A 230,686-nucleotide genomic window follows, 5' to 3' on the forward strand; every position below is an offset into this window, starting at 1 on the left:
GCGGTTCTGAGTAACGAAAGGTTTGATGAAGAGCTTGGTGAAGGTGAGCTGCATGATGCGTTTACCATCGTCACTCGTTTATTTGAAAACACAGGTGATGCTTCGGCATTTCGTGCAAACAACGCCATCAATGAAATGGTTAAGCAGCGACTAATCAGCCGCTTCACGAGTGAAGTGACTGATGGTGCAAGCATTTATCGTTTATCCCCGCTGGCAATCGGTATTACCGATTATTACGTACGCCACCGTGAATTTTCTAAGTTAAAGCTGTCGATACAGTTGTCTATGGTCGCTGATGAAATGTCGAAAGCGATTGAAGCTGCACAAAAAGGCGGGACAGCTGGACACTGGAAAAAGAATGTATATGGCGTTCTTAAATATTCGGTAGGTGAGATCTTTGATCAAATCGATTTGAACCAGCGAGTGATGGACGAGCAACAGCAATCGGTGAAAGATCAGATTGCTGAACTACTGAACAAAGATTGGCGCGACGCCATCAATAACTGTGAGGCCTTGCTGTCTGAGACGTCATCGACGCTCAAAGAGCTGCAAGATACCTTACAGGCAGCGGGTGATGAGCTTCAAACACAGATTTTAGACATTCAAGAAATTGTCTATGGTGATACGGAATTGGATTTCATTGGCGAAACGTTGTTTGCGCTCCAAATGAAGCTCGACCGTATTACAAGCTGGGGTCAACAAGCTATCGACTTATGGATTGGCTATGACCGCCACGTACACAAGTTTATCCGTACTGCAATTGATATGGATAAAAACCGTGCGTTTAGCCAACGATTAAGACAATCCGTTACCGACTACTTTGATACACCTTGGTATCTGACTTACGCAGATGCCGAGCGACTGACCGACCTCCGAGATGAAGCTCTCGTCCTTAGGGACGATGAAGTAACCGGACAAGTCCCACTTGAAGTGGAATACGAAGAATTTCAACAAGTCAATGATGAGCTCTCTGAGCGAATTGGTGGCATGCTGCAGCAACATAAGCAGCAGGGCGCACCAATCGATCTAGGTAGCGTTTTGCGTGATTACCTCGCGTCGCACCCTCGAACTCATCACTTTGATTTAGCGCGAATTGTTGTCGACCAAGCTGTGCGTTTAGGTTACTCCGAATCTGACTACCAGGCGATTCAACCAGACTGGCAAGCAATCAACGATTTTGGCGCAAAGGTACAAGCAAATGTCATCGACCGATACTAATGAATACATGCCAGATAATCTGGTAAAAGCGATCTCTAACCCTCTTTTCCCAGCGTTAGATAGTGCTCTACGTGCAGGACGTCATATCTCAAGTGAAGACTTAGATAATCACGCTTTGCTGTCTGATTTTGAAACCGACTTGGCTCTGTTTTATCAGCGTTACAACTCCGAATTGGTGAAAGCACCAGAAGGGTTCTTTTACCTGCGACCTCGCTCAACGTCATTGATAAGCCGCAGTGTGCTATCTGAACTCGACATGTTGGTTGGCAAGGTATTGTGTTTCTTATACCTAAGCCCCGAGCGTTTGGCTCACGAAGGTATCTTCACTAACCAAGAGCTATACGACGAACTACTTCAGCTGGCTGATGAGAAAAAGCTCATGAAGCTGGTGACAAACCGTGCGACTGGTTCTGATCTCGACAAAGAAAAACTGTTCGAAAAAGTGCGAACTTCACTTCGTCGTCTACGCCGTCTGGGCATGATCATCCATATTGGCGAAACGGGCAAATTCCGAATCAGTGAAGCGGTATTCCGCTTCGGTGCTGACGTACGCGTGGGTGATGATATGCGCGAAGCGCAGCTAAGGCTGATTCGCGACGGTGAAGCGGTAGTTCATACCCAAGAGCCGAGCCAAGGTAGCCTTCTACAAGATAATCAAGACGAAGAAGCGCTGAACGAGCAAACAGATTTAGAAGAAGGTGAAGCATGATTGAACGTGGTAAATATCAATCGCTAACCATGATCAACTGGAACGGCTTTTTTGCACGTACCTTTGATATCGATGGACTGGTGACCACACTGTCAGGTGGTAATGGTGCAGGTAAGTCAACCACAATGGCGGCTTTCATTACGGCACTGATACCTGACCAAAGCTTGCTTCATTTCCGTAATACGACGGAAGCTGGGAGCTCTCAGGCATCTCGAGACAAAGGTCTATACGGTAAATTGCAGCCTGGCGCGTGTTATGCGGCTCTGGATGTAGTGAACTCACGTAACCAACGCCTATTGTTTGCCGTAAAGCTACAGCAAGTGGCGGGCCGTGATAAAAAGGTCGATATTAAGCCGTTTGTTATCCAAGGTTTACCAAGTCATGTAAAACCGACAGACGTACTTATAGAAAGCGTATCTGACAACCATGCACGTGTTCGCCAGATCAACGAAGTCAAAGAATCTGTTAGTCAGTACGAAGGCGCTCACTTCAAAGCATTTAGCTCTATTGTGGATTACCACGCGCAAATGTTCGAATACGGTGTAGTACCTAAGAAACTTCGTAACAGTAGCGATCGCTCTAAGTTCTATCGATTAATCGAGGCGTCGCTATACGGTGGTATTTCGAGTGCGATTACTCGTTCATTGCGTGATTACTTACTGCCGCAAAACGGTGGGGTTAAAAAAGCGTTCCAAGATATGGAATCAGCGCTGCGCGAAAACCGTATGACGCTTGAAGCGATTAAGACGACTCAAGCTGACCGCGACCTGTTTAAACACTTGATTACTGAATCAACTAACTACGTAGCAGCGGACTACATGCGCCATGCAAATGAGCGCCGTAAGAAGCTAGAAAATACGCTATCACTGCGTTCGGAGTTATTCGGTTCACGTGAAACTTTACTAGAGCAAAATAACTTGCTCAATCGCGTGCAAGAAGAGCTTGAAGTGCTGGTGGACCAAGAGTCTGCACTTGAGCAAGATTATCAGGCCGCGTCAGACCATTTGCAGTTAGTGCAAAATGCACTGCGTCAACAAGAAAAGATCGAGCGCTACCAAGAAGACTTGGAAGAGCTAAACGAGCGTCTTGAAGAACAGTTGATGGTGGTTGAAGAAGCGCAAGAGAGCGTGATGATAGCTGAAGAACAAGCACTGGTTTCTGAAGAAGAAGTCGATAGCTTGAAAACTCAGCTGGCCGATTACCAGCAAGCGTTGGACGTTCAGCAAACGCGAGCACTTCAATATCAGCAAGCGGTTCAGGCGCTAGAGAAAGCTAAGCAGTTGCTTGATGACCCTTCTCTTACCGCAGAAAGTGCCATTGACCTTGTGAACAGCTTAAAGGCTGAGCAAGAGGCAAACACCACTGAGTTACTTGCAATCAAGCACAAGCTGGATATGTCGTCTGCAGCAGCCGAGCAATTTGAGAAAGCATTCTCTCTGATCAAATCGATTGCTGGTGACGTTGAACGTTCGCAAGCTGCTACAGAAGCGAAACAAGCGATTGTAAAAGCGCGTGATGCTCAGCAAATTGCGCAAAATGAGCAGCAGTGGCGAGCGCAACATCGCGATTTAGAGCGCAGCTTGAATCAGCAGCGACAAGCGAAGCAGCTGGTCGATGAGTACCAGAAGCAACACAATGTTGTACTGAGTGACGAGATTACGTTAGAGCAAGAACGTGAGCGCCATAGTACGCAAATCGAAACGCTAGAGCACAGCCAAGAAGATCTACGCGAGCAGCGCAGTGAGCAGCGCCGATTGGAGCAAGACTGCAACGCTGAGATCAAGAAGTTTGAAGCGATTGCTCCTGCGTGGATTACCGCAAATGATGCGCTAGACACGCTGAAAGAACAGAGCGGTGCAGACTTGTATGACAGCCAAGCAGTGATGTCTCAAATGCAAGCTGTACTAGAAGACGAAAAATCGCAGTCGATTGCCAAAGACAAATTGTCTGAGCGCCGTAATGCGTTGGAATCGGAAATCGAGCGCCTTGCTTCACCTGGTGGCTCAAACGACCCGCGTCTTAAAGGCCTTGCTGATACGCTTGGTGGCGTGCTGCTATCTGAAATTTATGACGACATCACTATTGATGATGCGCCGTATTTCAGTGCGATGTATGGCCCGTCTCGACATGCGATTGTGGTATCCGACCTTTCTGGTATTAAAGAGAAACTGGTTGAGCTAGACGATTGCCCTGAAGACTTATACATCATCGAAGGCGATATCGATGCATTCGATGACAGTACATTCAATGCCGACGAGCTTGAAGGTGCAGTATGTGTTCAGCTTAACGATCGCCAAATGCGTTACTCTCGTTTCCCTGAGATTCCACTGTTTGGCCGTGCGGCGCGTGAGCAACGTTTAGAACTTCTGCGCAACGAGCGTGAAGAAGTGGTAGAGCAGCATGCTAAGGCTGCGTTTGATTCTCAGAAGCTGCAGCGCTTGTACCAAAGCTTTAATAACTTTGTCGCGAAACACATCTCAGTAGCATTCGAAGCTGACCCTGAGCAAGCATTGCAGGTGGCTCGTGACAAGCGCAACAGTGTGGCTCGCATTTTGGCGGATCTCGATAACAAAGAACAGCAACAACGTAGCCAGCTTAATGTGAGCAAGCAGGCTATTGCCGCACTGGACAAGATCGCCCCTAGCATGTTGTTGATTGAAGACGATTCGTTACTTGAGCGTCACGAAGAAGTTGAGCAGAAAATAGCTCAGCTGTCTGAAGCGAAAGGGTTCTTAAATGCTCATGCTAAAGCGGTTGCTGAACTAGAAAGCGTAGTGACAGCGCTAGAAGCTGACCCAGAACAGTTCGACGCACTGGAACAAGAATATCAGCAAGCAGACAGCAAACTGCAGTCACTAAAAACTCAGATTTTTGCGCTGTCGGATTTGGTTGAGCGTCGCCATTATTTCGCTTACTCAGATTCAGTGGACTTGCTGAACAAGAGTAGTGAACTGAGCGATCAGCTAAAAGCGAAGTTGGTTGAAGCTGAGAGAGCGCGAACTCGTGGCCGTGAAGAGCTTAAGCAAGCTCAAGGTCAAATGAACCAATACAATCAAGTCTTGGCATCATTGAAGAGCTCGCATCAAGCGAAGCTAGAAACCGTTCAAGAGTTTAAGCAAGAACTGCAAGAGTTTGGCGTAACCGCTGATGAAGGTGCAGCTGAACGTGCTCAAGCTCGCCGCGATGAACTGCAAGAACGCTTACACTCTTCACGCAATCGCAAGAGCGAATATGAGCGCACCATTACATCGACTGAGCTGGAAATGAAGGGGCTTGCGAAGCGTCTGAAGAAAGTTCAGAAGGAGTACATTGAGTTACGTACCTTTGTGGTTGCTGCAAAAGCTGGCTGGTGTTCGGTACTGCGCTTGGCTCGTGAAAATGATGTAGAGCGCCGCCTTCATAAGCGTGAGTTAGCCTACATGACAGCGGACGAGCTTCGCTCAATGTCAGATAAATCACTCGGTGCACTTCGTTTGGCAGTTGCTAACAATGATGACCTGCGTGATGCGCTACGTTTATCTGAGGACAATGCTCGCCCTGAACGTAAAGTTCTGTTCTACATTGCGGTGTATCAGCATCTGCGTGAACGTATTCGCCAAGATATTATTCGCACCGACGATCCGGTTGAAGCCATCGAGGAGATGGAAGTAGAACTGGCGCGTCTAACAGAAGAACTGACTCAGCGTGAAAATCGCCTTGCGATTAGCTCGGATTCTGTAGCAAGCATCATTAAGAAAACGATTCAGCGCGAGCAAAACCGAATTCGCATGCTAAACCAAGGCCTGTCTAACATTGGTTTTGGTCAGGTAAAAGGGGTTCGCTTGAATGTGAATATCCGTGAAAGCCATGACGTATTGCTTAATGGGCTAGCAGAGCAACAAGCACAGCATAAAGACTTGTTTGAAAGTTCACGTTTTACTTTTTCAGAAGCAATGGCGAAGTTGTTCCAACGTGTGAATCCGCATATTGATATGGGGCAACGCTCTCCTCAAGTTCTGGGCGAAGAGCTGCTTGATTACCGTAACTACTTAGAGCTAAGTGTTGAAGTTAACCGTGGCTCGGATGGTTGGTTACAAGCGGAATCGGGTGCATTATCAACGGGTGAAGCAATTGGTACGGGTCAGTCGATTCTACTTATGGTTGTTCAAAGCTGGGAAGAAGAATCGCGTCGATTACGCAGTAAAGATATTGTTCCGTGTCGACTACTGTTCCTCGATGAAGCAGCACGTCTTGATGCGAAGTCTATTTCTACTCTGTTTGAGCTGTGTGATCGTCTGGACATGCAATTACTTATCGCTGCACCGGAAAACATTAGCCCAGAAAAAGGCACAACCTATAAGCTGGTGCGTAAGGTGTTCAAAGACCACGAACATGTACATGTTGTTGGTTTAAGAGGCTTTGCTCAACAAGAGAAAGAGCAGTCAGAAGTTCAGGAATTGATTGAAGAAATCTAACTTCTTGTTTATTTAGTCGCTCGCTAATCTAAATAAAACGCCCGCTTTTGCGGGCGTTTATGTACCTGAGTAAAGCTAACTATCTTGCTGAGCCTGTTGGCGAAACTCTCTTGGCGACAGACCACACCACTTGCGAAAGGCATGACGAAAGTTTGCGCTGTCTGAGAACCCAATTCTATCTGATACTTCTTCAATGCTCATTTGGGTGGAAGTTAAATAATGGCGCGCGAGTTGAAAGCGAACGTGATCAAGAATGGCTTGGTAGCTGTTTTGTTCGGAGCTTAACTTGCGGCGCAAAGTCCTTGATGACATTCCCAGTTGCGATGAAACAGTATCAATTGAAGGATAGTGTCCGGGTTGCTCAAGGAAAATTTGGGTGATCTTGTCGGTCAGTGATGTATTGCCTACAACTTTTGCCAGCATTTCATCGCATGACTTCAAACAAGATTGCAGGGTAATCGCGTTGGCACTAGGTAAAGGGTTATCTAAATTAGTGGCGTCAAACTGCCATTCTAGTCGGTCACTATCAAATACAATTGGGCAGTGGAATATCTGCTCATAGAGGTCGCCGTATTCTGGCTTAGGGAACGGAAAGTGGATGACTTTCGAAGGGAAAGGCTGCTGCATGACTTCTTCGATTAAGCTCTGAATGGCTGAGAACCAATATTCTGAGCAAAAGGGCAGTAGGCTATCTAGCTCTACGAGTTGATTCGCACGAAAGTAACCAACATCCTTTTCAACCCACATTTCTTTTCGTAACACGGGGCCGGCTAAGCGAAGGTATTTGAACCCCATGATAAGCGCATCCATCAGCGTGTTGCTGCTAAATACGGCGTAACCCAGTACACCAAAATCACTGAACCGAGCTTGTTGGCCTATTCTTAATCCGATACCGGGTTCGTTGGATTGTGACAGGGCATTGCCGAAGATGACCAGTTTTTGAGCGAGTGTGATGTGAGAGTCTGGCGTGTACAACTGGCTTGGTTGAACATGAGTGCCTTCCAGCAACTGCTCCATCGGGATGCGAGTCCCTAAATAGCGATAAAGAAGGTGAATGTCCAACATCCCACATGCTTGCATATCAGGTTCGTATTCCGCTGAGTAAACCATATTTCCTCCCTAGATCGCGTTCATCCTATCGTCACCACCATGTGATTACTGTTATTGGTTTCGCAATTCTGTCCGAATATCACCGGTAATTGTCTTTTTGCAACCTGTGTTGAATGTTAATCAAATGTTGTAATGGGCGAAAGCGTTTAAGAGAGAAGTTGTATATGAATGCACTAGTCCAACCGTCGTTAACGAATACAAGTGATGCAATTGAAACCAACCAAGTAGCACTGGAAGTGTGGTTTGAGGGCTTAAAAAAGGCCTACCAAAACAATCCGTCCCCAACGCTTGGTGAAAGAAAGCAGCAACTGCTGAAGCTTAAAAACCAATTGCGTCGATACCAAATGGTATTAGCTGAAGCCATGAGCCAAGACTTTGGAGGGCGGAGCCATACTGAATCGATGATGGCGGACATTCTGGCGCCAATTCTGGATATCAATCATGTGCTATCGCAACTAAAGAGCTGGATGAAATCTAAAAGAAGGCCAACAGAGTGGTTGTTTAAAGGCAATAAGTTAGAAGTTCGCTATCAGCCTAAAGGAGTTGTGGGGATCATATGTCCGTGGAACTTTCCATTGTATTTGTCGGTTGGGCCATTAATCACCGCTTTAGCGGCAGGGAATCGATGCATGATTAAAATGCCACCGAATTGCCCAGCAACAACGAAAGCACTGCGAAAGATGTTAGAAGAGATCTTCCCTTCCGACCTAGTGTGTATCATTGATGGAACGCACCCACAGGCAATGCAGATTTCTGATTTACCCTTCGACCACTTGGTGTTCACTGGCTCTCCTGCAAGTGGCAAAGTAATTATGGCCAACGCAGCAAGGAACTTAACGCCGGTAACGCTTGAGCTTGGCGGTAAATCTCCAGTGGTAGTGTTAGACGATTATGACGTTGAAGAGGCAGCCAAGCGTATTGCACATGGTAAGGGGTTTAATTCTGGTCAAATTTGTATTGCACCTGATTATGCTTTTGTTCCTGAAAACAAATTGTCGCGATTTGTTGAGGCTCTATCTGGGGCGCACAAAGCGATGTATGGTGAAATAAAGGACAATCCTGATTATACGGCGTTAGTCGATGAAACCCAGCACAATCGCTTCCATGACCTTGTAGAAGATGCAAAGCAAAAAGGGGCGACTATTACCCAATGTTTGGACTATGGCGAAGGGAAGAAAACACCGCTGTTTATTGCAACGAATCTTTCGCCTAATATGCGTATCTGCCAAGAAGAGATTTTTGGCCCTTTACTGCCTGTTTACAGCTACCAAACCATTGACGAAGTTATCGAGTTCATTACTTCACGCCCTAGGCCGTTAGCATGTTACTTGTTTAGCCATGATGAGTCTGCACGAGAACAGATCCTGGCTCAGACACATAGTGGTGGTGTCACCATCAATGATTGGGGCTGGCATGTACTCAATCACTCTGTTCCATTCGGTGGAGTGGGGAACTCGGGAATGGGCAACTACCACGGCGAAGAAGGTTTTAGAGAATTAAGTCATGCTCGAACCGTCCTGCAGATGCGTCGGTGGTTCCCTATTCAACTGTTTGCTCCACCTTATGGCAACTTAGTTCAAAAGTTAGTACTTCGTGTGTTTGTCGGTAAGCCAGACAACAACCTCAAATAACCTTTCAATACACTCTCACCATTTCACTGATATTGTCACCTGCTCGGCTAGGAGGGTAGGTGACACCTGAAGAAGGAGGATCAGGATGTCTCAATATGATTTTATTATAGTTGGCGGAGGCTCTGCAGGTTGTGTACTTGCTGCACGATTGACTGAAGACCCGTCGGTAAGTGTGTGCTTACTTGAAGCTGGTGGAAAGGATACGAGTCCTTGTATACACACCCCTGTTGGTGTGGTCGCTATGATGCCGACCAAACACAATAATTGGGCATTCGATACATTACCTCAAGCCGGGCTTAATGGAAGAAAAGGCTATCAGCCTAGAGGAAAAACATTGGGTGGGTCTAGCTCGATAAACGCTATGATGTATGCGCGGGGTCACCGCTATGATTATGACTTGTGGGAGAGCTTAGGTAATCCAGGTTGGAGCTATAAAGATTGTCTGCCGTACTTCAAAAAAGCAGAAAACAATGAAACGCACAGCGATGGTTACCACGGTAATGGTGGGCCTTTAAACGTTGCCGAACTGCGCTCGCCAAGCCCATTAGTGGAAAACTTCTTATCTGCCTGCGAGTCGATTGGAGTCCCTCGGAATGCAGACATCAATGGTGTAGAGCAATTTGGGGCTATGCCAACTCAAGTGACACAGATTAATGGCCAGCGTTGTAGTGCCGCGAAAGCTTACCTCACTCCCAACCTCCATCGTCCAAATCTCACAGTTGTCACCAATGCCACGGCACATCGGGTATTGTTTGAAGAGAAAAAGGCGGTGGGTGTTGAATATGGGGTGAAAGGGAAGGTTTATCATGTTCAGGCTACTAGAGAAGTTATCTTGTCGGCGGGTGCTTTTGGTTCTCCCCAAATCCTATTACTTTCCGGAGTTGGCTCCGAGGACAAGCTCGCGCCACATGGTATTGATGTGATACATGAATTGGCCGGAGTCGGTGAGAATCTACAAGACCATATCGACTTGGTGCATACCTACCGCTGCAATGCGAAAGCCGACACTTTTGGTGTTTCGCTGAATATGGCCTGGGAGATCGGCAAAGCGATTCCAAAGTGGGTCAATAAGCGTGAAGGTAAAATCACCAGCAACTTTGCGGAAGGGATTGGCTTTGCGCGCTCTGATGATTCGGTAGAGGTACCTGATCTAGAGTTTGTGTTCGTTGTGGCTGTGGTTGATGATCACGCAAGAAAAATCCATATGAGTCATGGGTTTAGCTCACATGTTACGCTTCTTAGACCAAAGAGTGTCGGTAGCGTCGCTCTACATTCTGCTAACCCTTATGAGTCTCCGGCGATTGATCCCAACTTTTTTGCTCACCCAGATGATATGGAAGTCATGATCAAGGGCTGGAAAAAGCAGCATGAAATGTTAGAAAGCCAGTCGTTTGATTTAGTAAGAGGGGAAAGTTTTTATCCTGTCGATGCGAATGACGACGAAGCGATAGAGCAAGATATTAGAAATCGCGCGGATACTCAGTACCACCCGGTCGGTACATGTAAAATGGGGTCTAGTGATGATGCATTTTCGGTTGTAGACAGCCAGCTATGTGTACACGGTTTAGAAGCGTTAAGAGTGGTTGATGCGTCTGTGATGCCGACATTAGTGGGAGGGAACACCAATGCACCAACCATCATGATTGCTGAAAAAGTGGCTGATGATATAAAACGAAAATATCACGTATCGGAGGCTTGTACTGAACAGGTGTGATACCTAATTTCAGCAGGGTTGAAACTGCTAGACAATAAAAAGCCCGCTTTCGCGGGCTTTTTGGCACTAGCATTTGATTTATCGACTTAGCCACTAATTGTTTTGGCAAATACACCGAATTGCTCTGCAGCGTAAGCAACACGCTCAGCTGGTTTTGGGTATTCAGCCGGAGTACCTAGATTCTCGATATGATGCAAACGTGGCAGCAATCCAGCGCCATTCGCGATCTGGATAGCAAGGCCAGGTCGAGCATTCAACTCGAGAACCATTGGGCCTTCTTCCTTATCCAGTACCATGTCGGTACCCATATAACCAAGGCCAGTCATTTCCCATGCGCTAGAAGCAAGAGTTAACAGTCGCTCCCAATGTGGTACTTGAAGCTGACTTAAGTCTTTATCGGTATCAGGGTGGCGAGTCACAGGCTGGTCGAACTGAACTGCACGGACCGCTTTACCAGTGGCGATATCGATACCAATGCCAACGGCACCTTGGTGCAAGTTTGCTTTGCCATCAGACGCAGCGGTAGAACAACGCATCATCGCCATTACTGGGTAGCCTTTAAAGACGATGATACGAACGTCGGGTACACCTTCAAAGCTATAACCTTCAAAACAATCATCGAACTTGATGAGGTTTTCTACCATGGCGACATCGTTCTTACCACCAAGAGAAAACAGGCCAGCAAGCGCATTACTTATATGGCGCTCGACGTCTTCTTTACCAATGGTAGAACCTGAAGGTTTGGTGTATACGCCGTCTTTGTGAGAGACGATAACCAAAATACCTTTACCGCCACTACCTTGGGCTGGCTTGATTACAAAGCCAGGCCAGTTCTTTACCATATCGTGAATACGTTTTACTTCCGCTTGGTGGCTAATAACACCGATGAGTTTCGGTACGGTACAGCCAGCTTGCTCAGAAATGATCTTTGTTTTCAGCTTGTCATCCACTAATGGGTATTTTGAGCGGTCATTGTATCGACCAATGTAACTATGGTTACGTTGGTTCATGCCCATAATACCTTTATGGCGCAGCTTCGAAGGGGAGGTAAATTGTGAAAACATCACTTAGTCCTCCGCTAATGGTTTGAAGCGACGTAGCTCAGTCAAACGGTAACCCGTGTATGTACCTAGTAGTAGGATTGTAGCTAGTACGATCAGCTGCAGACCAATAAAGTTAAATGTCAGGTGCTGAATGTACGGGTTGGTCATACCTAGGTAGACCAAGATAGCCGTGAACAGTGAGCCACCACCTTGTAGCGCAACTTCTTTCGCACCTTCTTCTTCCCATAGAATCGACATACGTTCGATAGTCCATGACAAGATGATCATTGGGAAGAAGGTAATCGATAGACCTTCTGTTAAGCCAATCTTAAACGCCACTACCGTGAACACGGAAATGATCATGATTACGGTGATAATCACCGCAGATATCCGGGCAACCAAGAGTAAGTTCAGCCTCGAGAGATAGCTACGAATGATCAGGCCCGTACCGACAATCAGTAAGAAGCCGACAATACCCGTGACTAGCTGAGTCTGTACGAAGGCGACTGCAATCAGAACTGGCATGAAGGTACCGGACGTTTTCAGACCAACGATAACGCGCAAGAACACTACAATCAGCGCACCGATTGGGATTAACATGATGGTCTTGAACATCGCTTGCTCTTCAAGAGGTAAGCTATGGATCGAGAAGTTCAGTAGGTTATCTGCCACGACTTTTTCGCTGGTCGCTTGCTTAGACGAGACTTCCTGCGCAATCATCGAGAAATGCACTTGGCTGTTTTGACCGCCTACGACGTCAAGTAGAGAGACGTTCGACTCATCCCAAATTAGTAGGTTTGGTTGAGTTTCTTGTGTCCCTGATTGAGGATTAAACAGTACCCACTCTTCACCGCTCCAGACTTGGTTCATCTGCTGAATAGACTGACGACGGCGACCATCTTCTAATTCGATAACACCCACAATTTTGCTTGGGACTTCTGCGTAAGCCAGCAGCTTATCAACGGCTTTCACTTTCGACATCGTGTTCAACACTAGCGAAGCGTTTTGGCTTTCAGCGTCATTAAGCGTTTTGATCAGTTCACGAGTGAAAGTAACATCGTCAGCAGAACGCTGATTCGCGCGCTGGATGATGGCTTTGGCTGCAGCTTCAACAGGGCCGTCAAACGTTGGCTTGTTGATTTCACCTTCTGGTGCAATAGGTTCAACGCTCGCTTGAGGGTCTACCAGGAACTGCGTTTTATAGTAGATGGTCTGTGGGCCAGAAGCTTCACGAACAGACCACTCTGCACGGCGACCGGTTTCGGTTTGCAAGTAAGAAACACCGTAGCCAGGAGAAGACGCAGACTGACCAACTAGAGTGAAGCCTGATTGAGTATGAGGAACGGCTAGTGAAGCCTTCACTGGTTTGTTCTGCGCAGTAAATTCTACGCGGGCTTCAATATCCCAGACTTGGCTGGTTTCCCCTGGAGTCCAAGGAACACCGTAAGTTTGATGCCTGGTTACGCTCAGAGCGATACCAGCCACTATCAATAGCAAGATCGATAGATAAAATGGAACTCGTGACGTCATAAGTTTCCTTATTATTTTTGCTTAATGTCCGTATGAATGTATTGGCGACTTACGTCAACCAGGGCGATATCTCTAATGAATTCGCGCCCTAAGAGTACAGGATGACTCATTTGAGAGCGGTCTGCCAAAGTAAATTGCGCTTTTTCATGAATTTTTCCGACCTTAACCCACAATTCAATCACTGCGCGGCGTTCTGATTCGGTTGTCGTGGACTGGCGGATTTTGGCAAATCGAATTATCGGTGCTTCAATCCAGTTGTCATCGGTCATTGGCGTTTTGCCATCAGAGAGGTGGAAACGCACCCAGTTTTTACCATTACGTTCAAACTCTTGAATATCAATGGCATTGAGAGATGAAGTGGCTGCGCCCGTATCGACACGTGCATCAAAAGTCTGTTTGATTGAGTCGATGGTTACACGTTCAATCTCACCTAACACGATAGTTTGAGACGATTTAGGTGCTGTAACCGGTGCTGCCGCTACTTGTGGCTCAGCTTGAGGTTTGTCAGAAGTATGAGATTCAGATTGAAGCTTTTCGACTTGGGAATTTAACGCAAGAATCTCGCTTTCTAGGCTTTCGATATAATCAGATTGGTTACTAAGATTTAGCTCGATATTAGTGATTTTATTGGTAAGTTGAGATTCAGAGTGTTGAATCGCAGCGAGAGTTTCTTGATGGTATTGCTCACCATTATTTGCAACGCATCCAGATAGAAGACCTAGAGCGACGAAAGGGACCAATTTAGTAAACATTGAAAACCTTAAAAAATGCTAGTTAAGTGTTTGTACGCGGGAGTTTAGCGTATAAAAAAGGATGCGTGAAGCACCCTATGTTTAAGTGTGAGTAGAGTAGCGTTGTCAAGCGTATCTACGGTTAGAACTTTGTCAATTATGGTTTGTTTGCAACCAGAATTGCACGTCGTGGCGCAGGATGGCCTTCAACGGTCTTACTTGGATCGTTCGGGTCTAGATAATCTGGTAGTGAATTGTGCGTCATCCATTCCGTTGTTCTCTGTTCGCCAATAGTGGTGACATTCTCATCAACGATACGAACATTCTCAAATCCAACCTGTTCTAGCCATACCTTCAATGCACGTGCAGACGGGAAAAAGTAAACATTGCGCATTTGTGCATAGCGATCAACTGGAACCAGTACCGCGTTCTCATCCCCTTCGATAACTAGGGTTTCGAGCACTAACTCACCACCAGACACCAACTGATCTTTTAACTGAATCAAGTGATCCAGCGGAGAGCGGCGATGGTAAAGCACACCCATACTGAATACGGTATCAAAGGCTTCCAGCTTAGGAAGTTGCTCGATACCTAATGGAAGTAGATGCGCTCGTTGGTCGTCACCCATTAATTTACGAATGGCTTCAAACTGGATTAAGAAAAGGTGTGAAGGGTCAATGCCCACACACAAGCGAGCTTCTTCACCCAGCATGCGCCACATGTGGTAGCCGTTACCACAGCCTACATCAAGTACGCTACGGTTTTTGAGAGGTGAAATATGGGGTAGCACGCGATCCCATTTCCAATCACTGCGCCACTCGGTATCAATGTGAACTCCGTGCACCGAGTATGGACCTTTGCGCCATGGGTGGAAGGTACGCAGCAAGTTTTCCAATTTCTTGAGCTCACCTTGGTGAAACGGTGTGTCGTTTGTAAGGGTCACGGAGTTTTTTAGATCGATTTGGTCTGGTGAGCCTTCAGGGACTTTGTTGAGTGCTTTGAGCCAGCGGCCAAAATCACCGTGTTCTGCATTTTGCCAATCGGTAAGTTGTTGCGGCAGAGTATTTAGCCAAGGCTGAAGACGCGTGTCTTGAGCGATAAGTTGATAAAAATTAGCAAAATTAAACATAGTCGTTACTTTCGTTATAACAGGCAGCAGTTGCTGCTGTTTAAATTAATGTATTGTTTGGCTTAGAGCTTAGGATCAGCGTACTAAATTCCGTAGTAATGGTTATTTAATCGCAAACATCGAACCGAAATTAAAGCATTGGAACCAAACTTCACTGCTTGAGAACCCGATGTCTTTGAAGCGATCTTTATGTGTCTGGATAGCGTCTGGACGCATTACATTTTCAATTGCACTACGTTTTTGGCTGATTTCTAATTCGCTATAACCATTGGCTCGTTTAAAGTCGTGGTGTAGGTCAATCAGAAGCTCGTTTGAGATGTTATCTTCAAAAATATATTTTTCTGAAAGGATCAGAATGCCGCCAGGACGCAGACCTGCGTAAATCTTCTCCAATAAGGATTGACGATCTTTTGGTGAGAGGAACTGCAAGGTGAAATTCAGTACCACCACAGAGGCATCCTGAATATCAATGTCTCGAATATCGGCTTCAACCACTTGTACCGGGGTATCGCTGCGGTACGCGTTGACGTGTAACTTACAACGCTCAACCATAGCTGCAGAATTATCAACAGCAATGATTTCACAGCCTTCTTGTTGTATATGGCGGCGCATAGATAAAGTGGCTGCACCTAATGAGCAACCAAGATCATAGACTTTAGAGTGAGGCTTAACGAAACGTTCCGCCAACATACCAATAGCAGAGATGATATTGCTATAACCCGGTACCGAACGTTGGATCATATCCGGGAATACTTCAGCTACACGCTCGTCGAACGTGAAGTCGCCAATTTTATCGATAGGTGCCGAAAAAATGGTGTCTGAATTGCTCTTAGGGTTCATATCTCAATCTCTTACAAACTAGCACTGGTCGTGAAGACTGCTAAAAAAGGCGCGTATTTTATGAGAATTTTAGCACCGTGTCATCTTTGGTTATAAGAGATGGTTAAAACATCTGTATCTGAGAGTTGCCATCATCGGCGGGAAAACTGGCAAGATCGGGAAGGGCGCTTTTTTGCTGCAATTTTCGATAGAAATGAGCGGCAAGTTCAGGAGCGATAATGTTATCCGCTGTGTGTATCATCACATACGGCTGTTTTCCTTGCTCAATCCATTGCGGCAGCTTAGCTAACCACGATTGAAAAAACGCGTCATTCTTCTCTTTTTCTGGGTGGCCAATAAAGCGGATCATGGGATGCTTCGCGGTTGCAATAGCGTGAACAGGGACTCGCGGCTTTTTTTGCTGGGCGTCGATCAGGGCTGCTGTTGTTGCAACTTCGGAAAAGACTGGGCGGCTGTCCATTATTATGCGGTTGTAGCCTTGTTCAATCAGCCAATGATTGAGTGTGCGTTCAGCTTCTCCTTTAGCGAAGAATTCTTGGTGCCTAACTTCCACTCCAATAGGAAATTCCTTTGGGAACAGCTGGCAAAACTTTTTGAGATGATTTAGGTGATCTGGGCCGAACGCTGAAGGTAGCTGAATGGTCCATTGTCCTACACGATCGTGCAGTGGTTTCATTACTTGCATGAAGGCTGTGAGTTCACCTTGAGCGCCTTGCAACATCTGCTGGTGCGTGATCGCCTTGGGTAGTTTAAAAGTAAACTTAAAGTCGTCGTGTGTTGCGGCTTTCCAGTTCTGGACGGTGGATACACTTGGTGTCGCGTAAAAGGTTGTATTACCTTCAACGGTGTGAAATACACTCGCATACTTTTCGAGCCTCTCGGCGGGTTTTGTACCGCTACCATAGAAACTTTGCTGCCAATTATTGTGTGACCACATTGTAAGGCCGAATCTGACGGGTAAGTTGTCCATTTTTCAACGCTTTTGAACTTGTTGAGGACTACTTTACGAGAGTTTTGAAGAAAAGGGTAATCTCGCGCTATAATCCGCACAAATTTTCTCTGTTAGGTGTAGTTTTGTCTATTTGTTAGCCTAATAAGCACCAAGAGATAATAAATAGCAATAAATTGTATTCTGAACAGTCGATCTGAAATGACTTTCAGCGTATAAATGGAACTTTGCTCTATTGGTCAAAATCAGGCCGATAGGGAGTAATCAACAAATATTAAGAGATTGGGAAATTCATTATGCGTACCCATTACTGTGGTCACCTGAACAAGTCCCTTGCAGGACAAACTGTAGAACTTTGCGGCTGGGTTAACCGTCGCCGTGATTTAGGCGGTCTTATTTTCATCGATATGCGAGATCGTGAAGGCGTTGTTCAGGTAGTTGTCGATCCAGATATGGCAGATGCGTATGAAGTGGCGAACACACTTCGTAATGAATTCTGTATCAAATTAACGGGTGAAGTCCGCGTTCGTCCTGACAGCCAAGTAAACAAAGACATGGCGACAGGTGAAGTAGAGATCATCGCGAAAGGCCTTGAAATCATTAACCGCGCAGACGTTTTGCCTCTAGACTTCAACCAGAAGAACTCAGAAGAGCAACGTCTAAAGTACCGTTACCTTGACCTTCGTCGTCCTGAAATGAGCGATCGCATCAAACTACGTGCTAAAGCATCTAGCTTTGTTCGCCGTTTCCTAGATGACAATGGCTTCCTAGACATCGAAACACCAGTACTAACGAAAGCGACACCAGAAGGCGCACGTGACTACCTAGTACCTAGCCGTGTTCATAAAGGTTCGTTCTACGCGCTTCCTCAGTCTCCTCAGCTATTCAAACAGCTGCTAATGATGTCTGGCTTCGACCGTTACTACCAAATCGTTAAGTGTTTCCGTGATGAAGACTTACGTGCTGACCGTCAACCAGAATTTACTCAGATCGATATCGAAACGTCATTCATGACGGCTGATGAAGTTCGTGCAACGACTGAGAAAATGGTTCGCGATATGTGGCAAGAGCTACTAAACGTAGATCTAGGTACATTCCCTGTGATGCCATTTTCTGAAGCGATGCGTCGCTTTGGTTCTGACAAGCCAGACCTTCGTAACCCACTAGAGCTAGTAGACGTTGCTGACCTAGTGAAAGACGTTGAGTTCAAAGTATTCTCTGGCCCGGCTAACGACGAGAAAGGTCGCGTTGCGGTAATCCGCGTACCTGGTGGTGCTAAGCTGACTCGTAAGCAAATCGACAGCTACGGTGAATTTGTTGGTATCTACGGTGCGAAAGGTCTAGCTTGGATGAAGGTGAACGACCGTGCTGCTGGCATGGAAGGTATCCAATCTCCAGTAGCTAAGTTCCTAAGCGAAGACGTAATCAACGGTATTCTAGATCGCACTCAAGCAGAATCTGGTGACATCATTCTGTTTGGCGCTGATAAAGCAAACACGGTATCTGAAGCAATGGGTGCACTTCGCCTGAAGCTAGGTACTGATCTTGAGCTAACCGATGAGTCTGCATGGGCTCCGCTATGGGTTGTTGACTTCCCAATGTTCGAAGAAGACGACGAAGGCAACCTACACGCTATGCATCACCCATTCACATCGCCTCTAGGTGTGACAGCAGAAGAGCTTAAAGCCAACCCAGCAGCGGCTAACTCAAACGCATACGACATGGTTCTAAATGGCTACGAAGTGGGCGGCGGTTCTGTACGTATCCACAACGCAGAAATGCAGTCAGCAGTATTCGATATCCTAGGTATCGAAGCAGACGAGCAACAAGCTAAATTTGGTTTCCTACTAGATGCATTGAAGTTCGGTACGCCACCGCACGCTGGTTTAGCATTCGGTCTTGATCGTCTAGTAATGCTACTTTGTGGTACCGAGAACATCCGTGATGTTATCGCGTTCCCGAAAACAACCAATGCATCGTGTCTGCTAACAGATGCGCCAAGCCTAGCTAACCCAGCAGCTCTAGAAGAGCTAGCCATTGCGGTTACGGCAGCGAAAGATAAAGACGCTGAGTAAGCTCTAATATCTTAGAAAAAACTCCCGCTCAGGCGGGAGTTTTTGTTTTAATGAAAGAAGTAGCAAAAAGATAGGAATTGCATGACGGTTATTCTAGGCATTGACCCAGGTTCGCGAATCACAGGCTATGGCGTTATTCGTCAACAAGGTCGTCACCTTCACTACATGGGAAGCGGCTGTATTCGTACTTCTGAGAAAGAGTTGCCCGGAAGGTTGAAACAGATTTATGCCGGGGTAACAGAAATCATTACTCAGTTTCAGCCGGATGTGTTTGCCATCGAACAGGTGTTTATGGCGAAAAATGCCGATTCAGCCTTGAAGCTTGGCCAAGCTCGAGGGAGCGCCATAGTTGCAGCAGTCAATGCAGATCTTCCCGTTTATGAGTATGCGGCAAGGCTTATCAAGCAAGCGGTGGTAGGCACAGGTGCAGCTGATAAAGCGCAGGTGCAGCATATGGTTCAGCATATGTTAAAGCTGCCAGCCAAACCCCAAGCCGATGCGGCCGACGCACTCGGTGTTGCGATCTGTCATGCCAACACGAACAAAACCTTGGTTGCTCTGGCGGGTAAGGCAAGCGGCGCCAAGAAAGGTCGTTATCGCTAATTGGGGAGTCTTACTTAAGCGAAAACATGTTGGTCAAAAATGAGACATATTAAACAGTTTTGATAGCGTGGTTTGTTATTAAAATGTTGCATGAATATAGTGGTCGGAGGTCTGATTAGAATCAATCAAGGAAGATTGGCAATGAACCCAGCTACTCTATGGCGTGCCGCATGCATGCCTTCTCAGCATAATTGGCAGCGTAGCCAACAGCGCCAAGCAGAGATTTTATCGCTTTTCACATTTATCGCATTTCTTGTCGGTATTTATAGTTTTATTAAGTGGTCAAAACATGGCCATGAAGCGCTGATATTCACGTCTATATTACTCATCGCGTTAGAACTTGCTTCCGCAGCGACACTTCGTTTTGCTAAACAACCGGCACTAGCACTAAATATTGGCTTTGTAGGCATGACTGTACATGCGCTCAATATCATCTATCAAAGTGGTGGGGTTGTTGATTCAACCCAAGCATTTTGGGTGCCTTTATTAATCGTCGCTTTTTTCTTGTCTGGTACACGGATTACGGCTCTGACTTGGAGTACGATCGTAATAGTGATCTCTGCGGTGATGACCTTTCAACATTTAGGTGGGGTACAGTTTCCGCAGCTTACACTGAGCGACTCTGCCAGCCGAGTCGAAGTCTGGTCGGGTACAGTGCTACCGTTGGTGGTGATTTGCATAGCCCAATCGTTTACCGCAAAGCAGCGAGATAAAGCGATAGCAATTGCGGAGAAGGCGAAACAAGACAGTGAAGTGGTGGCTTCTCAAGCTCAAACCGGAGCAGAACGTCTTGCCAATGTTTTGGAACAAGCGACGACGAATTCTAGCGAGCTGCAAAATGTTTCCGTTGTGATAGAAAAGCAGTCCCAACAACTCGATGGCCAAGTAAACCAACTCAATATTAACTGTGAATCGCAGGCGAGCGCTGCAGAGCAAATGAGCCAACAGGTTCACCACATGGCTTTAGGTGTCGAGGAGTCGAGTAAATTTGTCGATGAGTTACATGCGCGTAGTAATCAGGTGCACCAGCAAGCGGCGAAGAGCTCAGAACTGTTAACAGCGTCGACCTCTGCGATTAGCCAAATATTAACCAGCCATGAAGAGATCATGAAAGTGGCAGATCTCATCACTTCGGTGGCAGAGCAAACCAATTTATTGGCTTTGAATGCTGCCATTGAAGCGGCGCGCGCCGGCGAGCAAGGACGGGGGTTTGCTGTGGTAGCAGAGCAAGTTAGGGAACTATCGGCTAAAAGTAGTCACTCAGCGATAGAGATCCGAAACCTACTTGACCGCAGTGAGCAAGAGGTAAAGCATGGGCAGGAAGTGGTCACATCTAGCGCCGAAACAATGAATACGATTATCAGCGCAGTCACGACCATATCGACGGATGTTAACGGACTAGCGGACATTATGGCAAAGCAGATGGAATCGTTGAAAGAGCTGGATGAAGCCAGCAGCGAAGTGGCGTCGAGCGTCGTTAATACCAAAAGCATTTCCGAAGTCGTGGCTCAGAATGGTAGCCAGCTGAATGAACAAGTGGACTCAATGCGTCAACTTACTTATCAACTCGACCAAGTCGTCTCTAAAATTTAGCTTTCCAATGACTAAAAGGACTGGATGTCTATCCAGTTCTTTATTATTCTGTCGCAAATTCATTTCTAAAGAGAACTAATTGTGATTGGACGTCTTCGTGGCTTACTTATTGAAAAACAACCGCCTGAGTTATTAATTGAAGTGAATGGCGTTGGCTATGAAGTTCAAATGCCGATGAGTTGCTTTTACGAGTTACCAAATGTCGGTGAAGAAGCCGTGATTTACACCCACTTTGTGGTGCGTGAAGATGCTCAATTGCTTTATGGGTTCAACACAGTCAAAGAACGTGCTCTGTTTCGCGAAGTGATTAAAGCTAACGGCGTAGGCCCTAAATTGGGCTTAGGTATTCTGTCGGGTATGACGGCAAGCCAATTTGTTTCGTGCGTTGAGCGTGAAGACATCTCTACCTTGGTTAAGTTGCCGGGGGTAGGTAAGAAAACAGCTGAACGTCTGGTTGTAGAAATGAAAGATCGCCTTAAAGGCTGGGGCGCTGGTGATCTATTTACGCCTGCTACCGATGCTGCGCCAATCGACTCTGCCCCGGTTGCCGAGCAGCCAAATGCTGAAGAAGAAGCGATCAGTGCACTCTTGGCACTTGGCTACAAACCGACGCAAGCATCGAAAGTGGTGTCACAAATTGCTAAGCCGGATATGAGCAGTGAAAGTTTGATCCGTGAAGCGCTAAAATCTATGGTGTAGTACCCTTAGATATTGTTCGTAAACATGCTTAAGACACACTGCTGATTGGATAACTATATATGATTGAAGCAGATCGTTTGATCGCACCAGACAATCCAGTTTTTAAAGAAGAAGACGTTATTGATAGAGCAATACGTCCGAAGAAGCTCGCCGATTATCAAGGTCAGGATCATGTTCGTGATCAGATGGAAATTTTCATCAAAGCGGCCCAACTTCGTAACGAAGCGCTCGACCATTTACTGATATTTGGCCCTCCAGGCTTGGGTAAAACCACGTTGGCGAATATTGTCGCGAACGAAATGGAAGTCAACATTCGTACCACGTCTGGCCCGGTATTGGAAAAAGCCGGAGATCTGGCGGCGTTGCTGACTAACCTTGAAGAAAATGATGTCCTGTTCATTGATGAGATTCACCGTTTAAGTCCAATGGTCGAGGAAGTACTTTATCCTGCGATGGAAGACTACCAGTTGGACATCATGATAGGTGAGGGGCCAGCTGCCCGTTCAATCAAAATTGACTTGCCTCCTTTTACGTTGATTGGTGCGACAACTCGAGCGGGTTCGTTAACGTCACCACTTCGCGACCGTTTTGGTATTACTCAGCGTTTGGAGTACTACAAGATTGAAGATCTGCAGAACATCGTTCAGCGTAGTGCTGATTGCTTAAATCTATCGATGGAAGCGGAAGGTGCGATGGAAGTAGCTCGTCGCGCTCGTGGTACGCCGCGTATTGCGAATCGCTTACTTCGCCGAGTTCGTGATTATGCGGAGGTCAAAGGTAACGGACACATCTGTGCGGATGTCGCGGATAAAGCCCTAAATATGCTTGATGTCGATGCAGAAGGTTTCGACTATATGGATAGAAAGCTATTACTGGCTATTATGGAGAAATTTGGTGGTGGTCCAGTTGGTTTAGATAATATGGCTGCAGCAATTGGTGAAGAAAAAGATACTATTGAAGACGTATTAGAACCTTACCTTATTCAACAAGGTTACCTTCAAAGAACTCCCCGCGGACGTATAGCGACTGATCGAGCCTACTTACACTTCGGGCTCAATAAATAATCAAAAATGAGATATAAGTTTTCAGTGCCAGACTCACAAAGTCTGGCATTTTTATTTGTGATCTATGTCTCATTTGAGTCAATATGTATAGCCCTTTTGGGTTAACGGATTTTTATGCTTGTTAATCTAGCGTTTACTCAATTAATCCAATGCCTGCCAGACGTCACCTGAAATTAACATTTACACTAAAAAATGGTTGATCCATATCAATATGACGCTTTTCTGTGCAAAAATGCGCCACAAAAGTTGATTTAAATCAAAGCGCTTTCCGTCTATAAATTTTTTGAAACATACATTTTTTAGCAGTAATATTAGCCCCAGCTATATTAGCTACAGCTTAACAATTAACTAACCATAACAGTACATAAATGCAACATTGGATTATATTTATTCAACATTTGGTGTGTATGATTAATATTCACTCATTTGGTTGCACAATGTCGAAATGTCTTCAGCCGACATTATAGGAGTTATCATGCTTGACATTGACGTAGTTGATTTATCGCGGTTGCAGTTTGCACTCACTGCGATGTATCACTTCCTATTCGTACCTTTGACACTAGGTATGGCTTTCCTATTAGCCATCATGGAATCACTGTACGTAATGACCGATAAGCAAATCTATAAGGACATGACAAAGTTCTGGGGTAAGCTTTTCGGTATTAACTTTGCACTTGGTGTGGCAACAGGCCTAACCATGGAATTCCAGTTTGGTACGAACTGGTCGTACTATTCTCACTATGTCGGTGACATTTTTGGCGCTCCTTTGGCCATTGAAGCGCTGGTAGCCTTTTTCCTAGAGTCGACGTTTGTTGGTTTATTCTTCTTCGGCTGGGACCGTCTGTCTAAGCGTCAGCACTTGACGGTTACTTGGTTAGTTGCACTGGGTTCAAACTTCTCTGCACTTTGGATTCTTATTGCGAACGGCTGGATGCAAAACCCTGTCGGCGCTGAATTCAACTTCGAAACCATGCGTATGGAAATGGTGAGCTTTGCGGAAGTTGTCTTCAACCCTGTAGCACAGGTGAAATTTGTTCACACAGTTGCATCGGGTTATGTAACAGGTGCGATGTTCGTGCTTGGTATCAGTGCATACTACTTGCTGAAAGGTCGCGATGTGGCATTCGCTCGTCGTTCATTCGCAATTGCTGCGTCATTCGGTATGGCTTCAATTCTTTCTGTACTAGTTCTAGGTGATGAATCTGGCTACGAAGTGGGTGAAGTTCAAAAAGTTAAGCTGGCAGCTATTGAAGCAGAGTGGCACACCGAGCCAGCTCCTGCTGCATTTACTCTATTTGGTCTTCCGAACCAAGAATCAATGGAAACAGACTACGCAATTAAGATCCCTTACGTAATGGGTATTATCGCGACGCGTTCTATTGATACTGAAGTAACAGGTCTTCGCGACTTACGTGATGAGCACGTTGATCGTATCCGCAACGGTATGTATGCATACGAGTTGCTAGAAAAACTGCGTGCAGGCGATAAGTCTGAAGAAAACAAAGCAGCATTTGATGAAGTGAAAGGTGACCTAGGTTACGGCCTACTTCTGAAGCGCTACACAGAGAACGTAGTAGACGCAACAGAGGAACAGATCCAAGCGGCAGCGGATGACTCTATCCCAACGGTTTGGCCTCTATTCTGGTCGTTCCGTATCATGGTTGCTTGTGGTTTCATCATGTTGTTTGTATTTGGTGCTGCGTTTGTACAAACGTGTCGTCATAAAATTGAACAGAAGCCTTGGGTATTGAAAGCTGCGCTATTTAGTATCCCACTTCCTTGGATTGCTATTGAAGCAGGCTGGTTTGTCGCGGAATACGGCCGTCAACCATGGGCGGTAGGTGAAATCTTACCAACGCACGTTGCAGCATCAGCTCTGACTATTGGCGAGCTTTGGACATCACTATTTGCAATTCTTGCACTGTACACAGTGTTCCTAATTGCAGAAGTATACCTAATGCTGAAATTCGCTCGTAAGGGCCCAAGCAGCCTGAAAACTGGCCGCTATCACTTTGAACAAAACGGTACGTCTGTTGAAGACAAAGTTAGCCGTCAAGTAGAAGCGTAAGGCAGGGAGAATCTACAATGTTTGATTACGAAATTTTACGATTAATTTGGTGGGTACTGATTGGTGTACTACTAGTAGGTTTCGCCGTGACTGATGGCTTCGACATGGGCGTTGCAGCTCTGTCTCCTGTTATCGGTAAGAGCGACACTGAGCGTCGTATTATGCTGAACACCATTGCTCCTCACTGGGATGGCAACCAAGTTTGGTTAATCACTGCGGGTGGTGCACTGTTTGCTGCATGGCCTCTAGTTTACGCAACATCGTTTTCTGGATTCTATTTAGCTATGTACGTAACGCTAGCAGCTCTTTGGCTACGTCCACTTGCTCTAGACTACCGTTCTAAGATTGAAGATCCAAAATGGCGTAAAGCTTGGGATTACGCGCTTTGCTTTAGCGGCACAGTTCCACCAATTATCTTTGGTGTTGCTTTTGGTAACCTGTTTCAAGGTGTTCCATTTGAGCTAAACAGCCTGCTGATGTCTGAGTACAAAGGTTCGTTCTTTGCTCTATTGAACCCGTTTGCTCTACTGTGTGGCGTACTAAGCTTGATGCTGTTTGTAATGCAAGGTGCTACTTGGCTGCAAATGAAGACTACTGAGTCACTACACGAGCGTGCTCGCGGTGTTGCTCAAATCACAGGTCTAATCGCTGCTGCACTATTCGTAGTGGGTGGCTTCTGGATTCAATCGATCGATGGTTACGTGATTACAAGCTCGCTAGACACAATGGCTGATTCAAACCCACTAAATAAGGAAGTTGCGGTTCAAGCTGGCGCGTGGATGGCGAACTTTGAAACGTACCCTGCAATGTGGGCTGCGCCTATCCTAGGTGTGGTAATGCCATTGCTCGCGGTTGTAGCGTCACGCTTAGAACGTGGTGGTTTTGCATTCTTGTTCTCAAGCTTGTCGAACGCTGGTGTTATCCTAACGGCTGGTTTTGCGATGTTCCCATTCTTGATGCCTTCAAGCCTAATCCCGAACCACAGCTTAACAATGTGGGATTCAACTGCGAGTGAATTAACACTTGGCTTGATGACTGCAGTAGCGGCGGTAATGGTACCTGTGATTCTTGCTTACACGACTTGGACTTATTACAAAATGTTTGGTCGTTTGGATAAGAAACACATCGAAGATAATGACGTTTCAGCTTACTAAGCTAGAAGTTAAATAACTTAGGAGAAATTTTATGTGGTATTTCGCATGGATTTTGGGTGTACTTCTAGCATGTGCATTCGGCATCATTAACGCTCTTTGGTTAGAGCATTCAGAAATGATGGATAAAGACAGTGAGTAATCTCGCTGAGCAGGTAGCTAAGCTACATGCGCCTATGGATAAGGCTCTGTTTAGAGCCTTATCACTTGTACTAGGGTTTGCTCACGTTGCCATGGTAATGTGGGATCCGGAACTCTACGCTACACATATCGGTGGCTTTAATGCAGTGATTGGCCCATTACTGATCTGGTCAGTGTGTTCTAGCATGGTATATGGGATTGGTTTTAAGCCTAGATACTGGCTGTGGCAAGTCCTGTTTAGCCCCTACTTTTCGCTAACGATTCTGGTCTATCTAACCATTTTAAGGTTACTGGGATAGAATTCGTTACAAAATCGCCGAATTTATATTCAAGTTAGCGCTGCCTCTTTGAGACAGCGCTAATTTTTTATCTATTAGCGCTTAAAACCCTTATTAGCACTTGTACTAATAGTAATGAGTTGCGTTATAGTATCTGCCCGTAATCTATTAACTTTCGGTATTGTTGTGCAATCGACAGCTACAGTTTTTCATTGGCCAGTGACCGTCTATTACGAAGACACAGACGCTGGTGGTGTGGTTTATCATGCCAACTACATAAAGTTCCTAGAGCGTGCTCGAACTGAAATGCTTCGTTCATTAGGAGTGTCTCAGAATGTACTTCTGGAACAAAAGACTGGCTTTGTGGTCAGACACATCGATATCGATTTTCTTCAAGGTGGATACCTTGATGATCAACTAGACGTGAAAACCTCTGTTGCCCAACTAAAAAAAGCTTCGATTGTATTCTGTCAGGAGATCGTAAATCCTGATGGGGCGATATTGTGTAAGGCAATGGTTAAGGTAGCATGTATCGACACAGACAAAATGAGGCCGAAAGCGATGCCTCAATCTATACTTTTGGAGTTTACCCACAGTGACCGCTGATATTTCATTTTTTGACCTATTTTTACAGGCTAGCTTTCTGGTAAAGATGGTGATGTTGATCCTTTTGGGTATGTCGATTATCTCTTGGGCGATGATCATTAAGCGCAGCAAAGTGCTGACGCAAGCGACAAAAGATGCAGACTCGTTTGAAGATAAGTTTTGGTCTGGCAAAGATTTATCGCTGCTTTACCAAGATGTAAAAAAACGCAAAGACGATATTTCTGGCACAGAAGAGATATTTTATTCAGGTTTCACTGAGTTTGCGCGCCTGCGCAAATCTAACGCAGACTCTCCAGATTTCATTATGGAAGGCACAGGCCGAGCGATGCGTGTTGCAGTAGCACGTGAAGTAGATGAGCTCGAAACCAACCTACCATTCTTAGCAACTGTTGGTTCAATCAGCCCATATATCGGCCTATTTGGTACGGTATGGGGGATCATGCATGCTTTCATCGCATTAGGCGAAGTGAAGCAAGCAACACTGGCAATGGTTGCTCCTGGTATCGCGGAAGCACTGATTGCGACAGCGATGGGCCTATTTGCTGCAATTCCAGCGGTAATGGCATACAACAAGTTCAGCAGTAAGGTTGGCAAGTTAGAGCATAACTACGCGACATTCTCTGAAGAGTTCCACAGCATCTTGCACCGTCAGGCGATGGCTGGAAAGGAATAGAGCATGGCGGGTTACCAACCTAAAAAACGTAAAATGACAGCAGAGATTAACGTTGTACCCTATATCGACGTTATGTTGGTTTTACTGATTATCTTTATGGTGACGTCTCCTTTTGTTACGCAAGGCGTGGACGTCGAACTGCCAAAAACATCGACAGCGAAACCCGCATCTGAACTGGCCGGGGATAGCGACAGCAGCTTTATCATTGTGGAAATCGACAAGGATGGAAACCTAGGATTAAGCGTGAATGATGAAGAAGTACAGCGTGGTATGTCTATCCAAGACATCGTAGTGAGAGTTAAAGCCGAGCTATCTATCAAGCCTGATTCACCAGTGGCTGTTGGCGGTGATGCCTCTACGCCATACGCTGAAGTTGTTTTAGTGCTGGATGAATTGAGCCGCGCAGGTATTCCAAAAGTTGGATTGCTGACGGATATCAGGGAATAGAACTGTTATTCATGAAAGAGCAGAAATCGAAAAAGAACGATATTACTAAGCCGATTGCTATCTCTGCGGGCCTGCATGCTGTTTTGATTGCAGCGCTGCTATTTGGTACGGACTTTACCATGTCTAAACCAGAGCCTGCGGGCAATATGGTTCAAGCTGTGGTGATTGATCCGCAACTAGTTCGTCAGCAAGCTCAAGAAATTCGTAATCAACGTGAGGCGGCGGCCAAAAAAGAGCAAGCTCGCCTTGATAAGCTACGCCGTGAGAGCGAGCAGCTAGAGAAAAGCCGCAAAGCAGAAGAAGAACGTATTCGTAAGCTGAAAGAGCAGCAAGCCCGAGAAGCAAAAGCCGCTCGTGAAGCTGAGCAACAGAGAATTCAGCGTGAGAAAGAGCGTAAAGCCGAAGAAGCACGAGTGAAAAAAGAACGTGAGCAAGCTGCAAAACTCGAAGCTGAGCGCAAAAAGAAAGAAGCTGCGATTCGCAAAGCTGAGGAAGAACGTTTAGCTAAAGAAGCCGCGATTGCTAAAGCTGAAAAAGAACGAATTGCCAAAGAAAAAGCGGCTCAAGAAGCCAAAGAGAAGGCAGAACGCGCAGAGAAAGAGCGCATAGCGAAAGAGAAGGCTGCAAAAGAGGCAGCTGAAAAGGCTCGTAAAGAGAAAGAGCGTCTAGAGCGCTTAGAGCGTGAGCGTAAAGAGCAGGAAGCCGCTCTGAATGACATCTTCGCTGGGCTTGAATCCGAAGCTGCGCAAAACAGTTCTGCTCGCGCTCAATATGTATCAAGCGAAACGGATCGCTATGGCGCAATCTATACACAGCTGATTCAGCAAAATCTTCTCATAGAGGACAGTTTCAGGGGAAAGTCTTGTCGAGTTAACTTGCGCCTGATACCAACAGGTGCTGGGGCTATCGTGGGTGAGCTAAATATCCTTGATGGTGACAATAGGCTTTGTGCAGCAGCGAAACGTGCAGTGGCTCAGGTTGGGACATTTCCGTTACCAAAAGATGAGCCAGACGTTGTTGAGAAACTCAAGAACATTAATCTAACGGTAGTACCGGAGTAAAAAGGAAAAGCTTGTGATTAAGCGATTAATTTTAGGATTCCTACTCATCGCATCGAGTAGTATGCAGCTTGCCAATGCTGCATTGGAGCTGGTCATTACTGATGGTATTAACTCAGCGCGCCCAATAGCGATCGTCCCTTTTAAGTGGGAAGGTGGAAAACTTCCTCACGACGTTTCGGCTGTTATCGCTTCAGACTTACAACGAAGTGGTAAATTTAGCCCGGTGGCAACATCAAAGATGCCACAAACCCCTTACTCAGAAGCTGATGTGAACTTCGATGCTTGGTCGACACTCGGTGTCGACGCAATGCTCACAGGTTCGATTACCAAGGGTGAGGGCGACAACTACGTTATCAATTACCAACTTATCGATGTGGTAAGAGGCCAATTGACCAGTGGCCAAAGTAAAGCACTGAGTGACGATGGCCAGTTGGTGTTGTCGAAAGATCATGTTCTGTTCAACAAGCGCGCAACTGTTCCTGGTCCGCGTCTGCGTGAATATGCTCATCGCATTTCTGATCTGGTCTATGAAGAGCTAACAGGTGAGCGCGGCGCCTTTTTAACGCGTATCGCTTACGTTGTTGTACAAGATAAAGACGCCTACCCGTATCAACTACGTGTTGCGGATTACGACGGTTACAACGAACGCTTAGTTCTGCGCTCAAAGCAGCCGCTCATGTCTCCAGCATGGTCTCCTGATGCTAAAAAATTAGCGTACGTAAGTTTCCAAAATGGCCAAGCTGAAATATTCATCATGGATATTTACACTGGTAAGCGAGAGAAAGTGACGTCATACCCACGTCACAATGGTGCGCCAAGATTCTCTCCAGATGGCAGTAAACTAGCGTTGGTGTTATCCAAAACGGGTAGCCTACATGTCTACACTTTGGACCTGAAAACACGAAAACTAACGCAAATTACACGCGGTAGATCAAATAATACGGAACCATTCTGGCATCCTGAAGGTAATTCGTTAATCTTTACCTCGGATCGGGGTGGTAAACCACAGATATATCAAGTAAATTTGGCAGACGGTGCGACCAACCGTCTTACTTGGCAAGGCAGCCAGAATTTAGGCGGTCAAATAACTCCTGATGGTCGATTCCTCGTAATGGTGAATCGCAGTAATTCAGGCTTTAATTTGGCAAAACAAGATTTGGAAACGGGGGCAGTGCAAATTCTGACTAAGACTTTGCTTGACGAGTCTCCAAGTATTGCTCCTAATGGCGGCATGGTCATTTACAGCTCTATCTACAATACAACCAACGTACTTTCGATGGTGTCGATAGACGGACGTTTTAAAGCTAGATTACCGGCAACAAACGGGCGTGTTAGAGCGCCTGCGTGGTCACCGTTTTTGTAGCAAGTAAGTATCAATAAGTAAGGAAAATAAAATGCAACTTAATAAAGTTCTTAAAGGGCTACTAATCGCGCTACCTGTACTAGCAGTGACAGCATGTAGTTCAAGTGATGAAGCAACAGATGCATCTGGTGCTGAAACTAACCAAACTACAGCTGGTTCAGAAAATGGTGTAGATACTACAGTTGTTTCACCAATCGATGCGAACAGCCAACTTACTGAGCAAGAGCTAAAAGAACAAGCTCTTCGCGAAACTCAAACAATTTACTTCGCGTTCGATAATGCAACTATTGCAGGTGACTACGAAGAAATGCTAGCTGCGCACGCTGCGTACCTAAGCAAAAACGTAGACATGAAAGTAACTATCGAAGGTCACGCTGATGAGCGCGGTACTCCAGAGTACAACATCGCTCTAGGTGAGCGTCGTGCACAAGCTGTAGCTAAGTACCTACAAGCTCTAGGTGTTCAAGCTGACCAAATCTCTATCGTTAGCTACGGTGAAGAGAAGCCTCTTCTACTAGGCCAATCTGAAGAAGTATACGCTAAGAACCGCCGCGCAGTTCTAGTATACTAATCGAGGATACGCCTCATGTTCAGTAACTTTAAGCGCGTTGTTACGCTTACGTTACTGGCAAGTGCAGCGAACACTGCGTTCGCTGCACCAGCTCCAGTATCAGACCTTAACAGTGAAGCACCCGCGCAGAAATCCCAACCTGTAAGTTCTTCTTCATCAGAAACTGACATCGAACGTCTGGAGCGCTTGCTTGCCAATCGCAATCAAGTTCAGTTGCAAATGCAACAACAGATCGATGATATGTCTCTTGAGATCAGCGAACTACGCGGTCAATTAGAAAAAAATAGCTACGACATGCAGCAAATGTTGCAACGTCAACGCGAGCTATTTATCGAACTCGATAAAATTCGTGGCGAAATGAAAAACGCGGCGAAAGTAGTACCAGTCGACTCCAAAACAGATGAGCCGAAAGGGACGTTCAGTAGCAATATTGATGAGCAAACGGCTTATCAGAATGCTGTTGATATGATTCTAAAACAGAAAGACTACTCAGGTGCGATCGTCGCATTAGAGCAGTTTCAAAAAGATTACCCAGACTCAAGCTTCGCGCCTAATGCTCACTATTGGTTAGGGCAACTTTATTTTGCTAAGAAGCAAGATAAAGAAGCGGTGAAGAGTTTTGCAGCGGTTATTACTTACAAAGACTCAAACAAACGAGCGGATTCTCTAGTTAAGCTTGGCGACATCGCAGAGCGAAACAACAATGCTGAAGCTTCTAAGAAATACTACCAGCAAGCGATCGAAGAGTATCCAGGTAGTGCTTCTGCCAATGTTGCTAAGCAAAGGCTGAGCAAGTAACTCGGCTATTTCAACTTAAAGAGGCGGCTTTACCAAATTGGTAATGCCGCCTCTTTTGCTTCGTTATTAGCTAAATGTCTTTCTGTTATACGCTATAGGTAGCAGCGTGAACTTTCCTTTTCCCAAGCTAACCTGAATCTACTTTGATCTTATTAGCTAAGAGGGGTTACAATACTCGGATTACTGGAAGTTGCGTAGAGCAAGAGCAATGAGCCACATACTAGATACAATTGATACAGTTTACCCTTTCCCACCAAAACCAGTCCCGCTGACAGACGAACAAAAACAAGCGTATATCGCGAAGATTAAGGTTCTGTTGGAAGAAAAAGACGCGGTTTTGATCGCACACTACTACACCGATCCTGAAATTCAGGCTCTCGCAGAAGAAACCGGCGGCTTTGTTGGTGATTCACTTGAGATGGCTAAGTTCGGTAACCGCCACTCGGCGAGCACATTGGTGATTGCGGGCGTTCGCTTTATGGGTGAATCCGCTAAGATTCTAACGCCAGAAAAACGCATTTTGATGCCTACGCTGGAAGCTGAGTGTTCTCTAGACTTAGGTTGTCCTGCAGACAAGTTCACTGAGTTCTGCGATGCTCACCCCGACCATACTGTCGTTGTTTACGCCAATACATCTGCTGCGGTAAAAGCGCGCGCAGATTGGGTGGTAACCTCCAGTATCGCACTAGAAATCGTAGAGCACTTAGACGCCGAAGATAAACCAATCATCTGGGGGCCAGACCGTCACCTAGGTTCTTACATAGCTAACCAAACTGGCGCAGATATGCTTCTTTGGCAAGGTGAGTGTGTGGTTCATGATGAGTTCTCTGCTGACGCATTGCGTAAGATGAAAGGCTTATACCCAGAAGCAGCAATTTTGGTTCACCCAGAATCACCAGAAAGTGTCGTTGCTTTGGCTGATGCGGTTGGCTCTACGAGCCAGCTTATTAAAGCAGCGAAAGAGTTACCGCAACAGAAAATGATTGTGGCAACTGACAAAGGTATCTTCTTTAAGATGCAGCAATTGGTGCCAGAGAAAGAGCTCATTGAAGCGCCAACAGCCGGAGCGGGTGCAACATGTCGTAGTTGTGCTCACTGCCCTTGGATGGCAATGAATGGCTTGAAAGCGATTGAGCAAGCGCTACGTGATGGTGGTGAAGAGCACGAAATTTTCGTCGATGATGAGCTACGTGTTAAATCCCTTATTCCGCTTAACCGCATGCTTGATTTTGCAGAGCAGTTAAACTTGCAGGTGAAAGGTAACGCTTAACACTTCTGATCAAGTTCAAATAACGAAAGCCAGTCTTATGACTGGCTTTTTTACGTCTAGTGAGCGCTACTTCTAAGCTGGACTAATACTCATTAGATTCACCGCTGATATCCCTATCTCTTGTTGTATTTAATCTATGAATTTAATTGGTGATTATTACTAATTAAAACATATAGTTACATAGCTTATTTATGCTAATTTGGCGATACAATTTATCGCTTAAATATCAATTTGGGATAATGATTCCATCAGTGAATTGATGTCTTTTCCATACGCATGTTATTGCGCTAAATTCCGTTCGCTCAATCACATTTCGGCAAACCATTCGAAAGGGTGGGACGCAAAGCTTCCGGTCTGTCGGCACTGGGTTACCAATGCCTATGATAGCGGGGTTGCCACTTAGATTTATCGACTCTTATGTTTTTATACATGGAGAAGATGAGCTGTATCTAAGTGATCAGCATGCGCCGAGGTGGGGCATTAATTTGTCAGCCAATTAAGAGGACATGTGATGAAATTATTACCAAATAAATCAATATTAGCTTTGGCTCTTGCGAGCTTAAGTTCAGGTGTGTTTGCCCACGGTTACGTATCAGAGGTGAATGGCGGGGTGGCTGCTGGCCGTGCTGCGCTATGTAAGTTTCCAGCGCCAGACACTAAAGAACAAAACACTGAATGTGGTGCGATCCAGTATGAACCGCAGAGTGTTGAAGGGCCTGAAGGCTTCCCTGAAGCCGGCCCTCGAGATGGGAAAATCGCCAGTGCAGAAACGAGCTTAGCGGTAGCACTTGATGAACAAACAGCAGACCGTTGGGTTAAGCGTCCTATTCAGTCTGGAATGCAGACTTTTGAGTGGACGTTCACGGCAAACCACGTTACCCGCGATTGGAAATACTACATCACTAAAGCAGATTGGAATCCAAACGCTGCGCTTTCACGTGATTCGTTTGACCTAACACCATTTTGTGTTGTTGATGGAAATATGACTCAGCCACCAATGCAGGTTAGCCATCAATGTAATGTACCAGAGCGCGAAGGTTATCAAGTGATTCTTGCGGTATGGGATGTGGGTGATACTGCTGCCGCGTTTTACAACGTCATTGACGTAAGATTCGATGGTGATGATCCGGAAATTCCTGATTGGAGCCAAGGTGGCCAGATCAACCCGACGATGGACCTTAGCGTCGGTGACACTGTATACACTCGTGTATTTGACAAAGTGGGCGAAAATGACAGCTACCGTACAGAGCTAGAGATCACCAATGAAACATTGGGTAAAGCGAAAAACTGGTCTTACGCATTAGCGACTAAGATCAACCAAGAGCAAACTAAGCTGCAGGCAGGCCAGTACTCAGAGGGTAGCTTTACTCCTGTATTTGGTACTAACCCTGTCTACCTACAATCAGGCAGTGGATTAGAGAGTGTCGAAATTGGATATGACATCTTAAATCCTGAGCCGGATTACGATCTTACGGTCGAAGGCTTAGCTGAAGAGTATGTTATCTCTAGCGAGCCAACTGCTCTGGATCTTACCTTAACGGCTGAAGGTGATATTAACGCTGAACTGACAGTTTACAACCACCATCAAGAGCCACTAGCAAGCTGGACTGGCGACATTAAAGACGGTGCAAGTGAAGGTGTTGTTCTGGAACTAAGCAAATCTGAGCCGGGCCATCATATGTTAGTTAGCCGTGTGAAAGATGCGGGTGGCAACCTTGTTGATCAGCAAACGCAAGATTTCCACTTAGTTGACGAAGACGTAACGCCTCCGCCATCGGATGATTATGACTTTGTATTCCCACAAGGTTTAGAGAGCTACACTGATGGTACTAAGGTTCTGGCTAGCGATGGACGAGTATACCAATGTAAGCCTTTCCCAGAGTCTGGCTATTGTAAACAGTGGTCTCCAACGGCTACTCAGTATGAGCCGGGCACTGGTTCCCACTGGGAAATGGCTTGGACTAAAGTGAACTAATCTAACTACGCGCGATAAAGCCTCACGGATGTGAGGCTTTTTTGTATGTGGGGGCTTTTTTGAATGTAATGAGTTCCCCTACTAAATCCTACCCGCGCGCAGAAAAGTCGCATTACATGAGGAGTGAGTCATGACGAGGTTCTAATTATCTGATATATCTATGTATAGAAAGAGTTCTAGAAGTAAATGGAATTAGGTAAACGATGACTCTGTGGCTTTATCTTAAGAAATGGATGCGAACAAGCTTATTCAAGATCAACAACCGAAATCTTGTATTGCTCACACTGGTCTACATTTTTATCTCATGGGGCCTGCTGAAAGGTGCGGGGGAACATGAGCTTACCGACAACGTATCATTGTTCTTCTATTACTTGATGGTGACAGCTTCAACAGTTGGATACGGTGACTATTCACCAGTCTCCGATGCTGGAAAGTGGGCAGTAACACTGTTTGTTATCCCAGGTGGATTAAGCTTGTTTGCCGCAGTACTCGGACGCATAGCTGGCGGAGTGATTGAATACTGGCGTGCAGGAATTTTAGGAAAACGGAGAATGCGCGTGGAGAACCACATATTGCTATTGGGCTGGAACGGACAACGTACCATGCACTTGATACGGATGTTGCAACATGAGGAAGCGGGGAAACGACCAATTACACTGTGCAGCCGCTCTGATATTGAGAACCCATTGCCGGGCGAGATAGGCTTTGTGCGCGTAAATAGCTACACCGACGGGCAGGAGATGGACAAGGTCAATATTGAGAAGGCTAGTTGCATTATTGTCGACAACTTAGAAGACGATGTAACGCTTTCTGCAGCGCTTTATTCTTCCAACCGTAACCCTAACGCGCATTTGTTGGCGTATTTCAAAGATGAAGCGTTGAGTTCATTGTTGAGCCAACATTGTCCTAACGCGGAATGTATTCCGGCTGTAGGAGCTGAAATGCTGGCAAAAGCGGCTGTTGATCCTGGTTCTAGCGTGCTTCACCAAGAGCTTTTAGCCTCGACCAGAGGCATGACTCAATATTCAACAGTGTACCCGCAAGATGCCAACGCGACACGGATTGAGTCGGTGTTCATGTTCATGAAATCAGCCCATGATGCAACGCTTATTGCTATTGACCTTGGTAAAGGAATAGAACTGAACCCCGATCTCAGCCAAGCTGTACCAGCAGGGGCGAAGCTATTCTACATTGCGGACGAGCGTATAGAAGCGTTCGATTGGAGCAAACTAAAAAGCCCTCAGTAGTGAGGGCTTTTTATTTATATCTTGACGCGTTATTGTTGCTCGACCAACGTAGAACCACGTTGAGTTAAGCCGCATAGCATCACAGGGATTGCATTGAAGATCTCTTCGAACTGATCGAGGCCTTCAACCCCTTGCTCTTGCAATGCTGCAATGGATGTCTCTGGATCGTAAAGCATACTCAGAGAAAGTAGCACGCCACCTAATAGCGCGTTATCTTCACTCTCTTCTGGCATGATGGTTTCCCAGTCGTCACGTGCTAACTGCCAGCCCTGAAGTACACCTTCACAGAAATCACGGGCACTTTCCGTCACGATTTCTTCTTCATCGAGTTCGCAACCTTCTGGCCACACCCAAGAGCCATCAAAAAGTGCTGGGCGGTACGCGTTCCACATTTCAATAATATGTTCGATGTAGCATTCAAGCTGTTCGCCATCGGAAAACGGTGCCACTTCTTCACCGCCCCATAGGTAAGGTAGCCATTCGTGTGGGGTTAAAACGTTAGGAGCAGCAGCCATCGCGGTTACAAAACCTTGAGTTCTCGCTTGGTTAAGTAGCTTACCTTCTAACTCTGGCAGCGCTAAGATTTCTTGTAATGTCAAAGTGGAATCCATCGGTGATTATTGAATTTGGCACTATAGTAACAAGGCGGACACGTACGAAAAAGACTTGATGTAGTAGATTATTCACTATAATTTTTAACAAACGGAAAAATTTCAAGTGGTTATATGGAAATACGCTCCTCATTAAAACGCAAAAGCATACTCGCCCTAGGAGTGTATTTGTGTTTCTTTATCGCGACGATAGGCACCGTAAGCTATTACGTGGTAGAGCCGCCTGCGCGTGCTAAGCTCGAGCAAAACCTAGATTTACGGACCCAGTTGCTATCTGCCGAAATCGAAGAGCCATTGAATAGCTCGCTAGGCTTACTACAAAGTATTGCTAGCCTTGGTCAAGCAGGGCAGTCTCAGGCGGAACAGGATAAAGTACTCAGAGCCATATTTAGTTCATTAGATGGCATTGCCGCAAGTGGTGGTATCTGGCCTGAACCTTATAGCGTGGATCCTGAAGTCGCATACACGGGGCTGTTTTATAACCGAGCATCAGACGGAAAAGTCGACAAAATTCAATCTTGGAACAACCCAGCAGCTGGCGGTTACAACAACGAAGCTTGGTATGCGGTTGCGGTAGATAAGCCGGAAGGTAGCGTATTTTGGTCTGAAGTGTATATCGACTCATATACTCATGTTCAAATGATCACTGCAACCATGCCATATTATGTTCAAGGGCAGTTCGCTGGGGTTGCAACGGTAGACTTGGCACTTTCCAATTTGGTTCGATTTGTTCGCCAGCACGCCGAAGAATATGATTTGGGCGTGATACTTCGCGACGGATTTGGTGAAGTCATTACTGAACACAACTTCAAAAAAACCGACGATATTTACATCAGCAAAAATGAGTTTGGCGGCTTTAAATGGACGGTGGACGTTGTTAACTCGAAACTGACCGTAAACGAAGAAGTTTATGACCTAGTATCGAAAGTGGAGTTTGGCATCATCCCCATTCTTCTACTGTGTGTGATGGTCGGGTATTACCTACTCAATCAATACTTGATTAAACCCATTATCCTAATTGCGAAAAAAGTCGACGACTCAAAAGAAGGCGGCATTATTGAGCTGACCTACAACAGTCACGATGAAATCCGCCACCTCATCGATACCTTCAATCAAAAAACCATTTTCCTTGAAGCAGAAAAAGTCAAAGCGCAAGCCTCCACCAAAGCAAAAAGTGCATTTCTGGCCACGCTCTCACACGAGATCCGAACGCCAATGAACGGCGTGTTAGGTACAGCGCAGATATTACTTAAGAGCGACCTCAACGCAGAGCAAAGAAAGCACCTAAACAGTCTGTATGATTCGGGCGATCATATGATGACGCTACTTAACGAGATCCTTGATTTCTCGAAAATTGAGCAAGGGCATTTGGAGCTAGATAAAACCGCCTTCCCACTAGAGTCGATCATCGGCAGCATTAACAGTGTGTACCATACATTGTGTACCGAGAAAGGGTTGCAGTTCAAAGTCTATTCAGAGATCCCGCATGACCGTTGGTACCATTCTGACAAAGCACGCTTAAGGCAAATCTTGTTTAACTTACTCAATAATGCAGTCAAGTTTACTTCTCGTGGCTTTGTTGAAGTGTACTTAAAAGAGCACTACGAAGAGGATCAGTTGTACTTAGACATACGGGTGCGAGACACAGGTATTGGTATCTCTAAGGATGCTCAAGAACGGATCTTCAGGCCTTTTGAACAGGCTGAATCTTCCACCACTCGCCGTTTTGGGGGCACTGGGCTGGGGCTTGCTATTGTTCAGCAAATTGTTGAGCTCAATGGTGGCGATATTATCGTGAACAGTGAAGTTGGCATTGGCACTAGTTTTGAAGTGAAACTACACATCGATGAGGGCACGCCGGGTTCTGTTGAAGTGCCAGTACATCGTAAGCTCAACTACCAAGGGCTTAGGGTCCTTATTGTTGAAGATAATCGTACGAACACCATCATCATTGAAACTTTCATGAAGAACAAAAACTTCACTTGTGAATGTGCCGAAAATGGGGAAATTGCCTTACAGATGATGGCGGCCAACCATTACGACTTAGTACTGATGGATAACCATATGCCAGTAATGGACGGCGTCGAATCGATATCAGGCATACGTGCCATGAGTGGAGAAAAATCGTCGGTGCTTATCTTTGGTTGTACTGCCGACGTATTTAAAGAAACGCGTGAACGCATGTTGGGGGCTGGGGCAGACTACATAGTCGCCAAGCCGATCGATGAAAGCGAACTTGATGATGCGCTCTATCGTTATGCCAATAAGCTCTACCAATATCACCCTGAAAACATGGACGATTCTCAGCAACGTTTGTCTGAAGAAATGTTAGTGAGCTTATGTATTGAAATTGAAAACAAGCAACATGCAAGGGCGCTAGAAATGCTCGATTCAGTCTCTTCTGTGATTGAAAGGTACGCTGAAGTAGAGCTCAAAAACCGCTTGGCAAGCGTAAGGAGAAGCCTAGAGCTGAAAGAAGACCCGAGCTCGAGCGATGTAGACGTGATAACGGTAATGCTTGCAGAGCATTGTAATTAACTTTCACTTTTGTTGCTTCTTAGTCATTATTCTTCCTAGTTTTGGGCTGATGTAGTGATTAATACCTCGGTTAGTCTTTGTTTTGGTTATTTATTTACCTCTTAAGTAAAAATATAGAACCTAATTCTTTAAAAATAATGATTTAATAGTCATATGAGCTGGTTAACTGAATGTTGCCCAGCTCATTTTTCTGCCTGTAAGGTTTTTATTGAGTTTATTATTCTAAAGGTAAGGGTAAATGAGAGCACGAGCTCCTTTTTGTATTCGTCATGCTGCCGCGGATACATTCGCAATGGTCGTATTTTGTTTTGTTTCTGGAATGATCATAGAGATCTTCATTTCTGGAATGACGTTTGAACAATCCCTTGCTTCGCGCACGCTCTCTATTCCTGTTAACATCGCGATCGCTTGGCCTTACGGTGTATTCCGTGATTTCATGCTTAGGCAAGGTAAGCGCGTTTCGGGCTCTGGCTTCATGAAAAACGTGTCCGACTTAGTCGCCTACGTGTTGTTCCAATCGCCAGTTTACGCGGCAATTCTATTTACCGTTGGCGCATCGACCGATCAGATCATTACCGCAGTTACTTCGAACGCTGTAGTGTCTTGCGGTATGGGTGTACTTTATGGCTACTTCCTAGATATGTGCCGCAAATGGTTTCGCGTTCCGGGCTATTATCAGCAAGCTTAAACGGCGGATTCCTACCCGAATTAGTCAGTTAGTGAGCAAACAGTCTTTCTAAGGTGCTTTTTTTCAGAGTTAGGGTTGACCTAACCCAATAGAATCATTAAATTAGCGCCTCGTTGGTTAACGAAACCAACCTACAATACGGTGAGTTGTCCGAGTGGCTGAAGGAGCACGCCTGGAAAGTGTGTATACGGCAACGTATCGAGAGTTCGAATCTCTCACTCACCGCCACATTCTAAAAGGTCTGATTTATCAGGCCTTTTTTCATATCTAAGGTTTACTGGAATAGCTATAGCCCACACTGGAGCTAACACAATGCTATCTCATTCACGTATACCAAGTCGCAAAGCCTTGTATTTAATAACCAGCAGAACAGGTGTCTATGCCTTTCGCTGGAGTATTAGGGCCAATGGCAAGCACCACCAACCAACGCTTAGTCTATAGACCAGAGATTGCTTACAAGCTGTCAGAATGGCTTCTGAGATTGCGTTGTGCATTCTTGAACTGCCCGTAACTACTCTTGAAGACATCAAAGCAATCTATACCGATCTCAGCACCAAAAGCCAAACCGAATTGCGTAAGTTGGAGGCATTAACTGATTTTCCGAAGTAACCTGATGATCATGTTTGGAGAGCATATCTGAAATCACAAAAAGTCATTCCTCTTGCGTCTTGTTACTGTTGTAAAATTCTCGCTTTAATTATTGGTGTAGAGGTGCTCTTGCTTTACACTTTTGGAGTGCAATAATGATGTATTACAAAATGCCTACTGACGAGTTTTGGTTTTATATTTTAGCAGTGTCAATTGCTTCAGCTTATATAGCATTTTGGTTTTGTACTAAAAACAGTTCTGAAGAGCAAGAAGAGCTGCTTCTTCAACTCCCTTTTTTAATACTTAAAAAGGGAGACTCCATCAAAGCTGTGAATCTAGAAAATTCGCTGTTAGCGGACGAGCTTATACAGGAGCTTTTAAGCATAGGTTTTGCAGAAGTAGAAAGGTTGCAAGCTACGAATAAGGATGCTGCATTGGAAGCCTATAATGAATCTATTAAGCTCTCACCACTCGATGAAGCTAATTTGACTATACGCAAAGCGAACTCAAGAGTTGCAGAATTAAAAAAAACAATAGATACATTGGAAATGGAAGTATTAGGCGGTAAAGCTGTAATAAAAAGAAGAGATGAGCGTATATTGGATTTAGAAAAGCAGCTTGAAAGTCGGGGTAGAACGGAGTCAAGTTATACCGACTATCAGTGGCTGGGTTTTTCTTCATCACCGTCACGACAGGAACTAAAGAAAAAATATCAACGGCTGACTCAAGTGTACCATCCAGATAAAGGTGGGTGTAATGTGATGATGTCTAAAATCAATGGAGCTTATGAGCGGCTCTTGGCTAAGATTTAATATATACACAATTAATGGCTTAACCGTTAGGGGTATTGGTGATTAGCCAGTATCCCTTTTCCCGTTAAAGGGGTATTGGTTTCTGAGGTGTGTCTGTAATCGATTTCCCCTAAGGATATCCTTAGGTGCATTTCCATTTAACTGAAGAAAGAGTTATATTTCCTTATTTTTCAGTTACTAACGCCATAATAGTTTATTACTAGTAGGATAAATATTCTGTGCGTTAAGTTGTCTGTGTTGGTATTGCTTTTGTCTGTGTGCTATTAATACCAATAATTGCTTGATGTCGGGATTTAGATTAATCAGTAGCAATGCGATATATTTTGTTCAGTATGACTCACTAAGTGCGAGTTCAACTTCAGTGTTATGACGGTTTCTAGTTGATTGCTACCCGAGGATGCTAAGTTGTCTGATATTGGAAATGATGCGATTTTCATCGTTTCCACACTCAGGACAATAATAATATGCATCATGATAGTTATCCTCATTACTAGGTAAGAGATCAACTTCATTCCCAAGCGGTAAACACTTTGAGCACAGGGGACGTTGAGGCGCATCATCGCCATAGATATAGGTTAAACCATCGATTACAGTGTACATTTTCAAGTCGTTATTTTGCGGCGTTTCGGTGTGAATGCTTTCGTGTAGGTTTAGTAAGATATCTCGAAGTAGAATTGAAGTTTCCAAGGTAAAACAACGCTCAGATAGACTTGAAGTGGCAAGGTTATCAACGATTGTTATAAGTTCAACTGTTTGCTCAATTATCGTTGTACTCTGAATAGATAAAGTTCCTTTTTTCTCTAACTCAATTAGAAGAAAAAGGTAGTCAAGAAACAATACTTTCTTGTCTAAGTTTTCGGGAATCGAGGAAAATATAGGTGACTTTACAAACTGCGATATTTGTCTGTATGTGTTGTTTATATTATTCATCTTACTTTCCCCGAGCTATTTTTCCACTTTAAGGGATTATGCTACTTGTAACAAGTTACACACGCACCACCACCTTCATCTAGGTCGTACATCGCATCCATGTCTAAGGTGTCGATTAACATACTTTCATCAACCATAGCATGCATACCCAAACGACGCTTACGCTCACGAGCTTTCTTTTTCTCGAAACGTTTCTGAACCTTTTCGTGGTTTGCTTTAATCTGAGCTATACGGTCGGGGTTTTCCAGTGACTCTAGAGGCTCATTTGGGCCCATCCAGAAGAAGGTTTCGCCATTTGCACTGGTCTCTGCGCGTTTTTCATAAGACTTCGCTTCAGCGAAGGCTTCAGGATGACGCTCCATTAAACGAACCCATTCAATCTTGCGCTGGAAGAAACAGAAGGTGCACCCTGAACGAGAGCGCCATTCGTAGTATTTAGGCAGGCCAAGGCCTGCGCTATCAAGAATATCTAGAACACCTTGTTTCTTAATACCATCGTCAGCGAATGGCATCTTTATTTTCAGGTACTTTTGACTTTCATTTGGTCGGTAGCCATCACGCCAAGGCTCATCTGCACGAATCCCCACGTAGGAAACAACCTCATATCCTTTATCCAAGTAGGGTTTGATCCACTTTTCAAATGGCTCTAATTTCATACGAATCGTACACCAACGTTGCTGACCTGCTGGTAGGAAGTTGTTGTGTTGTTCGAGCCAGTAATCGAAACCTTTCTTGTCATTGATATGAAGAATAGGCTTACCCAGAACAATCTCTAGTTGTTCCAGGTAATCATAAACTTCAGGTAGCTCTTTCCCAGTATCTGTAAAGAAGTAGTCGATATCGATTTCTGGGTAGTTTCTCGCCATGTAAACGGCTAGGGCTGCGCTGTCTTTACCGCCAGATAAGCCGAGTACATGTTTAACTTTGCGTTCTTGACTCATGATTAATACCTATTCATTTAACCTTGAGCTTCCAGTGCTTGCCTCAATAATGTTTGCAATACGTGGATACGCTCGAACTCGTCCATTTCTAATTCTTTAAGTGTGCGCTCTACGTTTTTAATTTGGTTCTCTGTACTTGCTTGGTCTGCGATACGTACTTCTTTCTTATATGATTTTAGCTGACCATCATTGTCTTCGAGAACCAAAGAAACCAACTTGGTTTTGATTTGTGAAACCTGCTTATTTTGGGTGGTGTCTGATGATTTGACGACACTTAAAAAGTCTTGAGCGAATTCACTGATCTTTGTTGAGGCTGATAGCAACAAACCTTCATTCCAGCTCTGCTTACCGCGGCCAATTACGATCTGAATCATGCTCTCTAGCCACTCAAGAAGGCCATCTTCACTCTTGCCCAGTTCTCTTGCAAAAGCTTTTAACCGAATGTCACCCGCCTTTTGTTCAACCAGTTGGCACATCGCCTTGAGCTCTTCACCGCTTTCAGGGAATAACGTTTTAACCTTTTGCTTGATATCTTTGAGCATCAGCTCATGTTTGCTGCGAAGCACTTTAAAGTGAGACTCAAGGATATCGATCTTTTCACTAAATGAGAGACTATTTTCTGAGTCTAAGTATTTCGGCAGATCAACAATGAGCAGTGCATGCGGATCATTAGCTTGCAAGAAGAGGTCTCTCACGGAAATTAGCTTCTTGTTTTCAGCCGTGTCAGCGTAAAAATCGTGCGCGTTTTTAACCCAATTAGGTAAGTTGTGCATCGTTGTTACCAGTGGGCTAGCAACCGAAAGAATATTGTTTGCCACATCGCGGTTCGTTTCCGCCGCCGTAAATGATGCCAAGAATTGTAACCATTCTTTCTCTGATTTTTCGAGAATGATGTACTTCACGGCTAAGTCCTGAGGTGACTTAATGAGTTTGTGCACATAGTCGACGTCCGGCTCAGCTATGAACGCGTACTCGTTACTCATATCCTTTTCATAGAAGGCAACTTTGTTGCCGAGAGATTTGAGTAGTGCGAGCAAAAATATTGGCGTCACGCCTTGTGTCACACCAAAAGGCGCTTTACTCCAAAGCTCGCATATTTCTGACAATCGAACATTGCGACCTGCATTGTCGACGAGATGACTGTGTGCAGCATCAAAGAGTGCCTTGAGTTTTGGATCAATGTTCGAATCATGGTGCCAATGTTGGCCGTTTTCTGCCTCAGGAGTATGAATTGCCGTATTTTTCAGACAACTGATATACATCGACATCTCAGGTGGATGACCAGTAATACCAAGATTTTCTTCATCCTCTTCATCGAGCATGACTTCAAGTAATTTCTTAAGTGCAGAAACCGCGGTACCAGAGAGTTTGTTGCGGTTTACTAGCTCATTCATAATTACAGGCGTTGCACTAAATACTTTGTCAGCGGTATCACTCACAATAGTACTCAATGTTCTATTGCCACTTAGCTTACCGAAACAATACCAGTCAGCATTGGTAAACGCTTCGTTGATGGCGTTATCAAGGGCAATTTCAGCATTGATTAAGCGACCGTTGTACTCCTTTTGTGCAACATTGTCGTGTGTAAGCGTTGCGCCGATTTCTTTATCGGATTTAATCAGTTCTAAAGCGTACAGCTCTTTTGCCAGAGCAATGATTTCATCAGAGTTTTTGGCACTTGCCAGAATCAAAGTGGGGTGCTGTTTCGATACTTGTTGAAGCTTTGCTTCATCATTATGGTTCAACAGCAGCAGCATGTTTGCAAATTCCCCTTTACGCTGGGAAATAAGTTTGTCGGCAAGTTCGTGATCTAAGTGATGCGAGATCGATTGTTCCGCCCAGCGCAATGTGCCCACTTTGTGGTAATAGCCCTTCGCGATGACCTGTTTTGAGAAAACGATATGATTGATCGCTTCGTTACTTGAACCTTGCTGCTCAATTTTCTCTTCAACCAAGCTTGGTATATCAAGATCAGAACCTTCAAACACCACCCATGAAGATAGATGCTTGCGATAGATAATGCAGGATGCGCCTTTAAGACTTTGCAGATACTCCGCGAGCTCCTCTTCATCACAACCATCGGTAGCGGCGAGCAACATCTCATTAGTTGCTGACAAGTTTGCCGGTTTACCAAATAGTGTGAGCAGCGCAATCGACTTAAGTACTTCGATAGCTTTTTCTGGAACCTGTTTTTTGTTCGCTAGACGAATGGATTCTGTTGCTGCCGCCCAGCCGTGCCCGTCAGGGGAGCCAAGAATTGCATGCTCAAGGTTAATCTCGAGGTAATCCCAAAGATGTTTGAGGTTATAGCGAGCATCACGATTCGCGTTGTCTTTCAGGAACATTTGGAAGCTATTTTGTTCATGAGAGTTCAAAAAACTGAAGGTGCTACGCTCATTTTGACTAAATCGACGCTTAGAAATTGGGCCAAGCATCAGAGCCGTTAAAGGATGCAGCGGTACACATTGTTCCAGCCTTTGCTTTAGCTGTTTTTTTCTCAATGCACTGTCTTTTCCGAATGCATCAAGAACCTGCTTAACAATGCGGTCACCAGAGTTGTCGATTGACTGGGCATGAGTAATTGATTTACCGATCAGAGCAACGGTTTCGTCTGTAGACACATTATAAAGAATGTCATTATAACGACCTTGGATCTTACTCCATTCTTCTTGTAGCTTGGTGCCACGATCTTTAGCGTACTCACTGAAAGCTTGATGCAGGAGGCCAACGAAAATAACGGGCGTATCAATACGACTTAGCACTTCCGCTAGGTCTTGGAAAAGATGCAGCTCTCCGCGGTTTTTATTGATGAACTCTAGGCTTTTACCCATTTCATCAGCAAGCAGTAGAACGCCATCGACTAAGGTATTGGCTTCTATAAAAAGCGCTTCCCAAGTTTCAATGAGGTGGGACTCATTTTCGATGTTGATCTTGCGGTATTTCTTATACAGACACTTCGTTTTTGAGTGCTCTTGGAGAGCATCGAGAGTGGCATCCCAAAATGTGTTGACCGGACTGTTTACACCGCCGACCGATCGGATTTGAAGCCAACCTTTGCTGTAATGAATGCTTTGGTCAAGCAGCGTCTTAGAGTCTTTATTGATAACTTCAAGTGCCACATTACGCATTTCAGGGCTTTCATGCAAAAGCCCCGTAAGAAGCAGCGCGATCGTTGATTTACCTGAACCATATGGGCCGGTGAGGGTGTAAGCGCTCTGACCGGTCTGTGAATATTGTCTAAAGAGTGTTTCCAAAGCCGATTGCGCGGTCCCGTGATAAACCAAACCTTGAAAGAATTCAGGGCTAAGATCGCTATCAATACGAGTAGAACGTTGTTGTCTAGTTGCAATAGAGTATTGTTTGTTCAGCGTCACGTCTTATTCCCCGTGATAGTAGTTTTCTAGGAACATTGCCGGGTCGACTTGCTGCAAGTCATCAAAGCTATGTTGAACTTGTCGTAGGCCTTGAGTGTCTGTCCATGCAATCTTGCCTTTACTTAGGATCTCAAGCTCATCCAGTTTTTCGCTGAGCCCGCTTGTCGTTAGACGGAAAATACGACCAGGTGAGCCGATGTCGTTTAATAGGGAATCGAAAGATAATGTATTGTTATTATTGATAATATTCCCGTCGCTATCGAGCTGCTTTCTCATCAGATAATCGATCAGGGCGTAGCCAAATATTTCGGTAGGCAGAGATTTTTGCGATGACAGCTCAGCGCGATAATCTTTTGCAGACTCTTGTGATATCAGACCCAGTTCTGTGAAAGGAGATGTAAAACTGTCTTCATTGACCTTCCCTACCGCCGTAGCTTTAACAGCGTACATTTGAAATAGACAATCAATGTCTTTTTTCAGGGTTGCTTCAGTGAGTTCTTTCTCATGATTTTCAAGAGATATTTGAATATCTTTAGCGAGCTGAAGCTTATCAATTCTCACACCATTAAAATAATTAAAGAACCAACGGGCAGTATTGATGTCAGAGTTATTCGCATTCATTGATTGCATGAGCCAATGCAGTAACCAAACGGTCCCCTTCTTTTCGAGATACTCGTCGAAAGCATCTCTGCCGACAAATAGTTTCTTTGCAAGGGGCGTTAATTCGTAGGTTTGCGTTTTTCTGTCTGTGCAGACAACGAGATTAAGTGCACGAATCCAGTGCCTAACAGAAAGGACCATGTTCTTACCCATACCCATAGAGATCATTTGATCTTCGATGTTGTCTTTACTCGACAAAGATTTTCCTTCAATAACCTCTTGAATTATCTTGTAAATCCAACCATAGCGGATAGGGAAAGTTTGATGCCCCGAAAACTTAAGGGTGCTCGATTCAATGCTCAATGTGTTTACCTTACTGCTGAATTGGAGATTTTATCCAAACATGGATTCTACGCGTAATCGTAAGAAGATCTAGAGTGAAAATAGATAAAAAAACAAAACTCAAAGATGTTTGTTTTGATTCAGAGTAGAGTATTCGAGGTGCTTGTTAGTACAGTGTATTCATAAAAATGTGAAACAAAACATAAACTTAAAAACATTCTAAGCGTCAGTGTTGATGTACTGTGATAATATACAGATTAATTGTCTCGTAGACAAAGTTCTTTTATCGACTAAAGCTCCAAACTACAATGTGCAATTAGATTCACCTTTGGTGCGATTAATTAGACAAAAAATAGGTTAGGAACCGTTATGACATGGAAAAATAATCATTGGGTGAAGTTTCTTGAAGGGTACTGCAAGGGCAAAACTCAAATACAAGATGAGTATGTGAGGAAGGTCGCTAAAAGACTTAACATTGGAGAACCTTTAGATATTAAATTTCCATGGCAACAAGAGATACTTTCCAAATTTCAGTCAAAAGAGAACCACAATCTAATTATATTAACTGGAACAGCTGGAGACGGTAAAACCAAGCTATGTAGGGATATTGTACAAGCTCTTGATGGTGAGAATTTTGATGAGGCTATCTGGAATGAAACTAGCTACTTCAGCACTGACGAGCGTACAGTAGTTAAAGACTTCTCTGAGCTAAAGGAGGAGAAAAGCGATCTCATCCGAGAGCTTATTTCGATTCTTGATTCTAAATTCGTACCCAAACCTATTTTAGTTGCAGTCAATGACGGGATTTTAGTTGAAGAACTGGAGAGTTTCATTCAAGCCTCTAATGACGAAGTGGAACGAACTACAGCAAGGCTTTTGAAGGAAATCATAGAGGACAAGATCAATTTAGGATTTAGTAAGTGTGACGGACAGGAAATGGTCAACCTGATCAATCTGTCCAAATTAAATGCTAAAGAGAACATGGAGTTGATATTCGATAGCATATTAAGTCACCCTGGATGGAATCAGTGTGAAGGCTGTAATGGTAAAGAAAATAAAACCTGTGCCATTTTCAACAAATATAATTTGCTTAGTACAGAGCCTCACATAAGAGAGAACCTTAGCAATATTATTCTCCTTCTTCAGTTAAACAATGAGCACTTTACGATTCGTGAGCTGTTAAATCTTGCAACCAATACACTACTTGCTTCAACCCCAAAATCTAGAGCATTACGGGTTTCAGATGATATAGAGGTAGGTGCCAGTACGTTAAACTGCAAGGCCATGTCAAAAGTTGAACATCCTAGAGTGTTCAATTCTGAATCAAGTATCGAGGTGGGGTTCTGGGGGTTGAACTTAGGTTCGCACAAAATGCTGTACAATAGGCCATTTTCAGAATTAAACAAGTTAGGCTTTGGTGAGTTATCTACGAACTATTGGGATACTTTGTTGAGGCACCAGGAAAAAAGAGGCTTTGAGATTCCTTTAGACATAAATAGTAATCTTTTAGTAGCAGGTCGTGTTGACGGGGCAGACGCTACCAACGACCTATGGGACGCGCTCATGCGTCGGTCCAGAATGCAACTGTACTGCTATCAGAAAAATGACAAGAATGCCTACCAGTTGCAGCGCTTCTCTTATTTTGGTTCTTATATAGAGAATGTATATGACCCTTTGAGGAGCTCTAATCGAGCAGCAGATATAAATACTATTGCAATGATTATTTTATCGTTGAATCGTGTTTTTCACGGTAGATACGTTTCCGAAGATTCTGGGCGAGACCGCTTGTTTATACCTGAAAAAGGACAGGGGTCAATAGCACCAATTTCTATTTTCCATGGAGAAGATATTCGAGAGCGAGATATATTTATTGAGTCTATTAAAAGTGATATGTCACTGCCTGGAGCGCGAATTGAGCCTGTCCTCACACTGGAGATAGATCGAGATAAAGAAGTTAGGCTATCAATGACAGTCGAATTGTTTGAATATCTGTCGCGGGTATCTCGAGGTGCACCACCAAATACTTCAGACCCCCGATTATATAAAAAACTCCTGATTCTTCGTTCTAAATTATCAAATTTGATTAGGAAGAACAGGAGAACTGAAACGTATTCAATTCAAAGTGGTGAGTTTAAGCCGGTCATATTAGAGGTTAAAAATGGATGATATGAACTCCAGTATAGTTAATGTACAAGAAAAGTACGGGCTCAAGAATATCCCTTATGTCGAGCATATTTGGGGCCATCGCTTTAGACCAGAACAAACACCCATGCTGTTACTTTTCGAACTACTATGCGTTATCGAAAATCAATACCAAGCTAAGAAGAAAGGATTTATAAATAACATCTTCTCACCAGAAAATAATACCCTTTACTTTAGGCATAAACGAAGCTTTAAACTACGTATACTTTTATATCAAAACGAAATTCTTGAAACGATACATCGTTCAAATGCTTCAGATTCCGAGAAGTGGGAACGTCAGGCTGATTTTCTAAAAAAGCTAGACGGTGATAACTTTTGTTTCGACGATGATGATATAGAACATATAAGAATGAACTTTAAATCATTTGATAGTTATTATAATTCCTTGAAGATACTAAGTTCATTAACATTTGATTCTCTTTCAAATAAGCGTTGGACTTCTAAGTTTATCTTTCCCATTAGCCACGAATATATTTGGTGTGATTTCAATAATGTTGATGGCTCTGAAGATCGACGCTTTTTCGCTCGAGGTGGAGAGATAGTATATCTAATGTTGTGTAGAAGCTCAGAAAATTGCAGAAACCAACTTGAAGAGTTGTTTAGTGGCTGGCTAGAAAGTGATGAGGACTCATACTCTAACTTGGCGAGGGCTTTAGCAATACCAGAGGAGCGCTATCCGCTAGAAGGAAGTAAACGCCGAAATCTTGGTTATTTACCACATACGAGCATGCAATGTTTTGAGACGCTAGCAGAAGATATAATTAAGACTCTCGAACTCGATTTGGAGCGTTTAGACAAGATTAAGCTCTTTTCCGATATTATTGGCTTTCATATTGGTAACTATATTTATAGTGTCGGTGAGCAAGGTTTATTGTCTCAATTTGATATCGAGAATAAATCACCGACTTATATGGCAGAAGTTCTTACTAAGACAACGAACAGTATCCGTAAAGCTTCAATTCAGAGTGTATCAACGCAAAAGAATCGTTTGAAAAGAGTTTTGTCGAATAATATACCTAAGATATTTGACTATTATGATGAATTTGAGGATAAAACTGAAAGAAGTAACATTCTTCGAGAATCTGAACAAGAAGCAGCTGAGTACCTGAACAAGAATATTGTAGGCTATCCTCATGTCTGTTTTAGACATATAGGCTTTGTATCGAGAAAGAACACACGCAGCTTTAGATACGTTATAACTGAGGACTTTTTACATTCATTGGTAATAACGATATTGGGGACAGAGAAAAGACTAGAGTTTAGAAAGTTTATGAAGGCTCTAACGCAAAGATATAATATATTTATTGATCAAGCTCCTAATCAAGACTCAGAAATTCTTCAAAGTGATTTAAATAGAAATGCAAAAAATCTTTCTGTCTTACTCTACCAGATGGGGATGTTAAGGCATCTTTCGGATGCATGTAGTTATGTAGTTAACCCATACAAGGAGGATACTCTGTGAAGTCTTTAGCCCACTATTATTTTAACCTTATCGAGTCTGATTATACCGATTGGCATAGCAATAGTAATGGTGATGGGGTTCCTGGTCGACTTGTTCTTAGGGAGTTTGATCCAAAGGTACTGGAGGCACTGCTTGAGAAAATTAAAGCATCTCAACTACCGATATCAAGTATTGGAAGTGAGTCGGGCTTTATTATTGCGGTTGAAGACCACGATCATTATCAAAACTTGAGCATAGAAAAATATTCATTCGCAGATCTTACTCATGAGAGAAATAGAGTTGGTAACTTCTATTGTTTGATGTTTATTGCTGAAACAAAACCTACACATGATCAGGTTTCAAGGATAGATCAAAGTGTAGTTTTTGATCCAGCAGAAACCTTGAAGTGGGTAAATATAGCAAAGCATCTCCATCCTGATGCAGTAAGTTTTTCACAAGAACAAGTTACAGAGCTTGCATCTTTTGTAAGCGAAATAACTAATACTAAGTGGCAAAATCGGCCATTTATCAGAATTGATCGTATCGATGAATTCATTGAGCATGTAATTTCTGACACTATACGGGATGGACTATTGTGGGATGCTATAGGCAAGAATTGTATTTATTTGGGGGGCATCAACCGCCTAGACGAATTTCGTATCCTTAAAGGTGCAGGGAAGAACTACCGAAGAATCTTCCGGAAACTGGTTTCAAATACACTTTTAGTGGATATTAATTTCTGGGTAGCTGTCGTCAAATACAAAGAAATAGATAAATCTGAGATAGATGAGAACCTTGAGGTTATTCGACAAAGTGAACCTGAACACTCAGAATTTTGTGATCGAATTGGTGACTATTTTAGGGTATATTTTGATACCCCCGAAGCAGCAAAAGCTCTTCAATCCCTTATTCAGCAGGACTATGATTCACATGCTCCTTTTAACTCGGTGTTACAACCAAAGAAAGCTGCAACTAAGTTTAAACTTGGTGAAGAGACACTCCAATTCTTTGCTGACAACGATATTAGTATTTCAGACACTCATGCAGAGCTTGTCAGACTTGTAGACTATAAAACTGAAAAACCAGAGAAGAATGACTTAAGGTCATTTTACTTTACTTTTTCAAAAGAACTTTCTGATAGCTCTAAGCTGGAAAAAGCTTGGCTAAAAGAAGTAAGTAGTAGCAAGGTTACCGAAACAAATGATTTTCTTGAAGGATTGTTATCGGTACTTTCAAGGTCCGTATTTATGGCCGATATTGGCTCAGACAAAGTGCGGCTATCTCTTGCAAAAGATCGTTCAAAGAAAATGTTATCAAAGAAAAACAAAGCTGCGATTGAGTTTTTCTTTAATGAATACCGTCATTTAGAATCATTTTGGTCTCGCTTCGGAGATAACTTTGAAATTGATTTCCCAAAGCCATTTTCTGAGTCCTCTTTATTGGATTCTAATAATAAGGAGCTGAAAAAAGGTCGTAATGGAAAATCGGCAAACGAGCTATATTTTAGAGTTATTCGTTATAGTGAGGATCCTACATCTCCTTCAGAGTCGTGGGATTTAAAGTGGTTGTTTAACCCTTTTGGATTCGAATCAGCCAAATTTTCTGATTTCTCAAAAGTTTTAGATAGAAAGGGTTACTGTCATAAACACAACTTATCAATTGACCCACTTTTTGTAAAACGATCAGATTGCAATCCAACAATTAGTAATAGCCAAATGTTTCTATCAATTAGTCCTCGTATGAGGAGAGGCGAGCTAATTCGAAAGATGGATTCTGAGGGAGATGGCATTAGCAATCTATTATCGCAACTTTTACAGCATCAGCACCTCACCATAGAAGAGCATGACACGTTTAATGATATATACGGTAAGTTTGTCATTGAATGGAAAAATGCTGTTGACTCTACACTAAGTAACCCATTGAGCGTCGAGCTGTCAGACTTCGAGTTAGCTTTCAACAATCTGTTGGACTTTTTGGTTTTACGTACTGAGATTGGTGAAAGCTATAGAGAGCTTCTATATGAATTTATCACAGCTCATACTATTTTCGTTTCAGAGAATGAGAATTATGCAGTCTATCTACCTTGGTCTCCATACGGACTATTGATGGCTGCTCAAAAGAACAAGATCTATAGGTGCATAGCTGATCAATACAAAGAGAAGCAACTGAAAATAGGCAACAAAGATGATGGTGTATTGTCACAACTTATTGAGGAACTGAACGAAAATTACGGTAAGAATCTATTCCTTAAGAAGACGGAAAAACTTGAGTGGCTTGACTTGGTATGTACTCAATCTCGATTTGGCTATTTTGAATATACATCTTTATCACACTCTAAGAACGCTTTAAATGAAAAAGAAATTCGTTCGGTTGTTAGAACAACAACGACTAAATTTTTGGAAACATTCCCGAACGAACGCCACCATTTACAAGTTATGTGTAGCGGATTGAGTTCTTATGATCACATTCTGACTGTTTATGAAGAAATACTAAAGCTGTCTGAAGATCAAGAAGATCAAATATCACTTTCTATTACCTTTACATGCAATGACCGCTATCTGCTTGATATCATTTATCAACGTATTTGTGAAAGCTTTGATGCAAGTATGATTGATAGCCATATTAAAGTCAGATTAGTAAGTAGCTTAGATGAAATCGAAGAAGGTGAAGTGGACCTCTTGATAAGCTTTGATCCACTCTACACTACAAACGTATTATCCCTAGATGCTCCTAAGTTTCTGGTGTCTTCAGACAAAAGTACTTTCTGGGAGTATTGTGCATCAAGGAAAATTCCACCTAATCCGATAACTAAAAAGTCATCTTTCTCTCTCAATAATCATATCTTCGACACGACGTCAGCAAGTTTTCATGAAGCATTTATGCGTTGCTCAGGTAAGCTTGGAGATATATCATTTTGTCGAGAAGTTGCTCAAGCTGAGTTGAAAGATGAAATTAACAAAGGGCTAGCTAAGAGCAACTGGCTTGTTATATATGATTATTTGCTTTCTAAAGACACTCTTAACCATAATAATTCAGTAGGTTCAGGTAGTCGTCGTGTTTTACGCTATGTGCAAGGTGAGGGGTTAAAGAGATCTCTCGCTATCATCACTGAGAAAGAAACTCACTACATTACCACAAATCTTGATAGCAGCATTCGTAACTGGCGTATAGTACATCCAGATGACATACCTTCTGTTGTTGACAAGATATTTACGCTCTCTAACTCCTTTAGTAGCGATGTGCTTCTTAGGTCGGTAGGAAATGGTAATTTTTCGCATGACTTAGTTGGCACAGCGGGGGCAACTGTATTAATTCAATCATTGCTCAAAGAGAAGGAAAAGATTGCCGAGATATTCTGGGTTCATCTTGATGATTATATTGGTTGGTTTAAGTCTTCCGTTGAAGATGATGCCCTCAAATCTATTGGTCGTTCAGTTAACTATATCTCAGACCTTATGGGGATGTACTTGAGCCGAGATGGCGATGGAAACATCTCGATTAATATTATTATTTGTGAGTCAAAGTTAATTAATGGTTCATTAGATCAAACGATTAAATCTTGTAAGCAACTTAAGTCTACTTGTGAACTAGTTAGGTCAATGCTTGAGACTTCTGACGCATTTGATTTCCGTTATTGGTTAAATAAGTTTTTGGAGTTTGCTATTGGGAACTTTAAGTTTTCACCAAATGCCTTTGACTTTAACAATCTATTAAACCTTGATAAAGAAAAAGTTCGTATCAATCTATATGGTTTATCTGTTTTATTCCACTATGGAAATGAAACCGTTAACTCAGATTGTTATGGCATATACGAATCTAGTTATCTGAATCAAATCTGCCTTAGTTTTAATGACACAAAGAAAGTTTTTAAGCATATGCTAGATTCTTCTTCTTTACTTAGTTTAGAGACTGAGGTTAGCTTATGCCCACTAGAGCTTAATAAAATATCTTGTGAAGTAGAACTTGGGTCTAGTGAAATACAGCTTGATAAAAATAGTTTAGATGTTGAAGAAAATGTTGAGACTGCTAGTGAAGTTACTTTAAGTGCCAATGACAATGGAAGCTCTAAAGTTAGTATAAATGAAAGCAATGGTAAGTCTCGAAATTCGCAGTTAGAACTCTTAGAATTAGATGCTTGTGACAAGTCTCCCTTAAATCTTCTAGATAAATGCCTAGCCTATTTGGATAATAATGTTGAGGTAGAAGAAGAGGCACTTATTGATGTTGAACATGTGAAGTCTGGGGTCCGAAAAATCCTTAGTCACTCTAACTTGCCATCAAATTTTTCGGATACTGTAATTACTCCCAACTCAATAGTTATTAAGCTCGCTGGCGATGTAAATCTAAACGCGAGTAAAATTACAAACATGAGAGGCACATTTTTATCGGTTGTTGGCTTATCTTTGAGACAGGTCTATCCTGAGCCCGGCGTTATGGTCCTAGTTTTCGACCGAGAAAAAAGGCAGACAGTTTATTTTTCAGAGTTGATCAGACGCACTCTCATAGAAAGGCAGAAAACGCTAAAAGATGGGTTTAATAACAAAATTCTTCTCGGCCAAAATGAATTTGGAGAGGACTGCTGTTTCTTTAAACTTGATGGAGCAAGTCCTCATGCTCTCATTGGAGGGCAGACCAAATCAGGAAAATCTATATTGATGAACAATATGATTATTGATTTGATTATGACTAATACGCCTGAAAATTTACGGCTACGTTTATTTGATCCAAAACAGGTAGAGTTTGCTTCTTACTCAAATTCATCTCATTTGGCTCACCCAGTTGTACTAGAGAAAGAAGAAGCTGTAATACGTCTTCAAGAACTAGAAGCTTTGATGAATGAAAGGTATGCAGAGCTAAGGGATTTAGGACTAAAGGATATTGAAGCTTATAATCAGAGTTACCCTAACAATCGTATGTCCAGAGAGGTAGTGTTCTTTGATGAGTTAGCTGACTGGATTTTGGATAATGAATTCAAGCAACTAGCAAAAGACATAATAGTTAGACTTTCGTCTAAAGGTCGAGCTGCAGGTGTTCACCTAGTGCTTGCGACTCAAAGACCAAGTAATGATGTAGTTTTTCCTTTACTTCGAGCCAACCTTGACACTAAAGTTGCCTTGAAAGTTGATCGTGATTTGAACTCAGAGATAATCCTAGGTGAGTCTGGAGCTGAAAATTTGCTTGGGTACGGACATGGTATTGTCAAAACAGAGGGGCAAACAATGAGTATTCAGGTTGGATTTACTGAATCCAGAGTATTTGATGGGTTAATCCGCTTAGCTCTTTCATATTGGCAGGTTGATTGACAATCAGTATGTCTCAATTACTCGGTAATTATTTTAGTTAAAACAGAATATGGAAAAATACTACGATTATGCTGCTTCAACCCCAGTTTCAACTGAGGTGTTCAAAGCCATGCTCCCTTGGCAAAGTGAAAGCTTTGCCAACCCTTCCGCTGCACACTCTGAAGCTGTAGCCGCCAGCAAGGCGATTCAACATGCAAGGGAAATCATTGCCGATAAAATTGGGGCATTGCCCAGTGAGATCATCTTCACTAGCGGAGCAAGTGAAGCCAATAACTTCGCGCTTAAAGGTACCGCTTTCCAGCATCTTGAAGAGAAAGGTCACATCATCACGTCATCCATAGAACACAAGTGTGTATTGAACACCTGCAATTTTCTTGAGTCGATAGGATTTGAAGTGAGTTACATTAAACCTAACACAGATGGGGTGATTACCGCAGCGGAGGTGAGGGCCGCAATCAAAGATAACACCTTGCTGATCTCAATCCACCATGTGAACAATGAGTTGGGTACGGTTCAACCCATTGAAGAAATCGGGAATGTTGCATTCGAACATGATATCCCATTCCATACTGATGCAGCGCAGAGTTTTTGCAAACTAGACATCGATGTTGACGATATGAATATCGATATGTTGTCACTTTCTGGCCACAAGATATATGGTCCTAAGGGCATTGGTGCACTGTATGTTAGAGACGCGCGTGATTCTAAACTTGTTCCTATTATTCATGGAGGAGGGCAGGAACTCGGGCTTCGTGGAGGGACCTCACCAATGCCTTTGATCGTCGGGTTAGAGGCTGCTGTGGAGCATTTTCCTGGCAGAATCTCAGAGCAGCAAAAGGCGTTCGAGCAAGAAATTCAGCAGTATCAATTCTCAAGAAATGGCGGAGACAATGTGCTGTCGTCAACGTGGAACATTACTTTTAGCGATGATGATGAAGTGAAGCGTTTTACCAAAGAGCAAGCTTGGCTCATATCTCAGGGCTCCGCGTGTAATGCTATGTCAAATACGCCATCACATGTCTTGAGCGCTATTGGCTTGTCTGAAGAGGAATCTAGACGCACCTACCGAATTAGTTTACCTCCATACTCTATTTCATCAAATGAATAGTGAGCAATCTTACCTGAGAACGTATAGTATTGAGCTGTCTCAGTCAGAATTAGATCCCTCATAATGTTCTAAATTATAAAGGTTTAGACCCTCATTGTATGTAATAATGTCTCATTATAATCATTGTCAGATGAGGCAAAAGTGACACACGGCTTATTGAAATTTCCAATAGACAGCGAAGAATCTGCTAGCTTCGAAAAGCTCGATAATCTTCTTCCTCGAGATATTTATACAAGCTTAAGTAGAATCATAGAAGAATCTCTTCAGAAGCTTGAAAAAAAAGATACTCTTTGTGGTTCATATCGCTCTCACCATTCAGTGCTCATTGATGGCAAACGAGGAACTGGAAAAACCTCTATCTTAGTTAACTTGGATGTTTACCTCAGAGAGAATGAGCATGTACTCTCAAAGGATGTCTTGGTTTTGAAGCCCATTGACCCTACGTTACTTGAAGACGGAGACTCGCTATTTCTTACAATCATAGTTGCGTCGGTCTTGTCTGATACAAACGTTATTGATAGTCAGAAAGAATCTCCAGAGAAAATGGCAAAGCTTAATAGAGCTTTAGATAGGTTGGCTACCGCTTTAGAGTCTGCAGAACCAGACTCTAAAGCTAAGGGCATGCAAAAAATCCGAAATATGTTCGATAACAAAAATCTCGAGGGCTGTGTAGAAGAGTTCTTTTCTGCCGTGTTGGAGATCGTTGACAAAGAGTTGCTTGTTTTACCAATCGATGATGTTGATACTTCCTTGAATAGAGCTTTTGAAAACTTAGAAATAGTACGTCGTTATCTGACTTCTCCATGTGTTTTACCAATCATTGGTGGTGACTTGAGTCTGTATCAGGAGGTTATCTGGAGAGACTTTCACTATCGCCTAATTAAGGATTCTACATTCAAGATAGAGCAAGCGTTTGAGCAAGCCGTAGAGTTAGCAAATGAATACCAACGAAAAGTTATGCCAGTATCTAGACGCTTGACCATGCCTGATGTTAGTTCTTACCTGAAAAGTAGTGAGATTGTGCTGACAAAGCAGGACCAAAACTACATGTCTTTGGCTAACTTTTATGCTTGGTTGGAGATCTTCTTGGCGGGTCCGGTCAATGGTTTGGAAAACAGTACCCTCCATATTCCAATTAAGAGTATTCGTGCATTAACTCAATTGCTCAACAGATGTCAAAACTTGGTAACTGAATTACCCACAGGCATCACCGATGCAAAAAATCCAATGGATGCAAAACGATTTTGGCAGATGCCCCAAGTGCCGGCAGAGTTGATCGATGATTTTTATAATGAGTTCTATGCACAAAGTCGTGATGCGACTGAGAAAAGAAGGTTTGCAAAGACATTCATCAAGTTTGCTTCTGATTGGAAACCATTACCTGCTTTGGGTTTATCTTCGCAGGTGGTCAAAAGTTGGGAGAAAACGATTGAAAGTCACTTTCTTCACGAAGAAGAGGCAGGTGCACTAAATTTAGTACTACGAACTTTTAGCGATTGGCATGATATCGAGACTACGCACAGCATCTTTGATACTCCTTTATTTCAGCCTCTTCAGCAAAGTGATCCGGATTGGAAAAGATATGTGCAGTCAACTGATCTGGAGGAATGGCAAGAGGCTTTAGAAAAAAGTCTCCCTGCATCTTGGCTACATAAGCTAAAGGGGGCGAAAACAATTCTTCCTTATCCGATTCCCCAAGTAGGTGTGCAAACTAGCGTTAAATGGCAAAGTGGACAAAGTTACATTAGTAAAAAAGATACTCTACTAACTTTGCTAACCAACTACAATTTCTACACAGAGTCAAAACAGTCTCGGATGTTGAACAGTGGTCGTATCTTCGAAGTTTTAGTCCATAGTTTGATAGCCCCTGTCAACGAGCTAACGTTAAGAAGCATTGCCAACAAGGCACCTTTTTACGCTACCAATGATTTAGCTCCAACCAAAACGTTATCCTTGGTGGAAACGAACGAAGAAGGTCTTGGAGACACTAGTAACTTCGAAGAAAAAGAAAGTTTACAAGGGTTGTCTGATTTGGCTTACGAGATTGATAAATGGCGGGAGCGACATAATCTAAGCGAATTAAGGGTTTCACCTTGGCTAGTGTATAAAGTGTTCAACAAACTGTTTACGCAACTTATTCACTTTAAAACAACCTTCAAAGGGAGTGATAAAACTCATCTTCAAGCGTCTCTGGACTTGTTAGGATTTACCTTTAACGCCACATGGGCAGCGTTCGCGAGCTTTGAAAAAGGTCCACTTTTTGGCTTACCTGTTACTGTCGCTACAACTAATATTGCAAGCGAGAGCTCATCTAATTTTGAGTCCAATCAACACTTCAAATCAAACATTTCGCCATTCACTCCAAAGCTTGAACCGCTTTTAAAGTTAGCGGGCAAGAAACCAGATACCAAAATGACGGAACCTCAAGCTCGCCGGACATTTGGGGCTGCAACTAAAACTGTGACACATGTGCTCGCAGATCATCCAATTCGCTTATGGATAGAAGAGACTGTTAAAGATAGTACTGGTTCGATACGGCCACAAGGGACAAAACCTTCAGATGAATTTCCAGCGCGATACACGACATTTTTGAAGAAAAAGCATAACCTCAGGTTGCCACCTGGATCTAATGTTGATGAATACATTCAGGTAATTTTGAAAGAAGGCAATATCGAACGTTGGAAGGAAGTACTTCAGGATACTCCCGAACAATATCATAAATCTTCTAATTACCTTACATTGATATCGGCGATTAATAAGCTAACTAAAGATGGTGTGTAAGAAGTGCTACAACGTACACTGATAGAGGAGGCATGGGGAGCGTTGTATTCAGATTGCGATCTGGCTGACTTTACATGGGAGTACTTGAACTCTCCTAGTAGCAGTTTGATGGGCAAGAATATCGACTTTGATGAGAAGTTCGTGAATTTATATGCCCATACAATAGATAAACGTTCTCCAGGTTGTTACAGACTCAATGACCTTCATTCGATTGCCAATATCAAAGGCAAAGCTCCATGGGGGAGCAATGAACTACCCTGGCTAGATAGCATTTTTGAACAACTAATGACTAATGATGGAGAGCACTTATACTATAGCGGTTCAAAGGTACAGACGTACTCTCGATTAGCCGCTCAAATTGACCCTATGTTATTAGTGGGCTGGTACTTGAGCGGTTCTCCCAGAGACATGAACAATCTTGAAAAGATTATACCGCTCCAGACACCTTTCTTCGTTGCCCCCTCAGGTCACGATAAGAGCTATTCAGAGGGACATGTCCATTACGGCGGTGTTGGCGGTGGGTTTGATTTGCTATCTGCTCATCTGTTGGAGCCAAACGAAGATGTAGACGAACATTTAGTTACCTATAAAGACATGCTTGATAACTTTCGGCTGTTATTCCTTACACTGATCAGGAAAATATGTAACTCAGTCTTGGATGAACATAGCCTAACTTTTGAAGAGTGTTTCAAAGCTAGCAAGAGTCCATTGGGCTATAGCATAAGAAATTGGGATTTATTGGCTGACTCTTGTCTGGTTGAAGGGCAATATGAAGAGAATAGTGCTGCTTGGTGCATAGGCAAGTTTGCTCAAAGTGTCAATCTATCTACTTCTACAGAGTGGTTGTGGTTGTTCACCGGGTTTTGTAAACACTATCGTTATACGGAAAGCAAGAAAGAGAGAGCGGCGATTTTATGTTGGATTCAAATATGTAACTTTCTTCAGAGTGAAGCGGTTATGGATGGTATTGGTTTGAGCCGCTTCACCAGCCGTTATTTTTTTCACCCCATCAGAAATAATGCAAAGCATGGTCTAACAAAAATACCCTTGCTGTTTTCCGAAAAGAACGATTGTGCTGAGATTAAGATAACGCCAGGATTGTTTAGTCCTAGTTTTCTGTCTCAGTTCTCCAAAGACCTAGCAAAGCATCAAAATGTAGAAATCGGTCACCCGGCACACATATTAGGTGAGAGTGACATAGACCCTAATGATAGCGTCGACTATCTCAGTGCGATGGAGAAATGGCATTTTTGTTGCCACTTTTCACGTCAGTCGAATTCTAGTTACCCCAAAAACCGAAAAATAAAAGACTCATGGAAAAGTGCCGAAGATCTCGTGGTAAAGTTGAACACAAAAGATGGTTGGAATAAGCCCGAATATTTGGGTGGGCGTGATAATGAAAAGCTAGATTTCGATCCAAGCCATTGGGTGAGAGGCTTGGATGTGGCGGGTGATGAAAACGCGTTAGCTATAGAATGGTTTGCGCCCATTTTACGTTGGTTGCGCAGTGACTTGCGAACCTCCCAAGGTGGCAGGCTAGAGAATTTTGGTTTTCATTTAAGTGTCCATGCTGGAGAGGATTATGCACATCCAGCTAGTGGGCTACGTAAAGTTGACGAAACCGTTCAATTTTGTGAAATGAAAGAGGGAGACAGGCTTGGGCATGCTTTGGCTCTGGGTATTGAACCTAATGATTGGATAGACCGACAAGGTCAGGTACTTCTTCCCTTAGATGAGCATTTAGATAATCTAGTGTGGCTCTGGCATCACGCCAAGATACTAGATGAAAACTATACACTGCCTCTGGCAGGGCAATGCTTACCAATACTCGAGCAAAGAATCATTACATTTAGTACTAAATATAACGAGATTTTATCTGGCTTAATCGAGCCTATTGCCCCAAGCATCTTGTATAAAGCCTGGGTCTTAAGAAAAAACTGTCACTATACCTTTAGGACATTCATAAATGATGTTGCTCGATCCCCAAAGGAAAAGGAAGCGGTGCCGGATTGGCAGCTTCTAGCGACCCATATGTCTTCTTCAAGTACTTGGAGTCCTGAGAAACTCTATTTGGAAAGGCATGCGTATATTAAAGGTGACCGCTGGAAACAAAGTGCAATGCCAATGGTCATGGTGACGAAAACCGAACCATACTCACATGACTCTGTTTTCTTCGAGCTCAAGGAAACGTTGTCCGATAGGGAGTCATACGATGAGCTGCTGCTAATGGCCGCAATTCAAGACTACTTACTCACAAAGTATCATCAGCAAGGACTCCTAATAGAAGTAAACCCAACATCGAACTTGTATATCGCAAGGTTAAGAGAGCTGAAAGAGCACCCAATTTTTCGGTGGTCCGGTCCAGACACGACACTATTGGAAAATGAAAATGAGCATAATAGATTTGGGTTGCGTAGCGGCCCGGTTGACGTGACAATCAATACGGATGATCCGGGTATTATGCCAACTACTTTGCGCACAGAGTTCTCTCTATTGAAGGAGGCTGCGGTGGCTCAGGGTATCGAAGAGAAACAAGTGGAAGAATGGCTCGAGACTCTTCGTATTTATGGAAACGAACGATTTAAGAGTAGTCATCGAACGGTATTTGAGTTTGAACGCGGTGATAGTTAAATTGTAGAGTAAGCTAAGTCGGTAAATAGTCTTACATCAAGGATGTGGAATCAATAGTTTGTATGGATTATAAAGAGTTTAAAGCGCAAGTTAAGAATATCTCAGTTGGTAAACAGCTTCCCGATGCCGTTTACTTTCACCGCGACGCAATCGCATCAATCCCTTTAGTATTACAGAAATTTATTCCTGCAGTGGCCAAAGCGGTTAATCTACCCGATGAAGAGTGGAACTTGGTGAAGCTTTTCAAGAATGAGTTTCGACTTTCGCTCTTATACTACCCTGACTTCTATAGTGACTCCTACCCAGCTTTAGAGCAGAGTCTTAACGTAGACTTATCCAAGTTAAGCCATAAAGTGACTTGTTATCGGTGTTCAGAAAATCCACCAATATTGCATCGTAAAGAGACCATGTTGCCACCCGATAATGAACACATCGCGTTGTTTAGGGAGATCACTGAGGAAGGAGAGCGTGCGGGTCTATACGAAAACACACGAACAATCGGTTTTAGACGTTCTTGGTTAAACCTAATTGCCAAGAAAGGGTTTGAGCTTATTGATGGGCGCCTGCATCGCTCTGATGTGAAAGTGGAAGGCAAGCAAGAGATTGGGATTGATAGGCATCGCACCGCACTTGTAAGGCATGAATTGTCAGCTCCTATGAAGTTGCTAGCTAAATCAGGTTTTTTGGATGGTCGGTATTCGATCTTCGATTATGGGTGCGGGCGAGGGGATGACCTCCGTGAACTTGAAGCACATGGACTAGATGCTCTAGGCTGGGACCCGACTTACCAGCCTGACATCGAAAAAGTGCAGTCTGATGTGGTAAATATAGGATTTGTTCTAAACGTAATTGAAGACAAAGACGAAAGGCTTGAAGCGCTTTTAAGTGCTTGGGAATTGTCACAAAAAGTTCTAGTCGTGTCCGTAATGCTCGCAAATGAGTCTTACATTGCTCAATTCAAACCATATAAAGACGGTGTGATTACATCGCGCAATACATTCCAAAAATACTATGCTCAATCAGAAATCAAAGCGTATATCGAACAATCTCTGCAAGAAGACGCGATCGCGGTAGGCCCCGGAATTTTTTATGTATTTCGCGATAAACTGGAAGAGCAAAATTACCTTCAAAATAAATATAAGCGAACTCATGCATGGAAACAGCTGACGTCACCAGAGCCAGTTGAAGCGAAGGACAAAGCCAAGTTAGTTATTACTCAAAATTCAGAGCTTTTTGAGAGCTTCTGGAATCAATGTTTAGAGCTCGGGCGTATTCCTGCCAACGATGAGTTCCCCTCTAGTGAGAGGGTTAAACAGTTAGTAGGGTCTCACAAGAAGACGTTCTCATTATTGTGTGAAATGTACGACACGACTGAATTTGATGTTGCCGTTAAAGATAAGAAAGAAGATTTATTACTCTTCTTCACAATGGGGCTGTTTGAAAAGCGCAAACCTTACACTCAACAGCCAGAGGTTTTGAAGAGAGACATTAAAGCTTTGTTCGCTGACTATAAATCAGCAATTAATTTGGCTACTGAGTTACTTTTTACGATTTCAGATATTGATTTAATCGAAAAGCAGTGTGCTAAAGCTCACTTGAAACTGCCGGCAAGTTTTTACAATGAGGGGCACTCATTGATCCTTCATAGAGATTACTTGGACAATTTACCTCTGCTCCTCCGAGTGTATGTCGGTTCTGCTTTGCAGATGTATGGTGAACTAGAGGACGGTGTCGATTTGGTTAAAATCCACACGACTTCAGGAAAGTTAACGCTACTAAGCTATGATGATTATACTGCGTCAGTGCCTATGCTAGTTGAACGTATTAAAATCAAAATGGCTGACCAAGAGATAGACTTTTTTGACTATGTAGATGAGAAGAGAAGGCCCCCTTTGCTGAATAAACACCAACTAATGCCTAAAGAACATGAGCAGTACGATAAGCAATTTAGCTTCGACAAAAGGTTAGCGAAGCTATGCGGTATACGAAACGATAGAGAAGTTGTACTTAATAGAAACGCATATGAGCAAATTCTTGTTGAGAATAACAAGAAAATCTCAGGTCATCGTATTTTAAATATATAGATAAGGACATAGGTACTTGGTGTTGTTTATGAGTAAACGGCCTAAGTGCCGCTTTCGAGCGCTTCTCTAACGCCGACCGATTTAAGAAGCAGTAGCAATTTTATTACCTCATTGTAGATACCCATCCACAATACCCTGTAGTGTTCCATCTTTCTTAGCTCTTTCGATGATTTGGTTGATTTGGGGAATATAGTTGGTACAGGGTGATTCGCGTGACATGCCAAAGTAGACGTCTGTGGTGGAAACGGGAGTGGGCAGTGCCACGACTTTATGCAGCAAGCCTTGCTGTTTAAGGAAAAGAGTGCCGTCGACGTAGTCTTGTATGAAATAGTCGACTCGCTTTGCGATAAGCATCTTGATGCTTTGTTCTTTGTCCTTGCCGAGCTGAAGCGGCAAGTTTTGCTGCTCGGCAAATGTATCGAACTCTTCACCAAAACTTCCACCTAGTGGGATCATGCCAGTTCGGCCGATTAAATCTTCAAACTTTTCAAATTGGAACTCGTTGCCTTTGAGTACGAATAGGCGTGCTTCATTGGTGTAATAGGGTGCTGTATAGCGGTATGTGATACTGCGTTGTTCAGTCCAATACAGTGCAGACACAAGGTCTAACTGTCCGGATTGTACATAGGCTAATGTACGTTTCCATGGTAGCGAGATATCAATTTGTACGGGAATATCCAGCTCTTGACCAACAAATCGAATAAAGTCATTAGCGATACCGATTGGCTGCTGAGTTTGCTGGTCGGTATAGGTCACGGGTAACCAGCCATTAGCCCCACCTACTTTTAAGATTCTGCAGCCCTGAGCATAAGCATTGTGAGCAAAGAGCAATGATGAAATCGCACATAATGACGCTACTCTCTTCATCATTCCAAATTCCTATCGAGCCCACAGTCCTTACGAATTATAGTCTATCTATTCGGCAGTTATGTCGCAGCGCTACGTGTGTTGGACTCGAACAAAAAGCGCCCACAGTGGAATGTGGGCGTTGTAGTGTCTAGCTGACTTGAACTTGAGTCCGTGGGTGAGTGCTCCAGCTCATATGGTACTTTTCCTCTTCTGGCACATCGATACGGGAGTAGGTATGAGAGCCGAAGTAGTCGCGCTGGGCTTGTAGCAGGTTTGCAGGAAGCACTGCGCTAGTGAGTGAATCAAAATAGCTGAGTGCTGAACTGATCCCCGGCATTGGAACGCCATTGAGTGCTGCATTGGCAACGGTATGGCGCCAACCCGTGGAATACTGGCTAAGGCTTGTTTTGAAGCTTTGCGCAAACAGTAAGTTTTCTATGTCTGGTTCGGTTTGATAAGTGGTTGCAATATCTTGTAAGAACGCAGCTCGGATAATGCAGCCCGCGCGCCAAATCTTAGCGATGGTCGTGAAATCTAATTGCCAGCTTTCAATCGTCGATGTCGCTTTAAGCAAGTCGAAGCCCTGCGCGTAAACAGACAACTTAGAGCAATACAGCGCATCGTGCAGTTGAGAAATGATTTCCTCTTTGTCCAAACCAGAACGTGCTTGACGCTGAGATTGGAACAGTGCACTGCCTTTAAGGCGAGTGTTCTTCTGGCTACTTTGCGCTCGTGCAAAAACCGCTTGTGCAATGGTTGGTGCTGGCGCGCCAGTTTGCAGGCTATTTACCGCAGTCCAAAGCCCAGTACCTTTTTGGCCGGCTTTATCTAACACAATCTCAACGAACGGTTTGTTGGTCACGGGATCGGGTGTTTGGAAGATATCGGCGCTAATTTCCATGAGATAGCTATTGAGCGCACCTTGATTCCATTTTGCAAAAACCTGTCCGATTTCATGGGCTGGCAAGCCTAATACTACCGACATGAAATGGTACGCTTCGCAGATAAGCTGCATATCGGCGTACTCGATGCCGTTGTGAACCATTTTTACATAGTGCCCAGCTCCCGCCGGTCCAAGGTAAGCAGCGCAGGGCTCGCCTTGCTCAAACTGATCAACAGGAGTGCCACTGGTATCGACTTTAGCCGCGATAGCCGTCCACATAGGCTCGACAAACTGCCATGCACTTTGTTCACCACTCGCCATTAACGCTGGGCCGGTTCTCGCACCAACTTCACCGCCAGATACCGCAGTGCTAATGAAACGCAGTTTGTCTTGGTATCGCTGTGCTCGCGCTTCGGTATCGGTCCAAAGGCTATTGCCGGTATCAATAACAATGTCGTCTGTTTCTAGCCCCGCACTCAGTAATTCGTCGATAACCGAATCCACAATATTGCCGGCGGGTACTGAAAGCGCGATAACACGCGGCTGTTCAAGCGATGCGAGTAATGCTTCTAAACTCTCTACGATGTTTAATTGGCCTTTGTTCTCAGCGATGGTGGAGACTTGATTTCCTTCTAGCTTTGCTCGCTCGCGGTGTACTTCACTGATATCAAAACCAGTCACATTGAAGCCTTGATCAAGAAGATTGAGCGTTAAGCTTTTACCCATCACGCCAAGACCAACGAGTGCGATATTGGAGCGAATCATGATAATGCCTCGATTGCCTTTAAGGCTTGTGATGTCACTTGGTCGGCAGGCAGTGATATATCAACAAATAAGGCTTCGTTTGACGCCGGCTCAACTAAGGCTTCAAATTGGCTTCGTAGCATGGCTTCGCCATTGAAATAGTGGTTTTCGCGTGAAGACAATCGTTGCCAAATAGTCTCGAAATCGCCTTGCAGAAATATGATGACTAAGTCTTCGTTGTTGCGGCGTAAAATGTCACGATACATAGGTTTAAGTGCCGAGCAGGCAATCACTGCCGACTCGTTATCAGTGTAGATACGGTTGAGTGTTTCCAGCCATCCGATTCTGTCTTCATCGTTGAGTGGAATACCTTGAGCCATTTTGTCTACATTGGCTTTTGGGTGGTAGTCGTCGCCATCATGAAATGGCAGGCCGAGTGTTTTGGCGATGTTGCTACCAATCAGGCTTTTTCCGCAGCCTGATACACCCATTACTAAAATCTTTTTCGCTTTCATTGGGCAATACTATCCTTAGCCTCCAGCTTGCGCTGGAGGGCATACCTAATTTTAGGGAATTTGTACGAGTTTTTATTGCTGGTGGATTACTTCCACCACATGGCGAGCTCAGGGAAGGCAATCACTAATCCAAGCACTAAGACTTGAAGGCCTATGAATGGCAGTAGTGACGAGAAGATCTCACCCAAGCTGATGTCTTTTGGTGCTACAGATTTCAAGTAGAACGCAGCTGGGCCAAATGGTGGCGACAAGAATGACACCTGCATGTTCAAACAGAAGACAACACCAAACCAAACTGGGTCGTAGCCAAGGCTAGTGATAATCGGGACGAAGATAGGCATGGTTAGCAGTGCCACACCCACCCAATCTAAGAACATGCCCAGCACTAATAGAATGACCATCATGATCAGGAGTGTCGCAAGGGCGCTTCCGCCACTCAGGCCGAGGATCACTTCTTCTACAAAGTCGATACCGCCCATTAGGTTATAGATGCCAACTAATGCACTAGCGCCAATACCGATCCACATGATCATCCCACAGGTGCGCATGGTTGCGATGGCACTTTCCTTCAGCATATTGAAGTTCAGTTCACCGCGGATCAGAGCAGAAATCATGATGCCAACGACACCCAGAGCCGATGCTTCGGTAACGGAAGCCACACCTGTGTAAATACTGCCTAGTACCGTTGCAACCGATAGCATTGGGAAGAAAAGTGCTTTGAAGTAGTTGGGCTGATTAGCCATGTCTTCAGCCAGTTCTTCATCACTTGGAATTGGGGCAAGCGCTGGGTTAAGTTTACAGCGAATAAGCACGTAGCCGATGTAGCAGCCAGCAAGAATAAAGGCTGGCAGAAACGAGGCTTTAAACAAGTCACCAATCGATACACTGGCGGTCATGCCGTAAATGATCAGTACGATCGAAGGTGGCAGCATGGTACCCAATGCACCGCCAGCACAGGTAGTACCGATGGCGAGCTTACGATCGTAGCCGAGGCGAAGCATCTGTGGCAGAGCCAGAATACCAAGCAGTACGGTTTCACCGCCGATAACGCCTGACATTGAAGCCAGAAGTACCGCTACCAGCAAAGTTTGAACCGCAACACCACCTCTCACGCGGCGGCCAACAGATTTCATTGCATCGAATAAATCTTTGGCAATGCCAGAACGGTCAAGCAGCGCAGCCATCAAAACAAACATAGGGACGGCCAAAAATACGTAACCTGAAGCAAAGCTGTAAGTTCGGCTGGCGATTAATGGCAATGCGTCTGGGCCAAACCAAAATAAGGTAAAGAAGATAGCGACAAAGCCCGTCACGAACGCTAGCTGCATACCGGTAAGTAGCAAACCGATCATCATTACCAGCATGAGGATACTGCCCCATGCGATACCAATCGAAGATAAATCAAACATCGTCTTTCTTCCCTAGACCTACGATCTCTTGGATGAGGTGCAATACAAACTGGACAACAAGAATACAAAGACAAACAAAGATGATGCCTTTTAGAAGAGCAGGGTAAGGAGCGTTCAACACCGAGCCGGAGGTTTCAAGGCGCAGTTCACCCCACGGAGTAAACCAAGATTCTTGAACCATGGAATACGAGGCGTAAGCCAGCATGCCAGCAAAGGCTAACCCCACAATGTGGTGAACAAGGTTTAGGTACTTACGGGCTTGGTTCGATACTGAATCATAAATCAGTACCACTCGAACGTGTTTGTTCGCAGCGAACGCATAAATACCACCGATGATAAACAGCGAGCCACCGATGAAAGAAGCAGTTTCGTGAACCCAAGTGGTTGGCGCATCGAACACGTAGCGCATCACCACTTCGTAGAAAGAGATCAGCACTGTGAAGATGAAGAAGCCGCTAAGCAAATTACTGACTTTAATGATTGCGCGGTCTAAAAAGTTTCTCGGCTGCTCTTCCTGCTCTTGAGGAGCATGGGGAGTTTTTTCATTCATAACGTTTTTCTCAAAAAGAATGGAGGGCAATTGCCCTCCAAAGAGGAGCGAAGTCTGGAGAACTTACTCCTATCACTTCAGTGACTTAAAGTAAGTTGTTGTCTTCTAGGAAGGTTGTGACTGAATCGTAAACTTTAGCGGCGTTAGGCGAGCGTTGTGCAAACACTTTCCATTGTCCTTTTGCGATTTCGCGGAATTTTTTACGCTCTTCTTCCGACCAGTTATGAATAGTGATTTCTGGATTCGCTTGCGCTTCTTTTACTGCTGCTTGGTCAGCCATCTTCAGCTGAGTGGTCATGTCGTAAGAGAAATCACGCACTGAGGTTTGCAGAATGGTTTGTAGATCTTCTGGCATTTTGTCCCATTTCTTCTGCGAGATAGAAATGTCGATCAGTGGCAGTGAGTGGAAACCAGGTTGAACAGGGTGAGTGGCGATGTCGTTCATGCCTGCTTTTTGGTTAGTCGAGAATACCGTGTAGTCTGCGGCATCAATTACGCCCTTGCTTAGGCCAGTAAACACTTCTGAACCTGGTAGGTTAACGGGTGTCGCCCCTGCCGCTGCAAACACTTGTTGAACTAGGCCTTCTGGAGCACGAAGTTTAAGGCCTTTCAGGTCATCTACGCCGTCGATAGGTTTCTTAGAGATAAATGACTCAACACCAGTTGTAGAAGCACCAACGAATTTCACACCGTAAGGGGCGTATAGCTCGGTCATTAGCTCATTACCACCACCGTAGTTCATGTATTGCAGCAGCTGAGTAGTATCAGACCAAGCACCTACCATGTTACCAATTAGGCCAAATGCAGGATCTTTACCCGAGAAGTAACCAGTTGCTGTTACGTGGCCATCTAGGATACCCATTTTGATTGCACCTAACGTTTCGGTGTGTTTAACCACTGCGCCTACAGGTAGTAGGTCGATTTCGATACGGCCGTTAGACATTTTTTCTACACGCTCAACCCAGTTCTGCTGAACTTTGAAGTTCAAATCACCAGATGGATCAGATGACTGGATTTTTAGGTTGAAATCTGCCGCGAGTGCTGAAGCTGAGAATAGACCAGTAAGGGTGGCTGCAAGCAAAGTTTTGTTCATCGCTTTCATGATGGGGGTATCCTTTAGATTGTTTCAGTTTTTCCTAATTACACGAACGTCCGGTTGTTATAGAAATATGTTACCGGTAACGAGTAACTAAATGTTACCGGTAACCAATGTTTACATTCTGTGACAATTGTCATGAATTTGTGTTCCTACCGACAAAGGGGTAATAGCGCGGTAAAAAAATGGGATGTCGCAAACGCGACTGGTTGAATAAGGCGTTGTAGGCGATTACTGGAACGATGTTGTCAGGTTAGGCTGAAAATGGAGTAGGTAACGGGAGGTTAAATACTTTGAAAAGTTAAATTAAATGAATGATTTAATGATGAGATATTTAGGCTTATGGGCTGGAGTATTGTTGGCTTAAGTTAGAATTTTAACCACCCCAGTTTGTGGCTGGGGTGGATTTTGCGAGGTAAACCCAAACAGATTAGGCTTGGACTAATTGCGCTGCTTTCTTCATCGCTTCTTTGGTTGAGCATTCGATTACATTTGATTTGGCAAATCGCTCTGCGTCTTTCACTTGAATATCGTGGGCAAGAATCACCAGTTTTGCATTAGCAACATCGAGCGGAGAAATACGGTTCTGAATACCATTTTGCCCTTGAGTCTCTACCTTAATTTTTACTCCAGCAGAGGCGGCTGCTTTTTCCAATGATTTTGCTGCTAAGAAAGTGTGTGCAACACCGGAAGGGCAACAAGTAACTGCAACGATGTCGTATTCACCTTCGCCAGCCACGGGAATAGCTTGTGCGTGCGTTGGTGCTGCTTCTACGATTTCGTCTTCAGACTCTTCCTCTGCAACTGGCTTCCAGAAACCTACTATAAGGGCAGTGGTAAGAGAGCCAAGTGCAATACCGACAACATACATTGGTATATTGCTTGATACTGGTGCAGTAATCAGGCCGCCCCATGGTGCGTGTAGCAATACGTCGGTTAAGAAGCCAAAGACACAGCCAACGATACCGCCAGCGACAATTGAAGGAAGTACGCGTACTGGATCATTAGCCGCGAATGGTATTGCGCCTTCAGAGATACCGATAGACCCCATGATCGCGGCAGCTTTACCGGCTTCTTGTTCTTGCTTGCTGAATTTCTTTTTGAAAAGGAAAGTCGCGAGAGCCATCCCCAATGGTGGAGTACAAATCGCGATACCCACACCACCCATTAACCATGGTTGTGTATCGACCTGAGTTTGGGCAAACAGCGTCGCCACTTTGTTGATTGGGCCGCCCATGTCAAAAGCCGTCATACCGCCAAGAATGGTTCCCAGAACAACCTTTGAAGCTCCCGCCATAGAAGCAAGAAACTCGTTCATTGAAGCCATGAAAATTTTGATTGGTTCGCCAATGCCCCACAAAACAATACCGGCAGAGATTAATGTGCCAATGAGCGGGTAAATAAAGTAAGCGCCCAACGCTGTCATGTTAGCGGAAAGCGGGATTTTCTTTAGCTGAAATACCACGCCACCTGCGATAAAACCAGCAACGATACAGCCAAGGAAGCCACCGCCCATATCAGCCATGATGCCAGAAGAGATCATAGCAGGGGCTAGTGCTGGCTTATCCGCAATGGAATATCCGATGAACCCCCCAAGAATGATTGGAAAAAGCACCAAGCCTTTGATGCCAATATTGGAGATGTCGGCCAACAAGCCGTCTGCTGGTACAGCGCCCTTGCCTGATGCCATGACGGCTAGGGCGAGTAAAACGCCCCCCGCGACGATAAATGGCAGCATGTGAGAAGTGCCAAACAACAAGTGCTGCTTGAGTTTACTGAGGTTTTTTTTTAAATCGCTATTACTGGTTGCAGGTACGGTAATGGTACTCATATCTAAGTCGCCTTATGAATGAATTAAATTAGCAGAGGTTTTTAAATATGGAGTTTTAATTTATTTATTAGGTATGCAGTTAAAATTAATGGCATCCAATATTTGTTATTTCGGTTTGTTTATCTCTATGAGTCAAAGCCGTTGTATTTCAAGAGAGTAAATAAACGCTTAATTAATCTTCCATGATGAAAAATTAATCCATTTCTAACTTTTCAGAAATAGTAAAAAAAATGCCTTAGCTATACTTTTGTATCATGGAATAATAACTGTGATTAGCATCGTTATTTCTGCATCTTGAGGTTACTTGGGTATAAAAAAAGCCTCGCTGAGCGAGGCTTTTTTTAGTTTAACGACTTACATCTTAACAGCACATAATTAGCAAAATGCGCGAGCGACTCGCCCAGCGGATTTCACAGTGTAACGTTCGCTGCAAGCTGGGATGAACACCGATTGCCCCGGTTTCAGGTCGCACGATTCGCCATTGGTATGCTGCAAGTTAACGGGGCTATCAATCGCGAGTAAGATTTCGCCACTCCGAGTTTCCAACTCCATTGGATGGGTTGGAGAGAGAATCGAAAACTTAAAATCATCGACAGGTATGGCGTAGTTTAGAGTGTCTCCAGATTGTGTTGGTGACAACTTTAAGCTGCTTAACGGCTTAGGTTCAAAACGAGTACATGCAATAAGCTCTTCGACATCGATGTATTTGGGTGTCAAACCTGCACGCAATACATTGTCTGAATTGGCCATAATTTCTAACCCAGTGCCTTTGATATACGCATGTGGTGTTTGCGCATCCAAAAACATCGCTTCTCCGGGTTGTAAGGTAATAACATTGAGAATTAATGGTGAGAATAGGCCAATATCTCCCGGATATTGATCAGCCAGCTTTGAAATCAGAGAGCAAACAGGTTCTTCTACGATGCTTACTTTATCAATGAGTTTATTGATGGCTCTTTGCTTTATTTTTCCATCCAAAGTGAGCAATGAAGAAAAAAACTGAGATAAACCTAAATCGGTTTGGTTATTGATTAGGTGATCTATTATTGGAGCTAGTTCACTTATATCTAACTTTGCAAAATATTCAATGATCTCTTCGAGCGAACGAAATCCATTCATTGCTTGGTAAGGGGTTAAGGCGTACACCAATTCTGGTTTATGGTTTGGATCTTTATAATTGCGGTTTCCAGCTGTAAATGGGGTACCTTGATTTTGCTCTTTTAAGAATCCAGCCTCCGCTTGGCGTTTACTCGGGTGAACTTGAATCGATAGGGCCTTTTCTGCGGCTAAAACCTTAAACAGGTAGGGCAATTCGCCAAATTGTTCGAATGTGGTTTTGCCAAGGTATTGCTCGGGCTGCTTAGCAATGAGCTCAGCTAAGTTGTGTTGCTGACCATCAATGTCGACGTAAGAGCAGCCGTTAGGATGCGCCCCCATCCACACTTCTGCCTGAGGTTCCTCTTTGTCGTTGTTGAAGCCAAACAAGCTTTGCAATGAGTTGGTACTGCCCCAAGCGTAGTTCTGGATAACGTTGTGCATCGGTAGGAATGCGGGTATGTGTTGCTTATAAGTGGCTTCGTTAGCGTAAGTCATCGAGTCCAGTAACGATGAGTGACTGTGCTCGGCGTGGGCAGAAGATGTCGTGAATTCTGGCATTGTTATCACCATTATCGAGAGAGTGGCTTGAACCTTGATTCAAGCCACTAGTTGAGTTGGAAGGGGTTAAGCGACAGCTGGGATCAGCTTTTCTTTGCGGAGTTTTTTCAATGTCACACAGGTAACTGCAGTAACAGCAGTACCTGCAGCCATACATACAATGGCCAGCAGCGGGTAGTTCATCGCTCCAAGTAGCGCCACGACAGGACCACCGTGTGCAACGCTGTTAGTGATGCCAAAGGAGAACGCCATCACAGCTGCAACCATAGAACCAAGGATATTGGCAGGAATGACCGACATTGGATCTTGAGCTGCGAATGGAATCGCGCCCTCTGAGATCCCGACTAGCCCCATCGCGCCAGCGGCTTTGCCCGCTTCAACTTCAGATGACTCGAACAGCTCTAACTTACGACCAAGTACAGTTGCGAGTGCCATACCTAGTGGGGCAACTGGAATTGCACAGGCCATCGCACCCATAAATTGTGTTTGGCCACTGGCAATCATGCCGACAGAGAATAAGAATGCGACCTTGTTAAACGGACCACCCATATCAAAGCCCGCCATACCACCAAGCACAATGCCAAGTAAGATAACGTTCCCGGTACTCATTGAAGTGAGCAGAGCAGTTAGGCTGTCCATTAGCCCTGCGATTGGTGCACCGATAACAAAGATGAACAGACCGGCGATAAAGAGCGAGCCCGTAATTGGGGCGATCATAATAGGGACAAGTGGCTGTATGAACTTGTGGTAGTTGATGGACGTGACCCATTTAACGAAGTAACCAACCAGCAGGCCGGCAACAATAGCGCCGATGAAACCCGTGCCGGCTTCTGCACCATAGAAAGACCCGTTGTTGGCAATCCAGCCACCGATTAGGCCTGGAGCCAGAGCCGGTCTATCGGCAATCGCATACGCAATGTAGCCAGCCAAGATTGGGATCATCAACGTAAAGGCGACCACGCCCACTTCAAGGATCTGGTTCCACATACTGCCTTCAGGAATAGCCATCCCCGCCTCTGTCGGCTCACCACCGATTGCAAGCGCAAGGGCAATCAACAAACCGCCAGTGACTACAAATGGGATCATGTGTGATACCCCATTCATTAGAAAACGGTACAAATCGGAGCGAGCTTGCGATGCTTTACTGGCAACGGAGGTATCGGATTTTTGTGCTTCTGCGTAATACTGAGGAGCGTTGAGTGCTTGCTGTATCAACCCTTCTGCATCTTTAATCGGAGCTTTGACGTTGGTTTTTATTACACGCTTTCCTGTGAAGCGCGCCATGTCGACCTGTTTATCACAGGCGACAACAATTGCGTCAGCGCGAGCGATCTCTGCGTCAGTTGGACTGTTCTTAACGCCAATAGACCCATTGGTTTCGACTTTGACTTCATAGCCTAATGCCGCCGCGCCTTTTTCTAATGCTTCTGCCGCCAAATAGGTATGAGCGACACCCGCTGGGCAACCTGTAACGCCGATGATAAAACCCTTGTCCTGCTCGATGGTTTGCTCCACTTCCGCTGGCTTTTCTAGCAGTAAGCTGAGGGCTTGTTCTGAAGAGGTGGATTGAAGGAAGCTATCAATAAATCCGTCTTCAATCAGTTTCGAAGACAGTTCTGCGAGCACTTCAATATGGTGATTGTCACCGCCATCGGGAGAAGCAATCATGAAGAACAACTTTGATGGCAGGCCATCTTCCGCTCCGTAATCAATACCGGCTTTGTGCACGCCAATGACTACCGCGGGCTCTACTACAGCTGCACTTTTCGCATGGGGCAGTGCGACGCCTTCTTCAAACCCAGTATTACCGAGTTCTTCTCGAGCTTTGATGTCGGCAAGAAACTGGTGTTTGTCGCAAATTCGGCCTTGTGATTCAAGAACATCGATCAGCTCTTTAAACACCTCTTCTTTGGTGTTGGCTTGCAGGTCGAGCTTGATTAATTGCTCGTTGATAAGTTTGGTGATCATTTGGAACCCCTAATGACTTTTTTGTTGTATTGGGGATATTTTGAGAGGGAGAGGAAAAGGTATGTAGTGAAGAAAGAATGCATTTACTAGACGATTGTAACTGCATTTTTGACGTGTGATCTTGATCGGTTGTCGATAGGTTTTAGTGCCGATTTTGATTGGTTAAGTGTATTAAAAACAAATGGATAGCTTTATGTGTGTGCTGTTCTATGTAGAGGTGGATACTGGACATTTAGAACTATAACTGGATATATGTAACATTTGATTGAAATTGTGATTTCACTCAATAGCGCAAAATGACGAAGCAGGGTATATCTACTTTCAGTTATTGAATGTCACTGTCGCAGCGCGGCATTACTGAGCCTCAAGTATGGTATTTCACGATTTAATTAGTTCGCTATTAGCAGAGAGAGAATCTAGCCAGAAGATCTGGTTTGCGGGCGATTTTCACACGCCACCAGAGTTCAGCTATCAGGTTAACTTCCCCCGTTTAGAACTGGTGTTGGATGGTGAATACATCAACGAGATGGAAAATCACGAACGTAAAGTCTGTAAAATCGTAGCTAAAGCCGGCGACGCGATTTTTGTGCCGCCTAACTGCTGGAATAAGCCTGATTGGGATACCGATTGTTCGGTACTGAGTATGTTATTTGGGAGGCGTCAATTAGGTTTGAGTTTGGTCAGCAAGAGAAAAGGTGAGACGACTTTTTACGACATTCAAAAGCACAGCATTCAAACCCGCTCTGGCTTTGCAATCGACAACATCTTAGAAGCACTTAGCTCGCTGGCTCGCGAAAATACCAAGCAGCCTATGGATGAGTTACTGCTTCAAGCGTTACTGCAGTATTGCAAGTCGATGTTGGAAGCGCCAGCAGAGCAATCTCATAGTCGTGTACAGGACTTGTATCAGGGGATCTGTATCTACATTCAAGAAAACTTCCATCGCCAGATAACACGTAATAGTATCGCGGAACGTTTTAGTATTTCGCCCAACCATTTATCGCGATTGTTCCGTCAACAGGGCCACATGACGCTGGCAGACTACATCACTTGGGTTCGAATTGATCGCGCTAAATTTATGCTCAAGAAGTACAACTTCAAACTCAATGAAGTGTCATTGCGTTGCGGGTTTAAAGATGTGAACTACTTTTGTCGGGTTTTTAAAAAACGAACGGGCAGAACGCCCTCTGATTACCGAGGTTCTATTTAGTCGTTAAGCCAAAATGCGAGTCATGGAGTACATCAGTAACGCTTGAAGCTCAATCGGGTTTTTAGTGTTTCTCAATCTGTCTGATAGCTGATCACACAGCAGGTTTCGAGTTAGGTTCGTGGCGGTAATGATCTGCTGCCTAGTTGGTTTACTCGGCATCACCAGTGCTATAGCAAGATGCACATTGCCCATCTTTGAGGCCCAGTCAATTGGTGAGTCGCTGCTGATGACTGCCACTGAAATTTGTTCTATACCATCGAACATCACGTGAGGAAGAGCAATTCCGGGTGTCACGCAAGTGGAAGAGCGTTCCTCTCTTTTAATAAACGACAGAATAAGCTCATCGGGATGAGTGGGGTAAATGAGCTGTGCGAGGCCTTTTAAACACTCAAACTTGGTCAAGCCTGTCTGCGCTTTGGCAAACCACCATTCAGTGGCGCTCGGCGGAGACAGCTGTGGGTGGCGCTCGATAAGTTGGTTAGAAAACTGATAATTGATTTGCGCGCCGATCAAAGAAAAGTGCTCTGCAATCAAATCTTTGAGCACAAAACACGCCAGCTCCGCATCTATGCCAAACGCTGTAATTTGGCATAAGTCGCCTTCGACCAGCGCCGCTTGCAGCATGGCCATCGAGCGCGATAAGTCGGCGGTTCGATTACGCGTAATATTGATGATGCGTACTTGGCTTTTGAACTTTTTTGCTAGTCGAGATAGGGGTTTAGCGACCGTTGCACTTGCATTGGGGTCTTCAACTAAAAAGGAAATCTGATATTCGTTCATTGGAGCGAGACTAACGGCAGTGCAGCAAAAACACTTTGTCGACGTTAAGCAAAACGTCTTCGATTGGCAGTTGAATACATGTCTTACCCTCAAAGCGTGCCATTTGTTCGATTTCAATGTCAGAAACAATCAGCACTTTATCAGCATGGGCGATATCTTGCGGGTTGAGTGGATTTTCGATCCCCATTGCACCTTGGGTCTCTACCTTGATGTGAACCTTGTGTTTTGGCGCGGCTTTGGTCAATGCATCTGCTGCCATGTAAGTATGTGCAATACCAGTAGGGCAGGCAGTAACGGCAACAATTTTCATGATGATTCTCGCAATGGATTTTTCGCGATAGTAGCACAGAGGTAATGGATTGCATTGACTTGGCTGTGCATTTTGAAAGATGCAGTTCACAGTTTGATGTGGATGTTACAATAATCCAGTTGAGGGGCGTTTAGTCCTATATATCGATTGGGGCGAGATGGATAATCTAGCCATTATCGATGCCCTATTTGGAACAGAAACGGCTTGTTCGACGGTGATTGGAGTTACAGGGCTGACGTACGGCAAGGTAAACGGTGACAATGGATATTACAAACCTCGTTGAGACAGAGATGATTTGCCTTGAGCTAGAGGCAACGACCAAACAACAAGCGCTTGAAGAGTTGGTTGAGCTGCTCGACGCGGCAGGAAAACTGGCCGACAAGCAGCAATTTCTCGACGATATTTGGAAACGTGAAGACGTTGGCAATACGGGGTTTGAAGAGGGTATTGCCATTCCTCATGCGAAAAGTGCTGCTGTGTCTACACCTGCTGTTGCAGTAGGCATTAGCCGAACTGGTATCGATTATGGCGCCGAAGATGGTGAGTTGTCGGATGTGTTTTTTATGCTTGCTTCACCAGATGGCGATGATCATCATCACATCGAAGTTCTGGCTCAGCTGTCGAGTAAACTTATCGAAGACGGATTTGTCGAGCAGCTAAAAGCGTGCAAGAACCTAGATGACGCTTATCAGCTTATTACAGACATCCCTCCAGAACCTGTGTTCGGCAGCATGGAGCCGTTTCAACAAGGCGATGAACCGCTCAGCCCTTTCAAGCAGCGTATGGCACGCACCAAAGAGCACTTGTTGTTTGGTACGTCCCATATGATTCCCTTTATTGTGGCGGGTGGCGTGCTGTTATCACTTTCGGTGATGCTGTCTGGTCATGGCGCGTTACCTGAAGACGGTATGTTGGCCGACGTGGCTCAAATGGGTTCGGCAGGGCTAATGTTATTTACTGCCGTTCTGGGTGGTTACATTGCTTATTCGATCGCCGATAAACCTGGCTTGGCGCCTGGCATGATTGGCGCTTGGGTGGCTGTAAATCAATACAACACAGGATTTCTAGGCGCTATCGTGGTGGGCTTTTTTGCTGGCTACGTGGTGTGGGGATTAAAGAAGATCCCTTTACCAGACAGTATGAGCTCTTTAGGCTGTATTTTCATTTATCCACTGGTTGGTACGTTTGTAACGTGCGGTGCAGTGATGTGGGTGATAGGTGCTCCGATTGCATCGGCGATGTCTTCGTTGAACGGTTTACTCACTGGAATGGCGGGTTCAGGTAAGGTGCTACTAGGCACGGTTCTAGGAGCAATGACCGCATTTGATATGGGGGGGCCAGTCAATAAAGTGGCTACGCTGTTTGCTCAAACACAGGTGAACACACAACCTTGGTTAATGGGGGGCGTTGGTATTGCCATTTGTACTCCTCCACTTGGGCTGGCGTTGGCAACGGTATTGTCCCCAAGTAAGTTTAAGCGCGATGAACGAGAGGCGGGCAAGGCTGCTGGTATCATGGGAATGATTGGTATCAGCGAAGGTGCGATCCCATTTGCGGCTGCCGATCCGGCCCGAGTATTGCCCGCGATAGTGGCTGGCGGCATTGTCGGCAACGTGACGGGATTTATGTTCCATGTGATTAACCATGCGCCGTGGGGCGGCTGGATTGTGTTGCCTGTGGTAGACGGTAAATTAGGATACATCGTTGGCACGGTTGCCGGCTCATTAACGACCGCATTGATTGTTATTGCCCTTAAGAAGACCGGCAAAGACGAAGAAGAGAACTATAATGCGCTAAGCCATGCATATAGCTCGGTAGAGGCGGAAGGAGAAGCGGATGTGTTAGCCGTGACCTCTTGCCCATCAGGCGTCGCTCACACGTTCTTGGCGGCCAAGTCATTGGAAAAAGCAGCATATTCTATGGGGGTTCGAATCAAGGTAGAAACCCAAGGTGCAAATGGGATCAGTAACCGAATCACTGAACTTGATATTAGGCGAGCGAAGCTGGTGATTTTCGCTCACGATGTTGCGATCAAAGAACCCGAACGATTTAAAAATATCTCGATTATTGATGTGAGCACCAAAGATGCGATGCTCAATGCCGCAGCGCTGATGCAATCAAAGCGAGTATGAATTTAGTCAGATAGTTCCCCCGAACTATTATGCTCCTGGCTCCATTTCTTAATGGAGCCTTTTTTATGCCTGAATTTATTGCTTAGGAACGACTAAATCAGGGTCTATTTATTTCAGTGAGTAGGTTTTTACCGAGCCGTCTTTAGGTTCACTTATTTCGGTGTTTGAGGTGTCGATAGCGTTGAGGTTAAACCAGCGTAGCGCGCCGTTGGTTTCATAGTCGTTAGCTTCTTGGCAAACAATGGTGTTATCCCCAATTTGCAACATTGCCCCTAATGAGTATGCTTTGTCTTCGTAGTAGCAGACGCGCTTTGCCGCAGCACTACCATCAACGGCGACGATGGGTTTGGATGGCGTACTGATGATTTTTGCGCTCGCTGGTAGAGCAGACAAAACCGTAGAAAACAGTGCAGTGGCAGCCATAGTCATGCGTTTCATAGTTCGAGTTCCATCCTATCGGGGTAACGCATTAAGTATATACCTGAATCAACGGGGATTAATACGCTGCTGTGTAATAGTTGAGCCAATTTAGTCCCATTTGCGCTGATACCTTGGCAGCATGCTCTCATTGCCAAGGACCCCGCCTTGGTGGAGATAAATAAGGGTTCTATCCGGATTCATTGGAATCCATGATTCTAAGCAACGCCACATCATAGGGTCGTAGAGCAGATCAAATTCTACATGGGTTTGCTCCAACAGGGCTTGCCAGATTCGATAGTCTTGTTGGTATAGTTTGCCAAAGTGATGCTTGTTAGGCAGCGTCAGTATTGTGGGGTGATTATGTTCCCCTAATTCTTCAAACTGTTGAATCAAATAGCTTTCGCCACCGACGCACGGACATGTGATGACTTCGATACCGTGAGGCTGCAGATGTTTGTGCAGATAAAGCGCAGTGGTGCCAGTACCGGATGGAAGCGCGACCGTAAACTGTTTATCCCCTTCGTATCGGCTCCAAGAAAGAATCTCGCTAGCAAGTTGCTTGATCCCCGCTTCTGCCATGGTGGAACGCCCACCTTCTTCAACAACTAAGCAATGTGAATCAGGTTTTCGTACCTGCGTTATATAGTCGGCAGGGTGTCGTGACTCATCCAACGACTGCATATCAATGATGCGAGCTTCTAGTTCTAAAGCGCCGCGGTAATTGCCTAGTGGGTTTTCCTTCAACCACTCTGGAAGGTGATCGACATAAAACTCTAATTGCCAGCCTTTAATACGCGCCAGTGCGGCCAATGAATAAAGTGAATTAGCCTGAGCAGAGCCGTAACCAATCAGCGTCGTGATAGTAGAATCGTTGACGTCGAGCAGTGACATAAACTTACGCGCTTTGTTGCCGGTAAAGTGACTATGTAACTGATCGTCACGCTTTAAATAGAACGTGGTGTCTAGAAATTGGTGCTGGGTGATAGGGGTATTACTGAGCTTCATCACAATAATCGGCTATGGAAGTGGCTGATAATTATATCAACCCGACATTTTCATCGCCACTCAACGCACTACAGGCGTTAGATTGCTATTCTGAATACAGGGGCTTAGAAGTTTCACGGGAAGTGAGACTCTTTGGAAAAGTTAAGGAATGGCAAAATATCATGTATAAAGTTTCCGATGTGAAGCTGGTTAAAATCGTACGTTATTTTCCTTTTTTAATTGTCAGCATGTTTGTTTTGGCGTTAGTGGTTTTATTAACCCATCACAATCAACAGAAAACTCGCATTTTAGTCGATGGACTAAGAGCAGACTTTATCGCCAGCCAAAAAGCGGCGGTGCAACAGAGAGTGGATGCGATCATCGATAAGATGAACTTTGAACACGCTCAAACGGTGAATATCCTCGAAAGCGATATTCGAACTCGCGTCCTTGAAGCCCATCAAATTGTCCAACACATCTACGAGTCCAATCGTGAGTTACGTAAATCTGAGATTACTCAACGAATCTATCAAGCACTGAAACCGATTCGCTTTAACCAGCAGCGCGGTTATTTCTTTGTCTTTACCATGCAGGGTGTCAATGTTCTGCATCCCTTACTTCCGCAAATTGAAGGCCAGTCCAAAATCGGTTTGAAGGATGTCCATGGCACGCCAATTTTAAAGGAACACATTGATCTTATTGCGGAATCAGACATTGGTGAGGCCTTTTATCGCTGGTGGTTCAGAAAACCAGGCTTTGGCGATTTAGAGTTCGAGAAAATCGGCTTTGGTAAACGTTTCGAACCTTATGATTGGTTTATAGGTACAGGTGAATACGTGGTGGATGTTGAAAACGATATTCGCAACGGGTTACTGCTATGGCTATCTGGTTATACGTTTGAAAACAAAGGTTCGGTGGTGGTCTTGGATGAAGAAAAAACCGTGATTTCACATATCGACAACAGTAAGGTCGGGCAAAAGTGGCAGTTTGCTGACAAGCTAGCGGGGCAAAACTTTATTGAAGGTGGGCAGTTCATTGATATGACGCAAGCGAACGATGCCAACCCAGCACTGTTTTATGTCTATCACTATCCGCGTTGGAATTGGACCTTGATTGCGTCTGTGCCTGTCACTCGAATCGATTCGTATTTGGTTGATAAAGAGCAAACCTTAGTTGAAGAAGGCAAGCAAGCCTTGAATAAGATACTGATAGTCTGCTTGGTGTTTGCGCTGATCTCGAGTGCTATTTCGCTATGGCTCGGTAGCTACATTAATAGACGCTTCTATGCGTTTAAAAACAATATTCAAGACAACATCAACCAGCTAGAGAAGAGCAAAGAGCAGCTTCAATACTATGCCCACTTTGATTCGCTCACCGGCTTAGCCAATCGATTTAAACTGAGCGAAGATATTGAAGCCGCAATCAAACGCTGCCGCGAACAAAACAGCATGCTCGCGGTAATGTTTGTTGATTTAGATGACTTTAAGAAGGTGAACGACCAGCATGGCCATCGTGTTGGGGATGAATTGATACAGCTGATTAGCCGTAAGCTAGAAACTCTCACCACAGAGCAAGACACGGTAGCGCGATTTGGGGGCGATGAATTTATATTGTGTTTTGCCAACATGAACAGCCTAGAGGAAATCACTGAGAAGTCACAACAAATACTGGCGCTGGTTAATGATACTGTGCTGCTCAATGGAGTGAGGTTAAAGGTGTCGGGCAGTGTGGGAATATCGACATACCCAGCCGATGGCGAGAACGAACAACAGTTGATCAGTAAAGCCGACATTGTGCTGTACCAAGTGAAAGGGAGACAAAAGGGCACGGCACTGTTTTATAACGAAGACATTAACCAGCATGTACAGCGTCAATTCTTGGTAGAGGATGAGCTTGCTAATGCGTTACAACGCGACGAAATTTCGGTGGTTTACCAACCCCAAGTCGATGGTGTTACTGGAGAGCTCAAAGCGGTAGAAGCACTTTGTCGTTGGTCGAATGACAACCTAGGGTTTGTGCCTCCCGATGAGTTTATTCCTGTCGCAGAATCGAAAGGATTGATTGACGCTATTGGAGACTACGTTTTCCTAAAGGCTTGCACGGATGTGCAGCGTTTTTGTCAGCTTACCCAATTGAAAATTGGTGTCTCCGTCAACTTCTCTCCGATTCAGTTGTTGGAGCCAGAGATAGTTGACCGCTTATTGGGCATGGTTGAACAGTCTGGTATTGATACCGAGCAGGTGACGATTGAGATTACCGAAAACATTCTGATTCATGACTTAGTGTCGACTCGCCCAATCTTGGAGCAGCTGAGAACGGCAGGATTTGGTATATCTTTGGACGACTTTGGTACCGGTTATTGCTCGTTGCGCTACTTAAACCAGCTTCCAATCAGCGAAATTAAGATTGATCGCGCATTTATCAACGAGGTAGCAGTGAACCTTCAAGGTGAAGGGGTGGTGCGGTCTATACTCGCCGTCGCCGAAGTCTCTGGGCTGATTACTGTAGCAGAAGGGGTCGAAACCGAGCAGCAGAGCAAGTGGCTGAAAGCCTCGGGCTGTCAGCTATTACAGGGTTACTTGTTTGATAAGCCGCTAGCGTTTGAGGATTTACTTCATCGTTATGGCGATAAGGTTTCAGGTAGTCATACTAGCGCGTAAACTGAATGTCTGCTCGACAGCCTTTACCTTGCCTATTGGTCAGAGAAAACTGCCAGTGATAGCGTTGGCAAAGGTCGTCGACAATCAATAACCCTAAACCATGCCCTTCTTGGTTAGGCTTTTCGGCTAATCCTTCCCCTTCATCTTCCACAACCAAACAGTGCTCAGAAAGTGAGACTGTCACTTTGCCCTGATTAGTGGCTGCGATGGCGTTACGAAGTAAGTTGCCAAGCACCATATTGACGATAGCAGGTGATGCGTCTATGACCGGCTCAGAAGTAACGGAAACCACCAACTCGACATTCTTTGTGATGGCTTGCGCGCTGTTTTGAGCCACAATCTGCTCCAGTTCTGTTTTACCAAACACTCGGGATTCACAGCTTGATGCATCGCGTTCGTATCTTACAAGGCTGAGTAGTGCATCAACCATGGTGCTCATCTGCTGACTTGCTTCGTCGATGCGTTCTATTTGCCGATGTTGGAAGTCTGTTGGCTGGGCTTTCGACAATAGTTTGTTAGCTCCTTTGACGATGGTAATCGGGGTTCTTAGTTCATGGCTAGCATAGCGAGCAAAAGCCTGCTCACGTTTCAGTAAAGCGTGAATATCAGAGCGATAAGTGTTAAGCCGTTCAGTTAGGACTTGGAACTCAACAGCAGCGCCAGGGCGAATTTTAAATGGTTGCTGAGCATCACCAGATAGTTGCTCAAGCTGATTGGCGATGTCGTTGACCGGTTCGATCAAGCGTTGAGATAAGCGGTAGAGTAAGGTGCCGAACATGAACATCAGAGCCGCAACCAAACCAATGACTATAGTTCCCGAATAGACCAATTCATCGACCCCAAATTCTACTCGGTCGATTTGTGATAAGAGGACTAAAGGCATCTGCTCACCCTTCACCCAGTAGTGTCCAACGTAGACCATGTGTGACAGTGGGTCAAAGTCGTGGCCCACTTCGCCAAGAAAGTTCTGTTTGCCTTTTATAAACTCATCATAGGGTTTGGGCAGTAGGGATAAGTCGTTGTATGCGTAGGTGAGGGCATCTATTTGGATAACTCCACTTTCTCCTTGAATAAAGCGCTGGGCTGCTTCGTCTCGGTCTATCAATATCCGGCGTTCACCTACGCGATCTTCCGACCACTGCAAAGCCGCGATAAACATCAGGAAGGTGACGAGGCCAATCACCACCGATACAAAGGTGAAAAACGTCGCCAGCCTACCAGTGAGAGACTTGGTGCTGTTGAGAAAGTGGGTAATCATCACTGCTCCTCTAAGCGAAAGCCTACTTTAGGAATCGTGGTCAAAAGTGGGGTGGTGAATGGCTTGTCGAGCTGATTTCTCAGTTGATAGATGTGGCTTCTCAATACATCGTTGTTTGGCTCGTTCTCTTGCCATAGCTTTTCAGAGATTTCTTCTCTGCTGACCACTTCGGGTGCTTTTAAACATAGCAGTTCGAGTATGGTGTAAGTGGTGGGATTCAGAGCAAGAAGCTTATCCGAACGGTAGGCTTTACGCGTCTTTTGATCGATTCGTACTTGGCCAAATTGGATGGAAGAGTGAGACACTTCACCACGGTAGCGTTTTACTAGCGCATTCATTCTTGCTTCAAGAATTTCGAGATCGAATGGCTTGGTGAGGTAATCATCTGCGCCGTGTTTAAAGCCATTCAGCATGTCTTCACGGTTGTCTAAAGCTGTGAGCATTAATACCGGAGTGTTGTTGCCTGCTTCACGCAGCTTATTGCACACGGTAAGGCCATCCATTCGAGGTAGCATGAGGTCGAGCAGGATAACGTCGAAACGGCCTTCTAGGGCGAGTTGAAGTCCGAGTTCACCGTTGTCTGCATAGTCGAGTTCCATGCCGAGGCATTCAAAGTAGTCAAATAAAATACCGGCAACTTCTCGGTTGTCTTCAACCAGTAACACTTTCTTCATGGCTATCTCTCATCTTAACACAGCGCCAAATATCCAGAAAACGCGTGAAAAAAATGTGTACGACATTGTTTCCACGTTTCGATTGATATAACGCTTTCATCATCCAATGACTGCTGCAACCTAGCGGTATTGGTCACTCACGTTGAAAGGTAAACGTTATGAGCACAATAACTCTTGTACCTAGACAGTCTGATTCTTCGGTGATCTTGTCTGTGATTGTACCTTACTTTAACGAGCAAGAGGTGTTAACCGAATTCCATACCAGATTAACTTCGGTACTGGATTCACTAGAGGAGTCTTGCGAGATCGTCTACGTCGATGATGGAAGCTGTGATGGTAGTAAAGCATTAATCGAGCATTTCCCCAGTACATCGAGTGATGTAGTCAGTATCAGCTTAAGCCGAAATTTTGGTAAAGAAGCGGCGATGAGTGCAGGGCTGGAACACTGTCGAGGTTTAGCAGTTATCTTGCTCGATGCCGATCTTCAAGATCCCCCAGAATTGATTCCTCAAATGTTGGTCGAGTGGCGTAAAGGCGTAGATGTGGTCAACATGCAGCGCGGCAAACGCGAGGGAGAGAGTTGGTTCAAACGTTTCTCGGCAGCAAGTTTTTACCGGGTTTTGAACACTTTGGTAAAAACCGAGATTCCCGAAAATGTAGGCGATTTTCGTTTGTTGAGTAGAGAAGTGGTCGATCACATCAACAGCTTGCCTGAACGCAATCGTTATATGAAAGGCATTTTTGCTTGGCCCGGTTTTAAACAAACGACCTTGCAGTTTGAACGAGACCCACGTTACTGCGGAGAAACCAAGTGGAATTACTTCAAACTGATGGGGCTCGCCGTGGATGGCATTACCTCGTTTTCTATTCGCCCGCTTAGGCTAGCAACGATTTTCGGTGGTTTGATTGCGCTGGTGGCGTTCCTATACGGAGCCGTGATTGTGTCAAAAACTGTGTTGTTTGGCGATCCGGTGTCTGGTTATCCCTCAATGATGGTAGTGCAGCTAGCACTTGGCGGAATTCAACTATTGAGCATCGGTGTGCTCGGCGAATACATCGGTCGAATCTTTATCGAAACCAAACAGCGACCGCTGTACTTGGTGCAGTCGGTGGTCGAGCAATCTTCGAATACTCGAAATGAAACACTGGAGAAAAGCGCGTGAGAATCAATAAAGTGCACTTGTGGGCGATTCTGGTAACCGTGTTGCTGATTCGTTTGTTGTCCCTAGGGGCTTATCCATTGATGGATACGACGGAAGCGCGTTATGGCGAAATGGCCCGTCTGATGATTGAAACTGGCAACTGGCTTACACCACAGTTCGACTATGGGGTGCCATTTTGGGGTAAGCCACCACTCTTTACTTGGATGAGTGCGGGTGGAATCGAGCTGTTTGGCTTAAATGAATTTGCGGTGCGAGTTCCTCATTGGTTTGCTGGCTTACTGGTTATTGGACTGATGGCTTATCTAGCGCGCCGAGCAGGGTTTAGCGGACTGATTACTTCGCTGGTGATTGCAACTTGTGGTGTGTTTGCGATTTCTGCAGGTGCAGTGATGACGGACATGGCTCTAACGCTGGGCTTAACCTTGGCGATGGTCGGCTTTTACTTATGCTGGCAAGGGAAGCGAGTATGGGGGTATTTGGGATTTATCGGGTTAGCGATTGGTTTATTAGCAAAGGGGCCTTTGGTCATTGTTCTAATGGGTTTAGCGGTTATGCCTTGGCTGATTCTACAGCATGGTGTCATTGGTGGATTTAGAACGCTTTGGAATCGATTTCCGATTGTGTCTGGTGTGGGGCTAATGCTGCTTATTGCGTTGCCTTGGTACTTATTGGCTGAGCGAGCAACACCGGGGTTTCTTAACTATTTCATTGTAGGCGAACACTTTAAACGCTTTGTGGTAAGCGGTTGGGAAGGGGATCTCTACGGCAGTGCTCATGATGAGCCAAGAGGGATGATATGGCTGTTCTGGCTGTATTCGGCACTGCCTTGGTCAATCGTCCTACCCGTATTGCTGTGGAAAAACAAGACGAAACTCAAAGCGTTAAATCAAGACAGTGATGGTTTAGTGACTTACCTTATGGTGTGGCTGGTGTCTCCGTTAGTGCTCTTTACTTTATCAGGTAACATACTGCCCGCTTATGTTCTACCTGGTATTCCCGCACTGGGCTTGCTTGTCGCTATGCTAGTGAAAGACATCGACTACGATGCTAAGTGGTTTAAGGTGTCGGCGGCAATAGTGCCAGCGTTACTGGTACTGGCAGTGGTGTATATCCACCTGTTTGTCGCAGATAAACGCAGCGACAAGGTCATATTTGTCGAGGCCGATAAATCGATTCCGACATACTACATCGGTAAGCGCCCTTTCTCTGGTCAATTTTACAGTAGTGGTAAAGCCAAGCAGTTAACCGACGAATCTGTTTTACTGCAGTTGGATAAAGTGCAATTGGTTGGTGATAGAAATTCGGTAGAGTCATTGGTTCAACAAAAGCAGCTAACGTGTGTTGCTCAGTACACGGCGAAAAGCCATCGTGCTCTTTATCTGTGTGAACGAACATGATGGTGTCGGAAAGGTTCGTGAAGTTTGGCATGGTAGGTAGCATCGGCTTTTTAGCCGATGCTGGTTTATTCTCGCTGTTGTTTTACCTAGGCGACTGGGCCCCTTTACCGGCTAGAGTGGTCGCGTTTCTTTTTGCTGCAACGGTAACTTGGTGTGGAAATCGCTGTTTTACTTTTACTCACTGTCAGCATGTAGCGAAAGGAAAACAGTGGCTGAAGTTTATTGTGGTGGCACTTTTCTCGGCCATTCCCAATTTGATTGTCTTCAATCTGGCGCTGTTAGTGCTGGGCTCTGGTGGCATTGCGGCGCTGGTGGCATTAGCTTTTGGGGTACTGGCTGGAATGGTAAGTAATTTCTTGCTGAGTTCTCGGTGGGTGTTTTCGCCTTAGAACGAAATTGGTCGAAGTAGAGTGAGAAGAATAAAAAAAGCCCAGAACAAAAGTGTTCTGGGCGGATACAAACATAGGAGTTAATAAGAAAAAGCAGCGTTAATTAGTAGCAACAGTAAGAAAACAAGTTTGACGGCCTGTGAAACTCTTAATGCTCTGCTAACTACACTTATTCAGACCGGGCTAAATTCAAACAGTTCCCCAAAATAGCAAAAAAATTTAATTAAATTTTTTGCGCTTACTTTTCAGCTTGTTACCTACCTTTATTTCTTTCTGGTCTGACCAATATTAAAAAATGTGATGTTAATTGCTTGTTAAGTAAATGTGTCGAGAGTATATTTTCAAACAGTTGTTTAATACGAGTGATTGAAATGGCCCCGAGAAGTAGCACGAAAGAAAAAATCTTAGACGTCGCAGAAGCGTTGTTTGCCGAGCACGGGTTTAACGACACGTCGTTGAGAACCATCACCAGCAAGGCTGGGGTGAACTTAGCCTCTGTTAACTACCATTTCGGTGACAAGAAAACGCTAGTGCGTGCGGTGATTGACCGCTATCTAGAAGCGTTCATGCCAGCTCTACAAGACGCATTGATTAATCTTAATCTCAATGAAGACTATGAAATGTCGGACGTATTTGAATCTCTGCGTTCTCCGTTACGTTCTCTGAACGACGTGAGGCCAAATGGAACGAGCCGATTCATGCTATTGATTGGGCGCGGTTATACCGACGTACAAGGTCACCTTCGCTGGTTTATTACCACTCGATATCAAGAGGTGCTATCGCTGTTCACTCAATCTGTTTTGAAAGCGAACCCTAAGCTGACGCAAGAAAGCTTGTTCTGGCGCCTTCATTTCACGCTAGGCACCTGTGTCTTTACCATGGCTTCGAGCCAAGCATTAGCTGAAATTGCAGAAAATGATTTTGGACAGAAGGTCGATGCAAAAGCCGTCGTTGATCTTTTGATCCCATATTTATCCGCCGGCATGGCCGCCGACTAAAATAATAATTAGCTATACGAATAACACGAATAACCGACCCAATAATAAAACACACAAAACTGTGAACAAAAGGATCTGATTATGAGCTCTCTACGTAGAAAATGGATAAGCGACCCAGCTTTCAAGTTTTTTAAGAAGGTACTGCCACCCCTATCAAGTACTGAAAAAGAAGCGATGGAAGCGGGCAGTGTCTGGTGGGACGGAGAGCTTTTCTCAGGTTCTCCTGACTTCACTAAGCTGCATCAATATCCAACGCCGACATTAACAGCAGAAGAGCAGTCCTTTATGGACAACGAGCTTGAAACGCTGATGTCGATGCTCGACGACTACAAGATTGTTAAACAAGACCGTGATCTGCCGAAAGAAGTGTGGGAATACCTCCGTAAAGAGCGTTTCTTCTCTTTGATTATCTCGAAAGAGTACGGTGGTCGCGAATTCTCTGCGTTAGCAAACTCGACCATTGTGTCTCGAATAGCGACGCGTAGCATCAGCGCTGCGGTAACCGTGATGGTTCCGAACTCTTTAGGTCCAGGTGAGTTAATTTCTCACTATGGTACACAAGAGCAAAAAGACTATTGGCTGCCACGTCTAGCTGACGGTACGGACATCCCATGTTTTGCATTAACCGGCCCAGAAGCAGGTTCTGACGCAGGTGGTATCCCAGACCAAGGTACGGTGTGTTATGGCACTCATGAGGGCAAAGAAGTTCTGGGTATTCGTTTGAGTTGGAACAAGCGATACATCACTCTTGCTCCTGTATCTACCGTACTAGGCTTGGCATTTAAGCTGAATGACCCAGAGCACCTGTTGGGTGACAAAGAAGAATTGGGTATCACATGTGCACTTATCCCTACCTCGCATGAAGGCGTTGAAGTGGGTGAGCGTCACGATGCGATTGGCCTAGCATTTATGAACGGTCCAACTCGTGGTGAAGATGTCTTTATCCCAATGGAGTGGTTGATTGGCGGCCAAGAATACGCAGGTAAAGGTTGGCGTATGCTGGTGGAATGTCTGTCGGCTGGTCGTGGTATTTCCCTCCCAGCACTTGGCACTTCAATTGGTCACCTAACTTCCCGCACTACGGGTGCATACGCTTATGTGCGTAAGCAGTTCGGTATGTCTATCGGTAAGTTTGAAGGCGTTGCTGAAGCGCTTGGTCGTATCGGTGGCTTAACGTACTTGTTGGAGGCGACCCGAACGCTTACAACGACCTCTCTCGATATGAAAGAAAAGCCTGGTATCGTAACCGCGATGGCGAAATACCATATGACGGAAATCGCCCGTACGATTTTGAATGACTCGATGGACATCCACTCAGGTCGTGCAATTCAAGAAGGCCCAATGAACTACCTGACTTCGGCTTATCTGGGTGTGCCAGTTGCGATTACGGTAGAAGGTGCGAACATTTTGACGCGTAACCTAATGATCTTTGGTCAAGGCGCGACACGTTGTCACCCATATGTATTGAAAGAGATGGAAGCAGCGGCGAACCCTGATGAGAAAGAGGGGGCTAAAGAGTTTGATAAGTTGCTGTTTAAACACATTGCTCATGCGACCAAAAACACCTTTGGTGCATTTGGTGCGGCATTGACAGGTTCACGTTTCATCAAAGCCGACATGAGTGGTCCAACGCAGCGTTACTACAAAGATATGACTCGATTGAGCCGTGCTTTAGCAGTAAGTGCAGATTTTGCGATGTTGACTTTGGGCGGTGACTTGAAACGTAAAGAGATGATCTCTGCACGTTTGGGTGATGGCTTAAGCTACCTATACATGGCTTCTGCGGTACTGAAAAAGTACGAAGATGAAGGCCGCCAGCAACAAGATTTAGATTACGTGCACTACGCAATCCAGCATTGTTTGCATAATGGCGCTAAGTCGCTTCAGGAAGCGTACACAAACTTCCCGCAAAAAGCGGTAGGTCGCCTGCTGAAAGTGCTTATCTTCCCATTAGGTAACCATTTTGCTAAACCGAGCGATGACCTATCTGTGAAATTGGCTGAAAGCTTAATGACTCCGGGCGCACATCGTGACCGTCTAACTCACCTTTGCTACGTGGGCAAAGATGAAGACGACAGTGTTGGTCTGATGGAGCAAGCATTCCTAGCAATGTATGGCATTAAGAGTATCGAGCGTAAGATGTTTAAAGCAGCGAAAGAGGGTAAAGTGGCGCGTAAAGGCCCACTAACAGATCGCCTACAGCAAGCGTTAGATGCTGATGTTATTTCTCAGGAAGAAGTCGATAAGGTGCTAGCGGCGGATAAACTTCGCTACAAAGCTATCCAAGTGGACCACTTCAGCCATGATTTCAGCGAGGTGAGAACGCACGGCAAAAAAAAGGCAAAGCTAAATAGCGCTGCGTAATCGCTGAAACATCAACAAAGGCACCTCCTAGAGGTGCCTTTTTCTATTCATAAACATCGAAGATGCTTTGTTAGCGAAACGGTGAACCAAATCGGACAATAGTGCTCCAACCACTTGCAAATTCGCAGCATTTTTGAAGAAATTAGGTGAGATTTCACCGCGAACCTTTTATCCTAGCGGTGATTTTTTAAGGAAGTTGAATATGATCATCAAACCTAGAATTCGTGGATTTATCTGTACCACTACACACCCAGTGGGTTGTGAAGCGAACGTAAAAGAACAAATTGCTTACACTAAAGCGCAAGGTCCAATCAAAAACGCACCTAAGCGTGTATTGGTTGTTGGCTCTTCAAGTGGCTACGGTCTATCTTCTCGTATCGCGGCGGCATTCGGCGGCGGTGCATCAACTATCGGTGTTTTCTTCGAAAAAGAAGGCACAGAGAAAAAACCAGGCACTGCAGGTTTCTACAACTCAGTGGCATTTGAAAAGCTTGCTCGTGAAGAAGGCCTTTATGCTAAGAGCCTAAACGGTGACGCTTTCTCAAACGAAGCAAAACAGAAAACGATTGATCTGATCAAAGAAGACCTTGGTCAAATCGATATGGTGGTTTACTCACTGGCATCTCCAGTACGTAAAATGCCAGAGACAGGCGAAGTGATTCGTTCTTCTCTAAAGCCGATTGGTGAGACTTACACATCAACTGCGGTAGATACTAACAAAGACGTTATTATCGAAGCGAGTGTTGAGCCAGCAACGGAAGAAGAGATCAAAGATACAGTAACCGTTATGGGCGGTGAAGATTGGGAACTTTGGATCAATGCACTATCAGAAGCGGGCGTTCTAGCTGAAGGCTGTAAGACAGTGGCATACAGCTACATTGGTACTGAGCTAACTTGGCCAATCTACTGGGATGGCGCGCTAGGTAAAGCGAAAATGGACCTAGATCGTGCAGCAACCGCGCTAAACGATAAGCTATCAGCTACTGGCGGCAGCGCAAACGTTGCTGTTCTTAAGTCTGTTGTGACTCAAGCAAGTTCTGCAATTCCTGTAATGCCTCTGTACATTGCAATGGCATTCAAGAAGATGCGTGAAGAAGGCGTACACGAAGGCTGTATGGAGCAGATCTTCCGTATGTTTAGCCAACGTCTATACAAAGATGACGGTAGTGCACCTGAAACAGACGATAAGAACCGTCTGCGTTTGGATGACTGGGAACTGCGTGACGACATTCAACAGCACTGTCGTGAACTGTGGCCTCAAATCACTTCAGAGAACCTAAAAGAACTGACTGACTACGTTGAGTACAAAGAAGAGTTCTTGAAGCTATTCGGTTTCGGTGTTGAAGGTGTTGACTACGATGCAGACGTAAACCCTGCAGTAGAGACAGACATCATCGATATCTAATCGTTGTGATACGAAAACGAAAAAGGCGCTCTTGAGAGCGCCTTTTTTATTATCCGATTTTCTAACGTTTAACTGAGTATGATGAGTATCGTACCTGCTAGCGTCATTAAAATGTTGGCTATCGCGTAAGTGCCAGCATAGCCTAGTGCTGGAATGGTCGACTTAGCATAGTCGTTTACAATGTCCATCGCTGGTGCACAAGTGCGCGCGCCTATGATTGCACCGAACAGCAGTGCGCGGTTCATTCTAAGTACGTACGCACCCACCAAGTAAGCGATAGCGACAGGCACCACACTGACTAAGAATGCCAATCCAATAACCTGTACACCGACTTGAGAAAGATGTTCAAACATCTTGCCGCCGGCGCTCAGCCCAATTCCAACCATGAAGAACATAAGGCCAAGATCTTTGACCATATTCAGCGCGCCTTGCGGGACGTAGCCGAAAGTAGGGTGGTTAGCTCTTAGGAAACCAAGCGTTATGCCCGACAGCAATAGGCCAACAGCGTTACCTAAACCAAACGATACTTGACCAAAGGTCATGGTAATCAAACCAAACATAATGCCAAGGATGAAGAAGCTACAGAATGCCAGTAGGTCGGCCATTTGGCTGTGGATCGAGATGAAACCGATTTTTTCAGCAAGCCCATGTACACGACTTTTCTCACCACTCACCTGAAGCACATCGCCTTTTGCCAAAACGATATCGAGATCCATCGGCATTTCGATTTGTGCGCGAACCACTCGGTTTAGGAAACAGCCGTATTCAGAAAGGTTTAGGTCTGATAGGCGTTTACCCGCCATGCTGTCGCTCTTAACGACGATCTCTTCTTCTACGATACGTAAGTCGAGTAAGTTGCGGTCGAAAACTTCTTTACCATTCCTAAAGCTTGGATCTAGTCGGGCGTGGCTGTCTGGGAAACCAACCAAAGCGATTTCATCGCCTTCTTGTAGAATCGCATCACCATCTGGATGGGCGAGAATGCCGTTACGACGAATACGCTCAATGTAGCAACCAGTTTGGCGGTAGATACCCAACTCACGAAGGTTTTTGCCGTCTGTCCAATCAATCAGCTCTGGGCCCACACGGTATGCGCGAATGATAGGCAGGTAAACTTTACGTTGCCCTGAGCTACCGAGCCCCCGTTCTTGAGCAATTTGTTGTGCTGAGTCGGAAAGGTTTTGTTTTTGAATTTTTGGCAACAGTTTGGCGAACATGATCATGCTGGTTAAACCGACCAGATACGCCATCGCATAGCCCACCGATAAGTTCTCTCTGACACTCGAAAAATCCATGTCTCTTGGCACAGTGGCGAGACCAGAGTTAAGTGCGTCTTGAGCACCTACCAGTACTGGTGTCGCGGTCAGCGCACCTGCCATCATACCCGCCGACAAACCATAATCTAAGTTGAGGTAGTGGCTTGCAAAGTAGGTAATCGATACAGCTGTCACGAGAACGACAAGGCTCAAAATAAAGTAATGTTTACCATCGCGGAAGAAGATACCGAAGAAGTTTGGCCCTGCTTCAATACCCACACAGTAGATAAACAGCATGAAGCCAATTGTTAAGGCGTCGGCATTAAATGAGAAACCAAGGTGTCCCATGATTAGGGAAGTAATTAGTACGCCAATAGAGTTACCTAGTTGGAAGTTTCCAAAGCGAATTTTTCCAAAGGCAAGGCCGATAGCTAATACAACAAAGATTAGAAGGATAGGGTTTTGTTCAAGCAAAAGTACGACGTCGATATTCACAGCTCGGCTCTATGGGTTATGCCAGCAAAAAGAGTAAATACCAGAGCTAGCTGGTATAGGTATAAGTGTGCGGATTGTATCTGAATATTGCAAAAATATAAGTGAAATATTTTTGTTTTTGCAATTAGTTGACGTAAGGGAAAACGTTGAAGTTTCTATGACCTAGAAGCGTTATTCTGAGACGTGCAGAAAAGAAAAAGCCCGCTAGTGAATAGCGGGCTTTTTGTATTCTTTACAAGAGATTAGTCGAATAGACCTAGGTTCTCTTTAGCGTATGCTTCGAAGTCGTCACAACCACCGATGTGCTCTTGATCTACGAAGATTTGAGGTACTGTTTCTACTGGCTTACCAACAGTCTTCTCTAGGTCAGCTTTGCTGATGCCTTCAGCGTGAATATCAACATAGCGGTAGTTGAAGTCGTCACGTTTTGCTTTCAGTGTTTCAGCGTGCTCTTTTGCACGTACACAGTATGGACAAGCTGGGCGACCAAAGATAACTACGAACATAAATCTTTCTCCTTTATTTTATTACGTGCAACTATGCCTCATCCTCAGGAGGAAATAAAGATGCAATTACCTGTTACTCTGATAGGAAAAATCTATCGATTACAAAGTCGGCAATAATCTAAGTGTTTACTGAGTATCAATGTGATATGACACATAAAAACGTCAACTTTGTAGGGGTATTGCCAACAAAGTGCACCTCATCAATTTAATTTGCAATCGATGAGGGCAAGCTAAACTGAGTTGAGCAATTTGAGGGATGCAAACATGTTCCAGTTTATGACATCAACTCGCATTATATTTGGAGAGGGAGCACTGCAATCATCACTGTCGACACTAAACCAATATGGCTACAGTGTACTGTTGGTGACTGGGCAAGATCCGAGTCGCTCGGAAATCGTTGTGAACTACCTAAAAAGCCAGAGTATGCGCTATCAGCATGTGGCAGTTTCGGGTGAGCCTAATATCACCATGATAGAAGAAACCGCAGTAGTAGGGAGGCGCTTTAAGCCCGATATGGTTGTGAGTATTGGTGGTGGTAGTGTCATCGATATGGGCAAGGCACTTGCGGCGATCATACCCAATCAAGGGGATGTGTATGATTATGTCGAAGTTGTAGGCCGAAATGTCCCGCTCAAAACAAAGCCTTTGCCTTTCATTGCTATTCCAACCACTGCAAGCACTGGCTCTGAAGTAACGAGAAATGCGGTGCTGCGTTCAGGGCAAGATAAGGTCAAGGTCAGCCTACGTAGCCCTGACATGTTGGCCGATGTCGCGATTGTTGATCCCACTTTGACTTATGGCACTGACTTATATACCTCTGGGCGAGGGGCCATGGACGCGTTTACTCACTTAATGGAAGCGTATGTGTGTGGAGAGCCTAACCCACTTACAGATATGGTGTGTGAAGAAGGTCTAAGGCGCTTAAGTGGCTCTATTCTCGCTGGCTGCTTACAAGATGATCATCGCTCCAGAGCGGATTTGTCGTTTGCAGCGATGCTGGGTGGTATGGCTATCACTAATGCTAAGTTGGGCGCTGCGCACGGGTTGGCGTCTGCGCTTGGTGGAAAATTGAATGCACCGCACAGCGTGATTACCGCGCAGTTAGCGCCCCATGTTATGAGAGAAAATATTGCGGCGGCCAAGCAGGCAGGGCGTAACGATGTGATATACCGCTATAGCAAAATAGCACAGTTGGTGACAGGAAGAACCAACGTCCACGTGGACGATGGAGTACTTTGGGTACAAATGATGTTGGATCGTTTGAAATTACCATTGCTCAATGAGTTTGGGGTTTGTTCGACTTCATTTGAGCAAGTTGCAGATGACGCCCTGATGTCGATAGCAATAAAAGGCAACCCTTTACCGTTAACCAAGGCGCGTTTGGTCCATATTTTGGAGCAAGTATGTGAGTGCAATGGAAGTTGCACGAAAGGCGAGGCAGAATCAGCCAGTTCGGTGGAATTGAAATCATCGTTAGAAAGAGAAAGCCATCATTGATGGATGCAGACCAGCGGTAAAACAAAAAGCGGAGCACTTGGCTCCGCTTTTTAATATTAGAACTGTGATAACTTGTCGTACCTTGAATCTTTTAGGGCATCTTTGACACGCTTCAGGTTTTCACGGAAGCGCGTACCACGACGAAGTGTGAAGCCTGTTGCTAATACGTCAATAACGGTCATTTGCACTACACGACTTGCCATTGGCATGTAAACGTCGGTGTCTTCTGGGACATCAAGTGAAATCGACAGTGAACTTGCTTTGTCGAGTGGTGAGTCTTTAGCGGTGATCGCGATAACAGTAGCGCCGTTTTCGCGTGCTAAGTTTGCGATTTCAACTTGGCTCTTAGTGCGCCCTGTGTGAGAAATCAGAACCACAACGTCGTTATCTGTGCAGTTAATACAGCTCATACGCTGCATTACAATGTCTTCAAAACACGTGATTGGGATATTGAAGCGAATAAACTTGTTTTGCGCATCTTTTGCTACAGCTGAAGAAGCCCCTAGACCAAAGAACGAAATACGTTTCGCTTGAGTGAGAAGGTCAACCGCACGATTAACTTGCATCGCGTCCAAGCTGTTTTTGGCTACATCCAAACACGCCATGGTTGATTCGAAAATCTTATGCGTGTAGGCGTCTGGGCCATCGTCTTCTTCAACATTACGGTTTACGTAAGGTGTTCCGTTCGCCAAGCTTTGAGCAAGGTGAAGTTTAAAATCAGGGAAACCTTTGGTATCCAGACGGCGACAAAAGCGGTTAACAGTAGGCTCACTGACATCGGCCATTTTTGCCAATGTAGCAATGCTAGAGTGGATAGCTGTTTGAGGAGAAGCCATGATTACTTCTGCAACTTTTCGCTCAGACTTGCTAAAATTTTCCAGGTTTTTTTGAATTTTTTCTAATGTATTCATAGTGTTCACAAGGGCATAGAGAACAACTCGCCGACTTTACCGTTTCACGGGGAGGTGGTTAGAATCAAAAGCTGATATCTAAAAGGTAATAACAAGCCAGCGCCATAAAATGAGTATAAACCTAACCCAAAGGTTTAATTGCGTTCAATTGGTGAGAATATGACAAGCCTCAAACAAAATTTCACAAAAACAACCAGATTATTAATAAATCTGCTGTTTTAGGCGATTTCGACAGCAATTACTGACATCTGAGTTACACCAAACCGAAATAAATTTTCATTTTTGGCCAGAGAGTGTTGCGAATTATGACGCCAATATCTCGTCTGACAGGTGTTTGATTGACGCCATCAAATTAGGTGCTTGCTTCGCAATGTCTCGCTGTTCATCAAGCACTTTGGTCAGGATGTCGTTCGTTGTCAGCGGGTTCGCAAGTACGACACGGAAAACCAACGTATTGAGCTTATGCCATTTCTCTGGATTTAGCCTTGTGCGAGATACAAAAGACTTACCTGTTTCACGTTGTCGTTTCTGAATAAACTTGGTGAGCTCGTTTAGAAGCTCATTGAGTAATTGGGCTTTTTCAGGCGTTGCTTTGGCTAACGCGGCGCGAACTGACTCTGGAATATAGCGGTAAGTGAGTAAGCAAAGTTCTGGCTGGGACACCAATTCAAAGTCTGATTGCTTCTCGATCAATGAGGCGAAGAACTTCGCTTTTTCAATGCTTTGGTCAATCAGCAATTCGTAGCCAGGTCGGCTGATGATGTGCATGCTAGCGTAAACCAGCATTGCCATGCCTGAGCGAGAACCTTCTAGCGTGTGGCTGCCTAAGTCTTTAGAGCCTTTACGGAGAATGTACTGTGCGTGATGCTCAATGGAAGCCATTGCGTCTGGATTCTTAAACAGAACCATACCGGCGCCCATTGGGATATAAAGCTGTTTGTGTGCATCGATAGTGACAGAATCGGCTAGTTCAACGCCAGCAAGAAGATGACGGTAGTTGTTCGACATCAGGGTTGCGCCACCCCAAGCAGCATCAACATGGAAATGACACGCTTCCTGCTCACATACTTTAGCCATCGCTTCAAGCGGGTCGATATTGCCTGTCTCAGTGGTGCCTGCAACACCAATCACTGCAAAAGGTTTAATCTTTTGTGCTTTTAGCTCTTGGATTTTCTCTTGAAGAGCAACAGGGCAAATTCGGTTGTTAGTGTCAGTCTTGACCGGCACTAGGCCTTCTTGGCCGATACCAAGGACGTCAGCGGCCTTCTTTAACGAATAGTGGCCACGTTCTGAAACCAAGATAGCTAAACCTTCATAGCCGTAGTGCCTCATGGCTTTGAATAGGCCTTCTTTCTCTACGCCTTTGAAATCACCATCAGGTTTGAGAGCATTATTGCGCGCTACCCAAAGAGCAGTGATGTTAGCGATGGTACCGCCGGAGCAAAATGCACCTAATGAATGGTTAGCGCTGTGCATCCAACGAGAGTAAAACTCATCATTTTCGCTATAGATAAGCCTATGAAGCATGCCTAATACTTGACGTTCCAACGGCGTAAATGCTTTGGAGGTCTCGATTTTGACCAAGTTCTGATTGAGGGCAATCATGATCTTGGAAAGAGGCATTAAAAAGTAGGGCAGTGCGGAGGTCATATGACCGATAAAACTAGGTGCAGAGGTGTGAACCGACTGCGATACTAGGGTATCGAGCAGGTGCTGGGTATGATCAGAAACGAACTCAGGTTGCTCTGGAATGATGGAGTCAGAAAAATCTTGTTCGATGTGACGTAGAGGCTTTTCTTCCGCTACGATGTGCTCACGCAAAAATTGGTTAAGGTTTTGCGAAAGCTTTTCTTCTATTTGGGTCAGTGTTGAATCTGGCCCTTCAGGTACTGTGAAGATTCGAAGTAGACTATCGAAGCTCACATCTACAGTTTTCTGTTCCGATACCATACAGCTACGTTTTGTATTTCTAGTTTTAATTACGCGGACGGCACAATCTAAACGAAAACGGGCGCAAAGTCCCGTCTTAATTCATTGAAGTTAGATTTCAATTTCTAACCATTATTCACGCCGTGCAACGAGTGAGTGATGATTTTCAACCGTGCAAATGACAAGGTTACTGCCTCACTCACCCTATCAGTGGCTGCTATTTGCACTTCATAGCTTCGAGTTCACCGATCGCGTTGTTGTACTTCTGTAGCACCTCATCTATTTGCTTTGGATGACTAAGTAGTTCTGCGAACGCAGAGCGAAGCTCGTAGTTTTGGTCGTGTGGTTTCGCCTGACGGTCGTCAAAGGTGAGCTTTGCGGCTTGGCCTAGTTCATCGCTACGAGACGCAAGCACTTTGACGTCATGTTGGTCTAGCTTAAGCCAAGCTTCAACTGGTTGCTCGGTGGCAACTTTAGTCGGATCGTTATCAAGGTAGTAGTGAACCGCGACACGATTGAGTTCGAAATGGTTTTTACGTCCTTCAAGGAACCATTCGCTTACTTCAGTAAGTTCTGGATACTGGCTTGACGTGAGGGATGCAAGGTCCGCATACCAAGTAAGTGAAGCATCAATGTACGCATCATATTTTTTTGCTAGGCACTCGTTGTCGGCTGAAAAAGCAGAAGTAGAGGTAAGTGCGACCAGTGCAGCAACCATTAAGCGTTTCATAGGTAATCCTTTTTGGGCTGAATTTGTATTTTATAAGAATTTTAGCGGTGCATTGTAGACGAATTGATTGCCTAATCCTGCGATCTAGCCAGCAAGAGAGACAAAGAACAACATCATTACAGGCACCAATAAGCTGAGAATAAAGCCACTTACGATAGCGATAGGGACGCAGCGCACACCACCGGTGGTTTGTATTACCGGCAGAGTGAAGTCCATCGCAGTTGCACCAGCGTAGCCTATTGATGTACAAGGCTTTGTTCTGATGAGCATTGGTATTAATACTAATGCAACCAATTCGCGAAGCAGTTCAATCATAAATGATGCACCACCATAGACAGGGCCAAAGGCGTCGCCCATTAGAATGCCCGCCAATGAATACCATCCAAACCCTGAAGCCATGGCTAGTGCTTTGAATAAATCGATATCGAGTACGACAGCAGACAACACGCCACCTACCATAGAACTAACGATAATCACTAGCGCGATAACCATACCATGCTTGTTTAGCAGGATTTGTCTGAGGGTTAACCCGCTGTTTCTTAGTTGAATACCAATGAAGAACAGCAATAAGAACAGAATCCATTCGCTGGCGGTGTCTACCCATTCTAAAGAAATAGGAAGAAGCAACCCGGCAATAAGGCCGCCACCAACGACAAAGATCAGTTTTGCTGACTCAAACGCCATACTGGATAACGGTACTTTGCTGTTTTTAACGTCGGTAATAATTGGCATTAAGCGATCAATAAACGGGAGGCACGCCAAATTGCATAAGCTAATGCAAAGAAAAAACGTAGCAGTGTAGGTGAGAATAAGCTGTAAGTTTTGGCCGAGATTATCAAGCGCCGCCAAACTTAGCCCCATCAACGATAAGATCACATAGATGAGATAAGAGGTGGTCTTATTGATGGCCGAAAGAAGTTTTTCTTGAGATATAGAAATTAGGTACCCCACCACAAGTGGGGCAAAGATAAAAATCATCCCTGAGAACATGAATCATCCTATGATACGGCCTATTTATAGGCCACTAGCACTAATTACTTCGCTGATCTGCGTTTTGAAGTCAATATCACTCAAATTAGACAGTTTGTACAGAACATCTGCGCCAGTAGTATCAATTTCAACAAAGTGCTCGTCAATAGAGTCATCTTGACGACGGAACAATAGGATGTGATTCGCGATACGTGCGATATCGAGGTAGTCGACTTTCTCTGATAGGTTAGATGTAGCTTTATTCGCTGCGACGCGAATAAAGTCATCATCGAAGCCCCAAGAACTTAATACCACTTCACTGGTATCTGCACATTGCGAGTCGAAGATTTGCAGCGCGATATCTTGAGATAAGTAATTGCCGTTCTCTAAATACTGATGATATTCGCTAACTAAACAGAACAAGCCTATGTCGGCTAATAGGCCAACCAGAAGTGTTTTTTCAACTTCTAAGTGGCTGTAATCAGAAGAATTTTCTTCTTGGAAGGCTTTGGTGACCATCACCATGGTTGCGGCGAGTTCTCTTGAGCATGTCGCACTTTTAACCAAGAGTTCATTACATTCTTTGCTCAAACTTACTGAGTGTTTGAGCTGCTCTATAGCTTGTGCGGTGACGATATCGCGAACGCGCAGGATGCCGAGCCTAGAGACAGCTGTAAACAAGTCTGTGCAGGTAATATTCCGACGATTAAAGATCACCGAGTTTGCTACGCGAATAACAACCGCAGCGAGGCCCGGGTCTTCAAGCAGACAATCCGCTACATCTACAATACCAGTGCCTTCTTCGGTACATAGCCTTTGAATTTTCAATACCACTTCGGAAATGGGCGGAAGAGTGATTCGGCCAGAACTGACAGACAGGGAGACGAGCTGAGAGAATTCGCTTTCTATGCCTTTCAAAAGCGCTTCTTTATTATCTGGAAGCCAGTAAAACGATAAGTGATTCATAGATTAAATACCAAAACAGTTCCGTCTACAGTTTAACGAATAGCTAGTTAGATTAGCAACTACTTACGTATGTTATTGGTGAAGTCACACCCCGACTTATTGATATATCAATTACCATAATATCAGTGTGGTTCTATAAACGTGTTGATTAAATAATAGACGCTCTGTGATACTGGTCTCATAAAAAGTCATTTTTTACGTAATTGATGTGAAGTTTGCACAGACTTATTTTTTATCGTTAACTATGATTCTAGTTACAAAGTACGACACATCAGTTTCTATTCAAATAATATTCGTCGTATATCCAATTTTAGTTTATCGCTTAAAAACTGCTGCTATCTGGTGATCATAAATAATCGGGGTAATGTGATTACAGGGATCAATGGATATGACAGAGCAAATTTTTATGGATTACGTGGGCAAATTTGGTGAGTTCCAAAAGCGCTCAATGTTCGGTGGTGTAGGCCTTTTCAAGAGTGAGGCAATGTTTGCCTTAATCAGTGGAGAGAAGATCTTTATCCGTGGTGGAGACAACCTAGATACAATGTTGAACGATCTAGGCTGTGAAAAATACCGACACGTGAAAAAGCAAACTACAGCAACTGTAAATTACTACGACATTACTGAAATTTTTCATCAACAAGGTGAGGCTTTACATGAGATTGTAGAGTCGTCGATTAAACTTTCAGTCGATCAACGAAAATTCCAAAAATCTACGGCTAATCGTCGTCTACGTGACTTGCCAAACATGCAACTGACGCTAGAAAGAATGGTGAAGAAAGCCGGCATCGAAGACGTGGAAAGTTTCATGAACTTAGGTCCTGCGGAAGTCTACTCTAAGGTCCGTAAGGCGTATGGTACTGACGTTGACGTCAAGCTACTATGGAAATTTGCTGGTGCGGTGGAAGGCATTCACTGGAAACTAATCCAAGAGCCAAAAAAACGTCAACTACTAGCAAGTTGTCACTAAAGTTGGATTCACTAGCAAGCTAATCCAAACAGCTCACGTGACTGGGAATAGATAGATACAAAAAAAGCCGAGGTTTAAACCTCGGCTTTTTATTTGCTCGCTAATCCTGATTACAGGTTGAAGCGGGCAGTGATCATCGCTTGTTCACCGTAGGTGTCGTTGAATCGCATTTCAGCACCTAGAGAGAATAGCTCTGTCGCGTGGAAACGAGCGTAAGCGCTTGCTAGCCAATCATCATCGTCGTCGATAGATTGGTAACCTGCTTTGCCACCCACTTCAAGTTGTGGACCAAGCCATTGGCGAATGCCGAGGTTGAACTCAACACCAGATTGCGTACCAGAGTCACCCACTTCACGTAGGCGGTACATCATTTGGCCAGTTACGTCTGCCCAGTTGTTGATCGGAGCGTGGAAGCCTGCACCGATTGCTGAGTCGTAATCACTTTCAAACTCAGAGTCGATTCTAGCGATGAAGTGAGCATTAGGGTGGATAGATTTGCTAAAAGCACCACCAAACGTTACTGGGCTAATACCAAATCGTGCTTCAGCATAGTCGTAGCTGAAGTTGCTCATTGTAGAAGGTTTGTCCGAATCAGTGTTTGCTAAAGCTGGCGAGCAAGCCATTGCTAAAGCTGTAGCAACGATAATTTTGCGCATAGTCTCGATGAACCTATTTCCTGTTTATTTCCATTGTCTTATACGGCGACCGCAATGACATAACATATCACGACATCATAATGCATCCTTGGTCATAGGCACTATAAAAAAATGTCATTCTTTTGTCGTCGAACTAAAAAATAAGCAACATGAATGCCAATTACTCACCAAAGCTGGTGCGATTTTGTGCGATAGCATCGAAAATTGTTTCGGTATCTAACACGGTTGCCCACGGCATTAGATCTGACTCATGCTCTATCATGTAACTAGTCAGCTGAGTTTTTAGGTCTGACCTAAGCTTTTCACCGTACCAAGGTTTAGCGACGTAGAAGTCTAAGCTGGCATGGTTGACTGCTTCAACGGTGTCATCTAAACCGGCTTGGCCTGTAAGGAGAACCTTTTTGCTTTTTGCTGTCTGCGTGTCTTGGCTTAATTCGATGAGAAAGCTAATTCCGGTTTGCTCGGGCATCACGTGGTCACATAGAATAAGGGCAAGCTCTGTGCCTTCTTCTCTGTACTCTAGGATAATATTGCGGGCCTCATTCACAGACTCGGCGGCTTCCAATACGAAGTGTTCTTCGAAGCAATCGAGGTCTTGCATGACGCTATCGAGCACTTCACGCTCGTCGTCTACACATAGAATCAGGTATTTATTCATTTCGCTCTCCTATAGTTTCCATAGAGGTGGTTAACGGAAGCCAAACACTCATACGGGTATATTGGTTTGGCTCCGACGCTACTTCTATTCTTCCATGATGTTGAGTAACAATTTGTTGGCAAACCGACAAACCAATGCCGAGGCCAAAATTGCCTTCTTTCTTTGTGGTGAAGTTAAGGGTGAAAATTTGCTCTTGTAGATCTTGTGGGATACCGCATCCGTTATCTTCGAAGCTCACGCAAACCCATGGTGATTGTTCAATAGTGTGAAGTTCTGTTTCGATTACTAAAGTGCCTTGCTCGGGTAGAGCATCAATAGCGTTAGAAATTAGGTTGGTCCACACTTGCTGCAGGGCAATCGGCTGGCAGCTCACCAAGGGCAACTGGCTATATTTCTTCTCTACCTTGTGGCGTTTGAGTTTGTTCTCAAAAATGACTAACGTGTCCTCTATACCTTCATAAAGGTCGCTAAGACGAAATACTTCGTCGTCTTGGCGAGAATACCCTTTTAGGCTCTTAACCATATCTGCTATTCGTTGGGCGCAGACGTTGATGGAGCGCAAGGTTGCGCCGGCTAGGTGATAGACTTCATAAGCCTCAAGCACCTCAGTTGCTTTATCTGGCGCCTCTTTTGCTAACTTCAGTAGTTCAGCGTCGTCATTTAAGTGTAAGCGTACTAGCTTTTTGGCAAGTCGCCGATGATGGATTACTTGTTCGAGTTTTCTCGCTTGCTCTCTTTCATAAGCCGTTGAGTTAGGCTTGGAGTGCATGGCTTGCTGTAAAATCTGTTGGCCTTTATCGCCTAAGGCGTTGTCTGATGCTTCACCAGTCAGTTGGGTGATTTTTGATGTCAGGGTTTCTGAACCACGTAGAATGGCAGAGATAGGGTTGTTTAGCTCATGAGCCACACCGGCGACCAACTGTCCAAGCATCGCCATCTTTTCTCTCTCAATAAGCTGCTGATGCGCCGTTTCTAACGATTCTAACGTTTTCTGTAGCTCGAGCTTAGTGTTAATACTGCGCTGTAAGCGTCGGTTAAAGTGGCGCAGGAGTAGGTTGGTAAATAGAGGCAGTAAAGCAGTGTTGGAATGCATGACTTTAGCGAATACATCCCTGTCTAGCTTAATGACTTTGGTTTGAGTCAGTGTTAGGGCGGTTGAAAACGAGGTCTCGCCAGTAACGAAAGACATGCCGCCGACAATATTTCCTTTGCTGTGTCGAACGACTTCTCGTTGTCGCCCCAGGTCGTCTTTTTTATACAACGCCACTTCACCTTCGGTAATAAACCAAAGAAAGCGGTTCTCTTCACCTTCTTTAGTGAGTAGGTGATCGGAAGAGTAGGTTCGGCAGGCTTGGTTTTCATCTTGATGTTCGAAAAACTGATGAAGTGCGTCAATGACTTGCTGAGCTAAGGCTGAATCGGACAGACGGTGGTGATCGGAAATGAACCCTTCTTGATAGCTGCGCATCTTATCTTCTATGTGCGAGCGTAGCAGTCGTTGCTGTTCTAATACCTGGCTGTAAGACAACAAATTTTCGCTGTCGTGTTTTAGGACGAAAGTAGTGAGCTCTTTCTTGGCTGTTTTATAGACCAAACTGTCTTGTAGTGGTTTGGTTAAGCAGTGGTCGAGTCGACCTTCATTAACCGCAGATAGAATGGCTTGAATGTCTTGGCCACAACTTATCAGAATTTTGCGCGCCTGCTGGGTGTGCTTAGATTTATCCAGCTGAATCAGAAAGTCTGCGCCGTTGAACTGTTCGTGGTGGCTGGCAATAACCAAAGCGACCGTTTGCTGCCGTTGTTCACAGAATTCGAGCGTATAGTGAGCTTCCTCGATAGACTCAGCCGTATGAACATCAAACTTAGCGGCAAAAGGGCTAAGCTCGCCCCTTAGTTGCTCAACACTTACTGGGTTATTGTCTAGGCACAGTAAAACAAACGGATTCACAAACTCACTCTCAAACAGGGTCACATTGCTTGAACTGTACCAATAATACTATTTGGGTATTGGGAGCTAAGTACTAGAAATTTGCTCTTCCGGCAAATAAAGGCAATACTCTGATTTAACTCAATGTTTTGCTCATTGTTCATTATTTGCTATGTCGTAGCGAAACAAGCGAAGAGTCTTTCGAATATAGATACGTTGGAAATCAAAATAATATGAATCAACTGAAGAAGTTAGGTGCGATTGGGGGTGCAGTTGCACTCGTTTTATGTTGGCCTCTTGCGGTAGGGCAGATCGGCGAAAACGTGATTACAGATGCGATTAACCATGTCGATAACGATGCGGTTGCAGCGGAGATCATCAGCTATGATCGTGGTTATCTCTCCTCTCAAGTTCAAACCCGCTACAGCATTGTCGATGAAAGTCTAAAAGCACAATTCATTGCAGATGGTCTTCCAACGGAGTTCATTGTAAACAGTGATGTGAGCCATGGACTTGCTAGCCTAACGGCACTTTCGACTTTGCAAGATGTGGATTTTCCGCTTTCGGTAGAAACGACGACTCAGCTTAACGGTAATACAGATTATGTCGTGAACCTTGCAAGCTGGCATCACCAAACTCAAGGTGAAGACAGTGTCACTATTTCTACCTCTCCAGCGTCTATTTCAGGAAGCGTAACGGTTCTTGGACAGCTCAGCTATGTGGTTGACCTCCCTTCGGTTGAGCTCGACTTTGCAACGGGCGAAAAGATTACTATTGCCGACGTAGACGGTAACGGTGAAGGTAAACAAGAAAAAGGATTTTGGCTTGGTAAGCAGAGTATCAGTCTTGGTGAGTTCTCTATTCGTGGCGTTGATGGAAGCCAAGCGTTTTCAATGAACAAAAGTGAGTATCAGTTCAGCTCAGACCTTAATAAAGAGCAAGGTCGCTTGAACAGCAATCATATCGTAACGATGGAGTCTCTACTGACTCCAGAAGGGGCTATTAACGATTTTCAGTTGGACTTCTCGCTTGGAGATGTTGATAGCCAGTCGTTTGAGCAGTTAGTCGCTTTGTATCAAGAAAGCCCGGCTTTGACTGAAACAGAGATTCAAAAAGCGATTCCTTATATCGAGACGCTATTCGCCAAAGGCTTTTACCTATCGATGAACAAAATGGCGCTTAAGGTCGGTGAGGGTGATTTTGAATCAAAGTGGAAGGTTAGCGTGCCTGAAGGAACGGACAATATCGCTCAAAATCCGGCGAAAATCCTGCCATCGTTGACGGGCAAATTGAACACTTACTTCTCCAACCAAATTGTGGCGGATTACCCGTTTATTAAGCAGGGCGTTGATGAAGCGATTATCATGGAAATGATCAGTCAAACCAATGAAGGTTACGAGATTAACGCAGACCTAAAAGATGGACACTTGGTGTTTGCAAGTGGACAAGAGATACCAGTTGCAGCTCTGTTACTGCCGATGGTGTTCCAGCAATAGTTGATCATAAGCCTAGTTAGCGAAAGAAAAGAGGTCGAAAGACCTCTTTTCTTGCTTTTTATCCTGTGAAAAAAGTGGTATTAATCACACTAGAGTACAAATTTTTATTTAAGCAGGAGCAAGGAACCTCATGGAGCCGAATACGGACAATGTGTTCAATTTTAGTGCTGGTCCAGCTGGGCTGCCAAAAGCAGTGATGGCAAAAGCGCAATCTGAGTTGGTTAATTGGAATAATCTAGGTACCTCAGTGATGGAAATCAGCCATCGCAGCAAGCCATTTATCCAAGTTGCAGAAGAAGCAGAGCAAGATCTACGTGACCTGCTTAATATCCCAGAAAATTACAAGGTACTGTTTTGTCAGGGCGGTGCACGCGCACAATTTGCGGCAGTTCCTCTTAACCTATTAGGCGATAGTGCTAAAGCGACGTATATCGATGCTGGTTACTGGGCTGAGAGCGCAGTAAAAGAAGCGAAGAAATACTGTGAAACGGACGTATTTGTTGCGAAAACCGAGAAAGACGGCAAAACGGCAGTTGTTCCAGCATCGCAGTGGCAGATTGCAGCTGATTCTGCTTACGTTCACTTTTGCCCTAATGAAACCATCGACGGCATTGAAATCAACGACTTACCAAATACGGATAAGCCAATTGTAGCAGACATGTCCTCGACGATTCTGTCACGTGAAATTGATGTATCTAAGTATGGTGTTATCTATGCAGGCGCGCAGAAAAATATCGGGCCTGCTGGTATTTGTATTGCGATTGTCCGTGATGACCTGCTCGACCTTGCAAGCGATCTTCTGCCAAGCTTCTTGAGCTACAAAGTGTTGGCAGAGAAAGACTCTATGTTTAACACGCCTCCAACATTTGCTTGGTACCTGTCCGGGTTAGTTTTCAAATGGCTTAAAGAGCAAGGCGGCGTGAAAGCGGTTGAACAAATCAACCGAGAGAAAGCGGCAATTCTGTACAACCATATAGATGGTTCGGACTTTTATAAAAATGACGTGCATGCGGATAACCGTTCACTTATGAATGTGCCGTTCCAACTTGCTAAGCCTGAACTTGATGGAGCATTCTTGGAGCAAGCTGAACAACGTGGTTTGGTCGCTTTGAAAGGGCACCGCGCAGTGGGTGGTATGCGTGCATCAATCTACAACGCGATGCCGCTCGAAGGTGTGCAGGCTCTAGTTGAATTCATGAAAGAGTTCGAGCAAGTAAACGCGTAAACCACATGCTTCAAATTACGAGCTAACAGCAAAGCCTAGTGGGGTTACCTACTAGGCTTTTTTGTGCCTTCTAATTCTAGAATCCAACGCAGACCAATCATTTTCTACTAGGCTATTTACAAGATTGTAAATAAAGTGGTGGCGTCGTGGGTATATTCCATTTGGCACTGGTACTGATATTTTCGGTGTTAGCGGTATTGCTGATCTTGTTTGGTTTTGGTTGGAAAGCCTTCATTGCTGCAGCCTTCATCATCGCGTTATGCTTCGCCATATACTGCTATTTAGAGCAACAGATATCTCAAGAAGGGCACAGTAAAGTGTTCCATCATTTACGCGCCGTCATATTACCGGAGTTACTCGAGCAGCTTAAGTTCTCTTATAAAGCCTGCAGCCAATCCGTAAATCAAACGACGCAATTATATGAAGATCTGAATCAACACGTTGAACGAGCTCAGGCCACCTTGCAACAGGATACGATTGATGTTGAACAGCTACAGCAAGATATTGATAGCCTAAATTCAACTTGTGAACGTATGCTTGCATTGCATCAGGTGAGCGAAAAAAATCTTCAGTGCCAACTTGGGGTTATGGAGTCGATGACCATGCTGCTGGAAAGGATCCAGAAGGTAGAGCAGGGCGAGGGCTATTGGTCTGAAGAAGAAGTACTTGAACAGCTACGAGAGATCGAGATGCGCACTCAAGCGATTCAGCAGCATTTAGGTGAAAAGGCACGCAACGAACAAAAAATTGACTAAGACCTACAAATAGAAACTAGAAGCGCTGCCATTGGGCAGCGCTTTCAATTTAAGCTCAAGTCATTCGCTTGTTAAGCGATAGGCTTATCGTCGTTTTGGCTTACGATTTCCCGTAGGCTTACCCGCTTGGTTAGTACTTTGGTTTCGCGAGTTAACATTGCCACCATTTCCACGTTGCCCACCCTGAGGCTTGCCACCTTTCCCATTTGGTTTTGAACTGCCATTAGGTTTAGAGTTCCCATTTGGCTTTGAGCCCGGTTTACCAGAGCCCCCTCTGCTTTGCTTGTCACCGCCAAAGCCTGGTTGGTTTTTGGTGTGTTTAGTAGCAAAACGGTTTGCACCATGGCGACCCGATTTTCTGCGCTGTGCTGGTGTTCTTGCGTCTAGATCTTCCGCAGGTACTAGACAACCCGGCTTATCACCGATCAGGTGCTTTTTACCCATGTCGGTCAGTGCTTCACGAATGATTTTCCAGTTATCCGGATCATGGTAGCGCAGCAGTGCTTTATGCAAGCGGCGTTGACGCTCACCTTTCGCGACTGGAATGTCTTCACGCTTCTTATACTTCACTCGCTTCAGAGGGTTGGTCTCTGAATAGTACATCGATGTCGCGTTACACATTGGCGATGGATAGAAGTTCTGTACTTGGTCACACTCGAAGTTGTTCTTCTTCAACCACAGCGCAAGGTTTAGCATGTCTTCATCTTCAGTGCCCGGGTGAGCAGAGATGAAGTAAGGAATTAAGTACTGTTTTTTACCCGCTTCTTGGCTGTACTTCTCGAACATCTCTTTAAAGCGGTCGTATGTCCCCATACCCGGCTTCATCATTAGGTCGAGAGGCCCTTTTTCAGTATGCTCTGGCGCTATCTTTAAGTAGCCGCCAACGTGATGAGTGACAAGCTCACGAACATATTCTGGAGATTCGATAGCAAGGTCATAGCGAACACCAGAAGCGATCATGACCTTTTTGATACCTTTAACTTTACGCGCTTCACGGTACAGGTCGATGGTATGTTTGTGGTCAGTGTTAAGCTTGTTACAGATGCCTGGGAACACACAAGATGGTCTACGGCAGTTAGCTTCGGCTTTAGGATCATTACAGCCAAGGCGGTACATGTTGGCGGTAGGGCCACCTAAGTCAGAGATTGTTCCGGTAAAGCCAGGGACTTTATCTCGGATTTCTTCAAGTTCGCCTAGAATCGATTCTTTAGAGCGGTTTTGAATAATACGTCCTTCATGCTCCGTAATAGAACAGAACGAACAGCCACCAAAACAGCCACGCATGATATTAACCGATGTCTTAATCATGTCGTAAGCCGGGATTTTGGCTTTGCCATAGCTAGGGTGTGGGACACGTGCGTAAGGCAAGCCAAACACATAATCCATTTCTTCCGTTGAAAGTGGAATCGGCGCTTGGTTTACCCACAATTCACGGTCACCATGACGTTGAATCAGTGCGCGCCCAGAATATGGGTTTGTTTCTAGGTGCATGATACGACTTGCGTGAGCGTAAAGAATTCGGTCGTTATTGAGTTTCTCAAACGGTGGCAGCCTTACCGCGGTTGTTTTCGCATCGTGACGTGACGGGCGAATGGTAATCGGCTTTGCTTCTGGTTCTGGCTGCTCTTTTTTCGTGTCGCATTGAGTTTCGACTTCGTATGGGTTAATCGCAACGAAGGATGCCTTACTTGGTTTCTCAATACGCGAAGAATCAATCACAGTGTAACCTTCAGGCTCAGCAGGTAAGTTTACCGCAGTGCCTCGGATGTGGGTCAGGCTCGAAATGTCTTCGCCATCGGCAAGGCGATGGGCAACTTCCACTAGTGCGCGCTCTGCGTTGCCAAATAGAAGGATGTCGGCTTTCGCATCGAATAGGACTGAGCGACGGACTTTATCAGACCAATAGTCATAGTGAGCAACACGGCGCAAACTCGCTTCAATGCCGCCTAATACAATTGGCACACCTTTGTAAGCTTCGCGGCAGCGCTGTGAATAGACAAGCGTTGCGCGATCTGGGCGTTTGCCACCTTCATTGTTTGGTGTGTATGCGTCATCATGGCGCAGCTTTTTGTCTGCGGTATAGCGGTTAATCATGGAATCCATGTTACCGGCGGTAATGCCAAAGAAGAGGTTAGGCTTACCGAGTTTCATGAAGGCATCTTTATTGTTCCACTCTGGCTGAGCAATAATGCCTACTCTAAAACCTTGAGCTTCTAATAATCGTCCAATAATCGCCATGCCGAAACTTGGGTGATCAACATACGCATCACCAGTGACAATTATGATGTCACAGCTATCCCAGCCTAATGCATCCATTTCTTTCTTACTGGTTGGCAAAAATGGCGCGCTACCAAAGCATTCTGCCCAGTATTTTTTATGTTCATGAATAGGCGTGATGTTGCTGTACATATTTTAACCTCTAATTCTGCGAGGGCGAATTATAGCGACTTGTGGCGACACTATCTAGCGGAAGATATTACGCATTTTTTATATGGATATTCTACACTTAATGTGTGTGGGTGCATATGAGGGGGAGTGCCGCAATGAGTGGAATGGAATCCAACGCTGTGATGATACCAATACGGAGCAATAAGCTGCCAACACGTCCTTACTCCTATTCGGATTGGAGTCTAAATACTGTGGATAAATCGTTTCTCTTTGAGCCCGGCTCGTTTATCAATGCGCTTGCCTTTGAACGGCCAATAAAAAACGTGAATGACCTGCTATCACATGTATCTGATGATGAAAAAGTGGGCATTCTGGATTTAGTCAAACGTTTGTCGAAATCGGGTGGGGCAGAGTACCTGAGTTGCTGTGTTCGGCCAAACAACAATTACGTCGTATACACGGAACTTTATATAGAACGCCTTGATAAACACACCATCCAAGGTACGGTGAGACCGATGCTTGTTTTGCCTAATGGTGATCAAATGACCAATGTGTTTTTGGCATTGTTTGAAAACTCCCACCATGGCGTGGTCATCACTGATGAACAAACTCGTATCCTTACCTGCAATCAATACTTCGAGGATCAAACTGGTTTTAGCCGTAATGACTTGATTGGTTTGAAAACTAACATTCTAAACGCCGATAAACATTCTCCCGAATTCTACCAACAGATGTGGTGTCAAGTTGATGAACAAGGTTATTGGAAAGGGGATATATTATCTTGCCATGCTAATGGGAGCATCTATCCGCAAGAACTTACGATTCAGAAGCTTCAACTCAATGGTCAAACTTATTATATCGGCCTGACGGTTGATCTGAGTGATAACTTACGCAGAGTGGCAGGTGAGGGCGAAGGCGATGTGGAGATGCTTACGCAGTTGCCAACCAAAGAGAAGTTCATCGAATTGTTACAACACCGCTGCGAAAGCCCATTGAGTGAGTCTGGGAAAATAGTGTTGGTGATGGAGCCCAAAATAGCAGAAGAACATGCTCATAGTCAGCAGCTCGCGTTTTCTGGCATGTTGCTCAGAAATCGCCATTGCAGTATAGCCGGCTACCTTTCGAATGGCCTGTTTATCGCTTGTGTTGAGTATCCTATGGTAGCGCAAGGTACTCCAAGTCGTGCTCTACAGCAGTCGATTAAACAATTTTTTAGTGACTGTAAGCTGGAAGGCGGTGAGGAGATGCACAGCCGGATCACGAACGGCCGTGTGGGCGTTTCTTTACTCGGTTACGATACAGACAGCCCTGCGAGAAGCGTTATTCATGCCACTCAAGCGATGCTAGAAAACCATGGTAGCTCAAAAAGTGTCATTAACTTTTACCACAGTAAAATTCACAAAGAGCTAATGCGCAAAAAGCGCCTAGAAGAGGTGGTTGAGTCGGTTCTCGCACAAAAAGCGATTGAAGTTTATTACCAACCGATCATAGATACTGCCACTTGGCGGATCGTGAAGTTTGAAGCGCTGTGTCACTTTACATCAACCCGGGAGTCGTCATTCAACACCCAAGAAATGATCAATGTTGCGGAAGACTTAGACCTTATTCCGGAACTAGATAAGTTGGTGGGAGAGAAGTCGTTGCAGGCACTACCGACCATTCGTCAGGTATACGGAGAAACTACAGGGCTGACGATCAATCGATCGCTCAATACCAAACTGAGCGCTAAGCAGATCTTACGTAATACGGTTGAGCTCATTGATAAATATACAGATTGCCCTGAGAACATCACTATCGAGCTGACCGAAAGCGCCTATTTTGATAGCGAATCTAGCCACAAAGATGCCCTCAACGAACTGCGCAAACATGGGGTTTCGGTTGCAATAGACGACTTCGGTACTGGGTACTCGTCGTTTAGCTACCTAAGTGATAGCCACTTTGACTACCTGAAAATAGACAAAGATTTTGTCACAGACATTGAGGTGAACAGTAATAAATACCACATTGTAAAAATGATCACCCAACTGGCGCACACCTTGGGGGTTAAAGTGGTCGCGGAGGGTATTGAGACCTTACACGAAGCTCAAACCCTGCAAGCACTAGGCGTAAACTACATGCAAGGGTACTTTTTCTCAAAACCGATTCCATTAGAGCGGATTGATGAAGCCCAGCTCTATGAGTGCAAACCGGAGTTTAAGGAACTGGGGGATTTTGCAGTACAACATAATGCGATTTACACTTTAGCGAAACGTAGGAGGGTCACCCTAGATCCTGGGGATACGGTATCTTTTGCGAGTAAATTGTTTGAGGCCGACTCAAGTTTGATCACTGTTCCAGTTATCACAGAGAGAAAGTGTGTCGGCATTATTGGTAAACGAGAGATTAACTTGCATCTGACGCCAACCATGGGTACGGATTTGGAGTCGAGTAAGGAGTCCGCGATTTGGCGGCGTTCGATTCATCAAATGATGTCGCTGTCGTTCTCGCAGATTGACTATCGTACTTCCCTAGAAGAAATTCGCGTGTTACTTGAAGAGCACCCAGGGTTCCCTTGGATCTTAGTTAACGCTGAGGGAAAATTTAAAGGCATTGTAGAGCAACGAGATGTCTTAGATTATTTGCTTAATACAGATGCAATTCCAGAGGTACAACCCGAATATCAAATCTGATGAAAATGTCCTAATGTTTATATAGGCAGGTGGTACACGTTTGGGTGTGTAGGATGGAACATGCAAGGACATAGCTTCAGTTCGCTGAGTGGTAGAATAGATCAAACGAAGCGTCCTTGTGTGGAGTGGAAGTGGAATATAAAAGATTCTTCATTTGAACTAAGCCAAGAGCAGTGTGAACAAGTCTTCGCTTCGAAGCTACCTCCTATGACAACAAACTTCCTAATGGCATGCCTTTCGTTTGAAGACCAAGAACAACTGCTTGCAGAGTTTGCAAAAGCTACACGAATACCGAAAACGTATAGCTGTTGTATTCACCTTGATAAGGGAAAAATTTACTTTTCTTGCTTCACTTTCCAAGTCGTTGAGCGGCATGTTATTTCTGGTACTCTTCTCCCATTGTTATCTTTTCCTACTTCAGGGACTATCTACGGAACACTTTTCAAGCAAGTGTTTGATAATCCTTTACACGGGATAATTGTTATCGATTCGGAGCAAAATATTTTGCTCTGCAACCACTATTTCGAGAAGCATTGTCGTTATTCAAATCTTGATCTAATTGGTCGGCCATTTCGGTACTTAGACTCTGGAAAACACAGTGACAATTTTTATCAAGTTATGTGGCAACAAGTGCATGAGCTAGGTAAGTGGTCTGGGACAGTACTTATCAAGACAGGGCAAGGCCACATTGTTCCTCAGGATCTCTCTCTACAAAAAGTAACCGCCCAAGAGCGGGTGTTTTACATCGGTTATTTTGTCGACCTTTCAAACCATCTATATCGCGTTGCCGATATGGAGCTAGGCGGAGTAGAGCTTCTTACCCAATTACCCACTGAACAACAATTTACTCAGCGGCTGGCTCAAAAATGGATGAACTCAGATGAAAGCTCAATTTATCTGGTCTTAGCGTTTGTCCCCGAAATCCCTAAACCGGAGGAGTACGAGTTACGACAATCCCTTTCTGAGCATTTATCGAATAACGAGTATTGTCATTTGTCGGGGTACTTGGGAAACAATTATTTTGTGGTCAGTTTGGAATGTGAAAAGCGGACCGGTCCGAGCCAAGTTAGAGTGATCCAGCAGGCCATCCGAACGTTCTTTTCTACGCTTAACCATAGAGCAGGCAGCAAGCTTCATGATGCTTTGTTTAAAGGTAAGGTGGGGGTGTCGATTCTCGGGCATGACACCAATAACCCTAGGTTGCTCGTTCCCCATGCTGTTCAGGCGATGTTGGAACAAACTGGTGATATGAAGGGCATGATTACATTCTATAACGGCTCCATTCACAGAGAGGCCATGCGGCGTAAAGAACTCGAAGACGTGGCAATTACAGCGATTCGTAATGAAGACGTTGAAGTCTTTTATCAACCTATTGTTGATACGCGTAATTGGGATATCGCTAAATTCGAAGCACTATGCCGTTTTCGCGATGGTGAGGGACAGATCATGAACACTCAGGAAATGGTGGCGATTGCGGAGGATCTCGATTTAGTCTCAGAGTTGGATTGGTGTGTGGGGAAAAAGTCCTTGCAAGGGCTGGAAAAAATCCATCAACGTTTTGGTAACACTATAGGGATTACTATTAATCGCTCACTTAACACCAAATTGGGTGCAGATGCGGTGTTGAAGAGTGCCGAAGATATGATCAGGGTACATGCTTCTACACCTGATTTAGTCACAATCGAACTGACAGAAAGTGCTTACTTTGATAGTGAATCTGCTCAATCTTCATTGATTAAAAACATCCGTATGCATGGCGTCAGTGTTGCAATTGACGACTTTGGTACTGGCTATTCGTCGTTTACTTATCTTAGTGACTGTAACTTCGATTTGCTCAAAATCGACAGAGAATTCGTTACAGACATTAAGGTAGGCACTCATAAATATCACATCGTCAGAATGATCACTGATTTGTCACACACATTGGATGTCAAAGTGGTAGCAGAAGGTGTGGAAACTCGGCAAGAGTTGGAAGTGCTTTGCGGGATAGGGGTCGATTACATACAAGGGTATTTTTTCTCTAAGCCTCTTCCTATGGACTGCTTAGAGCAAGCTTGGGGCTACCAAGAGAGGCTTGCGGACTTTTTGCAGCGGAAATCTTCGCTAGCAGGTATTGGTATATTACGTATAGCGAAAAGTTACACACCTACATTGGAGCCAGGAGATACGTTAGAACGGGCAAGGAACTTACTTATCGAGCCATCACTCCGTCTCGAACATATTCCTATCCTCAACGGTGAAAAATGTATTGGCTTAGTTGACAAAGAATGTATCAATCTCCAAATATCGCCGACGGTAGGCACAGAATTTGAAACTTCAAAAGACTTAGCTGCCAAAAAGCGTACTCTTAATCAAATCATGAAAACCGACATAGAGACGCTTTCTTTCCATGCTAGAGTTGGCGATCTACCGAGTTTACTGAATCAAAAAGGTTCGCTACCTTGGATTGTTGTCGATGACTTAGGCAACTACCTTGGGGTCGTGACTCAACAGGACGTTTTAGACCATTTCAGCCACCACTGAATTGCTCCTAAAGGTGGCTTTGGTTATCATGCGCTACTCAAACTAATCAATTTAACACCTTGGCATGACTCAACTACTTCTCTCTAACTTCGCTCCGATGCTACTTGGCGCGCAACTTATCTTAACTTTAGTTCTCGTGAAGGGAGACATATGCCCTGGTCAGCGTGGGCGTGTCCATAAAATGTTGCCAGCGATCGGTATTTTGTGGCTTGCCGTTGCATCCCTCAAGATAGAAGCGTTTATGGTGGTATTCGCGGTGTTTTACTTCTTCTCTCAAGTCCAAACTAAGAAAACCCGAGATGAAGGCCCGCTTTGGGTTATGTATTTGGCGAACGGTCTAGCATTTGCTTATGTTGCGATCACAGTGGGCGAGCAATCGAATTGGGCGAACTCAGCGGGTGTGATTGTATCAGTGTTCTTACTGGGGGCGAGCTTTGCGCATGTGTTGCTCACGATCGCACGTACTCGTTTACAAGCATTCCACCGCATACTACCGGTTTCGGGGGTTGTGTCAGCAATGTTGATGGCGCTGGTGGTACTGGCCCAATCAACGACTATTGATGTAGAAGCAGCGGAGGCTGCCACACAAGCGATTTTACTTAGCTTGGGTTTACTGATTTCGGGTGTGATTGTTTGGAGCACTCATATGTTTAGCCAGAAAGAAGTGAACAAAGTGCAACTCAGTATCGCGTTATTGCTGCTTCTGAGCTCGGCAACCATTCAAACGGGGATTGGCCTCAACTTAATGTGATTAGGCTCTACCTAGCTAAAGCGAATTACTCATGATTTGGATAGTGGTCACGCTCTAATCGCCTAAAAGGCGCTAAGCTTAATTGAGGTACTTATGTTAAGGAGCGCCGTTATGGACTTGAGTAATGTAGGCAACTTAGACAGCATCATTTTGTTGGGTATCGTTAATGAAAAGCTGCGGCTGGAGTGCGATAGCTTCGAAGAGCTGGTCAGTATGTACGAAATGGATATTGAGAGTGTTGTCGGTAAGCTAGATGTACTAGGTTATCAATACGATCCGCTTACCAACCAATTTAAAGCTTATCAGCGTTAGATATGAATTTATTAAGCCATCTTGATTTCATCAAGGTGGCTTTTGCATTGCTGGCGTGCTGTCGAGAAAAACGCTTGTAAGTAGCGTTTATCTTTCTCTGAGTTACGCGTTGCTGCGAACAGCCGCCTCCACAACCCTTCCCCAAGTGGCTTACTCGTAATGAGTCCTTGTCTCGAAAACTCACTGATAGCCCAATTCGGTAACGCTGCAACGCCTAACCCAGCAGAAACCATTTGCACCAGCATTAGCGTATTGTCGGCTTGTTTCCATTTCTTGGGTTCAACGCCTGCTGGTTGAAGAAAGTGTTTCACGACATCTAAACGCTGCTTTTGTACCGGGTAGGACAACATGGTTTGTACTGCTAAATCTTCCGGTTCAATGAACTCTTTGTTTGCCAATACGTGATTCGTTGCTGTGATAAGACGCATTTCAAAGTCAAACAGTGGCTCATAGTGCACTTCAGATCGAGGTTGGATATCAGAAGTGATTACTAAGTCGAGTTCACCAGCTAGCAATGCAGGCAAAGGTTCAAAACCAAAACCGGATGAGAAGTCTAGAGTCACGCTTGGCCAAGTCACTTGATACTCTTTCAGAGCGGGCATCAACCACTGAAAACATGAGTGACATTCAATCGCCATATGCAGCCTGCCGTTGACGTCTTCTTTCAAACTCGCCAGTTCATTTTCGGCTTTGGCCAGCTTAGGCAAAACCTCATCCGCGAGTTTTAGCAAGATTTCTCCTTCAGAAGTAAATTTGACTGGCCGAGTTTTGCGCAAAAACAACTGCCCTCCAACTCTCGCTTCAAGATCCTTAATTTGATGAGAGAGTGCCGATTGAGTCAGGTGCAATGAGGTCGCGGTTGCGGTCAGTGAACCTGTATCGCGCAAAGAAGTGAGTGTGCGTAAGTGTTTTAACTCAATCATGAATTCCTCTCATCTGATATCCGTAATGATGAACACATTTAACTTACGCGGTTTAGATAGGCTTGTAAACGTCTAGATGGCTAAAAGTTATTGCCGCATGAATTTTTTTAATAAACAGGTTGAATATTTGGAGATTGTTCATGATGTGAATCGGAGAGATAGTTTAGCCATCCAGACGCCTTTTAATAAGGTGCCCTGACGCTAACAACTCGATAAGGACTAGGGACATGACTACAACCACACATATTTTAGGCTATCCACGTATTGGCGAGCACAGAGAACTTAAATTTGCGTTGGAACAATATTGGCGCGGCGAGATTGAACAATCGGAGCTTCAACATGTGGGAGCACAATTACGACACAAGAACTGGCAAACGCAGTCAGATGCGGGGCTGAGTTTTTCCACGGTAGGTGATTTTGCATGGTATGACCATGTACTGACCACGACTTTACTGTTAGGCCATGTGCCAAAGCGCCATAGTGCAGGTTTTCCAGATTTAGATACGTTATTTAGAGTAGGACGAGGCCAATCTCAAGCCGATTGTGGTTGCAGTGGCAGTGCTGCATCAGACATGACGAAATGGTTCAACACCAACTATCACTATATCGTTCCAGAGTTCAGCCAAGACGATAGTTTTGAAGTCAGTTGGCCGCAGCTTTTCGAAGAGGTGAATGAGGCGGTAAAAGCAGGGCATAAAGTAAAACCGGTACTACTAGGGCCAGTAAGTTACCTATATCTTGGCAAAGAAGTAGAGCAAGGCTTTGACCGTTTGACATTGTTACCGCGTTTGCTAACTGCTTATCAGGCGATCTTAGCGAAGCTGGCGAAGCAAGGTGTAGAGTGGGTACAAATTGATGAGCCCATCCTGAGCTTGCAGCTAGAAGACCAATGGCTGGATTCGTTTAAGCTTGCCTACCAAGTGATTCAAGGTGATGTGAAGTTGCTTTTGACCACGTACTTTGATTCTGTCGACGATTCGTTGGACAAGATCCTTTCTCTACCTGTGAATGGGCTACATATCGATTTAGTGTCATCCCCTAATCAGCTTGAGCATGTCGCTGCTAGATTACCGGATACATGGGTTTTGTCGGCGGGGGTTATCAATGGTCGCAATGTTTGGCGGGCAGACTTAAACAAGCAGTTAGCGGCCCTTCAGCCCGTAAAACAGAGGCTTGGTGACAGGCTCTGGGTTGCCAGCTCGTGCTCACTTCTTCATAGCCCGGTTAACCTGGAGCTCGAAGAGACGCTTCCAAGTGATACTCGAAGTTGGTTCGCGTTTGCGAAACAAAAAGCTCAAGAAGTCGCATTGTTAGGTAAGGCATTGGATGGCGATAAAGAGGCGCTTGATGCCTGTCATGTTTATAGTCAGCCTATTTGGGAGCGTAAAACAAATCAGCAAGTTAACAAGCCTCAGGTCCAGTTGCGGGTAAACAGCATCACTAAAACATTGGCTGAGCGCAGTGCGCCTTATGCCGAACGCGCTAGCTACCAAGCTGATGTACTAGGGCTGCCATTACTACCGACCACGACCATTGGTTCTTTCCCTCAAACTGGTGAAATCCGAACCCAACGTAGTGCATTTCGAGCAGGTCAGTTGTCCGAGGCGGATTACACCCAAGCCATAAAAGGACATATTGCAGATGCAGTCGAGCGTCAGGAAGCATTAGATCTGGATGTCTTGGTCCATGGAGAAGCAGAACGAAACGACATGGTTGAGTATTTTGCGGAGAATCTTGCGGGTTTCCAAACAACTAAGTTTGGTTGGGTACAAAGTTATGGATCTCGCTGCGTAAAGCCCGCTATTGTCGTGGCTGATATTGAGCGAGAAAAACCGATCACCGTAGAGTGGTCGACTTATGCACAATCGCTAACTTCAAAACAAATGAAAGGGATGCTGACCGGGCCAGTTACCATTTTATGTTGGACATTCCCTCGTGAAGATATCTCACGAAAGGAGATTGCGCAGCAGCTCGCGTTTGCCCTGCGTGACGAAGTGTCTGACCTGCAAGATGCGGGTATCAACATTATTCAGATCGATGAGCCGGCGATTCGTGAAGGCTTGCCACTGAAAAAGCGTGATCACCAAACATATTTGGATTGGGCGGTGGAGAGTTTCAAAATATCAGCGGCAAGTGCTAAGCCTGAAACTCAGATCCACACTCATATGTGCTATAGCGAATTTAACGAAATTATCGACTCTGTAGCAGCGTTGGATGCAGATGTGATTACCATTGAAACCTCTCGTTCTAATATGGAATTACTGAAAGCGTTTGAAGAGTTTAATTACCCTAATGAAATAGGGCCCGGCGTCTATGACATCCATTCACCGAACATTCCAACTGAAGAGTGGATTCAAGGCTTATTGAGGAAAGCGGCAGAAAGAGTACCAACGGAAAGGTTATGGGCGAACCCAGATTGTGGCCTGAAAACCAGAAGCTGGGAAGAAACAGAAGCGGCACTCACTAATTTAGTATCGGCCGCGAAGAGTATTCGTAAGGAGTGGGCCGAAAAGGCGTAACAAAAAATGCCGCGTTTATACGCGGCATTTTTTATATTTCGAATCGAATTACTTAGCAAAGTTTACGATTGGGAAACACTTGAAGAAGCCGTTGTCCGCACAGTTAATCAGACCGATTTGCACGCCTTCGATTTTCGCTGTTTTGTTGAATACACCAACTTGAACTGTAGATGTTTCAGAAAGGTTAGCCGCACCTAGATCGAATAGAGTGTTACCTTCTGAGTAGTTTACAAAACTGAAGTTTGCACCTTTAACGTCGTTTGTTACGTTTACTGCACCGAAGTTAGCACCTGTTGTTAGGCCTGTGTTCCAGTTGAAGAAACCGAAAGAAGCACCTGTCATGCTGTTGTTTACTTTTGACGCACCAAAGATACCGAAGTTAACACCTGTTGTGTTGTTTGTTTCTGAAAGACCGATAACTGCTAGGTCGACACCTTTTAGCTCATCTACTTTACCGTAGAGTGCTGCAACACGAACACCGCCTACGGCGTTTTCGTCTGGTGCATTAAAGTTGTCGATTGAAGAGAACATTACAGGCGTTGAAGCGAAAGCAACTGAAGAAGACATAGCAGCCGCGACTGCTAGTGTAGTAAGAACTTTTTTCATAATAACTCCATCTTAAGGTAATGTGCTGAAAAGGACGAACAATTCCATATGTACAAATATATAAAAAGTTCTTCAGCATCAAGACGCTAAATATATGTAGCTAAGCAGCAATATGCAATAGGTTCACTGTCTGAGTTGTGTAAACTCAATAAAAAATGCCCCGTGTGGGGCATTTTTTATTGGCTACAAGTTTTCTGGTCGATGAATTCGTCGATCATCAATTGACCGCGACTATTTCGCATCTTGATCCGGTAGCTGATGCCGACATCAAGGTTATCTTTCACATCAGGATTATTGCAGTAACTATTGACGCTCATTTTCATGACTTCTTGTACTGGTTTTGCCCCTTTTGCGTCATCGTTATATACCATCATAATTTCAATGGTAGTGCCTTTCGAGTTGGCACGCATGATGGACAGTGGCCCATGTTCCAGAGGAAGTTCTGAATTGAGCAAGTTTGCACGATTGTTGGCAATCAATTCGAGCTGACGTTTCTGCTCGGCATTGGAAGAACAACCTGCAAGTAGGGCGATAAAAAGTAGTGAAGAGAAAACCTTTTTCATATCAGAATACTTTCTTAAATGGCTTAACAATAACGTTTTGGTAAACGCCGGCTTCGATGTACGGATCTGCATCGGCCCACGCTTGTGCATCTTCTAATGAGTTGAACTCTGCGATAACTGTTGAGCCAGTGAAACCTGCTTCGCCTGGATTGTCAGAATCAATCGCTGGCATAGGCCCAGCGGTTAGAAGGCGACCTTCATCTTGAAGTTCTTGTAAGCGAGCTAAGTGCTGGGGTCTTACACTCAAGCGCTGTTCTAACGAGTTTTCTACGTCTTGAGAGAAGATTACGTACCACATATGTGTATGTCCTTATTATTGAGTCACGTTAAGCAATTAAAGTAACAGATTTGTACGGACTGATGTTAGAACTTAATGTCAATTTTTGATTGGACGTGGCTTACCATCACTATCCACTGCGACATAGTGGAAGGTCGCTTCACAGACTTGGAATCGTTCACCTACGCCATCTTCTTTTACAGGTTTTACCCACACTTCAAGGTTAATGGACATGGAGGTGCGACCTATTTTGGTACATTCACCATAGCAACATACGACGTCGCCTACTTTTACAGGCTTTTTAAAGGCGATGCTAGACACTGATACTGTGACGATCCTGCCGCTTGAAATCTCCTTCGCTAATATCCCACCAGCCAAATCGAGCTGAGACATGATCCAGCCACCGAAAATATCGCCATTAGCGTTAGTATCTGCTGGCATTGCTAGGGTTCTGAGCAAAAGTTGCCCTTTAGGAGAAGTAATTTCTTGATTCATGATTTCGACATCCACAACAAACAAAACAGCGACCGCTAGGGTCGCTGTTAATCAAAGCGTCATTATATCAAAACTGGTTTCAATTTCACTCGGTGGAGCCGTTTTTCTCTTTAGGCAGGTGCTTGTAGATATAAACCCCTGTCAGGAATGTAAAACCGAACGTAGCGGCAAGTAGGCCAAACACTTTGAAGTTAACCCAAACATCAAGAGGCCAGGAAAAAGCGATGTAGATATTTAATCCAGCGCACAGCGAGAAGAAAGCCACCCATGCCCAGTTTATTTTGGCCCAAGCGTGATCGGGTAGGGAGATTTCCTTGCCTAGCATTCCTTTTATTGCAGAGCGCCCCATTAGATGGCTAACAGCCAGACCAATGGCGAAAATGGCGTATACAATAGTGACTTTCCACTTAATGAAGTTCTCATCGTGCAGGAAGATAGTCATTCCACCGAATGCAGCAACCATTAAGAACGTGATGACTTGCATCTTTTCGACTTTCTTAAACAGAGCATACGTCAATGCAATTTGAATCGCGGAAGCAACGATAAGAGCACCAGTAGCAACGTATATGTCGTACATCTTGTAGAGTGCGAAGAAAATGATTAGCGGGATAAAGTCGAGAAGTTGCTTCATGTTATGTGGGAAGGTCTTAAATCAATTTGCTTTAGTCTAACCAATGTGAGTTGATTGCAAAACAGCTGGAGAAGGATTGTTCATGTTCTCCAGCTGTGGAGGTTAATATTCTTGAGACTCTAGTTTAGGTATTTGCCCTTTAAAGTCTTCAAGGTAGCCCTCGTTTCTTAGGTTGTCGACGGTGTTTATGAGCTCATCGTTACTCATTGCAAAACAACTCGATTTTCCTGTCATTAACGCCAAATATTCATGGTATTCCATCTCGGTAAAATGGCCTATGCGGTCAACGAGCAGCGATTTAATACCGTGGTGAATCAACCCATAGTATGTATGTCTTTGAACTTCCATGACACGTACTCCTATCCATCTCAGCAGCCAAAATACTGCCGCTTAATACTGATACGAGAGAAAAGCATAAACAGTGCCATTTTTTGTGAACTGCCCATAGGTGAATGAGTTAGTGTACCGTTTGTTGTTGGGCCTTCTGAGCGAGTAGGTGAGTAATCATTGACTCTAGTGCTTGTTTTGTCGTGGGTTTTTCTAGGCGGCCGTCCATAAGTTGATCGATGCGGTTTAAATCATACGTAGAAGATTCTCCTGATAAAGCGACGATCGGCGTAGTCGGGGATATATCCTTAATTAACTCACTTGCCTCGAATCCATTCATTTTGGGCATCTGTATATCCATCAATACCAAATCAACGTCATTCGAACGAAAAACACTGACAGCTGTTTCGCCGTTATTGGCTTGAATAACATTGATATCCAATTGCTCTAGGTAGATTTTCACTAGTGCTCGCTGAACCTCTTTATCATCGACGATCAGGATTGTCTTTTTAGTGACATCGACAGCAGTTGTACTGTCTACAGGGGCCGGCTCTGAGAAGCTGCTATGGAGTGCGTATCTATCCGGCGAAGCAGTAGAAGGGATTGGTGGAGAAATGGTTGAACCAATTGATACAACAGGAAAATATAACTGGAACTCGGTGAACTCGTCGAGCTCGGATATGCATTCAATCCTGCCACCAAATGCTTCCATCACGCGTTGGCAATAGCCCAAACCTAGGCCGCTACCACCGCTCTTGTTGTGCGTAAAAAAGTCGTCGAAGATCTTGTATCTAAGGGTTGGCTCGATGCCTGGGCCCGTATCATGGAACAGGATGCAGTTCTCATGATCGCCCTTTTGCAGTGTTATTTCAATTTGACTGTCAGGATAAGAGTCGAAATAGTAAATCGCATTTCTTAGCAAATTGAATACGACAAAGCTAAAGAGCGTGTCGTTAATGTTAGCGATAAAATCGTCACTGTCAGTAAAGTGAACCCGCTGGCGAACTTGTTCATTCTCGAATCCATAACGGCCTAAAGCCGTAGAAAGGGCATACGAAATAGAGTTAGGTGACGCGGGTTCTTGCTGTAGTGAAGAATCGCTGACTTCTCGTAGAATGATATCGATGAGCTGTCGCCCTCTTAGGATCGCGGCACTGCCTTTATCTATCGAGCCCAAAATGCTTTGGAGCGAATCCCCGCTGGTGACTTGTTGCTTTAAATGTTCGAACTGCAATTGTACTTGAGCTAATGGGTTGCGCATTTCATGGGCAATTGAATTAGCGAGAGCTTGGGATTGAGACACTTTTCGGTCTGCGTTGATATAGCTTTGTACTTTTGAAAAAACCTGCTGGAGTGCACTGATCTCCTCATTAGAAAATAGTGAGCCATCTTTTTTATGCGGTGAGACGAGCAGATGAGACACGGTAGAGTCGTGGTCGTAAAGCGGCAACACCAGTGCCGTATTACTTGAGTGCATTTTTGTATGCAACTCACTCAACCTTTCATCAATACTGGATTTAGAATCGCTCAGTTCATTAGCGATTTCATCTACGATGAGAATCGATTTTTTTGAAGATAGGTAGTTTGCGTAAGCGACATCTTGATAGTTGTTAGTGACCAACTGTAATTTTTCCTGTGGGATATTTAACAGTTCGGCAAGCTTCTCTATCGCGTTGCGAGTGGAATGTTGAAAGTCACGCTCTAGAGCAAGAATTTGTTCGACTGGGGTATATGGAGAACCATAGAGGACACGGGCTATCACGCGTTTAACTATATAGGAAACCTTCGCCCAACTCAGACCGACTAAGATGCACAGCGCTGCCGCTAAAATCATCTCGTTATATGAGCTAAACATAAGAGTGACTGACGAAAGTGGTAATGCAAACACAGCACTGGTTCCAATGACTGACAGTGCAATAAAAGCGATGTACTTTGAACTGTAAAAGCGCGAGGTGAGCAAAGCATAGCCGACAAAGAACATTTCGCTGATCGATAGTGCTGGTGGCAGCCAAGTTAACGAAAAGTCATTTAATATATAGGTAAAGCCTAATTGAATGATAGCGGTTGATACCATGAAAATTGCGATACCAGCAATCATGTAGTTGATCTTAGTTTGACCTAAGCGACTCGATGCTTTTCTAAGATAGAGCAAATTGATAAAAGTGAGAACGACCAGAGAAATAAGGACAGAGAAAAAGCCTTTTGTGTAAGGACCAAACTCGATAATGAACTGACTTGGCGCTGTGACAGTGACATCGATGATAGTTAACCCTGGTACGAAGTTGACCACAGTGGCAAACGCCGTAAAACATGCGAGGACTGCGTATTGCCATTTCGGAGTCGGTTTCCTAGAAATACTAGCTCGAAGCCGACACGAGAATACGTATGCTGCAGCAAATGCAATATAAGCGGAAATGTTGGCGAAAATGGCCATGATGGTAGCGACTTCATTGGAGTAAAGCGGCAAAAAACCAGTATGGAAATACGCATTACTCAGGATCCAAAAAAATAACCCGATGGTGTAGATGATATAAAACGTGTAGTCGCCGATGCTTTTTGATCCCCTGTTGGAATAGAGGGAACGACAAAAGAAAGATACCCATGTCAGCACCAAGCAAGACGCTAGCATTAATATAATGGCTTTAGGGTACAGCATGTGTGTGATAAGGGATTCAGTCATCTAATCTGTCTCAAGTTTATCTTTTCCAATGATAACTCTTTGTTTATATTCACGAAAGCACACACTATCTAGTTCTTTTCTCAAGTTAGGTATCACCCAAACGCCTTTGTATGTGTATCTGCCCGTGTCGTTGAGGTCTTTCCGGCTCGTGTGAAAGTATCCATTGAGTTGCAGCGTGTTGTAGAAACGAATCATCCACGGCTGTTCAATAATCGTAAACGTCAGTCTGTAGCCCTGTTTGTCTAGGTACTGCATGATATGTTTCTGAGCTAGATATAAATAGAACGCACACTGTTGCATATTTCCGCTCACAGTGAGACGTAAAACTTCACAAATCTTGTCGGTTTTATGAAGACTATCCCAAAAGTGTTTTTCAAAGTTTTTTGCCGACTCCAATCTTGGCTTGAAATCCGGTTGAAGTACTTCTGAATCGATGTATTTTTTTTCGAAAGATTCAGGTAGGCATAACTGCCAGTTATCTGGCTTGAAAAAGGGTGTGAAATAGAGCCACTGTGAAGAATCACTCCAACCCTGAATCTTGGCTGAAGAGACAATCACCGGGTGTGTTAGCGAATCAGGTTGGTACTCGAGTATAAAGTGGCACCCTGTTCGAGAAAGGTCTAAGGTTGCCAGCATCTCATACCATTTCAATTCAGCGACAAAAGTACAAAGATTAATTAGTGATATAGCATCGTTAAGCGCTAAAGGCGCGCAGTGATGGCGGGTGAAGTATTGGCGCTGAGACGTTTCGATTTTGGGGATAACTTGCGAAGTGTAGCTTTCTTCGTTGCTCGGGAACGGGATACTAAGATCGTGAAGTTCTTTGGCGGGGTTTTGAGATTTAATTTTATAGATTTCGTATTCGCACCAAAATGCTGCCCAATTTCCAAAGCATGTTGTTGCCAGTTGCTCAAGCAATAAATATTCGACCGGCCAATGGTCAATTTTTCGAAGTTTCGCGCTTTGGAAAGCTTCTGTTTCTACGATACCTGCGATATTGAAGTTTTTGGTGTAGGGAGCTATTTGATAGGTGATCTCTACTCGTGCTTGAAGAATTGTGGAGAAAATATCTTTAGGCAACCAATCTATAACCGGTTCTATTAAGGAGAGAACTTTCTCAGCATCTAATGCATGGGACTCATTCAGAATTTTATTAAGCGCCGCCTCAATACTCATATGATTCACTTACGGTAATTCTTTATGAACTTATGATTCAGAATGTGAATCTAAATAGCGTAATATGTCCATAGTATCAATTGAATCAATTAGTTTCATATTGAATGTTACGGAGTGTGTCGAAGTTCTCGAACAAAAAAAAGGGCCACTTCAAGTAGCCCTTTAATATTGTGTGGTTAATGGTTTTATGCTTGCTGACTCTTAAGTTCTGCTTCTGATTTAGCTTCTTCTTCAACAAGTGAATCTACAATCACAGCACATGCAGCATCGCCAGTAATGTTCAGCGCAGTACGAATCATATCGAAGATACGGTCCAGAGCGAACAGAAGTGGTAGGCCTTCAATTGGAATACCCGCTGCAAGAAGAACGGCTACAACAAGGAATGATGGGCCAGGGACACCAGCTTGACCAACGGCACCTAGTGTAGAAGTCACAATGATTGCAATGTATGCACCCATCGAAAGATCGATGTTGAATAGCTGCGCAAAGAAGATAGCAACTAGGCCGTAGTAAATTGCGTTACCCGACATGTTAATCGTTGCGCCCAGTGGCAGAACGAACGATGCCGTAGAGTTACGAACACCCAGTTCATTTTCAACCGTATCCATTGTTACAGGCAGCGTTGCCATTGAAGATGCAGTAGAAAGAGCAACAGCTTGTGGCTTTTTCATTGCTACTAAGAACTTCTTAGCAGAGGTTTTAGTAAACAGTTGGATCATCAGTGGGTAAGCGACAAAACCAAAAATCAAGATAGCAGCAATGTAAACAACGAATAGCTTGAATACCACCATAAGGGCGCCGAAGCCGAATGTACCAACGGCTTCCGCCATCAGACCAAATACCCCAATTGGTGCGATGATCATGACTTTGTTGATCATCCAAACCATGGCGTCAACAATGGCGTTTACACCGTTAATGATTGGCTCTCGTTTCTCTTTCGCTTGTTTGGAAATTGCGATACCAAAGAAAAGACAGAATACTAGGATTTGTAGGATGTTCGCTTCGTTAAGAGACTGGAAAACGTTAGTTGGGATCATACCTGTAATGGTTGCCCAAAAAGTAGGAAGCTCACCTTTTGCCGCATATTCAGAAGAGAACATGCCTTCGACACCTGAAACGTCGATGCCCATACCTGGTTTAAAGACTTCACCCATGATCAGAGCAAGCGCTACGGCTAGCGCAGATGTAAGGGCAAAGTAGCCTAGCGTTACAACGCCAACTTTACCTGCTGATTGGCTGTTACCTAGGCCAGCGGCACCGGATATCAGCGCAACGGCAACCAGAGGAATCACTAGCATCTTGATTAGGTTGATAAAAATCGCACCTAGAGGAGCGAACATAGCGGCGGTTGGACCCATGAAAGCACCGACGGCAGTACCGATAATCATGGCAATAACAACTTGGACACCGATGTTGCCCATTAAACTCTTTTCTTTTAACACTTCCATAACCTCTGTGCTAATAAATTGTAAAAATCCAGCATTACAACCTAAATAATGTAATTTACTTAGATAATAATTCGATCTGTTTTTACACTTGTTTCTCGCTATTAGCAATACAGCAACGGGAGTTTAGTTCGGTTTTTATTGACGTGTGATAGTTTTCTATACAATAGCAAACGTTTGCTATCTGTGTGTGAAATAGTTTGGGTGGTTTTATAGTTTTTGTGATTGTTTAGAAGGGTGGAAGCTAGGATTTTAAATGTTAAAAAAAAGATCGATTTCTTTGCAAGTGTAAGAAATCGATCTCATACAGTCCCAGTTTATATTACTGTACGACTGCCTTATTTTTCCGTTGCAGCTTTCATTGCTGAAACGAACTCACCCAGCTTATCGAGCATGATTTGTGGTTGCTCTACATTAGCTTCGATGATTTTCACTACTGCCGAACCAGAAATTGCGCCAGCGGCACCCGCTTCTAGTGCTTGTTTTACCTGTGCTGGTTCGGAGATACCAAAGCCAAGCAAAGCTGGCGGCGCATCGAATTGGTTCAGCTTATCGAGCATGTGACCAACTGGCATGTTTGCTTTGGTTTCCGCGCCAGTAACACCTGCACGAGAAAGTAGGTAAGTGTAGCCACCACCCAATTCTGAAACCTGCTTGAGCGTTTCATCGCTTGCCGTTGGTGGGGCGATGAAGATTGGGTGAATACCAAACTTCTCTGCTGCGGTAACAAACTCTGCGCTTTCGTTAGTTGGCACATCTGCAATCAAAACAGAATCGATGCCTGCGTTTGCACAGCGCTCGTAGAAATGTTCGATACCACGAGAGTAAACTAGGTTCGCATACATCAGAAGACCAATAGGAAGGTCTGGGTATTTAGCGCGGATCTTACCTATTTGCTCGAAACAGATATCTGGAGTTGCACCTGAGTCTAAAGCTCGAATGTTAGCACCCTGAATAGTTGGGCCATCAGCAAGTGGATCTGAGAATGGAATGCCGAGTTCAAGTGCATCTGCACCCGACTCAACCAAGGTTTCCATAATTTTGTATGATTGCTCAGCGTTTGGATCGCAAACCGTCACGAAGGGTACAAATGCGCCTTGGTTTTTCTCGTTTAGACGCGCAAACATCTTCTCATAACGACTCATTAGATTGCTCCTTTTTCTTCTAAGATGGCGTGTACGGTGAAGATGTCTTTATCACCACGACCAGATAGGTTAACGACCAATAGTTGTTCTTTTTCTGGGTTCTCACGAGCCATGCGTAATGCGTGCGCAAGAGCGTGAGAAGACTCAAGAGCAGGGATGATGCCTTCGTTACGTGCGATTTCTTGGAATGCTTCTAGCGCTTCATCGTCGGTTACGTTGTCGTACTCTGCACGGCCAATCGCGTTTAGATGCGCATGCTGTGGGCCAACGGAAGGAAAATCTAGGCCAGCAGACACAGAGTAAGACTCTTCTACCTGACCATTTGAATCTTGCATCAATGGTGCTTTCATACCAAAGAAGATGCCTGTTTTACCGTGCTTAAGTGGCGCGCCGTGCTGATCAGTATCGATACCTTTACCAGCTGGCTCGACGCCAATAAGGCGAACGCTTTCTTCTTCGATAAAGTCAGCAAACATGCCGATAGCGTTTGAACCACCACCCACACATGCGATCACAGCGTCAGGTAGGCGACCTTCACGCGCTAAAATTTGGTTCTTAGTCTCTTCGCCAATCATGCGTTGGAAATCACGCACGATGGTCGGGAATGGGTGAGGACCTGCTGCTGTACCTAGTAGGTAGTGTGCGTCTTCATAAGTCGCAGACCAGTCGCGCAGCGCTTCGTTACACGCATCTTTAAGTGTTGCTGAACCAGAATGTACAGGAATCACTTCTGCGCCCATTAGCTTCATACGGAACACGTTGGGGCTTTGGCGTTCAACGTCTTTCGCGCCCATGTAAACGCGACATTTAAGCCCAAGTAGTGCACACGCAAGAGCGGTTGCAACCCCGTGTTGACCAGCGCCCGTTTCTGCGATGATTTCATTTTTACCCATACGTTTTGCAAGTAGCGCTTGACCCAACACTTGGTTGGTTTTATGCGCACCGCCGTGAAGTAGGTCTTCACGTTTTAGGTATAATTTGGTCTTCGTACCTTTAGTTAGGTTACGAGTTAGCGTAAGAGCCGTTGGACGCCCCGCATACTCTTGAAGAAGCGTCATGAATTCACTGCGGAATTCAGGGTCTTCTTGCGCGTCAATAAACGCTTGTTCTAGTTGCTCTAGTGCTGGAACTAGGATTTGCGGAACGTACTGACCGCCGTATTCGCCAAAGTAGGCATTCAGTTTTGCCATCGTGATATTCCTTCTCGTATTTTTAGCTACGAATAGCCTTAATTTTTTAGCTACAAGTAGCTTTAGTAGTTGCGAATTGCGTTGAATGCCGCGAGCAACTTCTGTGAATCTTTTTTGCCTGGTGCACTTTCGACACCAGAGTTTAAATCTAATCCCAAGCAGCCTAGTGTCGCTGCTTGCTGGACATTTTCTGGTGACAACCCGCCAGCCAACATAATTTGACTAGGATCGCCAATCAGTGACCAATCGAATACTTGGCCTGTTCCACCAGTTTGATTACCGACTTGAGCATCTAAGAGGTGACGGTCAATATTGTCTTCAAGTAGCTGTGGTTTCGCATCAGTAACGCCGTAAGCTTTCCAAATTTCAACGTCTGTTGGCAGTTCTGCTTTGAGTTGGTTAACGTAAGCTTGGTCTTCTTGACCATGCAGTTGCACCGCTTTTAAGCCTAATGAGGTAACTATTGACGCAACAACATCGATGTCGTGGTTTTGAAAAACACCTACATAGTTTAGTGGTGCGCCGCTCATGGTTAAACGAGCACTTTCAAGATCAACCGCACGCTTTGACTTCTCGACAAAAATTAAGCCGCCGAATGCAGCACCCGCTTGGTACGCTTTTGCTGCGTCATCTGGATGAGTTAACCCGCAAACCTTGTTTTCGCCCATTGTTACTTTGCGTACCGCGAGCTCTAGGTTGTCTTCTGCCATTAGTGAACTACCAATCAAGAAGCCATCTGCGAAATCAGCTAAGTCACGAACTTGCTGATGGGTATAAATACCAGACTCTGAAATTACGGTAGCATTCGGTGCAAGTTCGCGAATTGTCGGTGCCAGTTCTTTAGTGCGGTTTAAATCCGTACTGAGGTCACGCAAGTTACGATTGTTGATACCGATAACACGTGCACCAAGGTTAACCGCACGATGAAGTTCTTCTTCGTTGCTCACTTCAGTCAGAATGCCCATATTTAGGCTGTGCGCAACTTCTTCTAACGCTTTGTATTCTTCATCATTGAGTACAGAAAGCATCAGCAACACAGCATCGGCACTATAATGGCGCGCTAGGTAAACTTGGTAGGTATCCACCATGAAGTCTTTACATAGAACGGGTTGTTTAACTTGCTTGCGTACTTGTGGAAGAAAATCAAAGTTACCTTGAAAGTACTTCTCGTCGGTTAGGACAGAAATTGCATCAGCGTGATTGTCGTACACCGAGGCAATGTAATCCAAGTCGAAATCATCACGGATCAAGCCTTTTGAAGGAGATGCCTTCTTACATTCAGTGATGAATACCGTTTTGTTTCCACTCAACGCATCATAAAAACTACGGTCAGAAGGAAGTAGGTCTGACTGAAATGTACTGAGTGGTTGCGATACTTTACGTTCTGCAACCCATTGGTATTTATCACGGACAATTTTTGCCAGTACTTCTGCCATTTCGGCTTCTTTTTTAGAAACGTGTTCAGACAGATTGTTAACTTGCTGAGTGTTGAAGTCAGTCATCTTCTTCAATTCCTTAAGCATGTGCGGCAAGTTGTTGTACCAACTGGTACGCCTTACCTGAGTTCATTGCGTCAATGGCTTGTTGCGCATTGGCTTTCAAATCTTCGTGACCGAATAGACGCATTAGCAGAGCAACGTTGACTGCGACTGCACCCAATTGTGCATCGGTGCCTTTACCTGTCAAAATGCTGGTTGTGATCGCTTTATTTTCTTCTGGCGCGCCACCCTTGATTGCTTCTAATGGGTGCGTTTGCAGGCCGAAGTCTTCAGGCGTTAGCGTGTACTCAGTGATCTTGCCGTCTTTAATTTCAGCAACAGTCGTGGAACCGTGAATCGCCACTTCGTCCAAGCCGCTACCATGTACCACAGCGGCGCGCTTCATACCCATTTGTAACATGGTTTCTGCGATAGGACGAACCAGTTCTTCACTGTAAACGCCCATCAATTCAATGTTTGGACGGGCTGGGTTAATCAGTGGGCCAAGAATGTTGAAGATGGTGCGTGTTTTCATCGTTTGACGCACTGGCATCGCGTGACGTACACCACCGTGATATTGCGGCGCAAATAGGAATGCCACACCGATGTCGTCTACGGCTTTGCGTGTGTCTTCTGCGCTCATGGCTAGGTTGATACCAAATGAGTCAAGAAGGTCAGAAGAGCCCGATTTGCTTGAAACGCTGCGGTTGCCGTGTTTGGCAACTTTTAGGCCACATGCTGCAGCAACAAACGCCGCAGTGGTTGAAATATTGATGGTGTTGTGACCGTCACCGCCAGTACCTACGATGTCTGCGAAATCGTAATCTGGGCGAGGGAATGGGTTTGCGTTTGCCAGCAACGCTTTAGCTGCGCCGGCGATTTCATCTGGTGTTTCGCCTTTGATTTTTAGAGCAGTTAGAGCTGATGCCATCAAAATCGGATCGAGCTCACCGCGGATGATGATGTCGAACAGCTGTTGGCTCTCTTCCTGAGTCAGTGATTGCTGCTCGTATAGCTTGTTGATAATTGCTTCCATATTTCCTCTCCTAAATTCTTATGTGCCAAGCGCTTTTTAATCAGCCTCAGGGGTAACTGAAGTTCGTTCTTCGAGTGCCCACTCAATGGCATTGGCCAACAGTGTTGCTCCGTAGGTCGTCATAATAGATTCCGGGTGGAACTGGAACCCGCAAACTTTGTCTTCCTCATGAACGACAGACATCACCAAGTCATCTACTTCTGCTGTGATGGTTAAGTTTTCTGGAACCTTAGTTGCAACCAACGAGTGGTAACGTGCAATCGCAAGCGGTGATGGTAGGTCTTGGTAAATCGCATGGTTTTGATGCTCCATCATAGAGACCTTACCGTGAATGATTTCTCCCGCGCCAGCAACGGTGCCACCGTACGCTTCAACAATCGCTTGGTGCCCAAGACAAATACCGATCATCGGCACTTTGCCTTTCATGCGTTGGATTAGCTCTGGCATTGACCCTGCTTCAGAGGGAGCGCCAGGGCCCGGCGATAAAAGAACCACCGGATTTTCAAGCTCATTGACCGCTTGCTCAATAGTTTCTGCTGGGATGTTGTTTCGGTAAATCTTGACTGAGTGACCTAGCGAGCGGAACTGATCCACAAGGTTGTAGGTGAACGAGTCAAAGTTATCGATAAAAATGATATTAGCCATCTCTGAACCCTATTCCTTATTGTGACTTATGCGCTGTTTGAATGGCAGAGATTACGGCTTGTGCTTTACCGCGGGTTTCATCTGCTTCCGCTTGTGGGTCTGAATCGAACACCACACCCGCACCAGCTTGAACTTGAGCTACACCATTCTCAACGTATGCAGAGCGAATTACGATACAGGTGTCTAGTGTTCCTTCACCCGTTAAGTAACCCACAGCACCGCCATAACTACCGCGGCGTGCGCCTTCTACATCGCGAATCAGTTGCATGGCTCGAATCTTTGGTGCACCGGTTAGTGTGCCCATGTTCATACATGCCTGATATGCGTGCAGTGCGTCTAGATCTTCACGCAGTTGACCAACAACGCGTGATACCAAGTGCATTACGTGACTGTAGCGGTCGACTTTTAGTAAGTCTGCAACGTGGCGAGTTCCCGCTTGAGCGATACGTGCTACATCGTTTCGTGCTAAGTCAACCAGCATCATGTGCTCTGCGTTTTCTTTCATGTCGGTACGCAGTTCAAGTTCGATACGGCTATCTAGGTCGAAATCGATGTCTCCATTTGGGCGCTTACCGCGACGGCGAGTACCTGCAATTGGATAGATTTCTACTTGATTCGTCTCCGTTTCGTATTTCAGCGCACTTTCTGGCGATGCACCAAACAGAGTGAATAGTTCATCTTGCATGTAGAACATGTAAGGGCTTGGGTTACTTTGCTTGAGCTCCTTGTATGCGGCCAAAGGAGAAGGGCAAGGCAGAGTGAATCGGCGAGAAGGTACAACTTGGAATACATCGCCTTTTACCACGTACTCCTTCAGATCTCGAACGATTTGGCAGAAGTCTTGATCGGATACACTTGGCTCTACTGATACGCTGTCTAGTTGAGTCGCAGCGGGTAAAGTAATCAAATTAGAGCATTGAGTTTTGATGCTCTCTAAACGACTCGCTAAGGAATCTCGATTCGCTTGATTAGGTTCAAAAAGGCTTGCCTGAAGCTTACATGATTCAGTTTGGTGATCGACGACTAACAGCGTTTCAGCAACGTAGAATACATAGTCTGGACATTGGTTGGCTGACTCGGCATCCCCTAGAGGCTCGAAGTTAGCTACAAAGTCATAAGCAAATAATCCACCAAGAAAAACGGCGTGTTTATGCTGCTTGGTAAGATCGAAGCTATGCTGAACCAAACGCAGAGCGTCGAAAGACGATGCTTCACGTAGGCGAGAGTCTTCATCCAAGGTGTCACATGGCTTCTCAAACGACAGCTCCAGTACTTCTCCATTAAAAGAAGCTTCAACAGATTGTCGAATATTGTCGTTCAAGTGCGCTAATAAGTGCTTACCGTTATCGGTTAGCGCTGTGAATGTTACTTGATGACCAAAGCAAACGATGCGTACTGCAGAATCGACGATCAGGAGGCTTTGCAGATCCTGTTTGGAATCGATTTCAGCTGACTCAAGCAGCAAGCTATCCGTTTTGTTCTCACACAGGGTGTGGAACAAGCTTGTTGGATCTTGTGAATAAGGAACAGAAGTATTGATGACTTCAATGTTTCCTAGCTTTTTGATTTCAATGGCCTTGTTCACAAGACCTCCTTTACAATTGCTTACCTCTTTCTGCCGTACATAGTCGCATAAAGCAAACTTTCACCCAATGAAGAATCTGGTTTGATTGGTGAATTGTTGGTCAGTAAAGTGTGAGGTGTTCGACAAAACAAAAAAGCCCGCTAAATAAGCGGGCTTTTTCACAATGATTCTATGATTTAGAAATACGCGTAAGCCCACCCAGAATGTCCCCAAGTGCGCCACCAAGATAGCTCAGTATTACCTTTCATTGCTGAAAGAGCTGTAACTTTATCTTTCTGGTTTTGGTTAAATTCTTGTAACATGGTCAGCCCGATAATTAGGTACTTCGTATTTGTGTACTAGTTAACTAGTGCAGAGGTGAAAAGTCAACAAAAAAACGCAAAATTATGAGAATTGATTTACACAGCCACACCACCGCCTCAGACGGACGCCTATCTCCAAGTGAACTCATTGACCGTGCTCTTAGCTTTGACATTGAAGTTCTAGCAATCACTGACCACGATACGGTGGATGCATTACCAATTGCACACCAGTATATCGACGACAACGAGCTGCCCATCAAGCTGATTAATGGCATCGAATTTTCGACGGTATGGCAAAATAAAGACATTCATATTGTCGGTCTTAATATTGATCCAAAGTCAAAGGCGCTCAGTGAACTTATTGAGCAGCAAAAGGAACATCGCCACTCTCGAGCAGAGTTAATTGCCCATCGTTTACAAAAAGCGACGCGAGAAGGGGTGTTGGAAGAAGTTAAGTTGATTGCCGGTGACGCACCGATCACTAGAGCACATTTTGCCAAGTGGTTGGTCGACAATGGTTATGCGAAAACAATGCAACAGGTATTCAAGAAGTACCTTACCCGAAATAACCCTGGTTATGTCCCGCCTAATTGGTGCTCTATGGCAGACGCGGTGACTGCTATCCATAGTGCGGGTGGCCAAGCGGTATTGGCGCATCCGGGCAGATATGATCTTACTGCTAAATGGGTTAAGCGATTGCTTGCGGCTTTCGTTGAAGCGGGCGGCGATGGAATGGAAGTCGCGCAACCTCAACAAGCGCAACAAGAAAGACGCAACTTGTCCGATTATGCTATACAATACAAACTATTAGCCTCTCAAGGCAGTGACTTTCATTACCCGTCTCCGTGGATGGAGCTGGGAAGAAACCTATGGTTACCCTCTGGGGTTGAGCCAGTTTGGAAAGATTGGGGTATCGAATCAAATAACAACTGATTGGAATACCAGTTAGCCCCGAGCATTCCAGAAGTAAAATAATACGCCAAAAAATATAGAGTCGAGAGACTCGATAATGAGGAATTACAATGAGCCAGTTTTTTTATGTACACCCTGATAACCCACAGGCTCGCTTGATTAGTCAAGCAGTAGCAATCATTCGTAACGGTGGTGTGGTGGTTTACCCTACGGATTCAGGTTACGCACTCGGCTGTCAGCTGGAAAATAAGCAAGCCCTAGAACGCATCTGTCAGATCCGTCGCTTAAACGATAAACATAACTTCACTTTGCTGTGTCGCGATCTTTCTGAAATTTCGCTGTACGCACGCGTCGATAACTCGGCATTCCGTTTACTGAAAAACAATACGCCAGGCCCGTTTACCTTTATTTTTAAAGGGACTAAAGAAGTACCTCGCCGACTAATGAACGCGAAACGTAAAACCATTGGTATTCGCGTTCCAGATAACCAAATTGCGCTGGATTTACTTGAAGCTTTGGGCGAACCAATGATGTCTACTTCATTGATCTTACCGGGCAACGAGCATACCGAATCTGACCCGGAAGATATCCGCGATAAGTTGGAGCACGCGGTTGATTGTATTCTTAACGGCGGTTACTTGGGCGAGCAGCCTACAACAGTGGTAGATTTCAGCGAAGATGACCCGGTTGTAGTCCGTGTTGGTTCGGGCGATCCGACCCCGTTTGAATAACGAAAGTAGATGATTTTTCATTAGAGTTTTGAGATAATATGCGGCCGCGATTTCGGGTCGCATTTTTTCATATTCGACGTCTGTGAAGACGACAATTACTAGGTAGATAAATGAGCGAAAAATTACAGAAAGTTTTAGCACGTGCTGGTCATGGCTCACGCCGTGAACTGGAAGCGTTGATTAAAGCTGGTCGTGTAAGTGTTAATGGTATTGTGGCTAAACTGGGTGAACGCCTAGAGGACGAAAGTGCGATTATTCGTATTGATGGCCATACTGTGTCGGCAAAAGCTTCAGAAGAAGTGGTTTGCCGTGTACTTGCATACTACAAGCCAGAAGGGGAGTTATGTACACGTAACGATCCTGAAGGCCGTCGTACTGTATTTGACCGTCTGCCTAAGATCCGTGGCTCTCGCTGGATCTCTGTTGGTCGTCTGGATGCCAATACATCTGGCCTTTTGTTATTTACTACTGACGGCGAGTTGGCAAACCGTCTGATGCACCCTAGTCGTCAAGTAGAGCGTGAGTACCTAGTGCGTGTGTTCGGCGAAGTGACCGAGCAAAAAGTAAAGAACTTGGTACGTGGCGTAGAGCTTGAAGATGGTATGGCGCGTTTTGAAGACGTGGTATACGCAGGTGGTGAAGGTATGAACCATACTTTCTACGTAGCGATTAACGAAGGTCGTAACCGCGAAGTTCGTCGCTTATGGGAATCGCAAGACACCACAGTAAGCCGTCTTAAGCGTGTTCGTTATGGTGATATCTATCTAGATAAGAAACTCCCTCGTGGTGGATGGATGGAGCTTGACCTGAAAGAGGTTAACTACCTACGTGAGTTAGTAGAACTTCGCCCTGAAAGAAACACCATGCTTGATGAGTCAAAAGACAACACATCACGTAAGCGTGAGCGTTCTCGTAGCCAGAAGATCCGCCGTGCGGTTAAGCGTCACGAAGAAAGAGTGAGCGCACCAAAAGGGCGTAGCAACAATCCTTCTCGTCGTAAGCCAAAGAAATCAGCTGGAGAGCAGGGCGCACGCTCTAAAGCTCGCCGATAAAAGCTTAAGATACTGATACAAAAAAGCCGACGACTCATGTTGTCGGCTTTTTTACATCTGTAGTGTGGGTATAGCAACGTGCGTAGTTAGCAAACTCAATACGAAGTTAACTAGATATGAGCGAAGTTAACTGGATATGGGAGAAGTTAAGCTGCCGGCTAGTAAACGTCCAGAAGGAAAAAGAGCAGCGGTAGAGGCTGCTCTTTGATTATTATTGTTTTAGATTTATGGTTTATCTATAGCGTTTGAGTGAGCTGAAAATAGCGCCCTTGGCTCGCAAGGAGTTCGTTGTGATGCCCATATTCAACGATCTCGCCTTGCTCAATCAAACAGATCGCGTCCATTTGATCTAAGTTGACCAAACGGTGTGTGATGAAAATAACCGTTTTGTCTTTAAAGTGCGTATCAAACAACTGCATGATTTGATGCTCGGTCTGTTTGTCTAAGCCTTCGGTTGGTTCATCCAGCAACAAGATTGGTGCATCATGCAAACGAGCTCTGGCAATACCAATACGGCGTTTTTCACCACCCGATAACTGTCTGCCACCGTCACCGAGCCAAGCGTCCAGTCCTTGGTCATCTAAAAGCTTCTCTAAGCCAACTTCTTTAAGTGCTGTACTCAGCAACTCGTCGCTTGCTTCGGGGTTAGCCATAGAAAGGTTATCGCGAAGAGTACCATTCAGAATATCGACACGTTGGCTCACGACACTGATCGTTTGGCGCAATTGGCTTTCATTCCACTGAGTTAGCGGTTTACCTGCAATGGATACGCTGCCTTGCTGCGGATCCCAGTAACGAGTTAGAAGTTGTAGGAGCGTCGATTTACCTGACCCTGTCTGACCGACAATCGCAACGCGCTGGCAGCCTTTCACTGACAAAGAAATATCTTTAAGTACGTTTTGTTCAGCGTCTGGATAATGGAAGGTGACATTGTCAAACTCAATATCGTGCTTTCCATTCAATTCAACAGGCGTCTTGGCAAACTTCACGTCTGGCTCTGATAAAATAACGTCGTTAAGTCGACGAGCAGAGGTAAGTGTTTGACCTAGGAATTGGAATGCACCGGCAATTGGCATCAACAGCTCAAAACTAGCCATTGTTGCAAAGGCCATTAAGGCGATCATTGGATCAGGTGCGTTTCCGCCTACTCCGTCTGCTGAAAGCCAAATCACTAAAACCAAGGTCCAGCCATTTGCTAGCATCAGTAGCGCCTGTGCTAACCCGGAAAAATGTGCATTGATGAATTGGTTACTCACCAATCTATTTTGAGCTTCTAGAATTGCGTTACGGTAACGCTCTTCAGCGCCAAAGATAGTCAGTTCGCTGTAACCCTGTAACCAATCCAGAGTGGTCACACGCAGCTGCGCTTTGTGCTGCGTTAACTCAGTACCGTTGCGTTTACCTAGCTTATAGAAAATTATCGGCCAGACAAGTAACAGGGTAAGCAAGATAGCGCCAAGTGTGAGGCCGAGTGTGGTATCTATCCAACAAAGGAAAGCGGTTAATGCCGCAATACCGAATACACCAACAGTGACCGGGCTTATCAGCCTCAGATATACGTGGTCCATTGCATCAACATCAGCAACTAAACGGTTGAGTAAGTCGGCATCACGAAGGTTAGAGACTTTCCCAGGCATGAGAGGCGCAAGTTTCTCAAAGAAGAAAATGCGTAGGTCAGTCAGCAGTTTAAATGTTGCGTTGTGGCTAACCACACGTTCGCCCCAACGACCAGCGGTACGCCCCATGGCGAACCCACGCACAAAAGCACCGGGTAACATGTAGTTAAAGGTTTCACGTGCGATGGTTAAACCGGCAATAGCAGCGGCTGACAAAAACCAACCTGATAAGGTAAGTAGTCCTATCGAAGCGAAAAGTGTCAGAAATGCCAACAGCATTCCAAGAGACAAGCCAAACCAATGCTTCTTATATAACTTCAGGTAAGGGAGTAAATCACGCATCTAAGTTCCCCTTGTTTGATTGGTTCAGTGCTTGGCTAGACTGCAGCATTTGATTAAACAACCCTTGTTGCTCAACCAGTTGCTCGAAGCTACCTGCTTCGGCTAACAGTCCATCTTTCATGACTAATATTTGTTCGACGTTTTGCAATGGTGCGAGTTGATGAGTCACCATCAATGTCGTTTTCTCGGTTGTTTGAGCTTTCAATCCATCCATTACCAAGCGTTCGCTGCGGGCATCGAGGCTAGCGGTTGGCTCATCAAGCAACCAGAAGTTCCCGTTCTGTAGCATCGCTCTCGCAAGAGCCAAGCGTTGCGCTTGCCCTACGGATAGGCCTCCAGAACGATCGGATACCAAATAATCCAAACCGTGATTGTTAACAAACTCAGCAGAAAACGAATCATTCAGCGCTTTTTCAATAGCTTGTTCACCGACGTCGTCTTTACCTAGTGTAATGTTGTCACGAATAGAGCCGTGGAGTAGGAGAGGGTTTTGACCCACCCAACTGATTTGCTCTCGCCAGTTGCTATGGTTGAGATCTTTTAGCTCTGTTCCATTGATCTTCAAGCTACCTTCATAAGGCATAAAGCCGAGTATGGCATTAATTAGGCTAGTTTTACCTGCGCCGCTTGGGCCGACCAAAGCTGCTGTTTTGTTTGCGTCAATCGAAAAGCTGATAGGACCAACTAATTGAGTGCCTTCTGGGCTAAATACCTTAAGGTCTGTAGCGCTAATCTCAATATTATTCATGGCTGACAACGTTTGTTGACCTGATTGAACTTTGCTGACATCGGTTTCTAAGAATTCGACAATGCTTTCTGCCGCGCCTACTGCTTGTTGTTTGGCGTGATAAAAGGTGCCCAGATCGCGAAGTGGTTGGTAAAACTCTGGCGCAAGGATAAGGATAAATAGGCCAGCAAATAAGGTAACACCTGTACCGTAGTAACCGAAGTTCAGTTCACCAATGAAGCTAAAACCAAAGTAGACCGCGGTAATAGCGATCGAAATTGAGGTGAAGAACTCAAGCACGGCTGAAGATAGGAAAGCTATTTTAAGAACATCCATCGTGCGGGTACGGAATACTTCGGATGCACCTTTGAGCACCTCAGTTTCGGCCTTAGTACGGTCGAAGAGTCGAATGGTGGTCATTGCTTGCAAACGATCATAGAAGTGACCAGATAAGCGCTGTAATGCTTTGAAGTTTTTGCGGTTAGCGTCGGCAGCCTTCATGCCCACAAGTGCCATAAAAATAGGAACCAGCGGAGCGGTAATTAGGAAGATTAACCCTGCTGCCCAGTTAATCGGGAAGACAACAACTAGAATAACGAATGGAACTAAAACGGACAGAGACATTTGCGGCAAGTAGCGTGAGAAGAAATCTTGCATGTCTTCAACTTGCTCTAACAACAAGGTTGCCCAAGAGCCAGCCGGTTTGCCTTTTATGTATGCCGGGCCTAGCTCTCTCAATTTATCTAGGATCAGTTGGCGAATGTATATACGGATTTGTTCACCGCAACGGAAGCCAGCAATTTCGCGACCCCATGCGCAGCCTGCGCGCGCAGCAATGGTTGCGGCTAAGCCAAAGAAATAAGGAACAAGCTCTGACTTGTCGGTTTGTTCCATAATAAGTTGGTGAAGAATCGAGGCGAGAAGAGCGGCTTGCGCGAGTAAAAACACACTTGAAAGTACGCCTAGGCTCACTGCAATCATAAGCCAGCGCTTTGCAAGCTTACTCTGCTGCTTGAGCCAATTGTTCAAGCTGCGTTGTTTTTTCTTATCCATTTAGAAGGCTTAATGATAATTATTCTTGGTTGTGAACCAAGCATTATACAAAAGAAAGCCCAAAGGGCATACCTTTGGGCTTTAGGGTTTTGAACTAAAAGTGAAAAATCACATTTACGATTTGTCGGCTAGCGCGTCGAGGAATCGTTCGGCATCAAGTGCAGCCATACAACCTGTACCTGCTGACGTGATTGCTTGGCGGTAGTTATGATCCATAACATCACCAGCAGCAAATACACCTTCAATGCTGGTTTGAGTAGCATTGCCGTCTAGGCCAGATTTAACAATGATGTAGTCGTCTTTCATTTCCAGCTGACCTTTAAAAATTGAGGTGTTTGGCTGGTGGCCTATGGCGATAAATGCGCCCATTACATCGATTTCTTCGGTAAGGTCAGATTGAGTGTCTTTCACTCGGACACCTGTCACGCCCATGTCGTCGCCTAGCACTTCATCTAAAGTACGGTCTGTGTGTAGCACGATGTTACCGTTTTCTACTTTATCCATTAAGCGCTTCACTAGGATCTTCTCTGCACGGAACGTATCACGACGGTGGATAAGGTGTACTTCAGAAGCAATGTTCGATAGGTATAACGCTTCTTCAACAGCAGTATTACCACCACCTACCACAGCAACCTTTTGGTTACGGTAGAAGAATCCATCACAAGTTGCACAAGCGGATACACCACGCCCTTTGAATGCTTCTTCAGATTCAAGACCTAGGTATTTAGCCGATGCACCGGTCGAAATAATTAGTGCGTCACAAGTGTACTGGCCGCTGTCGCCTTTTAAGCGGAAAGGGCGCTCACTCAAGTCAACTTCATTGATGTGATCGAACAGCATTTCAGTTTCGAATCGTTCGGCATGTTCTTTCATGCGATCCATTAGTGCTGGGCCGGTTAAACCTTCAGGATCCCCTGGCCAGTTTTCTACTTCAGTGGTTGTGGTTAATTGACCACCTTGTTGCATGCCAGTAACTAGTACAGGTTTTAGGTTTGCGCGTGCTGCATAGACAGCCGCGGTATAACCCGCAGGGCCCGAACCAAGAATTAATAGATTACAGTGTTTTACGTCGCTCATTGCGGCTCCATTTCAGCGATGACGGCCTTAATAATTTTGATTTGATACTAGGGATAATATTCGCTGACTTCAAGAAATATAAATAGTTTCAAGCTATTTCATAGATAGCTTTCATCTATCGATCAATCTTATTGCTTACACGCCTATGCAGGTTGCAATGACTCTTAATGTAGTAGGTTAGATCTTGACCAAATGTGATGACTATTAAATTATGATACTGATTTTTATTTAATAAGTAGATATAAACTCCGTATATATTTCAATTAATGGTGATAAATCCTAAATTTATTGCTTGCTGGTTTTTAATTCTAGAATATATAGTTGTTTTTGGTTTTATGTATTGAAGTGTGGATTTTTTGCGGGATAATAACCTTGTTGTTAATCGAATGTTAACTTTAGTAAGCGTAAGCTATACAGGGACTTATCATGGAAATGGAAAACAAATTTCTGATCGAAGCGTTTCAAACACCGAGTTCAATCGCTCCTCAACTTTCTACCTATTTTGAAGACTTGCCAGCAGACAAATATGTCGACAGCGACCATCGTTATCGCTCCTACGCGCGTTTTCAAGCGGAAAATTCGGATGTGGTGCGACTGCCACACAGCTCATTTTTTCAGTCATCGGAGTTTAACCGAGTGGTTGGCGATGTAGAGCGTGACTTCGCTGAAATGGACCATGACATGGTAAGTACGCCGTATTTTCAGCACTTACTGAAATCATTTATGCAGAAAACCGGAACGGATAAGGACAACTCTGTCGTGGACGTTCATCAGATCAGAGTCACTTGTGATTCTGATGCCACCAGCGCCCCAGCTCCTGAAGGGATTCACCAAGATGGATACCGCTTTGTAGGCATCTTCTGTGTACAGCGTAAGAACATCGCTGGGGGCTTTACCCAAATCTTCGCGTCTCCTGTAGAGCAGCATCCGCACTTGAATACGGTGCTGGAAGAGAATCAGTTTGTTATTTTGAATGACTCACGTTTTTTCCATCATATTTCAGAAACCTTATCGAGCGAAGCCGGTGAAAAAGGAGTGCGTGATGTCTTTGTATTTACCGCTTAATGCGAAAAGTGTTGAAGCTCTTAGAGAGCAGTTTCCTGCGCTAAACAATACAAACAATGGCCAAACTCCAGTTTATTTTGATGGCCCGGGTGGCACTCAGCTTCCGCTTTCAGTTATTGCTGGGTTTGGTATCTACCTAAATCATGGGAATTCAAACTTAGGTGGTCGATTCTCCGTAAGTGAAAATACGGTCAGTTTAGTGGATGAGTGTCGAACTAAAGCTGCAGCACTGTTCGGGGCCGCGTCAAAAGATGAGATCGTTTTTGGCGCTAATATGACGACCATGGCTTTTCACTTTAGCCGTGCGATAAGCCAAGAGTGGCAGGCTGGGGATGAGATTATTCTTAGCGATGCCGATCATGGCGCGAATCGTTCTTCATGGGCGATGGCGGCAAAGGACAAAGGGGTTAAGGTTCACTACTTACCTGTCAAAGATAACACCTGTAATTTGGATCTAGATAAACTGCAATTACTGCTGAATGAAAAGACGCGTTTAGTTGCCGTCACTGCTGCGAGTAACTTGTCTGGAACCATTGTAGATATCGAGAAAGTGACCAGATTGGCGAAAGCGAATGGTAGTGTCGTATTTATCGACGCGGTTCACCTTCTTCCTCACCAGATTGTTGATGTACAGGCTCTAGGAGCCGACTTTGTGGCTGGCTCAGCATATAAGTTCTTCGGGCCTCACTTGGGTGTTCTATTTGGCCGCAAAGAGATGCTTGAAAAGTATCAACCATACAAAGTAGAGCCTGCGCCAAAGCATGCCCCAAATTGTTGGGAAACTGGCACACTGAACTTTGAAGCATTATCGGCATTCTCATCTGCGATTGATTATATCGCGTCTTTAGGTGAGGGGAGCGATCTTAGAGCTAAACTTGTGTCTGCGTATGACAACGTTCATCAATATGAGCAATCTCTTGCAACTTACTTCTTAGCTCGCTTGAGTGAGTTCCCAAGTATTGAACTGTTTGGTGAGTCTACTTCAAACAATCGCACTGCGACGTTTGCTTTGAGGTTTGGCAGCATTAATCCAGCAGATGTGGCTGCGCATTTGGGTGAACATGAGATTTATACTTGGAGCGGTCATTTATATGCTGATCGACTCACTGATGCACTAGGCATCACGGAGAAAGGCGGCATATTGCGTGTAGGGCTGATGCACTACAACACTAAAGCAGAAATTGATCGTTTCTTTAGCGCACTGAGTAGCGTGCTGTAATAAAACAGAAAGCCACCATTTGGTGGCTTTTTACTATTGATACTGCTTTGCAGATATTGAATTTCGATTGAGTTTACTCGTCGAACACTTCGACTTCGTAAGAGCCAAACTTGCGAATGTTGATAACACCCGAATCAAAAATCAGGTATTGACCTTTGATGCCTTGCAGAGTGCCTGTGACCTCTGGATTCTTATCAAAGTTGTGAGAGGTGATCTTCGTTGGGTGCGCTTGAACAGGGTATTCAATTGGCGTGATGTCGGCACTTAAAACTTCGATAGCATCATCACCAAAAGTTTGTTTGATCTCAGCAATCTTGTCTTCTACTAAAGGTAACAACTCAGCAAACCTTTCTTCTAATGCCATGGCTTCACCATCGCCTTTGAGTAGCGTGCGCCAGTTGGTTTTATCTGCGATATGCTTGGCAAGTTCCACTTCGATTAGGCCCGAGATCTGGCGTGTTTTCACTTTAAAAATCGGTAGGCCTTGAGTCGCCCCTTGGTCAATCCAACGTGTTGGTATTTGCGTGTGGCGAGTAATGCCAACTTTTAAGCTAGATGTATTCGACAGGTAGACATAGTGGTCGACCATACAGTTAGCCTCACCCCACTCAGGCTCACGGCAGGTTCCCTGATCGTAGTGACAAGTTTCCGGCTTCATGATGCACATGTCGCAGCTTGCTAGTTTCTTCATACAAACAAAGCAGTGACCTTGAGAATAACTCTTCTTCGTTTTTTTACCACACGAGCAGCAGAAGATGTTGCCTGTGTGAGTCAGTGTAAGTGATTTACCGATAAATGGGTTGAGGGAAACCAACTCATCACCTACTGGCAGGCGATACTCCACCTGACCATCTAGAGACGCTTGCATTTTTCGAAGCGTACCTTTTGCGATTAAAGACATGACATTGCTCTATAATTTTATTTAGGTGCGTAGTTTATCAAAAGTGGGCGCTAGATGGGATGTTCATTGGCGATTTCAAAATTTAGAGCATTAACGCGTTTGGTGCTGTATTAGCGTTTGTTGAAGTGACTCTAGAATTCTGGTGAAAAGAGCATCGTGCTACTGATATTATTGGCAGCAAAGTCTGATATTTGTTTAGTATATCGTTATTAAGAGCTTACAATTGCCTGCCTAAATTCGTCAGCGCAATTCATGTTGAACTGGCTCTGGAGTATCAGCAGTAAATGAAATTAAAACATAAGTCTGTATTTGTGTTGGTTGTGATGACACTGATTGTCGTACAGCTTTACCACGCCTATGGCGACGCCAAAACTAAGGTGATACTGCCAACTCAATACAGCTTTTTGGCAACTAATGATCAGGTGAGTAAGGGCAACTCAACTTCTGAGCTTTACCAAAGAAGCGGTAAGCCTGTGATGGATTGCGATTTAAAACACAGTGATGATTACCCTTGGCCATACTGTGGCGTCTCCATTCACATCAATCCAAATCCAGAAGTCGGCTTGGATTTGTCTCAATATCATACTGTTCGCCTAGATATAGACTTTAAAGCTCTGGATGACGGCGATGATCCGCGTATGCGCTTTTACCTGCGCAACTACAACCCTGAATACTCGGTACCGGATAACGAATATACCCATAAATACAATGGCATCGAATACTTGCCACAAGATGGTAAAGGTACGGTTGAAATCCCACTTGCGAGCCTACAGGTGATGACATGGTGGTTAGCGGATAACGATATAGGCATTAAGCACTCGGCACCAGAATTTAGCAATATCAATAAGATTGAATTCGCGACAGGTTCAGCAACAGAAGTTGGGCGCTATCAGATGTCGATTAATCGTATTGAGTTTATCGGCGACTATATCAAAGGTGAAGACCTCTTTATGGGGCTTTTGTTCGTTTGGGTGACGATTGGCAGCCTTCTGACCTTTGGTGAAATCCGGCGTAATCGAAGAATGATTCACCAAGCGAACTTAAGGCAAGCCCACTTAAAGAATATTAACCGCTCATTGCGCGCGCAGAACTTCGAATTTGCAGAGCTCGCTAGCCGAGATGCACTAACGGGGGCGATGAACCGCCATGCAGCCCGTGAGTGGATGAAAAGTTATGGGACAATAAATGTCCCAAATCACCGCCAATTGTCAGTCCTGTACCTAGACATTGATTACTTCAAAAATATTAACGACAAATTTGGTCACGCGTTAGGTGATGACATTTTGCGTGAGTTCGTGATGGTGATTCTAAGTGTGGTGCGAAAACAGGACCGGTTAGTTCGTTGGGGAGGAGAAGAGTTTATCGTTTTCTGCCCTGATACGGGATTAGAAGAAGCCGCTAAATTGGCGGAGCGCATCCGTACTTACGTCGAAAATCACATTTGGGTTCATGGGGAAGTGCTCACCTGTAGTATTGGTGTTGCTGAGCTAGGATCAGGGAAGGCAACGGAGGCCATTGCGAGAGCGGATGAAGCGCTCTATATCGCTAAGCATAACGGTCGAAACCAAGTTCACATCAGTGAGTAGCTGCGGTAATTCGCACTGCTCACTTTTCGGTTTCAGCGTCACTTGTACTTGAAGTGCTGACATTCGGGTCGATACCTTCAAGGCTCAAAGTCGCTTCCGCTTGTGATATGGAAAACTCGGGCTCGGTTAAATTCGATTTGGCAATAGGTTCTTTTGGACCTAAAAATCGTGGCTGCGTATTGATGATGAACAAGTCTAAAAACGCTTTGCTTCGAGCAAACACTTCTCGCAATCGTATTTTTAATCCTGAATGATTGATAGGCCCGGGCACGGCTAAGCATTGAGCATTGATGTCGTGGTACTTGGCGATAAATAAGGCACGTTCACAATGAAAGCGTTGTGTAATGATAAGGAAGTCATCAGTGTCGAAAATTTCTTTCGCTCGTACGACGGAATCGAGGGTTCGGAACCCAGCGTAATCTAGGTAGATATTTTGTTCGGGGATATCGGCTTTGAGTAAGTCGCGTTTCATCGTCCAAGGCTCATTGTACGAGCGGTGAGCGTTGTCGCCACTAAGCAGTAGATTATTGACTTTACCTTGATGAAATAACTCAATGGCCGCGTCCATTCGATGTGAATAGTATTCGTTAAGAACTCGACCTAGATACTTGCTCGTTCCTAGTACCACGGCCACATCGTAATTATCTATCTCGCTGGTGTTAGTCGTGATGGAGTCAGAAGTCCCCCAACTTACCCAACGGTCAATGAGCACTACGAAGACCGCCATCAACAGCAATGCTGCTAAGCAAATTTTGAGTCCTTTCTTGAGTGCAGTAAAAGAGACGAGTTGAGTAACTCGAATTGCGACTCGCTGTATTAGATTTGTCTGTTCTTCTGAGCCCATATTCCGATAACAATGAAGCTACTTATAATAATGCTAAACATGATGCCCCGCTCTAAATCGAGCAGTGTCCGAGCAAGGTAAGGTGTTGCTTTTACAATGATTAAGCCGTAACCAAATGCGTTTATCAAGATAAATACAGAAGTGCGGATCAGAAAATGCTGCATGCGAAGAGCATTTCTTAGCATTCGATTAATTTCGCCGCCAAACATGACCAATGCACATGCAATCAAAGCGGTTGATATTTCTGAAAGGTACGGGACGAAATAGCCACCTAGAGTATTTAAGAAATTTGGCATGTCATCAGAAGTGTCATTCAAAGAGAGCTAAGAGATTATCACGAAGCCTGCTGGCCATAAAAGATACCGAATAAGAAAAAACCTCGCACTAGGCGAGGTTTTTGTATCAACTTCAAAGATTAGAACGCAGTACGCTTATAACGGCGGTAAACTGGTTGCCAGAAGTGTTGATCGATAGCAGATTCTAGCGCTTCGTCAGTGATCTCTAATGCCACACCTTGCTCAATCGCTTTCTTCGCTACGGCAAATGCGATCTTCTTCGATACCGAGTGAATCGCTTCTAGTGGCGGTAGCAGTGCACCTTGACCGTTGATGGCTAGTGGTGAACAAGTTGCAAGTGCGCGGCTAGACTCCATTAACATTTCGTCTGTGACACGTTTTGCGTTCACTGCTAATACACCTAGGCCAATGCCAGGGAAGATGTAGCTGTTGTTACACTGTGCGATTGGGTACGTTTTACCATCATGAACCACAGGCTCAAATGGGCTTCCTGTTGCAACGAGTGCTTCGCCGTTAGTCCAACGAATAATATCGTTAGGTGTTGCCTCTACGCGGCTCGTTGGGTTAGAAAGAGGGAATACAATTGGGCGTTCACAGTGTTTATGCATCTCTTGGATGATTTCTTTGCTAAATAGACCCGGAGCACCCGAAACACCAATAAGTACAGTTGGTTTTGCATTGTGCATAACATCAAACAACGAGAAACCATTGGCTTCACATTCCCAATCTTTAGTGTCTGCGGTTTTCTGTACCAAACGCTGCTGGAAGTCGAGTAAGTTCGGCATACCTTCTTGCAGCAAGCCCCAACGGTCAACCATGTAAACTTGAGAACGTGCTTGCGCATCGCTGATCCCTTCAGACACCATTTGCGCAATGATCGCTTCCGCAATACCACAACCAGCAGAGCCAGCACCTAAGAAGGTGATGCGTTGCTCTGATAGCTTGCTGCCAGCAGCCTGACAAGCGGCAAGTAGTGAGCCAACTGTAACTGCAGCAGTACCTTGGATGTCATCGTTAAAACAGCAGATGCGATCTTTGTAGCGCTCTAGAAGTGGCATCGCGTTTTTCTGCGCAAAATCTTCAAACTGAATGAGTGCATCAGGCCAGCGGCGTTGAACAGCTTGGATGAACTCTTCAACAAAGGCATCGTAATCAGCGCCTGTGATACGAGGATGACGCCAGCCCATATACATTGGGTCAGCAAGACGTTGAGGGTTGTTTGTACCGACATCAAGAACGATTGGTAGTGTATACGCTGGGCTGATACCGCCACACGCTGTGTATAGAGCCAGCTTACCAATTGGAATCCCCATTCCGCCGATACCTTGGTCGCCAAGACCTAAGATACGCTCACCATCGGTAACAACGATGACTTTAACATTGTGGCTCGATGCGTTGTTTAGGATGTCATCGATACGGTCGCGGTTAGCGTATGACACGAATAGGCCACGTCCACGACGGTAAATATTAGAAAAGTTCTCACACGCTGCACCCACAGTTGGCGTGTAAATGATAGGCATCATCTCAGAAATATGATTCTGAACTAGGCGATAGAACAACGTTTCGTTGGTATCTTGAATATTACGTAGGTAGATGTGCTTATCCATATCGCTTTCGAAGTTACGATATTGTTGATATGCACGTTCAACTTGCTCTTGAATGGTCTCTGTGGTTTCTGGAAGAAGCCCTTCAAGGTTGAAAGAACTGCGTTCTTCGGCAGAGAATGCACTGCCTTTGTTCAGAAGAGGGGTGCTCAATAGCGCAGGTCCAGCGTACTGGATATATAGAGGGCGTTTATCGTTGTTCATTGTTGGCCTATTGTAGGGTGGAAGGGAACCCGAAAATGATAGGGATTCGTCACCGTATTGTAAACAGAAATGAGGTTTTTGTGGATTGATATCTTTCGCTCAAACAAGCGGATAAGAGTATAATAGTCACAATTTACAAAATTGTTAAAAAAAGCCATGTCCCGCCTTCCTATCGACACCCTCAAAGAATCGTTTTTGCAGCGATTACCGCAGACTCATTTAATTGTAGAAGCCGAAACAGGATCGGGGAAATCAACTCGATTACCAATGTGGGCTAGTGAGCAAGGAAGAGTGCTGGTTATTGAGCCACGAAGAATAGCCTGCACGTCTCTTGCCCAGTTCCTTAGCCAAGAGCGCGGCGAAAAACTAGGCGAGTCAGTAGGCTACGCGATCAAGTTAGAGAATGTGTACTCTGATCAGAGCCAAGTGGTGTTTGTGACTCCAGGTGTGGCACTGAAATGGTTTGCTGAGAACAAACTAAAAGCATTCGATATCGTCTTGGTTGATGAATTTCATGAACGGCGTTGGGATACTGACCTGCTGGTAGCGATGCTCAAAGCGAGCCAATCACATCGTCTAGTGATTACTTCTGCTACGATCGAAGGTGAAAAACTTGCTCGTTATGTGGGCGCAGATAGGCTGCATGCGTCAGGGCGGCACTTCGATGTTACGGTTGAACATCGAGCGGTCGACTCCCACCATTTGCCTCAACTCAAAAATATTGAGCAACGCGTTCATCAAGAAGTCGCAAGCCAACTGCTCACTGATGGGGCTGATATACTGGTCTTCCTGCCTGGAAGAAAAGAAATCGCCCAGTGTGCAGCTACACTCAAGTCGTTCCCACAATTACTGATTGTGCCTCTACATGCGTCCGTGTCTGATGAACAGCGACTCCTTGCTCTAACTAAGCAGCCCCAACGTAAGGTTGTGCTCGCGACCAATGTGGCGGAAACCTCTCTCACTATACCGAATATTTCGACCGTGATAGATAGTGGCTTAGAAAGGCGCACCGTCCAACGTAACGGCCGGTCTACCTTAATGTTGTCGCATATCTCCAAGGCCAGTGCTAAACAAAGAATGGGCCGCGCGGGCCGTGTTATGCAGGGAGAGTGTATCCGATTGTATGGAAAGCATGCAGCCCTTGAAGCCGCAACACCTCCGGAGCTTCAGCGAGAGGGGCTAACAGAACCAATGCTAGCAGCCGCGACATGCGGTTATAAACTTCAAGATTTGGATTGGTTAGACACGATTCCTGAAAAGTCTCTTGAAGCTGCAAGCTTGGTGTTAAGAGATATGGGGGCGATTGACGAAGATGGCACAGTTACAGAGCATGGTACAAAACTCTCCCCATTGCCTATCGATGCACTGTATGCCGATCTGGTTACTCGCTCAGAGCCAAAAGCGGTGAAAGAGGCAATGGTAGATTTGGCAGCAGCTCTGGCAGTACCAGCCTCTCTTTATACTCTGAGCAGTAATGCCGATAATGTAGAGGCATTACTTCGTGAAGAACCGTTTGGTTGCGATGCAAGTATACTTATTCGACTAGTGCGCGGAGACGATCTTCCTGGTGTTAGTGTTGATCAAGAAGCAGTAAAAGAAGCCCGAGGTTTGGCTGCACAAATGCGTGAGTTGTTTGAACTACCAAGCTTGTGTGTCGCTTCGCGATTCGAAAGGCATACCTTAGCGGAAGAGATTGCACGACTACATCCAGAACTATTGTTTGTGCGCAGGGTGAAACGTCGAGAGGCATTCGGTAATGGTGTCATGGAAGTGTTACCAGCAAGAAATAGCCGTGTGACAGACAAGCACGAAGCGATGTTGGTGTTGGACACTCATAGTTTACCAGGCCGAGGTGTAAAGCAGACCCTAAATTTGGCGACTGTTGTGATGCCCGTGCCCCTGAGCCTATTCGCGGCATTGGAGATAGGAGAGTGGATTCAGGGTGAAAGTACTGTAGAGAATGGAACTGCTTACAGTGCACTAGAGCTGGTTTATGCTGGCCGCTCAGTGATGAGTAAGCGAGTAGAGGTTCAGGGTGAACTGGCCCTAAAACCTATCCTAGATTCAGTACTCAGCGGGGAAATATTCCCAGGCTTTGCCGAAAAATTGCAGCAACAAATACAGCACTGGCGGCTTTATGTAGAGCTAGGGCTCGCCGATGTTGAGTGTCATCAAGATTTGGATTTTGAACGTTGGTTTTGCGAACAACTTACTATGCTTGAGCTAGAATCGATCGAAGACCTTGCGCTGTTCAGTGAAGAAGATTTTCAGTTTGAAGGCATTCCATACTGGGAGTATCAAGAGTTCGCTGAAAAATACCCTCTACGTTTGGCATTGGGGGATCTCAACGTCAGTGTGGAGTATATGCCGAAACGCAAACTCGTTTATGTGGTATACGAAAATGGCCTGCGCAAGAAAGACCCAAAACGTTGGGAGCTACCAGTGTGGAAAGGTTGGAGAATTCAGTATAAGAAAGCCAGTCGAATCGTAGACATTAAGTAGAAAATCTTGCTAAGTAGGGTTATTTGTTTGTTCTTCGAAATATTAATCTTTCCGACAAAGATTTAGAAAACGTGTACACACTTTGTTACTAAACTGGTTTTTATATACCATTTCATCCTTTATTTTAGTCATAAAAGACTAATGTTTTATATCCTATTGCTATAACAACTTGGTTGGATGATATTAAGTACATTGTATTGCTAGTTATCGAGGGTAACGATATGGAACATCAGGAAGCACAATGTGTAGAGTTTGATTACACATCATTTCTTGGCGCCTCGTGTAGTAAGAAATGGACGTTTTTAGAGGCAATGAGTACGTTTGCGCCAATCTTCAGTTTGATGTGGCGAGACAATATAAAAGAACTAAGCACGCCCCAAGACCGATTGTGGGAAGCGGCTTTGAAGTCTTTATCGGCAAGCCGTAGCGACGAGTCAAACTTAGTGACACTGTGCGAACTTGCTAAGTACGAAGGGATCAGCCAGTTAAAATTGGTGATGCCTTATACACTGGATTCAGACCAAATCGAAATGATTAAATCGAAAAGCAGTGTTCAAATTTCCCCAACTTCCCACGAAGAGTTCCTGATCGAACTCAATCTTCACTAACTGATATTACTGGCAGGCTACCTATTGGTGGGCTGCCGCTAATCTATTCATTTTTCGCACTTTTTGTGCTCAAAATCTCATCAGAAAATACGAGTTAGTCTATTATAAATAGAGGCTAGGGTCTGTTGATCTTTCGAGCTGATTTTTGCAGCACTTTGTGGAAGATTTCTACAAGGCAGAGGCTTTGATGTGTAGCTAGCCTACATGAGAAGCCGATAACGCAGTAGAAATGAACCACAAAGGCTGCCCGAAGGGTTCGGCTACGCGCCCCGGATTAAAATCGTTTTATACTTCGTTGAAGACTATTTGCTTAGAATGACTAGGCTACACAGTCTTCGCCTCGCCTAAAACGATTTTGACTAGGCGTCCCCAGCCGAACAAAATTTAACCGCGAAAGATCAACAGACCCTAGTTACGGTAGCGTTTGTCTATTTGTTCCCCCGTTAATGTATAGAAAGAGTTTCTATTCTCTGGTTAAACGGAGTAGCCCGCTTGGGTTTTCTCAGGAGCAATGCTGCCAAAGGGCGATCAAATCGGAAGAGGTGAGTAATGGAATGGAGTCTAGTCGGTCGCAAGCGACGTATGTGTTCGTGTCTAATCTCAGCAGCAGGCATACTACTTTCAACGACAAGTGCTGCAATGGATCAGGCCGCAGTCAATGCCGGAAAATACGACTATGTGTACGTTGATCTAAGCTCCGGCTCTTATGATAAGAGTTTAGGGGGAAACAACAACGTCACCGCAATGGGGATTGGTGCAAGCAGCTTATACGATGACCAGTGGTTGTTAGTGCTTGACTATTCCTCACGCTTTTTCCACCCAGATAACATCACAGAAGAAACTTACACACTGCGCGCTGGGGCTGGCTATCGATATGCAATTAACGAGCAATGGGATATTTCCACTCGAGCGAAAGTGGGTTCGCTATGGAATAAAGTAACACAGGATAACCCAGAGGTGAAACTCTTTAGTGACAGTAAGTTTGTATACAGCATAGATGCCAGCGTGAATTACTTTGTGACTAAACAGTTGGAGTTAGCAGCTATTGGCGAGTTGAGCCGTTCAAACCTAGTTGATGAAGATAAGCTGCAGCTTAGAGCCGACTATCATTTTGAAGATAATTTCGCGATTGGTGTGCTCTATACTCATCGAGACTTTGGAGCGGATACCACCAATGAAGGTGGTTTATCTTTACGCTACCGATTTTAAAACTAAAAAGAGCCAGCATTGTGCTGGCTCTTTTGTTTTTATGGCTGTGTGCGGCCGTTATAGGACTGCAGCAATGCCTTTACATAGTGGGCCCATGTTTGACTTAGTCATACCAGCAACACTGATACGGCCAGAACCAACGATGTAGATACCAAACTCTTCTTTCAAACGAGTTACTTGCTCTTTGCTTAGACCTGAGAAAGAGAACATGCCGTTTTGACGTTCGATGAAGCTGAAGTCTGCAGAAACACCTTCTTGTTTCAGTGTAGAAACGAATAGTTCACGCATTTCTTGAATACGGTCACGCATTTCTGCCACTTCAGATTCCCACTCTGCACGTAGGTCGGCGTTGTTTAGGATATGAGTAACAACTGCACTACCGTGAGCCGGTGGGTTAGAGTAGATTGAACGGATGATACCTTTCACTTGCGAGAACGCTGTTGTAGCAACTTCTGTGTTATCCGCTACCAGTGTAAATGCACCAACGCGCTCATTGTATAGACCGAAGTTTTTAGAGAAAGAGCTCGCAACTAAAATTTCTTTGTTGTACTTCGCAAACGTGCGCAGGCCTGCGGCGTCGTCTTCAACACCTTTAGCAAAACCTTGGTAAGCAAAGTCGAATAGTGGAAGTAGACCTTTTTCTGCAACGAGTTTAGCCAGAGTTTCCCACTCTTCTGCCGTTGGATCGATTCCCGTCGGGTTGTGACAGCAGCCGTGAAGCAGCACGATGTCGCCTGCGTTTGCTTTTTCAAGGTCTGCAACCATACCTGCGAAATCTTTGTCTTTTGTTTCCGCGTTGTAGTAGCTGTATTGTGCTGTTTCGATGCCAGCTGCAGAGAAAACGCCGTTGTGGTTTGCCCATGTTGGGTTGCTGATCCAGATCTTCACATCACCTAGTTGGCGTTTAATAAATTCGCCAGCGACACGAAGTGCACCTGTACCACCTGGTGCTTGAGCTGTTTTTGCACGTTTTTGGCTAACAACTTCTGAATCTGCGCCAAACAACAGTTTTTGTACAGCTAATGCGTACTCAGCTGTCCCTTCAATCGTTAGGTAAGATTTAGTTTTCTCGTTTTCTAGCAGCGCTGCTTCTGCCTTTTTAACAGTTTTAAGAACAGGTGTTTCACCGTCTTCGTTTTTGTAGATACCAACACCTAGGTTGATTTTTTCAGCGCGAGTATCTTTTTTAAACTCTTCAGTTAAACCAAGGATAGGGTCAGCTGGAGCCGCAACAACTTTTTCAAACATAATCTTCATCCGTGTGAATTGAAAGGAGGATATAACCTATTAGGGTATTTATACCTTTCTGTGATCTAAGTGACAACAGCTAACAGACAGAAAACGCAATTCTTATGAAAAAGAGGTCTCTGAAGCCGAATTTTTAGCGAGTATGCGGAAATGTATAACTCCCCAAGTGATTTTAGCGTCATTGAGAGCGGGTTTAGTGTGCTAGATAGGAAAGGATGTCTGGCAATGAATAAATAGTGTTATTACACTAATGGCTATTGTGGCAATAGTTAAAAATCGAGGCTGATTCCTTATTCGATATTTTTAACCAAAAATTGACTTAAATTGTTATTCATTGGTTTAAATTCCGCCGCTCTGAGCAGCGTACGGTTATCAAGCTGCTAACAAGTCGGTCAACATTACGCTTATCTTTCTATGCTAATCAATCACAACAACATTGCACTAACCTCAGAGAACCTGGGGAGTACCACGGTTAGTCGGCAAGACTACGATGTGCTTGCTGCAAGTTATCATGCGCTATTAAAGTTAAATCAACTCTCACACGATTGCGATAATCTCGAGTTCTTCTTTCGCCGTGTTCATGAGGTGATAGCGGGCTTGATGGATGCGAAAAATCACTTCGTCATTCTATTTGATGGTCAGAAGCAAGAGCTAGAGGTGATTTATCATGTGGACGAGTTAGACCAACAGCTAGAAGGTAAGATTCCTTACAAGGATTTTGAAGGTACGCTCAGTCATATCGTTATCGAGTCGAAAAAACCGCTTCTGCTTTCCCCACGCGATTTAGAGCAATTGTCTCCGACCAACGAACTCTCTAAAAACACCGGTGTGTATTGGATGGGGTGTCCATTATTGCGTAATGGTGAAGTCATTGGTGTGGTTGCCGTTCAAAGTTACACCCTTGAAACGCAATACACCAAAGATGATCTAGAGCTACTGACCTTTGCGAGTGACCATATCGTTACAGCGCTTTATCGCTTTAAAGAGATGGATGAACTGCAAAAGAAGTTTAGTGAAAAAAGCCAGCAGTTTGCCCTGCAGCTCGAAAAGCTAAACAGTGCGAAAAAACTGCAGGAAAGTTTGTTCAAGATTTCTCAATTGTTTAGTGATTCTGGCTCTTGTCAAAAGAGTGTCTATGCCCAAGTTCATGAGATTATCTCCCAACTGATCAGCGCTAATAATTTCTATATCGCATTGAAAAGTCCTAAGGTTGAAGCTAATGGGGCACTCGAGTTCGTCTATATGTCTGATGAGTATTTGGGTGTTCGCACCAGTATCCGACAGATTGAGTCTAATCGAGAGCCTGGTTTTACCGAACTTGTCATGAAGTTGGGTAAGCCTCTGCTGTTATCCAAAGCAGAGCTAGACAGGTACCATCAAGAGGGGTTAGCAAGAAAACCTGACGACACTACTTATTCTTGGTTAGGTGTACCGCTTATCGTCGAAGGCGAAGTTCGTGGGGTCATGACGGTACAAAGCTACCAGCCAAATCCCGTTGATTATCAACAAAAAGACGTCGATCTACTGACTTTTGTCGCTCAGCACGTGGCCAATGCAGTCGTACGCCACGAAATGGCGGAGTTTATGCGCGACTCTAATAGCCGATTGGAAGAGCAGGTTGCACATCGAACCGCGGCGTTAAGAGCTCAAATCAACGAAACACGAGAAGTGCAGAAAAAACTCAAGATAACCGCTTCTCATGATGCGTTAACTGGCTTAATCAACCGTGGTGAGTTCATCTATCGGCTCAATCAGCTAATCACCAAAGCTGACACAGAGGTCTCTAGTAAATTTGCGGTTCTGTTTGTTGATATAGACCGATTCAAGATGGTGAACGATAGTTTAGGTCATGCAGCAGGCGATACCTTGCTGTGTACTATTGCGGATGAACTAAAAGGTCTGCTAAGAACTCAAGACACAGTTGCACGTTTGGGTGGCGATGAATTTGTCATATTGATTGAAGAGATCGAAGTCGAGCAGCATGCCTACGATATTGCACAACGTATCAATGACACATTGAAAAAGCCGTTTATTATCGAAAATCAGCCCGTGTTCATTGGTGGTAGTGTTGGAGTATTGTTTAGTGACCCTGCCTACGGCGATGCTGATGAAATGTTGTGCGATGCCGATGCTGCTATGTACCACGCGAAACGCAGTGGCCCTGGTCGCTATGCCGTTTTTGATAAGAGTATGCAAAGTGACAAGCAAGACGCCATCAGTTTGGAGGCCGATCTACGTTATGGCATCGAAAATGGTGAGATTCATGCCTACTGGCATCCAATTTTAGATCTCAAAACAGGTCAAATCGTTGGATTTGAGTCGTTAGCTCGCTGGCACTCTCCCGCTAGAGGAATCGTACCGCCGTTGGACTTTATTCCGTTTGCGGAATCGGCTGGGTTGGTTAAGGACATCGATCTTCTGGTGTTAGAAGAGTCATGTCGAAACCTGAAGCAAATCCAAACTCTTTTCCCTGAACAAAAGCTTTACGTCAGCAGTAATTTGTACTGCGAGCATTTTTTCCAAGATGATTTAGTCGACACGATCGCTAACATTCTAGACAAAACGGGTTTAGCCCCTGAATGCCTATGTATTGAGTTAACGGAGCGTGCATTGTTGGAATACACCGAACAAGTGCTGCTCAATATGGAAAAACTGAAAAAGCTCGGCGTGAGCTTGGCGCTAGATGACTTTGGGATCGGTTATTCGAGTTTGAGTTACTTGTACAAGTTTCCAATTGATACGCTAAAAATCGACAAAAGCTTTGTAGAGAACTTAAATCAAAAAGCCAGCAATAACACGATTCTTAAAGCGGTTATCGACCTGGCACATAACCTTGATATGACGGCAGTTTGTGAAGGCATTGAAACTCAAGCTGACATGAATCAGGTATTAGAGATGGGGTGTAACTTTGGTCAAGGTTACTTATTTGCCAAGCCGCTGCCATTTGAAGATATCAAACAACAATACCAAGACAACCGCAGTTTTTGCTCTATCAACTGCCATTGTCGAAACGAAACCCAGCTAGAGCTGTGTGTCTAATGCCAACAGCTTGTTAGCTGTTGGCGACATGCTTCTGAGGAGGAGTGTGAAGAGGGGAGTTAGACTCTTCACTTAGTTGCTCAGCATCCTTATACCGCGCCGCTATAGTTACGAACTTTTCCTCAATTGCTAAGAAAGCATCAACAACTGTTGGGTCGAAGTGACTGCCAACGCCTTCTAAAATAATCGCCTTGGCTTTGTCGTGGCTAAAGGCTGGCTTGTAGACGCGCTTGGATATCAGGGCATCATAAACATCCGCAAGTGCCATCAATCGTCCTGACAGTGGAATAGCATTCCCGGACAGTTGATTCGGATAACCGCTTCCGTCCCATTTCTCATGGTGTGTTAAGGCAATCTCTTTTGCCACACTCAAAAACGAGCTACTACCCAACTGTTTCTCGGCAATTGAAAGGGCTTCAGCTCCGATTTGCGGGTGAGTTTTCATTATCTCGAATTCTTCGTTGGTCAGCTTATCTGGTTTGAGTAGCACGTTATCTGGAATACCCACTTTACCTACGTCATGCAAAGGAGCCGATTTATAGAGTAGCTCGATGTATTGTGGTGTAAGCAGAGATTGATACTGCTCAAGATGGCTTAATTCCTCGGCGAGGGCTTTGACGTACTCTTGAGTCCGCAATATGTGCGCGCCAGTCTCATTGTCACGGGACTCTGCTAATGCCGACAAGCTGACAATCGCTACGTCGCGAGTGGTCTTGACTTCATCTTGAGTAGACTGGAGGCTATCTAGCATTGTATTGGTTAATGAGGCCATTGAACCCAACTCGTTGTGTTCGAATACTGGTAGGCGTTTGTCAACGTGGCCTTGAGCGACTTCTATCAAGGTACACTCTTGGCTTAGCAATACTTTCTTCATTAACTTGGACCAAAGAATGAGTATGGTGAGGGCATACCCTCCAAGTACTAATGAAATATAGATAAATTCTTTAATAACGCTCACGGTTCCAGTGCCATCTAACACTCGCTCTGGATTGTGCTCTAGCCAGAAGATATCTTTCACCGCGACCATGGCCAACATGGTGGTCAGTGTGGCCAGCAGCAGCACCACCATCCAAATCATTTGTTTAACAATGGATTGGCGTTCGCCCGAAAGGTCGAATTGAGGGGAAGTATTGATGTGGTGTTCGAATCGTTCCAGTTTTGACGTTAGCTGTAATAGGCTTCCAGTGAAAAAGCCAAACAGCGTCATACCAAACAGCACTTTCAAATTGCTGTCGAGGGGGAAGCTATAAAATACGTTGTAGTATAAGGCGAGTGGAACGCTTGCCATGAAAAATAGAGTGCTATCCAACTGTGCCATTTTTTGTTCCTGCACCAGCGAGTGGTTGTGCAAGACGAAATGGCGTAGAACGAACATCACCACAAACGTAATCGAAACATGAGTCATGATCTCACTGGCGCTGAGTGTTTCGAGCATAGGGCAGACACGGCCACCGTAAGTACCGAACAAGAGTGCCGCTAAAGCATAGAGTTTGAATGTTAGCCTTGCGTTGTAATGAGAATTAGTCATAGCTAAAACCTTATTATATTGCTTGTGTATCCATACAACTTTAGTTTAGCGTTCGACATAGAGAACACGAATTTATCCCCCCCCAGCGTCGCCAATTCATAAAGACCGTGCCGCAAGCTCATTCCTTTCAAACATTATGAAACTATGCCCAAATGACTCCAAGTTGACAGGTTGAGAGCAATGTCACCGGTTCAACTGCGTGCGTAACGATCTCATTGAACAATAAGCGCTTTCCAAGTTGTTTAACGTTAGGACTATGGGTTCATAAATAAGAATATAAAAACTCCCTCACTAGAAAGTAAGGGAGTGACAAGAAAACAGATTGAAGGTGCTATTTTTTTAGCTTCATTTCAGATTCAATAGCGTCTGTTTCGATATCCGGGTTTGAAGCAAATTTTTCTTTTGCCCACGTGTTTACGTGTTTCAATATTGCAGTAATAGCATGTTTTTGGGTCGCGGCTTCACCGTCGGCCATTTCTAATGGTTGTTTAGGGTGAGAGCCTGTCGCATCTTCTGCGATGTGTAACCAGTCTGGGTGCCAGTAATAAGGTTGCCCATGTGGTGCAATCCAGCTATGAACGCCGTTACTTTCGCCTTTATATTCAATATTTGTTTCGTCGTATTTTTTCATCGTTATTCTCACTCTGTATAGAACCTAGATCTGGCTCTCTTATTACGTTATCAATTTAACAAAGGTTTAAAGAATAAAAGTGATATCTATCACGATGTTAGACATGGGGACACTGAGTTTCAATGAAAACTGACAAAAATGAGAAGTATGAATTCAATAAAAATGGTCAATTTGTTTGGGTGCTGAATTCTGCCGTTAAGTCACTGATTTAACAGAATATCGTCGGGAAAGATTAAACCAAGCATTTGTGGTATGGTTCAGGTGGAAAGTGAAAGCGAGGGAAGTATGAGCCGCTACCAACAGGTTGCTGAGCAGATCAAGCAACAAATCATTGCACAGACATGGCGTGCTGGGGAGAAAATCCCTTCAGTCAGAGTCAACAGTCGTAACTTTTCGGTCGCACCAAGCACTATACTACAGGCATACCAGTTACTAGAGTCGGAAGGTTGGGTTATTGCTAAGCCCCAAGCGGGCTATTTTGTGGCGCCTCAGCTAGGTCGAGAACAGTTAGCGTCTAAACCGGCTGAAAGTAAGCTAATTAAAATCAATGACGAGCTGTTTGAGTTTCTGAAAAGTGGGTCAAATAAAGATGTCGTTCCGTTAGGCTCTGCGTTCCCCGATCCTTCTCTATTTCCGATCCAAACACTGAACCGAAACTTGGCCAGTGCAGGCAGAAAAATGTCTGCTAATGATTTAGTGTCAGTGATGCCGCCCGGTGACGACTCGCTTCGTCGGTGTATCGCTCAGAGGTATCAACAGCAGGGTATCTCAGTATCTCCTCAAGATATTGTAGTGACTTCTGGCGCTCTAGAAGCGCTCAATATTAGCCTACAATCGGTTACCAAACCTGGTGATACAGTGGTGATTGAGTCCCCCGCGTTTTACGGAGCACTGCAGGCCATCGAGCGGCTAAATCTAAGAGCGATAGAAGTACCTGTCTCGCCACAAAGTGGTCTGTGCTTAGAGACGTTAGAGCATGTGCTATCAACCGAAGCAGTAGCAGCTTGCTGGTTTATGGCAAACTTCCATAATCCCACCACGTATACGCATACAGATACGCAGAAAACCAAAATCACCGCGTTGGCTGAACAATATCAAGTCCCCATTATTGAGGACGACGTATATGGTGAGTTGTATTTTGAAACCAGCAAACCAAAACCGCTAAAAGCATTCGATGATGTGGGTAATGTGCTGCTGTGCGGTTCGTTTTCTAAAAGCCTTTGTCCGGGGTATCGCGTGGGTTGGGTCGTCAGTGATAAGTACAATGAGCACATCCAGCGCTTGCAACTGATGTCGACTTTATCGGGAAGTGCGCCGATTCAAAATGGCATCGCACACTTTCTGCAACATGACAGCTTCGATAGCCACTTGCGTAAGCTAAGAAAAACGTTGCAAGAGCGGCGAGACAGCATGTTAGCGCTGATTCATAGCTGCTTTCCTGCCGGCACCAAAGTGAGTTGTCCAACAGGAGGCTATTTCTTGTGGCTTGAGCTTGCTGAACACATCAATGCCCGGCACGTGTACGAATGTGCGGTAGAGCAGGGAGCCACTGTTGCCTATGGCAAGTTATTTTCTACGTCTGAACATCATCAGTCTTGTTTACGTCTTAACTACTCTTATCCGTTAGACACTAGAGCCAAGCAGGTCATTGAAAAAATGGCTGATTTAGTTCGTAAATCTAACTGATTGTCTGTTTTTCGATAGAACTGTATCACGTGTAACTATAATGCCTGTGATGAAATAGCCTGTAGTGTTAGTAGCCATTGCGGGAGCGGAAAATGGAGAAACAGGAATCTAAACATGAAGTTCGTCTGATTGTTGTCGCGATCAGTATCGCTTTTTTATTGGTCTTTGCTCATCTCATCTTAGCCAAATCATTTGCTGAACTGGCGTGGACGGAATACACCGCTGCGGCCATTCCCTTTGTTATGTTGTGTCTGTGTTGGTTTGGTATTCGATATGCGGAAAAAGCAGGATAGGGGTTCCAAGCGTTTAGCCCAAAAAAAAAGCCTCCGATTATCGGAGGCTTTTTCGTCAATGCTCAGTATCTAAAGTAGTTTAGATTAGAAGTTTGCGGAACGTGGAGTACGTGGGAATGGGATTACGTCACGAACGTTACCCATGCCTGTTACGTAAGACACTAGACGTTCGAAACCTAGGCCAAAGCCAGCGTGAGGTACTGTGCCGTAACGGCGTAGGTCGCGATACCAGCTCATGTGCTCTGGATCGATACCCATCTCAACCATACGTGCATCTAGGATATCTAGGCGCTCTTCACGTTGAGAACCACCGATGATCTCACCGATACCTGGTGCTAGAACATCCATTGCTGCAACCGTTTTGCCATCATCGTTTAGACGCATGTAGAAAGCTTTGATGTCTTTCGGGTAGTTCTTAACGATTACTGGTGCTTTAAAGTGTTCTTCTGCTAGGAAACGCTCGTGCTCAGAAGACATGTCGATACCCCATTCAACTGGGAATTCGAACTCTTTACCAGAATCCAATAGGATTTGGATAGCATCGGTGTAATCTACTTGAGCGAAGTCAGAGTCAACGAACTGCTCTAGACGAGAGATCGCTTGCTTGTCGATGCGTTGCGCGAAGAATTCTAAGTCGTCACGACGCTCTTCAAGAACCGCTTTGAACACATACTTAAGCATGTCTTCAGCAAGTTTCGCTACATCATCAAGTTCTGCAAAAGCAACTTCTGGTTCAACCATCCAGAATTCAGCCAAGTGACGGCTTGTGTTTGAGTTCTCTGCACGGAAAGTCGGACCAAAGGTGTAAACTTTGCTCAGTGCACAAGCGTAAGCTTCTGCGTTTAGCTGACCAGATACAGTAAGGAATGTTTCTTTGCCGAAGAAGTCTTCGTTGTAGTCCACTTCACCTTTGTCTGTCAGTGGCAAGTTCGCGTGGTCCAGTGTTGAAACACGGAACATCTCACCCGCACCTTCTGCATCTGAAGCCGTAATTAGTGGCGCAGACATCCAGAAGTAACCTTGTTCGTGGTAGAAACGGTGAATTGCTTGAGATAAACAGTTACGTACACGAGCTACTGCACCGATCACGTTAGTACGTGGACGAAGGTGCGCAACTTCACGAAGGTACTCGATTGAGTGACGAGTTTTCGCCATTGGGTATGTGTCTGCATCTTCAACTAGGCCTACCACTTTTACGTTAGTAGCGGCTAGTTCAAAATCTTGCCCTTTAGCAGGAGACTCAACAATCTTACCTGTTACTTCAACAGAGCAGCCAGTCGTTAGCTTTAGCACTTCGTCTTCGTAATTATTAAGATTATTAGGGACCACGGCCTGAATCGGGTCGAAACAAGAGCCGTCGTAAATGGCAAGGAAAGAGATTCCAGCTTTGGAATCACGACGTGAACGGATCCAGCCGCGAACAGTTACTTCACTGTCTACCGCTAGCTTACCGCTAAGTACGTCTGTTACAGGCGCGTAAGTCATGTTGGTTTCATTCTCCATTGAGGGACAAATTCAACCCAACAATATCGGTGATAAGAAGGCTAAAATGCGCAAAAAATCATCGAATTGTTGGGTTGTATAAATTTTTTAAGTCAATGGAACATATTACCTGTCAAATCGTGAGCTTCAACCTTTTATTGCCCACGAAGAAGGGAATTTTACTTGTTTCAACTCGATTTCCGATGAGATAGCTTAAATTGGTTCAATAGCGACTCTAATCGTTCCGACAACTGCTCCAAATCTAGGCTGATATCACGAGTTTGAGAGGCGGAGTTTGAGGTTTCGTCTGCATGCCCAGTAATGATGTCCATTTTAGCTTGAACGGTGTGGCTCACCTCAGTTGAAGTCTGCGTCTGTTGCTGAATGTTCTGCGCGTGGCTGAGGGCTTCTTGCATCTCTGTTACTACTTCAGACATTGCCGCTGAAAGCTGTTCGATGTCGGTAGAGCGCTGGTGTGCCTGCTCGCAAACCTTATCCACGGAATCGACCGAGCTTTCACTGTCTTGTTTAAACTGAGCGATGATATCTTCAATGCTGGTCGTCGCTTCTGCTGTGCGACTGGCGAGCTGCCTGACTTCATCGGCAACGACTGCAAATCCGCGACCTTGTTCACCCGCACGTGCTGCCTCAATGGCTGCGTTTAACGCCAAAAGGTTAGTTTGCTCAGCGACGCCACGAATGACACCTAAAATAGACGTTACTTCTCCAGTTTGGCCATTAAGCTCTTCTATATTGGTTTTAACGGATTCAATATCTCCGACTAAACCTTTAATGTCTTCACTGGCTAAGTGGGCTTGTTCTGCACTTCGCTGAATATTGCTGGTGGTATGGTTTATCAGGTTAGAAGCCTCGACAGTTGCTTGCTCAACATTAAGTTGTTGGGACTGCATCTGCTCAATGTTAGCCCGAACATCAGCGGTTTCTTGTTGCTGTTGGTTGACGGCATCATCTGTTATTTGCGCAACACTTGTCAGCTGAGACGATGAGTGAGCGAGTGTGTGGGAGGTCTGCTGAACTTTTTCTAAGCTGTCGCTAACGGTACCCACGAAGGAGTTGATGGCAACGGAAAGCTGACCGACTTCATCTTTGTTCATCTTGGTAAGACGCATAGATAAATCTTTGGTCTGACTTACTTCCTGCATAAAACGGGATGTTCTCTGGATAGGTTTAATGATGATTTTTTTGATTAGCCCCAGTGTCAGTAAGAAGCCGACAAAGGCGATGCTTCCCATAATAGCAATGGCAATCATGGTGCGTTTGCTGATCATCTGATTGACATGGTTCATGTTGTACTCGAGGCGAATCGCGCCTAACACTTCGCCTTCTGGTGCCATGTGGCAAGCAACACAGTTGGTGCCGCGATAGTTTTCACTGGACTTCATCGGCAGAGCGACCACCAGTCCTTTGCCCCAATCTGCGCTTATTGGTTCAATCACCAGTTCTCCATTAAGAGCACGTTGATCGATACTGTCGGTGGGTTGCTGGTTTTCTTGTCCTGGGCCATAAATTTTGCTGACAGCATCAGCTCTAAGCACTTTTACTTGTTCAATGCCTTCTTGAGCTAAAGCCTTTTGTCTAAGGGTTTCTTTCTGACTCATTGTGCCGGTGAGCATCATCATGTTGAGGCTATCGAAATAGTTGCTGGCCTTGTCATGTAACTGTTCACTGAGTACAGAATTGAGTAGATCACGTTGTTGTAAATATTGGTATGCGGTCGATACTGTCACGACTAAGGCAAATACAAACACCAGAGTCAGCAGCAGCTTTTTGGTTATAGTTAGATTCATGTTGAGCGATTATAATATTTGGAATAAACCTCTCGATTGTACAAGTTTGGCTTGCTTACCAATAAAGTAGTAGTTCGTTAGTGTGACCACAAACATAGTGGGGTTTTGTAAATGTGATGTAAATTGCGTGTAATCAATATTTTGACGCATAGACATTTTTACAGCGCATATGACACTCGATTGTTAAACAGCAAGTCTAGATAATAGAGATAAGCACTTTTCCCTTGTTGTAGCAGGTTTGATAGCTTGTCAGTTGTAGCTAATTTCCTTAGTATTGCGTCTCTTTTGAAATGCCCGAGATTTAAGATGAAAACAGAATTGTACAAAGAGTTTATGTTCGAAGCCGCACACCATCTGCCGAATGTGCCAGAAGGTCATAAATGTGGTCGTTTACATGGGCACTCTTTTCTTGTTCGTCTTTATGTTGAAGGTGAAGTTGACCCGCATACAGGTTGGGTGGTGGACTTTGCAGAAATCAAAGCGGCCTTTAAGCCAATTTATGATCGTTTAGATCACTACTACCTAAACGATATTGAAGGGTTAGAGAATCCAACCAGTGAAGTGCTAGCTCGATGGATTTGGCGTGAACTGAAACCTGAATTGCCTTTATTGAGCAAAATCGAGATAAAAGAGACCTGTACCGCAGGCTGCATTTACAAAGGCGAATAGAACCCCAATGAAAGCGAAGTTTTACTTCGCTTTTTTATTAGGTCGGTTAGGATATCAATAGGCCAGAACTTCAAGGAGTAGATAATGGCGTCCAAAATCTCTTCGGCGATCCAATTGCTTTTAGCCCTCTCTATCTTTTATCTCGGTTACACCATCCATGGCATGACTAGTAAAGTCGGGGAGGTGATCGATACATACCCTAAGATCCTCGAGGACGTGAGCACGTTGTCAAAGCACCTTCAGATTGAAGAGTGGCTTGAGGTTGCTGACACGCTAGAAGATTTACTTCCAGACATCATTCGTAGTGTAGAGGAAGTAACGGTGGCTGTATCAGACACCAACAAAACAGCCGCTTCTATCGACGCAAAAATACCTATGATAGTCGGCGAAGTCACACAGTATCGAGAAGTGTTGGTACCAGCGGTGTTGGCGGAAGCGCAGCAGTATCGTGTAGATGTGATACCACCTGTGCTGGTAGAGAGCAAAGGTTACCGCAATGAAACCATTCCTTTAGTGGTGAAAGAGTCCGAAGCGCTGCGCCAAGACATCCCGCCAATTTTGCTCAAGGCGGATGAAGTGGCACTGAAAGCCGATCAAATCGTTGAAAAAAGCCAAGACATTGCTCAGCAAGCGACGCAAGGGGCAGTGAAAGGCGTGATTCTGTCACCACTCGATCTGATTCGAGATGCGGGCAATGAACTGAAAGGGCGTGTGACTCCAGCAGAGGGAGCAGAACCGTAAGTCACTCTCTTGCATCAAAGCTTCCCGCAGTCGTCGGTATAATAAACCGTGTGATTGCGGGATATTTGAGCACTTGGTTGAATGATCATTGAAATCATAAACTGAACGGATAAGATGGATGAACCTCAACATCGAGGTTCGTAGTGAAGGAGTCACTGCTTTTTACTAAAAGGACTGTCTTACTATTGGACACCTAAATGATTTTCAAAATTACTTCCCCAATTCTTGAGCCCACTGAAGGGTCGCCACACCAGGTTACTTCCCATAACACCCTGTCACGTACTCTCTTTACCCCCTTCTTCACCCATCGAAGTAACGCCACGTTACGCCCTAATTCATTTTCTTATTTTAGCTTTTCGTATTGATCCTAATCTGACACGAAGCTTCTTTGGCGCCTCTGTGCGCGCATGATTTACACACATTAAAAACGGTTTTTAGAAAATGAATACAAAATTACTTGGTAGTTCCCTCATCATTGCAGGGACAGCTCTTGGCGCTGGCATGTTGGCGATTCCGATGGTTCTTGCACAGTTCGGCCTGTTTTACGGCACGTTACTGATGGTATTGATTTGGTTTGGTACTACTCACTCTGCACTGCTTTTGCTCGAGGCCACTATCAAATCTGAAGGTGGTCTGGGCCTTAACTCGATTGCAAGCAAAACACTTGGCAAAGGTGGTCAGCTAATCACTAACGGATTGTTGTACGCGTTGTTGATCTGCCTACTTATGGCGTACATTCTCGGCGCGGCGGATTTATTAGTGAAAGCAATGGCCTCAATTGGAGTAGAGCTTAGCTTCGTTAAAGCCCAAGTCATCTTTACTTTACTGGCTGGTGCCATCGTTGCGTGCGGTACAGGAGTGATCGATAAACTCAATCGTCTACTGTTTTTCGTAATGATCGCCAGTTTGCTACTTACGTTGACCGTACTACTGCCAACGTTTTCTGCAGAAAACTTGGGCCAAGTGACTAACCACAGCCATGTTGAGCTGATCACCACCAGTGCGGTGCTGTTTACGAGTTTCGGTTTTATGGTAGTGATCCCAAGCTTAGTGTCTTACAACCAAGAAGCAACAGATAAACAGCTACGCAATATGGTGATTGTAGGCTCGTTGATCCCACTGTTTTGCTACCTTTGTTGGTTGTTTGCCGTCGTCGGGAATTTACCAGCTGAACAGCTTAAACAGTTCTCGAGTGTTTCACAATTAATGGAAGGGTTTGAGCACGATAAGCCCTGGATTGGCGCTGTGTTGTCGCTGTTTACTGGCTTGGCTTTGTTGACTTCTTTCTTCGGTGTTGCGATGTCGCTGTTTCACCAGAACCGAGACACTTTCAAGCAGAATAAAATCATTACTTATGTACTGACGTTTGTATTGCCCTTGATTGGCGCGATTGTCGCAGCGGACCAGTTCTTATCGGTACTCAGTTACGCAGGCATTATTTTGGTGTTCTTAGCGGTTTTTGTGCCGATGGCCATGGTGTACAAACTTAGGAAGTCAGCTACCTTAGCAGAGCGATACGCAGCTGAAGGCGGCACTGCGATGCTGATATTTGGTGGTGCATTTGGTGGCTTTCTACTGCTGTCACAATTGATTTAATCAGTATGAGAAAGGCGGGATTTCCCGCCTTTTTTACACCTTATCACTGCCACTGTTAAGTGAGCGCGTAGTAAAAACCTTGATGAATGCTGGCACCCAATGTGGTGAGTAGGTGAGCACTGTCTGCAGTTTCAACCCCTTCCACAATGATTGTACAGTGATAGGCTTTGCCCATAGCGATGAGCTGCCTGAGCGTTTCTGCTTTCTTATCGTCTTGACGAAGCCCTGTGACAAAGGCTCGGTCAATTTTTAAATAATCTGGGTGAATTTTTCCAATCAGTTCTACGTTGTTATTTCCTGTTCCAAAGTCATCAATACTTATCTTGCAGCCAAGAGATTTAATCTTGTCGATGTTAGCGTAGATTTCCTCGGTGTAATACATGGAGGCGTTTTCTGTAATCTCGACCGTGAGGTAACTGCAATCCTTCTTCGATAATGCTTCATGCAGCTGAGAAAAGTTTTTCCCTTGCAGCAGAGAAGGGCACACGTTGATACTCAGCGGCGCGATCAATGACTTAGAGCTACCAAAAATCGTACGAATGACCAACAAGGTGTGGGTGAGCAACAAGTCATTGGCAATTAATGTCTCGATGAATCTTTGGGTGTTTTTTGTTTGGAATCGTGACAATGCTTCGTAGTGAATGTTTTGGTTCGAACTGGTATCAAAAATTGGCTCGAGCTTCATCTTGAAGCGTCGTATAGCCCAAAAATATTGCAGCAAGGCGCAAATGCGCTTAAAGCGGTAAAGTACGATCATTAAAGCCGCAACAAACAACGTATTGCGAATCAGCGGTGCTGGATAGAACGATTTCTGGTATCCGTCTGCAGTGGTTTTGGTCAATATTGAACGACCATCGGTTTCCCCGACATCGATTGATGTCCCCGTGTTCGTGCAAACCTTAATCCCTGCGAGAAAGTAGTTCGATACGTAGTTATTCATATTGTGTGCGAGGTTGACGCTTTTAACTCGAACCACCAAAGACACGTCTTCTTTGTCGAATGACTGAGTGGTGTAGCTGTCATTATTAAGCCAAGTTTTCATTTCTTTCTTGTTCATTGGCGTGACAGCTTCAGGTGTGATTAAGCAGCGCGTTTTGAAACGATCAACCATGACGATCGATTCAATTAACTCAACGTCATCAATCTTGGACTGAAGCTCGGCTGAGTCGGAATAGCATGAGTACTGATTGAAGGCATCTGTAAAATCGCCCACTTTATGGAAGTAGCTTTGTTTTAACGCGCCATCGATGGCGTAATACGTCACCGAAAAAAACACTACGCTAGATACAACGATCGCGATACTGATATCGAGATACAAACGTTTGTCAGCCAAGCACGAAGACAGCGCGTTTTTAATCGCATCTTTTGCATCGTGGTTAATGCGCTTTTGTTGCGCCATTCCGTTCGCCTGGTTGTTAAAGCTTTTAAACGGAACGAAGTAACCCACCCGATGAATGTTCTCAATGATACTTTTTTTGGAAGTAATGTGGTGTTTTGTAAGCTTTTTAAACTTTTTTCTGATAGATGCGATTATATTTTTAAATCCGTTCTCCGGTAGAGCAATATTGTATTTTTGAGCGATTTTACTTTCTATGCTTCTTTGGCTGATTGGAACATTCAAAGAGCCGTAACAAGAAATCACACTTAAGATCAGATATTCGTTTTGAGTAATAGGCAGCGTAGCGTGTGGAAGATTGTTTAATTCTAGTGAAAGGGTGCTTTCCGACATGCAAATGCAAACTTGGTCTCCGAGTTCAAACCTAATCATTCGTTTAGGAGCTCCTAGGGTTAAATGTAAAGGGAAGTTATCAATAATGGTGGCAGTTAGATGTGATGAGTTTCCAGCATATCCAAGGTGTATGGATATAGTGTCACCTTTAGTTTTTTTTATAAATTAAAAAATCTTGTAGTAACAGGCTGTTATGGTGAGGTTTTAACACGTTGTTGGTGCAGAAACAAAAAGCCCGGGCAATTAATTGCCCGGGCTTTTTAGATTAATAGGGGAGGGATTAACAGATAACTTTAACAGCAAGGCCGCCTTGAGAAGTCTCACGGTATTTCGCGTTCATGTCTTTACCCGTTTCTAGCATGGTTTCGATAACCTTATCTAGAGAAACTGTTGGAGCTGATGAACGACGCAGTGCCATACGAGTCGAGTTGATCGCTTTTACTGCCGCGATACCGTTACGTTCAATACATGGAACTTGTACCTGGCCTGCAACTGGGTCACAGGTTAGACCTAGGTTGTGCTCCATTGCGATCTCAGCAGCCATACATACTTGCTCTGGGCTACCACCCATAAGCTCAGCAAGACCTGCAGCAGCCATTGAACATGCCACGCCAACTTCACCCTGACAGCCAACCTCTGCACCAGAGATAGACGCGTTACGTTTGTATAGACCACCGATTGCGCCAGAAGCTGCAAAGTAACGGATGTAGTCTTTTTCAGTAACGGTTTGGATGAACTTATCGTAGTAAGCCAGTACCGCAGGAATGATGCCACACGCACCGTTTGTTGGTGCTGTTACAACACGACCACCCGCAGCGTTCTCTTCGTTTACTGCGAAAGCGAACATGTTTACCCAGTCAACGACCGACATTGGATCGTTGGTTGTTTTCTCTGAGGTAAGCAGTTGCTGGCGCAGTGCAGCAGCACGGCGAGGTACACGCAGTGGACCAGGAAGAATCCCCTCTGTATTCATACCGCGATCCATACACTCACGCATGGTTTTCCAAATGTTAGCGAAGTAAGTACGTGACTCTTCATCTGAATGAAGTGCCGCTTGGTTTTTCATTACCAGAGTACTGATAGAAAGACCGCTTTCCTTACATTGGTTCACGAGTTCTTCCGCTGTGGTGAACTCGTAAGGCGCTTTAACTGGGTTTTCTTCTTCTTTACCGAAGTTCTCTTCGTCAACGATAAAACCGCCGCCGATAGAGTAGTAAGTCTTTGAGTACACTTTTTCGTCATTGATCCAAGCGTGGATCTGCATGCCGTTCTCGTGAAGCTCAAGGTTGGTTGTATGGAAGTTCATACCACCGTCTTTCGGGAACGATACTGTATGACAGTGCATGCCAACAGGAAGGCGCTCAGTTTCTTCTACGCGAGCGATGAAGCCCGGAATAGAGTCGATATCTACTTTCTCAGGAGTATTGCCAGCAAGACCCATGATAATAGCGATGTCTGTGTGGTGACCTTTCCCTGTCAGTGATAGTGATCCATAGACGTCAACGGTGATTTTAGTGATGTCGCGCAATTTTCCCATTGAGCGTAAATCATCAATAAATTCTTTACCCGCTTTCATTGGACCAACAGTGTGTGAGCTTGAAGGACCAACGCCGATCTTATAGATGTCAAAAACACTAATCATATCGATTACCTCAGAAGTAAGCCTCCCAACGAGGAGTAGGGAGGCTTTTTATTATCGTTATATTCTTTTGTTCAATTCCAGCCTAATAGGGGAGGAATTAAAGAGCGCCGTAGATTACAGAACTAATCGCTGCAAGACCACAGATTGCTGTGAAGATTTGCACAGGTGCTGAAGTTTTGTACTTCGCCATTGCTGGTACTTTGTGCATAGCGAATACAGGCATTAGGAATAGGATAGCTGCAATCATTGGAGCACCCATTGTTTCAATCATGCCTAGGATGCTTGGGTTTACTACCGCAATAATCCAAGTAGTGATAACGATGAACGCTAGAGAGATTTTCTCGATCTTGCTCTTAGGAGACTCTGAGCGAGATTTGATTAGGCCAACTAGACCTTCGTGAGCACCTAGGAAGTGACCGAAGTAGCTAGAAGTAATTGCCGCGAATGCAACCAGTGGACCCATGTAAGAAATCAGTGGTGATTCGTGAACGTTCGCTAGGTAAGAAAGAACAGAGATGTTTTGCTCTTGTGCAGACGCTAGTTGCTCTGGAGATAGTGAAAGTACTACAGAGAATACGAAGAACATAACGAAGCCCATTAGCATCATTGCTGCGCCACCAGTGATAGCGTCAGTTTTCTTCACTGCGTTGTCACCGTGTACACGACGTTGCTCTTTAGAGAACTGTGAAATGATTGGGCTGTGGTTGAAAGAGAAAACAATGATTGGGATTGCTAGCCATACGATAGAAGGCATTGCAGACCACTCTGGAGAAACTTCCATCATAGAAGTGTTCCAGTCTGGGATTAGGTAGAACGACAGTGCTAGTAGGATGAATACCAGTGGGTAAACCATCGCTGACGTTGCTTTTAGCATTAGCTCTTTACCAAATACTACACCGGCAGTCATCGCTGCGATAAGTGCACCAGAAAGTAACCAGCGAGGGATGGATTCCATACCCATTTGGTTAACTAGGAAAGAGTCAACTGTGTTTGTGATACCAACACCGTAAATCAGAACGATTGGGTAGATAGCGAAGAAGTAAGCGAAAGTAATAAGGTTTGCGCCAGTCTTACCGAAGTGCTCTTCTACAGTGTCAGTGATGTCTGCTTCAGGGTTCTTAGCAGAAAGAACGAAACGTGCTAGAGATTTGTGTGCGAACCAAGTCATTGGTGCTGCAATTAGCGCAAGTATAACTAATGGCCAAAAGCCGCCAGCACCCGCTTTGATTGGTAGGAAAAGTACGCCAGCACCAACCGCTGTACCAAATAGTGATAGACACCAAGTGAAATCTTTATAAGTCCACTTGCTAGACGATTGTGCGGTATTAGCCGCAGAAGTTGTTGTGTTCATTTTGGGTTACTCATTTTTGGGAACAGGAAATAAGTCGAGAGCAATTTTGCATTGTTTTCTTGCACAAAAAATAGATCTAAATCATGTATTGTTTGAGCTTATTGAATGATATGTCAAAAACCTGTTTTTAATCACGAAAATCACGTGCTACGCGTGATTATTGTTAATGTGTCGGATTAGTTTAACTAATGCTGGTAAGGGCGGGCGGAACGCGCAACGCAAGTAAACGATTGCGCTGTGAGGGGTGAATTAAATTAATGTAAAACGGAGTGGAAGAATTGTTAACGGCAATCAATTAGTTTTCATGATGTGTTGCTGCATGGCTTGGATTATTTGTGCTGTCATCCCCCAAATGAAATGACGCTTGTAAGGGATGCCAAATACTCGATGATTAGCATTATTGATGGTAAACGTGTGGCTAAACAATTTACTTGAGTCGAGTAAGTGATCGACGGGGACTTCGAATGCTTCATCGACCTCGTTCTCATCGATCACCATACTGAAATTAGCATCGATAAACGCAATAACGGGCGTAACCGAAAAGTGGCTGACCGTGATGAGCTCAGGCATTTGGCCAATAATGTGGATGTGCTTGGGATCGATGCCGATTTCTTCATTTGCTTCTCGAATCGCTGTATCCAGCAGTGAAGCATCACTTTCTTCATATTTACCGCCTGGGAAACTGATTTGGCCTGGGTGGTGCTTTAAGTGAGATGCTCGGCGGGTCAGTACCACGCTTAACTCTCCCTTCCGCTCCACAAAACCGATCAGCACGGAGGCTTTTCGTAGAGGCTTATTGGCGAGGTGGGAAACTCGTCGTGTCGATTCTTGGTGATACTCGACAGGTTGATGAAACTGAAATTTTTGAATCAAGTCTGATTTACTTAGCTCAAACAACACGTTACTCCTAGCTAGTATTTGAAATACATCCACTTATGGATCATGCTTTAACTTTACTCACTTCTATATTAAGGGTAGCTCATAAAGATGAAAGGGATTATTTTTACTGAGTTTATGGAGCTAGTTGAACAAGAGTTCGGCCTGGAAGTTTTAGAGAACATGCTCGATGAATCAGGGAGTGAAGGTATATTCACTGCTGTTGGCAGTTATGACCATAGAGAGTTGGTCAAAATGATCGTCAGTCTAAGCAAGCTCACCGATGTACCTATCGAGGCTCTTCAGGAAGTGTTTGGTAAAAGTGTATTTAATAACTTGCTGAACACTTTACCTAATTCTGCTGGTTTGAAGAAGTGTGCGAATACGTTCCAGTTTATTCGTCACGTTGAAGAGTACATCCATTTGGAAGTGAAGAAGCTTTATCCAGATGCTAAACCACCAAGTTTTGTGTTTATTTCTGAAACTCAAACGGAAATGGTGTTTGACTACCACAGTGCTCGCTGTTTATCTCATGTCTGCTTAGGATTGATCCAAGGTTGTGCTCAGCACTTCAATGAAGCGGTTGATGTAGAGATGGCGCCAAACGATGGTGATCTCAGCGATGTACGGTTTCACTTGGCGCTAGGGTAAGTTGAATGGCAGACAAATCTCCGTTAGAGAGAAAAGTGCAGCGAGAAATCGCCGCGAGAAAAGAAGCAGAGCGTCTGTTGGAACAAAAAGCCTTGGAACTGTATGAAGCCAACCAACAATTACAGGTAGCGTTGCGTCAGCTTGAAAAACAATCTCAGCACGATTTGAGAAAGTTCGAATTTGAAGAGCAGGTCGACTCGACCATGATTCAATTCGGCCGGGCGTTTTTAACCAACAGTGTTGATGATGCGATCCTCTCAAACTTTCTTGATCAACTGACCAACAGCGATGTTATTGAAACCGCATTTTTAAACTTAACACCTAACCTAATTAAAACTCTCAATCGTACGCAATTTGGTCATGAAGATCATGCCCGCTCTCAGCAAACCACGACTTACATTCAGTGGATCGACAGCAAGCTGCATATGCCGGTGGAGATAAGCCGTGAACGGGTCGGAGAGCTGATTTTTTCTGTGCGAGTAGGTGATGTAGACAAAGACTTCATCGTGAATCAAATGACCTTAGTGTTGGAGCTTCTTTGTAGCGCGCTTAGCCGCCAAATAATTCTTGATTCGGCATTAGATGCTCGACTACGAGCCGAGGAGTCAGAGCGCTCGACCAAGGAGTTCGTGGCAATGATCAATCATGAACTCCGAACGCCACTTAATGGACTGCTCGGTAGTGCGGAACTGCTATCGGATACGTCGCTGGACGATAATCAGCAGATATACCTTAATAACTTGACCCATTCGGGCGACTTACTTCGAACCATCATTAATGACCTGTTGGACTTCAGTAAGATAAGCGCGGGAATGATGGAACTCATTCCTACTCGCTTTGTTTGGTCGGAAATTGAGAACACCTTAGTTGGTATTTTCGACTCCAAAGCAAAAGAAAAGTGCATCACATTTGAAGTGGACACTCAGCAAGGCTTTCCTAAGTGTTTCATTGGCGACGCCGAACGCGTCAGCCAAGTGTTGGTAAATTTGGTTGGTAACGCGATCAAGTTTACCGCCGAAGGGGAGGTGATATTAAGGTGTGAGCAATCACCCAATGGAATTCAGTTTGATGTTATCGATACAGGGCGAGGAATTGCGGAGTCGGCGCAGCAATCATTGTTTGATCCTTTTGTTCAAGCCGACCGTTCTCGTCGACGCCATTTTGAAGGCACAGGGCTAGGACTGGCGATATGTAAAAAACTGGTTGAGTTGATGAATGGAGAGATCAGCTTTACGAGTGAAGTAGGCAAGGGGACTCACTTTACCGTTGTGCTGCCACTGAAAGCAGCGAAAGAGGTTGAACTTAATGAGCGAAATAGTGCGGATAAAGTCGATAGGAAGTCGATACAAGAGCTTTCGATTTTAGTCGTGGATGACATTCGGATGAATCTTGTGATCATCAATCAAATGCTGAAGAAACTTAAGGTGACACCTGATACTCAGGGCAACGGAGTCGAAGCGCTGAAAGCAGCAGAGGCAAAGCAGTATGACCTGATTTTCATGGACTGTCGGATGCCAGAAATGGATGGTTTTGAGGCGACTCAGAGGTTAAGAGAGCAAGGTTGGAAAATACCGATAATCGCTTTGACAGCGGGAACGACCCTTGAAGAACGTGAGAAGTGTATTGAGTGTGGCATGGACGATATTCTCACCAAACCTTACACTGCTGCCGACTTAGAAGCCATGATCACAAAATGGACGTAACCGCATTCTGCAAGCTTCAATATTGAGTTGCCGAATGCGCTTATTTGCGTTTCTCGTCGATGTTTGTAAACAAGACCCGTTAGTGTTCTTGTAATACAGGCAGGATTTTACTGAGTTTATCGAGGGTCTCTTGGTATTCAGAATCACATTGGCTATCAGCAACAACACCACCACCTGCCCAAGCGTAGATTCTGTTTTGCTCGGCCACTAGCGTACGTATAGTAATACTGGTATCCATGCGGCCATGACGGCTGATGTAGCCAATGCTGCCGCAATAAGCACTTCGGCGATGAGGCTCTAACTCTTCGATAATTTCCATCGCTCTTACTTTCGGCGCGCCAGTAATTGAGCCGCCAGGGAAGCTTGCCCTTAGTAAATCCGCGGGTGAATACTGAACATCAAGTTCTGCTCGAATGGTACTCACAAGGTGATGTACTGCGGGAAAGCTTTCAATATCGAACAACTTAGGCACATGGACGCTGCCTGGTTTTGCCACTCTGCCAACGTCATTGCGTAGGAGGTCGACAATCATTAAATTCTCAGCTTGGTCTTTTTCTGCGTGTGCTAAATCATTGGCATACCGAGCATCGATGGTTGGATCGTCTGAGCGAGGTCGAGTTCCCTTAATAGGTTTAGTCTCAATCTTATTGTCGTGTACCTGCAAAAAGCGTTCTGGCGATACGCTTAAAATCGCTGCGTTTTCTGTGCGGATGAATGCCGAGAATGGGGCTAGGTTGACCTGTTCTAACTTCTTATATGCGTCCCATTCACTACCTTGGTAATCAGCACTAAAGCGCTGCGCAAGGTTGATCTGGTAGCAATCGCCAGATAACAAATATTCTTGTACCTGCGCAAACTTTTCTGCATAACTTTGCTGGCTCATATTGGATCGCCAGTCGCCTTGGAGCTGGAACGATTGGCTTTTAGAGGAAAGCGTCTTTTCTAGATGTATGCTTAGCCATTGCCAACGAGCCTCTAACTCTACTCCAACCAGCCATGCGGCTTTGTTGTGATGATCGGCAATGACTGCCCAGTCATAAATACCCACCGCCATATCTGGTGCGTTAATGTCGGACTCAGCAACGCTAGGTAGAGTCTCAACATGTCTGCCTAAATCGTAAGCAAAATAACCGACCGCTCCGCCAATAAACGGTAAGTCTTGCTGAAATTCCACGTCCGGTAAGAGTTGTTGCTGCAACTGAGTGATGAGTTCAAATGGATCTTGGTTGCTCTGGTAGGTTCTGTCACCAACAACCACATCTGTGATGGCGTCGTGAGTTGTTAAATGTGCGATCGGCTCAGCGACCAAAATATCGAATCTGCTATCAACATGGTCTTGAGAAGCGGAGCGAAGTAGCATCGCCCACGGTTGATTTTCGATATGGGAAAACAGGTGCTTAGTGATTTCTGGATAGTAATCGAGCGGTCTTACCTGAATGGGTTGTAGGTCGTTGTTATTCATTTGTTTAATTTGTGACAAAGAGATCGATCGCTGCATGGCGTGTTGAGGAAAGCAAGAGTATCATAAAACGCAAATTAAAAGCTGCTACTTGACGTTAAAACCAATAATCGCCGAAAGCCACATGTTTTGAACGGAATGGTTTTGAAAGCACATGTTGTGAAATCAATAGTTTGAAAGCATACGTCTTCAAAAGCAATCGCCTCCGGAGCTAAGTCTTCGGTGCTAAGGCCTTCGGTACACTGCACTATAATTTACATAAAGTGCACTATGCTCAACAGGTCGACAAAAAGTAGTAGCGCAAAGGAAGCATAACAATAACGAGGCATGCAATGACGGTAATTCGCAAGCAGGACGTGATCAGCAGTGTTGCTGACGCACTTCAATATATTTCTTACTACCACCCATTAGACTTTGTTCAAGCCCTAGATAAAGCCTATCAAAAAGAAGAAAGCCAGGCGGCAAAAGACGCAATGGCGCAGATTCTAATTAACTCGCGCATGTCTGCAGAAGGTCATCGCCCGATCTGTCAAGATACTGGTATCGTCACTTGTTTTGTTAACATCGGTATGGGTGTGAAATGGGACTCGACTGACATGACGGTTCAGCAGATGGTTGATGAGGGTGTTCGTCAAGCTTACAACAACCCAGATAACCCACTGCGTGCATCTGTCCTGATGGATCCTGCTGGTAAGCGTATTAACACTAAAGACAATACGCCAGCGGTTGTACACATCAATATGGTACCAGGTGATACTGTTGAAATTCAGATCGCTGCAAAAGGCGGCGGTTCAGAGAACAAAACTAAGATGGTGATGCTCAACCCTTCTGATGATATTGCAGAGTGGGTAGAGAAGACGCTACCAACAATGGGCGCAGGTTGGTGTCCACCGGGTATGCTGGGCATAGGTATCGGTGGTACGGCTGAAAAAGCAGCGGTACTGGCGAAAGAATCTTTGATGGAACACATCGATATCCAAGAGCTTATCGAGAAAGGTCCAGAGAATGCAGAAGAAGAGCTACGTCTAGACATCTTCAACCGTGTAAACAAACTAGGTATTGGTGCACAAGGTCTTGGTGGTCTAACTACCGTTGTTGATGTGAAGATCAAAACTGCACCAACACACGCAGCGTCTAAGCCTGTGTGTTTAATCCCTAACTGTGCGGCAACGCGTCACGTGCACTTCACACTTGATGGCAGTGGCCCTGCAGAGCTAACGCCACCTAAGCTAGAAGAGTGGCCAGACATCACTTGGGAAGCGGGCGCAAATACACGCCGTGTTAACCTTGATGAAGTGACTAAGGAAGACGTTCAAGAATGGAAGACTGGTGAAACGGTTCTTCTATCAGGCAAAATCCTAACGGGCCGTGATGCAGCGCATAAGCGTATTCAAGGTATGCTTGAAAGCGGTGAAGGCCTGCCTAAAGGTGTCGACTTTAAAGGCAAGTTTATCTATTACGTAGGTCCTGTGGATGCAGTAGGCGATGAAGCGGTAGGCCCTGCAGGTCCAACAACGTCAACGCGTATGGATAAGTTCACCGACATGATGCTAAACGAAACTGGCATTATGGGTATGATCGGTAAAGCGGAACGTGGTCCTGCTACGGTTGAATCAATCAAAGAGCACAAAGCGGTTTACCTGATGGCTGTAGGTGGCGCAGCTTACCTAGTAGCAAAAGCAATCAAGAAAGCACGTGTTGTTGCGTTTGAAGATCTTGGTATGGAAGCGATTTACGAGTTTGAAGTTGAAGACATGCCAGTAACGGTTGCGGTTGATTCAACGGGTGCAAACGCACACCAAATCGGCCCTGACACGTGGAAAGTGAAAATTGCCGAAGCAGAGCAGTAATTACTTCTGAGCCTCTCAATGCAAAGACTGTGAGAAAAGCCTGATTTTATTATCTAATCATTGACATAAGTGCAGCGAAAGCTGCACTTTGTATACTGGACTAATAATTACAACGCTAGGAGCTAAAATGCCAAGGTTTATTCAAATCTTACAGATCATCATTGCAGTGGTGATTGGTGCTTTTGTTGGCTATGACTTGATTCTTCATGGTATCAGTATCTTTAATGAAAAGTATGTCACCATCACTTGTGCACTATTTGTTTTAATCGAGATTGCTCTATTTGTTATCTACAAGTTGATTGAAGACGATTAAAGTGAGCCTATAGCTCAATCGTAGAAATTACCGCAAGCCTCTGATTTTTATCAGGGGCTTTTTCGTTCATCTAGTATTAATATTGATTCAGTTAGTTTGTAGGCTCTGAAAAATATGAGAGAGACTTAATGAAGAAGATCACCAAAGAAGTTAATGACTTTATCCACCGTAGCTTAGATTCGCATGTGCGAATTGCCGTTACCGGCTTGTCTCGCGCGGGTAAAACGGCTTACATCACTTCTATGGTTAATCAATTACTTCATACTTCAACCCACGACAGTTTGCCGTTACTTTCTGCTGCACGAGACAAGCGTATTGTTGGTGCTAAACGTGTGCCTCAACTTAATATGATGGTGCCAAGGTTTGCTTACGATGAAGCCATGGGGCAAATCCATGACTCTCCAGCGCAATGGCCTGAACCAACACGTGATGTGAGCGAAATTCGCCTCGCGATTAAATACAAACCGAAGAAACGTACCAAAAAGCTGTTGGGCAGTGATTCAACTCTTTACGTCGATATCATCGATTACCCGGGTGAGTGGCTTTTGGATCTTCCTTTGCTCGATATGGATTTTCATACTTGGTCAGAAAGCCAGTTTAAAGCTCTAGAGGGTGAAAGATCGCAATTGGCTAAAGAATGGCTGACCGAGTTAGACAAGTTAGATCTTAACTCATCACTTGATGAGAAAAAGCTCGAACAAATATCGGGCTTGTACACCGAATACTTACACCGTTGCAAAGACAAAGGTTTGCATTGGGTCCAGCCAGGTCGATTCGTGTTGCCGGGAGACTTAGCTGGAGCGCCGGTTTTACAATTCTTCCCATGTCGATTTGATAGTAATGATAAGTTCGAGAAAAGCAGCAACATTGCTATGCTCAAAGCGCGTTATCAGGAATACCAACAAAAGGTGGTAAAAGCGTTTTATAAACATCATTTTTCAACTTTTGATCGCCAGATTGTGCTAGTAGATTGTTTGCAACCTCTGAATGCGGGGTATGACTCTTTTCATGATATGCGCACTGCGCTAGAACAAATTATGCACAGCTTTAGTTATGGGCGAAGCAGTGTGTTGCGTCGTTTATTTGCGCCAAAAATCGACAAGGTATTGTTTGCCGCCACTAAAGCTGATCACGTGACGCCGGAGCAACATCCAAACTTGGTCAGTTTGCTACAGCAGATGGTTCATCCTGCTTGGCAAACAGCAGCATTCGAGAATATCGAAATGAGTTGCATTAGTATGGCTTCGATCCAAGCCACTCAAGCCGGTTTCATTTCTACTGGTGATAACACTGTCCCTGCGCTGCAAGGCGAAACTTTAACTGGGGATGCGCTCACGGTTTTTCCTGGGGAAGTCCCTAGTAAACTACCGAGCAAAGAATATTGGCAAAACAATGGGTTTGAGTTTACTGCATTTAGGCCAATGCCAGGCTCCATTGATGAGCCGATGAAACATATACGAGTAGATAAAGCACTAGAGTATTTGATTGGAGATAAGTTGAAATGAGTGAGTTCAAAACCAAACAAGTATTCGAACAACCGCTAGAACAATCACCGCAAAAAAGCGATAAAGAGCTCACCGCGCAGATGCAGTTTGAACAGTCTTCGACATTTGTTCCCGTCGAAGTTGAAGTAACTGCCGAAGACTCCCAACCAGAACAAACGCTGGAAAACGTAATACGACCTAGCAAAGGAAAGAAGTGGCTTGCGACTGGGTTGGTGACTGCTTTTGCAGGTTTAGTTGGTTGGCAGGCGATTGATACAGTCATTACTTCAGTTCAAACCGGAGATTGGCTGGCACTCGGGTGGGCTGGTTTTATTAGTGTATTGGCTTCCTTGGGTATCGGGGCCATTGGTAAAGAACTGTGGAAACTTCGAACCCTACGTAATCACTTTAGTGTTCAGGAGCACAGCGAAAAGCTACTGAAAAGTGATAGCGTTGGCAAAGGTGAAGCATTCTGTATTGAAATTGCTAAGCAGAGTGGTGTCAAAGAAGAATCAGCCTACTTCGACCGCTGGAAAAATAGCATCAACTCATCGCATAGTGATGCTGAAATTTTAGAAATGTACGATGCCATGGTGTTAGCAGAGCAAGATGAACGCGCAACCAAAATCGTGTCTAGGCATGCAACGGAATCTGCGGCACTGGTGGCGATTAGCCCATTAGCAACGGCGGACATGTTGCTGGTGGCATGGCGAAACTTCAAGATGATCGATTCGTTGGCGGATATTTACGGCATTGAGCTCGGTTATTGGTCGCGATTAAAGCTATTTAAAGCGGTACTTATCAATATGGCCGCTGCAGGGGCTAGCGAGCTAGCTGTTGATGCCAGTATGGATTTGATGTCGATGGACTTGGCTGGCAAGGTGTCTGCTCGTGCCGGACAAGGGCTCGGCGTGGGTATCTTGACAGCTAGATTAGGGCTAAAAGCTATGTCCCTGTTGAGGCCGATTCCATGGAACCAAGAGCGCGCGGTAAGGTTGGGTGCGATTCGTAAGCAGATCTTAGCTAAGGTTGCGGCAATTACAGCGAAGTGAAGGACTTAAGCGCAAAATAACACCATTTGTGAATGACATAGCATTTGATTTCTTGACGCACTAGGGGGCATGAGCGAAACTAGTGTCAACTTTTCCTGACACTTTCAAATTAGGGATTTTAAGTGCGTCTAGAAGTTTTTTGTGAAGATAGACTAGGCCTGACTCGAGAGCTCCTCGACATCCTAGCTTCAAAAAGTATCGATCTAAGAGGTATCGAGATCGATGTAACGGGCATAATTTATCTCAATTGTCCTGATATTGATTTCGATACTTTCAGTGAGTTGATGGCCGAGATCCGCAGAATCTCTGGTGTTAAAGACGTTCGGAAGATTCAATTTATGCCTATGGAAAGGCATAACACCGAGCTAATCTCACTGTTAAACAACCTTCCAGACCCTGTGTTAGCTATTGATTTGAAAGGCGGGGTCGACCTCGCGAACCACGCTGCTCTAGACCTGTTCAATATGTCTAACGAGGACATCATTGGACAACCAATCTCATCATTACTGCCGAGCTTCAACTTCACCAAATGGGATGAAGGCAACACCATTCGTCAACGTGAAAACATTGTGATTGATGGGCTGGACTACGCAATGGAGTTGATGCCTGTTTATATTACTGGCGAATCTAAAGAATCGACCCTAGCAAGTACGGTAATGATCATTCGCTCTGGTAGTAGCAATAACGTGTTCGATGACAGCTTACCGATCAATAATGATTTGGGCTTTGAGCACTTTGTGGGTGTATCAAATAGGCATAAGGCCCTGATAAGCCAAGCGAAAAAGCTTGCAATGCTCGACCAACCTTTACTTATCGAAGGGGAAACGGGAACGGGTAAGGAAATGCTAGCGAAGGCTTGTCATAATCGTTCAGGCCGTGCGGCAAATCCATTCTTGGTACTCAGCTGCGCATCTATGCCAGATGATGTTGCGGAAACAGAGTTGTTTGGCCATGCGCCAGGTTCATTTAATCATGAGCAAGGGCATAAGGGGATTTTCGAACAAGCGGATGGCGGCACCGTGTTTCTCGATGAGATCGGTGAAATGAGTGCACACCTGCAGATTAAGCTACTGCGCTTTTTGCAAGATGGTACATTTAGACGCGTGGGCGAAGAACATGAAATGCATGTCGATGTACGTGTGATTGCTTCTACTCGTCATAAACTGGCTGAGCTATCTGAATCTGGTGCTTTCCGCGAAGACTTATTCTATCGCTTGAATGTGTTAACGCTGCGTATCCCTCCTTTGCGCGAGCGAACGAATGATCTAGTGCCTTTACTTGACTTATTCATTGCAAAATACGCAAATCAGCTAGGTATGGACAAGCCTCGTTTTTCAGAAGAATTGATTGATCAGCTTGGGAACTACCCGTGGCCGGGCAATATGCGCCAGTTAGACAACATGGTGCTTAGAGCATTAACAGAGCTTCAGGGTAGTGAGCTCGACGTTTCTCTGTTCCATTTACCTCAGTTGGAAAGTGTCGGTTCGGGAATGGCGAACCTGAATTTAGATGGTTCGCTTGATGAGATCATGAAAGATTATGAATCTCAGGTACTTGAAAAGCTATACCAGTCGTTCCCTTCAAGTCGTAAACTTGCTAAGCGTTTGAACGTTTCTCATACCTCGATTGCCAATAAACTGCGTGATTACAACATACGCAAAAATTAATGCGTAAAGGTTTATACATAAACAGGCACGTTATCCGAGAACGTCGAGTTGAGTAAACAGTAGGTAAGAGCAAACATGGAAAAGGTGAGCACACCTAGACAGGTGTACGAAGTAGATGGTGACGTTTTGCTTCGTACTGCAGAAGTGACAGATGCAGAATTGATCGCAGGTTACTTCAATCGGAACAAAGAACACCTAAAAGTTTGGGAACCTAGGCGAGAGGCCGCATTTTATAGCGTATCCGGTTGGGCGCAGAAACTGATTAAACTGCACGAGCTTCATGGGTTAGGGCTTGGTTACTATTTGCTGATTATCGATTCAAGCAGCAAGCAGATGTTAGGTACAATTTCCTTTAGCAATTTAACCCGCTTTCCGTTGCATTCATGTAATGTCGGGTATTCTCTGGATGCAGAGGCGCAAGGTCGGGGAGTGATGACCAGAGCTCTGAAACTTGCTGTGAACTATATGTTTTCTATTCAGAACATGCATCGAATATCGGCAGGATACATGCCTAATAATGAGCGCAGTGCTTCGGTATTGAAGAAGGTCGGTTTCAGCAAAGAAGGGTTTGCTAAGGACTACTTGTTGATCAATGGAGCTTGGCAAGATCACGTTCTAACTTCCATGATTAACCCTAACTGGAAAGAGGCTGTAAGATGAACGATCGCCTAGAGCAACAACTATCTTTAGTCATCGAGCTTGATCAACTGAAATCAGTACTGCGCCGAACACGGGTTAAGAGTGCCGATAAGCGATTAGAAAATAGTGCTGAGCACAGCTGGCATGTAGCATTGATGGCAGTGTTAATGTCAGAACACGCCAATCAACCAGTCGATGTGTCTCGAGTGGTAAAAATGCTACTTCTGCATGACATTGTTGAGATAGATGCAGGAGATACGTTTGTATACGATACTGTTGCTTCCGAGCAGCAAGAAGAGAAAGAATTGGCTGCGGCGAACCGCTTGTTCGGGCTACTACCACACGATCAAGCTGAAGAGCTAAAAGCGCTATGGTTGGAATTTGAGTCTGCTAAATCCAATGATGCGAAGTTTGCCAAAGCCCTAGATAGAATTATCCCCATGCTATTGAACTACCATAACCAGGGCCAGAGTTGGCAAGAGCATGGCGTCACTCGTCAGCAAGCTATTTCAGTGAATAGTCGTATCGGTGACGGTTCTACAGCGTTATGGGAAAAAGCACAACAAATGATAGAAGAGGCGACCTTGAAAGGTTGGCTTAAAGCTTAACGAGGAAAATGAATGTCGTATTTGCCTTTGGATGAATACCAAAGAAAATGGATTTTTACTCACCAATCTATGCCGATTCCTGAGCACGACCTCGCTCAGATAAAACCGATGAGTGAGGCAAGAGCTGCACAGCTATGGAAAGAGAACATTAGTGCACAAAGCCCTGACAGCGAAAGATTCAGTTCGTCTGATTGGCCGAGTAAAGAAAGTAATTGGCCAGACAGTGTTGATTGGATGGCAAACTGGGAAGATGATGAGTTAGGCCTCCCAGAAGAAGTACTCAACCATTTGGATTGGCAAGATGATGTGACTGTGTACTTCTGCTATGAAAAATACAATGTCATAGAAACAAAGTGGTCGATCTTTAGAAAGCATTGGAAAAACTTTTTGTTTTACGATGATGGGCCTATCCTCATTGCGAGACGCAGAAAGCAGGCGCTATGGTTTGACTCTGAAGGCCTAGTGCAATTGGGCTACCGAAGTTAACTTAGGAAAAAGCAGCGAATTGAGCTGCTTTTTCTGTTTTTAGCATATTACGCAAGTATTAGCTGAGAAGGGCAGCATGATAGCGCTCAGAAATAATGTGAGTTTTCAACAAGTTTTAAGTCAAAAATACGCTTTGGTGTGTGATAACCATTCCACAACCTGATGCTTGAGGTGAAGCAAGTATCTAATGTGTTATTCTTGCAAAAAAGAATGCTTAAACATTGAACGTTATAGGAAAAAGTAGTGGAATCCTTAATTTCTCAGTTAAAGAAGGACTTCTATGCGAGGCTTAACTTGCTACAAAGAAACGCTTTGCCACATACAAAGCCAACATTGTCGTTCTTAACTGAAGAAGAGTTAAGGGAGCTTGAAACCGTTTGGGTCGAACTCTCCGTATGGAAAGTTAATCAGAAGCATTGATTTATAAAGAAAACGTGGAACCTTAGCTGGCTGAATCAGTTAAGGTTTTTTTATGCCTGAAGAATGTATTGTTATAATATAACAATTTGCTATTATGACTAAAACGTTGAAAAACGGTGTAGTTGCCCCAATAGTAACTATCAGCAAGTTTTAGCGTGTATATTATCAATATAAGAGGATGCTACCACTCAGACGTTGAGTTTCTCATGGGTGAAGAGTAGTTAGCCTCGATAAGTCAGAATTCAAGTGAGTATTTAATATGGCGGAAGTTCGAGCCAGAGTGGATCTAAAAGTCGGTGCAAAGAGTAACATTGACGCCGAAATCCTTTCTTTTAGCGATTTAAAAACCGACAAAGAACACGTTGCGGTCATTTTCAAGCAAGCTGATCTTCAAGGGGACGCCCCTTTAGTCCGTATGCACTCAGAGTGCCTAACTGGTGATGTTTTCCATTCCTCTCGTTGTGATTGCGGCGAGCAATTAGAAGAAACCATCAATAAGATGGGCGAGCACGGCGGTATTATTTTGTACTTACGTCAAGAAGGGCGTGGCATTGGCCTTTACAATAAAATTGACGCTTACAGGCTACAAAGTGAAGGGATGAATACCTATGAAGCGAACAACCATTTGGGCTTTGGTGATGATCTTCGAGACTTCACTGAAGCAGCACAAATGCTTGATGCGTTGGGTGTTAAGCAAATCCGTTTAGTAACCAATAACCCTAAAAAGGTCAAAGAACTGAAAGAGAACGGCATTGAGATTGTTGAAGTGGTGAATACTTCTGCTCATATTAAGCATGGCAACGAAAGTTACCTGCAAGCAAAAGTCTCTCACGGGAAACATAACCTGAAGTTATAGAAATATTTCGTCCTATTGTTGATAAAAACCTCACTTCTGTGAGGTTTTTTTGTTTGTGGCTTGCAAAAAAATTGTAAATTTGTATTATCTCGAACAAATAGTGCAAATGATAATAATTAGCACTAGCAATACGTAAGTGGTATTTAAGCTCAACAAGGACGCTTTTCATGAATGTAAAAACTTTGCTCGTTCGCTCTATAGCTGCCTCTGCAGTAGTTGTCAGTGGTGCATCATTCTCTGCAACTGTTACTCAGGATCAGGTAGTCGAGCATTACGCAGACCTCGCTCACGCCGTTTTTGCGGATGCGCTGACAACAGCAAAAATGCTTGACAAATCAATCGATGCTTTCCTTTCAAACCCATCTGAGAAAAGCCTAGCGGAAGTGAAACAAGCTTGGCTAGACTCTCGCGTACCGTACCAACAATCTGAAGTTTTCCGTTTTGGTAATGCAGTGGTTGATGACTGGGAAGGGCAGTTGAATGCTTGGCCTCTGGATGAAGGTTTGATCGATTACGTAGCGGCTGACTATCAATATGAACTGGGTAACGAAGGTGCAAGTGCGAACATTGTTGCAAACGAAAAAATCACTATCGGTGCGACGACTCTTGATACAGCAAAAATTACGCCTGAGCTAATTGCAGACCTGAATGAAGTTGGTGGTTCAGAAGCGAACGTTGCTTCAGGTTATCACGCGATTGAGTTCCTTCTTTGGGGACAAGATCTAAATGGCACTAATGCTGGTGCTGGCGAACGTGCGTATACAGATTTTGTCGTCGGCAAAGGCTGTACCAACGGTAACTGTGAACGTCGTGGTGAATACCTACAAGCAGCCGCGGATCTACTTGTTCAAGACTTAGAATGGATGGAAAAGCAATGGTCTGCCTCTGAAGCAGGAAACTACCGCCAAGAGCTTCTTAACGACAGCGCGGAAAATGGCCTACGTAAAATGCTATTTGGCATGGGTTCATTGTCTTTAGGTGAGCTTGCTGGTGAGCGCATGAAAGTTGCGCTGGAAGCAAACTCAACAGAAGATGAGCACGATTGTTTCTCGGATAACACACACAATTCTCATTACTACAACGAGCAGGGAATCTACAACGTTTACACTGGCCTATACGTGCGTGAAAACGGAGAGCTGCTGTCTGGTCCAAGTATCCACGATCTCGTTGCTCAGAAAGACAAGCAAGCGGCAAAAGAGATCCAGAAACAGTTTGATGTGACTCGTACGCAAGTTGGTCAGCTAGTGACGTCTGCAGAGAAAAACAATCAGCATTTTGATCAACTGATCGCTGCTGGCAATGCGCAAGGTAATGCGTTGGTGAATGAGACCATCATGTCGCTTGTGGCTCAAACGTCATCAATTGAGCGCGCGGCTTCAATTATTGGTATCGACAGCTTGAACCCAGATACAGCTGATCACGAATTTTAAAAAATAATACCCATATAAATAAAGGGCTCATTGAGCCCTTTTGCTGTTTGTAGGCGTTTTGCCCGCAACAACCATATTTGTTTTGCCAATATACACATTACCAAGAAGAGCAGTGGTATGAAGTCCCAAATCGCAGTTACCTTATTAGCAATCCTATCTACAAGTCTCCACGCCAACGATATCAAATCTGGTGGTGGTACAAGCGTTAAGAAAAATGGCCCGAACGCATACTCTTTACCTGCGGCCAACTTGCCGATGAGCAAGAGGCTGGACTTCAGTGTAGGCAACAGCTTTTTCCGAAATCCTTGGGTTCAGGCCCCTGCTTCAACGGATGCACGTGATGGATTAGGGCCTCTTTTCAATACTAATGGTTGTCAGAACTGCCACATCAAAGATGGTAGAGGGCACCCTCCAGAAGCGAATGACATTCATGCAGTTTCTATGCTAGTGAGGCTGAGCATCCCAGCGATGACGGATGAGCAGAAGAAAGCCTATATTAAAGATGGCGTTATCCCTGAGCCAACGTATGGTGGACAGTTACAGGATTTCTCATTACCGGATGAGACGCCAGAAGGAAAAATCAATATTACCTATACCGATGTGCCTGTGGAGTTTGCCGATGGGACCACAGTTGTATTGCGTAAACCTCATTTAGCTATTACCGATCTGGGCTATGGTGAAATGCATCCAGACACGCAATTTTCGGCACGAGTAGCGCCCCCTATGATAGGTCTTGGACTGCTAGAAAGTATCCCAGAGGAAACCATTCTTAGATGGGAGAAAGAGCAAGCCGCAGAAGGTGGTGCAGTTTCGGGTAAGGCTAATAAAGTCTGGGATGTTCAAGCGAACCAATTCGCACTGGGTCGGTTCGGATGGAAAGCAGGGCAACCCAATCTTATGCAGCAAAACGCCGCCGCATTTAATGGCGATGTTGGCCTAACAAGCCGTTTGTTTCCGAAGGAAAACTGCACATCTAAACAATCGATTTGTGCTGACCTTCCAAATGGTGGTACGCCAGAAGTAAGCGATAATATTTTAGACTTTGTTGAGTTTTACTCACAGCATCTTGCGGTGCCTATTCGCCGAAATACTGAAGACCCAGCGGTGCAACTAGGTAAAACGTTGTTTACTAAAGTGGGTTGCGATAGCTGTCATAAGACCAATATTAAAACGGCAAAAAGACCTGAACTTCCCGCGCTGTCTGAACAGTTGATTCACCCATATACCGATCTGCTATTGCATGATATGGGGGAAGGTTTAGCCGACAACAGGCCAGAATACTTAGCAAATGGTCGTGAATGGAGAACGGCTCCATTGTGGGGGATTGGCTATACAGAGGAAGTGAATGGTCATACTTACTTCTTGCACGATGGCCGCGCTAGAAACTTGCTTGAGGCAGTGCTTTGGCATGGAGGAGAAGCTGAATCTGCTAAACAAGGTGTGCTTCAGTTTAGTCAGAATGAGCGAGATGCTCTGATTGCATTCCTCAACTCTTTATAGTGCTGATTCTATTAGGTTGTTATTACACATTGAAACCTTAAACAATTTTGGCTTAAGCGGTTACCACCTTTAAGCAACTTAGGAAAGGAAGTGGAATGAATATTTATAAACTGTCTGTCGCAGTCACTAGCGTACTTTCTCTGGCTGCTTGCCAAACAACGAGTGAGACGAAAGCGATAGAAAGTCTCGCTCAGCAAACCAATCACATTAGCCAAGCGGTATATCAAGTCGAATTTGTGGCGGCAGCTAATTTTGATACTAAAGCGGAGGAACTTAGCCAAACATTCCAATCTTACTGCAATGGAGAAGTTGAACTTGCTCAGTTAAAAACCGACTGGCACGCTGCAATGACGGCGTGGATGGCGCTTCAGGGACAAGAGCGAGGCCCTTCGAAGGCGCTTGAACAAAGTTGGAATGTGCAGTTTTGGCCGGACAAGAAGAACACGACAGGCAGAAAAATGCAGGCCTTGACCTCATCGACTCAACCTTGGTCGCAGAGTGATATCGCTGAGCAAAGCGTCACAGTTCAGGGGCTTGGGGCGATAGAGTGGCTGTTGTATGACGAGCGGTCATCTTTAGCTAACAGTAAACAGGTATGTCAGACTGGGTATGCAATTTCACAAAATCTTGCCAATAATGCCCATTCCATATCAGCAGCGTGGAACTCGAACCCTTGGGTGGGGCTAGACCAAAAAGCGTGGGATAGCGAGTATATTGCTTTGTTGACCAATCAACTTGATTACAGCATGAAGAAGTTGAGTCGACCAATGGCGAAAATTGGTCAGCCGCGGCCTTATTTTGCAGAGTCTTGGCGTTCGCGCTCTTCCATGAGCAATTTACTAAACAACGTGAAAGCAATGGAAGCTTTGTATTTAGCCGATGGGAAAGGGCTGGACGCACGATTAAGGCAAAGAGGGAAAGTTGTTTTAGCTGATAGTATTCAGAACCAGTTTTCCTTGATCAAAGATACATGGCCGACAGACTCGAGTTTATTCGATTTGCTGCAAACGAAAGACGGTTATAGAACTGTGATGTCTCAGTACAACAAGCTTGAACAGCTACAGTATTTCATTCATGAAGAAGTGGCTATCGAGCTTGGCGTTGTTATAGGGTTTAATGCAACTGATGGTGACTGATAAAGCAAGGCGTAAACTACTAAAAGCTGCCCTTTTCGGAGCAGCGAGTCCGATACTTCCTTTTGGATGTGCGTCGACCGAACGCTCTCAAGTCCCCGCGCTGATCGGTTGTTCCATTTCTGGTCGTGACCAATACAGTGCAGTTGTCGCTGACGACTACGGTTTACCAATTAGAAAATTGCCATTACCCGAACGTGGTCACGGTGTGGCAACCAATACTCGTTTCAATCACGCTGTTGTGTTTGCTAGGCGGCCAGGTACCTTCTTTATGGTATTTGATTATACCTCTGGTGAGATAGTCAAACTGTCTTCGGCAATACCAACGCGTCACTTCTATGGACATGGTGTCTACTCGAATGATGGCAATTGGTTATACGCGACAGAAGGTGAACGAGGAACCAGTAAAGGTATTATCGGGGTTTACGATGTCCTATCTGGCTACGAAAAGGTTGCTGAGTTCAGTGGCTTTGGCTTAGGCCCACATGAAGTGATTGTGATGCCAGATGATTCATTGGCGATAGGGGTAGGAGGGGTTCATACCAATGGCAGAACGCCACTTAACTTAGATTCGATGTCGCCAAGTTTGAGTTACCTGTCTTCAGAAGGAGAGCTTATCGACCAAGTTGGGCTTACAGACCATCAATTGAGTATTCGTCACTTAGCTCACGACGGCAGTGAGACGGTGCTATGTGGTCAACAATATCGTGGTGAACCGGAAGAATACCCTTCGTTATTGGCGATGCATACTCGCGGAAGCAAAATGCTTGAGTTAGAGGCCGACCCAGAACAGTGGGCACGTTTTAATCATTACATTGCGAGTATTGCCGCGACCGATGAGTGGATTTTAGCCACTTCTCCTAGAGGGAACTGTTATGGCATCTGGTCTAAACAAACAAGAAGGCTTGTAGAACTGTCTTCTTTATCAGATGCATCAGGAGTGGTGGTTAACAATAACCACTTTCTTGTGAGTTCGGGCTCCGGAAACGTAATTACCGATAAGTATCCCTCTGAAAATACGTCAATTAACAGCAATATCCAGTGGGACAATCACTGGTCTGCTATCTAGCTCTGAACTACTTTCTCGCGTTGATTAGTCCGACGAAAACTCATTTCTCTGCCATACTTTATTTTACAGTGAAGCAGGGAAATGAGTGTGTAGATGAAAGCGTGGCGATTGCTCTTAATTTCAACATTAATCTTACCGATCTCCATCTTATCGACCAAGGTATGGGCGTTAGAGCGATTTGAGCAACTGACTTGGCTTGAATCGGACTCTGAAGTCGTTTCGCTTATTCAATACCCAGCGCTTGTTTCTCGTGTTTACCAAGAGAATGACGACCAACTGATTTGGTTCGATTTAGAACAAAGCCAACAGTTGGAGCTGAAACTAGAGATGATTCAGAGAGCTGGATTTAGCCCTTTGTTTGTTAGGCAGCTTAAACATCTACGTCAGTTTCGACAGCAGAACCGCTGGTTTGAATACGACTTGTTGGCCACAGATACGACCTTGCTTTACATGAGTTATGCACAGCAAGCCCCTAGCTTAGGAGAAGCTTGGTTTTTTCAAGGTCAGTCACTTAACTATCTTCCAGAGCCAAGCCGAGACTCGGTGCTGTCGCTGTTTGTCGCGATTGAGTTGCAGCAGTTAGACGAGTTACTCGACACTTTTACCCCTACGACCCAAGGTTACATTCAGCTCACGAAATCCTATCAACATCTTCGCTCTGTCCATCGAGAAGAGATACCAGCTTATCGTCAACGAGGGCTGGCCAAGACAGGGGATAAGCTCAGTGATCGAGACACGCTGGTTAAACGCTTAGCACTAGTCGATATTGATATAAGCAAAGTGCGCAGTGATGTGTCTTGGTTCGATGCGAGTTTGACTGAGCCTGTAAAAGCCTTTCAGCGGTTACATGGCCTAACGGTAGATGGAATTATTGGGCCTGCGACGATCAAGTGGCTAAACCTAAGTGCGGAGGAGCGTTTATCTATGTTGGCGCTTAATGCTGAGCGCTCGCGAATCTGGCCAATCCAGAGAGAGACGATCATTCTCGTCAATGTTCCTAGCTTCGATATGAAGTATTGGTATTCGGGGGAAGCAGTGTTTGAGTCGAAAGTTGTAGTAGGTAAGACGTCGCGTAAAACACCTCTTATGGCCACCAAGCTCGATTCTCTTATATTGAACCCCACTTGGAATGTGCCGCGTAAGATTATGGTCGAAGACATTCTTCCACAGGTTAAGCTCGACAATAATTACTTAACTAAGAACAAGATAGATATTGTGAAACGCTGGAATGCCGACAGCCCTGTAAGTGCTGAAGAAATTGATTGGTCCAGTGTTAATCCCAAAACATTCCCATACAAAATGCGACAACAATCGGGTATAGGCAATGCATTGGGACTGTATAAGTTTAATACCCCAAATCGACGAGCAATTTTCTTGCACGATACTCCCAGCAAACATCTGTTTGATGAAGAAACGCGAGCGTTTAGCTCAGGGTGTGTCCGCGTAGAAAAGGCAGATCAATTTGCTACTGTACTGCTAGAAAACCAAGGGCTGGATGAGTTAGTCATTGCTGAAAGTAGCCAAGACACCAACAAAGCCATTCCTCTTAAGCGACGTATCCCAGTCCATATTATTTATCAAACCGTATGGTTTGAGTCGGGAGAAATTCACTACCGTGATGATGTTTACCGCTACGACAACGTAGCGCACAATAACGGTAAGAGTTAGCCGATTGTTTGATATTTGCACAATTCTGACATTTTTACTGACAAATTTATTTTTCTTTTCTGCTCAATAATTAAGCACTAGTCGCTGGTGTATTTGCTGCTTTGAGCACACTTTATGCATTTGAACTTGTCAAAATAGTCCGGTAGTGTCCGCTTCCGGTCCATAAATCAACGTTCAAAGGTCAGTAGAGTGCAGGTATCTCGTCGTCATTTCATTAAGTTAGCGGGTAGTGGTTTAGTTGTAGCGTCAGGTCTTCCTCGTCTTGCTCAAGCGGGCTATCCAGATAAGCCTCGTGAGCTTGCAATGAATAACCTACATACTGGCGAGACATTAGAGACTCAATATTTTAACGGTCACCAATATCTTGAAGCCGAGTTAGCTAGACTGGACCACATTTGCCGAGATTTTCGCCGCAATGAAGTTCATCCAATGGATAAGCGCTTATTCGACAACATTAGCCAAATACAATCAATGATTGGCACATCGAATGAAGTTCAAATCATTTCGGGGTACCGTTCTCCAGCAACCAATGAAGCGCTACGTAGCCAGTCAAATGGCGTGGCAAAAAAGAGCTTCCACATGTTGGGACAAGCCATTGACTTTCGAGTTGAAGGCGTTGACCTAAAGCTACTGCGTGATGCTGCTATCGAGCTGAAAGCGGGTGGAGTGGGTTACTATCCAGGGAGTAACTTTATCCATATCGATACTGGACCGGTACGAAACTGGGCATAACCACTTGCTAAGATTGTAATCACTACACAGTGGTGTCATAGTTCACCCTAGTTTCGATAAGGCTTAAGGTTAAGATATGTCTCTAAAGTATCAAGTTGTTCCAGTGACGTCGTTTTCTCAAAATTGCTCTATTGTTTGGTGTGATGAAACCATGGAAGGCGTTGTCGTCGATCCTGGTGGTGACGTAAAGCAACTTGCAATGTTGATTAAAGAGCTTGGAGTTAAGGTGGTGAACTTAGTTCTGACTCATGGCCACCTTGATCATGTAGGTGGAACAGAGCCTCTGGCTGAAACTTTGGGCGGTGTTAATATTGTTGGCCCACACAAAGCGGACAACTTTTGGCTTCAAGGCCTTGAAGGTCAAAGCCAAATGTTTGGTTTCCCATTAACTGAAGCTTTTGAGCCAAATAAGTGGCTAAACGATGGCGATCAAGTTTCATTTGGTCATCAAGTTTTAGATGTACTTCATACTCCAGGCCATACCCCTGGCCATGTAGTGCTATTTAGTAAAGAAGCACAGTTGGCGTTTGTTGGTGATGTCCTTTTCAATGGCAGCGTTGGGCGTACCGATTTCCCGCAAGGTGACTTTGATACCTTAATTAATTCAATCAAAACTAAGTTATGGCCATTAGGCAACGATGTACGTTTTGTACCAGGGCATGGGCCTGAATCAACGTTTGGCCGCGAACGTGCTTCTAATCCTTTTGTCGCTGATGAAATGCCTCTTTACTAACCCTTCATCTGCTCTTGTGATTCTGGCTCGGCAGCTGCAAGGTAGCGTCGAGCTAGTCCAACAAATTCCTCAGCACTCCTATCCAAATCATTCGCTGATATAAACACATCGTAATCGTAACTTTGCCGTTGGTGTCTCATCCGGTTGGCCAGCATTGCCAATAGCCCGGAGTAACGAAAGCCATCACGGCTAGTGTAGGGGTGTGAATCGAGCACCACGTCTTCAAATTGCGTTTCTCGGTGCTGTTGTTTGAGGCCCAAATACAGTAAGGCACGTTGGCTGAGCAATACTTCGGTGGCGATACGAGGACAAATGCCATCCAAGTATGGTTCGTAGTGTTTTAGCTTAATTCCAATCCAAGGCAAAGGCTGCTGCCAACCCTCTGAATCACAGCAACATATTCCGATTTTGCTGATGTTGCTCCACTTAACGACCCAGCCACCTTTGTATAGGTGTTGCTGAAAATGCGTTGAGGTCAATGTGTAGCTAACGGTGCTTTTCAAGATAAGGATATGACACAGGGTGATAATGAATGCTCCACATCCAATGATCATCAAGGCTAGGGGAAGATCGGGAGACAAAAGCAATACTGTAGAAATGAGTAGAATGGCAGCAAAAAGTACGAACTTATTGGAGAAAGGATTAACTTTAATCAGCTGATTGGAAAGGTGTAGAGTTTGCATTTTTTGCTACGGCTATATTCAACCGAGACCTCTGTTTATTTATTCAGTACAAATATCACTTACTGTATAAATTGTAGACTCTAGCCGCCGTTGTGCGCATTTTTGCCCCATAAAGTTGCCGATACTCTACAAATCTATACAAATTTTTGGTATAAAACGCGCTTCAAATTTTCACCACTGCAGTGATTGCAGTGAAATGGAGACATACTCGATGAGACTTGCTCATAAGCGTAACGTGCAGATGAAACTGCAAAAGCGCATTAAAGCGACAGTTGCAAACACTGCAGCTCCAAAAAAAGCAAAACCAGCAGTAGAGAAGACTGTAGCTGCAAAAACAACAGCAGAAAAGCCGGCAGCGGCAAAAGCTGTGGCTAAAAGCACTGACGTAGCGCTAACGCCTAAACAGCAACAAGTTCTAGACATTGTCGCGAGCAACGCTGAAGGTATTAACCCTAAAGGTATCGGCCTAGCTGCTGGTCAAGAAGAAGCAAAGGCTGCATCTTGGGCAACTGGCGCACTGAAAAAACTACTAGAAGAAAACCTAGTAGCTAAAGAGCAACTTGCAGGCAACAAAGTTATCTACAAAGCCGTTTAAACTGCAAAGTTATGCCCTTTAGAAATAAGCCTCGCATTTGCGGGGCTTTTTGTTATCAGAACCAACCCCTTCGAAATAGAAATCATGCGTGAGTTTGTGATTATTGCTCTCACAAGAAAAAAGCCTCCGGTAGGAGGCACATAGACAGTGAATAGCGTCGAACTTATTAATGATACTGTTTACCTCTGCCTTCGACGAAAAATACTTCACAGTGATGCTCAAGAGCTAAATCTTGCAATAAAGATTGGTTAACTAGGTCGATACTGGTGGACGCGACGACAGCACTCGCATTTCCAGATTTAATCGCTTTTATAACGATTTCAACTTCAGACATGGTTTGAGATGGTTTCATCTGAATGATTTTGTTGCAGCTTACGTTGTATGAAGCGAACTGAGAAAGATCAGGACGAGGACATTCAGAAGTAAACAAAATCCACTGCTGGCTACCGGATAACCCCGCTAGGCGTCCTAATACCGACTCATCAATATTCATTGGGTTAGTAGGCTGAGCTAGAATGTTTGCTTTTGAGTAGTTGTGCTGCTGAGTGTTTACCTGAAACATAAATACTGTCCTTTCATACATGCTGTATGTGTATACAGTAGTTTATCTCAAGGTACTGATCAAGAAAAAATTGATGACTTTCTCATCATGTTAATATTGAAGGTATCGTAACTGGTTGATATTAAATGCATTAATTGTTATTTGAGATTATTTAAAGTATGAGTAACTGTGATCGAGATCTATACAGTAGTTGATGAAAACCACTGTATACAGGTAATAACTACTGTATTAGAAACACGTAGTAGGAGATGTAGGAACTTTAAAACACTCAGTCATAGAAATGAACTTAGGGGAAAGCAGTTAAGGGCAGAGGGACTAATAGTAGAGCTTATTCAAGTGGCGTTCTGAATAGTGCTGGGGAGCAGAAACAAAAAACGCCCATTTGAAATAGGCGTTTAGGCTAAAGCGAAGTTTTTGACTAACGACGAAGCTCTAGTCGCTCTCGTTGCTGGATCTCTGCAATATTGAATTGGCGTACATCTAACGTCGCTAAATCATTACACTCTTTGCAGGAATGGTTGGACTTTCCATCAACATAATCATGTTTTACTAATAAACTTGGCTTTTTGCACCAATCACAGATGCCTTCGATTGTGAACATTTTCTCTCCCCACCTAGTTATGTAGGTGTCATATTACACGCAAATTATGACACATTTTACGTGCTCTAGTTAAGTAATTGTTACTGATAGTGGGAGGGCGATCGATTGCGCAGCCTTGTGAAACCTAAAATCTAACAATCTTGGTACGTGGAAATATGTCTAAATGTAACTACTTATTAACATGTGTGAGGATTATTTTTAATGCACTGTTGAGGCGCTTCATGTCGTCGTCGCTGCCCCCTAAATCCGGATGATAGATTTTCGAAAGTTTTTTAAACCTTAGTTTAATTTGCTTTGCGTCTGGGATCTGATTTTGTTTAAAACCAAACATGGCACAAGCGAGTGCAACCCGCTGATCGGTCGCTGGTTGCTTTGGTGGCTGAGACTGTAGTTTTTTGAGCTGTCGAAACAGTGTTTCTAGCTGGCGCTTCTGCTGTTTAATTATACCTTTCTGCTGTTCTATTGTTTCGGTCTGTTTCTGTTGGTTTTGGACGTGTGAAAGCTTTTTCTTGCTTTGAGCTCTTTTAAACAACACAAAAGAGGCCACCACGAATATCAATGTGAGTATGACGGTAAGGTAGCTGCTATTCGTGTTGCCAGTTTCAAGTGGAGGTGTAGTACTAGTGTGGGTCTGAGTCGGTTCATCAAAGGCGATGTCTAATTGATCCAGTGAAGAGACCTGCTTGGCTTTTCGTTCATTGAATTTTCGCTCTAGAATCCGCCCATAAGCGTCTTCGCCTTTTGCATCATGTTGTGCCGCGACGTGGTACCAGACTTCTGCCATATCGAGCGGCTTTGGCGTATATGACATGCTTTCATACACAGTACCCAGCGCAATTTGAGCCTGCACATCGCCTGATACAGCAAGGCCAGTTAGCCAATAGAGTGCCTGTGTGACGTTTTGGTTGGTGATTTGTCCCTTGAGTAGGATATTTGCGAGAGCAAACTTAGCTTCGCGATGGCCGTTTTCCGCGGCCTGCTGATACCAATAGAATGCGGTATCTTGCTGCTCTTGAGTCGCTTGTTCTGTATTAAGTAGCTTAGCCAGTTGGTATTGAGCCGAAGCATCTTTTTGCTCGGCTCTAACTGTAAGCTCTTCGATGGTAGAAGCGTTGGTAAAGAAAGGAATGAGGAGAGTGAGTATTAAAACAAGTTTAGCGGCCATTCCTTTCCAATTCCTAATGATCTCTACACATTGATGAAGACTATTTTAGCATCTTTGGCGCTTGTGCTCCGTCAATAGGACGGTTCACTGATACCTTTCTGCCTTTTTTAAGCCCAACCTCGTAGTCTGCTGTGAGGTTTTTCATCGCTTCCCTTAGCTGTTGCTTGAAGGTTTCACGATCAATATTTTTAAACTCTTTATCAATGTAGTCGTTGATTTTATTTGCAGATTCTTCGTCTGGACTGATTATAGGAAGTTTTTCGAGTGCACCTTCTACCCAGCCTGAAACAAATGAGTTTACTCGACGTGTGACTTCTTGATTTGAAGTACCGCTGCCAGAGAAACTATTACGGAATTGACCTGTGTGCTCGTTCATTTCACGGTAAATGATGTCGAAAGCAAATGCCGCGAAGATTGCTCGGTCGGCTTCACCAATGAATTCAACACGTTTGAGTCCTTTATGATTTAGGAGCACCGCTTCAACGCCAAACTTGGTATTAATTCCACGGATCACTTTTAGGATGGTGGAACCAATATTGGCCGGCAATAAATGACTCGATTGAGTTTTACCCATCTTGATAAATTCGATGTCGTCTTTATCAAGGCCGTATTTCAGCATCAAGCGGTGCGCCATTTTTATTGCGTTGGCTGCTTCGTTTACGTTTGCTGAATTACCTAACTCTAGGCATTTGGCGATTTTCTTTAGGGCTTTCTGTTTACTCATCGACTACAAATTTTGTGCACATAAAATTTAAAGAGTCGGATATATTACTCTTTTTGAGCAAAAAACTGAATATTAGAGTGGTTGCGTAGCACACTTTTAGGTTAACAAATGAAACAAAAACGCCACCGTTAATGGTGACGTTCTCTAGAGGACCTGTGTGAACTTATCTCAATCAGATGCCCAGCTCGTCAAGCAAGTCGTTAGCGATGTCATTGTTGTCGCCCGCTGTCTTGTCGTCTTTTTTCTTCTTCATGTTGTTTTGTTGAGCTTCCAAGATTGAATCTGGGCTTTCATCTTCTGCCACTTCAAATTCTTCTAATTGAATGAACTCTGTTTTATCCATTGCCAGCTCAAGGTAGAAAATGTTGTTGTTTTCAGTAGAGAACGTCACTCGACGGGCTTGTGGGCGGTCAAGGTTAGTATCAACAGACAAAATAACTTGTTTGTTCAATGACAGCATTTTGGGTTGGTTTTGAGTAATGTTCGTTTGTAGCTCTTTACGGATTTTGTTTGTAAAGTCGCCGACCAACTGGTTCATCAATTCTCCCAGGACATCACCCACTTCATCAGACGTGTGTAAGACCGCGAGTTCTTCTTCCGGCATGCCCATATTGCGCATGTAGTTGGTGTAGACCTCTAATGCTGCTTTAGCAGTAAAGTTGATTACAACCAAACCAGAGAAACCACCATCAAACAGTACAAAGCAACCAAAGTCTGGCTTCAAGCTGGTTTTGTTGATCTTTTGGACCATTGCCGAATAGCTAACTTGAGAGTCGGTGGCAGAAGTTAGGACACCAGAAACCGATTGGCAAAGTTTTAATAGAATATCTTCTGTAGTCACGATTTTATTTTTTTTCATTGTTATTTCACTCTTGAATGCTGCCAGTCGTCGATATTGTGGGTGTTATCTGGCGTATATATGATGAAAAGAAAGCTCATGTTCCATTTTGTCATTGAGATTCTGTTTTGATCACCTTTTTAAATGTTGTAAAGTGACGAAATTCAAAGAATATATTCAAATTACACTTTACCCATAGCTGATTGGATCAGCGATTTAGGGGCAGGAAGCATATGTTACCAAGACTTCAATCTCAATCTGATGTCGATCCTATCGTACTCAAATTCCTCAAAGAACTAGCCGAGCGCGGTTTTACAGGCGATATCGAATCTCAATATTCAAGCCGATTAGCGGTTGCGACGGACAACAGTGTCTATCAGCAACTCCCCCAAGCTGTCGTACATCCGAGAACCACTCAAGATGTTTCTCTCATAGGTAAGATTAGCTCAAAACCGGAATTCGAGCGGGTGACATTTTCTCCTCGAGGCGGTGGTACAGGCACTAATGGCCAGTCACTGACAAAAGGCGTTGTGGTTGACTTATCTCGACACATGAACAAGGTGCTCGAGATCAACGAGAAAGAAGGTTGGGTGCGAGTCCAAACGGGCGTAGTAAAAGACCAACTTAACGATGCTGTAAGACCTTATGGCTACTTCTTCTCCCCAGATCTTTCTACCAGTAACCGCGCGACACTTGGTGGTATGATCAATACCGATGCTTCTGGGCAAGGTTCTCTGAAGTATGGCAAGACTTCCGACCACGTACTTTCCTTAGAAGCCGTTTTTGCTGATGGTTCGGTCCTCGAGTCAGACTTATCTCGAGGTTTACCTGAAGAGGGAGAGTTTTCTGCAAAAGCGTTAGAAGTCACCGAGCAGGTGTGCCGAATTAAGCGGAAACAAATCGTAGATAAGTTCCCACCGTTGAACCGTTTTCTCACCGGTTACGATTTAAAGAATGCGCTTGATGAAACGACAGATACCTTTGACCTAACGCGCGTACTATGTGGTGCGGAAGGCTCACTAGCATTCATCACTGAAGCCAAGTTAAACCTTACTCCTATTCCTAAAGCTCGTACTTTAGTTAACGTTAAGTACAACAGCTTTGACGCTGCACTTCGTAATGCGCCATTCATGGTTGAAGCGAAGGCGCTATCGGTAGAAACCATTGACTCGAAAGTGCTGAACCTAGCAAAACAAGACATTGTTTGGCACACAGTAAGCGATTTGCTTACTGATGTACCAAATCAAGAGCTGCTTGGAATCAATATGGTTGAGTATGCGGGGCAAGATGAGGCAGAGGTCGCTGAGCAAGTGGCCGCATTAACCGCCAAGCTTGAAGAAATGGTCAAGGCCAATCAATCCGGCATCATCGGCTATCAGGTATGTAGCGACCTTGCGAGTATTGGCCGTATTTACAATATGCGTAAAAAAGCGGTTGGATTGTTAGGCGCGGCAAAAGGGCGCGCGAAACCTGTGGCGTTTGCTGAAGACACTTGTGTGCCACCAGAGAACTTAGCGGACTTCATTGCTGAATTTAGAGAACTGCTAGATGGAAAGAAGCTCAATTATGGCATGTTTGGACACGTGGACGCTGGGGTGCTTCATGTTCGTCCTGCGCTGGACCTATGCGATCCGCAGCAAGAAGCCTTGATGCATGAAGTATCAGATGAAGTGGTCAAATTGGTCGCCAAGTATGGTGGATTAATGTGGGGTGAGCATGGTAAAGGTTTCCGCTCAGAGTATGGACCTGAGTTTTTTGGCGAGGAGCTGTTTACCGAGTTGAGAAGGGTGAAAGCCGCGTTCGACCCGCATAACAAGATGAATCCAGGTAAGATTTGTACTCCGCTGGATAGTGATGCTCAACTGGTCAAAGTAACCGACACTAAGCGTGGTTACTATGATAGACAGATTGATGTTGAAGTGCGCGACAGCTTTAAACAAGCGATGGAGTGTAACGGTAACGGTTTGTGTTTTAACTATGATACATCGTCGCCTATGTGTCCTTCTATGAAGGTGACGGCAGATCGTAGGCATTCTCCAAAAGGGCGAGCTGGCATAGTAAGAGAGTGGTTAAGGCAGTTAACCGACCAAGGCGTCGACATTCTCGACCTAGAAAAGCAGACACTCGATAACTCCTCATCAATAAAAACGATGGTGGAGCGAGTACGCAACAGCCTTAACAAGAGGCATGAGTATGACTTCTCTCATGAGGTCTACGAGGCGATGAATGGCTGTTTGGCATGTAAAGCCTGTGCGAGTCAATGTCCGATCAAGGTCGATGTCCCGAGTTTCCGTTCTCGCTTCTTAAACATCTATTATTCACGTTATCAAAGACCGGCTAAGGACTACCTCGTTGCGAACATTGAGACAATGTTGCCATTGATGGCCAAAGCACCTAAAGCGGTGAATATGGTGGTGAAACAACCTTGGGCTCAACGTCTGACAGAAAAAACCGTCGGTTATGTCGATACGCCACTGATGTCTGTACCAACCCTGACTAATCGTCTTACCGGCCTTAAACAGTTTGATCTTCAAGCGCTGGCGGGAATGTCTCAAGCGGATAGAGCCAATCACGTATTAATAGTGCAAGACCCGTTTACCAGCTTCTATGATGCAGAAGTGGTTGAAGATTTTGCACATTTAGTCTCTAAGCTTGGAAAAACGCCAGTACTACTGCCGTTTAAGCCAAATGGTAAAGCGCAACATGTTAAAGGTTTCTTAAAAAGGTTCGCAAGCAATGCGGCTAGTACTGCGGCCTTTTTGAGTAAAGTGGCTGATCTTGAAATTCCTCTAGTCGGTGTCGATCCTGCATTGGTGCTGTGCTATCGCGATGAATATGCGGAAACACTAGGTGAAAAGCGTGGTGATTTTAATGTCCATACGGTGCACGAATGGCTAATGCCAAGGCTTACGGAGTTTGAAGGCAAAGCCGATCAGAAGGAGTCACCTTGGTATCTATTCGCCCACTGTACTGAAAAGACCAAGATGCCAAACGCAGAGAAGGAGTGGGGCACTATTTTTTCTCACTTTGGCGCGAGTTTAAATACAGTACCTGTAGGCTGTTGTGGTATGGCGGGGACGTTTGGTCATGAAGTCGACAAGCTAGATATGTCGAAAGATATTTATGGCTTGAGCTGGAAACCAAGCTTGGAGTCGATCCCGAAAGATCGAGCGCTTGTCACTGGCTACTCATGTCGTAGTCAAGTGAAGCGATTTGATGGCGTGAAAACTCGCCACCCTCTACAAGCTTTGCTTGAAATCTTATAGACTTAGATATGTTGATGGCTCGAAGTCACGAGTACCAATAATAAGTTGCATGGTAACCCGGTCTTTCAAACCGGGTTACTTGTAATCACGCTGATGGAAACTGTTGCTTATGGAAAAGCTGGAACTAAAAGTCCCACCTGTTTTGCTGTTCTTCATTTTTGCAGGCTTGATGTACCTACTGAATCAACATGTTCATCATTCGCTCTTCAATCTGCCATATCCGATATTTGTTTTATCTATTTCTATAGTGGTTGCAACTGTGATCGGCTTGTTAGGTGTGTATGAGTTTCGAAAAGCGAAAACGACCGTCAACCCAGTGAAGCCAGAAACAGCGTCGGCTGTGGTGGACAGTGGCATCTTTTCTATTACTCGTAATCCGATGTACCTAGGTATGTTCCTTGTGTTGCTTGGAATTGGTTATTGGCAGCAAAACATCTTGTGTTTGTTGTTTAGTTTTGGCTTTGTGATTTACATGAATCGCTTTCAAATCGAACCAGAGGAAAGAGCGTTAGAGAAGCTTTTTGGCGCAGAATATGTTGACTATAAACAGAGGGTTAGGCGTTGGATCTAGCAATCGATAGCTGAATTCTTGACACTAAGTTATGCGTCGCATTTTTGACGCTTATAGCTCTGAACCTTTTCATTACGCTTATCACTATAAATTATCATACGTTCTGAACAAATATATAAATATAAGGAATGTACGATATGAAAGCCCTTCGGCTAGGTTTGCTAGCAGCGAGCGTTGTGACGTTCGCATCACCGCTATCCGCTTCTCCTGAAGCTCGAATTATTGATGGGACAACCGCCAACCAGAGCGATTGGCCTTATATGGTTGCGCTAGTGACCAAAGGTAGCAACGCATATGATGGACAGTTCTGTGGCGGAAGCTTAATTGACGAGCGGTATGTACTCACTGCCGCCCATTGTGTGGACTCATTTACGATAAATGATCTCGATGTTGTCGTTGGAATTCATGACTTGACGGAAGAAGACAGCCAAGGAGTAAGGCTTGCCGTCGACAAGATATATGTTCACGAGAACTACGATTCATACTACCTCTATAATGACATCGCGGTGTTAGAGTTAGAACGTGATGTAGCCAGTAATGAAGCGACACCGGTGACGATTGCTACGAGTTCAACACGTACTACTACCGCTAATGGAACCAATCTTACTGTCGCCGGGTGGGGAACGACCGCACCGACCGGCAACGCTGTTGTCCCTGAGCAGTTACAGCAGGTCGAAGTTCAGCTGATTGACCAGCAAACTTGTTTGAATACTTATGGAATAGGAATTTCAAGCAATGAAGATAGTGAAAATTTTTGTGCGGGTGTTGAGCAAGAAGGTTACGACTCATGCCGAGGAGATAGTGGTGGCCCGATCGTAGTTAGCGGAACGGGCGTGCAGTTAGGTATTGTTAGCTGGGGGGCTAATGAGTGTGGTGCTCAAGGTACCTATGGCGTATATACCAATATTAGCTATTACGCAGAATGGATAGACCAACATACATCTGGTTTTAGCTACCCTTCGAAGGAGACGACTACAGTACAATCGCTGGGAAGTCACACCTATGATTTTGTTTATGCGAATAACTCTGACTCTGACGTCGACTTTTCAACGTCGGCATATAGTAACTTTCGAGGCACTGACTCAAATGCTTCGATCTTAAGTAATGGTTGTACTGATGTAGGAACGTTATCACCGGGCAACACATGTACGATTACCGTGTCTTATTCAAATGATACCTATGGTTCGAAAAGTTATTCTCTTTACCTGAACTATCAACACAATGGCTCTACCTATAGCACAGAGAGTTATTTAGACTTTGAAGCTGCAACCGCAGCTAGCTCGGCTTTAAGCAACGCGATACCGTGGACCAATACTGGGGTTTATAGCAACGAATATGAATGGCAAGTATCTTCTAACGGTATTCGCTCAGCAGAAATTGGTGACAGTCAAGAAACCTTTCTTTATATCGAAGGTATTCCTGCTGGTGATGTGTCTTTTGATATTGTCGTGTCGACAGAAATCTACGCAGATGAACTCGCTGTTCATATCAACGGTGAGTATATTGATTCAGTGTCGGGAGATGGCTCAGTACCTGTGACTCTTTCTCTTTACGGTGCATCCAATAGCTTGAAGTTCACCTACCAAAAGGACGGCTCTCTTGATTATGGTGAAGATGTTGTTTATATCAACAATATGCGAAATGGTTCAGCGAGTACGAGTTCTTCTAGCAGCAGCGGTGGAGGTGGTGGCTCTATGGGCTGGTGGAGTATGGTCGCAATCATGGCTCTGATTGTAAGGCGCCGACTAAGCATCGGTTAGTGAAACAAAAAGCCCCGCTGATTGAGCGGGGCTTTTTTTAAATCTTTATATCCGGCCAGTTAAGCTGCTACTTTGGCGAGAAACAAGTCTTTGCGAGCGTTAAAGCGATTCACTAGGTCGTCGACAGATTCTTGGTCGTATGGCTTGAGGCCGCTTGCAACCATGCGCTTTACACCTTTACCGACAATTTCATCACCTTCTTTAAATGCAAAGTTAAGCGTTACTACGCCGCGCTTGCCTTCAACTTCGAAAGTTGCACCAGTAAAATCGACTTCTGGGTGAGTAAGGTCTAAACGGTCAAACTCAACTTCCATGCTTTCGTAGATAACTAATGGGCGCTGGCAGTTAATCATCATTTGTTGCTCTTCCATTAGAGGAACCATGATGTGTGGGAAGTTCATGCCGGAGAATTGAACGTAATTAGTCACTACGTGTTCAATAAACGCTGCATTGTGGCTAGTTTCCCCTTCGCGTGACATGTGAAGGTATTCTTTACCGTTTGCGTCTACTACCGAGCTTTCCTTTTCACATTTGTTTTCGATGCTCAGAGCAATGCCATCATTAACCATGCCAGAGAAATCGAAACGCATTTTTTGGCTGATGCCTTCTTTTTGCAGTAGTACGGCAAATAGTAGGTCGCCAGGGACACAAAAGCGCTTGTTGTCTTCATCGTGGATTGGGTTGTAATCACCAGCAACTTTCTTTGCAAAGTGGCTTGCTTGTTCACGAGTGAATTGGAACTGATTGTCTTGAGTAGAAAAATAAGGTGTTAAGAACATAATTTACGGTATATAGCCAAAACTGCCGTGAATTATATATGACAATCCTATTTGAATGGTCCATCCAGTGAATTTGAATGACAGAGTTTTGTAAGAATTCGCCCACCTGTTTATGAAGGTGGGCGATATGGGTTACAGACTGGTTAGTATGGATTCTGGCATGAGGTGGTTATGAACTGCCAGTTTGAGTAGAGCGTTAGCCTGCTCAATATCAGGGGCGAAGTAGCGGTCTTTGTCGTAGAACGGCACTTTTTCGCGCAGGATATGTTTGGCTTCTTCAACACGAGCTGATGACTTGTTTGGTGCTCTGAAATCAAGGCCTTGAGCTGCGGCAAGATATTCCACGGCCAAAATACCTCGAGTGTTTTCACCCATTTCACGTAGTCTTCTGCCCGCAAACGTTGCCATGGAAACATGATCTTCTTGGTTCGCTGAAGTTGGTAAGCTGTCTACAGAAGCTGGGTGTGCCAGCGTTTTGTTTTCGCTAGCCAATGCAGCTGAAGTGACCTGAGCGATCATAAAGCCTGAGTTCACACCACCATTGTCGACAAGGAATGGAGGAAGTTTGCTCAATGCGCTATCAATAAGCAATGCCATTCTTCTTTCCGACAAGCTACCAATTTCCGCGATAGCCAGAGCAAGGTTATCCGCAGCCATAGCGACGGGCTCCGCGTGGAAGTTACCACCTGAGATAATGTCGCCATCATCTGCGAATACCAGTGGGTTATCCGAGACAGAATTTGCTTCTACTTCAAGCGTTGCCGCTGCATTGCGAATTTGCTGTAAGCACGCGCCCATTACTTGCGGTTGGCAGCGAAGTGAATAAGGGTCTTGGACTTTTTCACAAACAGTGTGTGAGTCGCCAATTTCGCTGTTTACATCGAGTAGGTGGCGGTAAGCAGTCGCTGCATCCATTTGTCCTCGGTGGCCACGCACGCGGTGGATCCTTGGGTCGAATGGACGTCGGCTACCAAGTGCTGCCTCAACGGACATAGCACCACAGACAGTAGCAGAGGCAAATAAATCCTCCGCGACAAACAGCCCTTCAAGCGCGAATGCTGTCGATGCTTGAGTGCCGTTTAGCAGTGCTAATCCTTCTTTTGGCGCAAGCGTAATTGGCTCAAGCCCTGCAATTTTTAAGGCTTCTAAGCCTGAAATGATTTTTCCGTTGTGGCGCGCTTGGCCTTCACCAAGTAGAACCGTACTCATGTGTGCAAGTGGTGCTAAATCGCCAGATGCACCAACAGAACCCTTTTGCGGAACACAAGGGTAGACCTGAGAGTTCACCAACTCGATAAGCGCATTGATGACCGATAATCGGATACCGGAATAGCCGCGCGACAAGCTGTTAATTTTTAGCACCATCATCAGACGAACTGTCTCATCTGACATGAATTTTCCAATACCTGCAGCGTGAGAAAGGACGATGCTCTTTTGCAAGGTCTCTAGGTCTTCTGGTGCAATGCGTGTATTAGCAAGCAACCCGAAACCAGTATTAATACCATAAACGGTGCGATCTTCTGCGATGACTTGGTCAACGACCTGAGTGCTTGCCTCGATATCTGGAATGGCGTCCGGGTCAAGGGATAAGTTAACCGGGGAGCGACTTACCTGTCGCAGTTCCTTTAAGCTAATATGGCCTGGCTTTAGCATTAAATTTAACATGTTCATTTTTCCTTAATACTCGGCTTATTTCAGCTTACGCAGTTCTTCGTTCAGCATTGGCAAGTCTAAGCCTTGCTCTGCAGCACACTTCTTAGCGATGTCGTAACCAGCATCGGCGTGACGCATGACACCTGTTGCTGGGTCGTTATGTAGAACACGTGCAATACGCTCGGATGCATCGTTACTACCATCACAACAAATCACCATGCCTGAGTGTTGTGAGAAGCCCATGCCTACACCGCCACCGTGATGTAGAGATACCCATGTTGCTCCGCCTGCGGTGTTAAGTAGGGCATTCATTAATGGCCAATCTGATACTGCATCAGAACCATCCATCATGCCTTCTGTCTCTCTGTTCGGGCTTGCAACAGAGCCGGAGTCTAGATGGTCTCGCCCGATAACGACTGGCGCTTTAAGTTCGCCATTTCTGACCATTTCATTGAATGCCTGACCTAGTCGTTCACGATCTTTCAAACCAACCCAACAGATGCGAGCAGGCAGACCTTGGAACTGGATACGTTCACGGGCCATGTCTAGCCAGTTGTGCAAGTGCGGGTTATCAGGGATGAGCTCTTTGACTTTTTGGTCTGTCTTGTAGATATCTTCAGGGTCGCCAGATAATGCAGCCCAGCGGAATGGGCCAATACCCTCACAGAATAATGGGCGGATGTATGCAGGAACAAAACCTGGGAAGTCGAACGCATTTTCAACGCCTTTTTCCAACGCCATTTGGCGAATGTTGTTGCCGTAGTCGAGCGTTGCAGCGCCTCTCTCTTGCAGAGCGAGCATTGCTTTTACTTGAATGGCCATTGACTCTTTAGCGGCGTCGACCACACCCGCTTCGTCTTTCAATCGCATTTCAGCAGCGTGTGCCATCGACCAGCCAATAGGTAGGTAGCCATTGAGTGGGTCGTGAGCCGAGGTTTGGTCTGTGACAACATCTGGCGTGATATTGCGTTCAACTAGCTCAGGGAAAACATCGGCAGCGTTGCCAAGTAAACCGACTGAAATAGGCGTGTCAGACTCGTAAATCATGGAAAGTGCTTCGTCGACGCTGGTGGCTTTTTTGTCTACATAGCCTGTTCTTAGACGGTAGTCGATGCGTGTTTCATCACATTCCACAGCGATCATAGAAAACCCAGCCATTGTCGCTGCAAGTGGTTGTGCTCCACCCATGCCGCCTAGGCCACCAGTCAGGATCCAGCGGCCTTTTGCTTCGCCGTCGAAATGCTTTTTGGCTACAGATACGAATGTTTCATAAGTGCCTTGTACGATGCCCTGAGAGCCGATGTAGATCCAGCTACCGGCTGTCATTTGACCATACATCATTAAGCCTTGCTTATCGAGCTCATTGAAGTGCTCCCAGTTCGCCCAGTGAGGAACAAGGTTGGAGTTGGCAATTAACACGCGAGGAGCATTTTTATGAGTTGGGAATACACCGACTGGTTTACCAGATTGAACCAGCAATGTTTGGTCGTCTTCCAGTCGCTCTAGTACTTCTACGATCTTGTCGTAGCACTCCCAGTTGCGAGCTGCGCGGCCGATTCCACCATAAACCACCAAAGAGTGAGGGTGCTCTGCGACATCAGGATCTAAGTTATTCATCAGCATACGCAGTGGTGCTTCTGTTAACCAAGATTTTGCTCGTAACTCACTGCCATGAGGGGCACGAATAGTACGAGTAGTGTCGAGACGCTTATCTTCAGTATGGCGTTCCGTCATGTTGAGACTCCTTCAGTTTCACGTTTAAGTTTTACGTTAATTTATATATAGGGTTTGTAGGTTATGTAGGGTTATACGGCGAATGTGGTGAAGCCACGTTCGCCTAATTGGTTAAATATGCTGGGCGTTTATAGTTGTATTTGTGTCATTAACATTGATTACTTACTCAGGTTGCCGGCTGGTAACTTTTTCCGCCATTGCATTGGCGATGTCCCAGCAAAGCCGAGCAGCCAGCCGAGCGGTTTGGCTATCGACGTCGTAAGTTGGGTTGTATTCGGCGATGTCTGCCAGCATCAACTTGTTTTTGTAATGCAGAACTCTGTCTAGGAATAAGGCGAGAGTTTCGTAACTCACCCCACGAGCGGCAGGGGCACTGACCCCCGGAGCGGTTGCAGCAGGAAATACGTCCAAGTCGATAGTGAGATAAAGGTAATCGCAGTTATCAATAAAGTGTTGTAGCTGAGTGAGGTGATAAATATGGTTGATATGAGACAGCTGGCTATCTTCGACGTACCAAACACCAAGTTCATCGGCACGGTTAAATAGCGCTTCGGTGTTACTCGCTCGACTCACACCTAAGCACGCATAATGAAAGTCCCATCCATTGTTCTGGCAGAATTGGTGGATTTGGTTGAATGGTGTTCCTGAGCTTGGCTTAACATCTGCGTGCGGGCTATCAAATGCCCTCAAGTCAAAATGAGCATCAAAGTTAATGATGCCAATTTTGGGGATTTGGTTGTGACATCTTTCCTGTGTTTGCTCTGCTTGGTGTTTTTGTAAATAGTGCGCAAGACCTTGAAAAGACGCCCAAGCTACTTCATGGCCACCACCTAAAGTGATTACAGGGGTAAAAGGTAGCGCAGTGGAAATGACGTGAGCGCAACTTGCTTGGCTTGACTCGAGCAAATCATCTTCACAGACAACATTGCCTAAATCGATTAAAGGGACTTGCTGATGCCAAGCCATGTTAGCTAAGGCGCGGCGAATCAGATCAGGTGATTTTTTAGCGCCGATACGGCCTTTGTTACGAGCAACACCTGCATCACAAGCGAATCCAAGCAGACTGATGGCATGCGTATGCTCATTTAACTCGTCGGCTTGTTTTTGCTTAATCACATGATGGATGCGTTTTCCTTGATCACCGTCTTCCGCATCGTGACGACCTTGCCAGTGAAATTGTTGATTCGTTGGCGTTAACAGTTGTTCAGTCATTGCCGTGCCCTCCATTCAAACACAGCTCGCCCTGTACGATGCGTGCAGATAGGCGAGGGATACCTACCTGATAACTGAGATCTGCCGGATGGCTAATATCCCAAATCGCGAGGTCGGCATCGAAACCAGCTTTGATTTGTCCACGAGTTGCACCGTAGCCAAGCGCTTTTGCCGCGTGACAGGTCACGCCGCGAAGCGTTTCTTCTGGGGTGAGACCAAAGAGGGTGCAGCCCATATTCATCATCATAGTCAAATCTGCGAAAGGTGATGTCCCTGGGTTGAAATCCGTTGCGAGCGCCATTGGCACATTGTGTTTACGCAGCATTTCAATAGGGGGCTGCTGGGTTTCTTTTAGGAAATAGAATGCGCCAGGAAGTAATGTCGCGACCGTTCCCGATTCGGCTAAAGCAACGACGCCTTGCTCGTCAAGATACTCAATGTGGTCAGCCGATAGCCCCTGATATTGGGCAGTAAGCGCGGTACCGCCTAGATTAGACAGTTGTTCGGTATGGCCTTTAATTGCTAACCCATGTTGATGGGCCGCTTGGAAGACTTTTTCAGTCTGCTCAACAGAGAATCCTATTGATTCGCAGAACACGTCGACTGAGGTTGCAAGTTTTTCTTCTGCGACCAATGGGATGATCTCTTGGCAAACGTGCTCAATGTATTGGTCGGCTTTTCCTGTGAATTCTGGAGGAACGGCATGAGCGGCCAACAGAGTAGGAGTAACGCGAATTCTGCGATGATTTTCCAGTGCTTTTGCTGCACGTAGCATTTTGATTTCATCGTCCAGCGTCAGGCCATAACCTGATTTGATTTCAACCGAGGTAACACCCGTTCGGATTAATCCTTCGAGTCGAGGCAAGGCTAATTCTACCAGCTGCTCTACTGACGCTTCGCGAGTCGCTTTCACGGTGGAAAGAATCCCTCCTCCTTGTTTCGCAATCTCTTGGTACGGGATGCCGTTTAAACGCATTTCAAACTCATTAGCTCGATTCCCAGCAAACACAAGATGAGTGTGGCAATCGATAAGCCCCGGGGTGACTAACTTACCTTTGCAATCATAAATCGCAGAAGGGTGGCTTGAAGCAACCTGAGTACCCACTGATGTAATGCTGCTTGCATGGATATTGACTGTAGTAGGTTCGGTTACGGTGTAACCTATAGTGCCCTGTTCCATTGTTACGAGTCGGGCATTGATAAGCGTTAAATCCATGCAGCATCCAGTGATTAGTTTAAATGTATATACAAATTAATAGTGCATTATTTAGAATTGAGCAAGATGAATGTTGTGGAAATGTGATCAATAAATAGGGCGAAATGCTCTAATCCAATACGATTTTAGAGCTTAATTTGTACTTAGAGCCTGGGTGATAAAGCAATGCAGAGCTAACTAAGTTATCTTTGCTCCAAGTCCGTCTGTTGAGCAGTAAGCAAGGCTCAGATTGCTTAAGCGCTAGTGATTCTTGCACATGTTGGTCTGGCAGAACGGCTTCGACGGTATGTTCAATCGCACTGAGTGGGCAGCTATTCGATAGGTATTCGTTTGGTGTCATTTCAGAGAAGTTCTGAGACAAGTAGTCAGGCGCGTGGGAAGGATTGACCCAGCGAACTTCGAGTTGTATCGGAGTGTCGTTTTCAAAGTGAATGATTTCACTATAGAAAATTTCTTTACCCAGCATGACACCTAGCTTAGTTGCGATGGTGTCATCAGCGGTGACTGCGAGTTGTTTCTTGACTTCACTACGGTAGTGTTTTCCGCGCTGGTTGACTTCATCGGCAATATTTCGAATGTCGAGTAGTGGTGATTCTGCCTTCTCTTCTGGCGCGCACACAAAGGTTCCGGCTCGCGGTTTTCTTTGTAGTTTTCCCTCACTCACAAGATCTCGAATTGCCTTGTTGACGGTCATACGACTCACACCAAATTGTTTGGTGAGCTCGAGCTCTGTGGTTATCCGATGTCCGACAGGCCAGCGTCCTGATTCGATGTTATCTGCTATGAACTGTTTAATTTGAATATAGAGAGGAGAATCAGACATAAAAACACTCGAATTAATTGACTATACAAATAGTGTGGCAATTTACCGAAAATTGCAACTCTGGTGCTTGTTTTCATGATTGCCAAGCTGAAAGTAATGGATCTACAATCTGCTCGTCTTAAATAAACAGGGGCAGGTATGGCTCATCCAACGGAAATGACCTTTTTTGAAAGGTTCGAAAGCGACATTTTATCTGGCAAGAAAACCATCACAATTCGCGATGAAAGTGAACGTGACTATAAAGTAGGTTCAGTTGTCGATGTTAATACGTTAGAAGAAGGGCGTTGGTTCTGTAAGTTAGAAATCCTTTCAGTAGAGCCTATTCTATTTGGTGAACTGAACGACTTCCATGCTCAGCAAGAGAATATGACGCTAGACGTGTTGAAAGGCGTTATCCAAGATATTTATCCCGGCGTCGAGCAGTTGTATGTCGTGAGTTATCGATTAGTCGATTAAGCTCGTCAGATAAACAAAACGCCAGCTAAATAAGCTGGCGTTAGTCGTATTAGTAAAGATGGGTTTTAATCACGCTTCCAAAGCATATGACAGAACTTATGATCTGGGTCGCGGCTAATCAGCATGCGAGCGAACACGTCATCAAGAACGTCATCTTCTTCGTTCACTAAGCCAATACGTACTTCCGCATAGACTTCTTTATCGATCTCAAACCCTACGTGACCCACCCAGTCATCGCCAGTTTCCACTAATTCTGCTGCACCGCGATCTTCAAATTGTGCCGTGAACAAAATCACATCGGCAGGCTCTAAGTTATCTGGTGCCATCTCAAGAAAGATGTCGTATGCGGCATCAATGGCGTCGTCGTAAGAGATTAGGTTGGTATCAGACATAGATTAAGCTCGGTTCATGTATTTACGTTCAGCTGTGTTTACAACTACGCGATCACCGGTAGCAATGTACTCAGGTACTTGAACAGTTAAGCCAGTTGAAAGGCGAGCAGGTTTAGTGCGAGCAGAAGCTGAAGCGCCTTTAATCGAAGGATCGGTTTCTTCAATGACAAGCTCAACCGCTGCTGGGAGTTCTAGCGCTACGGCAGTACCATCAACCAATACTACGTGTAGGCCTTTGATTTCTTCGGTGATAAATTGCAGCTCGTCTTCGATATCTGCTTGTTTGAATGTGAACTGAGAGTAGTCTTCGTTATCCATGAAGATGTACTCATCGCCATCTACGTAAGAAAATGAAGCAGCACGCTTGTTCATTTCTACCGTACCAAGTACGTCATCTGACTTGTAACGTTCGTCTACACGTGCACCCGTATTTAGGTCAGTACAGCGTAGTTTGTAGATTTTTGCACCGCCACGGCCACCTGGAGTCGTTACTTCGATGTCTTTGATAAGAAGCGTTTTGCCATTTGACTCAATCGCAAAGCCTTTTTTAAGTTCACTTGCCTTTGGCATGGAAATTTATCCTTTATGTTTGGTTTCGACGCATTATAGCAAGGAGAAGGAAAGAAGGAATATCTTGATTGATACTCTTGTCTGAGCGAACATTAAAGAATGTTCCAATTCGCTGAAAACAGACCAATTTCGCATGACCTTACCTGTGATTGACCCCTCGCAACCTTTTCAACCTGAGTATCAACCTGCAATCGATGATCTATTGAAGTTCTTGAAAGGCGGACTTGGTTCTAACCTACATAGTGTTTACTTGTATGGCAGTGTCGCGCGGAAACAAGCGAAGTTAGGCGAATCGAATCTTGATGTTGTGGTCGTCACTCATCGTTCTTTCTCTGATACACGTACGACTTTACTCAACACCATAAAGTGGCGTTTTCAACAGAGCTTTCCGTTCATTACCGAGATTTCTATTAAAACCGCACTGGTCAGTGATGTGGCTAGTTTAGACAGTTTGTTCTCATGGGGCTTTATGCTTAAGCATTGTTCAGTGTGTATTTACGGTGAGGATCTGTCGGAGTGTTTTGGTGAATATGAACCAAGCTGGGAAATAGCCAAGCACTGGAATATGGATACTGAAGATTGGGTAGCGGTGTATCGCAATCGCATTGCTCGCAGTGCTAAGCCGGAAGAGCAGATCAAAGCGCAAAAAATTATTGCGAAAAAGCTGCTTCGAGCCAGTTACTCTTTGGTGATGCATAAAGACAAGCGATGGTTTGATTCACCAATAGAATGCGGCCAGCAGTTTCTAAAGTTCTATCCAGAAAAACAGGTCGAAGTCGATCGCCTAGGTATTTTACTAACCAATCGGGCGATACCTAAGCGCTCAGTCGTTGGGATATTAGATAGCTTCGGTGACTGGTTAGTTGAACAATATAAAAAGACCGAGTTTCGCATTGGTTAACAGAGGCCAAAAGTATTACAGGTGTTAAAACAGCCCTAGTTGAGGCTCACTCAGGCGAGCAAAGTCTAAGCCGATAAAAGGCAGGATCGCATCTGCAATCGGCTTTAACTGCTTATCTATGTAATGCTGGTAGTCGATTGCGCTTTTCAAATACTCTTTGGGTTCTGGGCCATTTACTGTAATAAGATACTCAACCCGCCCGCGATTTTGGTACTGCAGCGGCCTACCTAGCTGCGCATTAATTTCATCGGCCATTCTTGCCGCTCGAACCTGGGGTGGAATGTTTTTCTGATATTCGTGCAGCTTTCGACGTAGCCGCTTTTGGTAACTCAGTTCGTTATCAAATTTGCCTGCCAATGTATCTTCTACAAATTCTCTTACGTACTGCTCGACAGGTTGATCGTGAAATACCAAGTGGTATAGATGTTGTTGAAATCGTTGAGAAAGCGGTGTCCAGTCGGTGCGAACGCTTTCTAGGCCTTTAAATACGATACGTTCTTGGTCGCCTGTACCGATAAGACCCGCATAACGTTTCTTGGAACCGGTTTCTGAACCACGAATAGTTGGCATTAAGAATTTGTGGTAATGGGTCTCATACTCGAGCTCTAGAATCGAGGTTAGCTTGTATTCGTCTTGTAGGTGTTGGCTCCACCACTGATTAATGTGTTCGACTAACTCGTTGCCAATTTTGTCAGCTTGCTCCTGAGGATAGCGCCCATTTAGCGACACAAATGTAGAATCGGTATCACCATAAATCACTTGGTAACCTTTAGCCTCAATGAGCTTTTTGGTTTGCTTCATGATTTCGTGGCCACGCATAGTGATGCTAGAAGCGAGGCGAGTGTCGAAAAAGCGACAGCCAGACGAACCAAGCACGCCATAAAATGAATTCATGATGATTTTAATGGCCTGAGAAAATGCTTTTTCATTGTTCTTCTTTGCGACGTCTCGAGCGGCCCAGAGTTCTTCGATCATATGTGGCAGGAAATGTTTAGAACGGTGGAATTGTCCACCTCGGAATCCTTGCACGGCTTGGCTAGGCTCTTTACCTACTTCGAGCTTTAGCCCTTCAATGAGGCCCATTGGGTCAATCAAAAAAGAACGAATAATAGAAGGGTAGAGGCTTTTGAAATCCAACACTAATACTGAATCGTATAGATCTGGAATCGAGTCCATGACATAGCCACCCGGACTAGCAATCCAGTTTTCAGAATGTAAGTTAGGAGCAGCATATCCCGCTCGGTGAATCTGAGGCAGGTACAAGTTGGTGAAAGCGGCGACGGAGCCCCCAACTCGATCGAGTTCTAATCCAGTTAGCCTTGATCGTTCTATCGCAAAGTCGAGTAGGTGAGTGTGTTCAAAGATCTTATTGACCAGTACGCAATCTTGAAGATTATATTTGGCCAATGAAGGCTTATCACTGCGGAACATTCGATTGATTTCGTCCATTCTGTCATGAACATTATGAATGTCTTTTCCTTCCCCAAGTAACTCTTGCGATACTGATTCTAAAGACCAAGAACGGAAATTGTAGGTCGCAGTTTTGAGTGTATCTATACCGTCTAGAACCACGCGGCCAGGGATAGTAATAAACCCTTGCTGACTTTGACTCGAATTTCGGAAGAAGCTCGCCTGACCGCCACGCCCTATATTTAGCTTTAGCTTGTGCCATTCTGCGCGCTTGTGCAGAAGTCGAAAATCAAAATCGATGACACTCCAACCGATCACCACATCAGGGTCGAAGCGCTGAAACCAGTCAATCATTGCAACCAGTAAGGCATGCTCGTCCTTGACCCACTGAATAGGAGTTTCAGACTCTTCTGGCTCACCGATCATAATTACTCGGCTGTCCACAGGGCTATCAAGTCCGATGGAATACAGAATCCCTTTCTCTGAGCATTCGATATCTAGGGAAACCATTTGCAACTGTGGGATATAGTTGCCTTTACGGCACTTTACAGAGCGAACCTTACTGTGACCTTTATGAGTTTGGGGATTGCCGCTGAACTCAATACTGCCTTTAATATACCGCTCCATCAGAAACCGGTCGGCAAGCCTAACATCGGACTCTAAAGTGAGAATATCGTGGTTGGTGAGTAAGGCGGCTATGGTTTGAGATTCACGAATCGTAGCGGTATAGCAAGCCATTAGAGGCTCTTGGTCAAAGCTGGATAGCGGGACAGGCTTTAACTCCGCTTTTAAAGCGTTCTGTTCAATCAGAGCAAGAACATCTTTGGCATCAGCGGTTCGAACGAAAAAAACTGGCTTTTCTGCTTCAATGATTAACTGCATTGGGCCAGTTGCAGTGGTCACCCATAGATCGATCTGCGTTTGGCCGGAAAAATCGCGAGATTGGCGGGTGAGTACGAAGCCTTGCTGGATGTTCAAGTCGATATCTCGGTTAATTGATTGCCGTTATGACGGTAAGGTCGGAAATGATAGCAAATCCTAGATATAGAAGAAATTCTTGGTTGTTTGATTAGGATTTGGCCAGTGAACAAAGGATATTAGATCATCTAAAACTGCCTATAATTTTATCAATGTCACTTTAGACTTCTTAACCTTATCGTTGATAAGTGATTGATTTAGTGATCTATTGATGATTCTGATCACGTGAGAACAATTAGTGCTTGCTAAAGTTAACGTTTAGGCACATATTCAGTGTAAGCAAATTTTCAAAAATGAGTTAAACTAGGCAGCAATGCTGCTATCCACTTCCTGAAGTGGGTGCAGAGCCAATTAAAAAGTGTGGAGATACAAGTTTGATAAATGTTTTCCTTGTAGATGATCACGAGCTGGTTCGCACAGGGATACGACGTATTATTGAAGACGTCCGTGGAATGAACGTAGCAGGGGAAGCTGAAAGCGGTGAAGATGCAGTAAAATGGTGTCGCAACAATCATGTTGATGTCATTTTAATGGATATGAATATGCCAGGTATTGGTGGCCTAGAGGCCACTAAGAAGATCTTGCGTTTTAATCCAGATGTGAAAATCATCGTTTTAACTGTTCATACGGAGAATCCGTTTCCAACTAAAGTGATGCAAGCAGGCGCAGCTGGGTACCTAACCAAAGGTGCTGGCCCTGATGAAATGGTTAATGCAATTCGAGTAGTGAATAGCGGTCAGCGTTATATCTCTCCTGAAATTGCACAGCAAATGGCCCTAAGCCAGTTTTCACCGGCTTCAGAAAACCCATTCGCAGACTTGTCCGAACGTGAACTTCAGATAATGATGATGATCACTAAAGGGCAGAAAGTTACCGATATTTCAGAGCAGCTAAACCTAAGCCCAAAGACGGTGAACAGCTATCGTTACCGTTTGTTCAGCAAACTCGATATTAGCGGAGATGTGGAACTTACCCATCTGGCTATCCGACATGGAATGTTAGACACCGAGACCCTATAGTGACCACCCCATTTGACTCGGTTACCTTTCTAAAAACTGTTACCAATCAGCCCGGCGTTTATCGAATGTATAACGCCGAGGCTGTTGTTATTTATGTAGGCAAAGCCAAAGATTTAAAGAAACGTTTGTCGAGCTACTTTCGTAAGAAGGTAGACAGCGAGAAGACGCGAGCTTTGGTTAGCAATATCGATAAAATCGATGTCACTGTTACACACACTGAAACCGAAGCGCTCATTCTTGAGCACAACTACATAAAACAGTACTTACCAAAATACAACGTACTCCTTCGTGACGATAAATCTTACCCTTACATTTTCCTAAGTGGGCATAAGCATCCTAGGCTGTCGATGCATCGTGGGGCAAAAAAACGCAAGGGCGAATATTTTGGACCGTATCCAGATTCGGGAGCTGTACGCGAAAGCCTACATCTAATTCAGAAGATCTTCCCAGTTAGACAGTGTGAAGACACGGTATACAGTAACCGAACGCGTCCGTGTTTGATGTACCAAATCGGCCGATGCGCAGGCCCTTGTGTCAGTTCAATCATTTCGGATGAAGAGTATGCAGAATTGGTGAACTACGTTCGCTTATTCCTGCAAGGCAAAGACAAACAGGTATTAGAAACGCTTATTGAGAAAATGGAGCAAGCGAGTCAGGCGCTTCGATTTGAAGATGCCGCTAAGTTTCGCGACCAAATACAAGCGATTCGCCGAGTACAAGAACAGCAGTTTGTCTCTGAAGACACCATGGATGATATGGACGTATTGGGCTTCTCGCAAGAGAACGGGATTGCGTGTATTCATATTCTAATGATCCGGCAAGGTAAGGTTCTGGGTAGCCGTAGCCACTTCCCTAAGATTCCAAACGATACTACGCAGCAAGAAGTCTTTTATAGCTTCTTGAGCCAGTACTATTTTAGCCAGAGCGAAGCGCGAACCGTGCCGACTCGAATCATCCTGAATGAAGGGTTATTGGAAGAGTCTGCATCATTACAGCAGGCGTTAAGCGAGTTGGCTGGAAGGAAGGTGACGTTCCATGTTAATCCTACGGGTACTCGCGGCCGTTACCTCAAGCTTGCCAACACCAACGCATTGACTGCGATTACCACCAAGATTAATCACAAGATGACGATCTCTCAGCGCTTCAAAGAATTGAGAGAAGTGCTCGCGATGGATTCCATCTCCCGAATGGAGTGTTTCGATATTTCCCATACTATGGGTGAAAGCACGATCGCTTCTTGTGTCGTGTTTAATCATGAGGGGCCCGTAAAGCAAGAATATCGCCGTTACAATATTAGCGGAATTACAGGCGGCGATGACTATGCCGCGATGGGGCAAGCGTTAGACCGTCGTTATTCAAAACAACTTGATGTGGAAAAAATTCCTGACATCATCTTCATTGATGGTGGTAAGGGCCAATTGAACCGCGCATTTGAGATTATCTCAAAACACTGGGATGACTGGCCAAAGCGACCTAGGATGATTGGTATCGCAAAGGGCGTGACGCGTAAACCGGGTTTGGAAACTTTGATTACAACCGATGGCGAAGAATTCAATTTACCAAGTGATGCTCCCGCACTTCATCTTATCCAGCATATACGGGATGAAAGCCATAATCATGCGATTGCGGGACACAGAGCTAAACGGGGTAAAACGCGCCGTACCAGTGCCTTAGAAGGTATTGAAGGGGTAGGGCCGAAGCGTCGTCAAGCATTGCTAAAATACATGGGTGGCTTGCAAGAATTGAAACGAGCAAGCGTTGAAGAAATCGCCAAAGTACCGGGGATTAGCCATTCTTTGGCAGAAAACATCTTTCAAGCATTGAAACAATAGCAAAAATCCCGCACCATAAACGCGCAATAAATAAGAGCAAATAAATATGCGTTTTAATATTCCCAACATTTTGTCTTTATTACGACTTTTTCTGATTCCAGTTTTCGTCGTTATCTTCTATCTCCCTTATAGTTGGTCTCCTTTCGCTGCGGCAATGGTCTTCTGGGTAGCAGGTTTCACAGATTGGCTAGACGGCATGTTGGCACGAAAACTCGGTCAAACCTCTCGTTTTGGTGCATTTATTGACCCAGTCGCCGATAAAGTGTTGGTCGCGACGGCGCTTATTCTTATTACCGAGCACTACCATAGCATTTGGGTCACCATTCCAGCGGTGACGATGATTGCTCGAGAAATCATTATTTCAGCACTACGTGAGTGGATGGCGGAGATCGGTAAACGAGCGAGTGTTGCCGTATCTTGGGTTGGTAAGGTTAAGACGCTAACTCAAATGTTTGCTCTATGGGTGCTGATTTGGCGTTATGATGACTGGATGGTTTGGGTGGGCTATGTGGCGCTATACGTAGCAACCGCACTGACATACTGGTCGATGGCACAGTACCTTATGGCAGCTAAAGACGATTTACTAAGTGAAGAACATCAATAAAAGAACGGGCGAAAGCCCGTTTTTTTATGCTTGCGATATAGTGACGTTGAATTGAGCTACTGAATTAGTAAGCTGGGTAGGGGGATATACAGTTAACTAGTGGAAATTCTGGGAAAATTTGCTAGAAAAATAATCAATTTAGGCCGTTTTGACTGTAAATTAGACAAACGATTCAAAAAATAAAAAATAGTGTTGACTCATCTGAGTGAATCCGTAGAATGCATCCCGTACCCAAGAGGAACGCAACAAAACAGCGAATCACTTGGAGTTACAAAGGCGTGTTGGCAGAGTGGCTATGCAGCGGATTGCAAATCCGTGGACCTCGGTTCGACTCCGGGACGCGCCTCCATTTGCGACACTAGCTCAGTTGGTAGAGCGCAACCTTGCCAAGGTTGAGGTCACGAGTTCGAACCTCGTGTGTCGCTCCAAATTTTGGAGTGTGGAACGCCTTATAGGAAGTTCGATGCTAAAGATGGTGTCTTGCCCATCGCAATAAAGAATTGCGTGCCCTGGTGGTGGAATTGGTAGACACAAGGGATTTAAAATCCCTCGGCGTTCGCGCTGTGCCGGTTCAAGTCCGGCCCGGGGCACCATCGATTAAGCCTACGTCTGACGTAGCAATGCGACACTAGCTCAGTTGGTAGAGCGCAACCTTGCCAAGGTTGAGGTCACGAGTTCGAACCTCGTGTGTCGCTCCAAATTGGAAACCCAGCCTTATGGCTGGGTTTTTTCATTTTCTGCTCCTAAACATATGAAATGAAAGGGAGCTATTGCCCCCAAACCTCCACATGCTTAAAGTTGTTCCACTGAGCTAGTGAAGCGTTTGTATCACTATTTCCTTGGCATACGAAACGAATATATTTTGCTTGGTAAGAGCCTATTGGGTACTCGACCATTTGGTCACTCTGTCCGGCTGTATCAATACTGGTGGCATCCTCAAACTTGATGCCATCCTGACTCACTTCGATATCTAAGTAATAACGTCGCTCATCTCCTTTGGCTTGGGCAAACTTTAGCATTGTCACTGTAGACACGCTCTCTAGTTCAACGGTGTATTCAATGTTTCTGCCATTTGCTGACCACTTGGTGTTTAGGTCTCCATCGATACCATGAGCAATTTTGTCTATGCCATTTGGGTTTTCTTCGCTGGCAGAGGCTCCAATGATATTTAACTTGTTCACAGGGGATTGGCCACAGCTTTTAAAAATGGGTATCGCTTCGGGATCGTACCCAACCAAGGTTGGAAACATGGCTTCGATGCCATCGTTTTTCACGCCTACCCAGCTTAATAGTGTGGCATGGAACAGATCGACACTCATTGTAGGAACAACGCGTCCACGGCTGAGTATGTCAGCACTACTGGAGGACAGGTCAGGCCAAGTCCCATGAACTTGACTACCGTTAAGGTCGCCTCCTAACACCATCTGGCAATTGCCCCAGCCATGGTCCGTACCTGAACCATTTGGAATTAACGTGCGTCCAAACTCTGAGAAGGTAAAAGTGGTCACAGAGTCTGTAAGCCCTTCTTGGTCCAAGTTTCGGTAGAACACAGAAAGCTGAGAGGCGAGTAGACGAAGTAGCTCACCTTGGTCGCGTGTTTGATTACTGTGAGTATCAAATCCTCCCAATGTTACAGAGAAAAACTGAGCCGGATGCTGGAAAGCATCGCGAGCGAGCAGGAGCAATAGTACGACTCGGAGCTGCTTTCCGAGTGATGTGTCTAAGTTAAACCCGTAAGGACAATTCTCTTCATCGACCAATATTTTTTCAAACTCATCAAACTTTTCTCTAGCATCAATACATAGCTCGGAGTAGTACTGCTTGAAAATAGATTGGCTGGTGATCTTTTTATCACGAAAGGCATCGAACAATTGTTGGCCTTGATTGTGGAGCGACATTTTAGGCGGCATTGATGTTCCAATGCGGTTAGCCGTTTTCTCTTTGCTGTTCGTCCATACTGATTGGGAACCGACCTCAAAAATGGGTTCAAGCTCATTTAAGTTGTAGCCGGTTTCGAGCAAATATGCAGAACGTCCTCCCCAGCCTTCGTTACTAATGCTATTCCCTGTGTAGGTTTGGGTGATAGCGCTTTGATGATTGTGAGAGTAAAGATGAATTGGCTTTAGCTTATCAATGTCGTGAGCGCGTTCTTTTGGTTGCATCCGCGGGCCAACATTGACAATAGGTACGGCTTTATTGTCATCAAATAGCCACTTCATTGCTTCAAGTTCTGGAGAAAGTGCTAGCTTTAAGCTGTCGTGTGCAAAATTGAGATCGAGTAACTGGTCTTTTTCAAACGCTAGGTTGGAACGAAGTGCTCGGTACAGCGCGTATTCTTTGTCTGCTTTGGGGACAAAGCAGTTAAATCCGTCGTTACCGCCTCCAAGATTGATCCCAACAAGGGCTTTTTGTTGAGCTGGGGTATCACAAGTGGGGGAGAGGGCGTGTGCGAGTGGTGAGCTTAGGTTAAATGCAGTCACGCCGACACCAGAAAGGCTACCTTTAAGAAACGTTCGTCTTGATACTGTCATGGTTATTCTCCCTGAGTCATAAAGTCTGGCGATAGGATTAGCTGAACAATGAGTGCTCTAAGGCCATTAATGTTGTTGCGATTTACGGTTGATAGGTAATCTCTGACGATACTTATCATCGGCTGGCTCATCGTATTAGAGAATAGGTACTGGTCGAGCAGCTCAATTAGGCGCTCTAGGCTATTTGGATTATCGACATTTCGGTACTGAGTCTCGATTGCGTCGTAGCCAACGTACACATGGGGTTGTGTTTCAGACTCAAATCGCACAGCGAGATCCGTCACTTGTGCATAGTAATGGTGAATGTCGTCCCAGTTATACAGTTTGAATTCCGGTGCAGCTAAGCCGTCAAATCGTTCATCATTGGGTGCTTCTTCAGGTTGGTAGTGATAGAAGACACTAGGCCCGTCCATCAGTGTTCTACGGTTCTTCCAAGAAAAACCATCAGGAAGCATTTTGTATTGAGGTTTGAGCTTAAGATTTAGCGCTCTCATTGCATGTTGCAAAACAATCAATGGA

185 protein-coding genes, 5 tRNA genes, 1 riboswitch and 1 other annotated feature (2 of these 192 cut by a window edge) are annotated in these 230,686 nt (G+C 44.8%); of the genes, 101 read left to right on the plus strand and 89 right to left on the minus strand.

The genetic code is table 11. The features are described 5' to 3' along the window. The 3 genes in view from mukF to mukB are tightly spaced (each overlapping or abutting the next) and all read left to right on the plus strand, a layout consistent with a single transcriptional unit that may run on beyond the window. Positions 1-1,218: the 3' portion of a chromosome partition protein MukF gene (gene mukF, locus J4N42_RS05140; RefSeq protein ID WP_252030267.1), read on the plus strand. 120 nt of this gene lie to the left of the window's left edge; the window shows 1,218 of its 1,338 coding nt (coding positions 121-1,338); its start codon lies off the left edge, out of view; its stop codon occupies positions 1,216-1,218. Further along, positions 1,199-1,927 carry a chromosome partition protein MukE gene (gene mukE / locus J4N42_RS05145; RefSeq protein ID WP_252030269.1) on the plus strand — a complete coding sequence of 243 codons (729 nt, stop codon included), beginning with the start codon at positions 1,199-1,201 and terminating at the stop codon, positions 1,925-1,927. The genes mukF and mukE overlap by 20 nt, the downstream gene beginning before the upstream one ends. Beyond that, complete coding sequence (gene mukB, locus J4N42_RS05150) at positions 1,924-6,381, plus strand: chromosome partition protein MukB (protein WP_252030271.1); 4,458 nt, start codon at positions 1,924-1,926, stop codon at positions 6,379-6,381. The genes mukE and mukB overlap by 4 nt, the downstream gene beginning before the upstream one ends. Before the next feature lie 75 nt (positions 6,382-6,456). Here mukB and J4N42_RS05155 read toward each other — a convergent pair whose 3' ends face one another. Beyond that, entirely contained in the window at positions 6,457-7,491 is a 1,035-nt protein-coding gene (locus J4N42_RS05155) for an AraC family transcriptional regulator (RefSeq protein ID WP_252030273.1), read from the minus strand. 164 nt (positions 7,492-7,655) lie between these two features. On the opposite strand from J4N42_RS05155, the gene J4N42_RS05160 reads away from it, so the two are divergent. Then, entirely contained in the window at positions 7,656-9,122 is a 1,467-nt protein-coding gene (locus tag J4N42_RS05160; RefSeq protein ID WP_252030275.1) for a coniferyl aldehyde dehydrogenase, read from the plus strand. Between the two features lie 85 nt (positions 9,123-9,207). Next, positions 9,208-10,836: a GMC family oxidoreductase gene (locus tag J4N42_RS05165; RefSeq protein WP_252030277.1), complete on the plus strand. Its 1,629-nt coding sequence runs from the start codon at positions 9,208-9,210 to the stop codon at positions 10,834-10,836. Between the two features lie 86 nt (positions 10,837-10,922). On the opposite strand, the gene J4N42_RS05170 is transcribed toward J4N42_RS05165, so the two are convergent. The 6 genes from J4N42_RS05170 to J4N42_RS05195 all read right to left on the minus strand — a co-directional run bounded on the left by J4N42_RS05170 (position 10,923) and on the right by J4N42_RS05195 (position 17,079). Beyond that, positions 10,923-11,900: an alpha-L-glutamate ligase-like protein gene (locus J4N42_RS05170; protein ID WP_252030278.1), complete on the minus strand. Its 978-nt coding sequence runs from the start codon at positions 11,898-11,900 to the stop codon at positions 10,923-10,925. A gap of 3 nt (positions 11,901-11,903) precedes the next feature. Next, positions 11,904-13,409, minus strand: coding sequence for an inactive transglutaminase family protein (locus J4N42_RS05175; RefSeq protein WP_252030280.1), 1,506 nt, complete (start codon positions 13,407-13,409; stop codon positions 11,904-11,906). Positions 13,410-13,420: 11 nt separating this feature from the next. Further along, positions 13,421-14,161 carry a putative ATP-dependent zinc protease gene (locus J4N42_RS05180; protein ID WP_252030282.1) on the minus strand — a complete coding sequence of 247 codons (741 nt, stop codon included), beginning with the start codon at positions 14,159-14,161 and terminating at the stop codon, positions 13,421-13,423. A 136-nt stretch (positions 14,162-14,297) separates the two neighbouring features. After that, positions 14,298-15,269 (minus strand): tRNA 5-methoxyuridine(34)/uridine 5-oxyacetic acid(34) synthase CmoB, encoded by a 972-nt coding sequence (gene cmoB, locus J4N42_RS05185; RefSeq protein WP_252030284.1) that lies wholly within the window; start codon positions 15,267-15,269, stop codon positions 14,298-14,300. Positions 15,270-15,371: 102 nt separating this feature from the next. Further along, on the minus strand, positions 15,372-16,109 hold the full coding sequence (gene cmoA / locus J4N42_RS05190; protein WP_252030286.1) for a carboxy-S-adenosyl-L-methionine synthase CmoA: 738 nt from the start codon (positions 16,107-16,109) through the stop codon (positions 15,372-15,374). Positions 16,110-16,212: 103 nt separating this feature from the next. Then, positions 16,213-17,079, minus strand: a complete 867-nt coding sequence (locus J4N42_RS05195; protein ID WP_252030288.1) for a DUF72 domain-containing protein — start codon at positions 17,077-17,079, stop codon at positions 16,213-16,215. Between the two features lie 275 nt (positions 17,080-17,354). Here J4N42_RS05195 and aspS point away from each other — a divergent pair, with 275 nt between their 5' ends. From aspS to J4N42_RS05290, 19 genes are all read left to right on the plus strand, one after another. Further along, positions 17,355-19,133 (plus strand): aspartate--tRNA ligase, encoded by a 1,779-nt coding sequence (aspS, locus tag J4N42_RS05200; RefSeq protein WP_252030290.1) that lies wholly within the window; start codon positions 17,355-17,357, stop codon positions 19,131-19,133. A gap of 81 nt (positions 19,134-19,214) precedes the next feature. Beyond that, the gene (gene ruvC, locus J4N42_RS05205; protein WP_252030292.1) at positions 19,215-19,736 is read left to right on the plus strand and encodes a crossover junction endodeoxyribonuclease RuvC; all 522 of its coding nucleotides are present in this window, start codon (positions 19,215-19,217) and stop codon (positions 19,734-19,736) included. Positions 19,737-19,877: 141 nt separating this feature from the next. Then, positions 19,878-21,329: a methyl-accepting chemotaxis protein gene (locus tag J4N42_RS05210; protein WP_252030294.1), complete on the plus strand. Its 1,452-nt coding sequence runs from the start codon at positions 19,878-19,880 to the stop codon at positions 21,327-21,329. Between the two features lie 81 nt (positions 21,330-21,410). Continuing rightward, positions 21,411-22,028 (plus strand): Holliday junction branch migration protein RuvA, encoded by a 618-nt coding sequence (ruvA, locus tag J4N42_RS05215; protein ID WP_252030296.1) that lies wholly within the window; start codon positions 21,411-21,413, stop codon positions 22,026-22,028. Between the two features lie 59 nt (positions 22,029-22,087). Further along, on the plus strand, positions 22,088-23,092 hold the full coding sequence (gene ruvB, locus J4N42_RS05220) for a Holliday junction branch migration DNA helicase RuvB (RefSeq protein ID WP_252030298.1): 1,005 nt from the start codon (positions 22,088-22,090) through the stop codon (positions 23,090-23,092). 475 nt (positions 23,093-23,567) lie between these two features. After that, positions 23,568-25,160 (plus strand): cytochrome ubiquinol oxidase subunit I, encoded by a 1,593-nt coding sequence (gene cydA, locus J4N42_RS05225; RefSeq protein WP_252030300.1) that lies wholly within the window; start codon positions 23,568-23,570, stop codon positions 25,158-25,160. 17 nt (positions 25,161-25,177) lie between these two features. Beyond that, positions 25,178-26,314: a cytochrome d ubiquinol oxidase subunit II gene (gene cydB / locus J4N42_RS05230; RefSeq protein ID WP_252030302.1), complete on the plus strand. Its 1,137-nt coding sequence runs from the start codon at positions 25,178-25,180 to the stop codon at positions 26,312-26,314. 31 nt (positions 26,315-26,345) lie between these two features. Further along, a complete protein-coding gene (gene cydX / locus J4N42_RS05235) occupies positions 26,346-26,453 on the plus strand; it encodes a cytochrome bd-I oxidase subunit CydX (RefSeq protein ID WP_000270284.1) in 108 nt (35 codons plus the stop codon). Beyond that, entirely contained in the window at positions 26,446-26,751 is a 306-nt protein-coding gene (gene ybgE / locus J4N42_RS05240) for a cyd operon protein YbgE (RefSeq protein ID WP_252030304.1), read from the plus strand. The genes cydX and ybgE overlap by 8 nt, the downstream gene beginning before the upstream one ends. 165 nt (positions 26,752-26,916) lie before the next feature. Continuing rightward, on the plus strand, positions 26,917-27,336 hold the full coding sequence (gene ybgC / locus J4N42_RS05245; protein WP_252030306.1) for a tol-pal system-associated acyl-CoA thioesterase: 420 nt from the start codon (positions 26,917-26,919) through the stop codon (positions 27,334-27,336). After that, positions 27,326-28,009: a protein TolQ gene (gene tolQ / locus J4N42_RS05250; RefSeq protein WP_252030308.1), complete on the plus strand. Its 684-nt coding sequence runs from the start codon at positions 27,326-27,328 to the stop codon at positions 28,007-28,009. The genes ybgC and tolQ overlap by 11 nt, the downstream gene beginning before the upstream one ends. 3 nt (positions 28,010-28,012) lie before the next feature. Continuing rightward, the gene (tolR, locus tag J4N42_RS05255; RefSeq protein ID WP_252030310.1) at positions 28,013-28,456 is read left to right on the plus strand and encodes a protein TolR; all 444 of its coding nucleotides are present in this window, start codon (positions 28,013-28,015) and stop codon (positions 28,454-28,456) included. A gap of 11 nt (positions 28,457-28,467) precedes the next feature. Beyond that, positions 28,468-29,517 (plus strand): cell envelope integrity protein TolA, encoded by a 1,050-nt coding sequence (gene tolA / locus J4N42_RS05260; RefSeq protein WP_252030312.1) that lies wholly within the window; start codon positions 28,468-28,470, stop codon positions 29,515-29,517. Between the two features lie 13 nt (positions 29,518-29,530). Continuing rightward, positions 29,531-30,880, plus strand: a complete 1,350-nt coding sequence (tolB, locus tag J4N42_RS05265) for a Tol-Pal system beta propeller repeat protein TolB (protein ID WP_252030314.1) — start codon at positions 29,531-29,533, stop codon at positions 30,878-30,880. Positions 30,881-30,911: 31 nt separating this feature from the next. Next, on the plus strand, positions 30,912-31,451 hold the full coding sequence (pal, locus tag J4N42_RS05270; protein ID WP_252030316.1) for a peptidoglycan-associated lipoprotein Pal: 540 nt from the start codon (positions 30,912-30,914) through the stop codon (positions 31,449-31,451). A 15-nt stretch (positions 31,452-31,466) separates the two neighbouring features. After that, positions 31,467-32,249 (plus strand): tol-pal system protein YbgF, encoded by a 783-nt coding sequence (gene ybgF / locus J4N42_RS05275; RefSeq protein ID WP_252030318.1) that lies wholly within the window; start codon positions 31,467-31,469, stop codon positions 32,247-32,249. A 208-nt stretch (positions 32,250-32,457) separates the two neighbouring features. Then, entirely contained in the window at positions 32,458-33,519 is a 1,062-nt protein-coding gene (gene nadA, locus J4N42_RS05280; protein WP_252030320.1) for a quinolinate synthase NadA, read from the plus strand. A gap of 305 nt (positions 33,520-33,824) precedes the next feature. After that, positions 33,825-33,919, plus strand: a riboswitch (cyclic di-GMP riboswitch). A 111-nt stretch (positions 33,920-34,030) separates the two neighbouring features. Further along, entirely contained in the window at positions 34,031-35,494 is a 1,464-nt protein-coding gene (gene gbpA / locus J4N42_RS05285; RefSeq protein WP_252030321.1) for an N-acetylglucosamine-binding protein GbpA, read from the plus strand. A 203-nt stretch (positions 35,495-35,697) separates the two neighbouring features. After that, entirely contained in the window at positions 35,698-36,741 is a 1,044-nt protein-coding gene (locus tag J4N42_RS05290) for a potassium channel family protein (protein ID WP_252030323.1), read from the plus strand. Between the two features lie 29 nt (positions 36,742-36,770). On the opposite strand, the gene J4N42_RS05295 is transcribed toward J4N42_RS05290, so the two are convergent. Continuing rightward, the gene (locus J4N42_RS05295; protein ID WP_252030325.1) at positions 36,771-37,340 is read right to left on the minus strand and encodes a UPF0149 family protein; all 570 of its coding nucleotides are present in this window, start codon (positions 37,338-37,340) and stop codon (positions 36,771-36,773) included. Positions 37,341-37,466: 126 nt separating this feature from the next. Between J4N42_RS05295 and J4N42_RS05300 the strand changes: the two genes are divergently transcribed. The 5 genes from J4N42_RS05300 (at position 37,467) to J4N42_RS05320 (ending at position 41,978) form a co-directional block, all read left to right on the plus strand. Then, positions 37,467-39,890: a hybrid sensor histidine kinase/response regulator gene (locus J4N42_RS05300; protein WP_252030327.1), complete on the plus strand. Its 2,424-nt coding sequence runs from the start codon at positions 37,467-37,469 to the stop codon at positions 39,888-39,890. A gap of 238 nt (positions 39,891-40,128) precedes the next feature. Continuing rightward, complete coding sequence (locus tag J4N42_RS05305; RefSeq protein ID WP_252030329.1) at positions 40,129-40,578, plus strand: L-alanine exporter AlaE; 450 nt, start codon at positions 40,129-40,131, stop codon at positions 40,576-40,578. 140 nt (positions 40,579-40,718) lie between these two features. After that, positions 40,719-40,806: transfer RNA gene (locus J4N42_RS05310), tRNA-Ser, on the plus strand. Between the two features lie 240 nt (positions 40,807-41,046). Then, the gene (locus tag J4N42_RS05315) at positions 41,047-41,187 is read left to right on the plus strand and encodes a hypothetical protein (protein ID WP_252030331.1); all 141 of its coding nucleotides are present in this window, start codon (positions 41,047-41,049) and stop codon (positions 41,185-41,187) included. A 134-nt stretch (positions 41,188-41,321) separates the two neighbouring features. After that, entirely contained in the window at positions 41,322-41,978 is a 657-nt protein-coding gene (locus J4N42_RS05320; RefSeq protein ID WP_252030333.1) for a J domain-containing protein, read from the plus strand. Positions 41,979-42,365: 387 nt separating this feature from the next. Here the strand turns inward: J4N42_RS05320 and J4N42_RS05325 are convergent, their stop codons facing one another. From J4N42_RS05325 to J4N42_RS05340, 4 genes are read right to left on the minus strand one after another with little or no spacing between them, the layout of a single operon-like run. After that, positions 42,366-42,908: a hypothetical protein gene (locus tag J4N42_RS05325; protein ID WP_252030335.1), complete on the minus strand. Its 543-nt coding sequence runs from the start codon at positions 42,906-42,908 to the stop codon at positions 42,366-42,368. Positions 42,909-42,949: 41 nt separating this feature from the next. Beyond that, a complete protein-coding gene (locus J4N42_RS05330) occupies positions 42,950-43,849 on the minus strand; it encodes a phosphoadenosine phosphosulfate reductase domain-containing protein (RefSeq protein ID WP_252030337.1) in 900 nt (299 codons plus the stop codon). Positions 43,850-43,866: 17 nt separating this feature from the next. Next, positions 43,867-47,223, minus strand: a complete 3,357-nt coding sequence (locus J4N42_RS05335; protein WP_252030339.1) for a hypothetical protein — start codon at positions 47,221-47,223, stop codon at positions 43,867-43,869. A gap of 3 nt (positions 47,224-47,226) precedes the next feature. Then, a complete protein-coding gene (locus tag J4N42_RS05340) occupies positions 47,227-48,186 on the minus strand; it encodes a DUF4007 family protein (protein WP_252030341.1) in 960 nt (319 codons plus the stop codon). A 348-nt stretch (positions 48,187-48,534) separates the two neighbouring features. Here J4N42_RS05340 and J4N42_RS05345 point away from each other — a divergent pair, with 348 nt between their 5' ends. From J4N42_RS05345 to J4N42_RS05375, 7 genes are all read left to right on the plus strand, one after another. Next, positions 48,535-50,331, plus strand: coding sequence for an ATP-binding protein (locus J4N42_RS05345; RefSeq protein ID WP_252030343.1), 1,797 nt, complete (start codon positions 48,535-48,537; stop codon positions 50,329-50,331). Next, complete coding sequence (locus J4N42_RS05350; RefSeq protein WP_252030345.1) at positions 50,324-51,829, plus strand: hypothetical protein; 1,506 nt, start codon at positions 50,324-50,326, stop codon at positions 51,827-51,829. Before J4N42_RS05345 ends, J4N42_RS05350 begins: the two co-directional genes overlap by 8 nt. Beyond that, positions 51,826-57,111 (plus strand): FtsK/SpoIIIE domain-containing protein, encoded by a 5,286-nt coding sequence (locus J4N42_RS05355; RefSeq protein ID WP_252030347.1) that lies wholly within the window; start codon positions 51,826-51,828, stop codon positions 57,109-57,111. The genes J4N42_RS05350 and J4N42_RS05355 overlap by 4 nt, the downstream gene beginning before the upstream one ends. A 49-nt stretch (positions 57,112-57,160) precedes the next feature. Beyond that, positions 57,161-58,219 carry a cysteine desulfurase family protein gene (locus J4N42_RS05360; protein ID WP_252030349.1) on the plus strand — a complete coding sequence of 353 codons (1,059 nt, stop codon included), beginning with the start codon at positions 57,161-57,163 and terminating at the stop codon, positions 58,217-58,219. Between the two features lie 141 nt (positions 58,220-58,360). Beyond that, entirely contained in the window at positions 58,361-61,000 is a 2,640-nt protein-coding gene (gene rdrA, locus J4N42_RS05365; protein ID WP_252030351.1) for an antiviral RADAR system adenosine triphosphatase RdrA, read from the plus strand. Positions 61,001-61,108: 108 nt separating this feature from the next. Beyond that, positions 61,109-63,631, plus strand: coding sequence for an amidohydrolase family protein (locus tag J4N42_RS05370; protein WP_252030353.1), 2,523 nt, complete (start codon positions 61,109-61,111; stop codon positions 63,629-63,631). Between the two features lie 62 nt (positions 63,632-63,693). Continuing rightward, the gene (locus J4N42_RS05375; protein WP_252030355.1) at positions 63,694-65,715 is read left to right on the plus strand and encodes a DNA phosphorothioation-associated putative methyltransferase; all 2,022 of its coding nucleotides are present in this window, start codon (positions 63,694-63,696) and stop codon (positions 65,713-65,715) included. Positions 65,716-65,823: 108 nt separating this feature from the next. Here the strand turns inward: J4N42_RS05375 and J4N42_RS05380 are convergent, their stop codons facing one another. The 9 genes from J4N42_RS05380 to J4N42_RS05420 all read right to left on the minus strand — a co-directional run bounded on the left by J4N42_RS05380 (position 65,824) and on the right by J4N42_RS05420 (position 77,216). Continuing rightward, a complete protein-coding gene (locus J4N42_RS05380) occupies positions 65,824-66,585 on the minus strand; it encodes a substrate-binding periplasmic protein (protein ID WP_252030357.1) in 762 nt (253 codons plus the stop codon). Between the two features lie 127 nt (positions 66,586-66,712). After that, a complete protein-coding gene (gnd, locus tag J4N42_RS05385; RefSeq protein ID WP_252030787.1) occupies positions 66,713-68,218 on the minus strand; it encodes an NADP-dependent phosphogluconate dehydrogenase in 1,506 nt (501 codons plus the stop codon). Continuing rightward, positions 68,209-68,706 carry a gluconokinase gene (locus tag J4N42_RS05390; protein WP_252030359.1) on the minus strand — a complete coding sequence of 166 codons (498 nt, stop codon included), beginning with the start codon at positions 68,704-68,706 and terminating at the stop codon, positions 68,209-68,211. The genes gnd and J4N42_RS05390 overlap by 10 nt, the downstream gene beginning before the upstream one ends. An 86-nt stretch (positions 68,707-68,792) precedes the next feature. Then, the gene (locus J4N42_RS05395) at positions 68,793-70,115 is read right to left on the minus strand and encodes a TRAP transporter large permease (protein WP_252030361.1); all 1,323 of its coding nucleotides are present in this window, start codon (positions 70,113-70,115) and stop codon (positions 68,793-68,795) included. Continuing rightward, positions 70,108-70,665, minus strand: coding sequence for a TRAP transporter small permease subunit (locus J4N42_RS05400; protein ID WP_252030363.1), 558 nt, complete (start codon positions 70,663-70,665; stop codon positions 70,108-70,110). The genes J4N42_RS05395 and J4N42_RS05400 overlap by 8 nt, the downstream gene beginning before the upstream one ends. Positions 70,666-70,750: 85 nt before the next feature. After that, on the minus strand, positions 70,751-71,767 hold the full coding sequence (locus tag J4N42_RS05405; protein ID WP_252030365.1) for a TRAP transporter substrate-binding protein: 1,017 nt from the start codon (positions 71,765-71,767) through the stop codon (positions 70,751-70,753). Positions 71,768-72,191: 424 nt separating this feature from the next. Further along, entirely contained in the window at positions 72,192-73,592 is a 1,401-nt protein-coding gene (locus J4N42_RS05410) for a PTS fructose transporter subunit IIBC (RefSeq protein ID WP_252030367.1), read from the minus strand. Between the two features lie 375 nt (positions 73,593-73,967). Continuing rightward, positions 73,968-75,194, minus strand: coding sequence for a mannose-6-phosphate isomerase, class I (gene manA, locus J4N42_RS05415; RefSeq protein WP_353505351.1), 1,227 nt, complete (start codon positions 75,192-75,194; stop codon positions 73,968-73,970). Positions 75,195-75,314: 120 nt separating this feature from the next. After that, positions 75,315-77,216, minus strand: coding sequence for a PTS fructose transporter subunit IIABC (locus J4N42_RS05420; protein WP_252030369.1), 1,902 nt, complete (start codon positions 77,214-77,216; stop codon positions 75,315-75,317). A gap of 370 nt (positions 77,217-77,586) precedes the next feature. Between J4N42_RS05420 and J4N42_RS05425 the strand changes: the two genes are divergently transcribed. Further along, complete coding sequence (locus J4N42_RS05425; RefSeq protein WP_252030370.1) at positions 77,587-78,426, plus strand: helix-turn-helix transcriptional regulator; 840 nt, start codon at positions 77,587-77,589, stop codon at positions 78,424-78,426. 3 nt (positions 78,427-78,429) lie between these two features. Here the strand turns inward: J4N42_RS05425 and J4N42_RS05430 are convergent, their stop codons facing one another. Both J4N42_RS05430 and J4N42_RS05435 read right to left on the minus strand, forming a co-directional pair. Then, positions 78,430-79,206, minus strand: a complete 777-nt coding sequence (locus tag J4N42_RS05430) for a PTS sugar transporter subunit IIA (protein WP_252030372.1) — start codon at positions 79,204-79,206, stop codon at positions 78,430-78,432. 10 nt (positions 79,207-79,216) lie between these two features. After that, entirely contained in the window at positions 79,217-79,516 is a 300-nt protein-coding gene (locus J4N42_RS05435) for a PTS fructose transporter subunit IIB (RefSeq protein ID WP_252030374.1), read from the minus strand. 260 nt (positions 79,517-79,776) lie between these two features. Here J4N42_RS05435 and J4N42_RS05440 point away from each other — a divergent pair, with 260 nt between their 5' ends. Then, a complete protein-coding gene (locus J4N42_RS05440) occupies positions 79,777-81,648 on the plus strand; it encodes a fructose-specific PTS transporter subunit EIIC (RefSeq protein ID WP_252030376.1) in 1,872 nt (623 codons plus the stop codon). A 108-nt stretch (positions 81,649-81,756) separates the two neighbouring features. Here the strand turns inward: J4N42_RS05440 and J4N42_RS05445 are convergent, their stop codons facing one another. Then, the gene (locus J4N42_RS05445) at positions 81,757-82,086 is read right to left on the minus strand and encodes a DUF1496 domain-containing protein (protein WP_252030378.1); all 330 of its coding nucleotides are present in this window, start codon (positions 82,084-82,086) and stop codon (positions 81,757-81,759) included. Between the two features lie 90 nt (positions 82,087-82,176). After that, positions 82,177-83,073: a 1-aminocyclopropane-1-carboxylate deaminase/D-cysteine desulfhydrase gene (locus J4N42_RS05450; RefSeq protein ID WP_252030380.1), complete on the minus strand. Its 897-nt coding sequence runs from the start codon at positions 83,071-83,073 to the stop codon at positions 82,177-82,179. A gap of 161 nt (positions 83,074-83,234) precedes the next feature. On the opposite strand from J4N42_RS05450, the gene J4N42_RS05455 reads away from it, so the two are divergent. Beyond that, the gene (locus J4N42_RS05455) at positions 83,235-85,712 is read left to right on the plus strand and encodes a bifunctional diguanylate cyclase/phosphodiesterase (RefSeq protein ID WP_252030382.1); all 2,478 of its coding nucleotides are present in this window, start codon (positions 83,235-83,237) and stop codon (positions 85,710-85,712) included. Here the strand turns inward: J4N42_RS05455 and J4N42_RS05460 are convergent. Both J4N42_RS05460 and J4N42_RS05465 read right to left on the minus strand, forming a co-directional pair. Continuing rightward, the gene (locus tag J4N42_RS05460) at positions 85,702-86,970 is read right to left on the minus strand and encodes a sensor histidine kinase (protein ID WP_252030384.1); all 1,269 of its coding nucleotides are present in this window, start codon (positions 86,968-86,970) and stop codon (positions 85,702-85,704) included. The two genes, J4N42_RS05455 and J4N42_RS05460, sit on opposite strands and share 11 nt — an antisense overlap. Beyond that, the gene (locus tag J4N42_RS05465; RefSeq protein ID WP_252030386.1) at positions 86,970-87,644 is read right to left on the minus strand and encodes a response regulator transcription factor; all 675 of its coding nucleotides are present in this window, start codon (positions 87,642-87,644) and stop codon (positions 86,970-86,972) included. The genes J4N42_RS05460 and J4N42_RS05465 overlap by 1 nt, the downstream gene beginning before the upstream one ends. Positions 87,645-87,802: 158 nt before the next feature. Here J4N42_RS05465 and J4N42_RS05470 point away from each other — a divergent pair, with 158 nt between their 5' ends. The 6 genes from J4N42_RS05470 to fabV all read left to right on the plus strand — a co-directional run bounded on the left by J4N42_RS05470 (position 87,803) and on the right by fabV (position 95,360). Continuing rightward, the gene (locus J4N42_RS05470) at positions 87,803-88,807 is read left to right on the plus strand and encodes a glycosyltransferase family 2 protein (protein WP_252030388.1); all 1,005 of its coding nucleotides are present in this window, start codon (positions 87,803-87,805) and stop codon (positions 88,805-88,807) included. Continuing rightward, on the plus strand, positions 88,804-90,204 hold the full coding sequence (locus J4N42_RS05475) for an ArnT family glycosyltransferase (RefSeq protein WP_252030390.1): 1,401 nt from the start codon (positions 88,804-88,806) through the stop codon (positions 90,202-90,204). Before J4N42_RS05470 ends, J4N42_RS05475 begins: the two co-directional genes overlap by 4 nt. 17 nt (positions 90,205-90,221) lie before the next feature. Then, positions 90,222-90,593, plus strand: a complete 372-nt coding sequence (locus J4N42_RS05480) for a GtrA family protein (RefSeq protein WP_353505340.1) — start codon at positions 90,222-90,224, stop codon at positions 90,591-90,593. A 371-nt stretch (positions 90,594-90,964) separates the two neighbouring features. Beyond that, positions 90,965-91,591: a TetR family transcriptional repressor PsrA gene (gene psrA, locus J4N42_RS05485; RefSeq protein ID WP_252030392.1), complete on the plus strand. Its 627-nt coding sequence runs from the start codon at positions 90,965-90,967 to the stop codon at positions 91,589-91,591. An 81-nt stretch (positions 91,592-91,672) separates the two neighbouring features. Beyond that, the gene (locus J4N42_RS05490) at positions 91,673-93,955 is read left to right on the plus strand and encodes an acyl-CoA dehydrogenase (RefSeq protein WP_252030393.1); all 2,283 of its coding nucleotides are present in this window, start codon (positions 91,673-91,675) and stop codon (positions 93,953-93,955) included. A 202-nt stretch (positions 93,956-94,157) separates the two neighbouring features. Continuing rightward, positions 94,158-95,360 carry an enoyl-ACP reductase FabV gene (fabV, locus tag J4N42_RS05495; protein WP_252030394.1) on the plus strand — a complete coding sequence of 401 codons (1,203 nt, stop codon included), beginning with the start codon at positions 94,158-94,160 and terminating at the stop codon, positions 95,358-95,360. Positions 95,361-95,428: 68 nt separating this feature from the next. Here the strand turns inward: fabV and J4N42_RS05500 are convergent, their stop codons facing one another. Beyond that, on the minus strand, positions 95,429-97,111 hold the full coding sequence (locus tag J4N42_RS05500; RefSeq protein ID WP_252030395.1) for an aspartate:alanine antiporter: 1,683 nt from the start codon (positions 97,109-97,111) through the stop codon (positions 95,429-95,431). A 242-nt stretch (positions 97,112-97,353) separates the two neighbouring features. Continuing rightward, positions 97,354-97,617: a GrxA family glutaredoxin gene (locus tag J4N42_RS05505; protein ID WP_239842121.1), complete on the minus strand. Its 264-nt coding sequence runs from the start codon at positions 97,615-97,617 to the stop codon at positions 97,354-97,356. Between the two features lie 264 nt (positions 97,618-97,881). Here J4N42_RS05505 and J4N42_RS05510 point away from each other — a divergent pair, with 264 nt between their 5' ends. Beyond that, positions 97,882-99,114 carry an iron-containing alcohol dehydrogenase gene (locus J4N42_RS05510; protein ID WP_252030396.1) on the plus strand — a complete coding sequence of 411 codons (1,233 nt, stop codon included), beginning with the start codon at positions 97,882-97,884 and terminating at the stop codon, positions 99,112-99,114. A 56-nt stretch (positions 99,115-99,170) separates the two neighbouring features. On the opposite strand, the gene J4N42_RS05515 is transcribed toward J4N42_RS05510, so the two are convergent. From J4N42_RS05515 to J4N42_RS05535, 5 genes are all read right to left on the minus strand, one after another. Continuing rightward, positions 99,171-100,025 carry a MurR/RpiR family transcriptional regulator gene (locus J4N42_RS05515; protein ID WP_252030397.1) on the minus strand — a complete coding sequence of 285 codons (855 nt, stop codon included), beginning with the start codon at positions 100,023-100,025 and terminating at the stop codon, positions 99,171-99,173. A gap of 303 nt (positions 100,026-100,328) precedes the next feature. Continuing rightward, positions 100,329-101,975, minus strand: a complete 1,647-nt coding sequence (panP, locus tag J4N42_RS05520; protein WP_252030398.1) for a pyridoxal-dependent aspartate 1-decarboxylase PanP — start codon at positions 101,973-101,975, stop codon at positions 100,329-100,331. A 196-nt stretch (positions 101,976-102,171) separates the two neighbouring features. Beyond that, entirely contained in the window at positions 102,172-102,684 is a 513-nt protein-coding gene (locus tag J4N42_RS05525; protein WP_252030399.1) for a hypothetical protein, read from the minus strand. A gap of 84 nt (positions 102,685-102,768) precedes the next feature. Next, positions 102,769-103,674, minus strand: coding sequence for a LysO family transporter (locus J4N42_RS05530; RefSeq protein WP_252030400.1), 906 nt, complete (start codon positions 103,672-103,674; stop codon positions 102,769-102,771). Between the two features lie 24 nt (positions 103,675-103,698). Next, entirely contained in the window at positions 103,699-104,619 is a 921-nt protein-coding gene (locus J4N42_RS05535) for an HDOD domain-containing protein (RefSeq protein ID WP_252030402.1), read from the minus strand. A gap of 382 nt (positions 104,620-105,001) precedes the next feature. On the opposite strand from J4N42_RS05535, the gene J4N42_RS05540 reads away from it, so the two are divergent. Continuing rightward, a complete protein-coding gene (locus J4N42_RS05540) occupies positions 105,002-105,589 on the plus strand; it encodes a TfoX/Sxy family DNA transformation protein (RefSeq protein ID WP_252030403.1) in 588 nt (195 codons plus the stop codon). A 110-nt stretch (positions 105,590-105,699) separates the two neighbouring features. Here the strand turns inward: J4N42_RS05540 and J4N42_RS05545 are convergent, their stop codons facing one another. The 3 genes from J4N42_RS05545 to J4N42_RS05555 form a co-directional block, all read right to left on the minus strand. Then, positions 105,700-106,245, minus strand: coding sequence for a hypothetical protein (locus J4N42_RS05545; protein WP_252030404.1), 546 nt, complete (start codon positions 106,243-106,245; stop codon positions 105,700-105,702). A 160-nt stretch (positions 106,246-106,405) separates the two neighbouring features. Continuing rightward, positions 106,406-106,903, minus strand: coding sequence for a response regulator (locus tag J4N42_RS05550; protein WP_252030405.1), 498 nt, complete (start codon positions 106,901-106,903; stop codon positions 106,406-106,408). Further along, a complete protein-coding gene (locus J4N42_RS05555) occupies positions 106,896-108,851 on the minus strand; it encodes an ATP-binding protein (RefSeq protein WP_252030407.1) in 1,956 nt (651 codons plus the stop codon). Before J4N42_RS05555 ends, J4N42_RS05550 begins: the two co-directional genes overlap by 8 nt. Positions 108,852-109,063: 212 nt before the next feature. On the opposite strand from J4N42_RS05555, the gene J4N42_RS05560 reads away from it, so the two are divergent. From J4N42_RS05560 to J4N42_RS05570, 3 genes are all read left to right on the plus strand, one after another. After that, positions 109,064-110,326: a DUF945 family protein gene (locus tag J4N42_RS05560; RefSeq protein WP_252030408.1), complete on the plus strand. Its 1,263-nt coding sequence runs from the start codon at positions 109,064-109,066 to the stop codon at positions 110,324-110,326. Between the two features lie 130 nt (positions 110,327-110,456). Then, complete coding sequence (gene serC, locus J4N42_RS05565; RefSeq protein ID WP_252030409.1) at positions 110,457-111,551, plus strand: 3-phosphoserine/phosphohydroxythreonine transaminase; 1,095 nt, start codon at positions 110,457-110,459, stop codon at positions 111,549-111,551. A gap of 146 nt (positions 111,552-111,697) precedes the next feature. Beyond that, positions 111,698-112,306, plus strand: a complete 609-nt coding sequence (locus J4N42_RS05570) for a hypothetical protein (RefSeq protein WP_252030410.1) — start codon at positions 111,698-111,700, stop codon at positions 112,304-112,306. 84 nt (positions 112,307-112,390) lie between these two features. Here J4N42_RS05570 and J4N42_RS05575 read toward each other — a convergent pair whose 3' ends face one another. Continuing rightward, positions 112,391-114,715, minus strand: a complete 2,325-nt coding sequence (locus tag J4N42_RS05575) for a YgiQ family radical SAM protein (RefSeq protein ID WP_252030411.1) — start codon at positions 114,713-114,715, stop codon at positions 112,391-112,393. A gap of 230 nt (positions 114,716-114,945) precedes the next feature. Here J4N42_RS05575 and J4N42_RS05580 point away from each other — a divergent pair, with 230 nt between their 5' ends. The 4 genes from J4N42_RS05580 to J4N42_RS05595 all read left to right on the plus strand — a co-directional run bounded on the left by J4N42_RS05580 (position 114,946) and on the right by J4N42_RS05595 (position 120,949). Beyond that, on the plus strand, positions 114,946-117,363 hold the full coding sequence (locus J4N42_RS05580) for an EAL domain-containing protein (protein ID WP_252030412.1): 2,418 nt from the start codon (positions 114,946-114,948) through the stop codon (positions 117,361-117,363). A gap of 60 nt (positions 117,364-117,423) precedes the next feature. After that, positions 117,424-119,886 (plus strand): EAL domain-containing protein, encoded by a 2,463-nt coding sequence (locus tag J4N42_RS05585; RefSeq protein WP_252030413.1) that lies wholly within the window; start codon positions 117,424-117,426, stop codon positions 119,884-119,886. A gap of 64 nt (positions 119,887-119,950) precedes the next feature. After that, positions 119,951-120,637 (plus strand): HI_1241 family integral membrane domain, encoded by a 687-nt coding sequence (locus tag J4N42_RS05590; RefSeq protein WP_252030414.1) that lies wholly within the window; start codon positions 119,951-119,953, stop codon positions 120,635-120,637. Positions 120,638-120,748: 111 nt separating this feature from the next. Further along, on the plus strand, positions 120,749-120,949 hold the full coding sequence (locus tag J4N42_RS05595) for a DUF4250 domain-containing protein (protein ID WP_252030415.1): 201 nt from the start codon (positions 120,749-120,751) through the stop codon (positions 120,947-120,949). Between the two features lie 11 nt (positions 120,950-120,960). Here J4N42_RS05595 and metR read toward each other — a convergent pair whose 3' ends face one another. Beyond that, the gene (metR, locus tag J4N42_RS05600; RefSeq protein WP_252030416.1) at positions 120,961-121,872 is read right to left on the minus strand and encodes an HTH-type transcriptional regulator MetR; all 912 of its coding nucleotides are present in this window, start codon (positions 121,870-121,872) and stop codon (positions 120,961-120,963) included. A 227-nt stretch (positions 121,873-122,099) separates the two neighbouring features. Here metR and metE point away from each other — a divergent pair, with 227 nt between their 5' ends. After that, positions 122,100-124,391, plus strand: coding sequence for a 5-methyltetrahydropteroyltriglutamate--homocysteine S-methyltransferase (metE, locus tag J4N42_RS05605; RefSeq protein WP_252030417.1), 2,292 nt, complete (start codon positions 122,100-122,102; stop codon positions 124,389-124,391). A gap of 48 nt (positions 124,392-124,439) precedes the next feature. Here the strand turns inward: metE and J4N42_RS05610 are convergent, their stop codons facing one another. From J4N42_RS05610 to trpL2, 16 genes are all read right to left on the minus strand, one after another. Next, entirely contained in the window at positions 124,440-124,997 is a 558-nt protein-coding gene (locus J4N42_RS05610; protein WP_252030418.1) for a VC2662 family protein, read from the minus strand. Positions 124,998-125,173: 176 nt separating this feature from the next. Continuing rightward, positions 125,174-125,560, minus strand: coding sequence for a GspS/AspS pilotin family protein (locus J4N42_RS05615; RefSeq protein ID WP_252030419.1), 387 nt, complete (start codon positions 125,558-125,560; stop codon positions 125,174-125,176). A 1-nt stretch (position 125,561) separates the two neighbouring features. Continuing rightward, a complete protein-coding gene (locus J4N42_RS05620; protein WP_252030420.1) occupies positions 125,562-125,858 on the minus strand; it encodes a YciI family protein in 297 nt (98 codons plus the stop codon). 78 nt (positions 125,859-125,936) lie between these two features. Continuing rightward, on the minus strand, positions 125,937-126,332 hold the full coding sequence (gene yciA, locus J4N42_RS05625; RefSeq protein ID WP_252030421.1) for an acyl-CoA thioester hydrolase YciA: 396 nt from the start codon (positions 126,330-126,332) through the stop codon (positions 125,937-125,939). An 85-nt stretch (positions 126,333-126,417) separates the two neighbouring features. After that, the gene (locus tag J4N42_RS05630; RefSeq protein WP_252030422.1) at positions 126,418-126,963 is read right to left on the minus strand and encodes a septation protein A; all 546 of its coding nucleotides are present in this window, start codon (positions 126,961-126,963) and stop codon (positions 126,418-126,420) included. A 102-nt stretch (positions 126,964-127,065) separates the two neighbouring features. Then, complete coding sequence (locus tag J4N42_RS05635; RefSeq protein WP_252030424.1) at positions 127,066-127,311, minus strand: hypothetical protein; 246 nt, start codon at positions 127,309-127,311, stop codon at positions 127,066-127,068. A 109-nt stretch (positions 127,312-127,420) separates the two neighbouring features. Beyond that, entirely contained in the window at positions 127,421-129,970 is a 2,550-nt protein-coding gene (locus J4N42_RS05640; protein ID WP_252030425.1) for a response regulator, read from the minus strand. Next, positions 129,971-131,146 carry an acyl-homoserine-lactone synthase gene (locus J4N42_RS05645; RefSeq protein WP_252030426.1) on the minus strand — a complete coding sequence of 392 codons (1,176 nt, stop codon included), beginning with the start codon at positions 131,144-131,146 and terminating at the stop codon, positions 129,971-129,973. Between the two features lie 185 nt (positions 131,147-131,331). Next, positions 131,332-132,594 carry a dicarboxylate/amino acid:cation symporter gene (locus J4N42_RS05650; RefSeq protein ID WP_252030427.1) on the minus strand — a complete coding sequence of 421 codons (1,263 nt, stop codon included), beginning with the start codon at positions 132,592-132,594 and terminating at the stop codon, positions 131,332-131,334. A gap of 335 nt (positions 132,595-132,929) precedes the next feature. Then, a complete protein-coding gene (gene trpA / locus J4N42_RS05655; RefSeq protein WP_252030428.1) occupies positions 132,930-133,736 on the minus strand; it encodes a tryptophan synthase subunit alpha in 807 nt (268 codons plus the stop codon). Beyond that, positions 133,736-134,926: a tryptophan synthase subunit beta gene (trpB, locus tag J4N42_RS05660; protein WP_252030429.1), complete on the minus strand. Its 1,191-nt coding sequence runs from the start codon at positions 134,924-134,926 to the stop codon at positions 133,736-133,738. Before trpB ends, trpA begins: the two co-directional genes overlap by 1 nt. A 62-nt stretch (positions 134,927-134,988) precedes the next feature. Next, entirely contained in the window at positions 134,989-136,428 is a 1,440-nt protein-coding gene (gene trpCF, locus J4N42_RS05665; protein ID WP_252030430.1) for a bifunctional indole-3-glycerol-phosphate synthase TrpC/phosphoribosylanthranilate isomerase TrpF, read from the minus strand. A gap of 13 nt (positions 136,429-136,441) precedes the next feature. Then, entirely contained in the window at positions 136,442-137,440 is a 999-nt protein-coding gene (trpD, locus tag J4N42_RS05670) for an anthranilate phosphoribosyltransferase (protein ID WP_252030431.1), read from the minus strand. A gap of 36 nt (positions 137,441-137,476) precedes the next feature. After that, a complete protein-coding gene (locus tag J4N42_RS05675; protein WP_252030433.1) occupies positions 137,477-138,085 on the minus strand; it encodes an aminodeoxychorismate/anthranilate synthase component II in 609 nt (202 codons plus the stop codon). Positions 138,086-138,101: 16 nt separating this feature from the next. Beyond that, positions 138,102-139,670 carry an anthranilate synthase component 1 gene (locus J4N42_RS05680; protein WP_252030434.1) on the minus strand — a complete coding sequence of 523 codons (1,569 nt, stop codon included), beginning with the start codon at positions 139,668-139,670 and terminating at the stop codon, positions 138,102-138,104. Positions 139,671-139,797: 127 nt separating this feature from the next. Beyond that, positions 139,798-139,900 (minus strand) — a sequence feature (Trp leader region). Then, entirely contained in the window at positions 139,847-139,972 is a 126-nt protein-coding gene (gene trpL2, locus J4N42_RS05685) for a tryptophan operon leader peptide (protein WP_252030435.1), read from the minus strand. (Overlaps the previous feature by 54 nt.) 84 nt (positions 139,973-140,056) lie before the next feature. Between trpL2 and rnm the strand changes: the two genes are divergently transcribed. The 3 genes from rnm to rluB all read left to right on the plus strand — a co-directional run bounded on the left by rnm (position 140,057) and on the right by rluB (position 142,667). Continuing rightward, the gene (gene rnm / locus J4N42_RS05690; RefSeq protein WP_252030436.1) at positions 140,057-140,905 is read left to right on the plus strand and encodes an RNase RNM; all 849 of its coding nucleotides are present in this window, start codon (positions 140,057-140,059) and stop codon (positions 140,903-140,905) included. A gap of 89 nt (positions 140,906-140,994) precedes the next feature. Next, the gene (locus tag J4N42_RS05695; protein WP_252030437.1) at positions 140,995-141,615 is read left to right on the plus strand and encodes an L-threonylcarbamoyladenylate synthase; all 621 of its coding nucleotides are present in this window, start codon (positions 140,995-140,997) and stop codon (positions 141,613-141,615) included. A gap of 110 nt (positions 141,616-141,725) precedes the next feature. Next, entirely contained in the window at positions 141,726-142,667 is a 942-nt protein-coding gene (gene rluB, locus J4N42_RS05700) for a 23S rRNA pseudouridine(2605) synthase RluB (RefSeq protein WP_252030438.1), read from the plus strand. Positions 142,668-142,903: 236 nt separating this feature from the next. On the opposite strand, the gene cydC is transcribed toward rluB, so the two are convergent. The 3 genes from cydC to trxB all read right to left on the minus strand — a co-directional run bounded on the left by cydC (position 142,904) and on the right by trxB (position 147,482). Further along, the gene (gene cydC, locus J4N42_RS05705; RefSeq protein WP_252030439.1) at positions 142,904-144,625 is read right to left on the minus strand and encodes a heme ABC transporter ATP-binding protein/permease CydC; all 1,722 of its coding nucleotides are present in this window, start codon (positions 144,623-144,625) and stop codon (positions 142,904-142,906) included. Beyond that, positions 144,618-146,405, minus strand: a complete 1,788-nt coding sequence (cydD, locus tag J4N42_RS05710) for a heme ABC transporter permease/ATP-binding protein CydD (protein ID WP_252030441.1) — start codon at positions 146,403-146,405, stop codon at positions 144,618-144,620. The genes cydC and cydD overlap by 8 nt, the downstream gene beginning before the upstream one ends. Positions 146,406-146,519: 114 nt before the next feature. Beyond that, positions 146,520-147,482 carry a thioredoxin-disulfide reductase gene (gene trxB / locus J4N42_RS05715; RefSeq protein ID WP_252030442.1) on the minus strand — a complete coding sequence of 321 codons (963 nt, stop codon included), beginning with the start codon at positions 147,480-147,482 and terminating at the stop codon, positions 146,520-146,522. Positions 147,483-147,908: 426 nt separating this feature from the next. On the opposite strand from trxB, the gene J4N42_RS05720 reads away from it, so the two are divergent. Then, positions 147,909-148,547, plus strand: coding sequence for a 2OG-Fe dioxygenase family protein (locus tag J4N42_RS05720; protein WP_252030443.1), 639 nt, complete (start codon positions 147,909-147,911; stop codon positions 148,545-148,547). Beyond that, positions 148,525-149,766: a cysteine desulfurase-like protein gene (locus tag J4N42_RS05725; RefSeq protein WP_252030444.1), complete on the plus strand. Its 1,242-nt coding sequence runs from the start codon at positions 148,525-148,527 to the stop codon at positions 149,764-149,766. The genes J4N42_RS05720 and J4N42_RS05725 overlap by 23 nt, the downstream gene beginning before the upstream one ends. 73 nt (positions 149,767-149,839) lie before the next feature. Here J4N42_RS05725 and J4N42_RS05730 read toward each other — a convergent pair whose 3' ends face one another. Continuing rightward, on the minus strand, positions 149,840-150,667 hold the full coding sequence (locus J4N42_RS05730; RefSeq protein WP_252030445.1) for a DUF2797 domain-containing protein: 828 nt from the start codon (positions 150,665-150,667) through the stop codon (positions 149,840-149,842). Between the two features lie 284 nt (positions 150,668-150,951). Here J4N42_RS05730 and J4N42_RS05735 point away from each other — a divergent pair, with 284 nt between their 5' ends. Further along, positions 150,952-152,253, plus strand: coding sequence for a GGDEF domain-containing protein (locus J4N42_RS05735; RefSeq protein WP_252030446.1), 1,302 nt, complete (start codon positions 150,952-150,954; stop codon positions 152,251-152,253). Positions 152,254-152,272: 19 nt separating this feature from the next. Here J4N42_RS05735 and J4N42_RS05740 read toward each other — a convergent pair whose 3' ends face one another. The 3 genes from J4N42_RS05740 to J4N42_RS05750 all read right to left on the minus strand — a co-directional run bounded on the left by J4N42_RS05740 (position 152,273) and on the right by J4N42_RS05750 (position 155,201). Further along, the gene (locus J4N42_RS05740) at positions 152,273-153,097 is read right to left on the minus strand and encodes a SanA/YdcF family protein (protein WP_503034610.1); all 825 of its coding nucleotides are present in this window, start codon (positions 153,095-153,097) and stop codon (positions 152,273-152,275) included. After that, positions 153,070-153,393 carry a DUF3392 domain-containing protein gene (locus J4N42_RS05745; RefSeq protein WP_252030448.1) on the minus strand — a complete coding sequence of 108 codons (324 nt, stop codon included), beginning with the start codon at positions 153,391-153,393 and terminating at the stop codon, positions 153,070-153,072. Before J4N42_RS05745 ends, J4N42_RS05740 begins: the two co-directional genes overlap by 28 nt. Before the next feature lie 119 nt (positions 153,394-153,512). Next, positions 153,513-155,201 (minus strand): NAD-dependent malic enzyme, encoded by a 1,689-nt coding sequence (locus J4N42_RS05750; RefSeq protein ID WP_252030449.1) that lies wholly within the window; start codon positions 155,199-155,201, stop codon positions 153,513-153,515. Between the two features lie 156 nt (positions 155,202-155,357). Between J4N42_RS05750 and J4N42_RS05755 the strand changes: the two genes are divergently transcribed. From J4N42_RS05755 to J4N42_RS05765, 3 genes are all read left to right on the plus strand, one after another. Next, on the plus strand, positions 155,358-157,703 hold the full coding sequence (locus J4N42_RS05755) for a helicase-related protein (protein WP_252030450.1): 2,346 nt from the start codon (positions 155,358-155,360) through the stop codon (positions 157,701-157,703). A gap of 221 nt (positions 157,704-157,924) precedes the next feature. Further along, positions 157,925-158,311, plus strand: coding sequence for a transporter (locus J4N42_RS05760; RefSeq protein ID WP_252030451.1), 387 nt, complete (start codon positions 157,925-157,927; stop codon positions 158,309-158,311). A gap of 549 nt (positions 158,312-158,860) precedes the next feature. Next, a complete protein-coding gene (locus J4N42_RS05765) occupies positions 158,861-159,520 on the plus strand; it encodes an outer membrane beta-barrel protein (protein ID WP_252030452.1) in 660 nt (219 codons plus the stop codon). A gap of 57 nt (positions 159,521-159,577) precedes the next feature. On the opposite strand, the gene J4N42_RS05770 is transcribed toward J4N42_RS05765, so the two are convergent. Beyond that, complete coding sequence (locus tag J4N42_RS05770; protein WP_252030453.1) at positions 159,578-160,768, minus strand: amino acid aminotransferase; 1,191 nt, start codon at positions 160,766-160,768, stop codon at positions 159,578-159,580. A gap of 414 nt (positions 160,769-161,182) precedes the next feature. On the opposite strand from J4N42_RS05770, the gene J4N42_RS05775 reads away from it, so the two are divergent. Next, positions 161,183-163,807, plus strand: coding sequence for a bifunctional diguanylate cyclase/phosphodiesterase (locus J4N42_RS05775; protein ID WP_252030454.1), 2,625 nt, complete (start codon positions 161,183-161,185; stop codon positions 163,805-163,807). Positions 163,808-163,820: 13 nt separating this feature from the next. On the opposite strand, the gene J4N42_RS05780 is transcribed toward J4N42_RS05775, so the two are convergent. Both J4N42_RS05780 and J4N42_RS05785 read right to left on the minus strand, forming a co-directional pair. Continuing rightward, entirely contained in the window at positions 163,821-165,335 is a 1,515-nt protein-coding gene (locus J4N42_RS05780; RefSeq protein WP_252030455.1) for an HD domain-containing phosphohydrolase, read from the minus strand. A gap of 331 nt (positions 165,336-165,666) precedes the next feature. After that, the gene (locus J4N42_RS05785; protein WP_252030457.1) at positions 165,667-165,966 is read right to left on the minus strand and encodes a hypothetical protein; all 300 of its coding nucleotides are present in this window, start codon (positions 165,964-165,966) and stop codon (positions 165,667-165,669) included. Positions 165,967-166,251: 285 nt separating this feature from the next. Between J4N42_RS05785 and J4N42_RS05790 the strand changes: the two genes are divergently transcribed. Both J4N42_RS05790 and J4N42_RS05795 read left to right on the plus strand, forming a co-directional pair. Further along, a complete protein-coding gene (locus tag J4N42_RS05790) occupies positions 166,252-167,652 on the plus strand; it encodes an aminotransferase-like domain-containing protein (RefSeq protein ID WP_252030458.1) in 1,401 nt (466 codons plus the stop codon). Between the two features lie 92 nt (positions 167,653-167,744). Beyond that, on the plus strand, positions 167,745-167,945 hold the full coding sequence (locus J4N42_RS05795; RefSeq protein WP_252030459.1) for a hypothetical protein: 201 nt from the start codon (positions 167,745-167,747) through the stop codon (positions 167,943-167,945). Positions 167,946-168,029: 84 nt separating this feature from the next. On the opposite strand, the gene asnS is transcribed toward J4N42_RS05795, so the two are convergent. Beyond that, positions 168,030-169,430 (minus strand): asparagine--tRNA ligase, encoded by a 1,401-nt coding sequence (asnS, locus tag J4N42_RS05800; RefSeq protein WP_252030460.1) that lies wholly within the window; start codon positions 169,428-169,430, stop codon positions 168,030-168,032. A 185-nt stretch (positions 169,431-169,615) separates the two neighbouring features. Next, positions 169,616-171,235: a methyl-accepting chemotaxis protein gene (locus tag J4N42_RS05805; RefSeq protein ID WP_252030461.1), complete on the minus strand. Its 1,620-nt coding sequence runs from the start codon at positions 171,233-171,235 to the stop codon at positions 169,616-169,618. Positions 171,236-171,541: 306 nt separating this feature from the next. On the opposite strand from J4N42_RS05805, the gene queD reads away from it, so the two are divergent. The 3 genes from queD (at position 171,542) to J4N42_RS05820 (ending at position 174,241) form a co-directional block, all read left to right on the plus strand. Continuing rightward, entirely contained in the window at positions 171,542-171,904 is a 363-nt protein-coding gene (gene queD / locus J4N42_RS05810) for a 6-carboxytetrahydropterin synthase QueD (protein ID WP_252030462.1), read from the plus strand. 84 nt (positions 171,905-171,988) lie between these two features. Next, positions 171,989-172,645 carry a hypothetical protein gene (locus tag J4N42_RS05815; protein WP_252030463.1) on the plus strand — a complete coding sequence of 219 codons (657 nt, stop codon included), beginning with the start codon at positions 171,989-171,991 and terminating at the stop codon, positions 172,643-172,645. Positions 172,646-173,086: 441 nt separating this feature from the next. Next, positions 173,087-174,241, plus strand: coding sequence for an amino acid permease (locus tag J4N42_RS05820; RefSeq protein WP_252030465.1), 1,155 nt, complete (start codon positions 173,087-173,089; stop codon positions 174,239-174,241). 55 nt (positions 174,242-174,296) lie between these two features. Here J4N42_RS05820 and J4N42_RS05825 read toward each other — a convergent pair whose 3' ends face one another. The 4 genes from J4N42_RS05825 to J4N42_RS05840 form a co-directional block, all read right to left on the minus strand. Continuing rightward, positions 174,297-176,009, minus strand: coding sequence for an EAL domain-containing protein (locus J4N42_RS05825; RefSeq protein ID WP_252030466.1), 1,713 nt, complete (start codon positions 176,007-176,009; stop codon positions 174,297-174,299). A gap of 241 nt (positions 176,010-176,250) precedes the next feature. Further along, positions 176,251-177,612, minus strand: a complete 1,362-nt coding sequence (locus J4N42_RS05830) for an L-serine ammonia-lyase (RefSeq protein ID WP_008076795.1) — start codon at positions 177,610-177,612, stop codon at positions 176,251-176,253. Positions 177,613-177,709: 97 nt separating this feature from the next. After that, positions 177,710-178,963 carry an aromatic amino acid transport family protein gene (locus tag J4N42_RS05835; protein ID WP_252030467.1) on the minus strand — a complete coding sequence of 418 codons (1,254 nt, stop codon included), beginning with the start codon at positions 178,961-178,963 and terminating at the stop codon, positions 177,710-177,712. A gap of 291 nt (positions 178,964-179,254) precedes the next feature. Beyond that, on the minus strand, positions 179,255-179,881 hold the full coding sequence (locus J4N42_RS05840; RefSeq protein ID WP_390903513.1) for a CoA pyrophosphatase: 627 nt from the start codon (positions 179,879-179,881) through the stop codon (positions 179,255-179,257). Positions 179,882-179,950: 69 nt separating this feature from the next. On the opposite strand from J4N42_RS05840, the gene J4N42_RS05845 reads away from it, so the two are divergent. Further along, positions 179,951-180,490 (plus strand): heme NO-binding domain-containing protein, encoded by a 540-nt coding sequence (locus J4N42_RS05845; RefSeq protein WP_252030469.1) that lies wholly within the window; start codon positions 179,951-179,953, stop codon positions 180,488-180,490. Between the two features lie 5 nt (positions 180,491-180,495). Beyond that, positions 180,496-182,193 (plus strand): ATP-binding protein, encoded by a 1,698-nt coding sequence (locus J4N42_RS05850; RefSeq protein WP_252030470.1) that lies wholly within the window; start codon positions 180,496-180,498, stop codon positions 182,191-182,193. A gap of 79 nt (positions 182,194-182,272) precedes the next feature. On the opposite strand, the gene pabB is transcribed toward J4N42_RS05850, so the two are convergent. Next, entirely contained in the window at positions 182,273-183,673 is a 1,401-nt protein-coding gene (gene pabB / locus J4N42_RS05855) for an aminodeoxychorismate synthase component I (protein ID WP_252030471.1), read from the minus strand. Between the two features lie 311 nt (positions 183,674-183,984). Between pabB and J4N42_RS05860 the strand changes: the two genes are divergently transcribed. The 16 genes from J4N42_RS05860 (at position 183,985) to J4N42_RS05935 (ending at position 201,292) form a co-directional block, all read left to right on the plus strand. After that, positions 183,985-185,502, plus strand: coding sequence for a fumarate hydratase (locus J4N42_RS05860; RefSeq protein ID WP_252030473.1), 1,518 nt, complete (start codon positions 183,985-183,987; stop codon positions 185,500-185,502). Between the two features lie 127 nt (positions 185,503-185,629). After that, positions 185,630-185,815, plus strand: a complete 186-nt coding sequence (locus J4N42_RS05865) for a hypothetical protein (protein WP_252030474.1) — start codon at positions 185,630-185,632, stop codon at positions 185,813-185,815. A gap of 128 nt (positions 185,816-185,943) precedes the next feature. Continuing rightward, positions 185,944-187,320, plus strand: coding sequence for a YcjX family GTP-binding protein (locus J4N42_RS05870; RefSeq protein WP_252030475.1), 1,377 nt, complete (start codon positions 185,944-185,946; stop codon positions 187,318-187,320). Beyond that, positions 187,317-188,351, plus strand: coding sequence for a YcjF family protein (locus tag J4N42_RS05875; RefSeq protein WP_252030476.1), 1,035 nt, complete (start codon positions 187,317-187,319; stop codon positions 188,349-188,351). Before J4N42_RS05870 ends, J4N42_RS05875 begins: the two co-directional genes overlap by 4 nt. 122 nt (positions 188,352-188,473) lie before the next feature. Next, the gene (gene tyrR / locus J4N42_RS05880) at positions 188,474-190,018 is read left to right on the plus strand and encodes a transcriptional regulator TyrR (RefSeq protein ID WP_252030477.1); all 1,545 of its coding nucleotides are present in this window, start codon (positions 188,474-188,476) and stop codon (positions 190,016-190,018) included. 75 nt (positions 190,019-190,093) lie between these two features. Continuing rightward, complete coding sequence (locus tag J4N42_RS05885) at positions 190,094-190,678, plus strand: GNAT family N-acetyltransferase (RefSeq protein WP_252030478.1); 585 nt, start codon at positions 190,094-190,096, stop codon at positions 190,676-190,678. Then, on the plus strand, positions 190,675-191,265 hold the full coding sequence (locus J4N42_RS05890; protein WP_252030479.1) for an HD domain-containing protein: 591 nt from the start codon (positions 190,675-190,677) through the stop codon (positions 191,263-191,265). Before J4N42_RS05885 ends, J4N42_RS05890 begins: the two co-directional genes overlap by 4 nt. A gap of 12 nt (positions 191,266-191,277) precedes the next feature. Next, positions 191,278-191,751: a DUF2947 domain-containing protein gene (locus J4N42_RS05895; RefSeq protein WP_252030480.1), complete on the plus strand. Its 474-nt coding sequence runs from the start codon at positions 191,278-191,280 to the stop codon at positions 191,749-191,751. A gap of 679 nt (positions 191,752-192,430) precedes the next feature. Beyond that, entirely contained in the window at positions 192,431-193,027 is a 597-nt protein-coding gene (locus J4N42_RS05900; RefSeq protein ID WP_252030481.1) for a GTP cyclohydrolase II, read from the plus strand. A 167-nt stretch (positions 193,028-193,194) separates the two neighbouring features. Beyond that, complete coding sequence (locus tag J4N42_RS05905) at positions 193,195-194,457, plus strand: imelysin family protein (protein ID WP_252030483.1); 1,263 nt, start codon at positions 193,195-193,197, stop codon at positions 194,455-194,457. Positions 194,458-194,574: 117 nt separating this feature from the next. Next, the gene (locus tag J4N42_RS05910) at positions 194,575-195,957 is read left to right on the plus strand and encodes a di-heme oxidoreductase family protein (RefSeq protein ID WP_252030484.1); all 1,383 of its coding nucleotides are present in this window, start codon (positions 194,575-194,577) and stop codon (positions 195,955-195,957) included. Between the two features lie 95 nt (positions 195,958-196,052). Further along, entirely contained in the window at positions 196,053-197,093 is a 1,041-nt protein-coding gene (locus tag J4N42_RS05915) for an imelysin family protein (protein WP_252030485.1), read from the plus strand. Next, positions 197,074-198,159: a DUF1513 domain-containing protein gene (locus J4N42_RS05920; protein ID WP_252030486.1), complete on the plus strand. Its 1,086-nt coding sequence runs from the start codon at positions 197,074-197,076 to the stop codon at positions 198,157-198,159. The genes J4N42_RS05915 and J4N42_RS05920 overlap by 20 nt, the downstream gene beginning before the upstream one ends. 93 nt (positions 198,160-198,252) lie before the next feature. Beyond that, positions 198,253-199,827: a L,D-transpeptidase family protein gene (locus tag J4N42_RS05925; protein WP_252030487.1), complete on the plus strand. Its 1,575-nt coding sequence runs from the start codon at positions 198,253-198,255 to the stop codon at positions 199,825-199,827. A 189-nt stretch (positions 199,828-200,016) separates the two neighbouring features. Next, positions 200,017-200,559 (plus strand): peptidoglycan L,D-endopeptidase MepK, encoded by a 543-nt coding sequence (gene mepK, locus J4N42_RS05930; protein ID WP_252030488.1) that lies wholly within the window; start codon positions 200,017-200,019, stop codon positions 200,557-200,559. Positions 200,560-200,635: 76 nt separating this feature from the next. After that, positions 200,636-201,292, plus strand: coding sequence for an MBL fold metallo-hydrolase (locus J4N42_RS05935; protein WP_252030489.1), 657 nt, complete (start codon positions 200,636-200,638; stop codon positions 201,290-201,292). Here J4N42_RS05935 and J4N42_RS05940 read toward each other — a convergent pair. After that, the gene (locus tag J4N42_RS05940) at positions 201,289-201,975 is read right to left on the minus strand and encodes a DUF2982 domain-containing protein (RefSeq protein WP_252030490.1); all 687 of its coding nucleotides are present in this window, start codon (positions 201,973-201,975) and stop codon (positions 201,289-201,291) included. The two genes, J4N42_RS05935 and J4N42_RS05940, sit on opposite strands and share 4 nt — an antisense overlap. Positions 201,976-202,186: 211 nt before the next feature. Between J4N42_RS05940 and J4N42_RS05945 the strand changes: the two genes are divergently transcribed. Continuing rightward, positions 202,187-202,570 carry a MarR family transcriptional regulator gene (locus tag J4N42_RS05945; RefSeq protein ID WP_252030491.1) on the plus strand — a complete coding sequence of 128 codons (384 nt, stop codon included), beginning with the start codon at positions 202,187-202,189 and terminating at the stop codon, positions 202,568-202,570. A 166-nt stretch (positions 202,571-202,736) separates the two neighbouring features. Here the strand turns inward: J4N42_RS05945 and J4N42_RS05950 are convergent, their stop codons facing one another. The 5 genes from J4N42_RS05950 to J4N42_RS05970 form a co-directional block, all read right to left on the minus strand. Continuing rightward, the gene (locus J4N42_RS05950) at positions 202,737-203,132 is read right to left on the minus strand and encodes a SulA-like leucine-rich domain-containing protein (RefSeq protein ID WP_252030492.1); all 396 of its coding nucleotides are present in this window, start codon (positions 203,130-203,132) and stop codon (positions 202,737-202,739) included. Between the two features lie 418 nt (positions 203,133-203,550). Continuing rightward, entirely contained in the window at positions 203,551-203,733 is a 183-nt protein-coding gene (locus tag J4N42_RS05955; RefSeq protein ID WP_252030493.1) for a hypothetical protein, read from the minus strand. A 169-nt stretch (positions 203,734-203,902) separates the two neighbouring features. Then, the gene (locus tag J4N42_RS05960; protein WP_252030494.1) at positions 203,903-204,898 is read right to left on the minus strand and encodes a tetratricopeptide repeat protein; all 996 of its coding nucleotides are present in this window, start codon (positions 204,896-204,898) and stop codon (positions 203,903-203,905) included. Positions 204,899-204,938: 40 nt separating this feature from the next. After that, complete coding sequence (locus J4N42_RS05965; protein WP_252030495.1) at positions 204,939-205,622, minus strand: DUF2786 domain-containing protein; 684 nt, start codon at positions 205,620-205,622, stop codon at positions 204,939-204,941. Between the two features lie 172 nt (positions 205,623-205,794). Continuing rightward, on the minus strand, positions 205,795-206,481 hold the full coding sequence (locus tag J4N42_RS05970) for a DUF3334 family protein (RefSeq protein WP_252030496.1): 687 nt from the start codon (positions 206,479-206,481) through the stop codon (positions 205,795-205,797). 212 nt (positions 206,482-206,693) lie between these two features. On the opposite strand from J4N42_RS05970, the gene ydiJ reads away from it, so the two are divergent. The 3 genes from ydiJ (at position 206,694) to J4N42_RS05985 (ending at position 212,057) form a co-directional block, all read left to right on the plus strand. Next, the gene (gene ydiJ, locus J4N42_RS05975; RefSeq protein WP_252030497.1) at positions 206,694-209,726 is read left to right on the plus strand and encodes a D-2-hydroxyglutarate dehydrogenase YdiJ; all 3,033 of its coding nucleotides are present in this window, start codon (positions 206,694-206,696) and stop codon (positions 209,724-209,726) included. Between the two features lie 109 nt (positions 209,727-209,835). Beyond that, positions 209,836-210,297, plus strand: coding sequence for a methyltransferase family protein (locus J4N42_RS05980; protein WP_252030498.1), 462 nt, complete (start codon positions 209,836-209,838; stop codon positions 210,295-210,297). A gap of 137 nt (positions 210,298-210,434) precedes the next feature. Further along, positions 210,435-212,057, plus strand: coding sequence for a S1 family peptidase (locus J4N42_RS05985; RefSeq protein ID WP_252030499.1), 1,623 nt, complete (start codon positions 210,435-210,437; stop codon positions 212,055-212,057). Positions 212,058-212,116: 59 nt separating this feature from the next. On the opposite strand, the gene J4N42_RS05990 is transcribed toward J4N42_RS05985, so the two are convergent. From J4N42_RS05990 to hutC, 6 genes are all read right to left on the minus strand, one after another. Next, positions 212,117-212,836: a DUF3581 domain-containing protein gene (locus J4N42_RS05990; RefSeq protein ID WP_252030500.1), complete on the minus strand. Its 720-nt coding sequence runs from the start codon at positions 212,834-212,836 to the stop codon at positions 212,117-212,119. A 132-nt stretch (positions 212,837-212,968) separates the two neighbouring features. Then, positions 212,969-214,501: a histidine ammonia-lyase gene (gene hutH, locus J4N42_RS05995; RefSeq protein ID WP_252030501.1), complete on the minus strand. Its 1,533-nt coding sequence runs from the start codon at positions 214,499-214,501 to the stop codon at positions 212,969-212,971. 24 nt (positions 214,502-214,525) lie between these two features. Then, positions 214,526-216,223 carry a urocanate hydratase gene (gene hutU / locus J4N42_RS06000; protein WP_252030503.1) on the minus strand — a complete coding sequence of 566 codons (1,698 nt, stop codon included), beginning with the start codon at positions 216,221-216,223 and terminating at the stop codon, positions 214,526-214,528. Positions 216,224-216,385: 162 nt separating this feature from the next. Continuing rightward, a complete protein-coding gene (gene hutG, locus J4N42_RS06005) occupies positions 216,386-217,435 on the minus strand; it encodes a formimidoylglutamase (RefSeq protein ID WP_252030504.1) in 1,050 nt (349 codons plus the stop codon). Continuing rightward, complete coding sequence (gene hutI / locus J4N42_RS06010; RefSeq protein ID WP_252030505.1) at positions 217,428-218,651, minus strand: imidazolonepropionase; 1,224 nt, start codon at positions 218,649-218,651, stop codon at positions 217,428-217,430. The genes hutG and hutI overlap by 8 nt, the downstream gene beginning before the upstream one ends. 109 nt (positions 218,652-218,760) lie before the next feature. Beyond that, complete coding sequence (gene hutC, locus J4N42_RS06015; protein ID WP_252030506.1) at positions 218,761-219,474, minus strand: histidine utilization transcriptional repressor HutC; 714 nt, start codon at positions 219,472-219,474, stop codon at positions 218,761-218,763. 138 nt (positions 219,475-219,612) lie between these two features. On the opposite strand from hutC, the gene yqfB reads away from it, so the two are divergent. Further along, the gene (gene yqfB, locus J4N42_RS06020) at positions 219,613-219,930 is read left to right on the plus strand and encodes a N(4)-acetylcytidine aminohydrolase (RefSeq protein WP_252030507.1); all 318 of its coding nucleotides are present in this window, start codon (positions 219,613-219,615) and stop codon (positions 219,928-219,930) included. A 65-nt stretch (positions 219,931-219,995) separates the two neighbouring features. On the opposite strand, the gene J4N42_RS06025 is transcribed toward yqfB, so the two are convergent. Both J4N42_RS06025 and yeiP read right to left on the minus strand, forming a co-directional pair. Further along, positions 219,996-220,322: an HI1450 family dsDNA-mimic protein gene (locus J4N42_RS06025; protein ID WP_252030508.1), complete on the minus strand. Its 327-nt coding sequence runs from the start codon at positions 220,320-220,322 to the stop codon at positions 219,996-219,998. 3 nt (positions 220,323-220,325) lie between these two features. Further along, entirely contained in the window at positions 220,326-220,892 is a 567-nt protein-coding gene (gene yeiP / locus J4N42_RS06030; protein ID WP_252030509.1) for an elongation factor P-like protein YeiP, read from the minus strand. Positions 220,893-221,025: 133 nt separating this feature from the next. Between yeiP and J4N42_RS06035 the strand changes: the two genes are divergently transcribed. Next, on the plus strand, positions 221,026-221,793 hold the full coding sequence (locus tag J4N42_RS06035; protein WP_252030511.1) for a nucleotidyltransferase domain-containing protein: 768 nt from the start codon (positions 221,026-221,028) through the stop codon (positions 221,791-221,793). 24 nt (positions 221,794-221,817) lie between these two features. On the opposite strand, the gene J4N42_RS06040 is transcribed toward J4N42_RS06035, so the two are convergent. After that, the gene (locus J4N42_RS06040) at positions 221,818-224,181 is read right to left on the minus strand and encodes a DNA polymerase II (RefSeq protein WP_252030512.1); all 2,364 of its coding nucleotides are present in this window, start codon (positions 224,179-224,181) and stop codon (positions 221,818-221,820) included. Between the two features lie 374 nt (positions 224,182-224,555). On the opposite strand from J4N42_RS06040, the gene uvrY reads away from it, so the two are divergent. The 7 genes from uvrY (at position 224,556) to J4N42_RS06075 (ending at position 228,334) form a co-directional block, all read left to right on the plus strand. Continuing rightward, positions 224,556-225,200, plus strand: coding sequence for a UvrY/SirA/GacA family response regulator transcription factor (uvrY, locus tag J4N42_RS06045; RefSeq protein WP_252030513.1), 645 nt, complete (start codon positions 224,556-224,558; stop codon positions 225,198-225,200). Next, positions 225,200-227,032, plus strand: a complete 1,833-nt coding sequence (gene uvrC, locus J4N42_RS06050; RefSeq protein ID WP_252030514.1) for an excinuclease ABC subunit UvrC — start codon at positions 225,200-225,202, stop codon at positions 227,030-227,032. The genes uvrY and uvrC overlap by 1 nt, the downstream gene beginning before the upstream one ends. 46 nt (positions 227,033-227,078) lie before the next feature. Continuing rightward, positions 227,079-227,636 carry a CDP-diacylglycerol--glycerol-3-phosphate 3-phosphatidyltransferase gene (gene pgsA, locus J4N42_RS06055; RefSeq protein ID WP_252030515.1) on the plus strand — a complete coding sequence of 186 codons (558 nt, stop codon included), beginning with the start codon at positions 227,079-227,081 and terminating at the stop codon, positions 227,634-227,636. A 275-nt stretch (positions 227,637-227,911) separates the two neighbouring features. Beyond that, positions 227,912-227,985 (plus strand) — tRNA-Cys (locus J4N42_RS06060). Positions 227,986-227,988: 3 nt separating this feature from the next. Further along, positions 227,989-228,064: transfer RNA gene (locus tag J4N42_RS06065), tRNA-Gly, on the plus strand. 78 nt (positions 228,065-228,142) lie between these two features. Then, positions 228,143-228,229 (plus strand) — tRNA-Leu (locus J4N42_RS06070). Positions 228,230-228,258: 29 nt separating this feature from the next. Continuing rightward, positions 228,259-228,334 (plus strand) — tRNA-Gly (locus tag J4N42_RS06075). A gap of 69 nt (positions 228,335-228,403) precedes the next feature. Here the strand turns inward: J4N42_RS06075 and J4N42_RS06080 are convergent. Both J4N42_RS06080 and J4N42_RS06085 read right to left on the minus strand, forming a co-directional pair. After that, complete coding sequence (locus J4N42_RS06080; RefSeq protein ID WP_252030516.1) at positions 228,404-230,167, minus strand: DUF1501 domain-containing protein; 1,764 nt, start codon at positions 230,165-230,167, stop codon at positions 228,404-228,406. Positions 230,168-230,169: 2 nt separating this feature from the next. Then, positions 230,170-230,686, minus strand: the 3' end of a protein-coding gene (locus tag J4N42_RS06085) for a DUF1800 family protein (protein WP_252030517.1). The gene runs 986 nt beyond the window's last position; the window shows 517 of its 1,503 coding nt (coding positions 987-1,503); its start codon lies off the right edge, out of view — the gene reads right to left on this strand; the stop codon is at positions 230,170-230,172.

Source organism: Vibrio sp. SCSIO 43135, from assembly GCF_023716665.1.
In the GTDB taxonomy this organism is placed as follows: domain Bacteria; phylum Pseudomonadota; class Gammaproteobacteria; order Enterobacterales; family Vibrionaceae; genus Vibrio; species Vibrio paucivorans.

Coding starts and splice junctions, on each gene's coding strand:
- mukE (WP_252030269.1), top strand. CDS start 1,199: ATGTCATCGACCGATACTAATGAATACATGCCAGATAATCTGGTAAAA.
- mukB (WP_252030271.1), top strand. CDS start 1,924: ATGATTGAACGTGGTAAATATCAATCGCTAACCATGATCAACTGGAAC.
- J4N42_RS05155 (WP_252030273.1), bottom strand. CDS start 7,491: ATGGTTTACTCAGCGGAATACGAACCTGATATGCAAGCATGTGGGATG.
- J4N42_RS05160 (WP_252030275.1), top strand. CDS start 7,656: ATGAATGCACTAGTCCAACCGTCGTTAACGAATACAAGTGATGCAATT.
- J4N42_RS05165 (WP_252030277.1), top strand. CDS start 9,208: ATGTCTCAATATGATTTTATTATAGTTGGCGGAGGCTCTGCAGGTTGT.
- J4N42_RS05170 (WP_252030278.1), bottom strand. CDS start 11,900: ATGTTTTCACAATTTACCTCCCCTTCGAAGCTGCGCCATAAAGGTATT.
- J4N42_RS05175 (WP_252030280.1), bottom strand. CDS start 13,409: ATGACGTCACGAGTTCCATTTTATCTATCGATCTTGCTATTGATAGTG.
- J4N42_RS05180 (WP_252030282.1), bottom strand. CDS start 14,161: ATGTTTACTAAATTGGTCCCTTTCGTCGCTCTAGGTCTTCTATCTGGA.
- cmoB (WP_252030284.1), bottom strand. CDS start 15,269: ATGTTTAATTTTGCTAATTTTTATCAACTTATCGCTCAAGACACGCGT.
- cmoA (WP_252030286.1), bottom strand. CDS start 16,109: ATGAACCCTAAGAGCAATTCAGACACCATTTTTTCGGCACCTATCGAT.
- J4N42_RS05195 (WP_252030288.1), bottom strand. CDS start 17,079: ATGGACAACTTACCCGTCAGATTCGGCCTTACAATGTGGTCACACAAT.
- aspS (WP_252030290.1), top strand. CDS start 17,355: ATGCGTACCCATTACTGTGGTCACCTGAACAAGTCCCTTGCAGGACAA.
- ruvC (WP_252030292.1), top strand. CDS start 19,215: ATGACGGTTATTCTAGGCATTGACCCAGGTTCGCGAATCACAGGCTAT.
- J4N42_RS05210 (WP_252030294.1), top strand. CDS start 19,878: ATGAACCCAGCTACTCTATGGCGTGCCGCATGCATGCCTTCTCAGCAT.
- ruvB (WP_252030298.1), top strand. CDS start 22,088: ATGATTGAAGCAGATCGTTTGATCGCACCAGACAATCCAGTTTTTAAA.
- cydA (WP_252030300.1), top strand. CDS start 23,568: ATGCTTGACATTGACGTAGTTGATTTATCGCGGTTGCAGTTTGCACTC.
- cydB (WP_252030302.1), top strand. CDS start 25,178: ATGTTTGATTACGAAATTTTACGATTAATTTGGTGGGTACTGATTGGT.
- cydX (WP_000270284.1), top strand. CDS start 26,346: ATGTGGTATTTCGCATGGATTTTGGGTGTACTTCTAGCATGTGCATTC.
- tolR (WP_252030310.1), top strand. CDS start 28,013: ATGGCGGGTTACCAACCTAAAAAACGTAAAATGACAGCAGAGATTAAC.
- tolA (WP_252030312.1), top strand. CDS start 28,468: ATGAAAGAGCAGAAATCGAAAAAGAACGATATTACTAAGCCGATTGCT.
- pal (WP_252030316.1), top strand. CDS start 30,912: ATGCAACTTAATAAAGTTCTTAAAGGGCTACTAATCGCGCTACCTGTA.
- ybgF (WP_252030318.1), top strand. CDS start 31,467: ATGTTCAGTAACTTTAAGCGCGTTGTTACGCTTACGTTACTGGCAAGT.
- nadA (WP_252030320.1), top strand. CDS start 32,458: ATGAGCCACATACTAGATACAATTGATACAGTTTACCCTTTCCCACCA.
- gbpA (WP_252030321.1), top strand. CDS start 34,031: ATGAAATTATTACCAAATAAATCAATATTAGCTTTGGCTCTTGCGAGC.
- J4N42_RS05290 (WP_252030323.1), top strand. CDS start 35,698: ATGACTCTGTGGCTTTATCTTAAGAAATGGATGCGAACAAGCTTATTC.
- J4N42_RS05300 (WP_252030327.1), top strand. CDS start 37,467: ATGGAAATACGCTCCTCATTAAAACGCAAAAGCATACTCGCCCTAGGA.
- J4N42_RS05305 (WP_252030329.1), top strand. CDS start 40,129: ATGAGAGCACGAGCTCCTTTTTGTATTCGTCATGCTGCCGCGGATACA.
- J4N42_RS05315 (WP_252030331.1), top strand. CDS start 41,047: ATGGCTTCTGAGATTGCGTTGTGCATTCTTGAACTGCCCGTAACTACT.
- J4N42_RS05320 (WP_252030333.1), top strand. CDS start 41,322: ATGATGTATTACAAAATGCCTACTGACGAGTTTTGGTTTTATATTTTA.
- J4N42_RS05325 (WP_252030335.1), bottom strand. CDS start 42,908: ATGAATAATATAAACAACACATACAGACAAATATCGCAGTTTGTAAAG.
- J4N42_RS05330 (WP_252030337.1), bottom strand. CDS start 43,849: ATGAGTCAAGAACGCAAAGTTAAACATGTACTCGGCTTATCTGGCGGT.
- J4N42_RS05345 (WP_252030343.1), top strand. CDS start 48,535: ATGACATGGAAAAATAATCATTGGGTGAAGTTTCTTGAAGGGTACTGC.
- J4N42_RS05350 (WP_252030345.1), top strand. CDS start 50,324: ATGGATGATATGAACTCCAGTATAGTTAATGTACAAGAAAAGTACGGG.
- J4N42_RS05360 (WP_252030349.1), top strand. CDS start 57,161: ATGGAAAAATACTACGATTATGCTGCTTCAACCCCAGTTTCAACTGAG.
- J4N42_RS05370 (WP_252030353.1), top strand. CDS start 61,109: ATGGGCAAGAATATCGACTTTGATGAGAAGTTCGTGAATTTATATGCC.
- J4N42_RS05375 (WP_252030355.1), top strand. CDS start 63,694: ATGGATTATAAAGAGTTTAAAGCGCAAGTTAAGAATATCTCAGTTGGT.
- J4N42_RS05380 (WP_252030357.1), bottom strand. CDS start 66,585: ATGATGAAGAGAGTAGCGTCATTATGTGCGATTTCATCATTGCTCTTT.
- J4N42_RS05390 (WP_252030359.1), bottom strand. CDS start 68,706: ATGAAAGCGAAAAAGATTTTAGTAATGGGTGTATCAGGCTGCGGAAAA.
- J4N42_RS05395 (WP_252030361.1), bottom strand. CDS start 70,115: ATGTTTGATTTATCTTCGATTGGTATCGCATGGGGCAGTATCCTCATG.
- J4N42_RS05400 (WP_252030363.1), bottom strand. CDS start 70,665: ATGAATGAAAAAACTCCCCATGCTCCTCAAGAGCAGGAAGAGCAGCCG.
- J4N42_RS05405 (WP_252030365.1), bottom strand. CDS start 71,767: ATGAAAGCGATGAACAAAACTTTGCTTGCAGCCACCCTTACTGGTCTA.
- J4N42_RS05410 (WP_252030367.1), bottom strand. CDS start 73,592: ATGAGTACCATTACCGTACCTGCAACCAGTAATAGCGATTTAAAAAAA.
- J4N42_RS05420 (WP_252030369.1), bottom strand. CDS start 77,216: ATGATCACCAAACTTATCAACGAGCAATTAATCAAGCTCGACCTGCAA.
- J4N42_RS05425 (WP_252030370.1), top strand. CDS start 77,587: ATGGTATTTCACGATTTAATTAGTTCGCTATTAGCAGAGAGAGAATCT.
- J4N42_RS05430 (WP_252030372.1), bottom strand. CDS start 79,206: ATGAACGAATATCAGATTTCCTTTTTAGTTGAAGACCCCAATGCAAGT.
- J4N42_RS05435 (WP_252030374.1), bottom strand. CDS start 79,516: ATGAAAATTGTTGCCGTTACTGCCTGCCCTACTGGTATTGCACATACT.
- J4N42_RS05440 (WP_252030376.1), top strand. CDS start 79,777: ATGGATATTACAAACCTCGTTGAGACAGAGATGATTTGCCTTGAGCTA.
- J4N42_RS05445 (WP_252030378.1), bottom strand. CDS start 82,086: ATGAAACGCATGACTATGGCTGCCACTGCACTGTTTTCTACGGTTTTG.
- J4N42_RS05450 (WP_252030380.1), bottom strand. CDS start 83,073: ATGAAGCTCAGTAATACCCCTATCACCCAGCACCAATTTCTAGACACC.
- J4N42_RS05455 (WP_252030382.1), top strand. CDS start 83,235: ATGTATAAAGTTTCCGATGTGAAGCTGGTTAAAATCGTACGTTATTTT.
- J4N42_RS05460 (WP_252030384.1), bottom strand. CDS start 86,970: ATGATTACCCACTTTCTCAACAGCACCAAGTCTCTCACTGGTAGGCTG.
- J4N42_RS05465 (WP_252030386.1), bottom strand. CDS start 87,644: ATGAAGAAAGTGTTACTGGTTGAAGACAACCGAGAAGTTGCCGGTATT.
- J4N42_RS05470 (WP_252030388.1), top strand. CDS start 87,803: ATGAGCACAATAACTCTTGTACCTAGACAGTCTGATTCTTCGGTGATC.
- psrA (WP_252030392.1), top strand. CDS start 90,965: ATGGCCCCGAGAAGTAGCACGAAAGAAAAAATCTTAGACGTCGCAGAA.
- J4N42_RS05490 (WP_252030393.1), top strand. CDS start 91,673: ATGAGCTCTCTACGTAGAAAATGGATAAGCGACCCAGCTTTCAAGTTT.
- fabV (WP_252030394.1), top strand. CDS start 94,158: ATGATCATCAAACCTAGAATTCGTGGATTTATCTGTACCACTACACAC.
- J4N42_RS05505 (WP_239842121.1), bottom strand. CDS start 97,617: ATGTTCGTAGTTATCTTTGGTCGCCCAGCTTGTCCATACTGTGTACGT.
- J4N42_RS05510 (WP_252030396.1), top strand. CDS start 97,882: ATGTTCCAGTTTATGACATCAACTCGCATTATATTTGGAGAGGGAGCA.
- J4N42_RS05515 (WP_252030397.1), bottom strand. CDS start 100,025: ATGAATACATTAGAAAAAATTCAAAAAAACCTGGAAAATTTTAGCAAG.
- panP (WP_252030398.1), bottom strand. CDS start 101,975: ATGGTATCGGAACAGAAAACTGTAGATGTGAGCTTCGATAGTCTACTT.
- J4N42_RS05525 (WP_252030399.1), bottom strand. CDS start 102,684: ATGAAACGCTTAATGGTTGCTGCACTGGTCGCACTTACCTCTACTTCT.
- J4N42_RS05530 (WP_252030400.1), bottom strand. CDS start 103,674: ATGTTCTCAGGGATGATTTTTATCTTTGCCCCACTTGTGGTGGGGTAC.
- J4N42_RS05535 (WP_252030402.1), bottom strand. CDS start 104,619: ATGAATCACTTATCGTTTTACTGGCTTCCAGATAATAAAGAAGCGCTT.
- J4N42_RS05540 (WP_252030403.1), top strand. CDS start 105,002: ATGGATATGACAGAGCAAATTTTTATGGATTACGTGGGCAAATTTGGT.
- J4N42_RS05545 (WP_252030404.1), bottom strand. CDS start 106,245: ATGCGCAAAATTATCGTTGCTACAGCTTTAGCAATGGCTTGCTCGCCA.
- J4N42_RS05550 (WP_252030405.1), bottom strand. CDS start 106,903: ATGAATAAATACCTGATTCTATGTGTAGACGACGAGCGTGAAGTGCTC.
- J4N42_RS05560 (WP_252030408.1), top strand. CDS start 109,064: ATGAATCAACTGAAGAAGTTAGGTGCGATTGGGGGTGCAGTTGCACTC.
- serC (WP_252030409.1), top strand. CDS start 110,457: ATGGAGCCGAATACGGACAATGTGTTCAATTTTAGTGCTGGTCCAGCT.
- J4N42_RS05575 (WP_252030411.1), bottom strand. CDS start 114,715: ATGTACAGCAACATCACGCCTATTCATGAACATAAAAAATACTGGGCA.
- J4N42_RS05585 (WP_252030413.1), top strand. CDS start 117,424: ATGCAAGGACATAGCTTCAGTTCGCTGAGTGGTAGAATAGATCAAACG.
- J4N42_RS05590 (WP_252030414.1), top strand. CDS start 119,951: ATGACTCAACTACTTCTCTCTAACTTCGCTCCGATGCTACTTGGCGCG.
- J4N42_RS05595 (WP_252030415.1), top strand. CDS start 120,749: ATGGACTTGAGTAATGTAGGCAACTTAGACAGCATCATTTTGTTGGGT.
- metR (WP_252030416.1), bottom strand. CDS start 121,872: ATGATTGAGTTAAAACACTTACGCACACTCACTTCTTTGCGCGATACA.
- metE (WP_252030417.1), top strand. CDS start 122,100: ATGACTACAACCACACATATTTTAGGCTATCCACGTATTGGCGAGCAC.
- J4N42_RS05610 (WP_252030418.1), bottom strand. CDS start 124,997: ATGAAAAAAGTTCTTACTACACTAGCAGTCGCGGCTGCTATGTCTTCT.
- J4N42_RS05615 (WP_252030419.1), bottom strand. CDS start 125,560: ATGAAAAAGGTTTTCTCTTCACTACTTTTTATCGCCCTACTTGCAGGT.
- J4N42_RS05620 (WP_252030420.1), bottom strand. CDS start 125,858: ATGTGGTACGTAATCTTCTCTCAAGACGTAGAAAACTCGTTAGAACAG.
- yciA (WP_252030421.1), bottom strand. CDS start 126,332: ATGAATCAAGAAATTACTTCTCCTAAAGGGCAACTTTTGCTCAGAACC.
- J4N42_RS05630 (WP_252030422.1), bottom strand. CDS start 126,963: ATGAAGCAACTTCTCGACTTTATCCCGCTAATCATTTTCTTCGCACTC.
- J4N42_RS05635 (WP_252030424.1), bottom strand. CDS start 127,311: ATGGAAGTTCAAAGACATACATACTATGGGTTGATTCACCACGGTATT.
- J4N42_RS05640 (WP_252030425.1), bottom strand. CDS start 129,970: ATGACTGAATCCCTTATCACACACATGCTGTACCCTAAAGCCATTATA.
- J4N42_RS05645 (WP_252030426.1), bottom strand. CDS start 131,146: ATGAGTATTGAGGCGGCGCTTAATAAAATTCTGAATGAGTCCCATGCA.
- J4N42_RS05650 (WP_252030427.1), bottom strand. CDS start 132,594: ATGGAAGTGTTAAAAGAAAAGAGTTTAATGGGCAACATCGGTGTCCAA.
- trpA (WP_252030428.1), bottom strand. CDS start 133,736: ATGAGTCGTTATGAGAAGATGTTTGCGCGTCTAAACGAGAAAAACCAA.
- trpB (WP_252030429.1), bottom strand. CDS start 134,926: ATGGCAAAACTGAATGCCTACTTTGGCGAATACGGCGGTCAGTACGTT.
- trpCF (WP_252030430.1), bottom strand. CDS start 136,428: ATGACTGACTTCAACACTCAGCAAGTTAACAATCTGTCTGAACACGTT.
- trpD (WP_252030431.1), bottom strand. CDS start 137,440: ATGGAAGCAATTATCAACAAGCTATACGAGCAGCAATCACTGACTCAG.
- J4N42_RS05675 (WP_252030433.1), bottom strand. CDS start 138,085: ATGGCTAATATCATTTTTATCGATAACTTTGACTCGTTCACCTACAAC.
- trpL2 (WP_252030435.1), bottom strand. CDS start 139,972: ATGTTACAAGAATTTAACCAAAACCAGAAAGATAAAGTTACAGCTCTT.
- rnm (WP_252030436.1), top strand. CDS start 140,057: ATGAGAATTGATTTACACAGCCACACCACCGCCTCAGACGGACGCCTA.
- J4N42_RS05695 (WP_252030437.1), top strand. CDS start 140,995: ATGAGCCAGTTTTTTTATGTACACCCTGATAACCCACAGGCTCGCTTG.
- rluB (WP_252030438.1), top strand. CDS start 141,726: ATGAGCGAAAAATTACAGAAAGTTTTAGCACGTGCTGGTCATGGCTCA.
- cydC (WP_252030439.1), bottom strand. CDS start 144,625: ATGCGTGATTTACTCCCTTACCTGAAGTTATATAAGAAGCATTGGTTT.
- cydD (WP_252030441.1), bottom strand. CDS start 146,405: ATGGATAAGAAAAAACAACGCAGCTTGAACAATTGGCTCAAGCAGCAG.
- trxB (WP_252030442.1), bottom strand. CDS start 147,482: ATGAGCGACGTAAAACACTGTAATCTATTAATTCTTGGTTCGGGCCCT.
- J4N42_RS05720 (WP_252030443.1), top strand. CDS start 147,909: ATGGAAATGGAAAACAAATTTCTGATCGAAGCGTTTCAAACACCGAGT.
- J4N42_RS05725 (WP_252030444.1), top strand. CDS start 148,525: ATGTCTTTGTATTTACCGCTTAATGCGAAAAGTGTTGAAGCTCTTAGA.
- J4N42_RS05730 (WP_252030445.1), bottom strand. CDS start 150,667: ATGTCTTTAATCGCAAAAGGTACGCTTCGAAAAATGCAAGCGTCTCTA.
- J4N42_RS05735 (WP_252030446.1), top strand. CDS start 150,952: ATGAAATTAAAACATAAGTCTGTATTTGTGTTGGTTGTGATGACACTG.
- J4N42_RS05740 (WP_503034610.1), bottom strand. CDS start 153,097: ATGGGCTCAGAAGAACAGACAAATCTAATACAGCGAGTCGCAATTCGA.
- J4N42_RS05745 (WP_252030448.1), bottom strand. CDS start 153,393: ATGCCAAATTTCTTAAATACTCTAGGTGGCTATTTCGTCCCGTACCTT.
- J4N42_RS05750 (WP_252030449.1), bottom strand. CDS start 155,201: ATGAACAACGATAAACGCCCTCTATATATCCAGTACGCTGGACCTGCG.
- J4N42_RS05755 (WP_252030450.1), top strand. CDS start 155,358: ATGTCCCGCCTTCCTATCGACACCCTCAAAGAATCGTTTTTGCAGCGA.
- J4N42_RS05760 (WP_252030451.1), top strand. CDS start 157,925: ATGGAACATCAGGAAGCACAATGTGTAGAGTTTGATTACACATCATTT.
- J4N42_RS05765 (WP_252030452.1), top strand. CDS start 158,861: ATGGAATGGAGTCTAGTCGGTCGCAAGCGACGTATGTGTTCGTGTCTA.
- J4N42_RS05770 (WP_252030453.1), bottom strand. CDS start 160,768: ATGTTTGAAAAAGTTGTTGCGGCTCCAGCTGACCCTATCCTTGGTTTA.
- J4N42_RS05775 (WP_252030454.1), top strand. CDS start 161,183: ATGCTAATCAATCACAACAACATTGCACTAACCTCAGAGAACCTGGGG.
- J4N42_RS05780 (WP_252030455.1), bottom strand. CDS start 165,335: ATGACTAATTCTCATTACAACGCAAGGCTAACATTCAAACTCTATGCT.
- J4N42_RS05785 (WP_252030457.1), bottom strand. CDS start 165,966: ATGAAAAAATACGACGAAACAAATATTGAATATAAAGGCGAAAGTAAC.
- J4N42_RS05790 (WP_252030458.1), top strand. CDS start 166,252: ATGAGCCGCTACCAACAGGTTGCTGAGCAGATCAAGCAACAAATCATT.
- J4N42_RS05795 (WP_252030459.1), top strand. CDS start 167,745: ATGGAGAAACAGGAATCTAAACATGAAGTTCGTCTGATTGTTGTCGCG.
- asnS (WP_252030460.1), bottom strand. CDS start 169,430: ATGACTTACGCGCCTGTAACAGACGTACTTAGCGGTAAGCTAGCGGTA.
- J4N42_RS05805 (WP_252030461.1), bottom strand. CDS start 171,235: ATGAATCTAACTATAACCAAAAAGCTGCTGCTGACTCTGGTGTTTGTA.
- queD (WP_252030462.1), top strand. CDS start 171,542: ATGAAAACAGAATTGTACAAAGAGTTTATGTTCGAAGCCGCACACCAT.
- J4N42_RS05815 (WP_252030463.1), top strand. CDS start 171,989: ATGGCGTCCAAAATCTCTTCGGCGATCCAATTGCTTTTAGCCCTCTCT.
- J4N42_RS05820 (WP_252030465.1), top strand. CDS start 173,087: ATGAATACAAAATTACTTGGTAGTTCCCTCATCATTGCAGGGACAGCT.
- J4N42_RS05825 (WP_252030466.1), bottom strand. CDS start 176,009: ATGATTAGGTTTGAACTCGGAGACCAAGTTTGCATTTGCATGTCGGAA.
- J4N42_RS05830 (WP_008076795.1), bottom strand. CDS start 177,612: ATGATTAGTGTTTTTGACATCTATAAGATCGGCGTTGGTCCTTCAAGC.
- J4N42_RS05835 (WP_252030467.1), bottom strand. CDS start 178,963: ATGAACACAACAACTTCTGCGGCTAATACCGCACAATCGTCTAGCAAG.
- J4N42_RS05845 (WP_252030469.1), top strand. CDS start 179,951: ATGAAAGGGATTATTTTTACTGAGTTTATGGAGCTAGTTGAACAAGAG.
- J4N42_RS05850 (WP_252030470.1), top strand. CDS start 180,496: ATGGCAGACAAATCTCCGTTAGAGAGAAAAGTGCAGCGAGAAATCGCC.
- J4N42_RS05860 (WP_252030473.1), top strand. CDS start 183,985: ATGACGGTAATTCGCAAGCAGGACGTGATCAGCAGTGTTGCTGACGCA.
- J4N42_RS05865 (WP_252030474.1), top strand. CDS start 185,630: ATGCCAAGGTTTATTCAAATCTTACAGATCATCATTGCAGTGGTGATT.
- J4N42_RS05870 (WP_252030475.1), top strand. CDS start 185,944: ATGAAGAAGATCACCAAAGAAGTTAATGACTTTATCCACCGTAGCTTA.
- J4N42_RS05875 (WP_252030476.1), top strand. CDS start 187,317: ATGAGTGAGTTCAAAACCAAACAAGTATTCGAACAACCGCTAGAACAA.
- J4N42_RS05885 (WP_252030478.1), top strand. CDS start 190,094: ATGGAAAAGGTGAGCACACCTAGACAGGTGTACGAAGTAGATGGTGAC.
- J4N42_RS05890 (WP_252030479.1), top strand. CDS start 190,675: ATGAACGATCGCCTAGAGCAACAACTATCTTTAGTCATCGAGCTTGAT.
- J4N42_RS05895 (WP_252030480.1), top strand. CDS start 191,278: ATGTCGTATTTGCCTTTGGATGAATACCAAAGAAAATGGATTTTTACT.
- J4N42_RS05900 (WP_252030481.1), top strand. CDS start 192,431: ATGGCGGAAGTTCGAGCCAGAGTGGATCTAAAAGTCGGTGCAAAGAGT.
- J4N42_RS05905 (WP_252030483.1), top strand. CDS start 193,195: ATGAATGTAAAAACTTTGCTCGTTCGCTCTATAGCTGCCTCTGCAGTA.
- J4N42_RS05910 (WP_252030484.1), top strand. CDS start 194,575: ATGAAGTCCCAAATCGCAGTTACCTTATTAGCAATCCTATCTACAAGT.
- J4N42_RS05915 (WP_252030485.1), top strand. CDS start 196,053: ATGAATATTTATAAACTGTCTGTCGCAGTCACTAGCGTACTTTCTCTG.
- J4N42_RS05920 (WP_252030486.1), top strand. CDS start 197,074: ATGCAACTGATGGTGACTGATAAAGCAAGGCGTAAACTACTAAAAGCT.
- J4N42_RS05925 (WP_252030487.1), top strand. CDS start 198,253: ATGAAAGCGTGGCGATTGCTCTTAATTTCAACATTAATCTTACCGATC.
- J4N42_RS05935 (WP_252030489.1), top strand. CDS start 200,636: ATGTCTCTAAAGTATCAAGTTGTTCCAGTGACGTCGTTTTCTCAAAAT.
- J4N42_RS05940 (WP_252030490.1), bottom strand. CDS start 201,975: ATGCAAACTCTACACCTTTCCAATCAGCTGATTAAAGTTAATCCTTTC.
- J4N42_RS05945 (WP_252030491.1), top strand. CDS start 202,187: ATGAGACTTGCTCATAAGCGTAACGTGCAGATGAAACTGCAAAAGCGC.
- J4N42_RS05950 (WP_252030492.1), bottom strand. CDS start 203,132: ATGTTTCAGGTAAACACTCAGCAGCACAACTACTCAAAAGCAAACATT.
- J4N42_RS05955 (WP_252030493.1), bottom strand. CDS start 203,733: ATGTTCACAATCGAAGGCATCTGTGATTGGTGCAAAAAGCCAAGTTTA.
- J4N42_RS05960 (WP_252030494.1), bottom strand. CDS start 204,898: ATGGCCGCTAAACTTGTTTTAATACTCACTCTCCTCATTCCTTTCTTT.
- J4N42_RS05965 (WP_252030495.1), bottom strand. CDS start 205,622: ATGAGTAAACAGAAAGCCCTAAAGAAAATCGCCAAATGCCTAGAGTTA.
- J4N42_RS05970 (WP_252030496.1), bottom strand. CDS start 206,481: ATGAAAAAAAATAAAATCGTGACTACAGAAGATATTCTATTAAAACTT.
- ydiJ (WP_252030497.1), top strand. CDS start 206,694: ATGTTACCAAGACTTCAATCTCAATCTGATGTCGATCCTATCGTACTC.
- J4N42_RS05980 (WP_252030498.1), top strand. CDS start 209,836: ATGGAAAAGCTGGAACTAAAAGTCCCACCTGTTTTGCTGTTCTTCATT.
- J4N42_RS05985 (WP_252030499.1), top strand. CDS start 210,435: ATGAAAGCCCTTCGGCTAGGTTTGCTAGCAGCGAGCGTTGTGACGTTC.
- J4N42_RS05990 (WP_252030500.1), bottom strand. CDS start 212,836: ATGTTCTTAACACCTTATTTTTCTACTCAAGACAATCAGTTCCAATTC.
- hutH (WP_252030501.1), bottom strand. CDS start 214,501: ATGTTAAATTTAATGCTAAAGCCAGGCCATATTAGCTTAAAGGAACTG.
- hutU (WP_252030503.1), bottom strand. CDS start 216,223: ATGACGGAACGCCATACTGAAGATAAGCGTCTCGACACTACTCGTACT.
- hutG (WP_252030504.1), bottom strand. CDS start 217,435: ATGACTGAACAACTGTTAACGCCAACGAATCAACAATTTCACTGGCAA.
- hutI (WP_252030505.1), bottom strand. CDS start 218,651: ATGGATTTAACGCTTATCAATGCCCGACTCGTAACAATGGAACAGGGC.
- hutC (WP_252030506.1), bottom strand. CDS start 219,474: ATGTCTGATTCTCCTCTCTATATTCAAATTAAACAGTTCATAGCAGAT.
- yqfB (WP_252030507.1), top strand. CDS start 219,613: ATGGCTCATCCAACGGAAATGACCTTTTTTGAAAGGTTCGAAAGCGAC.
- J4N42_RS06025 (WP_252030508.1), bottom strand. CDS start 220,322: ATGTCTGATACCAACCTAATCTCTTACGACGACGCCATTGATGCCGCA.
- yeiP (WP_252030509.1), bottom strand. CDS start 220,892: ATGCCAAAGGCAAGTGAACTTAAAAAAGGCTTTGCGATTGAGTCAAAT.
- J4N42_RS06035 (WP_252030511.1), top strand. CDS start 221,026: ATGACCTTACCTGTGATTGACCCCTCGCAACCTTTTCAACCTGAGTAT.
- pgsA (WP_252030515.1), top strand. CDS start 227,079: ATGCGTTTTAATATTCCCAACATTTTGTCTTTATTACGACTTTTTCTG.
- J4N42_RS06080 (WP_252030516.1), bottom strand. CDS start 230,167: ATGACAGTATCAAGACGAACGTTTCTTAAAGGTAGCCTTTCTGGTGTC.